Origin of the sequence: Mesorhizobium sp. J8 (assembly GCF_016591715.1) — a bacterium.
Lineage (GTDB): Bacteria > Pseudomonadota > Alphaproteobacteria > Rhizobiales > Rhizobiaceae > Mesorhizobium.
The window spans coordinates 5,015,335-5,238,296 of record NZ_AP024109.1 but is presented as its reverse complement, the minus strand read 5'-3'; the positions used below and the strand labels follow the sequence as shown (position 1 = coordinate 5,238,296).

General features: G+C 63.0%; 227 protein-coding genes, 1 tRNA gene and 3 pseudogenes. 118 read left to right on the top strand and 113 right to left on the bottom strand.

The window, feature by feature from the left end:
• Positions 1-116: 116 nt before the first annotated feature.
• The 4 genes from MJ8_RS25100 to MJ8_RS25085 form a co-directional block, all read right to left on the bottom strand.
• Entirely contained in the window at positions 117-296 is a 180-nt protein-coding gene (locus MJ8_RS25100) for a hypothetical protein (protein WP_201411349.1), read from the bottom strand.
• 150 nt (positions 297-446) lie between these two features.
• Positions 447-623, bottom strand: coding sequence for a hypothetical protein (locus tag MJ8_RS25095; protein WP_201411348.1), 177 nt, complete (start codon positions 621-623; stop codon positions 447-449).
• A 49-nt stretch (positions 624-672) separates the two neighbouring features.
• Positions 673-1,983: a hemolysin family protein gene (locus tag MJ8_RS25090; protein WP_201411347.1), complete on the bottom strand. Its 1,311-nt coding sequence runs from the start codon at positions 1,981-1,983 to the stop codon at positions 673-675.
• A 74-nt stretch (positions 1,984-2,057) separates the two neighbouring features.
• On the bottom strand, positions 2,058-2,972 hold the full coding sequence (locus MJ8_RS25085; RefSeq protein WP_201411346.1) for a LysR family transcriptional regulator: 915 nt from the start codon (positions 2,970-2,972) through the stop codon (positions 2,058-2,060).
• Positions 2,973-3,096: 124 nt separating this feature from the next.
• On the opposite strand from MJ8_RS25085, the gene MJ8_RS25080 reads away from it, so the two are divergent.
• Positions 3,097-4,119, top strand: coding sequence for a zinc-dependent alcohol dehydrogenase family protein (locus MJ8_RS25080; RefSeq protein WP_201411345.1), 1,023 nt, complete (start codon positions 3,097-3,099; stop codon positions 4,117-4,119).
• A gap of 15 nt (positions 4,120-4,134) precedes the next feature.
• Here MJ8_RS25080 and MJ8_RS25075 read toward each other — a convergent pair whose 3' ends face one another.
• From MJ8_RS25075 to MJ8_RS25060, 4 genes are all read right to left on the bottom strand, one after another.
• Positions 4,135-4,842: an LssY C-terminal domain-containing protein gene (locus MJ8_RS25075; protein WP_201411344.1), complete on the bottom strand. Its 708-nt coding sequence runs from the start codon at positions 4,840-4,842 to the stop codon at positions 4,135-4,137.
• Positions 4,843-4,946: 104 nt separating this feature from the next.
• Positions 4,947-5,774: an extensin family protein gene (locus tag MJ8_RS25070; protein WP_201411343.1), complete on the bottom strand. Its 828-nt coding sequence runs from the start codon at positions 5,772-5,774 to the stop codon at positions 4,947-4,949.
• Between the two features lie 137 nt (positions 5,775-5,911).
• The gene (locus MJ8_RS25065; protein ID WP_201411342.1) at positions 5,912-6,958 is read right to left on the bottom strand and encodes an extensin family protein; all 1,047 of its coding nucleotides are present in this window, start codon (positions 6,956-6,958) and stop codon (positions 5,912-5,914) included.
• A 75-nt stretch (positions 6,959-7,033) separates the two neighbouring features.
• Entirely contained in the window at positions 7,034-7,459 is a 426-nt protein-coding gene (locus tag MJ8_RS25060; RefSeq protein WP_201411341.1) for a DUF3775 domain-containing protein, read from the bottom strand.
• 178 nt (positions 7,460-7,637) lie between these two features.
• On the opposite strand from MJ8_RS25060, the gene MJ8_RS25055 reads away from it, so the two are divergent.
• Both MJ8_RS25055 and greA read left to right on the top strand, forming a co-directional pair.
• Entirely contained in the window at positions 7,638-8,174 is a 537-nt protein-coding gene (locus MJ8_RS25055; RefSeq protein WP_140640788.1) for a tetratricopeptide repeat protein, read from the top strand.
• Between the two features lie 356 nt (positions 8,175-8,530).
• Complete coding sequence (gene greA, locus MJ8_RS25050) at positions 8,531-9,004, top strand: transcription elongation factor GreA (RefSeq protein WP_201411340.1); 474 nt, start codon at positions 8,531-8,533, stop codon at positions 9,002-9,004.
• A 140-nt stretch (positions 9,005-9,144) separates the two neighbouring features.
• On the opposite strand, the gene waaC is transcribed toward greA, so the two are convergent.
• From waaC to rfaD, 3 genes are read right to left on the bottom strand one after another with little or no spacing between them, the layout of a single operon-like run.
• Positions 9,145-10,119 carry a lipopolysaccharide heptosyltransferase I gene (waaC, locus tag MJ8_RS25045; RefSeq protein WP_201411339.1) on the bottom strand — a complete coding sequence of 325 codons (975 nt, stop codon included), beginning with the start codon at positions 10,117-10,119 and terminating at the stop codon, positions 9,145-9,147.
• Positions 10,116-11,123, bottom strand: a complete 1,008-nt coding sequence (waaF, locus tag MJ8_RS25040) for a lipopolysaccharide heptosyltransferase II (RefSeq protein WP_201411338.1) — start codon at positions 11,121-11,123, stop codon at positions 10,116-10,118. The genes waaC and waaF overlap by 4 nt, the downstream gene beginning before the upstream one ends.
• A complete protein-coding gene (gene rfaD, locus MJ8_RS25035) occupies positions 11,096-12,046 on the bottom strand; it encodes an ADP-glyceromanno-heptose 6-epimerase (RefSeq protein WP_201411337.1) in 951 nt (316 codons plus the stop codon). The genes waaF and rfaD overlap by 28 nt, the downstream gene beginning before the upstream one ends.
• Positions 12,047-12,310: 264 nt before the next feature.
• On the opposite strand from rfaD, the gene rfaE1 reads away from it, so the two are divergent.
• The 3 genes from rfaE1 to MJ8_RS25020 are packed head-to-tail and all read left to right on the top strand — an operon-like array spanning position 12,311 to position 14,997.
• Complete coding sequence (gene rfaE1 / locus MJ8_RS25030) at positions 12,311-13,795, top strand: D-glycero-beta-D-manno-heptose-7-phosphate kinase (RefSeq protein ID WP_201411336.1); 1,485 nt, start codon at positions 12,311-12,313, stop codon at positions 13,793-13,795.
• A gap of 7 nt (positions 13,796-13,802) precedes the next feature.
• Positions 13,803-14,375: an SIS domain-containing protein gene (locus tag MJ8_RS25025; protein ID WP_201411335.1), complete on the top strand. Its 573-nt coding sequence runs from the start codon at positions 13,803-13,805 to the stop codon at positions 14,373-14,375.
• Complete coding sequence (locus MJ8_RS25020) at positions 14,368-14,997, top strand: HAD family hydrolase (protein WP_201411334.1); 630 nt, start codon at positions 14,368-14,370, stop codon at positions 14,995-14,997. Before MJ8_RS25025 ends, MJ8_RS25020 begins: the two co-directional genes overlap by 8 nt.
• Before the next feature lie 69 nt (positions 14,998-15,066).
• Here the strand turns inward: MJ8_RS25020 and MJ8_RS25015 are convergent, their stop codons facing one another.
• Positions 15,067-15,543, bottom strand: a complete 477-nt coding sequence (locus tag MJ8_RS25015) for an Lrp/AsnC family transcriptional regulator (protein WP_201411333.1) — start codon at positions 15,541-15,543, stop codon at positions 15,067-15,069.
• Between the two features lie 275 nt (positions 15,544-15,818).
• Between MJ8_RS25015 and trxB the strand changes: the two genes are divergently transcribed.
• Both trxB and MJ8_RS25005 read left to right on the top strand, forming a co-directional pair.
• On the top strand, positions 15,819-16,793 hold the full coding sequence (gene trxB, locus MJ8_RS25010; protein WP_201411332.1) for a thioredoxin-disulfide reductase: 975 nt from the start codon (positions 15,819-15,821) through the stop codon (positions 16,791-16,793).
• Positions 16,794-16,865: 72 nt separating this feature from the next.
• Positions 16,866-17,762, top strand: a complete 897-nt coding sequence (locus MJ8_RS25005; protein ID WP_140754530.1) for a LysR family transcriptional regulator — start codon at positions 16,866-16,868, stop codon at positions 17,760-17,762.
• A gap of 155 nt (positions 17,763-17,917) precedes the next feature.
• Here the strand turns inward: MJ8_RS25005 and MJ8_RS25000 are convergent, their stop codons facing one another.
• The 3 genes from MJ8_RS25000 to MJ8_RS24990 form a co-directional block, all read right to left on the bottom strand.
• Positions 17,918-18,415, bottom strand: a complete 498-nt coding sequence (locus MJ8_RS25000) for a methyltransferase family protein (RefSeq protein WP_201411331.1) — start codon at positions 18,413-18,415, stop codon at positions 17,918-17,920.
• A gap of 680 nt (positions 18,416-19,095) precedes the next feature.
• The gene (locus MJ8_RS24995; protein ID WP_201411330.1) at positions 19,096-21,144 is read right to left on the bottom strand and encodes an elongation factor G; all 2,049 of its coding nucleotides are present in this window, start codon (positions 21,142-21,144) and stop codon (positions 19,096-19,098) included.
• Positions 21,145-21,367: 223 nt separating this feature from the next.
• On the bottom strand, positions 21,368-22,897 hold the full coding sequence (locus MJ8_RS24990) for a putative bifunctional diguanylate cyclase/phosphodiesterase (RefSeq protein WP_201411329.1): 1,530 nt from the start codon (positions 22,895-22,897) through the stop codon (positions 21,368-21,370).
• Positions 22,898-23,204: 307 nt separating this feature from the next.
• On the opposite strand from MJ8_RS24990, the gene MJ8_RS24985 reads away from it, so the two are divergent.
• Positions 23,205-23,600: a cupin domain-containing protein gene (locus MJ8_RS24985; RefSeq protein ID WP_201411328.1), complete on the top strand. Its 396-nt coding sequence runs from the start codon at positions 23,205-23,207 to the stop codon at positions 23,598-23,600.
• Between the two features lie 59 nt (positions 23,601-23,659).
• On the opposite strand, the gene MJ8_RS24980 is transcribed toward MJ8_RS24985, so the two are convergent.
• A complete protein-coding gene (locus tag MJ8_RS24980) occupies positions 23,660-24,862 on the bottom strand; it encodes a pyridoxal phosphate-dependent aminotransferase (RefSeq protein ID WP_201411327.1) in 1,203 nt (400 codons plus the stop codon).
• Positions 24,863-25,081: 219 nt separating this feature from the next.
• On the opposite strand from MJ8_RS24980, the gene MJ8_RS24975 reads away from it, so the two are divergent.
• The 3 genes from MJ8_RS24975 to MJ8_RS24965 all read left to right on the top strand — a co-directional run bounded on the left by MJ8_RS24975 (position 25,082) and on the right by MJ8_RS24965 (position 27,562).
• Positions 25,082-25,978, top strand: coding sequence for an EAL domain-containing protein (locus tag MJ8_RS24975; protein WP_201411326.1), 897 nt, complete (start codon positions 25,082-25,084; stop codon positions 25,976-25,978).
• Entirely contained in the window at positions 25,975-26,835 is an 861-nt protein-coding gene (locus MJ8_RS24970) for an EAL domain-containing protein (protein ID WP_201411325.1), read from the top strand. Before MJ8_RS24975 ends, MJ8_RS24970 begins: the two co-directional genes overlap by 4 nt.
• Positions 26,836-26,953: 118 nt before the next feature.
• Positions 26,954-27,562 carry a glutathione S-transferase family protein gene (locus MJ8_RS24965; RefSeq protein ID WP_201411324.1) on the top strand — a complete coding sequence of 203 codons (609 nt, stop codon included), beginning with the start codon at positions 26,954-26,956 and terminating at the stop codon, positions 27,560-27,562.
• Between the two features lie 38 nt (positions 27,563-27,600).
• On the opposite strand, the gene MJ8_RS24960 is transcribed toward MJ8_RS24965, so the two are convergent.
• The 3 genes from MJ8_RS24960 to MJ8_RS24950 all read right to left on the bottom strand — a co-directional run bounded on the left by MJ8_RS24960 (position 27,601) and on the right by MJ8_RS24950 (position 28,595).
• Entirely contained in the window at positions 27,601-27,768 is a 168-nt protein-coding gene (locus MJ8_RS24960; RefSeq protein ID WP_318528194.1) for a hypothetical protein, read from the bottom strand.
• Between the two features lie 83 nt (positions 27,769-27,851).
• Positions 27,852-28,052 carry a hypothetical protein gene (locus tag MJ8_RS24955; RefSeq protein WP_201411322.1) on the bottom strand — a complete coding sequence of 67 codons (201 nt, stop codon included), beginning with the start codon at positions 28,050-28,052 and terminating at the stop codon, positions 27,852-27,854.
• A gap of 330 nt (positions 28,053-28,382) precedes the next feature.
• Positions 28,383-28,595, bottom strand: coding sequence for a cold-shock protein (locus MJ8_RS24950; protein WP_112126846.1), 213 nt, complete (start codon positions 28,593-28,595; stop codon positions 28,383-28,385).
• A gap of 280 nt (positions 28,596-28,875) precedes the next feature.
• Between MJ8_RS24950 and MJ8_RS24945 the strand changes: the two genes are divergently transcribed.
• Entirely contained in the window at positions 28,876-29,205 is a 330-nt protein-coding gene (locus MJ8_RS24945) for a hypothetical protein (protein WP_201411321.1), read from the top strand.
• 27 nt (positions 29,206-29,232) lie between these two features.
• On the opposite strand, the gene MJ8_RS24940 is transcribed toward MJ8_RS24945, so the two are convergent.
• On the bottom strand, positions 29,233-29,802 hold the full coding sequence (locus MJ8_RS24940; RefSeq protein WP_140754550.1) for a methylated-DNA--[protein]-cysteine S-methyltransferase: 570 nt from the start codon (positions 29,800-29,802) through the stop codon (positions 29,233-29,235).
• Between the two features lie 165 nt (positions 29,803-29,967).
• On the opposite strand from MJ8_RS24940, the gene MJ8_RS24935 reads away from it, so the two are divergent.
• From MJ8_RS24935 to MJ8_RS32840, 7 genes are all read left to right on the top strand, one after another.
• Entirely contained in the window at positions 29,968-30,948 is a 981-nt protein-coding gene (locus MJ8_RS24935) for a lytic transglycosylase domain-containing protein (protein ID WP_201411320.1), read from the top strand.
• A 485-nt stretch (positions 30,949-31,433) separates the two neighbouring features.
• Positions 31,434-32,693: an ABC transporter substrate-binding protein gene (locus tag MJ8_RS24930; protein WP_225248039.1), complete on the top strand. Its 1,260-nt coding sequence runs from the start codon at positions 31,434-31,436 to the stop codon at positions 32,691-32,693.
• 65 nt (positions 32,694-32,758) lie between these two features.
• On the top strand, positions 32,759-33,631 hold the full coding sequence (locus MJ8_RS24925) for a carbohydrate ABC transporter permease (protein WP_201415581.1): 873 nt from the start codon (positions 32,759-32,761) through the stop codon (positions 33,629-33,631).
• 7 nt (positions 33,632-33,638) lie between these two features.
• Positions 33,639-34,457, top strand: a complete 819-nt coding sequence (locus MJ8_RS24920) for a carbohydrate ABC transporter permease (protein WP_201415580.1) — start codon at positions 33,639-33,641, stop codon at positions 34,455-34,457.
• Positions 34,458-34,605: 148 nt separating this feature from the next.
• Complete coding sequence (locus tag MJ8_RS24915) at positions 34,606-35,166, top strand: DUF4142 domain-containing protein (protein ID WP_201411318.1); 561 nt, start codon at positions 34,606-34,608, stop codon at positions 35,164-35,166.
• Positions 35,167-35,700: 534 nt separating this feature from the next.
• Positions 35,701-36,402: a hypothetical protein gene (locus MJ8_RS24910; RefSeq protein ID WP_201411317.1), complete on the top strand. Its 702-nt coding sequence runs from the start codon at positions 35,701-35,703 to the stop codon at positions 36,400-36,402.
• Entirely contained in the window at positions 36,368-37,108 is a 741-nt protein-coding gene (locus tag MJ8_RS32840; protein WP_201411316.1) for a thymidylate synthase, read from the top strand. Before MJ8_RS24910 ends, MJ8_RS32840 begins: the two co-directional genes overlap by 35 nt.
• Before the next feature lie 19 nt (positions 37,109-37,127).
• Here MJ8_RS32840 and carB read toward each other — a convergent pair whose 3' ends face one another.
• The 3 genes from carB to MJ8_RS24890 all read right to left on the bottom strand — a co-directional run bounded on the left by carB (position 37,128) and on the right by MJ8_RS24890 (position 42,192).
• Positions 37,128-40,625 carry a carbamoyl-phosphate synthase large subunit gene (gene carB, locus MJ8_RS24900; protein ID WP_201411315.1) on the bottom strand — a complete coding sequence of 1,166 codons (3,498 nt, stop codon included), beginning with the start codon at positions 40,623-40,625 and terminating at the stop codon, positions 37,128-37,130.
• A gap of 274 nt (positions 40,626-40,899) precedes the next feature.
• Positions 40,900-41,724 (bottom strand): SH3 domain-containing protein, encoded by an 825-nt coding sequence (locus MJ8_RS24895; protein WP_201411314.1) that lies wholly within the window; start codon positions 41,722-41,724, stop codon positions 40,900-40,902.
• Positions 41,725-41,835: 111 nt separating this feature from the next.
• Positions 41,836-42,192, bottom strand: a complete 357-nt coding sequence (locus MJ8_RS24890; protein ID WP_201411313.1) for an ArsR/SmtB family transcription factor — start codon at positions 42,190-42,192, stop codon at positions 41,836-41,838.
• 194 nt (positions 42,193-42,386) lie between these two features.
• Between MJ8_RS24890 and MJ8_RS24885 the strand changes: the two genes are divergently transcribed.
• The gene (locus MJ8_RS24885; protein WP_201411312.1) at positions 42,387-43,565 is read left to right on the top strand and encodes an MFS transporter; all 1,179 of its coding nucleotides are present in this window, start codon (positions 42,387-42,389) and stop codon (positions 43,563-43,565) included.
• Between the two features lie 34 nt (positions 43,566-43,599).
• Here MJ8_RS24885 and MJ8_RS24880 read toward each other — a convergent pair whose 3' ends face one another.
• Positions 43,600-44,064 (bottom strand): MarR family winged helix-turn-helix transcriptional regulator, encoded by a 465-nt coding sequence (locus tag MJ8_RS24880; RefSeq protein WP_201411311.1) that lies wholly within the window; start codon positions 44,062-44,064, stop codon positions 43,600-43,602.
• Between the two features lie 188 nt (positions 44,065-44,252).
• On the opposite strand from MJ8_RS24880, the gene MJ8_RS24875 reads away from it, so the two are divergent.
• The gene (locus MJ8_RS24875; RefSeq protein WP_201411310.1) at positions 44,253-45,047 is read left to right on the top strand and encodes an SDR family NAD(P)-dependent oxidoreductase; all 795 of its coding nucleotides are present in this window, start codon (positions 44,253-44,255) and stop codon (positions 45,045-45,047) included.
• A gap of 173 nt (positions 45,048-45,220) precedes the next feature.
• Here MJ8_RS24875 and MJ8_RS24870 read toward each other — a convergent pair whose 3' ends face one another.
• Positions 45,221-45,820, bottom strand: a complete 600-nt coding sequence (locus MJ8_RS24870) for a LysE family translocator (protein WP_201411309.1) — start codon at positions 45,818-45,820, stop codon at positions 45,221-45,223.
• A gap of 99 nt (positions 45,821-45,919) precedes the next feature.
• Here MJ8_RS24870 and MJ8_RS24865 point away from each other — a divergent pair, with 99 nt between their 5' ends.
• Complete coding sequence (locus MJ8_RS24865; RefSeq protein WP_201411308.1) at positions 45,920-46,786, top strand: LysR family transcriptional regulator; 867 nt, start codon at positions 45,920-45,922, stop codon at positions 46,784-46,786.
• A gap of 12 nt (positions 46,787-46,798) precedes the next feature.
• Here the strand turns inward: MJ8_RS24865 and MJ8_RS24860 are convergent, their stop codons facing one another.
• The 4 genes from MJ8_RS24860 to MJ8_RS24845 all read right to left on the bottom strand — a co-directional run bounded on the left by MJ8_RS24860 (position 46,799) and on the right by MJ8_RS24845 (position 50,565).
• Positions 46,799-47,449 carry a glutathione S-transferase family protein gene (locus MJ8_RS24860; protein ID WP_201411307.1) on the bottom strand — a complete coding sequence of 217 codons (651 nt, stop codon included), beginning with the start codon at positions 47,447-47,449 and terminating at the stop codon, positions 46,799-46,801.
• A gap of 90 nt (positions 47,450-47,539) precedes the next feature.
• Positions 47,540-48,190 (bottom strand): dihydrofolate reductase family protein, encoded by a 651-nt coding sequence (locus MJ8_RS24855; protein ID WP_201411306.1) that lies wholly within the window; start codon positions 48,188-48,190, stop codon positions 47,540-47,542.
• 136 nt (positions 48,191-48,326) lie between these two features.
• Complete coding sequence (locus MJ8_RS24850) at positions 48,327-49,169, bottom strand: protein-L-isoaspartate O-methyltransferase family protein (RefSeq protein WP_201411305.1); 843 nt, start codon at positions 49,167-49,169, stop codon at positions 48,327-48,329.
• A gap of 37 nt (positions 49,170-49,206) precedes the next feature.
• Complete coding sequence (locus tag MJ8_RS24845; RefSeq protein WP_201411304.1) at positions 49,207-50,565, bottom strand: Nramp family divalent metal transporter; 1,359 nt, start codon at positions 50,563-50,565, stop codon at positions 49,207-49,209.
• Positions 50,566-50,860: 295 nt separating this feature from the next.
• Between MJ8_RS24845 and mntR the strand changes: the two genes are divergently transcribed.
• The 4 genes from mntR (at position 50,861) to MJ8_RS24825 (ending at position 54,147) form a co-directional block, all read left to right on the top strand.
• A complete protein-coding gene (gene mntR / locus MJ8_RS24840) occupies positions 50,861-51,319 on the top strand; it encodes a manganese-binding transcriptional regulator MntR (RefSeq protein ID WP_041002353.1) in 459 nt (152 codons plus the stop codon).
• Between the two features lie 110 nt (positions 51,320-51,429).
• Complete coding sequence (locus MJ8_RS24835; RefSeq protein ID WP_201411303.1) at positions 51,430-51,618, top strand: hypothetical protein; 189 nt, start codon at positions 51,430-51,432, stop codon at positions 51,616-51,618.
• Between the two features lie 176 nt (positions 51,619-51,794).
• Positions 51,795-52,721 (top strand): neutral zinc metallopeptidase, encoded by a 927-nt coding sequence (locus MJ8_RS24830; protein ID WP_201411302.1) that lies wholly within the window; start codon positions 51,795-51,797, stop codon positions 52,719-52,721.
• A 157-nt stretch (positions 52,722-52,878) separates the two neighbouring features.
• Positions 52,879-54,147, top strand: coding sequence for a TCR/Tet family MFS transporter (locus MJ8_RS24825; RefSeq protein WP_201411301.1), 1,269 nt, complete (start codon positions 52,879-52,881; stop codon positions 54,145-54,147).
• Positions 54,148-54,230: 83 nt separating this feature from the next.
• Here MJ8_RS24825 and carA read toward each other — a convergent pair whose 3' ends face one another.
• Positions 54,231-55,436: a glutamine-hydrolyzing carbamoyl-phosphate synthase small subunit gene (gene carA / locus MJ8_RS24820; protein ID WP_201411300.1), complete on the bottom strand. Its 1,206-nt coding sequence runs from the start codon at positions 55,434-55,436 to the stop codon at positions 54,231-54,233.
• 262 nt (positions 55,437-55,698) lie between these two features.
• Here carA and MJ8_RS24815 point away from each other — a divergent pair, with 262 nt between their 5' ends.
• Positions 55,699-56,148 (top strand): GatB/YqeY domain-containing protein, encoded by a 450-nt coding sequence (locus MJ8_RS24815; protein WP_095766619.1) that lies wholly within the window; start codon positions 55,699-55,701, stop codon positions 56,146-56,148.
• A 9-nt stretch (positions 56,149-56,157) separates the two neighbouring features.
• On the opposite strand, the gene MJ8_RS24810 is transcribed toward MJ8_RS24815, so the two are convergent.
• Positions 56,158-57,156: a hypothetical protein gene (locus tag MJ8_RS24810; RefSeq protein ID WP_201411299.1), complete on the bottom strand. Its 999-nt coding sequence runs from the start codon at positions 57,154-57,156 to the stop codon at positions 56,158-56,160.
• Between the two features lie 283 nt (positions 57,157-57,439).
• Between MJ8_RS24810 and MJ8_RS24805 the strand changes: the two genes are divergently transcribed.
• Together MJ8_RS24805 and MJ8_RS24800 are read left to right on the top strand one after the other, a co-directional pair.
• Complete coding sequence (locus tag MJ8_RS24805; RefSeq protein WP_201411298.1) at positions 57,440-58,150, top strand: DNA helicase; 711 nt, start codon at positions 57,440-57,442, stop codon at positions 58,148-58,150.
• Positions 58,151-58,196: 46 nt separating this feature from the next.
• Positions 58,197-58,754, top strand: coding sequence for a GNAT family N-acetyltransferase (locus MJ8_RS24800; protein WP_201411297.1), 558 nt, complete (start codon positions 58,197-58,199; stop codon positions 58,752-58,754).
• A gap of 122 nt (positions 58,755-58,876) precedes the next feature.
• Here the strand turns inward: MJ8_RS24800 and MJ8_RS24795 are convergent, their stop codons facing one another.
• Positions 58,877-59,263 carry a DUF983 domain-containing protein gene (locus MJ8_RS24795; protein WP_201411296.1) on the bottom strand — a complete coding sequence of 129 codons (387 nt, stop codon included), beginning with the start codon at positions 59,261-59,263 and terminating at the stop codon, positions 58,877-58,879.
• A gap of 186 nt (positions 59,264-59,449) precedes the next feature.
• On the opposite strand from MJ8_RS24795, the gene MJ8_RS24790 reads away from it, so the two are divergent.
• The gene (locus MJ8_RS24790) at positions 59,450-60,754 is read left to right on the top strand and encodes a PLP-dependent aminotransferase family protein (protein ID WP_201411295.1); all 1,305 of its coding nucleotides are present in this window, start codon (positions 59,450-59,452) and stop codon (positions 60,752-60,754) included.
• A 23-nt stretch (positions 60,755-60,777) separates the two neighbouring features.
• Here the strand turns inward: MJ8_RS24790 and MJ8_RS24785 are convergent, their stop codons facing one another.
• The 3 genes from MJ8_RS24785 to MJ8_RS24775 all read right to left on the bottom strand — a co-directional run bounded on the left by MJ8_RS24785 (position 60,778) and on the right by MJ8_RS24775 (position 64,045).
• The gene (locus tag MJ8_RS24785) at positions 60,778-61,959 is read right to left on the bottom strand and encodes an MFS transporter (RefSeq protein ID WP_201411294.1); all 1,182 of its coding nucleotides are present in this window, start codon (positions 61,957-61,959) and stop codon (positions 60,778-60,780) included.
• A 127-nt stretch (positions 61,960-62,086) separates the two neighbouring features.
• The gene (locus MJ8_RS24780) at positions 62,087-62,296 is read right to left on the bottom strand and encodes a DUF2061 domain-containing protein (protein ID WP_040989497.1); all 210 of its coding nucleotides are present in this window, start codon (positions 62,294-62,296) and stop codon (positions 62,087-62,089) included.
• Between the two features lie 84 nt (positions 62,297-62,380).
• Positions 62,381-64,045, bottom strand: a complete 1,665-nt coding sequence (locus MJ8_RS24775) for a Na/Pi cotransporter family protein (RefSeq protein ID WP_201411293.1) — start codon at positions 64,043-64,045, stop codon at positions 62,381-62,383.
• Positions 64,046-64,407: 362 nt separating this feature from the next.
• On the opposite strand from MJ8_RS24775, the gene MJ8_RS24770 reads away from it, so the two are divergent.
• From MJ8_RS24770 to MJ8_RS24745, 6 genes are all read left to right on the top strand, one after another.
• Complete coding sequence (locus tag MJ8_RS24770; RefSeq protein WP_201411292.1) at positions 64,408-64,770, top strand: RcnB family protein; 363 nt, start codon at positions 64,408-64,410, stop codon at positions 64,768-64,770.
• A 137-nt stretch (positions 64,771-64,907) separates the two neighbouring features.
• Positions 64,908-66,857: a DNA primase gene (gene dnaG / locus MJ8_RS24765; protein ID WP_201411291.1), complete on the top strand. Its 1,950-nt coding sequence runs from the start codon at positions 64,908-64,910 to the stop codon at positions 66,855-66,857.
• Positions 66,858-67,275: 418 nt separating this feature from the next.
• Positions 67,276-69,306, top strand: a complete 2,031-nt coding sequence (gene rpoD, locus MJ8_RS24760; protein ID WP_201411290.1) for an RNA polymerase sigma factor RpoD — start codon at positions 67,276-67,278, stop codon at positions 69,304-69,306.
• A gap of 201 nt (positions 69,307-69,507) precedes the next feature.
• Positions 69,508-69,801, top strand: coding sequence for a GYD domain-containing protein (locus MJ8_RS24755; protein ID WP_201411289.1), 294 nt, complete (start codon positions 69,508-69,510; stop codon positions 69,799-69,801).
• Between the two features lie 177 nt (positions 69,802-69,978).
• Positions 69,979-70,359: a thiol-disulfide oxidoreductase DCC family protein gene (locus tag MJ8_RS24750; protein ID WP_225248037.1), complete on the top strand. Its 381-nt coding sequence runs from the start codon at positions 69,979-69,981 to the stop codon at positions 70,357-70,359.
• A gap of 139 nt (positions 70,360-70,498) precedes the next feature.
• A complete protein-coding gene (locus MJ8_RS24745; protein WP_201411288.1) occupies positions 70,499-71,164 on the top strand; it encodes a PadR family transcriptional regulator in 666 nt (221 codons plus the stop codon).
• Between the two features lie 79 nt (positions 71,165-71,243).
• Here the strand turns inward: MJ8_RS24745 and MJ8_RS24740 are convergent, their stop codons facing one another.
• Positions 71,244-71,504: a YiaA/YiaB family inner membrane protein gene (locus MJ8_RS24740; protein WP_040996673.1), complete on the bottom strand. Its 261-nt coding sequence runs from the start codon at positions 71,502-71,504 to the stop codon at positions 71,244-71,246.
• A 58-nt stretch (positions 71,505-71,562) separates the two neighbouring features.
• Positions 71,563-72,240, bottom strand: coding sequence for a PspA/IM30 family protein (locus tag MJ8_RS24735; protein ID WP_201411287.1), 678 nt, complete (start codon positions 72,238-72,240; stop codon positions 71,563-71,565).
• Between the two features lie 126 nt (positions 72,241-72,366).
• Between MJ8_RS24735 and MJ8_RS24730 the strand changes: the two genes are divergently transcribed.
• A complete protein-coding gene (locus MJ8_RS24730) occupies positions 72,367-73,053 on the top strand; it encodes a TetR/AcrR family transcriptional regulator (RefSeq protein WP_225248036.1) in 687 nt (228 codons plus the stop codon).
• A gap of 48 nt (positions 73,054-73,101) precedes the next feature.
• Positions 73,102-73,395 carry an HlyU family transcriptional regulator gene (locus MJ8_RS24725; protein WP_201411286.1) on the top strand — a complete coding sequence of 98 codons (294 nt, stop codon included), beginning with the start codon at positions 73,102-73,104 and terminating at the stop codon, positions 73,393-73,395.
• Positions 73,396-73,523: 128 nt separating this feature from the next.
• Here MJ8_RS24725 and MJ8_RS24720 read toward each other — a convergent pair whose 3' ends face one another.
• The 3 genes from MJ8_RS24720 to MJ8_RS24710 form a co-directional block, all read right to left on the bottom strand.
• Entirely contained in the window at positions 73,524-74,456 is a 933-nt protein-coding gene (locus MJ8_RS24720; protein WP_040989481.1) for a 3-keto-5-aminohexanoate cleavage protein, read from the bottom strand.
• Positions 74,457-74,490: 34 nt separating this feature from the next.
• Complete coding sequence (locus tag MJ8_RS24715) at positions 74,491-74,727, bottom strand: hypothetical protein (RefSeq protein ID WP_225248035.1); 237 nt, start codon at positions 74,725-74,727, stop codon at positions 74,491-74,493.
• An 83-nt stretch (positions 74,728-74,810) separates the two neighbouring features.
• On the bottom strand, positions 74,811-75,449 hold the full coding sequence (locus MJ8_RS24710; protein ID WP_201411285.1) for an FMN-dependent NADH-azoreductase: 639 nt from the start codon (positions 75,447-75,449) through the stop codon (positions 74,811-74,813).
• Between the two features lie 115 nt (positions 75,450-75,564).
• On the opposite strand from MJ8_RS24710, the gene MJ8_RS24705 reads away from it, so the two are divergent.
• A complete protein-coding gene (locus MJ8_RS24705) occupies positions 75,565-76,512 on the top strand; it encodes a LysR family transcriptional regulator (protein WP_201415577.1) in 948 nt (315 codons plus the stop codon).
• Here MJ8_RS24705 and MJ8_RS24700 read toward each other — a convergent pair.
• Positions 76,454-77,080: a TetR/AcrR family transcriptional regulator gene (locus tag MJ8_RS24700; protein WP_201411284.1), complete on the bottom strand. Its 627-nt coding sequence runs from the start codon at positions 77,078-77,080 to the stop codon at positions 76,454-76,456. The two genes, MJ8_RS24705 and MJ8_RS24700, sit on opposite strands and share 59 nt — an antisense overlap.
• A 65-nt stretch (positions 77,081-77,145) precedes the next feature.
• Between MJ8_RS24700 and MJ8_RS24695 the strand changes: the two genes are divergently transcribed.
• Positions 77,146-77,571, top strand: coding sequence for a VOC family protein (locus MJ8_RS24695; protein ID WP_201411283.1), 426 nt, complete (start codon positions 77,146-77,148; stop codon positions 77,569-77,571).
• A 7-nt stretch (positions 77,572-77,578) separates the two neighbouring features.
• Here the strand turns inward: MJ8_RS24695 and MJ8_RS24690 are convergent, their stop codons facing one another.
• Positions 77,579-78,526, bottom strand: a complete 948-nt coding sequence (locus MJ8_RS24690; RefSeq protein ID WP_201411282.1) for a S1C family serine protease — start codon at positions 78,524-78,526, stop codon at positions 77,579-77,581.
• A 217-nt stretch (positions 78,527-78,743) separates the two neighbouring features.
• On the opposite strand from MJ8_RS24690, the gene MJ8_RS24685 reads away from it, so the two are divergent.
• From MJ8_RS24685 to MJ8_RS24675, 3 genes are all read left to right on the top strand, one after another.
• Positions 78,744-79,619, top strand: coding sequence for a S1C family serine protease (locus MJ8_RS24685; RefSeq protein ID WP_201411281.1), 876 nt, complete (start codon positions 78,744-78,746; stop codon positions 79,617-79,619).
• An 8-nt stretch (positions 79,620-79,627) separates the two neighbouring features.
• Complete coding sequence (locus MJ8_RS24680) at positions 79,628-80,272, top strand: helix-turn-helix transcriptional regulator (protein ID WP_201411280.1); 645 nt, start codon at positions 79,628-79,630, stop codon at positions 80,270-80,272.
• Positions 80,273-80,411: 139 nt separating this feature from the next.
• A complete protein-coding gene (locus MJ8_RS24675; RefSeq protein ID WP_201411279.1) occupies positions 80,412-81,278 on the top strand; it encodes an SDR family oxidoreductase in 867 nt (288 codons plus the stop codon).
• A 15-nt stretch (positions 81,279-81,293) separates the two neighbouring features.
• On the opposite strand, the gene MJ8_RS24670 is transcribed toward MJ8_RS24675, so the two are convergent.
• Positions 81,294-81,812 (bottom strand): TIGR00645 family protein, encoded by a 519-nt coding sequence (locus MJ8_RS24670; protein ID WP_201411278.1) that lies wholly within the window; start codon positions 81,810-81,812, stop codon positions 81,294-81,296.
• A 301-nt stretch (positions 81,813-82,113) separates the two neighbouring features.
• On the bottom strand, positions 82,114-83,280 hold the full coding sequence (locus MJ8_RS32445; protein ID WP_225248034.1) for an OmpA family protein: 1,167 nt from the start codon (positions 83,278-83,280) through the stop codon (positions 82,114-82,116).
• On the opposite strand from MJ8_RS32445, the gene MJ8_RS32440 reads away from it, so the two are divergent.
• From MJ8_RS32440 to MJ8_RS24655, 3 genes are all read left to right on the top strand, one after another.
• Positions 83,230-84,675, top strand: coding sequence for a hypothetical protein (locus MJ8_RS32440; RefSeq protein ID WP_225248033.1), 1,446 nt, complete (start codon positions 83,230-83,232; stop codon positions 84,673-84,675). The two genes, MJ8_RS32445 and MJ8_RS32440, sit on opposite strands and share 51 nt — an antisense overlap.
• Complete coding sequence (locus tag MJ8_RS24660) at positions 84,641-85,087, top strand: YcgN family cysteine cluster protein (RefSeq protein ID WP_201411276.1); 447 nt, start codon at positions 84,641-84,643, stop codon at positions 85,085-85,087. The genes MJ8_RS32440 and MJ8_RS24660 overlap by 35 nt, the downstream gene beginning before the upstream one ends.
• A 261-nt stretch (positions 85,088-85,348) precedes the next feature.
• Positions 85,349-85,702 (top strand): hypothetical protein, encoded by a 354-nt coding sequence (locus tag MJ8_RS24655; RefSeq protein WP_201411275.1) that lies wholly within the window; start codon positions 85,349-85,351, stop codon positions 85,700-85,702.
• Positions 85,703-85,909: 207 nt separating this feature from the next.
• Here the strand turns inward: MJ8_RS24655 and MJ8_RS24650 are convergent, their stop codons facing one another.
• Entirely contained in the window at positions 85,910-86,620 is a 711-nt protein-coding gene (locus tag MJ8_RS24650; RefSeq protein WP_201411274.1) for an SIMPL domain-containing protein, read from the bottom strand.
• 254 nt (positions 86,621-86,874) lie between these two features.
• On the opposite strand from MJ8_RS24650, the gene MJ8_RS24645 reads away from it, so the two are divergent.
• Positions 86,875-86,950, top strand: a tRNA-Ile gene (locus MJ8_RS24645).
• Between the two features lie 191 nt (positions 86,951-87,141).
• On the opposite strand, the pseudogene MJ8_RS32435 reads toward MJ8_RS24645, so the two are convergent.
• Positions 87,142-87,582: pseudogene (locus MJ8_RS32435) on the bottom strand (tyrosine-type recombinase/integrase); the annotation flags it as partial.
• A 564-nt stretch (positions 87,583-88,146) separates the two neighbouring features.
• On the bottom strand, positions 88,147-88,395 hold the full coding sequence (locus tag MJ8_RS24635) for a hypothetical protein (RefSeq protein ID WP_201411273.1): 249 nt from the start codon (positions 88,393-88,395) through the stop codon (positions 88,147-88,149).
• A gap of 280 nt (positions 88,396-88,675) precedes the next feature.
• Here MJ8_RS24635 and MJ8_RS24630 point away from each other — a divergent pair, with 280 nt between their 5' ends.
• The gene (locus tag MJ8_RS24630; RefSeq protein WP_225248032.1) at positions 88,676-88,834 is read left to right on the top strand and encodes a hypothetical protein; all 159 of its coding nucleotides are present in this window, start codon (positions 88,676-88,678) and stop codon (positions 88,832-88,834) included.
• A 430-nt stretch (positions 88,835-89,264) separates the two neighbouring features.
• On the opposite strand, the gene MJ8_RS24625 is transcribed toward MJ8_RS24630, so the two are convergent.
• A complete protein-coding gene (locus tag MJ8_RS24625; RefSeq protein WP_201411272.1) occupies positions 89,265-89,990 on the bottom strand; it encodes an AAA family ATPase in 726 nt (241 codons plus the stop codon).
• Positions 89,991-90,203: 213 nt separating this feature from the next.
• On the opposite strand from MJ8_RS24625, the gene MJ8_RS24620 reads away from it, so the two are divergent.
• Together MJ8_RS24620 and MJ8_RS32585 are read left to right on the top strand one after the other, a co-directional pair.
• A complete protein-coding gene (locus MJ8_RS24620; RefSeq protein ID WP_225248031.1) occupies positions 90,204-90,461 on the top strand; it encodes a hypothetical protein in 258 nt (85 codons plus the stop codon).
• Between the two features lie 918 nt (positions 90,462-91,379).
• The gene (locus MJ8_RS32585; protein WP_263649257.1) at positions 91,380-91,511 is read left to right on the top strand and encodes a hypothetical protein; all 132 of its coding nucleotides are present in this window, start codon (positions 91,380-91,382) and stop codon (positions 91,509-91,511) included.
• Positions 91,512-91,713: 202 nt separating this feature from the next.
• Here the strand turns inward: MJ8_RS32585 and MJ8_RS24615 are convergent, their stop codons facing one another.
• The 3 genes and pseudogenes from MJ8_RS24615 to MJ8_RS32430 form a co-directional block, all read right to left on the bottom strand.
• Positions 91,714-91,920: a hypothetical protein gene (locus MJ8_RS24615; RefSeq protein WP_201411271.1), complete on the bottom strand. Its 207-nt coding sequence runs from the start codon at positions 91,918-91,920 to the stop codon at positions 91,714-91,716.
• 774 nt (positions 91,921-92,694) lie between these two features.
• Entirely contained in the window at positions 92,695-92,976 is a 282-nt protein-coding gene (locus MJ8_RS24610; RefSeq protein ID WP_201411270.1) for a hypothetical protein, read from the bottom strand.
• 239 nt (positions 92,977-93,215) lie between these two features.
• Positions 93,216-93,425, bottom strand: a pseudogene (locus MJ8_RS32430) (NAD(P)/FAD-dependent oxidoreductase); the annotation flags it as partial.
• 582 nt (positions 93,426-94,007) lie between these two features.
• On the opposite strand from MJ8_RS32430, the gene MJ8_RS24600 reads away from it, so the two are divergent.
• The 5 genes from MJ8_RS24600 (at position 94,008) to MJ8_RS24580 (ending at position 99,968) form a co-directional block, all read left to right on the top strand.
• A complete protein-coding gene (locus MJ8_RS24600) occupies positions 94,008-94,913 on the top strand; it encodes a DUF3991 and TOPRIM domain-containing protein (RefSeq protein WP_201415575.1) in 906 nt (301 codons plus the stop codon).
• 443 nt (positions 94,914-95,356) lie between these two features.
• The gene (locus MJ8_RS24595; RefSeq protein WP_201411269.1) at positions 95,357-97,018 is read left to right on the top strand and encodes a ParB N-terminal domain-containing protein; all 1,662 of its coding nucleotides are present in this window, start codon (positions 95,357-95,359) and stop codon (positions 97,016-97,018) included.
• A gap of 505 nt (positions 97,019-97,523) precedes the next feature.
• Positions 97,524-98,111 carry a hypothetical protein gene (locus tag MJ8_RS24590; RefSeq protein ID WP_201411268.1) on the top strand — a complete coding sequence of 196 codons (588 nt, stop codon included), beginning with the start codon at positions 97,524-97,526 and terminating at the stop codon, positions 98,109-98,111.
• A gap of 465 nt (positions 98,112-98,576) precedes the next feature.
• On the top strand, positions 98,577-98,762 hold the full coding sequence (locus MJ8_RS24585) for a hypothetical protein (RefSeq protein ID WP_201411267.1): 186 nt from the start codon (positions 98,577-98,579) through the stop codon (positions 98,760-98,762).
• A 276-nt stretch (positions 98,763-99,038) separates the two neighbouring features.
• Entirely contained in the window at positions 99,039-99,968 is a 930-nt protein-coding gene (locus MJ8_RS24580; protein WP_201411266.1) for an ArdC family protein, read from the top strand.
• A gap of 170 nt (positions 99,969-100,138) precedes the next feature.
• On the opposite strand, the gene dinB is transcribed toward MJ8_RS24580, so the two are convergent.
• Together dinB and MJ8_RS24570 are read right to left on the bottom strand one after the other, a co-directional pair.
• Positions 100,139-101,224 carry a DNA polymerase IV gene (gene dinB / locus MJ8_RS24575; protein ID WP_201411265.1) on the bottom strand — a complete coding sequence of 362 codons (1,086 nt, stop codon included), beginning with the start codon at positions 101,222-101,224 and terminating at the stop codon, positions 100,139-100,141.
• 41 nt (positions 101,225-101,265) lie between these two features.
• The gene (locus tag MJ8_RS24570; protein ID WP_201411264.1) at positions 101,266-101,772 is read right to left on the bottom strand and encodes an SOS response-associated peptidase family protein; all 507 of its coding nucleotides are present in this window, start codon (positions 101,770-101,772) and stop codon (positions 101,266-101,268) included.
• Positions 101,773-101,831: 59 nt separating this feature from the next.
• Between MJ8_RS24570 and MJ8_RS24565 the strand changes: the two genes are divergently transcribed.
• Positions 101,832-102,422: an SOS response-associated peptidase gene (locus MJ8_RS24565; RefSeq protein WP_201411263.1), complete on the top strand. Its 591-nt coding sequence runs from the start codon at positions 101,832-101,834 to the stop codon at positions 102,420-102,422.
• Positions 102,423-102,543: 121 nt separating this feature from the next.
• Here the strand turns inward: MJ8_RS24565 and xth are convergent, their stop codons facing one another.
• The 8 genes from xth to MJ8_RS24525 form a co-directional block, all read right to left on the bottom strand.
• Positions 102,544-103,374: an exodeoxyribonuclease III gene (gene xth / locus MJ8_RS24560; RefSeq protein ID WP_201411262.1), complete on the bottom strand. Its 831-nt coding sequence runs from the start codon at positions 103,372-103,374 to the stop codon at positions 102,544-102,546.
• Positions 103,371-105,116: a DNA ligase D gene (gene ligD, locus MJ8_RS24555; protein ID WP_263649256.1), complete on the bottom strand. Its 1,746-nt coding sequence runs from the start codon at positions 105,114-105,116 to the stop codon at positions 103,371-103,373. Before ligD (MJ8_RS24555) ends, xth begins: the two co-directional genes overlap by 4 nt.
• A gap of 220 nt (positions 105,117-105,336) precedes the next feature.
• Entirely contained in the window at positions 105,337-105,522 is a 186-nt protein-coding gene (locus MJ8_RS24550) for a DUF3606 domain-containing protein (RefSeq protein ID WP_041005413.1), read from the bottom strand.
• A gap of 96 nt (positions 105,523-105,618) precedes the next feature.
• Positions 105,619-108,891, bottom strand: a complete 3,273-nt coding sequence (locus MJ8_RS24545) for an error-prone DNA polymerase (RefSeq protein WP_201411260.1) — start codon at positions 108,889-108,891, stop codon at positions 105,619-105,621.
• A complete protein-coding gene (locus tag MJ8_RS24540) occupies positions 108,888-110,408 on the bottom strand; it encodes a DUF6504 family protein (RefSeq protein ID WP_201411259.1) in 1,521 nt (506 codons plus the stop codon). The genes MJ8_RS24545 and MJ8_RS24540 overlap by 4 nt, the downstream gene beginning before the upstream one ends.
• On the bottom strand, positions 110,323-111,075 hold the full coding sequence (locus tag MJ8_RS24535) for an ImuA family protein (RefSeq protein ID WP_201411258.1): 753 nt from the start codon (positions 111,073-111,075) through the stop codon (positions 110,323-110,325). Before MJ8_RS24535 ends, MJ8_RS24540 begins: the two co-directional genes overlap by 86 nt.
• Before the next feature lie 182 nt (positions 111,076-111,257).
• Entirely contained in the window at positions 111,258-112,865 is a 1,608-nt protein-coding gene (locus MJ8_RS24530) for a hypothetical protein (protein ID WP_201411257.1), read from the bottom strand.
• A gap of 9 nt (positions 112,866-112,874) precedes the next feature.
• Positions 112,875-113,666 (bottom strand): DUF4238 domain-containing protein, encoded by a 792-nt coding sequence (locus MJ8_RS24525; protein WP_201411256.1) that lies wholly within the window; start codon positions 113,664-113,666, stop codon positions 112,875-112,877.
• A 218-nt stretch (positions 113,667-113,884) separates the two neighbouring features.
• Between MJ8_RS24525 and MJ8_RS24520 the strand changes: the two genes are divergently transcribed.
• From MJ8_RS24520 to MJ8_RS24510, 3 genes are all read left to right on the top strand, one after another.
• On the top strand, positions 113,885-118,423 hold the full coding sequence (locus MJ8_RS24520; RefSeq protein ID WP_201411255.1) for an ATP-binding protein: 4,539 nt from the start codon (positions 113,885-113,887) through the stop codon (positions 118,421-118,423).
• A 420-nt stretch (positions 118,424-118,843) separates the two neighbouring features.
• Entirely contained in the window at positions 118,844-119,023 is a 180-nt protein-coding gene (locus MJ8_RS24515) for a hypothetical protein (protein ID WP_201411254.1), read from the top strand.
• Positions 119,024-119,025: 2 nt separating this feature from the next.
• Positions 119,026-119,352 carry a DUF736 domain-containing protein gene (locus MJ8_RS24510; protein ID WP_201411253.1) on the top strand — a complete coding sequence of 109 codons (327 nt, stop codon included), beginning with the start codon at positions 119,026-119,028 and terminating at the stop codon, positions 119,350-119,352.
• A gap of 74 nt (positions 119,353-119,426) precedes the next feature.
• On the opposite strand, the gene MJ8_RS24505 is transcribed toward MJ8_RS24510, so the two are convergent.
• The gene (locus tag MJ8_RS24505) at positions 119,427-119,687 is read right to left on the bottom strand and encodes a helix-turn-helix transcriptional regulator (RefSeq protein WP_225248029.1); all 261 of its coding nucleotides are present in this window, start codon (positions 119,685-119,687) and stop codon (positions 119,427-119,429) included.
• A gap of 95 nt (positions 119,688-119,782) precedes the next feature.
• Between MJ8_RS24505 and MJ8_RS24500 the strand changes: the two genes are divergently transcribed.
• The 3 genes from MJ8_RS24500 to MJ8_RS24490 all read left to right on the top strand — a co-directional run bounded on the left by MJ8_RS24500 (position 119,783) and on the right by MJ8_RS24490 (position 121,249).
• On the top strand, positions 119,783-120,448 hold the full coding sequence (locus MJ8_RS24500) for a hypothetical protein (RefSeq protein ID WP_225248028.1): 666 nt from the start codon (positions 119,783-119,785) through the stop codon (positions 120,446-120,448).
• Between the two features lie 217 nt (positions 120,449-120,665).
• Positions 120,666-120,857, top strand: coding sequence for a CsbD family protein (locus tag MJ8_RS24495; RefSeq protein WP_201411252.1), 192 nt, complete (start codon positions 120,666-120,668; stop codon positions 120,855-120,857).
• Positions 120,858-121,045: 188 nt separating this feature from the next.
• The gene (locus tag MJ8_RS24490; RefSeq protein WP_225248027.1) at positions 121,046-121,249 is read left to right on the top strand and encodes a hypothetical protein; all 204 of its coding nucleotides are present in this window, start codon (positions 121,046-121,048) and stop codon (positions 121,247-121,249) included.
• A 39-nt stretch (positions 121,250-121,288) separates the two neighbouring features.
• Here the strand turns inward: MJ8_RS24490 and MJ8_RS32425 are convergent, their stop codons facing one another.
• The gene (locus MJ8_RS32425; RefSeq protein ID WP_225248026.1) at positions 121,289-121,795 is read right to left on the bottom strand and encodes a helix-turn-helix domain-containing protein; all 507 of its coding nucleotides are present in this window, start codon (positions 121,793-121,795) and stop codon (positions 121,289-121,291) included.
• Positions 121,796-122,012: 217 nt separating this feature from the next.
• On the opposite strand from MJ8_RS32425, the gene MJ8_RS24480 reads away from it, so the two are divergent.
• Together MJ8_RS24480 and MJ8_RS24475 are read left to right on the top strand one after the other, a co-directional pair.
• Entirely contained in the window at positions 122,013-122,207 is a 195-nt protein-coding gene (locus tag MJ8_RS24480; protein WP_201411251.1) for a transcriptional regulator domain-containing protein, read from the top strand.
• A 151-nt stretch (positions 122,208-122,358) separates the two neighbouring features.
• Positions 122,359-122,760, top strand: a complete 402-nt coding sequence (locus tag MJ8_RS24475) for a DUF2285 domain-containing protein (RefSeq protein ID WP_225248025.1) — start codon at positions 122,359-122,361, stop codon at positions 122,758-122,760.
• A 198-nt stretch (positions 122,761-122,958) separates the two neighbouring features.
• On the opposite strand, the gene MJ8_RS24470 is transcribed toward MJ8_RS24475, so the two are convergent.
• On the bottom strand, positions 122,959-123,789 hold the full coding sequence (locus MJ8_RS24470) for a class I SAM-dependent methyltransferase (RefSeq protein WP_201411250.1): 831 nt from the start codon (positions 123,787-123,789) through the stop codon (positions 122,959-122,961).
• A 131-nt stretch (positions 123,790-123,920) separates the two neighbouring features.
• Complete coding sequence (locus tag MJ8_RS24465; RefSeq protein WP_201411249.1) at positions 123,921-124,412, bottom strand: cupin domain-containing protein; 492 nt, start codon at positions 124,410-124,412, stop codon at positions 123,921-123,923.
• A 134-nt stretch (positions 124,413-124,546) separates the two neighbouring features.
• Here MJ8_RS24465 and MJ8_RS24460 point away from each other — a divergent pair, with 134 nt between their 5' ends.
• The 8 genes from MJ8_RS24460 (at position 124,547) to MJ8_RS24425 (ending at position 130,432) form a co-directional block, all read left to right on the top strand.
• A complete protein-coding gene (locus MJ8_RS24460; protein ID WP_201411248.1) occupies positions 124,547-125,650 on the top strand; it encodes a helix-turn-helix transcriptional regulator in 1,104 nt (367 codons plus the stop codon).
• A gap of 638 nt (positions 125,651-126,288) precedes the next feature.
• The gene (locus MJ8_RS24455) at positions 126,289-126,615 is read left to right on the top strand and encodes a DUF736 domain-containing protein (protein ID WP_201411247.1); all 327 of its coding nucleotides are present in this window, start codon (positions 126,289-126,291) and stop codon (positions 126,613-126,615) included.
• A gap of 295 nt (positions 126,616-126,910) precedes the next feature.
• On the top strand, positions 126,911-127,192 hold the full coding sequence (locus MJ8_RS24450) for a helix-turn-helix transcriptional regulator (RefSeq protein WP_041002472.1): 282 nt from the start codon (positions 126,911-126,913) through the stop codon (positions 127,190-127,192).
• A 17-nt stretch (positions 127,193-127,209) separates the two neighbouring features.
• Complete coding sequence (locus MJ8_RS24445) at positions 127,210-128,265, top strand: replication initiator protein A (RefSeq protein WP_201411246.1); 1,056 nt, start codon at positions 127,210-127,212, stop codon at positions 128,263-128,265.
• Positions 128,262-128,753: a DUF2840 domain-containing protein gene (locus tag MJ8_RS24440; RefSeq protein ID WP_201411245.1), complete on the top strand. Its 492-nt coding sequence runs from the start codon at positions 128,262-128,264 to the stop codon at positions 128,751-128,753. Before MJ8_RS24445 ends, MJ8_RS24440 begins: the two co-directional genes overlap by 4 nt.
• Complete coding sequence (locus MJ8_RS24435) at positions 128,750-129,295, top strand: S26 family signal peptidase (RefSeq protein WP_201411244.1); 546 nt, start codon at positions 128,750-128,752, stop codon at positions 129,293-129,295. Before MJ8_RS24440 ends, MJ8_RS24435 begins: the two co-directional genes overlap by 4 nt.
• A gap of 34 nt (positions 129,296-129,329) precedes the next feature.
• On the top strand, positions 129,330-129,659 hold the full coding sequence (locus tag MJ8_RS24430; protein WP_201411243.1) for a DUF736 domain-containing protein: 330 nt from the start codon (positions 129,330-129,332) through the stop codon (positions 129,657-129,659).
• Entirely contained in the window at positions 129,656-130,432 is a 777-nt protein-coding gene (locus MJ8_RS24425; RefSeq protein WP_201411242.1) for a lytic transglycosylase domain-containing protein, read from the top strand. Before MJ8_RS24430 ends, MJ8_RS24425 begins: the two co-directional genes overlap by 4 nt.
• Positions 130,433-130,897: 465 nt before the next feature.
• Here MJ8_RS24425 and MJ8_RS24420 read toward each other — a convergent pair whose 3' ends face one another.
• Positions 130,898-131,095, bottom strand: coding sequence for a hypothetical protein (locus tag MJ8_RS24420; protein WP_201411241.1), 198 nt, complete (start codon positions 131,093-131,095; stop codon positions 130,898-130,900).
• Between the two features lie 256 nt (positions 131,096-131,351).
• Between MJ8_RS24420 and MJ8_RS24415 the strand changes: the two genes are divergently transcribed.
• Positions 131,352-133,085 carry a relaxase/mobilization nuclease domain-containing protein gene (locus tag MJ8_RS24415; protein WP_201411240.1) on the top strand — a complete coding sequence of 578 codons (1,734 nt, stop codon included), beginning with the start codon at positions 131,352-131,354 and terminating at the stop codon, positions 133,083-133,085.
• A 23-nt stretch (positions 133,086-133,108) separates the two neighbouring features.
• Entirely contained in the window at positions 133,109-133,465 is a 357-nt protein-coding gene (locus MJ8_RS24410) for a hypothetical protein (protein WP_201411239.1), read from the top strand.
• Positions 133,466-133,471: 6 nt separating this feature from the next.
• Here the strand turns inward: MJ8_RS24410 and MJ8_RS24405 are convergent, their stop codons facing one another.
• Positions 133,472-134,782, bottom strand: a complete 1,311-nt coding sequence (locus MJ8_RS24405; protein WP_201411238.1) for a type II toxin-antitoxin system HipA family toxin — start codon at positions 134,780-134,782, stop codon at positions 133,472-133,474.
• Positions 134,782-135,036 (bottom strand): helix-turn-helix domain-containing protein, encoded by a 255-nt coding sequence (locus MJ8_RS24400; protein WP_201411237.1) that lies wholly within the window; start codon positions 135,034-135,036, stop codon positions 134,782-134,784. The genes MJ8_RS24405 and MJ8_RS24400 overlap by 1 nt, the downstream gene beginning before the upstream one ends.
• A gap of 269 nt (positions 135,037-135,305) precedes the next feature.
• Between MJ8_RS24400 and MJ8_RS24395 the strand changes: the two genes are divergently transcribed.
• Positions 135,306-137,288 carry a conjugal transfer protein TraG gene (locus MJ8_RS24395; protein WP_201411236.1) on the top strand — a complete coding sequence of 661 codons (1,983 nt, stop codon included), beginning with the start codon at positions 135,306-135,308 and terminating at the stop codon, positions 137,286-137,288.
• Positions 137,289-137,293: 5 nt separating this feature from the next.
• On the top strand, positions 137,294-137,734 hold the full coding sequence (locus MJ8_RS24390) for a CopG family transcriptional regulator (RefSeq protein ID WP_201411235.1): 441 nt from the start codon (positions 137,294-137,296) through the stop codon (positions 137,732-137,734).
• 92 nt (positions 137,735-137,826) lie between these two features.
• Here the strand turns inward: MJ8_RS24390 and ehuB are convergent, their stop codons facing one another.
• Positions 137,827-138,699 (bottom strand): ectoine/hydroxyectoine ABC transporter substrate-binding protein EhuB, encoded by an 873-nt coding sequence (gene ehuB / locus MJ8_RS24385; RefSeq protein WP_201411234.1) that lies wholly within the window; start codon positions 138,697-138,699, stop codon positions 137,827-137,829.
• A 309-nt stretch (positions 138,700-139,008) separates the two neighbouring features.
• Here ehuB and ligD (MJ8_RS24380) point away from each other — a divergent pair, with 309 nt between their 5' ends.
• Positions 139,009-140,778, top strand: coding sequence for a DNA ligase D (gene ligD, locus MJ8_RS24380; protein WP_201411233.1), 1,770 nt, complete (start codon positions 139,009-139,011; stop codon positions 140,776-140,778).
• A 293-nt stretch (positions 140,779-141,071) separates the two neighbouring features.
• Positions 141,072-141,509 (top strand): hypothetical protein, encoded by a 438-nt coding sequence (locus MJ8_RS24375; protein WP_201411232.1) that lies wholly within the window; start codon positions 141,072-141,074, stop codon positions 141,507-141,509.
• A 78-nt stretch (positions 141,510-141,587) separates the two neighbouring features.
• On the opposite strand, the gene MJ8_RS24370 is transcribed toward MJ8_RS24375, so the two are convergent.
• Positions 141,588-142,055: an Lrp/AsnC family transcriptional regulator gene (locus tag MJ8_RS24370; protein ID WP_201411231.1), complete on the bottom strand. Its 468-nt coding sequence runs from the start codon at positions 142,053-142,055 to the stop codon at positions 141,588-141,590.
• Between the two features lie 128 nt (positions 142,056-142,183).
• Between MJ8_RS24370 and MJ8_RS24365 the strand changes: the two genes are divergently transcribed.
• The 3 genes from MJ8_RS24365 to MJ8_RS24355 all read left to right on the top strand — a co-directional run bounded on the left by MJ8_RS24365 (position 142,184) and on the right by MJ8_RS24355 (position 146,698).
• On the top strand, positions 142,184-144,565 hold the full coding sequence (locus tag MJ8_RS24365) for a transketolase (protein WP_201411230.1): 2,382 nt from the start codon (positions 142,184-142,186) through the stop codon (positions 144,563-144,565).
• A 127-nt stretch (positions 144,566-144,692) separates the two neighbouring features.
• Entirely contained in the window at positions 144,693-145,631 is a 939-nt protein-coding gene (locus tag MJ8_RS24360; RefSeq protein ID WP_225248024.1) for a kinase, read from the top strand.
• Entirely contained in the window at positions 145,625-146,698 is a 1,074-nt protein-coding gene (locus MJ8_RS24355) for a PLP-dependent cysteine synthase family protein (RefSeq protein ID WP_201411228.1), read from the top strand. Before MJ8_RS24360 ends, MJ8_RS24355 begins: the two co-directional genes overlap by 7 nt.
• On the opposite strand, the gene MJ8_RS24350 is transcribed toward MJ8_RS24355, so the two are convergent.
• The gene (locus MJ8_RS24350) at positions 146,693-148,030 is read right to left on the bottom strand and encodes a threonine synthase (protein WP_201411227.1); all 1,338 of its coding nucleotides are present in this window, start codon (positions 148,028-148,030) and stop codon (positions 146,693-146,695) included. The two genes, MJ8_RS24355 and MJ8_RS24350, sit on opposite strands and share 6 nt — an antisense overlap.
• Positions 148,031-148,157: 127 nt before the next feature.
• Here MJ8_RS24350 and MJ8_RS24345 point away from each other — a divergent pair, with 127 nt between their 5' ends.
• From MJ8_RS24345 to MJ8_RS24330, 4 genes are all read left to right on the top strand, one after another.
• Positions 148,158-148,424 carry a helix-turn-helix domain-containing protein gene (locus MJ8_RS24345; protein WP_041002500.1) on the top strand — a complete coding sequence of 89 codons (267 nt, stop codon included), beginning with the start codon at positions 148,158-148,160 and terminating at the stop codon, positions 148,422-148,424.
• 166 nt (positions 148,425-148,590) lie between these two features.
• Positions 148,591-149,319: a LuxR family transcriptional regulator gene (locus MJ8_RS24340; RefSeq protein WP_201411226.1), complete on the top strand. Its 729-nt coding sequence runs from the start codon at positions 148,591-148,593 to the stop codon at positions 149,317-149,319.
• Positions 149,320-149,386: 67 nt separating this feature from the next.
• Positions 149,387-150,001, top strand: a complete 615-nt coding sequence (locus MJ8_RS24335; protein ID WP_201411225.1) for an acyl-homoserine-lactone synthase — start codon at positions 149,387-149,389, stop codon at positions 149,999-150,001.
• Between the two features lie 107 nt (positions 150,002-150,108).
• Complete coding sequence (locus MJ8_RS24330) at positions 150,109-150,807, top strand: winged-helix domain-containing protein (RefSeq protein WP_201411224.1); 699 nt, start codon at positions 150,109-150,111, stop codon at positions 150,805-150,807.
• Positions 150,808-150,876: 69 nt separating this feature from the next.
• Here the strand turns inward: MJ8_RS24330 and MJ8_RS24325 are convergent, their stop codons facing one another.
• From MJ8_RS24325 to MJ8_RS24315, 3 genes are read right to left on the bottom strand one after another with little or no spacing between them, the layout of a single operon-like run.
• Complete coding sequence (locus MJ8_RS24325) at positions 150,877-151,653, bottom strand: amino acid ABC transporter ATP-binding protein (protein ID WP_201411223.1); 777 nt, start codon at positions 151,651-151,653, stop codon at positions 150,877-150,879.
• Positions 151,653-152,312, bottom strand: coding sequence for an ectoine/hydroxyectoine ABC transporter permease subunit EhuD (ehuD, locus tag MJ8_RS24320; RefSeq protein WP_201411222.1), 660 nt, complete (start codon positions 152,310-152,312; stop codon positions 151,653-151,655). Before ehuD ends, MJ8_RS24325 begins: the two co-directional genes overlap by 1 nt.
• Positions 152,302-152,961, bottom strand: a complete 660-nt coding sequence (locus MJ8_RS24315; RefSeq protein ID WP_201411221.1) for an amino acid ABC transporter permease — start codon at positions 152,959-152,961, stop codon at positions 152,302-152,304. The genes ehuD and MJ8_RS24315 overlap by 11 nt, the downstream gene beginning before the upstream one ends.
• Positions 152,962-153,380: 419 nt before the next feature.
• Here MJ8_RS24315 and trbB point away from each other — a divergent pair, with 419 nt between their 5' ends.
• The 13 genes from trbB (at position 153,381) to MJ8_RS24250 (ending at position 164,724) form a co-directional block, all read left to right on the top strand.
• Positions 153,381-154,364, top strand: a complete 984-nt coding sequence (gene trbB, locus MJ8_RS24310; RefSeq protein ID WP_201411220.1) for a P-type conjugative transfer ATPase TrbB — start codon at positions 153,381-153,383, stop codon at positions 154,362-154,364.
• The gene (locus MJ8_RS24305; protein ID WP_201411219.1) at positions 154,361-154,693 is read left to right on the top strand and encodes a TrbC/VirB2 family protein; all 333 of its coding nucleotides are present in this window, start codon (positions 154,361-154,363) and stop codon (positions 154,691-154,693) included. Before trbB ends, MJ8_RS24305 begins: the two co-directional genes overlap by 4 nt.
• Entirely contained in the window at positions 154,693-154,974 is a 282-nt protein-coding gene (locus MJ8_RS24300; RefSeq protein ID WP_201411218.1) for a VirB3 family type IV secretion system protein, read from the top strand. The genes MJ8_RS24305 and MJ8_RS24300 overlap by 1 nt, the downstream gene beginning before the upstream one ends.
• 10 nt (positions 154,975-154,984) lie before the next feature.
• Positions 154,985-157,435: a conjugal transfer protein TrbE gene (gene trbE / locus MJ8_RS24295; RefSeq protein ID WP_201411217.1), complete on the top strand. Its 2,451-nt coding sequence runs from the start codon at positions 154,985-154,987 to the stop codon at positions 157,433-157,435.
• Positions 157,432-158,184 carry a P-type conjugative transfer protein TrbJ gene (trbJ, locus tag MJ8_RS24290; RefSeq protein ID WP_201411216.1) on the top strand — a complete coding sequence of 251 codons (753 nt, stop codon included), beginning with the start codon at positions 157,432-157,434 and terminating at the stop codon, positions 158,182-158,184. Before trbE ends, trbJ begins: the two co-directional genes overlap by 4 nt.
• Before the next feature lie 11 nt (positions 158,185-158,195).
• Positions 158,196-158,522, top strand: a complete 327-nt coding sequence (trbK-alt, locus tag MJ8_RS24285; protein ID WP_201411215.1) for a putative entry exclusion protein TrbK-alt — start codon at positions 158,196-158,198, stop codon at positions 158,520-158,522.
• 2 nt (positions 158,523-158,524) lie between these two features.
• On the top strand, positions 158,525-159,892 hold the full coding sequence (gene trbL, locus MJ8_RS24280) for a P-type conjugative transfer protein TrbL (RefSeq protein WP_201411214.1): 1,368 nt from the start codon (positions 158,525-158,527) through the stop codon (positions 159,890-159,892).
• A gap of 4 nt (positions 159,893-159,896) precedes the next feature.
• Complete coding sequence (trbF, locus tag MJ8_RS24275) at positions 159,897-160,586, top strand: conjugal transfer protein TrbF (RefSeq protein ID WP_201411213.1); 690 nt, start codon at positions 159,897-159,899, stop codon at positions 160,584-160,586.
• On the top strand, positions 160,583-161,641 hold the full coding sequence (gene trbG, locus MJ8_RS24270) for a P-type conjugative transfer protein TrbG (protein ID WP_201411212.1): 1,059 nt from the start codon (positions 160,583-160,585) through the stop codon (positions 161,639-161,641). The genes trbF and trbG overlap by 4 nt, the downstream gene beginning before the upstream one ends.
• Positions 161,638-162,774 (top strand): TrbI/VirB10 family protein, encoded by a 1,137-nt coding sequence (locus MJ8_RS24265; RefSeq protein ID WP_201411211.1) that lies wholly within the window; start codon positions 161,638-161,640, stop codon positions 162,772-162,774. The genes trbG and MJ8_RS24265 overlap by 4 nt, the downstream gene beginning before the upstream one ends.
• A 1-nt stretch (position 162,775) precedes the next feature.
• Positions 162,776-162,997, top strand: coding sequence for a DUF2274 domain-containing protein (locus tag MJ8_RS24260; RefSeq protein WP_041002529.1), 222 nt, complete (start codon positions 162,776-162,778; stop codon positions 162,995-162,997).
• A gap of 475 nt (positions 162,998-163,472) precedes the next feature.
• Positions 163,473-164,417, top strand: coding sequence for an NADP-dependent oxidoreductase (locus MJ8_RS24255; RefSeq protein WP_201411210.1), 945 nt, complete (start codon positions 163,473-163,475; stop codon positions 164,415-164,417).
• A gap of 25 nt (positions 164,418-164,442) precedes the next feature.
• Positions 164,443-164,724 carry a hypothetical protein gene (locus tag MJ8_RS24250; RefSeq protein WP_201411209.1) on the top strand — a complete coding sequence of 94 codons (282 nt, stop codon included), beginning with the start codon at positions 164,443-164,445 and terminating at the stop codon, positions 164,722-164,724.
• 76 nt (positions 164,725-164,800) lie between these two features.
• On the opposite strand, the gene MJ8_RS24245 is transcribed toward MJ8_RS24250, so the two are convergent.
• The 3 genes from MJ8_RS24245 to MJ8_RS24235 form a co-directional block, all read right to left on the bottom strand.
• Entirely contained in the window at positions 164,801-164,983 is a 183-nt protein-coding gene (locus MJ8_RS24245; RefSeq protein WP_201411208.1) for a hypothetical protein, read from the bottom strand.
• A 315-nt stretch (positions 164,984-165,298) separates the two neighbouring features.
• Positions 165,299-165,538, bottom strand: coding sequence for a hypothetical protein (locus MJ8_RS24240; protein ID WP_201411207.1), 240 nt, complete (start codon positions 165,536-165,538; stop codon positions 165,299-165,301).
• 833 nt (positions 165,539-166,371) lie between these two features.
• The gene (locus MJ8_RS24235) at positions 166,372-166,617 is read right to left on the bottom strand and encodes a hypothetical protein (RefSeq protein ID WP_225248023.1); all 246 of its coding nucleotides are present in this window, start codon (positions 166,615-166,617) and stop codon (positions 166,372-166,374) included.
• Positions 166,618-167,806: 1,189 nt separating this feature from the next.
• Between MJ8_RS24235 and MJ8_RS24230 the strand changes: the two genes are divergently transcribed.
• Complete coding sequence (locus tag MJ8_RS24230) at positions 167,807-168,016, top strand: hypothetical protein (protein ID WP_201411206.1); 210 nt, start codon at positions 167,807-167,809, stop codon at positions 168,014-168,016.
• A 363-nt stretch (positions 168,017-168,379) separates the two neighbouring features.
• Complete coding sequence (locus tag MJ8_RS24225; RefSeq protein ID WP_201411205.1) at positions 168,380-168,550, top strand: hypothetical protein; 171 nt, start codon at positions 168,380-168,382, stop codon at positions 168,548-168,550.
• Positions 168,551-168,684: 134 nt separating this feature from the next.
• Here the strand turns inward: MJ8_RS24225 and MJ8_RS24220 are convergent, their stop codons facing one another.
• Positions 168,685-168,894 (bottom strand): hypothetical protein, encoded by a 210-nt coding sequence (locus MJ8_RS24220; protein WP_201411204.1) that lies wholly within the window; start codon positions 168,892-168,894, stop codon positions 168,685-168,687.
• Positions 168,895-169,028: 134 nt separating this feature from the next.
• Between MJ8_RS24220 and MJ8_RS24215 the strand changes: the two are divergent.
• Together MJ8_RS24215 and MJ8_RS32415 are read left to right on the top strand one after the other, a co-directional pair.
• A pseudogene (locus MJ8_RS24215) lies at positions 169,029-169,918 on the top strand (Ku protein).
• Positions 169,919-169,955: 37 nt separating this feature from the next.
• Complete coding sequence (locus MJ8_RS32415; protein WP_225248022.1) at positions 169,956-170,183, top strand: hypothetical protein; 228 nt, start codon at positions 169,956-169,958, stop codon at positions 170,181-170,183.
• A gap of 1,410 nt (positions 170,184-171,593) precedes the next feature.
• Here the strand turns inward: MJ8_RS32415 and MJ8_RS24205 are convergent.
• Positions 171,594-172,787 (bottom strand): cation:proton antiporter, encoded by a 1,194-nt coding sequence (locus MJ8_RS24205; protein ID WP_201411203.1) that lies wholly within the window; start codon positions 172,785-172,787, stop codon positions 171,594-171,596.
• A gap of 284 nt (positions 172,788-173,071) precedes the next feature.
• On the bottom strand, positions 173,072-173,305 hold the full coding sequence (locus MJ8_RS24200; protein ID WP_201411202.1) for a polymerase: 234 nt from the start codon (positions 173,303-173,305) through the stop codon (positions 173,072-173,074).
• Between the two features lie 399 nt (positions 173,306-173,704).
• Between MJ8_RS24200 and MJ8_RS24195 the strand changes: the two genes are divergently transcribed.
• The 3 genes from MJ8_RS24195 to MJ8_RS24185 all read left to right on the top strand — a co-directional run bounded on the left by MJ8_RS24195 (position 173,705) and on the right by MJ8_RS24185 (position 175,781).
• A complete protein-coding gene (locus tag MJ8_RS24195; protein ID WP_225248021.1) occupies positions 173,705-174,223 on the top strand; it encodes a sigma-70 family RNA polymerase sigma factor in 519 nt (172 codons plus the stop codon).
• Positions 174,210-174,995: an anti-sigma factor family protein gene (locus MJ8_RS24190; RefSeq protein ID WP_201411200.1), complete on the top strand. Its 786-nt coding sequence runs from the start codon at positions 174,210-174,212 to the stop codon at positions 174,993-174,995. The genes MJ8_RS24195 and MJ8_RS24190 overlap by 14 nt, the downstream gene beginning before the upstream one ends.
• A 492-nt stretch (positions 174,996-175,487) precedes the next feature.
• Entirely contained in the window at positions 175,488-175,781 is a 294-nt protein-coding gene (locus MJ8_RS24185; protein ID WP_201411199.1) for a hypothetical protein, read from the top strand.
• 8 nt (positions 175,782-175,789) lie between these two features.
• Here MJ8_RS24185 and MJ8_RS24180 read toward each other — a convergent pair whose 3' ends face one another.
• On the bottom strand, positions 175,790-175,942 hold the full coding sequence (locus MJ8_RS24180) for a hypothetical protein (RefSeq protein ID WP_201411198.1): 153 nt from the start codon (positions 175,940-175,942) through the stop codon (positions 175,790-175,792).
• Between the two features lie 95 nt (positions 175,943-176,037).
• On the opposite strand from MJ8_RS24180, the gene MJ8_RS24175 reads away from it, so the two are divergent.
• Positions 176,038-176,802 (top strand): DUF4336 domain-containing protein, encoded by a 765-nt coding sequence (locus MJ8_RS24175; RefSeq protein ID WP_201411197.1) that lies wholly within the window; start codon positions 176,038-176,040, stop codon positions 176,800-176,802.
• A gap of 707 nt (positions 176,803-177,509) precedes the next feature.
• Here the strand turns inward: MJ8_RS24175 and MJ8_RS24170 are convergent.
• From MJ8_RS24170 to MJ8_RS24150, 5 genes are all read right to left on the bottom strand, one after another.
• Positions 177,510-178,700, bottom strand: a complete 1,191-nt coding sequence (locus MJ8_RS24170; protein WP_201411196.1) for an FAD-binding domain — start codon at positions 178,698-178,700, stop codon at positions 177,510-177,512.
• A 14-nt stretch (positions 178,701-178,714) separates the two neighbouring features.
• Positions 178,715-179,281, bottom strand: a complete 567-nt coding sequence (locus MJ8_RS24165) for an SH3 domain-containing protein (RefSeq protein ID WP_201411195.1) — start codon at positions 179,279-179,281, stop codon at positions 178,715-178,717.
• 13 nt (positions 179,282-179,294) lie between these two features.
• Positions 179,295-179,540, bottom strand: a complete 246-nt coding sequence (locus tag MJ8_RS24160; RefSeq protein WP_041002736.1) for a DUF982 domain-containing protein — start codon at positions 179,538-179,540, stop codon at positions 179,295-179,297.
• 56 nt (positions 179,541-179,596) lie between these two features.
• Positions 179,597-180,016 (bottom strand): hypothetical protein, encoded by a 420-nt coding sequence (locus MJ8_RS24155; RefSeq protein ID WP_201411194.1) that lies wholly within the window; start codon positions 180,014-180,016, stop codon positions 179,597-179,599.
• An 803-nt stretch (positions 180,017-180,819) separates the two neighbouring features.
• Positions 180,820-181,665 carry a PRC-barrel domain-containing protein gene (locus MJ8_RS24150; RefSeq protein ID WP_201411193.1) on the bottom strand — a complete coding sequence of 282 codons (846 nt, stop codon included), beginning with the start codon at positions 181,663-181,665 and terminating at the stop codon, positions 180,820-180,822.
• Between the two features lie 818 nt (positions 181,666-182,483).
• Here MJ8_RS24150 and MJ8_RS24145 point away from each other — a divergent pair.
• The gene (locus MJ8_RS24145; RefSeq protein ID WP_201411192.1) at positions 182,484-182,723 is read left to right on the top strand and encodes a hypothetical protein; all 240 of its coding nucleotides are present in this window, start codon (positions 182,484-182,486) and stop codon (positions 182,721-182,723) included.
• A gap of 207 nt (positions 182,724-182,930) precedes the next feature.
• Here the strand turns inward: MJ8_RS24145 and MJ8_RS24140 are convergent, their stop codons facing one another.
• The 4 genes from MJ8_RS24140 to MJ8_RS24125 form a co-directional block, all read right to left on the bottom strand.
• The gene (locus MJ8_RS24140) at positions 182,931-183,629 is read right to left on the bottom strand and encodes an ABC transporter ATP-binding protein (RefSeq protein WP_201411191.1); all 699 of its coding nucleotides are present in this window, start codon (positions 183,627-183,629) and stop codon (positions 182,931-182,933) included.
• On the bottom strand, positions 183,626-185,464 hold the full coding sequence (locus tag MJ8_RS24135; protein WP_201411190.1) for an ABC transporter permease subunit: 1,839 nt from the start codon (positions 185,462-185,464) through the stop codon (positions 183,626-183,628). The genes MJ8_RS24140 and MJ8_RS24135 overlap by 4 nt, the downstream gene beginning before the upstream one ends.
• Positions 185,465-185,477: 13 nt before the next feature.
• Positions 185,478-186,353 (bottom strand): branched-chain amino acid ABC transporter permease, encoded by an 876-nt coding sequence (locus tag MJ8_RS24130; protein ID WP_201411189.1) that lies wholly within the window; start codon positions 186,351-186,353, stop codon positions 185,478-185,480.
• Positions 186,354-186,527: 174 nt separating this feature from the next.
• Positions 186,528-187,883, bottom strand: a complete 1,356-nt coding sequence (locus MJ8_RS24125; protein ID WP_201411188.1) for a substrate-binding protein — start codon at positions 187,881-187,883, stop codon at positions 186,528-186,530.
• Positions 187,884-188,098: 215 nt separating this feature from the next.
• On the opposite strand from MJ8_RS24125, the gene MJ8_RS24120 reads away from it, so the two are divergent.
• From MJ8_RS24120 to MJ8_RS24095, 6 genes are all read left to right on the top strand, one after another.
• Positions 188,099-188,836, top strand: coding sequence for a Crp/Fnr family transcriptional regulator (locus MJ8_RS24120; protein WP_201411187.1), 738 nt, complete (start codon positions 188,099-188,101; stop codon positions 188,834-188,836).
• A 242-nt stretch (positions 188,837-189,078) separates the two neighbouring features.
• On the top strand, positions 189,079-189,465 hold the full coding sequence (locus MJ8_RS24115; RefSeq protein ID WP_201411186.1) for a hypothetical protein: 387 nt from the start codon (positions 189,079-189,081) through the stop codon (positions 189,463-189,465).
• 124 nt (positions 189,466-189,589) lie between these two features.
• Entirely contained in the window at positions 189,590-190,114 is a 525-nt protein-coding gene (locus tag MJ8_RS24110) for a TetR/AcrR family transcriptional regulator (protein ID WP_052467720.1), read from the top strand.
• 565 nt (positions 190,115-190,679) lie between these two features.
• Entirely contained in the window at positions 190,680-191,225 is a 546-nt protein-coding gene (locus tag MJ8_RS24105) for a general stress protein (RefSeq protein ID WP_201411185.1), read from the top strand.
• 141 nt (positions 191,226-191,366) lie between these two features.
• A complete protein-coding gene (locus MJ8_RS24100; RefSeq protein ID WP_201411184.1) occupies positions 191,367-191,861 on the top strand; it encodes a cation:proton antiporter in 495 nt (164 codons plus the stop codon).
• Positions 191,862-192,026: 165 nt separating this feature from the next.
• Positions 192,027-192,326, top strand: coding sequence for a DUF1236 domain-containing protein (locus MJ8_RS24095; RefSeq protein WP_201411183.1), 300 nt, complete (start codon positions 192,027-192,029; stop codon positions 192,324-192,326).
• 541 nt (positions 192,327-192,867) lie between these two features.
• Here the strand turns inward: MJ8_RS24095 and MJ8_RS24090 are convergent.
• On the bottom strand, positions 192,868-193,989 hold the full coding sequence (locus tag MJ8_RS24090) for an AI-2E family transporter (protein WP_201411182.1): 1,122 nt from the start codon (positions 193,987-193,989) through the stop codon (positions 192,868-192,870).
• A 212-nt stretch (positions 193,990-194,201) separates the two neighbouring features.
• Between MJ8_RS24090 and MJ8_RS24085 the strand changes: the two genes are divergently transcribed.
• The 3 genes from MJ8_RS24085 (at position 194,202) to MJ8_RS24075 (ending at position 197,259) form a co-directional block, all read left to right on the top strand.
• Entirely contained in the window at positions 194,202-195,092 is an 891-nt protein-coding gene (locus MJ8_RS24085) for a YihY/virulence factor BrkB family protein (protein WP_201411181.1), read from the top strand.
• A gap of 344 nt (positions 195,093-195,436) precedes the next feature.
• A complete protein-coding gene (locus tag MJ8_RS24080; protein WP_201411180.1) occupies positions 195,437-196,417 on the top strand; it encodes a manganese catalase family protein in 981 nt (326 codons plus the stop codon).
• Between the two features lie 11 nt (positions 196,418-196,428).
• Positions 196,429-197,259 carry a DsbA family protein gene (locus MJ8_RS24075; RefSeq protein WP_201411179.1) on the top strand — a complete coding sequence of 277 codons (831 nt, stop codon included), beginning with the start codon at positions 196,429-196,431 and terminating at the stop codon, positions 197,257-197,259.
• 80 nt (positions 197,260-197,339) lie between these two features.
• On the opposite strand, the gene MJ8_RS24070 is transcribed toward MJ8_RS24075, so the two are convergent.
• Both MJ8_RS24070 and MJ8_RS32835 read right to left on the bottom strand, forming a co-directional pair.
• Positions 197,340-199,880, bottom strand: a complete 2,541-nt coding sequence (locus MJ8_RS24070; protein WP_201411178.1) for a membrane-bound PQQ-dependent dehydrogenase, glucose/quinate/shikimate family — start codon at positions 199,878-199,880, stop codon at positions 197,340-197,342.
• A 283-nt stretch (positions 199,881-200,163) separates the two neighbouring features.
• A complete protein-coding gene (locus MJ8_RS32835; protein ID WP_201411177.1) occupies positions 200,164-200,583 on the bottom strand; it encodes a BA14K family protein in 420 nt (139 codons plus the stop codon).
• Between the two features lie 456 nt (positions 200,584-201,039).
• On the opposite strand from MJ8_RS32835, the gene MJ8_RS24060 reads away from it, so the two are divergent.
• The gene (locus tag MJ8_RS24060) at positions 201,040-201,753 is read left to right on the top strand and encodes a DUF4396 domain-containing protein (protein WP_201411176.1); all 714 of its coding nucleotides are present in this window, start codon (positions 201,040-201,042) and stop codon (positions 201,751-201,753) included.
• 847 nt (positions 201,754-202,600) lie between these two features.
• Here the strand turns inward: MJ8_RS24060 and cyoD are convergent.
• From cyoD to MJ8_RS23965, 20 genes are all read right to left on the bottom strand, one after another.
• Entirely contained in the window at positions 202,601-203,011 is a 411-nt protein-coding gene (cyoD, locus tag MJ8_RS24055; RefSeq protein ID WP_201411175.1) for a cytochrome o ubiquinol oxidase subunit IV, read from the bottom strand.
• Positions 203,008-203,676 (bottom strand): cytochrome o ubiquinol oxidase subunit III, encoded by a 669-nt coding sequence (gene cyoC / locus MJ8_RS24050; protein ID WP_201411174.1) that lies wholly within the window; start codon positions 203,674-203,676, stop codon positions 203,008-203,010. The genes cyoD and cyoC overlap by 4 nt, the downstream gene beginning before the upstream one ends.
• Positions 203,673-205,676 carry a cytochrome o ubiquinol oxidase subunit I gene (gene cyoB, locus MJ8_RS24045; protein ID WP_201411173.1) on the bottom strand — a complete coding sequence of 668 codons (2,004 nt, stop codon included), beginning with the start codon at positions 205,674-205,676 and terminating at the stop codon, positions 203,673-203,675. Before cyoB ends, cyoC begins: the two co-directional genes overlap by 4 nt.
• Positions 205,677-205,678: 2 nt before the next feature.
• Positions 205,679-206,581, bottom strand: a complete 903-nt coding sequence (cyoA, locus tag MJ8_RS24040) for a ubiquinol oxidase subunit II (protein WP_225248020.1) — start codon at positions 206,579-206,581, stop codon at positions 205,679-205,681.
• A gap of 367 nt (positions 206,582-206,948) precedes the next feature.
• On the bottom strand, positions 206,949-207,413 hold the full coding sequence (locus MJ8_RS32405; protein WP_225248019.1) for a c-type cytochrome: 465 nt from the start codon (positions 207,411-207,413) through the stop codon (positions 206,949-206,951).
• On the bottom strand, positions 207,386-208,198 hold the full coding sequence (locus tag MJ8_RS24035; protein WP_225248018.1) for a c-type cytochrome: 813 nt from the start codon (positions 208,196-208,198) through the stop codon (positions 207,386-207,388). The genes MJ8_RS32405 and MJ8_RS24035 overlap by 28 nt, the downstream gene beginning before the upstream one ends.
• Positions 208,195-209,961, bottom strand: coding sequence for a GMC family oxidoreductase (locus tag MJ8_RS24030; RefSeq protein ID WP_201411171.1), 1,767 nt, complete (start codon positions 209,959-209,961; stop codon positions 208,195-208,197). Before MJ8_RS24030 ends, MJ8_RS24035 begins: the two co-directional genes overlap by 4 nt.
• 3 nt (positions 209,962-209,964) lie before the next feature.
• Positions 209,965-210,768: a gluconate 2-dehydrogenase subunit 3 family protein gene (locus MJ8_RS24025; RefSeq protein ID WP_201411170.1), complete on the bottom strand. Its 804-nt coding sequence runs from the start codon at positions 210,766-210,768 to the stop codon at positions 209,965-209,967.
• Positions 210,769-211,023: 255 nt separating this feature from the next.
• Complete coding sequence (locus MJ8_RS24020) at positions 211,024-211,275, bottom strand: cytochrome C oxidase subunit IV family protein (protein ID WP_201411169.1); 252 nt, start codon at positions 211,273-211,275, stop codon at positions 211,024-211,026.
• 5 nt (positions 211,276-211,280) lie between these two features.
• Positions 211,281-211,919 (bottom strand): heme-copper oxidase subunit III, encoded by a 639-nt coding sequence (locus MJ8_RS24015; RefSeq protein ID WP_201411168.1) that lies wholly within the window; start codon positions 211,917-211,919, stop codon positions 211,281-211,283.
• Positions 211,916-213,559 carry a cytochrome c oxidase subunit I gene (gene ctaD, locus MJ8_RS24010; protein WP_201411167.1) on the bottom strand — a complete coding sequence of 548 codons (1,644 nt, stop codon included), beginning with the start codon at positions 213,557-213,559 and terminating at the stop codon, positions 211,916-211,918. The genes MJ8_RS24015 and ctaD overlap by 4 nt, the downstream gene beginning before the upstream one ends.
• Entirely contained in the window at positions 213,556-214,515 is a 960-nt protein-coding gene (coxB, locus tag MJ8_RS24005) for a cytochrome c oxidase subunit II (RefSeq protein WP_041005290.1), read from the bottom strand. Before coxB ends, ctaD begins: the two co-directional genes overlap by 4 nt.
• On the bottom strand, positions 214,512-215,267 hold the full coding sequence (locus tag MJ8_RS24000) for an SCO family protein (protein WP_201411166.1): 756 nt from the start codon (positions 215,265-215,267) through the stop codon (positions 214,512-214,514). The genes coxB and MJ8_RS24000 overlap by 4 nt, the downstream gene beginning before the upstream one ends.
• Positions 215,264-215,635 (bottom strand): hypothetical protein, encoded by a 372-nt coding sequence (locus tag MJ8_RS23995; RefSeq protein WP_201411165.1) that lies wholly within the window; start codon positions 215,633-215,635, stop codon positions 215,264-215,266. The genes MJ8_RS24000 and MJ8_RS23995 overlap by 4 nt, the downstream gene beginning before the upstream one ends.
• 70 nt (positions 215,636-215,705) lie before the next feature.
• On the bottom strand, positions 215,706-216,833 hold the full coding sequence (locus tag MJ8_RS23990) for a hypothetical protein (RefSeq protein ID WP_201411164.1): 1,128 nt from the start codon (positions 216,831-216,833) through the stop codon (positions 215,706-215,708).
• Positions 216,830-217,372 (bottom strand): c-type cytochrome, encoded by a 543-nt coding sequence (locus tag MJ8_RS23985; RefSeq protein WP_201411163.1) that lies wholly within the window; start codon positions 217,370-217,372, stop codon positions 216,830-216,832. The genes MJ8_RS23990 and MJ8_RS23985 overlap by 4 nt, the downstream gene beginning before the upstream one ends.
• Positions 217,369-217,896 carry a DUF3341 domain-containing protein gene (locus MJ8_RS23980; protein ID WP_201411162.1) on the bottom strand — a complete coding sequence of 176 codons (528 nt, stop codon included), beginning with the start codon at positions 217,894-217,896 and terminating at the stop codon, positions 217,369-217,371. Before MJ8_RS23980 ends, MJ8_RS23985 begins: the two co-directional genes overlap by 4 nt.
• Positions 217,893-219,266: an NrfD/PsrC family molybdoenzyme membrane anchor subunit gene (gene nrfD / locus MJ8_RS23975; RefSeq protein ID WP_201411161.1), complete on the bottom strand. Its 1,374-nt coding sequence runs from the start codon at positions 219,264-219,266 to the stop codon at positions 217,893-217,895. The genes MJ8_RS23980 and nrfD overlap by 4 nt, the downstream gene beginning before the upstream one ends.
• Positions 219,259-222,216: a TAT-variant-translocated molybdopterin oxidoreductase gene (locus tag MJ8_RS23970; protein WP_201411160.1), complete on the bottom strand. Its 2,958-nt coding sequence runs from the start codon at positions 222,214-222,216 to the stop codon at positions 219,259-219,261. Before MJ8_RS23970 ends, nrfD begins: the two co-directional genes overlap by 8 nt.
• Positions 222,200-222,856: a cytochrome c3 family protein gene (locus MJ8_RS23965; RefSeq protein ID WP_041005282.1), complete on the bottom strand. Its 657-nt coding sequence runs from the start codon at positions 222,854-222,856 to the stop codon at positions 222,200-222,202. The genes MJ8_RS23970 and MJ8_RS23965 overlap by 17 nt, the downstream gene beginning before the upstream one ends.
• Positions 222,857-222,962: the final 106 nt, after the last annotated feature.

Here is a 222,962-nt window from a genome sequence, read left to right as displayed (position 1 = left end):
TGCGGGCCGGACCTTGTCCCACGGCTTGGCCGCCCAGGGCAACAGTTGGTTAGCTTCGCCCTTGGCGGCCAACGTTGGCAATCGATAGTCCGTGCGCGCGCCCGAGCCCGGACCAATCAAACGGAACCGCGCTCAAGCTCCGCCGACAACTGAACCAGGTCGGAAACGCCCTGTCCGAAAAGCATCATGACCCTGATCGCGATCCGTTCGCGACCATCCTTGTCGGCGATGTGGTGTCTAGCGCAATAGTCGTTCAAGGCTTTTGTGAGAACGTCGAGCTCGGCGGAATCCGCCACACCGCATGCTGACATGCTTGCCTCCCTGACAGGGCGAAAGCCTGATGACCGCTTCCAGGCGTCCGCTTGCCTCTGTTCGGTATGGACGACGAATGAACGGTACGCCCGAAATGTGACCGTTACGAGTCACTTTGCGCAGGCGGCGTCCACCTACTTCTTCTTCAGCAGCCGCGCCTCCCGAAGAAGCGAACTGGCGTCGATGCCGATCATCTCGACCAACTCGCGGGCCTGGGCCTCGGTGATCCCGGTTTCCTTCACGAGAAACCGGACGCGGAATTCCTTCTCCGCCTTCAGTCGCTCGTCGCGTTCCTGCTTGTCTTCGGCCATGGATCTTTCCCCATGCCCTGAAACTGCAAGGAGGCGACCAAGGTTCCGTTCAGCGCACGACCTGCCGGTGGCCGTCGGGCAGGCGGGTGGCGATCAGCTTGTCGATGCGGCGGCCGTCGAGATCGACCACCTCGAAACGCCAGCCCTGCGCGTCGACGCACTCGCCGGTGGTCGGCAGATGATGGAGATGCGACAGCACATAGCCGGCGACGGTCTCATAGTCGCGGTTTTCCGGCAGGTCGATGCCCAGCACCTCGGCCATCTCGTCGGCCTGCATATAGCCGGCGAGCAGCCATGAGCCGTCGTCACGCTTGACCGCGTTCTCCTCCTCGCCGGCCTCGAGGTCGGAACGGAACACGCCGGTGATCGCTTCGAGGATGTCGGCCGGCGTGACGATGCCTTCAAAATGACCGTATTCGTCATGGACCAACGCCATCGGCACGTCAGATTCGCGCAGCCTCTGCAGCACGTCGAGCGCGTCGGCCTGGTCATGGACGATGGGGGCGGCGCGCACATGCTGGCGCGGATCCAGCACTCTTCCGGCCAAAAGGGCGGCCAGCACGTCGCGCGTCTGGATGACGCCGACCATGGCGTCGACATTGCCGTCGCCGACGGGCAACCGCGAGTGCTGGGTATCCATCAAGAGCTTTCGAACCGCGGCTTCGTCGGCTTGCAGGTTGAGCCAGTCGACCTCGGTGCGCGGCGTCATGACGGCGCGCACGGCGCGGTCGCCGAGGCGCATGACGCCGGCGATCATGCGGCGCTCGTCGGATTCGATGGTGCCGTGATGCTCGGCCTCGGCGACCAGCATCTTGATCTCCTCGTCGGTAACCTTCTCTTCCGCCTCGCCGGCTTGGCCGAGCAGCCATAGCACCGCGCGGCCGGAAATGTCGAGCAGGAAGACCAGCGGCGCAGAGATGGTGGCGAGGATGGTCATGGCCGGCGCGGCGCGGGCGGCGACGCGCTCGGGATCGCGCAGCGCGATCTGCTTTGGCACCAGTTCGCCGACGATCAGCGAGGCATAGGTGATCACCGCGACGACGATGCCGACGCCGACGGGGTCCGCGATGTTTTCGCGGATGCCGGTCGAGGCCAGATATTGCGCCAGCCTTTCGCCGAGCGTCGCGCCCGAGAAGGCGCCCGAGAGAACACCGACGAGCGTGATGCCGATCTGCACCGACGACAGGAACTTGCCGGGGTTCGAGCCGAGCGCCAGCGCGCGGCCGGCGCCCTTGACATTGCGGTCGATCATCGCCTTGAGGCGGGCGGGCCGCGACGAGACGATGGCAAGTTCCGACATCGACAGAAGGCCGTTCACCAAGATGAGGACGGCAACGACGGCGATTTCAACGTAAAGCATGGGCGGTCAATAGCATTGCTGCAGTGCATTCGAAAATAGCCTGCCGGTATTTTTGGAAGATGACAGACGCAGTGTCAGGCGGCATCCCAGAGCGGCGCCGAAAAATGCCCGACAAGCGCATCGATGACCACGCGAACCTTCGGCGTCAGCGCGCGTGTGAGGGGCCACACGGCATGGACGACGATGTGCTCCACCAGATGATCCGACAGGACCATTTCGAGCGCGCCGCGCCTCAGGCTCTGACCGGCAAGCCAGGTCGGCAGGAAGGCGATGCCGCAGCCGGCAAGCGCGGCATCCAGCATCGGCTCGCCGTGGCCGAGCACAAGCCGCGCCTTGGGCACGAAGGTGGTGAGATGTCCGGCGCCGTCGCGGACGGCCCAGGGTCGGACGACGCCTTCGCGCCCGTAACCGATGACACTGTGCTGAGCGAGGTCGTCGACCGATTGCGGGCGGCCATGCCGTTCGAGATAGTCGGGAGAGGCGCAGATCGCCGAACGCTGGGCATAGATGCGGCGTGCCGCAAGCGACGAAGAATCGTCGAGCTCGCCCATGCGCACCGCAAGGTCGATGCCTTCCTCGATCAGGTCGACGCGGCGGTCGTTGAAGGAGATCTCGATCGTCAGGTCCGGAAACCGCCTGGATATGTCGAGCAATACCGGCGCGACGCATCGGCGGCCGAAGGCGAGCGGCACATCGACCCGAAGCCTGCCCGACGGAACCTGCCGGCGCGAGGCGAGCAACGCTTGCCCGGCCTCGATCTCGGCAAGCGCCCGCGCGCAGGATTCGTAGTAGCTCATGCCTTCGCTGGTCGGGCTGAGGCTGCGCGTGGTGCGGTTGAGGAGCCGCACACCCAGCCGCTGTTCCAGTTGCGCGACCGACTTACCGATCGCCGACTTCGTCACATGCAGCCGCTCGCCGGCGCCGGTGAAGCTGCCGGCTTCGACGGCATTGACGAATGCGATGATGCCCTGGAGGTCGGCGGGGTCCATATCGATTTCCTATTGTAAATTAAAACTCTTCAATATGTCGCCGAATATGCCGCATTGCGGCACTATTTTCCATAGTCGGATCGCATAAATCTCTCGCGCACCCATCAACCAAGGAGCGCGACGCATGGGCACCGACAGCAACAGATCGTGGCAGATGAGCGGGTTCGGCCTTTCGAACCTGCAGCCAGTGGAAGGCAAGATCCCCGATCCGGGCCCGCACGAGCTTCTGGTGCGCACGAAAGCCGTCTCACTTAACTACAAGGACAAGATGATCGTGGACGGCGTGCTTATCCCCGACCTGTCCTTCCCTTTCGTGCCGACCTCGGACGCCGTGGGCGAGGTCGTCGCGGTCGGCGGTGCGGTTAGCCGCTTCAAGGTCGGACAGCGGGTGCTGGGACAAGTGATCGCCGACTGGCCGGATGGCGACGCACCGGCCGTGCTCCACCAGCACACGTTGGGCTCCTCGCTTCCAGGCATGCTGTCCCAGCATGTCGTCTTCGGCGAGGACGCGGCGGTGCCGGCGCCGGCCTCGCTGAGCGATGTCGAGGCCGCGACGCTGCCGATTGCGGGGCTGACCGCCTGGTTCGCGATGGCGGAGGCGACAAGACCGGTGCCGGGCCAGACCATCCTAATCCAGGGCACGGGCGGCGTGTCGCTGTTTGCGCTGCAATTCGCCGCCGCCTTCGGCCTGCGCGCCCTCGTCACGTCGAGCAGCGACGAGAAGCTGGAGCGCGCCAAGGACCTCGGCGCGTGGCGGACGATCAACTACCGCACCCAGCCGGCATGGGACGAGACCGCTCGCGCCATGACCGACGGGCTTGGCGTGAACCATGTGCTGGAAATGGTCGGCGGCGACAATGCGCGCCGGTCGCTCAACGCCCTTGCCGCCGACGGCCGGCTGTCCATCATCGGCCTGCTCGGCGCGACGGAGATCAGCTTTCCGATCCTGTCCTTCATGCGCAACCGCATCACAGTGCAAGGCCTGTCCATAGGCCACCGACGCGCCTTCGAGCGCATGAACCAGGCGATAGAGGCGCTCGGCATCAAGCCGGTCGTCGACAAGGTCTACGGCTTCGACGAGGTGCCGCAGGCGATCCAGCATCTGGAAAAGGGACCGTTCGGCAAGATCGTGATCACCACCGCCTGAGGGCGCGGGGCAAGGTCACTGCAGCGTCTTCAGCACGCCGATCATGGCCATGCCGTCGGTGAAATAGGGATCCCCGCCGCCGTTGCGTCCCGTCTTTGTGGCGCCGATTCCCGGAATCTCGTCGGTCGACGTGAGCTGATCGGCGGCCTTCAGGTCGCCGATCAGGAAGTCGCGCTCCGCGTCGATGTCCGGACCGATATGGTGGGTGACGGCGCCGGTGTCGTGACTGAAGCCGACGCCGCGATCGAAGCTCGCGGCGCCCAGCCAGAGCGGGCGGCCGTCGTCGCCGACCGTGTCCGTCTGCCAGAACCGGACGTGGTGGCGTCGGTCGGCGCTGTCGGCCACCGGTTTCTCGAAGGCAAGATCCTGGGCGCGGCCCTCGAACAAGAGGCGGCTCATCGGCGCATCGGGATAGGGGCGGGAAAACAAGACACTTTCGCCGATGTCGATCGCGGTCCTGAGCGTCACGGCATCGGCCGTATCCCAGCCCGCGACCGCGAAGGCGTGGACGACTTCCTTCTCGGTGCCGACAAGGCCGACATTGATCGGATCGCCGGGAATGCCCTGCGGCGTATGCGTCACCATCTCGAAGGGGCGGGTGCGGAAGCCACGCTCCCGCCAGGTCCAGAATTCCGGCGCGGCGACATAGGCGAGCGCCAGATAGAAGGCGCAGATGGCCGCCAGCCAGATCGCCGCGCGCCGCCTCAGGCTTCGTTCACCCACGACCGACCGCTCCCAAATCCTTGCGCGAACATTTTATGCGGCGCTGGCCGTTTTGGGGCAAAGACCTGCGGAGCCAGGCTGGCGACATGATCAGGACGAAGCAGTCAGCGGCAGGCGCGGTAACCGCTTTTGCGGTTCTTGATGTCGAAATGGAAATGGTTGCGGTGATCGTAATTATAGCCCGGGCCGAGCACGGTGGTGAAATACTGGCAGCCGTCGGCGCGCACATTGTTGAGGAAGCCGCGGGTGCGGAAAGCGAACAGGCCAGGCTTGCGCACGTCGATGTCGTCGCCATTGTTGAGCTCGATGCTCATGACGTCGAGGGCGTTGCCCTTGCCGTGCTCCGAGAGCACGCCTTCTCCGGCGATGTTGCGGCAGGAATAGCTGGAGCCCTGGTGGATCGCCTTGACGCCGGAGAAATAGCGCCAGCGGGCAGCCGGCTGCAACTCGTTCCTGGTCCAGGCGGCGAAGGTGGCGGCCATGTTGCAGGTCAGCGTCGCCGCCGGCTTCATCGCGACGCTGCCGATCGCTGTCACCTTCACCGGATAGTCGATGCCGCACTGGCCTTCATGGATCGGCTGGATGTCCTGATAGACGACGCCCATCCGCTTCAGCTCGTTGCGGCAGTCGATCTCGCTGGCGGGCATCTGCTCGAGCGGCGACATCGGCTCGTCCATGCGCGGATAGGCGGCCTGGGTCATATAGGGGTTGGACGGCACGAGGCGCTGCAAGCCGGAATATTGCCGCGCATCGGGCTGCGGCACGGCAGCGGTCTGGCTGCCGACATCGACGGCCGGCTGCAGGGCGAAGACGTCGCCGGTCGTGCAGGCCGATATCGCCGCGATGGCGCTCGCCGCCAGCCCGAAGACCGCGATCCGCGCACACGTGTTCCGTTGCGCCGCCATCAGCACAGCGCCAAGTCTTCGAGCCATCGAAAGGCGTCCTTGTCCCCGAATGGCACAAGGTTAACCCTCAACAGTAAAGGAAAGATCAGCGCCGGCATTCATGCCTTGGGCGGAATTGCGGCGCTGTTCTTGCCGGGACGTGACAGAAACTTCCGAGATCGCGCCTACTGGCAGAACGTGCCACCGTGCCCGCGCGGCTCCAGATCGAGGTGGAAATGCATCGCGTGGTCCGGGTCCGCACCGGGTCCCAGCACTGTCTTGAACGGCCCGCAGGCGGCCTTGCGCACCGTGTCGAGGAATTTTGCGTCCTTCTCCGGCGGTGCCGGCCCGACCTCGATATTCCTGCCGTCCGATAAGGTGAAGCTCGCGATGTCGAGCGCGTTGCCGAAGGCGTGTTCCGACAATTTGCGGGTGCCGTTGCGGGGCCGGCAGACAAAGGCCGAGGCCTGGTTGACCGATTTCAAATCGGCTCCGAGTTGGGCCTTGGCCGCAGGCTGGACGACATCGGCCATGAAGCGCGCGGCCGCCTCGGCCATCGGGCAGTTGAGCTCGGCGCCGGGGCTGATGCCGATGGATTTGCCGAGCGTCTTCAAAATTATCGGATAGGGGATCGAGCAGCCGATTTGCGCATCGTGCTCGGCCTTGTGCTCCTCGAACTCGACGCCCAGCGCCCTCAGCCGCTCGCGACACGCAGTCTCTTGCGCCGGCATCTTGTCGGCCGGCATCTCGGCCGACCGCGGATCGGGGAGCATCTTTTCCTCGCCCGGCTGTTCGGGTTTTTCCGGCGGTTGCGGCGCGGTTTCCGGCGGCTCCGGCTCCAGTTCGGCGGGCTTCTGCGGCGGCGTCGGCACGACGTCCGGCGTCTCAGGTTCGGATTCCGCGCGCGGCTCGGATTGGGCGCCCTTCGAACGCGGCGGACGGGCGTCCCATTTCGGATGCGACTTATCCTGGTTGAGGAAGTCGTCATTGGTGTCGAGTTGGCTTTTGTCTTGCCCGGAGTTGTCGGCGCCGTTCTCCAAGTCCTGGGGACGCGACCCCGGAACAGGTGTTGTCGGCGGCGTTTCCGGCACCGGAGCGGCGCTCTGGCTGGCCGGCGGCCCGTGTCTCTTGTGCCGATGATGATGCTTGGCCGAGGCCGGCGTAACCAGCAGGATCGCGGCTGCCACAGGCAGCGCCAGTCTGCAAAGTCGTGAAAGGCTCAGCGTTGCCATCGCCCCGAAACGGCGGTCGTGTCGCGAAGTTGCCTGCGCCGGCAGCCTTGCCGATCACAATCGGTTACCGGCGCGTTACGCGCCGATGGCTTCAAGGCCTTCCTCCAGCCAGTCGGCAAGCATCGGCAGGCCAAGCAGATATTTGGCCGTGCGCCTCCTGGGGCGCTCCCTGGCGGCGGCCACGGCATCCGCCCATTCGGATGCGTCATAGTCGCCGCGACCGACCCAGGCGAGCGCGACCAGCTCGGCCGCTTCGTCGATGTTGAGATCGTTGATCAGCTCGCGGAATTCCTCCTCGGTAAGGTCCTCCGAGGCTTCCTCGACAAGGCCGTCATGGTGATGGCTGGCATGCGTGTCGCCGTCGAACTCGACCTCGTGCTCGGCGCCGTCGTCGTAGTCCTCGTTGACGGCGGCGCTCAGCGCCTTCGCCTTGAGGATGAACAGGCGCACCGTGTCCGGGTCGATCGAAAGTTCCCACTCCTTCTCGAGGCGCTGCTGCACGGTCCTTCTCCACGTGATGCGCTCGGCCCCGATGATAGCGGATTTGCAGCGCGCGTCACGCCTGGAGGCAACGGCTTCCTTCCGGTCGTGGAAAATAGTTCGGCAGCGGCTCGCATTTCGGGATGAAACCGCCCCGAGGCGGCGTTAACCTGCCATTGTCACGCTCATGGAGGCTTCGATGCGCAGACGTTTGCTTGTTCAGGTCATGGCTATCGCGGCGCTGCCGCTGTTCGTTGCGCCGGCTTTCGCAGCTGGTGAAGGCGGCAGCAGCGGTGGCCAGACGACCACCACCTGCAAGAAGGGCGAGGTCTGGGACAAGAAGAAAAAGAAATGCGTCGTGCCGCAATATGGCATGCTGGACGACGACAGCATCTATGAGGCAGGACACGATCTGGCGATGGCCGGGCGCTACGACGAGGCGATCTCGGTGCTGACGCTCGCCGCCAACAAGCAGGATCCGCGCATCCTCAATTACCTCGGCTATTCGCACCGCCATTCGGGCCGCGTCACCGTCGGCCTCGGCTATTACGAGGAAGCGCTCAGGATCGACCCGAACTACACGCTGGTGCGCGAGTATCTGGGCGAGGCGCATCTGCAGATCGGCGATCTTGCCGGCGCCCAGCAGCAGCTCCAGGAAATCGAAAAGCGGACCGGCAAGGGTTCGCGCGAATACGGCATGCTGTCGGAGCAGATCGATCATTTCCTGAGGAGCTGAACAGGGCTTCGAGGTCTTTAGAGCGGTTCACCGTTTCACGGAAACGGCGACCGCTCTTTCTCTATTTCACGCAATTCCGGACGGAAAACCGCTCACACTTTTCCTGGAATTGCTCTTCGAACCGGCCGCCGGCAATCGCAGCCGGTTTTCGTTTGCCGCGCCGCGGACCCCGCGAAAGCGGTGATCATTTTGCCGAATTTCATTTTTGGGCGTGAAAATCGCGCGAAGATTGCTATATTCAGGGAAATTGTGGTGAGACGGTTCCGTTAGCCCGAGGCTGCCGGACCGTTTTCTTTTTGTACCTATCGACAAGGCCGCTCCCGAAAACGGGGGCGGCGGCAGGAAAGGTCAGGCATATGATCAAGGTCCCGATGACAGGCGAGGGGTTCGCGTCACTGAAGGAAGAGCTCCGCTGGCGTCAGCAGGAGGAGCGTCCGCGTATCATCGAGGCGATTTCCGAAGCGCGCTCGCATGGCGACCTGTCGGAAAATGCCGAGTATCACGCGGCGAAGGAGGCGCAGAGCCACAATGAAGGCCGCATCAACGAGCTCGAGGATCTGATCGCGCGCGCCGAGGTCATCGACGTCTCCAAGCTTTCCGGCGACAAGGTGAAATTCGGCGCGACGGTCGTGCTCGTCGACGAGGACACCGAGGAAAAGAAAACCTATCAGATCGTCGGCGACCAGGAAGCCGACGTGAAGTCCGGCCGCATCTCTATCTCCTCACCGATCGCGCGCGCGCTGATCGGCAAGGAAGTCGGCGACGCCATCGAGGTCAATGCCCCGGGCGGCGCGCGGGGGTATGAGATTGTCGAGGTGCAGTTTATTTGAGGACCTTTTGATAATTCTACTCCGGCGGCCGACTAGCGCGGTTTTCTGCGCTTCCGGTGCTCACGTACTTTAAGTACGCTTCGCTCCGGTTCTCGAAAACCACGCTATTCGACTCGCCAGAGCGAATTCTGAAAAGGTCCTCACGTCGGCGCGTTTGATCTGAGCGTCAGCAACCGCTCCGCTTCAGCCACCACTTCAGCCGGCGCGACCTTGCCGCCGGCTGGCGCAAGCAAGGTCGATGCAAACTTCCCGCGCGGGCCGGTGAGACCGGGTTCCGTCGCCAGGAAGATGGCGATTGTCGGCAGGCCGAAGGCGCTGGCGAGGTGGGTGAGGCCGGTGTCGGCGCCGATGACGAGCGCCGAACGGCCAAGGATCGCGGCGATCTCGGCGAGCGGCGATTTTGGAACCAGAACCGTCCTTGGCACAGCTCCGACAATGGCTTCCGCCACTTTCCTTTCCGCATCGTTCGACCAGGTGACCACCGGCGTGAAGTGCCGGCCGGCCAGCCGGCGCGCGGTCTCGATCCAATCCTCGACCGGCCATTTCTTGTCCTCGCGGCTGGTGCCGTGCAGCAGGAAGGCGATCCCGCCTTCAACGCCGGCCAAGCCGCCTGCCGGCGGCACGATGTCGGACTCGAGCGCCGACAGGTCGGGTTGGTAGCCCAGCGCCAGTCCGAACAGCCGCCTGGTGCGCTCGATGGCGTGAAGGTCGCGCGGTACGGGATATTTGCGCTGATAAAACAGCGTCGCCGAAGGCTCGCGGGCGCTCGCTCCGTCGAAGCCGGCAATCGGCGCGCCGGCTTGGATGGCGACCAGGGCCGACTTCAACAAGCCTTGCGCGTCGATGACAAGATCGTAGCGGCAGGCGCGGAGCGCTCTGCGCAGCCCGGCCATCTCCCGCCAGGTTTCGCCGTGGAAAAGCCTCTTGCGCCATCGCCGGACAGCCGCCTTGTGGATGGTGCCAATCGCTGGATGCAAGGCCACGATGGCGGCAAACGGCTCCTCCACGCACCAGTCGAAGCTGACATCGGGGCGGTTGCGGATCGCGTCTTCGACGGCCGGAAAGGTGTGGATGACATCGCCCATCGACGATGTCTTGACGATCAGCACCTTCATGCCGCTGCCGGAACCTCGAGCAAGCGGTCGGCCGCGGCGGTGACGCGGGCGACATCGAGCGTCTTCAGGCAGTTGAGATGGCCGAGCGGGCAGACCTTCTTGTGGCAGGGCGAGCAGGACAGATGCAGCCAGATCAGCTCCGAGCGCTCGCTGAGCGGCGGCGTGTTCTCGGGCGAGGTCGAGCCGTAGACGGCGACGATCGGCGTGCCGACGGCGGCCGCGACATGCATCAGGCCGCTGTCGTTCGAGACCGCAAGCTTTGCCGCGGCGATCAGGTCGATGGCGTCCTCCAGCCGCGTCTTGCCGGCAAGGTCGATGACGCCCGGAACAAGTGCTACGATCTCAGCCGTCACGCCGGCATCATTCTTCGAGCCGAGCAACGCGACACCCAGTCCCTTGGCCATCAGGTCCCGGGCGAGCCCAGCATAGTGATCGCTCGGCCAGCGTTTTGCCGGGCCGAACTCGGCGCCGGGCATGAGCGCTACGAATTTCTTGCCGGTCAGTCCGAACCGAGCCAGCAGATCGGCTTGATTGGCGTTGTCGACGGTAAGCTTCGGCGCACGAAAGGTGCCGCCGCGCGCGAGGCCGAAATAGGCGCGCGCCGTGCGCCGTTTCAAGGCTTCGGGCAGCGGCACCACGTCGGTCAGCAGGCCGTAACGCATCTCGCGCAGATTGCCGACGCGGCGCGGAATGCGGGCGAAGAATGGGATCAGCGCCGATTTCCAGCTTCCCGGCAGCACATAGGCCATGTCGTAGCGGCCGCGCAGCAAGCGGCCGAAGCGCCTGCGGCTGCGGAATTCGAGTGCCCCCGGCATCAGTGGAAAATCGATCTGGCTGCGAATCTCGGGCATGCGCTTGACCAAAGGCGCCGCCCAGGCGGGCGCCAACACGTCGATCGCCGCATGCGGATGCTTTTCCTTCAGCGCCGCGAACAGGCACTGCGCCATGACCATGTCGCCCACCCAACGTGGGCCGATCACGAGGATCGTTGGGCCTTCAGCCATTCGACATAGTCCCTGACGCCGGTTTCGACTGTGCGGAACTGGCCATTGTAGCCGGCCGCGCGCAAGCGGGACATATCAGCCTGCGTGAAACTCTGGTAGCTGCCCTTGAGATGGTCGGGAAAGGGGATGAATTCAATCTCACCCTTGCCGAGCGTGTCGATCACCGTCTCGGCGACGGCGCGGAACGGCTGGGCGCGGCCGGTGCCGCAGTTGAAGATGCCGCTCAAACCACGCTTCCAAAGCCATAGATTGACCTCCGCGACGTCGCCGACATGGATGAAGTCGCGGCTCTGCTCGCCAGGGCCGAAGTCGCCATAGGCGCCGAAAAGTTTCGGGTTTTCGCCGCGCTCGACCTGGTTGAAGAGATGGAAGGCGACGGAGGCCATGGCGCCCTTATGCGCCTCGCGCGGCCCGTAGACGTTGAAGTAGCGCAGCCCCGTCACCTGCGAATGATCGGTGTCGAAGACGTTGCGGCGGACATAGTCGTCGAACAACTTCTTCGAATAGGCATAGACGTTGAGCGGGCGCTCGAAGTCGGGCTCCTCGCGGAACTCGCTGCCGCCGCCATAGACGGATGCGGAGGAGGCATAAAGGAAGGGCACGCGTAGAGCGAGGCAGGCATGCAGCAGCCGCTTCGAATAGGCGTAGTTCACGTCCATCATGAACTTGCCGTTCCACTCGGTGGTGGTCGAGCACGCGCCCTGGTGGAAGACGGCCTCGATGCGGCCGAGCCCGCCATCCTCGATCCGCGCGAGAAAATCGTCCTTGTCGAGATAGTCGGCGATGCGAAGGTCGGCGAGGTTGGCGATCTTGTGGCCGTCGGTGAGATCGTCGACGACGACGATGTCATCATGGCCCTCGGCATTGAGAGCGGCGACGATATTGGAGCCGATCATGCCGGCGCCGCCCGTGACGATGATCATGAAGGCCTCTGCTGCTTACGATTCCGGCTCTTATAGGTGAGGTGGGCGGGAGTGTCGATAAAGCACGTTCGCGGGCTAGGCCGGCGATGCTTGGCCATAGTCGCGCCGCAAAGCTCCCGCTTCACTCGCGCCTGTTCCGCCTGCCCGGTTCGCAGCCTGCCGTTGCGCTGGCCCGAATTGCGGTATATCGGCATCGCAAATACGATGGGCGCTGCAATTCCGGCGCCTCAAACCGACCAAATCCGCCCTCGGGGCGCCAGCGAGATGATCAAGCACAATCCGCCTTCTCCGGAACCTTTGCACCGCACCATCGCCCGGTTCGGCGACGTCACCGTGCTGGTGGTGGGCGATTTCATCCTCGACCGGTTCGTCAACGGCGTGATCGAGCGCATCTCGCCGGAAGCTCCCATCCCGGTGCTGCATGGGCGGGGCGAGACGCTGAACATGGGCGGCGCGGGCAATGTCGTCTCCAACATCGTCTCGCTGGGCGCGGCCGCGATACCCGTTTCGGTGATCGGCGCCGACCAGGCGGGCAACAATCTGATGCGGATGCTCAGCGAGATCGGCGTCGACACTGACGGGCTCCTGCAGCGCCAGGACCGCATGACCTCGTCGAAAAGCCGCTTCAGCGCCCTCAACCAGCAGGTGCTGCGTTTCGACGAGGAAGAGATCAAGCCGCTCACCTCCGCCGAGCGGGCGAAGCTCATCGATCATTTCCAGGCGACGCTTGGCCGCGCCGATATCGTTATCCTTTCCGACTACGGCAAGGGCATCCTGCTCGATGGCGTCGCCGGCGAATTGATCGCGATCTGCCGCGATGCCGGCAAGCCGGTGCTGGTCGATCCGAAGGGGCACGACTATGCGCGCTATGCCGGCGCCACGGCGGTGACGCCGAACCGCAAGGAGCTCGGCGAGGCGGTCGGGCGCAAGGTGTTCGGCGACGACGAGATCGTCGCCGCCGCACGCGACCTGATCGCCGCGCATGAGTTCGAGTTCATCGTCGCGACGCGCAGCGAGAAGGGCATGAGCGTGGTCTCCGCCGAGGATGCCCGCCACATCTCGACCCAGGCGCGCGAGGTTTTCGACGTTTCCGGCGCCGGCGACACGGTCATCGCGAGCTTCGCGCTGTCGCTCGCCGCCGGCGCCGACCGGGTGCACGCCGCCGTCATCGCCAACGCGGCCGGCGGTGTCGTGGTGGGAAAGCGCGGCACGGCACGGCTGAACGTCGAGGAATTGTCGGGTGCGCTGTTCCGCTCGCACGGGCCGACCGTTCACCAGGACGCCATTCTCGATTTCAATGCCGCGGCCAGGATGGTCGCCGCCTGGAAGGAAGAGGGGCTGACCGTCGGCTTCACCAATGGCTGCTTCGATATCCTGCATGCCGGCCATGTCAGCCTGCTGCATGCCGCGCGCAGCCAATGCGACCGGCTGGTGCTCGGCCTCAACAGCGATAACTCGGTGCGCCGGCTGAAGGGGCCCGGACGTCCGGTCAACAACCAGCACGACCGTGCCTGCGTGCTGGCCGCGCTTGCCTCGGTCGATGCCGTCGTCGTTTTCGAGGAGGACACGCCGCTCAAGCTGATCGAGGCGCTCTTGCCGGACATCCTGGTCAAGGGCGCGGATTACACGATCGAAACCGTGGTCGGCGCCGATGTGGTCCAGAAGGCGGGCGGGCGCGTGGTGCTGGTCGACCTCGTCGCCGGCAAGAGCACGACGAACACGATCGGCAGGCTGCGTGCCGCAAACTGAGGGTCTCATGTCCGATTTGAACGACTACCTTGTCCGCTCCGCGGCGGCGATCTCGGCGATGGTCGAGCGTGATCTGACCGGCGAGATGGAACGCGCCGTGAGCACGGTGGTGACCGCGCTGTCGCAAGGCAAGGCGCTGCTGATCTGCGGCAATGGCGGCTCGGCGAGCGACGCCATCCATATCGCCGGCGAGCTGGTCGGCCGCTTCCTGAAGGAGCGCAAGGCCTACAACGTCATTGCGCTGCCGGCGAACGCCGCGGTGCTGACCGCCTGGGGGAACGACTACGGCTTCGACACGGTCTTCTCGCGCCAGGTCGAGGCGCATGGATCGGAAGGCGCCGTGCTGCTGGCGATCTCGACCAGCGGCAATTCGCCAAGCATCCTTGCCGCCGCCGAGCAGGCGAGGGCGATGGGCATGACGGTGATCAGCCTGACCGGCGAGACCGGCGGCAAGCTCAAGCCGCTGACCGACATCCTGCTCAACGTGCCGTCGACCTCGACGCCGATCATCCAGCAGGGGCATCTGTGCCTCTACCACCATATGTGCGAGGCGGTCGAAGCGCGTCTCAGCAATGGCTGAGAGCGAAGGCTTTCCGCTGGCCGAGCCGGGGCTTTGGGTCGAGCGGGTTGGCGACCGGAGCTTTCCGGCGGGCCGGCCGGCGCTGTTTCTCGACCGCGACGGCACAATCAATGTCGATACCGGCTATCCCGACGATCCGGCGGCCATGGTGCTGCGCGACGACATCGCGCCGGTCATCGAGGCCGCGAACGGGCACGGCATCCCGGTCGTTGTCGTTACCAACCAGTCCGGCATCGCCCGCGGCTATTTCGGCTGGGATGCGTTCGCACGCGTCAACGAGCGCGTGCTCGACCTGCTGGCCGACCAGAACGCCTTTGCCGACATGGTGCTGGCCTGCGCTTATCACGACGCCGGTTCAGGTCCTCTCGCGATTGCCGCTCACCCGATGCGCAAGCCCAATCCGGGCATGCTGCTGGAGGCGGGCCGCCGGCTCGGCCTCGATCTGAGGCGATCGCTGATCGTCGGCGACAAGCCGGCCGATATGGAAGCCGGCCGTCGCGCCGGTCTCAAGCGCGGCTGGCTCGTCGACGGCGAGGTCTCGACGATGGACGGGCTTTCGGTCTCGCCGCTGCGCGACGCCGCGGACTTTGAAGGGCTGCTTGCCGCGATACGGTCGCTCTGATCGCAGACTGATTCAATATCTGGCGCTAAGCTCGTTGTTTGCGCTGGGGAATTTCCACAAGCCGGCGCATTAAGTCGGGAACGCCACTAGGCCTTCGTCCTTGACGCGGCGGATGGTCAAGGCGGTGCGCACCGTGTCCACATTCGGGGCTGAGGCCAATTCCTCGATGACGAAGGTCTGGAAGGTGCCGAGGTCGCTCGCCACGCAATGCAGGAGGAAATCGGATTCGCCCGAAACCATCCAAGCGTCGCGCACGATCGGCCAGCCGCGCGTGCGTTCGGCGAAGGTTTTCAGCTCGGCATCGGCCTGATGATGCAGGCCTATCAGGCAGAAGGCGACGACATCCATGCCCAGCGCCGGCGCGTTGAGCAGCGCGCGGTAGCCGCGGATGATGCCGGTCTCTTCCAGCCGCCTGACGCGGCGCAGGCAGGGCGGCGCCGAGATGCCGACCCGGTTGGACAATTCGACGTTGGTCATGCGGCCGTCAGCCTGCAGCTCGCGCAGGATCTTCCAGTCGATGGCGTCGAGATCGGCTTTGAGCGGCATGATCGGCTTTCGCGCAAGAATCTTTCGCGATTTTGTAATTTGGTTTCGCCCGGGAGGCTATCCCTTTGCGATGATTTTCTCCTTGTTTGATGCATGTCGTCATCCCAGAGCCGTACACACCTCCCGGGCGGCATGCATTGGTGGCGGGCGCGATATGGCCCGGTATGCCGGGGATGAAGCTTTCCGGGGACGAAGGCCAACTTGCCTTGCTGGTCCCACGGGCAACACTTACATTACGCGCGACAAACCACGGCCGCGCGCCGCAGGGGACTTTCATGAACACGAAACATGCGCCCGTTCTTATCATCGGTTCCGGCCCGGCCGGCTACACGGCGGCGATCTATGCCGCCCGCGCCATGCTGAAGCCGATGCTGGTCGCCGGCCTGCAGCAGGGCGGCCAATTGATGATCACCACCGATGTCGAGAACTATCCGGGCTTCGCCGATCCGATCCAGGGCCCGTGGCTGATGAGCCAGATGCTGGCGCAGGCCGAGCATGTCGGCACCGACATCATCAACGACATCATCACCGAGGTCGATCTCAATGTACGGCCGTTCCGCGCCATCGGCGATTCCGGCACCGTCTACACGGCGGACGCGCTGATCATCGCCACCGGCGCGCAGGCCAAGTGGCTGGGCATCCCGTCGGAGCAGACCTTCATGGGCTTCGGCGTTTCGGCCTGCGCCACCTGCGACGGGTTCTTCTACCGCGGCAAGGATGTGGCGGTGGTGGGCGGCGGCAATTCGGCGGTGGAGGAAGCGCTCTATCTGTCGAACCTCGCCAAGAGCGTCACCGTCATCCACCGGCGCGGCGATTTCCGCGCCGAGCGCATCCTGCGCGAGCGGCTGCTCAAGAAGGACAATGTCCGCGTCATCTGGGACACGGTGGTGGACGAGATCACCGGACGCCCGGGCAAGGCGCCGCTGCCGCCTTCCGTCGAGGGCCTGACGCTGCGCAATGTCGTGACCGGCCAGGAATCGAAGCTGACGGTCGACGGCGTGTTCGTGGCGATCGGTCATGCGCCCGCGGTCGAGCTCTTCGTCGGCAAGCTGAAGCAGAAGCCGAACGGCTATCTGTGGACGGCGCCGGATTCGACCCGCACCGACGTGCCCGGCGTGTTCGCGGCCGGCGACGTGACCGACGACGTCTACCGCCAGGCGGTGACGGCGGCCGGGCTGGGCTGCATGGCGGCGCTCGAGGCGGAAAAATATCTGGCGGGCATCGAGGTTCACCGCGAAGCGGCGGAATGACAGATCGGCTGAAAAAAGCCGTTTAAAAGCCTGATTTTTCATTCAGACGCCAAAGGCAACGCGAGGGGAATCATGGCGCTGGACTGGGACAAATTACGCGTATTTCACGCAGCGGCGGAGGCTGGGTCGTTCACCCATGCCGCCGAGACGCTGCATCTGTCGCAATCGGCCATCTCGCGGCAGGTCAGCGCGCTGGAGCATGATGTCGGCGTAGCACTCTTCCACCGCCATGCGCGCGGCCTGGTGCTGACCGAGCAGGGCGAGATGCTGTTCCGCACGGCGCATGACGTGCTGATGAAGCTGGAAACCATCAAGACGCGGCTCACCGAAACCAAGGACCGGCCGTCGGGCGTGCTCAGGGTGACGACCACGGTGGGCCTGGGCGCCGGCTGGCTGACCGAGCGCGTGCAGGAATTCATCGAGCTCTATCCCGAGATCAGCCTTCAGCTGATTCTTGCCAATGAGGAGCTCGACCTGACCATGCGCCAGGCCGATTGCGCCATCCGGCTCCGCCAGCCGCAACAGCCGGACCTTATCCAGCGCCGGCTGTTCACGGTGCATTTCCACCTTTACGCGGCGCCATCCTATATCGCCAAGTTCGGCAAGCCGGCTTCGATCGCCGAACTCAGGAACCATCGCATCGTCACCTTCGGCGTGCCGGTGCCTTCGCATCTGTCGGAGCTCAACTGGCTGGAGACGGTGGGCGATTTCGAGGGCGCGCAGCGCGTGCCGACGCTGCAGATCAACGACATCCTGTCGATCAAGCGGGCGGTGCAAGGCGGCGCCGGCATCGCCATGCTGCCGGACTATGTGATCAGCAAGGACACGAATCTGATCCAGCTGCTGCCGGAGACAGAGGTGCCGTCCTTCGACACCTATTTCGCCTATCCCGACGCGATGAAGAACCAGGCGAAGCTGCACGTTTTTCGCGATTTCATCATCGCCAAGGCCCGTAGCTGGTCCTACTGAGGGGGTGCCTATATTCAGATGAGGCCGGCCTGCGAACGGCAGCCTCCTGCGCTTCCGGCAGTCACGTACGGAAATACGCTCCGTTCCCGTTCTCGGAACCTGCCGTTCTCGGCCCGGCCTGACCTGAATATCGGCACCCCTCGGAACGGGGCGGTTCAACCGCGCCAGGGTGTCAGCCGCGGCAGCCAGCCGGGCACGGCGCGGCGATAGACCTCGTATTCCTCGCCATAACGGCTGGCGAGTGTAGGCTCTTCGTAGAGCTTGACGAAGGAGATCATCGCCGCCGCGGCGATGAGGCCGTAGACCAGCACCGGCCAGCTTGAAAAGATGAGAGCCTGACCAAAGATGATCGCCAGCACGGCGACATACATAGGGTTGCGCACATGACGGTAGATGCCGCCGATAACCAGTTTCTCGGTTGGCGCCACGGGAGCGGGCGTGCCCAGGCCTTCGAGAGCAAAGCGGGCGAAAGCATGAAGCAGGATGGCAGCCGCTCCGATCACAAGAATCGAGCCCACGGGCACAGAGCCCGGCAGAGCCGACAGAGGTTTGCGATAATGATCGGTCAGCAGCCAAGGCGCCAATCCGGCGACAACGCCGGGCGCCGCGACAAGGAACAACGCGCTGCCGGCGATTGCTGAAAAAGTTCGCATCATCGGTCTCCTGCCGTAAAAATAAACTCGGCTTGCCGAAATCGACATCATTTCGCCGGCTCGCCTGTTTTCGAGCAAAATCGGGCCGATCTTGCATTCAAGCAGTCGCTTTAGGGCTGGAAACGCACCGAAATCGGCGATTTTTCTGGTCCTATGGGTTCCAAGAATAGGTTGGACCACAGCCTGCGTCTTTTTGCATGCGTGTGTTGCAAAATAGATGCTTGTTTCTTGGGCATGATGAGCACATATATAGTGACATCTCCAGGGCGCGTTCTCCTCCCATTAGCGCCCTCGAGTGTTCCCCTCTGGAGGTTAGCCCTAATCGGCACTTCCAATCAAACTCAGCCGGATCTTTATTGATCCGGCTTTTTTGTTGCCCACGGCCGTCCGGGCCGGCAAAAACACGACCGAATCCCCCACGTAACAGTGACATGTAACATCGGGTAACATGTCGCAGACGCAGTCTATGGTTTAAGTAGATGATAGGACGCGGTTGGTCGGTTCGGGAGATGGGGGCATCACTCGAAAGACCGGGCTCAGGCAGCTACCGCGTCCGAACCATTTTTTCCGGATGCGGCGGACCAGCCGTTGCCTCCCAGGAAAACGGTCCGCAATAGGAACGGCGTCCGGATCATCCGGACGCCGTTTCCATATCTCCATCCGTCAAAAGGCTAAGCTGTTCACGCGGCCTTGCCGTTGGCGTTCATCGCCTCGTCGGCGAGCCGGCCGGTGAGTTCGGCCATATGGTCGAAAACGGCCTTGTAGCTGGCGACGCCGGCAGTGGCCGAGCGCAGCTCGATGATCAGGTCACCGATCTCGGCCTGCGGCATGGTCGCCTCGACCACGTCCCAGCCCGGCCAGTCCGGCCTTGCGTCATAGCCGAGGATCTGGCCGCGCCGCTGCGGGATCAGCGCGATGATCTTCGAGGTGGCATCCGAGGGCGTGACGATCTCGACCTTCATGATCGGCTCAAGCAGGACTGGCGAACAGGCAGCCATGCCTTCCTTCATCGCCAGCTTTGCCGCCATTTGAAAAGCCATGTCGGAGGAATCGACCGCATGGTAGGAGCCGTCCGACAGGTTGACGGCGACGTCGACGACCGGGAAGCCGAGCGGACCCGTCTTCAGATAGTCGCGGATGCCAGTTTCCACGGACTGGATGTAGGTTTTCGGCACCACGCCGCCGGTGATGGTGTCGGAGAACTGGAAACCGGAGCCGCGCGGCAGCGGCTTGATCTCGATCACCACATCGCCGAACTGGCCGTGGCCGCCGGACTGCTTCTTGTGGCGGCCACGCTGCTGCGTTCCTTTGCGGATGGTCTCCCGGTAAGGCACCGCCGGGGCATGCCCCTCGACCGGAATCTGGTTCTTGCCCTCAAGACGCTCGCGCACCACGCGCAGATGCATTTCGCCGTGGCCCGACAGGACGGTTTCGGCGGAGTCCTGGTTGTGGCGCAGGCTGAGCGATGGATCTTCCTCGGCAAGCCGCTGGATCGCCGCCGACATCTTGACCTCGTCCTTGCGCTCCTTGGGACGAAGCGCGAAGGCAAAGACCGGCTGCGGCGGCTCGAGCGTGACCAATGGCCGGATGCCCCCCTTGGCCGAGCTCAGCGTCTGGCCGGTCTTGACGTTCTCGAGCTTGCCGAGCGCGACCGTGTCGCCGGCCTTGGCCGATGTCAGCTTCGACTGGTCCTTGCCGAGCATCCTGTAAATGCCCGACACCTTCGCCGTGTCGCCGTTGGACAGGAAAAGCTCGGCCGCGTCGGCCAACTGGCCGGACAGCACGCGCGACACCGAAAGCTTGCCGCCATGCGCAGTGTGGATGGTCTTCATCACCTGCACCACCGTCTGGCCGTCCGGCGCGCCAAGGCGCTTCCTCGTCGCCTCGACGTCCGGCGCGTCGTGGCGAATGGCTTTCAACAGGCGCAGCACGCCATTGCCCTTCTCGGCGGTGCCGATCAGCACCGGCGTCACCGCGCCGGCGCGCAGGTCGGCCGACAGATCGTCGAAGATCGCGTCCTTCGGCGGCTCGATCTCCTCCAGCAATTGCTCCATCAGGTGATCGTCGTGGTCGGCGAGCGTCTCCAGCATGGAGAAACGCGCCTCCAGCTCGCGCGCCTTGTCGTCGCCTGGAATTTCGGCCACTTCGCTCTCGGCGTATTCGCGATAGATGTAGGCGCGCTCCAGCGCCAGATCGATCGAGCCGATGACGATGCCGTCCTTGCGCACCGGAATCTGGCGTAAGAGCAGCGGCACCGAACTCGCCGGCTGCAGCATCTTCAGCGTCTCGCGCACGCCCGCGATCGCCTTGTCGACCTTGTTGAGGAACAGGATCCGCGGAATGGCGAGATCGTCGAGCTTGCGCATGATGAGCTGCAACGCCGGGATCTTCTTCTCGTCGGCCTCGGCGACGACGACGGCGAGGTCGCAGGCGGCAAGCACGGGTTCGGCCTCGAAGGCGAATTCGATGGAGCCGGGGCAGTCGACGAAGGTGAGCTGCTCGCCCATGAAATCGGTGGTGGCGAAAGTCGCCTCGACGCTCATGGCGTGGGCGCGGGCTTCAGGCGAATGATCGGAAACGGTGTTGCCCGATGAAACGGGGTTCTGGCGGGGAATGGCGCCCGTGCGGGCGAGAATTGCTTCGAGAAGTGTCGTCTTACCGCTTGCAAAGGGACCGACTATGGCGATGCATTTCGGTCCCGTGCGTCGTCCTCCGGCGCGAGTACCCATGGCTGAACCTCCACTCAGGCGTTTCCCAAGAGAGCGATCAGCAAAAGTGAAAACCGGTTTTGCGTCCGATCGCACCCTGTGCAGAGCGGCGGCCGGCCTGTTCGGCCGTCGCGGGCGGGGTTTTCACCTCTTCCCGAAGCCATCGTCACACGGGTTCGCCGGGAGGGCAAGAAAAATAGGATGTTCGCCGGCTTGGGTCCGGCAGGCTGCCATTTCCTGTTTGTCAGGCCGTGAGGGCGAGCTGGTCGCGGGCGGCGACACACAACGCGCTTGCCTTGTCGCGCGGTGCCGGCTTGCCGAAGAAATAGCCCTGGAAGCGGCTGCAGCCGGCCGTTCGGGCGAGAGCGAATTCCTGCGCGGTCTCGACGCCCTCGGCGACGATGGCGATCTCCTGGATGCGGGCGATCTGGGCAAGCGCGGAAACGAAGATCTGCGCCACCTGATCATGGGCGAGGCTACGGATGTAAGAGCGGTCGATCTTGACGCTGTCGATGGGCAGCGACTTCAGATAATTGAAGCCGCAATGTCCGGTGCCGAAGTCGTCGAGCGCAATGTGGAAGCCTAGGCCGCGCAGCGCCTCCAGGCGCCTCAGCACCTCTGGCGTCGCGGCCGTCGCCACCGTCTCGGTGATCTCGATGATGAATTGCGATGCCGACCGGCCGGTTTCGCGCAGGACCCGGTCGCACATCGTCACGATCTCGTCGCGCTTCAGCTGCTCGCCGGAGACGTTTATCGAGATGCGCCGTTCGGGAAAATGCCCGATATCGGCACAGGCGCGCTTGAAGACCCATTCCCCGATCATGTCGATCAGCGTCGAGCGCTCGGCGATCGGGATGAATTCCGCCGGCGAGATCAAGCCGCGCACGGGGTGGCGCCAGCGGATCAGGCCTTCCAGCGCGTCGACGGAGCCGTCGGGATCGACGATCGGCTGGTAGTGCAGTTCCAACTCGCCGAGATAGATCGCGGCGCGCAGTTCGCGCTCCACCAGCCGGCGATAACGTTTGTCCGACAGCATCTCCTCGTCGAAGACGGTAACGCGACCGCGGCCGCCAGCCTTGCTTTCGTAGAGTGCGAGGTCGGCCAGAAGCATCAATTCGGTTGCATTCGAAGCATGCAGCGGCGCAAGCGCCACGCCGATCGAGATCGACAGCGGAATAATCTTGCCCTCGTGCCTTTTGCCGGCGCGCATGGCATCCAGCAGCCGGCGCGCGTCTCTGTTGATGAGGGCCACGTCGCCATGCGGAACCATGACGCCGAACTCGTCGCCGCCGAGCCGCCCGATGACGCTGTCCTCGAAGATGCGCTGCGCTTCCGCGACCAGATGGGCCAGCGCCAGATCGCCGAACTGGTGTCCGAACGTGTCGTTGAGCTGCTTGAAATGATCGAGGTCGATCAAAAGCAGGCTTGCCTGGCGGCGCTTGCGCAAGCCGCCCAGCCAGTCGCCCAAGGCTTCGATGAAATAGCGCCGGGCCGTGGCGCCGGTCATGGCATCGACCGAGAGGAAGCGGTGCTTCTCGGCTTCGGCGTCCGCCGCCGATTGCAGGCGCTGGACGACGCTCGCGCGCATGTACATCAGCACCAAAAGCGCCATCAAGGTCGATGTCACCGATACCGCGAGCGCGCCAGTGCGGGAGCCATTCTCCGTCAGCGCGAAAGCCGCAAGCCCGGTGGCGGCGATGCTCATCACGAGCAAGGCCTGGATGCCGCGATAGATACGGCCGCTATGATCTTTGATTGTCGCCAAGATGCTCATGTCCGCGCCCCCACAGCACGCGCCATGGCTAGGGCCTCAGCCGTTAAGAAACGCTGAGCGCAGCCGCTGCCTTGGCTGCTTCTTTCGCGGGTGAGTAAGGATCGCGATTTTATGGTTAAAAAGCAACGATTTATGACAGTTCTTAGACATTCTAATGTTGCGGCCGCGCGATGCCTGAGCGTGGAATCGGTGCTGTCGCTCAGCAACCCCCCGAAGCCGGTTGCAATGGCCGCGTTGGGAAGCGACACTAAGGCGCGAGACGCCGCACGCGGCCCCTGTTCAACCAACGCGTTGGAGGATCTGAACGATGAAGATCATTGCATGCGGCAGCGTGCCGACAATCATCGCGCCGGAGACCTATTTCACCGGCCGGGTGCTGCAGACGCCGATCATCGAGAAGGAGGCGCCGGCGCGGCTCAGGGCGACGCTGGTCAGTTTCGAGCCCGGCGCGCGCACTTACTGGCACACCCATCCGCTGGGGCAGACGCTCTATGTCACGGCTGGCGCCGGACTTGCGCAGAGCTGGGGCGAGCCGGTCCAGATCATCAGGGCAGGGGACGTCGTCTCCTTCGCGCCCGGCGAAAAGCACTGGCACGGCGCCGGGGCGAAAACAGCCATGACACACATCGCCATGCAGGAGGCGCTGGACGGCGTCCACGCCGACTGGCTGGAAGAAGTCACGCCCGAGCAATATGGCGGCTGAAGCTGTCCGAAAAAAACCCGGCCGGAGCCGGGTTGTTATGTTGGCGACCTTGCGCCCGGTCAGGTCAGCGACGCGGTGAAGCGCTGGATGCGCGTGCAGGCTTCCTCCAGCAAGGCATCCGACGTGGCGTAGGAGATACGGAAGTTCGGTCCGAGGCCGAAGGCGGAGCCGAACACCACCGCGACGCCTTCGGCTTCCAACAGCTCGGAGCAGAAGGCCTCGTCATTGTCGATCACCTTGCCCGTCTTGGTCTTCTTGCCGATCAGCTCGGCGCAAGACGGATAGACGTAGAAGGCGCCTTCGGGCGAGGGGCAGGTGATGCCGCGCGCCTGGTTGAGCATCGAGACGACGAGATCACGCCTCCCTTGAAAGATCGCCTTGTTCTTGGCGATGAAGTCCTGCGGACCGTTGAGCGCCTCGACGGAGGCCCATTGCGCGATGGTGCAGGCGCCCGAGGTCTGCTGGCCCTGGATCATGTCCATCGCCTTGATCAGCGGCACCGGGCCGGCGGCGTAGCCGATGCGCCAGCCGGTCATGGCATAGGCTTTCGAGACGCCGTTCATGGTCAGCGTGCGCTCATAGAGGTTCGGCTCGACCTCGGCGATGGTCTTGAAGACGAAGTCGCCATAGGTCAGGTGCTCATACATGTCGTCGGTCAGCGTCCAGACATGCGGGTGCTTGAGCAGCACGTCGGCCAGCGCCCGCAGCTCGGCTTCGGTATAGGCGGCGCCCGAGGGGTTGGACGGCGAGTTCATCAACAGCCATTTGGTCTTGGGCGTGATCGCCTTTTCCAGCACTTCCGCCGTCAGCTTGAAGCCGTTGTCGATCGAGGTGTCGGCGAAGACCGACGTGCCGCCGCAGATCGCCACCATTTCGGGATAGCTCACCCAGTAGGGGCGCGGGATGATGACCTCGTCGCCCGGGTTCAGCGTCGCCATGAAGGCGTTGAACAGGATCTGCTTGCCGCCTGTGCCGACGATGGTCTGCTCCGGGCGGTAGTCGAGATTGTTCTCGCGCTTGAATTTCTTCGCGATCGCCTCGCGCAGCGGCACGATGCCGGAGACCGGCGGATATTTGGTCTCGCCGCGGCGGATCGCCTCGATCGCGGCGTTCTTGATGTTGTCGGGCGTATCGAAGTCCGGCTCGCCGGCGCCGAGGCCGATCACGTCACGGCCGGCATTTTTCAGCTCGCGCGCTTTCTGCGTCACCGCGATGGTCGCGGAAGGCTTAACGCGGGAAAGGGCGTCGGCGAGAAAGGCCATGACAAGATGTCTCCTAGGAAAGCGGCCAGAAGCGGCCGCGGCGCCTCTCATGTCGCATCATGGCGCGGAGCGCAAGCATTGTGCGATGAGCCAGAGGTCAAGGAGGCGTGACCAAGGTCAAGCCTGCGCGAGCGGCAACGCTAAATTCATCAACGGCCGGTAAACCCTTGGCTGGCAGGATCGCAGATCGGATCGCGCCTATTCGCGGAGCGGGAAACCTTGTCGCGCAGCATCGGGCTCGCCCACATCATCCGTCATGATGACGGCACCTCTACGGGTGTCTGGGGCATCTATACGCTGCAGAGCGCGTTCCAGCCGATCTTCGCCTTCAAGGAAGGCAAGCTTTCGGTCGCCGCTTTCGAGGGGTTGATCCGGCCGTTCCGCGATGGCGAGCCGCAGTCTCCGGGAACATTCTTCGGCACCTGCCCGGCGGCCGACCGGCTGCATATCGAGGCGCTGACGCGCACGCTGCATCTTCTGAACGCCGGCGCCTGCCTGCCGGAAGAAGCATTCATCTTCGTCAATTTCGACCCGTCGGTCTTCACCGATCGCCACATCGCCGACAAGGCGTTGCGCGACATGCGGCTGGTGCTGCACGAAGCCGGCATCGATCCGCGCCGCATCGTCTGCGAGGTCACGGAGCAGAAATCGGCTTCGCAGGAAACGCTCTACGGTTTCGTGGAGGCGCTGAGGGCCAACGGCTTCCGCATCGCGGTGGACGATTACGGCGCCGATGATTCCGACATCAACCGGATCAAGGAGCTCAAGCCCGACATCGTCAAATTCGATGCGCACTGGATCACCCAGCTGATGGAGTCCGGCGCGGGCTTCGCGTTGCTGACGGCGATGGTGCAAAGCTTCGAGAGCCAGGGCATCCGCACCGTCTTCGAAGGTATCGAGGAAGGCTGGCAGTTGGAGCTTGCCGAGAGATCCGGCGCCTCCATGGTGCAAGGCTACGTGCTGGCCCGGCCGGAACTTGCCCCCACCAGCTTCCGCGTCTTCGGCAAGGTTGCGCGGTCTTCGGCCGACGAAAACAAGGCACAGGTCGCCGCAAGTCCGGCCCCGGCGCCGCGGGCGCGGCCGGCAAGAGTGTTCGGGCGCAAGGTCGCACCATGAGCCAACAACCGGACAGGCGGCGCAACGTCGCCGAGGCGATCTTCGCCGACGAGATCGGCCTTCAGTTCGGCGTCTATGGCGAGTTCCGGCTGTGGAGCGCCTATCAACCGATCTTCACTCCGGAGGGCAAGGCACTCAGGGCGGTTGCCGTCGAGGGGCTGATCGAGCCGCGGCGTGTCGCGGATCCGATAGCCCCGCCAATGTTCTTCGACGGCGTTCCCGCGTCCGACCGGCTGTTTGTCGAAACGATGTGCCGGATGCTGCATCTCGGCAATTATCGCAACATCGGCGTCGAGGGGTTGACGCTGTTCTTCAACTACAATCCGAACGTCAACGACCATCTCGGCAGGGCGCTGGCCGAAATCCGGCTGATGACCAGGCATCTCGGCGATTTCGAGCTGGAGCCCGGCCTGCTGGTCTGCGAGATCACCGAACAGGCGGCCGACGACCGTGTCCTTGCCAGCTTGGTGCGCGAAATGCGGCGCGACGGCATCCGCATCGCCATCGACGATTTCGGCACGGGACATTCGACCGAGGCGCGCATCGACCTGCTTGCGCCCGACGTCGTCAAGATCGACGGCGCCTGGTTCGGCGAGCTCTGCCGCCATGCCGCCGCCGAGCGCTTCTTCCGGCCGCTGGTGGCGATGCTGCACGAGCGAGGCGCCAAGGTGCTGGTCGAGGGCATCGAGAGCGCCCAGCATTTGCGCGTCGCGCTCGAGGGCGGCGTCGACCTTTTGCAAGGCTTCCATCTCGCCCGCCCGGCGCTTGCCGGCACGATCTTCAATGAAGAGCCGCTTTCCATCGACGCCCTGCTCGACGCCGGCGACAAGATCGTGCCTCTGCATCAGCATCGCTGATGCCTGGCCGCTAAAGACGCATCAGCGCTGCTGATGGTTCTCCTCAAAAACAAATCACTGGATGAGGTGCGACCCGCGCGCTAGAGCCTTGCGGCAAGACTCGGAGAGGGCAAGAGGCATGATCCTTTACGACATGGCCGACAGCGGCAATTGCTACAAGCCGCGGCTGTTGATGGCGAAGCTCGGCATTCCCTTCACCCGGGTCGAGGTGAGCTCGCATACCGGCGAGACGCGCAAACCCGACTACGTCGCCAAGAATCCGAACGCGATGGTGCCGATGCTCGAGCTCGACGACGGCAGGCGCATCGCCGAGAGCAACGCCATCCTGCTTTATCTTGCCGAGGGCACGCGCTTCCTGCCGGCCGACAAGTACGAACGCGCGCTGGCTTACCAATGGCTGTTCTTCGAGCAATACAGCCACGAGCCCTACATCGCGGTGCGCAAGGCGCTTTTGACCTTCCCGGACCGGGCGAAGGACGCTACGCCCGAGCGGCTGGCTCTGACCCTGGAGCGCGGCAACAAGGCGTTTGGCGTGATGAACCAGCATTTGCAGCGGAACGAATTCTTCGCCGGCAGCGCCTATAGCGTCGCCGATATCGCTTTGTATGCCTATACGCACACCGCCGGGATGGGCGGCTTCCAGCTCGACGCCTATCCGGCCGTCGCCGCCTGGCTGAAGCGGGTCGAGGCGGACAAGGGCCATGTGCCGATCGAGTGGGTGGGCTAATCTGTTTCTACGCGGCGAGTATTTGGAGGCGCTGTTGGCTATTTGATGAGACGATCGTATTCGGCATGGCTGCCGATCCAGATCCAGTCAAAGCCATCAGCGCTTTCGAGGGCCAAGGCCCGATAATTGTCGTCTATCCTCGCCGACCAAAGCTCTCCCACCTTTTTGAAATGGAGGGACGGATGCCGCGGATTGGCCTTCATCAAGGTGAAGCTCTTATCGGCCGTATGGCGAACGGCCTTTGGCAAAGAATTGTATTTTGTCCAAAAGCTAGCGGTGGCTCTGTGCTTCACAGGTCACGCAGTTTGCCGGCGGCTATTTCGGCGCGTGCTTCTGCAACCAGCTTGTCCAGCCGGCCCGCCTTTGCATCGGCTTCTATCTGCTTATCCCATAAATCAGCCTGCAGCGCCTCGAACCAGGCGGCAAAGGCCTTCAGCTCTTCAGGGCTGAGCTCCGCGACGGATTTTTCGATCTGTTCGAGCTTGGTCATGTGCCGATGCTACCACTATTGGGCTAAAATGGTACTAGCAAAGGGACCATTCAACCCAGACAGCAATTCGCCCAAAATCCAGGCAACAAAAAAGGCGGGCAATGCCCGCCTTCCTATGCCGGTAGCCTGACCGGGAGCGTCTGGTCCGGGCTGGCAGCTATCTGCTGTTCCAGCTTGTCGGATCCTTCCACTCCGGCGCGCTTATCGCGCGACCGTCAGTACATCCGTGACTTGCCGTGCGCCCCGAACCTTCGTCCGGCGCGCGCCTTGCTTACTTCGCATCTCGCGGCGCTTGGCGGTTAAGCCTGGCTGCGAAATGCTCAAGCCAAATCAGGCTGCCTTGCTCAGAGACCCAGCGGCGGACTTGCCGGTGCGGCGGTCCTGCTCGATCTCGAAGTTGATCTTCTGGCCTTCAGCCAGGGTGGTCATGCCAGCGCGCTCAACGGCGGAGATGTGGACGAAAACGTCCGCGCCGCCATTGTCGGGCTGGATGAACCCATAGCCCTTGGTGGCGTTGAACCACTTGACCGTACCAGTTGCCATATAGAATGCCCTTCACATTTGCTTTTGTTTGACCGGACCATTGTCCGGCCGGCGGTATCGAAATTTTGGAGATAGACGTCAGCAAACGCGAAGATCGCGGCCCGATCGATCGGCCAAATTCAATGTTGCGGATATAGGATAGTTTGAGCAAGAAAACAAGACGGGTGCCTGGACAATGCCCGCATGCCGGATCGAGCGGAATGCAGTGGCGCGTGGAAGTTTTGACAGCAGGCCCGCGTTGTGAAGGGATGGAATGCCTGCCTTTCCGAGGAGAGAAGCCATGAGGACCATTCTGCTTGCCGCCTGCTTCCTGCTGCTGGCCGCGGAGGCGCAGGCGGTGTCGCGCTACGATCCGACGCGCATGAGCTGCGACCGGGTGCAGGCGACGATCGCCAGGCAGGGCGCCGTCATCCTGCGCTACCAGTCGACGCGCGTGCCGGGGCTGCCGCTCTACGACCGCTATGTGCGCGACGAGCGTTTCTGCAACGCGGGCGAGGTGAGGGCGCGCGCCTATGTGCCGAGCGCCGACACCCGGTCCTGCATGGTCTATGTCTGCAAGCGACCGGATTTCGATCGGCGCTTCCGCCGCCGGTTCCTGCACAACGACTGACAGGGATTGAAGAGCGGGTAGCGCTTCTCAGAACCCGAACGAGGCTTGCGCGGCGGGCGGCGGGCCGACGCGCACGCCTTCCATCGCGAGCATCTTTTCCTTGGTGGCCGAGCCGCCCGGGGCGGAGAAGCCGCCGATCTTGCCGCCAGCCGCCAGGATGCGGTGGCACGGAATGACCAGCGGCACGGGATTGGCGCCGAGCGCCGCGCCCGTTTCGCGCGGAAGGCCGGCATGGCCGGCGCGCTTGGCCAACTCACCATAGGTGGTGGTCTCGCCGAAGCGGAGCTTGCGCGCTGCGTCATAGATGGCGAGGCGAAAGTCATCGACGCCGTCCAGGTCTACCGGCACCCAGGAGAAGTCGACGTCCTCGCCGGCCGCGTAGGCCTTGATCGAGGCGATCAGCTCGACCACCCATTGCGGCTGGTCCGTCGAGGTCGAAACACCCGCATGACGGAACAGACGGCGCTCGATCGCCTCACGGCTGCGCTCGGGCAGGCAGAGCCGGATCAGGCCCTTCTCGCTCCATGCAATGCCCATGAAGCCGATCACTGTTTCTAACACTGCGTGGCCGGCCGTGATCTCAGATGTGGGTTTCATGGCGTATTCCTTCCGCAAAACGGCGAAAAACGAGTACATATCCAGAACAATATGGCATTTCCGCCCTGTTATCGCCACCCGAAAACCGCCTACCCGCCCCGATTGCCGGGTGTGAATCGCTGGTGTAAGGACTCCTTAACAAACGACAAACCGGACCTGCACGGCTTGCCAGCTAAAATCATATTCACCGCCCTCGGCGTGCTCGTTGCGGCAGCCGGTCTCAGCGGTTGCACCTCGACCTCGCAGATGAAGGCCGCGCCCGCGCTTGCGGAGGCTGCGACGCCTACCGCTGCGGACGATACGCCCACCCTAGCGCTGCCGGAAACAGTGGCCGTGCTGCCGGAGCCGTCTGGCCTCGCGCAGGTGCAGACCGCGGCGCTCGCGGGCGATGCCGTCGCCATGGCGACCACGCCAGGCGCGCCGGCGACGCCTGGCGCGCCTTTGCCTCCTCCGGTTCAGCCCGGCGCGGCGCTGGCTCAGCCCGCGGCCTTTGCCGGAGCGACGCCGATGGCCGGCCAGTTTCCGCCGCCACCGGTGCTGACGGCCGGCGGCTCGCCGACCGGCCCCGGATCCATCAAGCAGGCGGGATCCATCAGCCGAGCGGCGGTTTACACGACCGCAGGCATGGCAATGCCCGTCACGGGCCAGTCGGCGAAAGTAGCGCCGATGCCGGGCGTGCAGCAGGTTGCTTATGTGGCGCCGGACAATCCGGCGCTGCTGGCGGCGCCCCGGCAATCCGAGCAGCACGCCAGCGGCCCGCGCGCCGAGATCGAGCGGCTGATCGAGAAATATTCAGCGATCTACGAAGTGCCGGTCGAGCTGGTGCGCCATGTCGTCAACCGCGAGAGCACCTTCAACCCAAAAGCCTACAATCATGGCCATTGGGGGCTGATGCAGATCAAGCACGCAACTGCGCGCGGCATGGGCTATGACGGGCCGGCGGCCGGCCTGTTCGACGCCGAGACCAATCTCAAATACGCAGTCAAATATCTGCGCGGCGCCTGGCTGGTTTCGGGCGGCAACGCCAAGCGGGCCGACACGCTCTACCAGACCGGCTATTATTACGACGCCAAGCGCAAGGGCCTGCTCGAAGCGACGGGCCTTGGCACCGACCGCAAGCGGCGGCGCCTGCAACCCGACGCCTGAGCGGACGGTCCGCGAACGCCGATCTCAAGATCAATACGGTGAAGAACACCGCGGCCCTCAGGTCCATGAGCGGCCGGCACGATCCCGGTCGACCGAGAAGGCTGACGGGTTCCGGCATTGTGAACAGCTTCACATAGGCTGACGTTAGGTCATGCTAATGCGTCGTCGTGCCGTGCGGCCGATCGGCGGATCGACGCTGGCAAGGCGTCGGAGGCGGCTGTGCCGGCATGCGTCAGCCACTCCCAGGCGGGCTCCGGGGCGGGGGTTTCGGAGCCCGTCCGCTTTCACGTGAGGCCGGAAGGAACGGAACACCGACGCCGTCGAGCCGACGGATTCGGCTCCGCCGACCCGCCGGCCTGACCGCCACCGCAGCACCGACGGAACCGAAAAGCGGCGCTCAGCATTCAACGCGGGGTGGGGCCTTGATGAGTTGACGAATGGGCGGACGTCCGTCTCGCCGGCTCGGAAGCGAGAGCGACCCGCCCGTGAAGTTCTTAGCACCTGCCGTTCTCGCTCTCGTAACGAGCTTGCTGCTGACCCCGGCACGCGCCATCGAACTGTCGATCGTGTCGGGCGACACCGGCAACGGCATCAAGGTGCTGCGCGAGATCCTCGACCGTTACGAGAAGAAGAGCGGCAACAAGGTCGACATCGTCGTCATCCCGCCTTCGACCACCGACCAGTTCGGCCAGTACCGGCTCTGGCTTGCCGCCGGCAGCAGCGACATCGACGTCTACCAGACCGACGTCATCTGGGCGCCGCAGCTGGCGAGCCAACTGGTCGACCTGACGGAGGCGACCAGGGACGTGGTGGGCGCGCATTTCCCATCGATCATAAAGTCGCAGACGGTCAACGGCAGGCTGGTCGCGCTGCCGATCTTCACCGACGCGCCGGCGCTCTATTACCGCAAGGATCTCCTCGACAAATACCACGCTAAGGTGCCGACGACCTGGCAGCAATTGCAAGATACGGCGAAGCTCGTCATGGACAAGGAGCGGGCGGCCGGCAACAAGGACCTCTGGGGCTACGTCTTCCAGGGCAATGCCTATGAGGGGCTGACCTGCAACGCGCTCGAATGGGTGATGTCGAATGGCGGCGGCGGGATCATCGAGCCGGACGGCCGCATCTCCATCGACAATCCAAAGGCGGCGGCGGCGCTCGACAGGGTCAAGGGCTGGATCGGCACGATCGCGCCGCCGGGCGCGCTCGCCTATCAGGAGGAAGAGGCGCGCGGCGTCTGGCAGACCGGCAATGCGGTCTTCATGCGCAACTGGCCCTATGCCTATGCGCTCGGCAACAGCGAGAACTCGCCGATCAAGGGCAAGTTCGACGTGGCGCCGCTGCCGGCCGGCGATGGCGGGCATCCGGTCGCGACGCTGGGCGGCTGGAACCTCGCCGTTTCCAAATATTCTAAGCATCCGGACGAGGCGATCGACCTGGTCAAGTTCATCGCCTCGCCCGAGATGCAGAAATACCGGACGCTGAAGACGTCCAACCTGCCGACCATCGCGGCGCTCTATGACGACCCCGATATCGCCCGGCAGCAGCCGATCGTGCCGCGCTGGAAGCCGATCTTCCTCGACGCGCAGCCGCGTCCCTCGGCGACCGCCAGGATCAAGTACAACGAGGCATCGAGCCAGTTCTGGACCGCCGTGCACAACACGATCTCCGGGAACGGAACCGCCGCCGACAACCTGGCCGAGCTCGAGGCGAGGCTGACCAGGCTGAAAGGCAAGGGCTGGTGAGCGCGGCAAGGCGATCGCCGCTGGCGCGCCGGCGCGTGCGCACGGCATGGCTGTTCCTGGCGCCGATGCTCTTCGTGCTCGCCGTCGTCGCCGGCTGGCCGTTCCTGCGCACGGTCTATTACAGCTTCACCGACGCTTCGCTGGCCGATCTCGACGCGCGGCAATGGGTGGGCTTCGACAACTATCTTTCCGTGCTGCGCCTGCCGAGCGGCCGGGTGCTCTATGACGGGTTGCTGGTCGATCCGGTCTGGTGGCGGGCGGTGTGGAACACGGTGCGCTTCGCCGTTATCTCGGTGGCCTGCGAGACGGCGCTGGGCATGGTCGTCGCCTTGGCGCTCAACGCCGAATTCCCGGGGCGCGGCATCGTGCGGGCGGCGATCCTCATCCCCTGGGCGATCCCGACCATCGTCTCGGCCAAGATGTGGCAATGGATGCTCAACGACCAGTTCGGCATCATCAATGTCGTGCTGCTTGATCTCGGCCTGATCGACGAAAAGATCGCGTGGACGGCCAGCACCGACACGGCGATGGTCGCGGTGCTGATCGTCGATATCTGGAAGTCGACGCCGTTCATGGCGCTGTTGATTCTGGCGGCCCTGCAGATGCTGCCGCGCGAGATCCTGGAGGTGGCGAAGCTCGACGGCGCGAGCCCATGGCAGGTCTTCCGATGGGTGACGCTGCCGCTGATCCGCCCGGCGGTGATGGTGGCGGTGATTTTTCGCGCGCTTGACGCGTTGCGCATCTTCGACCTCATCTATGTGCTGACGCCCAACAACGTCCAGACCAAGTCGATGTCGATCTTCGCGCGCGAGAACCTGTTCGAGTTCGACAAGTTCGCCTATGGCTCGGCCGCCTCGACGCTGCTTTTCCTGATCATCGGCCTGCTCACCATCGCCTATATCCGGATCGGCCGGTTGAGTTTCGAGGGAGGGCGCTGAGGTGAAGATGCTGAAGCGCGCCGCCTTCTATCTGCTCCTTGCGGCGATCGTCTTCGTCGCAGTGTTTCCGTTCTACTATGCCATCGTCACCAGCCTGAAATCCGGGACCGAATTGTTCCAGGCGGGCCTTTGGCCGCGAACGTTCAGCCTCGCCAATTACCGCAACGTGCTGACCGAAGGTCCCTTCCTGCGCAACCTCGCCAACTCGCTCGTCGTCTCCGGCGCCGTGGTGGCGGTCTCGCTGCTCATCGGCATCACCGCGGCCTATGCGCTGGCGCGCATCCGCTTCCGCGGGCGCTCGGCGCTGATGCTCGCCATCCTGTCGGTGTCGATGTTTCCGCAGGTCGCCGCGCTTGCCGGGCTGTTCGAGATTATCCGGGCGCTGCATCTCTACAATTCGCTCTTCGCGCTCATCCTGTCCTACATGATCTTCACGCTGCCGTTCACGGTCTGGGTGCTCACCACTTTCGTGCGCGACCTGCCGGTGGAGATCGAGGAGGCGGCGATCCTCGACGGCGCCGGACCGTGGATCATCGTCACGCTCATCTTCCTGCCGCTGATGTGGCCGGCGCTCGCCACCACCGGGCTGCTCGCCTTCATCAGCGCCTGGAACGAGTTCCTCTTCGCGCTGACCTTCACCTCCACCAACGCGCAGCGCACCGTGCCGGTGGCGATCGCGCTTCTGTCGGGCAACTCGCAATTCGAGATCCCCTGGGGCAACATCATGGCCGCCTCGGTGATCGTCACCGTGCCGCTGGTTGTGCTGGTGCTGGTCTTCCAGCGCCGCATCGTTTCCGGCCTCACGGCCGGCGGGGTGAAGGGGTGATCCGGTGCGGCGTGCCCTCGGACCTCGTGGCGGGCGAAACAGTCGACGGATGGCCGAGGACGGCAGGCCCGGGGCCTCTTTCCACGCAACCCGGGGGCCGGTGCCGCGTTGGGGAAGGCGGAGGGGCTGTTTCGGACCGGAGATCGAGATGAAAACGCTGCTGCCCCTGGTCGCCGTCGCGCTTCTTGCCGGCGCGCCCGCCGCGTTCGCCCAATCGGACGACACCAACACGGACGCCGTGGGACCGATGGTGACCCAGAACAAGGTCGACACCCAGACCTTCGCCACGACCGTGCCGAATGCCAACATGTTCGAGATCGAGTCGAGCAAGCTGGCGCAGGAGAAGTCGGCGTCGGCCGACGTCAAGGCTTTCGCGGCGCAGATGATCAAGGATCACACCAAGGCCGGCGAGGATTTCAAGGCCGCGCTCAGCCAGGGCCAGACCACCGCATCGATCAAGCCCGCCGGCCCAGCGCTGCAGCCCAAGGAGCAGCAGATGCTCGACGAGTTGAAGAGCGCCAGCGGCAAGGATTTCGACGCCAAATACATCAAGATGCAGACCGACGCGCATAAGGATGCTGTCGCGCTGTTTTCCACCTATGCCAATTCCGGCGACGACCCGGCGATGAAGGAATTCGCCAAGAAGACGCTGCCGGTGCTGAAGATGCACGAGAAGCACGTGAAGGACCTGGCGGTGGCGCATCAGTGAGGGATGCCCTTGCCTTCTCCCCTTGTGGGAGAAGGTGGATCGGCGCGCTAGCGCCGAGACGGATGAGGGGTGCTGGAAGGAATGAGACGACGGCCATTGCGCGCCTTTCGGCGTTGATGGGAAGGGTGCGTGTGAACGGACGCCTCGCTCCGCTGGAATCATCCGTCTCGGCGCTGCGCGCATCTACGCCGCAACTCCGGCTTCTACAACGCCATCAACCGAGTCTACGGGAAGTATTTTTGCGAGCAACCCGCCGGCGCTCAATTCCGTGCCGGTGGCGTCATGACCGATGGAGTTTGATATCGAGATCGAGTGTGTGGCGGTGGCGTGGAAGCGTGTTCGAACCGAAGTTGCCGACGATTCGACGGAGCGTTACCAGAACTTGGGTGTTGTTCTAAGGACAAGGCAGGCTGTTAAAAAAAACGGCCGACACCGTGTGTTGAACAACAACATTGTTTGGGTGTGTCTTATGGTAGTCGGCCAGTGTATGCTGTGATTCTGCGATGCAGCAACATCTTATTGCGAAGGCCCTTTATGCAGCCCAAAATACGCAAAAAGCTATCAGAGATCGCCACCGAATATGAATTTGGTGTAGATGGCAACGTGCAGGACAGGGTTTACCGCATGATTGAGTATGCTGTCGGCCGCCATGATTGGTACGAAGATCAGCGTGGAAAACTCTTTCAAGCTGCTTTGGGGATGCTCTCATTCATTGCCGCTGCCGCCGCCATTGTCAATTCGGTCGGAGGGTCGAAGTATTTTGTTTTCTTTCTCGGTATGGGATTGATAATACTTGGGATAACGGCATGCCGATTAATAATGATGTATACTGAAGTTTCGGAGAAAAATCACCCGTATAGGAAAGCCGCCGATATAAAGAGCTGGTATTACAGATATACGGTCTCTGGTGATATTATTGATGATCTAGACGTGTTGGTTGGGCAAGATAAGGAAGCGGCGGTCGAGGACGTTCGGAAAAATTTCAGAGCTTTTTTGACTGCTATATCTGGATCCATAGATGCTAAGGTATTACTAAAGGAAGACCTTCAACAGGTATTTATCCTCTATCTCCTACAAAATTACAGACAAATGAACTTAAAAAGGATGTATTCTGTGACGAAGGCAGGTACTGTCGCGTCTATGGTTTTCTTCGCCCTTGCCCTAATTGCTTTGATGTATTCGCCTGCAAAAGAAATAGTCAATGACATACGCAATAACGTCAAAATCGGAAACTGATGCTTGCCTCAAGGCAATCTCGGAAGTTTTCCTGCGAGGTAGGCGAGTCAAGCGATCGCTGGAAATCAGCCCTCTGGTGGTATTTATACCATATTCGACAGACGCATTTGGGCATTTTGCAGAACGGCGGCACGAATTTGGCGAGTTGCTCGGCGTGCGAGGGCTCAAAGCAATAGAAAGAACGGCTCGCGTTTACACCTCGGAAAAGGATCGAATTAGCAAACCTAGCTATCGCAACAGGTTAGAGAATTTTCCTGACACGGCTTCGCGACCCACTCCATTAAATGCCATCAATCAGATCGAAAAGCTCATAAGTGAAGTGTCGGAGTTTCCGCGCGCTAGTACCCATGTTTTTACTTTTTTCAGACCATCTGATCTGTACAATAAAAGGTGGCCAGGCTATGTACCTTGCCCTACAAGCGGAGATTTTAAATATAGAGACGGAAATTTATCCTTGAATGTTATGTTTCGGTCATGCGATATATTGAATTTTCTGTATAACGACATATATTATTTGCGCGAGATTCAGTTTCTCGTTCTAAAAAGAGCAAAAGAAGTCGAAGGTTCAAAATTGCCGGCAACTACACAGCCGGGCCATTTAAACCTATTTCTTTCAAGGGCATTTATACAGACGTGGGAGATAGATCCAATCGTTAATTTGGGAGAGGTAATAGATAATACAAAGCGCTTTCTAGGCTCACCCTAAACGGAAGCAAAATTAGTTATCACCCAAAATACTCCTGCAGCGGCCGAACCTCGAGGTTCCCCGCCCGCAACGCCGCAATCGCCTCCGCCACCGCTGCCGCACCTGACAGCGTCGTGTAGTACGGCACCTTCTGCATCAGCGTCGCCCGGCGCAGGGACTTCGAGTCCGACACCGCTTTTTGGCCATCTGTCGTGTTGAAGACGATCTGGACCTGGCGGTTGCGGATGGCGTCCTCGATGTGGGGGCGGCCTTCCAGCACCTTGTTGATCTTTTCGGCCGTCACGCCGTTCTCGGCGAGGAAGCGGGCGGTGCCAGAGGTGGCGAGAACCTTGAAGCCCTGTTCAGCCAAACGCTTCACGGCCGGCAGGATGCCCTTCTTGTCCTCGTCGCGCACCGAGACGAACAGCGTGCCCGAGCGCGGAAGGTCGACATTGGCCCCGAGCTGGCTCTTGGCGAAGGCCAGGGCAAAATCGCGGTCGAGGCCCATGACCTCGCCGGTCGAGCGCATTTCCGGGCCGAGCAGGATGTCGACGCCGGGGAAGCGGGCGAAGGGGAAGACGGCTTCCTTAACCGCGATGTGGCCGGGATTGCGCGCGTCGGGCATCGCGCCGTAATGGGCAAAGGCGTTTTCCAGCGTCTCGCCGGCCATGATGCGCGCGGCGATCTTGGCGATCGGCCGCCCGATCGTCTTGGCGACGAAAGGCACGGTGCGCGAGGCACGCGGGTTCACCTCCAGCACATAGACCGTGCCGTCCTGGATGGCATATTGCACGTTCATCAGGCCGCCGACATTGAGCGCGCGGGCAAGCGCCGCAGTCTGCCGTTCCAACTCGTCGACGAGGTCGGGGTGCAGCGAATGCGTCGGCAGCGAGCAGGCGCTGTCGCCCGAATGGATGCCGGCCTCCTCGATATGCTCCAGGATACCGGAGACGAAGGTCTCCTTGCCGTCGCACAGGCAGTCGACATCGACCTCGATGGCGCCGGTGAGATAGGTGTCGAACAGCAGCGGGTTCTTGCCGAGCAGCGTGTTGATCTGGCCGGTCTTGTCGTTGGGGTATTTCTGCTTGATGTCCTCCGGCACCAGGCCGGGGACGGTGTCGAGCAGGTAGGTCTGCAGCATGCTTTCGTCATGGATGATCTGCATGGCGCGGCCGCCCAGCACGTAGGACGGGCGTACCACCAGCGGGAAGCCGAGCTCGCCGGCGACGAGGCGCGCCTGCTCGACCGAATAGGCGATGCCGTTCTTCGGCTGGGTGAGATTCAGCTTGTGCAAAAGTTTTTGGAAGCGGTCGCGGTCTTCCGCGAGGTCAATCATGTCGGGCGAGGTGCCGAGGATCGGGATGCCGGCCTTCTCCAGCGCGTCGGCCAGTTTCAGCGGCGTCTGGCCGCCGAACTGGACGATGACGCCGACGAGCTCGCCCGAAGCCTGCTCGGCGCGCAGGATCTCCAGCACGTCCTCCGCCGTCAGCGGATCGAAATAGAGGCGGTCGGAGGTGTCGTAGTCGGTGGAAACCGTCTCCGGATTGCAGTTGACCATGATCGCTTCGTAGCCGGCGTCGCGCAGCGCAAAGGCGGCATGGCAGCAGCAATAGTCGAACTCGATGCCCTGGCCGATGCGGTTCGGGCCGCCGCCGAGGATGACGACCTTCTTGCGAGCCGACACGCGCGCCTCGTTGTCGAGCGCCCCGGCAAAGGGCACTTCATAGGTCGAGTACATATAGGCCGTCGGCGAGGCGAATTCGGCGGCGCAGGTGTCGATGCGCTTGTAGACCGGATGAACGTCGAGCTTTTCACGGAGCTTCTGGACGGCTTCGGCATCGGTCTTCGTCAGCGAGCCGAGGCGGGCGTCGGAAAAGCCCATCGCCTTCAGCATGCGCAGGTTGACGGCATCCTGCGGCAGGCCGTGCTCGCGGATGCGCTCTTCCATGGCGATGATGCCGGCGATCTGCTCGAGGAACCACGGGTCGATCTTGCACATGGCGTGCACGTCTTCCAGCGACGTGCCCATGCGGATCGCCTGCGCCACCATGCGCAGCCGGTCCGGCGTCGGTGTGCCGAGGGCGGCGCGGATCGCGTTGCGGTCGTCGGCATGGCTGGCGGCGCCGTGGGCGAGGCCGGGAATCTCGATCTCGTCGAGGCCGGTCAGGCCGGTTTCCAGGCCGCGCAGCGCCTTCTGCAGCGATTCCTGGAAGGTACGGCCGATGGCCATCACTTCGCCCACCGACTTCATGGCGGTGGTCAGCACCGGCTCGGCGCCGGGGAATTTCTCAAAGGCGAAGCGCGGGATCTTCGTCACCACATAGTCGATGGTCGGCTCGAAGGAGGCTGGCGTCGCGCCGCCGGTGATATCGTTCTCCAGCTCGTCCAGTGTGTAGCCGACGGCAAGCTTGGCCGCGACCTTGGCGATCGGGAAGCCGGTGGCCTTCGAGGCCAGCGCCGAAGAGCGCGAGACGCGCGGATTCATCTCGATGACGACGAGGCGGCCGTCGGCCGGGTTGACGGCGAACTGCACGTTGGAGCCGCCGGTCTCGACGCCGATCTCGCGCAGCACCGCGATCGAGGCGTTGCGCATCATCTGGTATTCCTTGTCGGTCAAGGTCAGTGCTGGCGCGACGGTGATGCTATCGCCGGTGTGCACGCCCATCGGATCGAGATTCTCGATCGAGCAGACGATGATGCAGTTGTCCGCCTTGTCGCGGACGACCTCCATCTCATACTCCTTCCAGCCGAGCACGCTTTCCTCGATCAGCACCTCGGTGGTGGGCGAGGCGTCGAGGCCGGACTGAACGATGTCGTAGAATTCGGCGCGGTTGTAGGCGATGCCGCCGCCGGTGCCGCCCATGGTGAAGGAGGGGCGGATGATGGCCGGCAGGCCGACATGGTCGAGCGCCTGGGCGGCGATCGCCATGGCGTGGCTGATATAACGCTGCTTGCGGTCGCCTTCGCCGAGATTCCAGCGCGTTTCCAGCGCATCGAGCGCGGCGTCGAGGTTTTCCGGGTTCTCGGCCTTCAGCGCCGCGCGCTCGGCCTCATGGGTCTTGCGGTCGGCGTTCTTGACGTCGGTGGCGTTGGCCAGCATCGAGCGCGGGGTCTCCAGGCCGATCTTGCTCATCGCCTGGCGGAACAGCGCGCGGTCCTCGGCCTTGTCGATGGCTGCCGCGTCGGCGCCGATCATCTCGACATTGTAGCGGTCGAGCACGCCCATGCGGCGCAGCGAGAGGGCCGTGTTGAGCGCCGTCTGGCCGCCCATGGTGGGCAGCAGCGCGTCCGGCCGCTCCTTGGCGATGATCTTGGCCACCACTTCGGGCGTGATCGGCTCGATATAGGTGGCGTCGGCCAGCTCCGGATCGGTCATGATGGTGGCCGGGTTGGAGTTGACCAGAATGACGCGGAAACCCTCTTCCTTCAGCGCCTTGCAGGCCTGGGTGCCGGAATAGTCGAACTCGCAAGCCTGGCCAATGACGATGGGGCCGGCCCCGATGATCAGGATCGACTTGATGTCGGTGCGTCTTGGCATGTTCGAAAAATCCGTTCGGCGAGCGGCTTGCACGAAAAACCGGGACGGGTGAGGTCCCGGCCGGTTGTGCTTGCGATTCAGGTATCAGGCTAGGAGGGCCTTATAGGGAAGAGTTTTGCGGGATGTAACCCCGAAAATGAAGGGCAGTAGGGCAGTAGGGAGTAGGGGAGCAGGGGAGTAGGGGAGCAGGGGAGTAGGGGAGTAGGGGAGTAGGGGAGTAGGGGAGTAGGGGAGTGGGTGCTTTCTTTCCCTACTGCCTTATTGCCGTACTGCCTTACTCCCCTTGCGCCAGCTGATCCGTGATCTCGAAGCGTTCGGAGGCGCCGATGCGGATCATGTTGAGAGTGCCTTCGCGCGTGAAGCGGAATTCATCGGCGGAGTCGGAGCCGGCGGGCTTGCCGTCGTGGAAATTGATGGCGCGCGTGCCGCCGTCCGGCCATGTCACCGTCACGGTGCTGTCGCCGCCCGTGCGCGCCACGCTTATCTCGCAGCGGGTCATCGGTTGGCCGACATGACGCGCGCAGGGGATACCGCCGGCGGCGTCGGGGGCAGGGGCGTCGGATTGAGCGGTCGCCGCGGCCGCGAAAGCGAGGCCATAGGCGTCCTGCATGGCGGTCCTGCCGATCTCGACCGCGGATGGCGGGTCCGCGGGCTTGGTGCTGCCCAGGCGCGCCGCGATATCAGGTGGCGGCGCTTCGGAGGGCTGAGGCGATATAGCTGCCGGAGGCACACTGGCCTCCGTCGCCGGCGTGGCGGTGTCTTCAGGAGGCGACGCCGGGTTGGTGGGGCTCAGATAGCGTGCGGGCGCCCAGCCGGTTATGTGGGCGTCCTGCGTGTCCTCGACCTTGCACCATGGATAATTGTTGACGGTCTTGCAGCCGTAGTTCCTCAGGGCCGCGCCGTTGGGCAGGCGCGCTTCGATCTTTCCGCCCGGCGAAGCGGTGGCGCGGATGTTGAGCAAATCATCCGGCGCGAGACCACCGATGATAGAGATGATCGGTCCCGTCGCTTCCTGAGCCAAGGCCGGCAGGGCGGCGAGCAGCAATGGAGCGGCAAGGAGTGCCTTAAGCGTCAGTCGGAGCGTAGCTTTGCGCTTCATCTTTTGGCTGCAATTTCCAAGGCGCGACCAGATATAGGCGGCGGGACGCCCGGATGTCATCCTGAAATTAGCGGCGATTGTGAGGCCCGAGGCGCGCGCAAATTTTATCGCTCAGGCCGAAAGCTCGGCTTCGGCGGTGCCGACCGCCGGCAGATCCTTGTCGCTCTCAGCCGCGGCAATCACGCTGTCGAGCAAGCCGGGAAAGCGCTTGTCGAGGTCGTCGCGGCGCAGCGTGATCAGCCGGCTGGTACCGACCGCTTCGCTGCGGGTGACGCCCGCCTCGCGCAGCTTGGCGAGGTGGTAGCTGAGATTGGTCTTGGAGGCGAGGTCGAGGAACTTGCTGCAGTTCATCGGCACGCCTTCCTTGCTCGCCAGATAGCGCACGATGGAAAGCCGGGTCGGGTCGCCGAGCACGGCGAGCACGATCGGCAGGCTGATCTGGTCGGCGGTTGGATGGGGCAGGCTCATGACCCAGAATTAAGCACAAACGGCACGAACTTCAACGCGGCTTCCCTTTCCGCCGATGGATATAGCCTCTTCCTTTCGGCCTGGTCCTGACACAGGGCTGTCAGCAGGGTTCAGCTATTTTGTCCCGGCTCGGTTGACATCATGCCCTGCTATGTCCAATTGTTCAATAACTTTTGAACTAAGGACAATCCCCCATGGACAAGCGGATCTTCTGGCTTGCGCTCGGATCGTTCGCGATCTCGACCGAAGGCTTCGTCATCTCGAGCCTTCTGCCCGACATTGCCGCCGATGCCGGCATTTCCGTGCCGCTCGCCGGCTCGCTGATCACCGCCTTCGCGCTCGCCTACGCGATCGGCGCGCCGGTGCTGGCGACGCTGACCGGCGAGTGGGACCGGCGGCGTGTCATCCTGTGGACGCTGGTGTTCTTCGTCATAGGCAACCTGGTGGCGGCGGTGAGCTCGTCCTTCGAGCTGCTTTTGATCGCGCGCATCGTCATGGCGCTGTCGTCCGGCCTGTTCGCGGCGACCGCGCAAGGGACGGCCGTGGCGCTGGTCGACGACCATCACCGGGCGCGCGCCATCGCCGTCGTCGTCGGCGGCACTACGGTGGCGGTGGCGGTCGGCGCGCCGCTCGGCGCGCTGGTCGCGGCGATCGCCGGATGGCGCGGCACGTTCTTCGCCATCGCCGCGCTCGGCGCGCTGTCGGGCGCGATCCTGTGGTGGCGTTTGCCGCGCGGCATCGTCGGCACCAGGCTGCCGCTGAAGCGCAGGCTGGCGGCGGCGGTCCGCCCCGGCGTCATGCCGATCCTGCTGACGACTGCGCTTGCGCTGATCGGCGCGTTCACCGTCTTCGCCTTCATCGCGCCCTTGGCCATCCAGGGTGGCGGGCTGTCGCCGATCGCACTGCCCGGCATGCTGCTCGCCTTCGGCGTCGGCGCCGTCATCGGCAACATCGCCGGCGGCCAGGCCGCCGACCGCTTCGGCGCGACCCGCACCGTCGCCTGGTCGCTGACCCTGTCGGCCGCCATGCTCGTCACCTTCTCGCTGATCCCGACCTTCCTGCCGCATTCGGTCGCCGGACCGGCGCTGATGGGCATGATGGTGCCTTGGGGTATCGTCGGCTGGGCCTTCCCGCCGGCGCAGGCGAGCCGCATCCTCAAGATCGCGCCCGACGCCGCGCCCATCGTGCTGTCGCTCAATGCGTCGGCGCTCTATTTCGGCGTCGCTTTGGGTGCGGTGGTCGGCGCGGCCGTGCTGCGCTTCGGCGTCCCGGCCGATCTCGGCCTGGTCGCGGCCGTTTTCCCGATCATCGGGCTGGGCATCGTGCTCGCCGGCCGAATGTTGGCCCGGCCGGTGGCGATGCCGGCCGAATAAGAGGCGCTACAGAGCCTGAATCGCGGCCGCTTCTTCAGGGCGAAAGAGCGGCCGTCGGCATTTCCAGGTCGAGATCAGCCACTGCGTCCAGTGCGGCTCGCAGCTTTGCCGCCTGCTCCGCGCCGACCTTTTTCTCGAACTGCTGCTGCGCGATACTCCAGAACTCGAGCGCCTCGTCGAGCTTGGCCTGGCCTCGCGGCGTCAGCCGCACGCGCTTGACGCGGCGGTCGTCCTTGTCGGCGAAGGTCTCTACATAGCCGTCGCGGATCAGCGGCTTCAGCGTGTGGCCGAGCGCGGACAGATCCATGATCAGCGCTTCGGCGATGGTGCCCATCGCGGGCTCATCGCCGATGTGGATCTGAAAAAGCAGGCCGAACTGCGTGCCCTTCAGGCCGGACGGCGCCAGCGCGTCGTCGTAGAAGCGGCCGAGACTGCGCGCAGCACGGCGCAGTGTGGCGTTGTTGCAGTCACTGAATCCGGGCTTCCGAGCTTCTGCCATGATCGCTCCTCGCCGGCGCAAAGACGCGCCAGCCTGCCGCAGAAATAGTTTTCGCCGCTGCCGTTGACAAGATAGTGGCATATACCCACTTTCGGGAAAGTGGCATATGCCACTAATCTAGATCGGAGGCCCGGCAGATGACGTGATCGTCGCGCCGGACCAAGCGAAGCGAACGAAGGAACAGAACAATGAGCACGAAGGACAACAAGGGCACGGCCGTCATCACCGGCGCATCGTCGGGCATAGGCGCGGTCTATGCGGACCGGCTGGCAGGGCAGGGCTACGACCTAGTGCTGGTGGCGCGCCGCGCCGACCGGCTGCGGGAGCTGGCCGACAGGCTCTCCTATGCCTATGGCCGCAAGGTCGAGACGATCGTCGCCGACCTTGCGGCCGATGCCGATCTGCGCCGCGTCGAGCAGGCGGTGGCGGCGGACGACAGCGTGACGCTGCTGATCAACAATGCCGGCGTGGGCGGCCTGGAGACGATCGCCGGCGCCGATGCCGACGCGGCCGAGCGCATGATCAAGGTCAATGTCATTGCGCTGACCAGGCTGACCCGCGCTGTGCTGCCGGGCCTCATCAAGCGCAACCGCGGCGGCATCATCAACATCGCCTCGGTCGTCGCCTATGGCATCGCCGTCGGCGGCATCTACAGCGGCACCAAGGCCTATGTCGCCAACTTCACGGAAGCGCTGCAGAAGGAAGTCGCCGGCACCAATGTGAAAGTCCAGTCGGTCGTGCCCGGACCGGTCCGCACCGAGTTGTGGGACGTCTCCGGCATCAGCCTCGACAAGCTCAATCCGGACTGGATCATGAGCGCCGAGGATCTGGTCGACGCAGCACTTGCCGGCTTCGCCCAGGGCGAGACCGTCACCGCGCCCGGTCTTGCCGACGCTTCCGAGCTGAGCACTTATCTCGGCGCCAGGGATCATTTCTTCGGCAGCCTGTTCTCCGGCAAGCCGGCGGCGCGCTACGCCGTCTGAAGTGAGTTCCTCGCCCCCGCAAAGCGGGGGAGAGATGGCCGCGAAGCGGCCGGAGAGGGGGCTTCGTAGGGCGAGTCCCTTCGCAGGGTTACTTGTTAGGGCGGTGCCACTCCCCTCTCCGTCTCGGCTTCGCCGAGCCACCTCCCCCACTTTCGTGGGGCGAGGAACCAGCGTTAGGCGGGCCGCCACATCTGCAGGATCGAGGCGGCCAGCAGCAGGCCGAGCACGATGTTGAGCGCGCGCCACTGGCGCTCGGTCTTGAGCAGGCGGGCAAGCAGGGTTCCCGCCACGCACCACAGCGACAGCGAGAAAGCCGCAGCCAGGCCGAACACGGCGCCCAGCAGCAGCGCGAGTTGCAGCGGACCATCCGCAAGGGCTGCGAAGGACGCGGCGGCCCCGAGCCCCATCGCCCAGCCTTTCGGATTCATCCACTGGATGCCAGCGCCGCCGAAAAAGCTGTTCGGCTTGGCCATGCTGATGTCGAGGTTGGGCGGACCGCTGCGGCCGATCTTGATCGCCAGCCAGATCAGATAGAGCGAGCCGGCGATCTTCATGGCGAGCTGCAGGGATGGAATGGCGGCTAAAAGTCCAGCCAGGCCGGCCGCGCCCGCTGCCGCCACGGTCGCCAGTCCGGCGGCGCTGCCGGCCATCAGCGGCACGGAACGGCGAAAGCCGAATTGCGCGCCGGAGGCGGTCGAGAGCGTTGTGGCGATGCCGGGCGTCGCGGTCGAGATCAGCGCGAACAGGACCAACGGGATGATGGTTTCGGACATGCGGGCTTCCCAGTCGAACAAGCCGCCATGCTTAGGTGCTTAGTCATATCAGTAAATGCAATGTTTGATATGGTTTGCATTAGCAATTATAATGCCGCCATGATCCGCGATCTCGACACGACCCTCATCCGCACCTTCGTCACGACGGCCGACAAGGCCAGCATGACGGCGGCCGCCAACGCGCTCCACCTGACGCAAGGCGCCGTCAGCCAGCAGGTCAAACGGCTGGAAGAGGTGCTGGGCCAGAGCCTGTTCGAGCGGGACCGCCGCGGTTTGAAGCTGACGCGGGTGGGTGAGCGGCTGCTCGACAAAGCCAGGCGCCTGCTGCAGCTCAACGACGAGATCCTCGCCGAAATCAGGAGCGGGGCCGTTGCCGGACAGGTGCGGATCGGCGTGCCTTACGATCTCGTCGGCACGCTGCTCGCGCCCGTGCTGAAAGCCTATGCCGAAGCCTATCCTCAAGTGGAGATATCGCTGGTCTGCGCCTCTTCGCCGGAACTCGCGGCGGCCTTGGCGGCCGGCACCATCGACCTTGCCGTGATCGAGGAGCGCGTCGGCCCCAGCGCCGGCGAATGCCTGCTCGTCGACCGGCTGGTCTGGGTCGGCGCCAGAGGCGGGGCGGCGCGCCTGAAGCGGCCGCTGCCGGTCTCGATCGTCGCCGACACCTGCGCCTTCCGGCCGGCGGTGCTCGCCGCGCTCAGCGAGAATGGGCTCGATTGGCGCACCGTGTTCGAGAACGGCAACATCGACGCGACGACCGCGACGGTGCGGTCGGACCTTGCCGTGACCACATGGCTTGCCTCGACGGTGCCGGCCGATCTCGACATCCTGTCCGATGCCGGTCTTCCGCCGCTGCCGAATTTCTCGGTCAACCTGCACCTGCCGAAACACGCCACCCAGCCAGCCGCGAAGGCTTTCGCCAGCCATATCCGCGAAGGTCTTTCGCGCTATCGCCAGGCGGCGTGACGCGACCGCCGGTCAGGCATCCGCTGCGGCCCTGGCGATCGCCAATTGCGCTTCGAATGCCCGCTTGAAGGCCGGCCGCGCCTCGCCGCGGGCGACATAGGCGGCAATGTTCGGGAATTCGTTCAGCAGCCCCGATCGCTGCAGCCGGCGCAGCACGCCCACCATGACAAGGTCGCCGGCGCTGAAGCCGCCATCGAGCCAGTCGGAATCGCCGAGGTGGCGGGAGAGCTCGGCCAGACGCTTGCGGATCCGGCCGTCGACCAGGGGCAGGCGCTCGTCGTGCCACGGCTCATCGCGCTCAAGGATCACGGCGGTCGCGCGCTCGAGGATCGGCGGCTCCACAGTGCTGAAGGCGGCAAACATCCAGACGATCGCACGCGCCCGGGCGTTCGCATCGTCAGGCAACAGGCCCGGGTGGCGTTCCGCGATGTGAAGGACGATCGCCCCCGACTCGAACAGAGCGAGATCGCCTTCTTCATAGGTCGGGATACTGCCGAAGGGATTGAGCGCGAGATGCGCGCGCTGCTTCATACCGCCGAACGATACGAGACGAACGTCATAAGGCTGGCCGACTTCCTCAAGCGCCCAACGGACTTGCATGTCGCGCGCCAGCCCTCTGCCGCCATCGGGCGACCGTTCGAAAGCGGTGATGGTGGGGATCATCGGCGGTTCCCGGCCGTTTGGTCGTCGTTGTGAAAGACGCTTCCTAATCGGATGCGCGGCGGGCCCGGCCCGCCGCGCATTTGGCTTGTGCTACTTCCAGTTCCTGCGCCGCTCGAGCTCGGCTTGCGAAGGCTCCTGCTGGGCAAACGAGCCGGTACGGATTTCGCCTCCGCGCTCATAGGTCGCCATGATGACGCCGGTGGTGGAAGCCTGCGACTTGACGAGCTTGAAGGCGGCCGGCATCGCGTCGTCGCCGAACAGCCGCTTGCCCTTGCCCAGCAGCAGCGGAAAGATCATCAGCCGGATCTCATCGATCAGCCCGTTGGCGAGCAAGGTCTGGATCAGATTGCCCGAGCCCTGGATGAGCAGGTCCGGCCCGTCTTCCTGCTTGAGTTCCTTCAGCCTCGCAACGATGTCAGGCCCGAGCGACTGCGTGTTCTGCCAGGTCAACGAATCCGGCCGGTGCGTCGCCACATATTTGGTCGCGGGATTGAAGACATCGGCGATGGCATCGTTCTGATACGGCCAGTACGCGGCGAAGATATCGTAGGTCCTGCGGCCGAGCAGCAGGTCGAACGGTTTGGAGAACAGTTCCTCCATTGCGCCGCCCGCCACCTCGTCGAAGTAATGGAACGTCCAGCCGCCAAACTTGAAGCCGCCGACCGGATCCTCTTCCGGACCGCCGGGCGCCTGCATGACGCCGTCGAGGCTGACGAATGTGGCGGCGATGATCTTGCGCATCTTTGTTCTCCGTTTTTCACGGTCCGCGCCATCGCGGACGATTTCTGCGTGTCTCCGAAAACCGGTTCCTACCTTTTTCGGATCATGGTTCTAGGACGAACGACAAGGCCGCTTTCCGACAAGGCCCTGCGAATTTCTATCGCGCGTCGTCGACGCGAATGGCGCGTGACGAGAACCAGACTTCGCCGAAGACGGCGGTTGCGGTGCGGTCCGGCGCCTTTGTCGCCGTCAGCCATATCGAGCGGGTGCGCACAGCGCGCTCGCGGGTCGGTATCTTCGCGCCCGGCCCGGCGGTGGAAGCGCCGACGCAGGGGATGAACCAGGAGCCCATGAAGGGCCGGCAGGCAAAGCCATTTTCCAGGCGGGTTATGAGGACCGCGAGGCCGACCGTTTCGGAGGGACGCCACGGAAGGATCATGCGGCCGCCGGGTTTCAGCGCTTTCAGCCATGCGGCGGGCGGGGCGACGACGCCGGCATTGACATAGATGATGTCGGAGGGCGGCAACGGATTGGCGACGGCGTCGGCCTGGACTATTTCGACGCTATCGTAAGCCGCAAGGTTCGCCTTGGCGCGCGCGGCAAGGTCGGCCTCGAGCTCGAAAGCGGTGACGCTGCCGCCCGGCTCGACCAGTTTCGCCAGCAGCGCCGTGTAATAACCGGTGCCGGCGCCGATATGGGTGACATGCTCGCCAGGTTTCGGCTCCACCTTGCCGAGCCACATCGCGTGCAGCAGCGGCTCGCCATTGTTGATGCCCTTGCCGGCATCGAGCACAACGAGCACGTTCTGATAGATGTAGCCGGGATCGGCGCTCGGCGTCTCGAACCGGCCTTCGCCGGCAAACACCGTCCATGGACCCGGACCCAGGAACGCCTCGCGCGGCACCGAGGCGAAGACTTCCTTGATGCGCGGGTCGGCCGACCGCGCCTGCGCGGCCATCAGCTTGGCGTAGAATCTGCGGGCTTCGTCCGGTTCGGCCATGGCGCCAAGAATAGCGCGTCCGGCTGGAATGTCGCGCTCAGCCGGCGATGGTGTCGTAGAGCAGCTTGAAGTTGAGAACGAGGATCACGGCCGCCACCACCCAGGCCAGGACTGCAGCGGCACGCGGTATGGCGAAACTGCCCATCTTCTTCTTGTCCGACACGAACTGCACCAGCGGAATGACGGCGAAGGGCAGTTGCATCGACAGCACCACCTGGCTGAAGACCAGAAGTTCGGCCGTGCCCTTCTCGCCATAGAGCGCGGTGACGGCCACCACCGGGACGATGGCGATGCCGCGCGTCAGGAGGCGGCGTGCCCATTGCGGGATGCGCAGGCGCAGAAAGCCTTCCATCACGATCTGGCCGGCGAGCGTCGCGGTGACGGTCGAGTTGAGGCCGGAGGCGAGCAGCGCGACCGCGAACAGGATCGAGGCGATGCTCAGGCCTAGCAGCGGCGACAGCAGCTCGAAGGCCTGACCGATCTCGGCGACGTCGTGATGGCCGGTGTCGTGAAAGGCGACCGCCGCGACGATCAGGATCGACGCATTGACGAACAGCGCCAGGATCAGCGCGATGGTCGAATCCGTCGTCGCCCATTTGATGGCGTCGCGCTTGCCGGTCTCGGTACGCTCATAGGCGCGGGTCTGTACGATCGAGGAATGCAAATAGAGATTATGCGGCATTACGGTGGCGCCGATGATGCCGATGGCGATGTAGAGCATCGCCGGATTGGTGACGATGTCGGACGACGGTACGAACATCGAATGCAGGATGGTGCCGGCCGGCGGCGCGGCGACGAAGATCTGAATGGCAAAGCAGCCGAAGATGATGATCAGCAAGGCGACGACAAAGGCTTCAAGGTAGCGGAAACCCTTGTTCATAAGGAGAAGCACGAGAAAGGCGTCGAGAGCTGTGAGGATGGCGCCGCCGATCAGTGGAATGCCGAACAGAAGCTGCAGCGCGATCGCCGTGCCGATCACCTCGGCGAGATCGCAGGCGATGATCGCCAGCTCGCAGGCGATCCAGAGCACCAGGTTGACGGGGCGCGGATAGTACGCGCGGCAGGCCTGGGCGAGGTCGCGTCCGGTGGCGATGCCGAGCCGCGCCGCCAGCGCCTGCAGCAGGATCGCCATCAGGTTCGACAGCATGATGATGAAAAGCAGCGTGTAGCCGAATTGCGCGCCGCCGGCGAGGTCGGTCGCCCAATTGCCCGGGTCCATATAGCCGACCGAGACCATGTAGCCCGGGCCCATGAAGGCAAACAGGCGGCGGAACCAGACGCCGGTCCGCGGCACCGCGATCGAGGCGTTCACCTCGCGCAGGCTGGGCTGCTCGTCGTCCGGCCTGTCGAACCGCCATGCGGGTCGGTCTGCGGTTGCTGCTTCAGCATCGGACATGGACATTTCCGCTGGATCTATCGAGCTTCTCCTCATCTATGTCATGGCTCAACATTATGCAATATGCTATATTTCATTGATCATGCTTTCGTGATCCGCAGGAGCAAGTTCCAGGGTGGCGGCGCAAACGCCGGTTGCGCCCGCATGGGAATGCAAATAAACGGCCGGATCATCACTGGGTTTCGTGGTATGGATGCGGGTCCCGATTCAGCCAACGAGATGGTCATGATGTCGTTCGAAAACCGGTTCAGACTTTTCGGCATCATGCTCCAGGACAGGCCAGGAGGAGCGCATATTGGCGCTTAGGAACAAACCCGTTCGACGCGAAGAGCCGCTTCCCGATGCCGAAATCCATTCGGAAGGATTCCGGCAGCAGCGCCAGGCGCGCCGGAGCGCGCTGGTCGAGGACTATGTGGAGCTCATCGCCGATCTGATCGAGGACGGCAACGAAGCACGCCAGGTGGACATCGCGGCGAGGCTTGGCGTCGCGCAGCCGACGGTGGCCAAGATGCTGACCAGGCTGTGCGCCGACGGGCTGGTCTCGCGAAAACCCTATCGCGGCGTGTTCCTGACCGAGGCCGGCCGCAAGGTCGCCGAGGAAAGCCGCATCCGCCACCAGACGGTGGAGGCCTTCCTGCGCTCGCTGGGCGTCAGCGCCGAGACGGCGCGCATCGACGCCGAAGGCATCGAGCACCATGTCAGCGCCGAAACGCTGGACGCCTTCCGCCGGGCGATGACGCATCGCCAGGCGTAGGTTTTCGGTCCGCCCAAGCGGGTCGAAGCGGAACCGACGCATCTTCGCTGCATTGTTTCCCACATCGCGCGATTATCACGCTTAGGGAGGAAGCAATGGGGGAGGAAGCAATGGGTATCGAACAGGCGCCGACCGCCGAGGGAAAGCAAGCAGCCACAGGATTGCGGCAGGCCGCCGCCAGGAACGAGCGCAAGGCCGAGGCCGGGACCGGCCATCCGCTGAAGAAGGGCGCGGCGCGTTTCGAGGAACGGTCGAAGAGTTCGGACGTCAAGAGCGCCGGCGCCAAGCAGAAAAGCTGAGATTTTCAGCCGGTTTATACGGAGTGGAAATTAACCGACCCGATGGGCGTTTCCTCTGATCATGCGGTTTTCGGGCGCGAAAAACTCTGTGACTTAGTTCGGCCGTTGCGATAATTGTCTGCAGGGGGTGGTCGCGGGCCAGCCCCTCCAGGACATTCGCATTGCGAGGAGTTGCCATGCTTTGGAGAGGCCGTCGTCAGAGCGACAATATCGAGGACGAGCGCAGCGATAGCGGCGGCGGGCTCGGCGGCGGTTTGGGCGGCGACGGCCAGTTCCGCATCCCCATCGGCGGCCGTACCGGTGGCGGCGGCAGCATCCTCCTGGTCATCTTGGTCGTGCTCGCGGGATGGTATTTCGGTTTCGACCCGTCGCAGATCCTGGGTGGCGGCGACGGCGGCCTGCTGCCGGGCGGCGGCGGCCAGATCACGGAAGACACCAGCTCGCAAAATAGCGGCTCGCCCGCCAATGACGAGATGAAGCAGTTCGTCGCGACCGTGCTGGCGGAAACCGAAGACACCTGGACCGGCATCTTCAAGTCGCAAGGGTTGACCTACGAGGATCCCAAGCTGGTTCTGTTCAGCGGCCAGGTCCGTTCGGCCTGCGGTTTCGCTTCGGCGGCGGCCGGGCCGTTCTACTGCCCGGGCGATCACAAGGTCTATCTCGACATGACCTTCTTCCAGCAGCTCGACCAGCAGTTCGGCGCTTCCGGCGAGTTCGCGCGTGCCTATGTGGTGGCGCATGAGGTCGGCCACCACGTGCAAAACCTCACCGGCATCATGAGCAAGTTCAACCAGATGCGACAGGGCATGAGCGAGGCCGACGCCAACCAGCTCTCCGTGCGCATCGAGCTGCAGGCCGATTGCTTCGCCGGCGTGTGGGCGCATTACACCGCGCAAAAAGGCATATTGGAGCAGGGTGATATCGAAAGCGCGCTGAACGCCGCCAAGCAGATCGGCGACGATACGCTGCAGAAGAGGATGCAGGGCTACGTCGTGCCGGAAAGCTTCAACCATGGCACCTCGCAGCAGCGGCAGACATGGCTGGCGCGCGGCTACAAGAGCGGCAAGCTGTCCGACTGCAACACGATGAGCGGTCCGATCTGAGGCGGCGCCCGCCGCTTCTTTCCGCTGAGATCCGCGTTCGAAGCGGCTGGCAAGGGATGTCAGGATAAGGCATTTGCCTTCGTTCGCGTATTGTTCCCACCGGCAACGTCGCCTATAAGGTGCCTCCCGCCTCGGGCGGCCTGAGGAGCTTATCGCCATGATCGACCCGAAAACCGCCAAGCGGGGCCTCGCGCTCGTTTTCACGACGCTGCTGCTCGACATCATCGGCTTCGGCATCATCATGCCGGTGCTGCCGGCCTATCTCGAGGAGTTGAGCGGCGTCAGCGTCAGCGAGGCCGCGATCGAGGGCGGCTGGCTGTTCTTCGTCTACGCGGCGATGCAGTTCTTCTTCGCGCCGATCGTCGGCGGTCTGAGCGACCGTTTCGGGCGCCGTCCGGTCCTGCTTGCCTCGGTGCTGACCTTCTCGATCGACAACCTGATCTGCGCCATCGCCTGGTCCTATCCGATGCTGTTCATCGGCCGCGTGCTCGCCGGCATTTCCGGCGCCAGCTACTCGACGACGTCGGCCTTCATCGCCGACATCTCCAACGACGAGAACCGGGCGAAGAATTTCGGCCTGCTCGGGATCGCCTTCGGCGTCGGCTTCGTCATCGGCCCGGTGCTGGGCGGGCTGCTCGGCACGTTCGGGCCGCGCGTGCCGTTCTATTTCGCCGCAGCGCTTGCCTTCGTGAATTTCCTGATCGCGATGGTGTTCCTGCCCGAGACGCTGGACGAGAAGCACCGGCGGCCTTTCGAGTGGAAGCGCGCCAATCCGGTCGGCACGCTGATGCAGATGCGCAATTATCCGGGCATAGGCTGGATCGGGCTTGTGTTCTTCCTGATGACGCTCGGCCACATGATGTACCCGGCCGTCTGGGCGTTCGTCTCAAACTACCGCTATGGCTGGAACCAGCAGCAGATCGGCTTTTCGCTCGGCGCCTTCGGCCTGTGCGGCGCAATCATCATGGCGACGGTGCTGCCGCGCATCATTCCGAAACTCGGCGAATGGAGGACAGCGGCGATCGGCCTGACCTTCACCGCGCTCAGCGCCTTCGGCTATGCGTTTTCGACACAAGGCTGGATGATCTATGCGGTGATCGTGGCCGGCTGCCTGGAAGCGCTGGCAGACCCGCCGCTGAGGAGCCTCGCCGCCGCCAAGGTGCCGCCTTCGGCGCAGGGCGAATTGCAGGGCGCGATGACTTCGGTCTTCTCGATCACCTCGATCATCACGCCCTTGCTCTACACGGCGATCTTCTCCTGGTTCACCAGCCCGACGGCGCCGGTCGTGTTCGGCGGCGCGCCCTATGTGCTCGGCGCGATCTTCCTGACGCTGGCGGTGATCGTCTTCGTGACGAAGGTGGCGAAGCCGACGCCGAAGGAAATCGAGCGCATGCACACGCAGGAGCCCGTAACGGACGCTGCTTGAGGCGTGCTGATATTCAGGTGAGGCCGGTCTGCAAATGGCGGCCTCCTTCGCTTCCGGTGCGATAACACTTTCCTGGAATTACTCTAGGCGCGTTCGGCCAACGCTTCCTCACCGCGCCGTTCGCGGATCAGGTTGACGAAGCGGCGGAAGAGGTAGTGGGAATCCTGCGGGCCGGGCGAGGCTTCGGGATGATGCTGCACCGAGAAGACCGGCCGGCCGGTCAGGGCGATCCCGCAATTCGAGCCGTCGAAGAGCGAGACATGAGTTTCCTCGACGCCTTCGGGCAGCGAGTCGGCATCGACGGCGAAACCGTGATTCATCGAGACGATCTCGACCTTGCCGGTGGTGTGGTCCTTGACCGGATGGTTGGCGCCGTGATGGCCCTGATGCATCTTCTCGGTCTTGCCGCCGAGCGCCAGCGCCAGCATCTGGTGGCCGAGGCAGATGCCGAACACCGGGATGTCGGTCTTCAAAAGGTTCTGGATCACCGGCACGGCATATTCGCCGGTCGCTTCCGGGTCGCCGGGGCCGTTGGACAGGAAGATGCCGTCGGGCTGCATCGCGAGGATCTCGTCGGCGCCGGTCTTGGCCGGGACGACGGTGACCTTGGCGCCCAGGCCCGCCAGCAACCGCAGGATGTTGCGCTTGACCCCATAGTCGATCGCCACGACATGCATCGACGGCGCGTCCTGCTCGCCAAAGCCCTCGTTCCAGACCCAAGGCGTCTCACGCCAGACCGAGGACTGGCCCGACGTGACTTCCTTGGCGAGATCGAGGCCGATCAGGCCCGACCAGGCCGCGGCCTGCCGCTTCAAATCCTCGATATCGAAAACGCCGTCGGGCGCATGCGCGATGACGGCGTTGGGCATGCCCTTCTCGCGGATCAGCACGGTCAGCGCGCGGGTATCGATGCCGGACAGCGCTACGATGCCGCGCCGCTTCAGCCACTGGTCGAGATGGCCGGCCGCGCGATAGTTGGACGGGTCGGTGACATTGGCCTTGAAGATCGCGCCGACTGCGCCGGCACGGGCCGCCGGGTTAAGGTCCTCGATGTCTTCGTCATTGGTGCCGACATTGCCGATATGCGGGAAGGTGAAGGTGACGATCTGGCCGGCATAGGACGGATCGGTGAGGATCTCTTCGTAGCCGGTCAGCGCGGTGTTGAAGCACACTTCCGCAACGGCCGATCCGGTGGCGCCGAGACCGCGGCCCTCTATCACCGTGCCGTCGGCGAGCACCAGAAGGGCGGTCGGCTTTTCGGTGGCCCAGGGGGCGGTGGTCGTGGCCATGGCGGCACTCCTGTCAGGCGCTGCGACTGGTCAGCGGGACCACTCGCGCAACAAAGCGCGCGAAGCAGGATTTACCAGCCTCCGCGCGTCAACTCATTGTCTCATGCAGGACCGAGTACATAGGCGAAGGCACCCGAACGGTCAATGCGGACGCCGCCAACCGGCCCTGTTTTCCATTCGTCCAGCAATATCAGCGGGTTGCCGGAATTTGCTTTGCCCGTTCGGCAAAGCTATTGTCCGCCGCATTCGAAGGAGAAGCACGATGCGCGAGAAAATCGCCGAATCCATGAAGAGCGCGATGAAGGCGCAGGACAAGCATCGCCTGCCGACGCTGCGGCTGATTCAGGCCGCCATCCACGATCGCGACATCGCCAATCGCGGCGCCGGCAAGCCGCCAGCGAGCGAGGAGGAGATCCTGCAGATCCTCGCCAAGATGGTGAAGCAGCGCGAGGAATCGGCCAAGGCCTTCGAGGATGGCAAGCGGCCCGAGCTGGCGGCGCAGGAACGTGGCGAGATGGAGATCATCCGCGAATTCCTGCCGACGCAGCTCGACGACGCGGCGATCCAGGCCGCGGCGCGCGAGGCGATCGCGGCGACGGGTGCCGCCAGCCAGAAGGACATGGGCAAGGTGATCGGCGCGCTGAAGCAGAAATATGCCGGCCAGATGGACTTCGCCAAGGCGAGCGCCATCGTCAAGGGGCTGCTGCAATAGACGACTGCCTCAGTCCTTGCACATCGGCACGGGCTGCGGCGGGGGCGCCGGATGGTCCTTCTTGTACTGGGCGATGATCGGCTCCAGCACCTTCTTCGGCCAGAATTTGGGCGCGCCGATCTCCTTCAGGCAGGAGGCGTTCCAATAGGTGCCTGCGGCTGAGAGCGCCTGGCCGGCGGCCTTGGCCCGCGCGACAGCGGCGATGTCGCGCGATTCCGGATAGATGTAGAGCGTCGTCGGGTTGTTCTTCACCAGGGGGATGATCTGCTCGGCATCGGCCGGCGACCAGCTGGTGCAACCATTGCTGCGCCCGCCGGCATAATTCACCAGCTTGCCGAACGGGACGAAGCCGTCGTGGTCGGCGTAGGAGCTTTTCGGGTCCTTGCGCAGGCACATGCCCCTCAGCAAGGCAGCCGGATGGCCGCCGATCACGCGCTGCCTGGCGTTTGCTGCTTCGCCTTCGCCGTCGAACTGGATGAAGGTGCGCATGAACACCGCGTTCTCAGCGCCGACGCGATAGTAGCCCTTGAAGGAGGTTTTGGTCTCGGCGGTCATGTAAGCGCCGCCGGCCGTCAGTTCCGAGTCCATCGCATTGCCGAAGTTTTTCGCGCAGCGTCTGCCGTTGGAAAAATCGGCGACGCCTTTCAGGTTGCGGCCGCCGCCATGGCCCGAGGACACCGCACGGAAGATCTGCTTGCCTTCGCAGATGATGTAATAGCGCTGGCCGAGCACGCTGTTGCCGAGGTCGCCGGGACGCGTGGCGTCCATGGCGAAATAGCAGGGGTTGCTGACCGAGCCCTCGCTGACCTTCTTCTGGTAGAGCGCGCGCGCCCGTTCCAGCACGACCTGAGAGATCTGGCCCTCCTCGTCGCCGACGTGGCGCTGCAGCCAGTCGGGAACGGTCGACGGCCGCAAGGCCGCGAACGAGCTGACCGATGCGGTCAGAGCGGCCAGGATCGCGACAAGGCAGAAGATGGCCGCGCCCAGCGGAACAGATCTCAACCGCACCCTCTTGCCCCTCCCGTCGAAATGTCTAGCACCCATGAATCAGCAGGGCCGATCATAGAAGGTTTCGCACCCATCGGCGAAACACATCTAGTTTAGCGACGCCTTTTGGAGGTCGGATTTTCGGCACGCTTCGATTGCGCTATGATCTGATTCCGGCGCGCCCACGCCTCCTCCCTCCATCGGGAAGCATCGTTCATGCAGGGCAGTCCATCACCCGACCAACTGTTCGAGCGCCAGGCATAAGGAGGGGTTGCCGAGACTGCTCGCAGCAGGAGGTTTTTCGATGCGGCTTTCCGCACCCGTCTATCATCTGAAACGCCAGGCGAGACTGCTGTCCCGCCGGGAAAAAGTTCCACTCCACATGGCGCTCGACCGCGTTGCGGCCGAGGAAGGCTTTGCCAGTTGGAGCCTGCTTTCAGCCAAGGCCGCCTCGGCCGCGCCCGGCGACAAGCTGCTGGCGCGGCTGATGCCGGGCGACATGGTCCTCGTGGCGGCAAGGCCTGGCCAGGGCAAGACGCTGATGAGCCTCGAACTTGCCGTGGCGGCCATGAAGCAAGGCAATCGCGCCGTGTTCTTCACCCTGGAATATGTGCATGCCGACATCCTGGGCCGGTTCAGGGACATCGGCGCCGACCCTGCCGATTTCCGCCACCTGTTCACCTTCGACAACTCCGACGCCATCAGCGCCGCCTACATTATCGAGGCATTGCGGTCGGCGCCGCGCGGCACGCTGGCGGTCATCGACTATCTGCAGCTGCTCGACCAGAAGCGCGAAAATCCCGAACTCATGGTCCAGATACGCGCGCTGAGGTCGTTCGCCCGCGAACGCGGGCTGGTGCTGGTCTTCATCTCGCAGGTCGACAGGTCCTACGATCCCACTCTCAAACCGTTCCCGGATATCGGCGATATCCGGCTGCCGAACCCGCTCGACCTGTCGCTGTTCGACAAGACGTGTTTCCTGAACAAGGGCGAAATCCAATTCCAGGCGACTTGAGGGAGATCCGCGTGGCGGCTATCTCGGTCTCGACAGGGAGCGAGCCATGATCGAGATCGTCAAACCCGCTCTCGAACATTTGCAGTCCTACAAGGCGGCGCTCGAGCGCGGGTGGTCGCCCGACAATGTGCGGCTGCTGGAAGCAACGCGCGAGCAGCTCGCGGCGATCGACCAGGATCCGGTGGCCTTTCTCGCCAGCCTCGACGATCCCGAGGCCAAGGGGCCGCCCATCACCTTGCCCGACGGCACGACCGTGCCGCGCCTGCCCGGCTTTCGGCGCTGGATCTGGGATGGCGAGGCGGTCGGCTCTATAGGGCTGCGCTGGCAAAAAGGCACATCGGCGCTGCCGCCGCACGTGCTTGGCCATATCGGCTATGCGGTGGTGCCGTGGAGGGAGGGGCGCGGCTACGCCACCGAAGCGTTGCGGCTGATGCTGGGCGAGGCGAGGGCAGTGGGCCTGGACCATGTCGAGATCACCACGGACGTCGACAATCTTGCGTCCCAGAAGGTGATCCTCGCCAATGGCGGCATCCTTGTCGGGCGCTTCGCCAAGGTCGCCGCCTATGGTGGCGCCGAAAGCCTCAAATATCGGATCGATCTTTAAAGCAGGTCGCGGGAAGAAGGATTCACGCGACGCGCTTTAGTTCTTTGTTTTGATGCATGTCGTTGTCCCAGAACCCCTGCACACTTCTGGGCGACATGCTTTAGATCGAAGCGGTTCGGCGCTCACTCGCCGGGCCTGGCCAGCTTTCCTTCTTCCGCCTTGTGATAGAACTGGCTTGCCACGAGCCAGCCTTTAAGCGGCCTCAGCGGCGGGATGCAGGTCGCGAGAACGATCGGCACGGAGACGAAGGCGTGGAACCACATGGAGGGCTCGAAGGCCACCTGCGCCCAGACGGCGAACAGGACCGAAGGCACGCAGGCAAAGCAGATGACGAAGAAGGCGGGACCGTCGGCGGGATCGGCGAAGGAAAAGTCGAGCCCGCAGACATCGCATTTCGGAGCGAGTTTCAGGAATCCGTCGAACAGGTGGCCTTCGCCGCAGCGCGGGCAGCGGCCCCGGATTCCCACCTGCCAGGGGACCAGAGGTGGATAGTGCGCAAGGTGTTCCATGATCGTCGCTCCAATGGATCTCCCATGAGGCCGAGCTGGCCTTGAGATCGCGGGTACATACATATATCCTATTTGTATGCATACAATGCGACAAAGTGTATGGATTGGCGACAGGTGATCGGCGGAAGTGACATCAGCTGGCTTCCGGTTCTCGAGGCAGGACCGCGACCGGTCTATTTGAAGATCGTGGACGCCCTTGCGGATGCCCGTTCGAACGGCCGCTTGCAGGCCGGCGACAGGTTGCCGCCACAGCGGGAACTCGCCCGGTTGCTCGGGGTCGATCTCACGACCGTAACGCGGGCTTTTTCCGAAGCCCGACGCCGGAACCTGATCGATGCGACGGCGGGCCGCGGCACCTTCGTCACGCCCGGCGAACCGGAAGAGCCCATCCTCGATCTCAGCATGAACATTCCGCCGGCGCCGGCCGGGCTCAACCTGCCAGCCTTGATCAGGACGGGTGTCGAAGGGCTGCTCAAACGCTCGAGCGCGGAAGCGCTGCTTTCCTATCATCCCGGCCCTGGCTCGCCCGCGGAGCGCGCCGCCGGCTCGTCATGGCTCGCCGCTGCGGGGGACAGGCTGCCGGCCGACAGGGTCGTTGTCGGTTCGGGTGCGCAGGCGCTGCTCGCGGCCGTCATGCTGACGGAGACGCGCGAGGGCGACACGGTGCTTGCCGATGCGCTGACCTATCCCGGGCTGATCGCGCTGGCCGCAGCCACGCGGCGCAAGCTCGCCGCTGTTGCAAACGACGATGAAGGCATGCGGCCGGACGATCTCGAGCAGGCGGCGCGACGGCACGGCGCCCGCTTTGTCTACCTCAATCCGACGCTGCAAAATCCGACCGCGTCCGTCATGCCCGAAGGCAGGCGGCGCGAACTCGCCCGCATGGCCGCGAAGCTCGAACTGAACGTCGTCGAGGACGATCCCTACAGCCGATTACTGACGGCACCGCCGCCGGCTTTTCTGGCCCTGGCGCCGGAGCGGACTTTCCACGTCGCGACGTTGGCGAAATGCATCTCGCCCTTCCTGCGCACGGCCTTCCTGGCGGCACCTGACGAGCGCGCCGCGGAACGGATCGCGGCAGCAATCCGCGGCACCACCATGATGGCGCCGCCGCTGATGACGGGCCTTGCCTGCGAGTGGCTGCGCAGCGGCCTTGCCGGCGAGATCACCGACGCCGTGCGCGCGGAAGCGCTGGCGAGGCAAGAGATTGCCCGCACAGTCCTGCCGAAGGGGTTCGTGGCAACGCATGCGGGCCTGCACCTCTGGTATCCGCTGAAGAGCAAATTGCGCTCAGTCGAACTCGCCGACATTGCCCGCCGCCGAGGATTGGCAATCAGCCCCGCGGAAGAGTTCGCCATAGGAACGGACTTCGCCAATGGCTTCCGCCTGGCGCTGGGCGCTACCCCCAACCGCGGACGGTTGAAGGAAGGCCTTCAGAGCCTGGCTGCCATCCTTGCGGGAGCGCCGGACTCCTCACGACCGAAGGTCTGAGGCCGAAGGCGTGGCGCGGCCCCTTATTCGGCCGCCGCCGGCAGCGGCGGCGTCGCGCGGCTGCGCCATTCCCAGGCTTGCGAAGCCACAGCTACAACCACCGCCACCAGCATGGCCAGGGCGCCGGCGAGCGGCAGGCTGCGATAGCCGTAGCCGGCATTGAGCATCGCCGCGCCCAGCGACGCGGCGAGCGCAATGCCGACATTGAAGCCGGAAGGGATCAGCGAGGAAGCGAGGTTGGAGGCATCGGCCGTCCAGGCGAGGATGCGCGTCTGGATCGGCGCGCCGATGGCGAAGTTGAGACCGCCCCAGATGACAATTGTCGCGATCATCGGCACCGGATAGGGGCTGACAAGATGGACGACGCCGAGCGCCGCAGCCTGCAGGGCGAGCATGACGATCAGCGCGGGCATCAGCTTCCAGTCGGCGAGCTTGCCGCCGACCAGGACGCCGATCGTGGCGCCGACGCCGTTGAGCAAAAGCACCCACGGGATCAGGCTCTCGTCGAGGCCGGTCACTTCGAGCAGCATCGGCGTGATGTAGGTGAACAGCGTGAACTGGCCGATCATCAGCATCAGCATCAGGATCAGCGAGGTCCAGACCTGCTGGCGGCCGAGCACGCGAACTTCGCGCGCCAGCCCGGCGGGCCGGTTGGCAGCGCCCGCCGTGCGCGGCAGCAACGCCAGCATGGCGACGATCGCAACGAGGCCCAGCGCGCCCATCACCCAGAAGGTGGCCCGCCAGCCCCACAGGCTGCCGATCGCGGTGCCGGCGGGCACGCCGATGACGTTGGAAACCGTCAATCCCGAGAGAATGACCGCGACCGCCCGGCCGCGCTGGTCCTCGCGCACCAGGCTGACCGCAACCACCATGGCGACGCCGAAATAGCAGCCATGCGCCACCGCGGTCGCGATGCGCAGCAGAAGCATCGAGGTGAAATCGGGCGCCAGCGCGCAGGCCACCTGGCCCAGGGTGAAGGCGATCGTCAGCCCGATGAGCAGCGTCTTGCGCGAGACCTTGCTGGTCGCAAGCGCCAGCAGAGGGCCACCGATGGCAATACCGCAGGCATAGCCGGAGACGAGATAGCCGGCGGTCGGCACCGAAACGCCGAGTCCCTCTGCCACCTCCGGCAGCACGCCGGCGATGACAAATTCGGTGGTGCCGAAGGCGAAGGCGGCAAGGAAAAGGGCAATCAGCGGCAGCATGGTTCAAAACATATGCGAGGAATGCATGGCCTCAAACCACGCCCGGGCGGGCGCGGCAATGCAGAAATTGGCGATGGCGCTTTAGCTTTTCTTGACTGGACCGATCCGAGCCGACCTGTCGCTGCTGCTACGCTGGCGTTTTGCGCCCGTACGGGATCTTCAGCCAGGCGCGCTCATGCAGATAGTAAAGCAGCGACTTGGTGACGACTTCGGTCAGTCCAATGGTGGCCGCGAGCTTGATGCTGCCGGTGACGACGAGCGATATGATCATCGTGTCGATCGTGCCGGTGGCGCGCCATGAAAGCGCCTTGGCGAAGCTGCGCGAATGCGTGTCCATCGGCCGATCGTCCTCCCAACAGGTCCTCAGGCGATCCTTAGCCGACGGAAGCGAGGATGAGCAAAGACTAATTTTTCGATCGTCTTAGCTGGCCTTCAACCGCGAGCCACCGAGCAGGCCGCGCTCCTCGAGCACCGGATAAGCGATCGAGGCAAGCAGGGAGTTGATTTGCTTCAGATCGCGGATGGTGTCGAGGTGGATCGAGCTCGTCTCGACGCTCTTGGCCGTGCCTTCGCGCAGGCGCAGGAAATGGCTGGCGCTGGTTTCCTTCTCGCGCTCGCGCAGCAGGTCCTTCTCCAGAACCAATTGCCTGGCGGTTTCCGGATCGCGCGAGACCAGCACGTTAAAGGCAAGCCGCGCGTTGGCCAGCACCGAGGAATGGAAGGCGCAAAGCTCCTGCCAGCCTTCGGGCGTGAATTCCAGGCCGCGCTCCAGCTTCTTCCTGACATGCACCAGCATGTTGCGCACGATGATGTCGCCGACCTGCTCCAGCTTGACGCAGGCGCCGATCAGCTCCTGGCACCGCAACGCCTCGTCCTCGGTCAACGGATTCCTGGTGACCTTGGCCAGGTAGAGCTTGATCGCGGCGTGCCTCCGGTCGACGCGGTCGTCCAGCGCGGCAAGCGCCTTGATCTTGGCGGGATCGGCATCCTCGTAAAGCTCGATGATGCGCTTCAGCATGATCTCGACCGTCTCGCAGACCCGCACCACCTCGCGTGTCGCGTTGGCCAGCGCCTGACTCGGCGTGTCGAGGGCGCTCTCGTTCAGCGCGGAAAGCTCCACGACTTCGAGCGTGGCGGGGGGTTGAGGCTTGCTGCCCAGCGCCACGATCTTCTCGGAAGCGCGGTAGACGAGGCCGGCCAGCGGCAGGCCGGCCAGCAGGATCAGCACGTTGAACAGAATGTGGGCGTTGACGATCTGATCGGGTGCGCTTCTGCCGAGGAAGGCGACATCCGGCTTGAAGGTCATGACCAGGACCAGCATGATCAGCGAGCCCAGGCCGCGCATCAAAAGGTTGCCTACCGGCACGATGCGCACCTCGGGCGGCGCCGACCGCGTCAGCATCGGCGCAATCAGCGACGAGCCGAGGTTGACGCCCAGCACCAGGACGACGCCCAGTTCCGGCGTGATCAGCCCGCGACCTGCCAGCGTCGCCATCAAGAGCACCGCGGCGATGCTCGACTGAAACAGCCAGGTGACCAGCGCGGCCAACAGGTAAGTGGTGATGGAGTCGCCCGAGAAATAATTGATGATCAGCGGCATCAACTGGCTGTTGCGCAGCGGCTCCGACGCTTGGCCGATCATCTCCAGCGACAGGATCAGCAGACCGACGCCGATCAGGATGCGGCCCATCTGCCGCCAGTCGCGCCGCTCGGTGGCCATGAACATGACCGTGCCGGCGATCAGGCAGAGCGGCACCAGAAGCGTGAGGTCGAAGGTGAGCAGCTTGGCCACCAGCGCCGAACCGATCTCGGCGCCGCGCACCGCCAATTGCCCGGCGGCGCCCGAGACGATGCCGGCGCCGGCGAAGGAGCCGACCAGCAGCGTCACCGCGGTCGAGCTCTGCAACGCGACCGCCAGCCCACAGCCGGCCAGCACCGCCATGACCGGATTGCGCATGGTGGCGCGCAGCCTGTGGCGAAGCACGTCGCCATAGGCGCGCTCGACCCCTGTCTTCACCATGCGGGTGGCAAACAGCATCAGCGCCACTGCGCCGGCAAGGTGCAGGAGGACGACGGAGCCGCTCACAGCCGACCTCGCGAGTTGGCTCCGGCGATGTGGAGAGGAGTGCGATTCTTAGCCATTTCAACGCGTCGAAATATACCAATTAAGATTAGCCGAATAATAGATTTTTCTGATGCGATGATCGTCTCGGCTCGACGGCGCATGTCGGAAATGAATGGAGGAAGCATTGGTTGCATGCGCCTGGCGGCTGTGCTTCGCCTCATAGTGGCCGATGCCCGGCCGGGTGACCGGGGGCGATCCGAAGCGTTGTTGAAGCAGCTTGCGCAAGCATCGGAAACCATTACAGAATTGTAATTCTAGCGTTCAGTTTCGGTTCATCCATTGGCGGCTACTCCTGCGTCTATCGACAACAAGGAGTACCGACCATGAAGCGTCTCATACTTTCCGCCGTCACCGCCTCGATGCTGGCCGCCTCGGCCTTCTCCGGCCAGGCCGCGCCGCTCGCCCAGCCGAGCGCGCCGCAGTCGAATTACACCCAGGTCGACTGGCAGAAACCCGGCAGGCATGTCGACAAGCGTGTCGTGAAGAAGAAGGTCGTCGTGAAGCGCAGCCATTGGCGCAATGGCCAGAAATATTCCAACTGGAGGCGCCACCAGCCGATCCGCGACTGGAACCGCTACGGCCTGCGCCGCCCCGGCCCCGGCCAGGAGTGGATCCGCGTCGGCAACGACTATGTGCTGGTCAGCATCGTTTCCGGCATCATCTTCGGCGCGATCGCCGCGCACTAATCCACGACAATCCGCAAATTCGGAAGGCGGCCACCCGGCCGCCTTCTCTTCGTCTGTGAAAAGCGGGTACGATCGGTAAGCCAGAGTCGCCGCACCCGGGCGACTTGATTATATGGAGGCAAACGAGCTTTCACCCGATGCGCTTTCCGCCCGCCTTCCTCGACGAGATACGCGACCGCGTGCCGATTTCTCAGGTCATCGGCCAGCGCGTCGCATGGGACAGGAAGAAGACCAACACGTCGCGCGGCGACTATTGGGCCTGCTGCCCCTTCCACGGCGAGAAAAGTCCATCCTTTCATTGCGAGGACAAGAAAGGCCGATACCACTGCTTTGGCTGTTCGGTTTCGGGCGATCACTTCAAGTTCCTCACCGAGCTCGACGGCATGAGTTTTCCCGAGGCGGTCGAGAAGATCGCCGAGATGGCCGGCGTGCCGATGCCGGTGCGCGATGAACGGGAGGAACGGCGCGAGAAGGAACGCGCCAGCCTGACCGACGTGATGGAGATGGCGACCGTCTTCTTCCAGGAGCGGTTGCAGAGCGCCGACGGTGCCAAAGCCCGCGCCTATCTGCGCGACCGCGGGCTGACGCCGGCGACGCAGCAATCCTTCCGGCTGGGCTACGCGCCCGACAGCCGCAACGCGCTGAAGGAGCATCTCGCCGCCAAGGGTGTGCCGAAGGCTGATATCGAGGCTTGCGGCCTGGTGCGGCATGGCGACGACATTCCGGTCTCCTATGACTGGTTCCGCGACCGCATCATGTTTCCGATCCCGGATTCGCGCGGCAAGATCATCGCCTTCGGCGGACGGGCGCTGGCGCCCGATGCCTTGGCCAAATACATGAACTCGCCGGAGACCGAGCTCTTCCACAAGGGCAACGTGCTCTACAATTTCGCCCGCGCCCGCAAGGCCTTGGCAAAAGGCGGAACGGTGATCGCGGTCGAAGGCTATATGGACGTGATCGCGCTGGCGCAGGCCGGCTTCGAGAACGCCGTGGCGCCGCTCGGCACCGCGCTCACGGAAAACCAACTGGAGCTTCTGTGGCGTATGGCGCCGGAACCGGTGCTGTGCTTCGATGGCGACCAGGCCGGACTGAAAGCGGCATGGCGGGCCGCCGACTTGGCACTGCCTTCGGTCCAGCCGGAACGTCGCGTGCGCTTTGCATTGCTGCCCGACGGCAAGGACCCAGATGATCTGGTCAAGGCCGATGGGCCGGATGCGTTCCGCGCCGTGCTTTCGGAGGCGCGGCCGCTTGTCGATCTTTTGTGGATGCGCGAGACGGCCGGTGGTGTTTTCGACACGCCGGAGCGGCGCGCTGGGCTGGAAAAGACGGTGGGAGAACTCGCCAGCCGTATCCGCGACGAAAGCACACGCTATCAATATCAGCAGGAGATGCGTGAGCGGGTGCGGAGCTTCTTCGGCTCGCAACGCGCGGTGCGGCAGGGCCACGGCGGACGCTCCGAAGGCCGGCCGGGCGAGCGCGGCAGGGGTTCGGCGCCAGGCGGGGTGTTTGGCCGAGGCGTTGCCGGCGGGCGCGCCGCGATCACCGAGAGCCTGGGTCGCTCGGCGCTGGTCAAGCGCACGGGCGAAGCCATGTCGGTGCGCGAGGCGACGATCATCGTGGCCCTCGTCAACCATCCGGCGCTGATCGACGAGAATTTCGCCCATGTCGAATTCCTCGACCTCGCCAATTCGGATCTGCGCAAGCTGCACGCGGCCATTCTCGACGCCATGGCTCATGACGCGGCCGACGAGCGCGGCGCGGTCATCGCCACCATCGAGCGCGCCGGCTGCGGCGGCATCTGGGAGCGGGCTGTGGAACTGATCAAGCGGGCGCGGCAATGGCCGGCGCTCGAGACCGCGGCGCTCGATGACGCCCGCGACGCCTTCAACCAGGCGATGCACTTGCAGCGTAGCGCCCGCACATTACATAGAGAGCTGAAACAGGCGCAGGCGGCGCTCGATGCAGACCCTTCGGACGAAAACTTCCGGCATCTCGTCGAGATTCAAGCGCAATTCAACGATGTGCAGGCGACGGAAGCGCTGATCGAAGGGTTCGGCGTTTCATCGGGCAGGGTTGGCCGCGTTTAGGCCCAACACCACCCATTGAAGTGAAGTGGAAATGAGCAGCGCGTCGAATCGACGCCTCTAAGTCGGGTAATTGATTCGCTTTTTTCATGCGAATCATGCCAGAGGCGCTTGACCTTCTGGCAGATTGGCGGAATCAGGACGATTCGAAACGTTAACCGTGCCCCGGCGTCGGCGGGAAATTTGAGCGATGTGAGGTACTGGTGATGGCTGGACAGGCAAAGTGCCTGCTCCAGATATCACGGTTAAGCTGGACTTAATGCATGTCGCCCAAAAGTGGAAAGCCGGTTTTGGGCGACATGCACAAACAAAAAGAGATGACGCGGTTGCCGGACCGGTAGAAAGCGTTCCGGCGCATATCCGGCAAACCGGTCCGACAGTTTACGCGGCCTCGATAGCGGCCGCTTGGAGACGACAAAGAATGGCGACAAAGGAAAAGGAAGAGGTCGAGACCGAACGCGAAGGCGCCACCGATGGCCCTCTGCTCGACCTTTCCGACGATGCTGTCAAGAAGATGATCAAAGCCGCGAAGAAACGCGGCTATGTCACGCTCGACGAACTCAATGCGGTGCTGCCCTCGGAAGAGACCGATCCGGACCGCATCGAAGACATCAATGCGATGCTCAACGACATGGGCATCAATGTCGTCGAGGACGACGAGCAGGGTGAAGAGAGCGAAGGCGAAGCGGCGGCCGACAGCGAGGAAGACGCCAACGAGCTTGCCGAACAGACCGGCACCGCCGTCGCGGCCACGACCACCAAGAAAGAGCCGACCGACCGCACCGACGACCCGGTGCGCATGTATCTGCGCGAGATGGGCTCGGTCGAGCTTCTGTCGCGCGAGGGCGAAATCGCCATCGCCAAGCGCATCGAGGCCGGCCGCGAGACCATGATTGCCGGCCTGTGCGAAAGCCCGCTGACCTTCCAGGCCATCATCATCTGGCGCGACGAGCTCAACGAATCGAAGATCCTGCTGCGCGAGATCATCGACCTCGAGGCGACCTATGCCGGTCCCGAGGCCAAGCAGGCGCCGGTGGTCGAACGCGTCGAGGAAGCGCCGTCCAAGCCCGAAGAGAAGCCACGCGGCCGCGCGGCGGCACGCGAGGAAGAAGACGACATCACCAATGTCGGCGGCGACACGCGCGGGCTTGAGGAAGAGGACGACGACGAGGACGAGGCAAGCCTGTCGCTCGCCGCGATGGAAGCGGAACTTCGTCCGCAGGTGATGGAGACACTCGACGTCATCGCCGACACCTACAAGAAGCTCCGCAAGCTGCAGGACCAGCAGGTCGAGAATCGCCTGGCCGCGGCCGGCACTCTCTCGCCCAGCCAGGACCGGAGGCTCAAGGAGCTGAAGGACCAGCTGATCAAGGCGGTGAAGTCGCTGTCGCTCAACGCCGCACGCATCGAAGCGCTGGTGGAGCAGCTCTACGACATCAACAAGCGCCTGGTGCAGAACGAGGGCAAGCTTCTGCGGCTGGCCGAGAGCTATGGCGTGCGCCGCGAGGAATTCCTCAAGGAATATCAGGGCTCCGAGCTCGACCCGAACTGGACCCGCTCGATCGCGAATCTCACCTCGCGCGGCTGGAAGGAATTCACCAAGAACGAGAAGGACACGATCAAGGAGCTGCGCGCCGAGATCCAGAATCTTGCCACCGAAACGGCGATCTCGATCCAGGAATTCCGCAAGATCGTCAACCAGGTGCAGAAAGGCGAGCGCGAGGCCGCGATCGCCAAGAAGGAGATGGTCGAGGCGAACCTGCGCCTCGTCATCTCCATCGCCAAGAAATACACCAATCGCGGCCTGCAGTTCCTGGATCTCATCCAGGAAGGCAATATCGGCCTGATGAAGGCGGTCGACAAATTCGAGTACCGTCGCGGCTACAAGTTCTCGACCTACGCGACCTGGTGGATCCGGCAGGCCATCACCCGCTCGATCGCCGACCAGGCGCGCACCATCCGTATTCCGGTGCACATGATCGAGACGATCAACAAGATCGTGCGCACCTCGCGCCAGATGCTGCACGAGATCGGCCGCGAGCCGACGCCTGAGGAACTGGCCGAGAAGCTCGCCATGCCGCTGGAAAAGGTGCGCAAGGTCCTGAAGATCGCCAAGGAGCCGATCTCGCTCGAAACCCCCGTGGGCGACGAGGAGGATTCGCATCTCGGAGACTTCATCGAGGACAAGATGGCGATCCTGCCCATCGACGCGGCGATCCAGGCCAATCTGCGCGAGACGACGACGCGCGTGCTGGCCTCGCTGACGCCGCGCGAGGAACGTGTTCTCAGAATGCGTTTCGGCATCGGCATGAACACCGACCACACGCTGGAAGAGGTCGGCCAGCAGTTCTCGGTCACCCGCGAACGCATCCGCCAGATCGAGGCGAAGGCGCTGCGCAAGCTCAAGCATCCGAGCCGGTCGCGTAAGCTCAGAAGCTTCCTCGACAGCTGAGCGGAACGCAATCATACGAAGATCGAAAGGGCGCCTCGGCGCCCTTTTTCGTTCCCGGTTGCTCTCTTCCCGTCTTGCCGGGTTTGCTGGACAGGACGATAATTCTGCGGTCGGATGCATTTGTGGGCGACAAGCCGGATGCCCGCCCCGGCGCCGGTCGTAACGGCGCCGCGCTCCGTGGCCTCCGGTGGGAGGTGTGCCATGACAACCTACATCGTGCTTATCAACTGGACCGAGCTGGGCGCCAGGAATGTGCGGGACTCGCCGAAACGGCTCGATGCCGCCAAGAAGCTGCTGGGCGAAATGGGCGGCTCGTTCAAGTCGTTCTATCTGACTATGGGCGAATGCGACATGGTCGCCATCGTCGAAGCCCCGGACGATGCGGTGCTCGCCCGTTTCGCGCTGATGTTGTCGTCGGGCGGCAACGTCAAGACACGGACGATGAAGGCGTTCCCAGAATTCGCCTATCGCGAGATCATCAGTTCGCTTGGATGAAGCGAAAGGACAGCCTTGCCGATCGGTCACATTGCGGCGCCGAGCCTAGAGACGGATGATTTCAGGTCGAACGACCTGAAATCTGAATCCGTCTCTAATCTAAGGAATAGAGCATGATGTCGTCCGAAAACCGCATCACACTTTTCGGCATCATGCTCTATCGCCGATAGTCGTTCCATGTCCGAGCCTTTGCTGACCGTCTGGTACAACACCCGCTGTCCGGTGTGCGACGCCGGCATCAGCCGCCAGAAGCGGCGGCTGATCGAGGCGGTCAAGGCTGGCCGCATCGAATTCCGCGACATCAATTTCGAACCTGAAGCGCTTTCGGCTTTCGGCGCTTCCCTCGACGATATCCGCCGGCGCCTGCATGCCACCGATGCCGAAGGACGGCTGCTGGTCGGCGCCGATGTGGCGATCGCGGTCTGGCGGCTCACGCCGGGCGAGGGGTGGCTGGCGAGCTTGTTCGGCAATGTGATCGCGGTGCCTTTCACGCGCGTCGCCTATGACCGTTTCGCCGACCTCCTCTACGCCTGGAACCGGCGCAAGGGCCGCTGGTAGGCCGCAGCACCCCCACCAAAACGACAGCAGCCGCCGATGCCTTGGCAGTACCTGCGATACATCGTAAGATATATCTTGACTCAATGAGAAGCGGACCTTACTTACGATGTATCGTAAGATATAACTCAAGGAGCAATCCATGCACAGACACGAGCATTTCGGGCACAATCATTTCGGCGAGCGCATGTTCATGCGCATGGCCGGCAAATTTGGTGGCAGAGGGGGCGGCGGCTTCGGTCCGTTCGGCGGCAGGGGCGGCGGCCGTGGCGGCCCGGGCGACATGTTCCGCGCCGGGCGCATGCTGGCCGACGGCGATCTCAAGCTGATCACGCTGTCGCTTCTGGCCGACGCGCCGCGCCATGGCTACGATATCATCAAGGCGCTGGAAGAGCGCACCAGCGGCATCTACAGCCCGAGCCCGGGCGTGGTCTATCCGACGCTGACCTTCCTGGAGGAGGCGGGCTATGCGGTGTCGTCCAGCGAGGGCAACAAGAAGGTGTTTTCGATCACCGAGGCCGGCAGGGCGCATCTCGAGGAGAACCGCGAGATGATCGACAGCGTGCTCGATCATCTCGAGCGCTTCGGCCGCAAGATGGCCGCGGCGCGCGAATGGTTCGGCTGGGGCGACGACAGGGACGAGGGGCGCCGCGGCCGGTCTGAAACGCGCGACCGGTTCCGCACGCTGCGCCACCGGCTGCGCGCCGCGCTCGGCGACATCGCCGACGCGCCGGAAGACAAGCAGGCCGAGGCGATCAGCATCCTGGAAGACGCCGCCGAGGCGATCGAGGCGCTGTCGCGCCGCTAAGTCATTTCACGAGGAAAGCCAAAAAAGCCCGGAGCGATCCGGGCTTTTTGCATTCAGTCGGCGATCTGCAGGGCAGGGACTATTCCTTGCCGACATATTCGCTGATCAGCTTCTCATTACGCGCCTTCTCGATCTTGGCTGTGGTCTCGGCCGCGATCCGCTCGTCGGTGCGGTACTTGACAAGGTTCACCAGGCTGCCGGTGAGCAGGAGCACGCCCATCGCCCAATAGCCCTTGGTCGAGAGGTCGACCGGGGCCAGCCACAGCGATAGGCCGAGCATGAAATAGGCGGCGCCCACCGACACGGTGTTGAACAGGATATAGGTCTGATTGCCGTTCATCGTATTGCTCCTTGGATTTGGTCTGTTTCGGGTTTTGATCTGATTTCGAGAGGCGGGTTCAGTTCAGGGATTTGAGGCGCGCCAGGACATCCTCGGCCCGCACCTTGGTGGCCGGTCCATGGCCCGCTTCGGCGAGACGCTCACGGATCGCCTCGTGGCGCAATTCGCCGTCGATCTCGTCGAGGATGCCGGCCTCCTCGAACGGGTCGCTGCTTTCCCTGATGCGGGCGAGCAGTTCCTCCGCTTCATTGATGCTCGCGGTGCGGCCGATCGAGCGGTTGAGGCGCGACTGCGCCTTGCGTTCGGCATCGATCGCCCGGGCCGAGATCATGCCCTGGTTGAGGCCGACGATGCGGCGGTGCGCCCGTTCGACCGAGAGGCGCATCCGCAAGGTCTTCTCGCCCAGGCTCTTCACGGTGGCGCGGCGAACCTCGCGCTCGTTCTCAAGTTCGGCGATCGCGGAAGCGCCGCCTTCGGCAAGAGCCTGGTTGTTGGCCGAGAGCGCGCTCAGCGTACGGGTTTCCAGATCGGCGATGCGGCGGTCGAGCTGGTCGAGGCTGGTCTGCTCGGCACGCTGGCGCACGATCAGTGAGGCGAGCGTCTGCTTCGCGGCGGCGAGGCTCGCCTCCGCATCACGGATGCGCTGCGCCAGAAGGTCGATGGCAAAGCGATCCGTCAGATTTTCTTCGGCCCGGGCGCTGGCGCCGTCCAGCAATGTCTTGATCAGGCTAAGCATTGAGTCTTCTCCCTGTTGCTGTGAACGATGTTCACGAAGCCAACATAACAGGAAATGAACAATGTTCAAGGCATATTTTGAACGCTGTTCATGCGGCGTCGGGCATGGTAAACGCAGGCAAATGGAATGAGTCCGGACCGGCCGACCGGAGCGGAGAAGACGGGAAAGAGCATGGCGCTAGACAAGGAAGAGATGAGCGAAAAAGTGCTCGCCATTGCCGAGGCGCTGCTCAATGAGGGCGGGGCCGAGAACCTGAAAGCACGTACCATCGCCGAGCAGGCCGGCATTTCGGTCGGATCGGTCTACAACCTGTTCGCCGATCTCGACGAGGTGCATCGCGCCGTCAACATGCGGCTGCTCGACCGGCTCGGCGCGACAGGCCTGGCGGCCATGGCCGATCTCGAAAGGCAAGGGGTGACCGACGTCCAGCACCGCATCCTGGCGATGGCGGCGGCCTATGTGCGCTTCGTCGAGGCGCATCCCGGCAGCTGGCCGGCTGTGCTTGCCTTCAACCGCCGCCGCGCGATGCGGCCCGGCCCCGATGCCTATGACGCGCTGCTGGACGAATTGTTCGATATCGTCGCCGGCGTGCTCAAGGCGGGCGACTTCGGCCTCGATGACAAGCGCCGCGCGCTTGCGGCCCGGACCTTGTGGTCAAGCGTGCATGGCATCGTGACCAGCGGCTATGTGGCGAATTCGGACAGCCGGCAGGCCGACGAAATCTGGCATCAGATCGAGCTTCTGGTCGGCGTCTTCGTCAAAGGGCTGGAACACGGCGGCGCATTCGCGCATGCTGAGACAAAGTCGGAATGAACAGCGCCGTAAAGCTTCCGGCGCTCGCGTGAAACGGAGTTTTGAAAAATGTCTTTTCTGAAAAAGCTTTTCGGCGGCGGCGGTGGCGAGGCTACTGAGACCGGCTCCGCCAAGCCAGCCAAGCAGGTCGAGCACAAGGGCTTCCTGATCAGCGCGACGCCCTACAAGGCCGACGGCCAGTACCAGACCTGCGGCGTCGTCTCCAAGGAAGTCGACGGCGTGCTGAAAGAGCACCGCTTCATCCGCGCCGACCGTTTCGCCGGGCTGGACGACGCCGTCGACATCTCGATCAAGAAGGGCATCCAGCTCGTCGACGAGCAGGGCGAGAAGATGTTCGGCTAGAGCATTTCACCGTTTCACGGAACGGTGAAATGCTCTATCTCCTTGTTTTTACGCAATTCCGAGCGGAAAACCGCTCACACTTGGAATTGCTCCAGCTGTCGCGGCGGCTCTTTGCTTTGTCGTGCCGCTCAGAACGCAACTTTGTCGCCGCCCTTGAGCTGCAGGATCTGCCGCGCCTCGTCGGGCGTGGCGATCGAGGCGCCGAGGCCTTCGATGATCTGACGCACCTTGGTCACCTGTTCGGCGCTGGAGCGGGCGAGCTTGCCTTTGCCGATCCATAGCGAATCCTCCAGGCCGACCCGCACATTGCCGCCGAGCGCGATCGCCTGCGTGGCGATCGGCAATTGATGGCGGCCGGCGCCCAGCACCGACCAGTGGTAGTCGTTGCCGAACAGGCGGTCGGCCGTGCGCTTCATGTGGGCGACATCTTCCGGATGCGTGCCGATGCCGCCCAGGATGCCGAACACGCTCTGGACGAAGAAGGGCGCCTTCACCAGGCCGCGCTCGACGAAATGCGCCAGCGTGTAGAGATGGCCGATGTCGTAGCACTCGATCTCGAAACGCGTGCCGTTGTCGGCGCAGGTGCGCAAGATGTGCTCGATGTCGCCGAAGGTGTTGCGGAAGATGCGGTCGCGCGAGGATTCGAGATAGGGCCGCTCCCAGTCATGCTCGAAGGTCTTGAAGCGTTCCAGCATCGGGAACAGCGCGAAGTTCATCGAGCCCATGTTGAGCGACGCGACTTCCGGAGCGAACACTTTCGCCGGCCGGACGCGCTCCTCCACGCTCATCGTCGCGGCGCCCCCGGTGGTGATGTTGACGACGCAGTTGGAGCGCTGCTTGATGACCTGCAGGAAAGGCGCGAAGGCCTCGGTCGACTGGTCGGGGCGCCCGTCGACCGGATTGCGGGCGTGAAGGTGGACGATCGCGGCACCCGCTTCGGCCGCCTCGATCGCTGCGGTGGCGATCTCTTCGGCCGTCACCGGCAGATGCGGCGACATCGATGGTGTGTGGATCGAGCCGGTTACGGCGCAGGTGATGATGATCTTGTTCTGGTTTGCCACTTACGATCCTCGATCTCTTCGTTGTTTCGACCGCCTATTTGACCGCGCCTTGCGTGATGCCGGAAATGAACTGCTTAGACAGCACGATGTAGAGCAAGGTAATCGGCAACGCCGCCAGTGTCAGCCCGGTGAACAGCACCCCCCAGTCGGTGGTGAATTCGCCGACGAACACGGTCAGCCCCTGCGGCAGTGTCTTCAAATTGTCGGAGGTGATCAGCACCAGCGGGAAGAAAAAATCGTTCCAGATCGGCACCGCGTTCTGGATCGCCACGATGACGGGCGTCGGCCGGGCGCGAGACGCAAAAGAGGCAGGCGCTGGCGGGCGCCTGCCTCTTTCATTCCTGCCAACGGTAGTCAGGCTGCGATGCCAACCTGGCCAGCCGTGGCGGCAGCGATCGCGTCGACCTTGGCGGTGGCCTTGGCAAGGGCCGTCGCGACGGCGTCAGCGCCCATGCCGACGCCCTCGACGCGGATGACTTCGACATCGGTCATGCCGAGGAAGCCGAGCACGCTGCGCAGATAGGGAACCGCATGGTCCATCTGCACCGCGGCGCCTTCCGAATAGATGCCGCCGGAAGCGAGCACGATGTAGACCTTCTTGCCGCTGACGAGGCCCTTCGGACCGTTCTCGCCGTAAGCAAAGGTCTTGCCCGAGCGGGCGACGTGGTCGACCCAGGACTTCAACGTCGAGGAGATGTTGAAGTTGATGAAACCGGTGGCGAGGATCACGGTGTCGGCGGCGAAAAGCTCGTCGAGCACGGCGTCGGAAACGCCCACGACTTCGGCCTGACGCGGCGTGCGGGCTTCGGCCGGCGTGTAGATGCCGGTGGCGTAATCAGGGTCGATATGCGGCAGCGGGTTGGCGACGAGATCGCGCACGACAAGCGTGTTCGACGGATCGGCGGCAACGAGCTTCCTGGCAAGATCGGTGGCGATGCGGGTCGAGTGCGAAGCGGCGCCGCGCGGGCTGGAGGTAACGAGAAGAATAGACATGGCGGTGTCCCCTTGGGGTTGGTGAAAACTTTCCACCGCTATATGGGATTGCCACTCCATCAGGATAACTGGTATAATATGTATACAATCCATCAACAAAATAGATGGCATGAGCATGCAGCCGAACCCGACATTGGATCAGCTCCAAATCCTGGTGGCAGTGGCCGATGCCGGCAGCTTCTCGGCAGCGGGGCGCAAGCTCAACCGGGCGCAGTCGGTGGTGAGCTACGGCATCGCCAATCTCGAAGCGCAGCTTGGCCTGAAGCTGTTCGAGCGCGAAGGCGTGCGCGAGCCGCAGCTGACGGATGTCGGCAAGGCGATGCTGGAGGATGCGCGGCGCATGATCGGCGTGCTGCAGCGCATCCGTTCGCGCGCCGACGGCTATCGGCAAGGACTGGAAGCGGAGGTGGCAATATCGGTCGATGTGGCGCTGCCTTCGCCGGCGCTGGTGCGGGTGCTGAAGGCCTTCGAGGCGCAGTTCCCGGCGGTCATGCTGCGGCTCTACATCGGATCGCTCGGCCTGATCGTCGACCAGGTCGTCAACGGCCAGTCGGATCTCGGCTTCGGCGGACTGATAGGCGACGCCGACGTCACTCTGCTGCGCATCGGCTTCACCTCGATGGTGCCGGCCGCGGCGCCTGACCACCCCTTGGCCAAACTGCCGAAGCCGGTGGCTGTGGAGGACCTGCGCGAGCATATCCAGCTCGTCGTCTCCGACCAGTCGGAGCGGACGCGCGGGCGCGACTATGGCGTGTTTGCCTATCGCACCTGGCGGTTGACAGATGTGCGCACCAAGCATGCCCTGATGCGCGAAGGTCTCGGCTGGGGTGGCCTGCCGCGCTGGCTGATCGCCGACGACCTCGCCAGCGGCAGGCTGGTAGAGCTCGATCTGGAGCCCTATCGCGAGGTGCGCTCGCCGCTCTATGCCATGCACCGCGCCGACCGCAGTCCCAAGCCAGCCGCGTCCTGGCTGATCGACGAATTCAAGCGCCAGCTTGGCTGCTTCAACGAGATGGAGCCGGGCGTGTGGATCGAGGAGGGACCGGAGACAAGCCGTCCATGAGCGCGATCAGCACAGCGCGGTAGTCTTCCGCGGGCGCGCCGGCCTCGATGGCCAGAGCCGCCCGGTCGAAGGCGGCCGCCAGCAGGGCGGTCAGCGCCTCGGCTGGCAGTCTGGTCATTGCCTGCGCGCGCATTGCTGCGACCAGGCCTTCGCGCAGCGAGCGGTTGCCGTGGCGGCTGTCGATCTCGTCCATGGCCGCGCGGCCGAGCACGGCCGGCCCGTCGAGCAGCAGAAGCCGTGTCCGGCCGGGCGCCCGCATGGCCTCGAGATAGGCGTTCGATCCGGCGATCAGCGCGTCGCGCGCGGAGAGCGACGGCGGCGAGGCGTCGTCGATCTCGGCCGCCACTGCCGCCGCCTCCTGCTCGACGACCGCCACGAACAGCGCCTGCTTGTCGGCGAAGTGGTGGTAGAGCGCGCCGCGCGTGACACCGGCCTCGGCGACGATCTCCGGCGTGCCGGTCTCGGCATAGGATTTTTCCGTGAACAGCTTCCGCGCCGCGCGGATCAGATCCGCGCGCGTCGCCTCGGTGCGGTCGCGGTTGGAGCGGCGTCCGGACTCTTCTTGCATACATGCAGCCTGTATGTTATTTGCATTACATACAGACTGTATGTTGGATGGAAGGAGAAGGAAAGATGAAGACGACCAGCTACTATCCGGTGCTGATGACGGACGATGTCGAAGGCACCGCGGCCTTTTACGTCGAGCATTTCCGCTTCAAGCCGCTCTTCGAGAGCGACTGGTATGTGCATCTCCAGTCGGCGGAGGACCGCCGCGTCAATCTAGGCATCGTCCAGGGCGACCATGAGACGATCCCGGAGGAGGGGCGCGGACGCACGTCCGGCCTGCTGATCAACTTCGAGGTCCGCGATCCCGACGCCGTCCATGAGCGCGTCGTCGCCGCCGGCCTGCCGATCCTGCGCAGCTTGCGCGACGAGCCGTTCGGCCAGCGGCACTTCATCACCAGAGATCCCAACGGCGTGCTGATCGACGTCATCAAGCCGATCCCGCCGAGCAAGGAGTTTTTGGCGCAGTACGCCGAGGGTGCGGCCGGATGCTAGGTGAAGCCTAGCCCGCCCGCGCCACGGGCGTCACCGCCACCTGGCTGACGCCGGTGCGGCGCACGACGGTGCAGAGCGTCGCGCGGTCGATGCGCTCGGCGTCGAGCATGCGCACGAGGTCGTCGACGCCGGTCACCGGCCGGCCGTCTATCGCGGCGATAATGTCGCCTTCCTTCAAGCCGGCCTTGGCAGCGGGACCGTTCTTCTCGACGCTGCGCAGGCGCACGGCCGTGTTCGTGGTCACCTGCGACAGGAGCGCCGCCCGGCGCGGCAGATTGGTCGTGTCGGCCGAAACGCCGATGAAGGCGCGGCGCACGCGGCCGAAGCGGATGATCTCGGAGATGACGAAATTGGCGGTGTTGGAGGCAACAGCGAAGGCGATGCCTTGCGCACCGTGGATCATGGCGGTGTTGACGCCGATCACCTCGCCCGCCGAAGACACCAGCGGTCCGCCTGAATTGCCGGGATTGAGCGCGGCATCGGTCTGGATGACGTCGTCGATCAGCCGGCCGGTCGAGGCGCGCATCGAGCGGCCAAGGGCGGAGACGACGCCGGCGGTGACGGTCCATTCGAAACCGAGCGGATTGCCGATCGCGATCGCGATCTGGCCGCGGCGCAGCCGCTTGGAATCGCCGAGCGGCGCGACATCGGCGAAACTGCCGTCGGCGCGCACCAGCGCGATATCGGTGTCCGGATCGCGGCCAAGCACGTGGCCTTCGCGCGCCGCACCATCCGGCATCGTGACGCGCACGGCGCGCGCGTCACCAACGACATGGAAATTGGTGACGACCAGCCCGTCCTGCGCAATCACGAAGCCCGAGCCGTGACCGCCGGCACCGATGCGCTCGATGCGGCAGACGGCCGGACCGATGCGGTCGACGGCATCGGCAACGGATACCGAGTAAGCGTCGAGCAATGTGTCGTCGGATGGAAACTTTTCGGCGGCGAAGGCCATGAGCGTGTTCCCTCACAGAATGATGTTTTCCTTGGTGCGTGTCGTTGCCCCAAAACCGCGCGACACTTTTGGGCGACACGCACTATATGTGCGAAGCGGCTGCAATTGCCGCGACCTGACCAGATGGCCAGTCGGGCCGGCGACTAGCCGTCAGGCGAGTACCCGCCGCCACGCTACCGAGCGATATCTGGGTCACCGAACCCAGGAGATCATTGATATGAGCGACTTCAACCTCAGTGCCTTTTCCGACGCGATCGCCGATGTCGCGGCCAACGCCGCGCCCGCGCTGGCGAGTTTCGTCACGCACCACCACCGCACCGCGAGCGCTTTCCACTGGCGCGATGGCTACTTCGTCACCGCCGAGGAAGCGGTCGAAGCCGGCGAGGAGATCGAACTGACGCTGGCCTCCGGCGAAAGCGTGAAGGCAGAGCTTGTCGGCCGCGATCCGTCGACGGGCGTTGCCCTGCTGAAACCGGCTTCCGCCGCTGCCGGTTTGCCGCAACTCGCCCAGGCCGGCGCCGTGCGGCCCGGCAATCTGGCGATCGCTGCCGGCAACAGCGATGGCGCGGCACTTGCCGTGTTCGGCACGGTCGGCGAGGTCGGACCGGCCTGGCGCTCGATGCGCGGCGGCACGATCGACCGGCGCATCAACCTCGCCATCAACACCGGCGGCCGCTTCGAGGGCGGGCCGGTGCTCGACGCCAAGGGCGGGCTGATCGGCATGCTGTTGTTCGGGCCGCGCCGGCGGGCGCTGGTCATGCCTTACGAGACGATCGAGCGGGCGGTGGCGACGCTGCGCGAAAAGGGTCATGTCGCGCGCGGCTATCTCGGCGCCGGGCTGCATCCGATCCGCAATGGCGACACCAAAGGCGCCATGGTTATGAGCCTCGACGACAACGGTCCGGCCAAGGCCGCCGGCCTGCATGTCGGCGATATCGTCGTCGCCTGGAACGGCGAGGCCGTGCACGGCCCGCGCGAGTTGATCCGAAAGCTTGGACCGGACAGCGCGGGTACCACCGTGACGCTCGGCATCTTGAGCGGCGGCGCCGAGCGCGACGTGTCGATCACCATCGGCGAGAAGCCGCTGAGCTGAGAGGATCGATGGCCAGCAGCGCGGCACAAACGATTGCGAGACCGGAGCCGGCAACCCAACGGCTCACGGTGCTGATCGCGCTCGGCGATGCCCAGCGCGCCGAGCAACTCGCGGATGTACTTGCCGCCAGCGACGATCTGTTGCCGTCGCTGGCCGGGAGCGCCTTCGGCCAAATGGCGGATGTCGCCATCGCTGATGAGGCCGGCTTGGAAAGCCGGGTCGTCAGTTCGGCTACGCCCATCGTCCTGCTTTCGCGACGTGCCGGCAGCGAACGGGTGGCGGACAATGTGCTGGCCGTGCTGCCCGCCTCCGCAGATGGCTTGCTGGTCGCCGCCGCGGCGCGATTGGCGGCCTCAGGCTATCGCATCGACAGGGCAGGGCCGTCGACGATCGCGCATGGCGATTTCCATGACGGGCTCGCCGACGAGGACATGACGGACGACAGCCAGGCCCGCCCTTCCTTGTCACCGCGCGAGGCGGAAGTGCTGGCGCTGCTGGCGGAAGGCGCGCCCAACAAGGTCATCGCCCGGCGGCTCAACATTTCGGTGCACACGGCAAAGTTCCACGTCGCCGCCATCCTGATCAAGCTCGGCGCCGCCAACCGCACCGATGCCATTGCGATTGCCATGCGGCAGGGGCTGGTCCTCGTCTAGAGGGTCAGACCTCAATGGCTCTTGTTCGGTGCCGCGAAGGTCTCGCACCCTACGCAGCGTAACCGTTCCGGCCGCTTTGGGCCCTTGCGCCGGGGCTGTCCGCCGCGCAATTTGCCTCCACATCGAAGAGGAGGCAAAGATGTCGCTCAAGGGAAAGACGCTGTTCATCTCGGGCGGATCGCGCGGCATCGGGCTGGCGATCGCGCTGCGCGCAGCGCGGGACGGCGCCAATGTTACGATCGCGGCCAAGACCGCTGAGCCGCATCCGAAGCTGCCGGGCACCATCTACACCGCGGCCGAGGAGATCGAGCAGGCCGGCGGCAAGGCGCTGCCGATGCTTTGCGACATCCGCGACGAAGCGCAGGTCGCCGAGGCGGTGGCCAGGACGGTGGAGCGGTTTGGCGGCATCGACATCTGCGTCAACAATGCCAGCGCCATCCAGCTCACCGGTACGCTGGAGACCGACATGAAGCGCTACGACCTGATGCATCAGATCAACACGCGCGGCACGTTCCTGGTCTCCAAAATGTGCATTCCACACTTGAAGTTGGCCAAAAACCCTCACATCCTGAATCTGGCGCCGCCGCTCGACATGAAGGCCAAATGGTTCAAGAACCATGTCGCCTACACGATGGCGAAGTTCGGCATGTCGATGTGCACGCTGGGCATGAGCGCCGAGTTCGCCGGAGCAGGCATCGCCGTCAACTCGCTATGGCCGATCTCGACCATCGACACGGCCGCGGTGCGCAATCTTCTTGGCGGCGCGACAGTGGCTGCTATGAGCCGCTCGCCCGACATCATGGCCGATGCCGCGCATGCGATCTTCCTGCGCCCATCGCGCGAGGCGACCGGCAATTTCTACATCGACGAAGAGGTGTTGCGCGAAGAGGGCGTCACGGACTTTTCGATCTATGCCCCGGGGGCAGCCGACGAACTCGCAGGGGACTTCTTCGTTCCCGACGAGGTGTTTGCGAACTCGCAGACCAAAGTCAGAAGGATCTACTGAAGGGTGCCGGCGGCCTTAGTCCGCCGCGGCCTTCTTGCCTTTCGCCAGCGCCATGACGCGGTCGATATAGGCCAGCATCAGCGCCGAAACCACGAATGCCAGATGCATGATGGTCAGCCACATCAGTTGCTCCGTCGTGTAGGAAGCGTGATTGAGGAAGACCTGCAGCAGGTGGATCGAGGAGATCGCGACGATGGTCGAGGCGACCTTGACCTTCAGCGAGCCGACATCGATCGTTCCCAGCCAGTGGACCTCGCCGTCCTGGTCGTCGAAGCGGCTGACGAAGTTCTCGTAGCCCGAGATGATCACCATCACCACCAGCGAGGCGACAAGCGCCGCGTCGATCAGACCGAGCATCTTCAGGATCGTGTCCGTGTCGCCAAGCGTGAAGGCGCTGATCACGAACTCGTAAAGCTTCTTGCCGAAGGACAGGGCATATGTCGCGAGCGCGATGCCGAGGCCGAGATAGAAGGCGACCAGCAGCCAGCGCGAGGCGAGGATGACGGATTCGATGGCGAGTTCGAGACGCTTCATGAAGGCTTCCGGTCAAATTGCGATTGACGGTATTTCGGCCAGACAGGGCCGGTTTTCAAGCAAAAAACCCCGCCGGGGAGGGGACCCGGCGGGGCTCAGTCGTGTCCCGCTGGAGTCGGGACAGGGCAGGGAACGCCCTGCAGGGAATCTGGGTGCCGCAATGCGGCAATTCAATGAGTTAGCTCCAATCGACTGGACAAATCTTCTTGAGCCAGGAAAGGAAAAGGCCCGTCCGGCGCGGACGGGCCTTCATCTCAAGCGCTGATTCCAGAAATCCGATCAGGATCTTGAAATCCAACGCTCATTGCTGGTCGCTGTTGCTCGCCACCGGCGCCACCAGCGAGGTGATGCGGCGGATGGCGACACGCCGGTTCTCGCGGTTCGGGCCGGGCGTGTTCACCTTGAGATACTCCTCGCCATAACCCTGCGTGGTGAGGTTCTCGGCCGGAATGCCGAAGGCATTGGTCAGCGCCTCGGCGACCGCTTCGGCGCGCCGATCCGACAAAGCGAGGTTTGCGTCCGGCGTGCCGACGGCGTCAGTGTGGCCTTCGATCAGGAAGGTCTCGGCCGGGTTCTTCTGCAGCAGCTTTTCCATGGCCTTGGCGACGCCATCGAGCTTCTGCACCTCGGTGTCGGAGATCGTGGCCGAACCAAAGTCGAAGTTCAGCGTGTCGAGATCGATGCGCCGGGCGATATCGCGCACGCGGGCCGAGCGCTTCACCTCATCGATCGAATAGAGACGCTGCACTCGTTCCACGGGTGGCTGCTCGAGGAAGGTGTAGTAGTCGTCATCGCTCTGGACATCCTCGGAATCGAGGATGTACTCGCGCTGGGGTATCGTGAGCCGCATCGGCGGCAGGTCGTCGCCCGGATCGCGCCAATCCTCGTCGTCCTGGTACTGCCGCTCGTCGACATAGCTCAGGATGTATTCCCGGCCGTCCGGCATGACGCGCGACCGCTGGACGACATCGCCGTAGCGGTTGCGGATGGTGACGACGCGGATGCCGTTGCCGCGTTCAACCGTCTCGCGCGTGCGACCACCCGACAAATCCTCGTAGTAGACGTCCTTGGCGCCGCGGGTGATGCGGGGCGCCTCGTTGCTTTCCACGAAGGTCTGGTTGTTGAACTGGAGGATCACGCGGTCGCCGAACTGTTTCACGACATCCGCGCCCTGCGGCCGGCGACGCTCGCGCACGACCTGTTCCGGAGTGAGATCGATCCGCTTGCCCTTTTCCTGGTCGACGGGAACGATCTTCTCGGGCCTGATCGCCTGCTGCGCCGACTTGTCGTCGGTGGGCGGCGGACCCTGATCGACGGGGGCCGGCCTCTGGGCCTGCTCGCCGCCTTGCTGCTGTCCGGCCTGATTGGCGTTCTGGCCGTTGCCGGCCTGGCCATTGCCGGTTTGAGGACCACCGGTTTGGGCACCGCCGTTCTGGCCATTGTCGTTGCGGCCCCGGTGCTTGCGCACGGCATCTTTCTGGCTGTCCAGGAGGGGCGCTTCGTTCGGATTGGCGGTCTGGCCCTGCGCGGCGTTGCCGCCATTGGCAGGCTGATTGTTGTTCGCCGGCTGATTGCCATTGGCCGGCTGTTCGCCGGTCACGGGTTGCTGCTCGCCGGTGGCGGGCTGGCGGCCGGTCTTTGTCTGCGCGCCGGTGGCAGGCTGCTCACCGGTGGCGGGCTGTTCGCCATTCGCCGGCTGCTCGGCAGCCGATTTCTTGCCGCGTTTCTTGTTGTCCTGGGCCTGTCCGCCCTGGGCGGGCTGCTCGCCATTCTGCAGCGGCTCGGCCTGCTGTGGTGCGGGTTCACCTGCCGGCGCGGTCTCGTTCTGCTGGTTCTGTCGCCGCTTCTTGCCTTGATTGCCGCCCTGCTGGTTGTCGTTAGCGGGAGCGGTCTGTTCGGTCGGGGCGACCTGCTCGCCCGCCTTGCCGGCGGGTTCGCTCTGCTGCTGATCGTGCTTGCGCTTCTTGCGACCCTGGTTGCCTTGCTGGTCGCCCTGTTGCTGGTCGCCCTGTTTCTGGTCGCTTGCGGCTGGCGCGGCCTGCTCCGCAGGCTGTTCAGCCGGCGCTGCTTCTTTCTGCTGGTTGCGCTTCTTCTTGCGCGGCTGCTGCTCGTCGACCGCGGGCTGGCCGCCCTGGTCGGCAGGCGCGGCCTCGGTCTGCTGCTGGTCGCGCTTCTTGCGCGGCTTGAACTGCTGCTCGTCGCCCGCGGGCTGTCCGCCCTGGTCGGAGGGCGCGGCCTCGGTCTGCTGCTGCTGGTCGCGTTTTTTGCGCGGCTTGAATTGCTGTTCGGCTGGCGCAGCCTCCCCGGACTGGCCATTATCCATCTGCTGCTGCTCTTGCCGCTTCCGGCGCGGCTTCTGCTCGGTCTCGGCAGGTGCCGCTTGTTCGGTTGCCGGCGCGGCTTCGCTTTGCTGCTGCTGTTCGCGCTTTCTCTTGCGCGGCTGCTCGGCTCCGCCCTGCGCGCATTCCTCGGCCGACTGGCCTTCGGCGCAAGCGGCCTGAGCCAGCACGAGCGGCGGGCCGTGCAGGCTTCCGGAAGCGACACCCCCCTGCAGCGGGTACGCGCCCAACGGCGCGGATGCCATAAGCAGGCCGATTGCCGTACCCGCCAGAATCCGTGGTTGGCGTTTCATATCGATTTTCTCCTAGTGGGGTCCCATCCCTGCCCAAACCTCCATCAACCGCAATTGGTTCCGCCGGGCATTGGTGCCAGCCAAGGATGCCTGGCTGGCCTTTTGAAGGCAATTTCGTGTTTTTCTAATGTTGATACTGGGTCACCCGTCACCGCAGCGCTTGACCGGAAAGCCGCGGAGGGCCAAATCCACCGAAATGACTGCGCCATTCTGGAAAACGAAGACGCTTGAGGCGATGACCCCGGCCGAATGGGAATCGCTCTGCGACGGTTGCGGCAAATGCTGCCTGTCGAAGCTCGAGGACGAGGATACGGGCGAGATCTTCTGGACAAGCGTCGGCTGCCGGCTGTTCGACGCCGAGAACTGCCGCTGCTCCGACTATGCCAATCGCCTGGCGCGGGTGCCCGATTGCGTAGGCCTGACGCCGCAGAATGTGCGCACCATCACCTGGCTGCCAAAGACCTGCGCCTACAGGCTTATCGCCGAAGGGCATGATCTCTACTGGTGGCACAGGCTTGTTTCAGGAAGCGCCGAGACCGTGCACGAAGCCGGCATTTCGATCCAGGGCCGGGTGAAGGCCAAGGAAACCGATCTGGCCGAGCCGGACGACTACTTTGATTACATTCTGGAGGATGAACCGTAGCCGCCACTGGACGGGTTCGCATGTTGATGACGAACCGTAACCGGCTCGCAACGCTTATTGATGACGAACGCTGAAGCGTCCGCGTTTAAGGACGAACCATGACGAGGTTCGCGTTTAAGCACCACGGCCGACGAACTCCTGGGAGGTTCGCGCTTATATGAACCGGACATGAACGGCCGGTTCGCGGAAAGTTCAGACACAAAAAGGCATTTTCCAATCATTGGTTCTAAGGGCGACAGCCCACAACAAGGAGAGAAGACGATGTTCAACACGATCAAGACGGCAGCCCTTTCGGCTCTTGTCGGACTTGGCACCTTGGCCGCCATTCCGGCGCATGCGGACAGCCTCTACCTCGGTTTCGGGGACAGGCACGACCCGCGTTTCGGCATCTATGCCGGCGACGACGACGGCTATCGCCGCGACTGGCGCCGCGACCGTGACTGGCGCGGCTGCTCGCCGGACCGCGCCCTCGACAAGGCCGAGCGCATGGGCCTGCATCGCGCCCGCATCGTCGACATCAGCCGCCGCACGGTGAAGGTCGCCGGCCGCCAGTACGGCGACCGCGTGGTGGTGGTGTTCGCCAACGAACGCGGCTGCCCGATCATCTATCGCTGAGGTTGAAACGACGATCCGCGAGGATCGCCCACGCGGGGGATCCTCGCGGATCGCCTATGAGATATGATGTTCCGCGAAGATCAATCTGAGTAGCGGAGCCCTCAAGATGAGGCGCGGCTCGAAAAAAATCCCGGAGGACCGATCCTCCGGGGCTTTTTTTGCGTATCGGTAGCGCGCTCGCGGCGCGCCTGCGGCGCCGGCCGATCGTCACTTCAGCTCGAATGTGACGGTGACCTGGACGTTGTAGGAATTCTCGCCGGCCTGCACCGGCACGGCCGAACGGGCGGCGTCGAATGACTTGGCCGCCATCGGCATCGGCGCCGGCGCGATATTCTGGTCGGTGATCTCGAGCACCTTGCCAAGACTGACGCCGGCCGCTTCCGCAAGCGTCTTTGCCTTGGCCATGGCGTCGGCGACGGCCTTCTTGCGCGCTTCGGTGATCGTCGCCTTCGGATCGTCATTGGTGAAGGCGATGCCGCCACCCTGGTTGACGCCGAGCGACACCGCCTTGTCGAGAATCTCGCCCGTCTTGTCGACATCGCGCACGCGCACCGACAGCGTGTTGGTCACCTGATAGGCGACGAGCTGCGCCTCCTGGCTGCCGTCGGCCTTGTTGGTGTAGTTGTAGCGCGGGTTGATCTGGATGCCGGCGGTCTGCAGGTCGCGTTCGGCAATGCCCGCGGATTTCATCGCCGCGATCACCGCTGCCATGGCGTCGTTGTTGGCATCGAGCGCTTCGCGCGCAGTCTTGGCTTCGCGCATGACGCTGAGCGAAAGGATCGCCATGTCCGGCGCCACCGTCGCTTCGCCTTCGCCGGATACGATGATGCGGGGCGGAGGCTGAGTGTCCGCGGCGCTTGCCAGCGCCGGGAACGCGACCGCGGCAGCGAGCGCGATGGGCAAAAGATGTCTGGTCATGAAAACTCCTCGAAGTCTGCGATCCGACGCTCCGCGCCGCATCTGCCTCGACCCGCAAAGGCATCGATTCCCGGCAGTGCGGCGCAAGGGCCGGACCTGTTTCGCGCCATATGGGCGCAGGCCGCTCTACGGCTTTCGCGCCATATGGGCGCAGGCCGCTCTACGGCGCGAATATGGGCTGATTTTGGCGTTTTGCGCCAGCGCTTTCGAAAGCCTTGTGCGACGACAAGAAAAACTCTAAGCCAGCCCGCGTGGGGCCTGTAGCTCAATGGTTAGAGCCGGCGGCTCATAACCGCTTGGTTGGGGGTTCGAGTCCCTCCGGGCCCACCATTATCATTATTTATCAATGGTTTACGAGGTGGTTCGCCACGGGGTTCGCCAATAGGTTCGCCAAGCATCGGCTTGCGCGTTACCAGCCGCACGACCCGATCCATCCCCTGGACCGCCAGCCGAACCTGGGATGCCTCGCGCGAATAAAGCTCGGCGTGGTCGATGTCGTCGTGACCGAGCACGTCCATGAGCTGCCTGGTCGAGGCCTCGGCCTCCGCCAGATAAACCCCGAGCGACTTCCGCAAGCCATGCAGTGTTAAGCCCTTCGGAAGACCGGCAAGCTTGCACCAATGCGCCATCATCCCAGTCAATGACTTGGCGGAGAAGGGCTCACCATGGCCGTTGACCAGAACGGTCTCGCCGCGCCTGTCGGCCGCATCCAGGATCTCGGACAGCATCGGTGTGATCGGCACAAAAAGCCGCTTTCCACCTGTTCGTCCCTTGTTCTTGGCCTGAACGATATCAAACCCGTCGAAGTGACGCTCGACGCCATCGATAAAGACACGGCGGGTGACCCTCTGATCCCATCGCAGCCCGGCGACATCACCGCGGCGGTTGCCGAGCCAAAGCGCCAACCCATAACAAGTGCGTGCCGCGGTGCCGAGCTGCCAACGGTTTTCGAACTGCTCCATGGCCTCGCGTGACCACGCTTTCCAGCCGGCATAGGCAGGGCGCCACTCGACCGCCGCTGTGGGATCGATTTGGATCCAGTCTTGCCGTAGGGCGACATAGACCAACTTCCGTATACCCACCAACAGATGCTTGGCCTTGTGTGGCGTGGCGATGAAGCGGCCTAGAAGCTCTTCAACATGGACACGTCGAAGATTCTTGACCGGAACGTCGCGCCAGATGAGCGGGTGATCTGCGACCACCCGGAGTTCTAGGAACTCTTCGATCAGCTGCGTGTTCTTGCGCTTGCTGGCTTCGTCAAGCGCCAGCCACTTGACCGAGATCTTCAACCGCTGAAAGGCCGCTCCAAACGTGCCGGGCAGGGCGGCTCCGGGCATACGGACGACGGGAGCCTTTGGGATTTTCCGGCCCTCGACCGCCGCTTGGTAGGCCTCCTTGAAACCCGCCTGATTGGGGGCCGGCAGACTAACCACACGCTCCTTCGTCCGATAGCGCCAGCGAACTTTGCCATGGCGGTCAGTGTAGGAGGAGAGGCCGGGATATTTATCGGTCATGGCAGAATGAATCTATTCCCTGCGGTGATTCCCTTGCAACAGGAAGTCGACGATGTTCTCTTCATCGTCTCCAGGTAGTTCGCCAAAGGCGGCTTCGAGCTTCAAGCGATCCCAAATCACGCGGCCATCAACCTTCTTCGGCTTTGGCATGCGGTGGTCCGCGACCATTTGATCGAATTTGGTCACGCCCACGCCGACGTAGCGGGCGGCTTCTTCGCGTGAGAGGCCCCGAGGGGGATAGGAGAGGGTGTCGCTTTTCATGATTTCACCGGCACATGTCCGCCCAGCCCACGGACTTCCGTTCAGAGGTCAGGATCTAGATTGCATCAACCTCCGACGAAAGCACGCCGATCAAGCACTGCGGCAAAATTGCGGTCTCGGCGTACAAATAGGACGGTTGTGCAACTTCAAGGGTTCGAGTGGGGAGCATGCCGCCTCCCACTCGGAGAGCGCACGACCCCTTCTACAGTGTCGGGCATGATGGGGTGCCTCGATGCGGCAAAGACCGGTAGCGAACGGTTGACACCAAGCTGTCCACGACATGAGCGACAGTTTTGCGCCCACACTGGCCTTCCACTTGGTTAGCGGCGAGTTCGCAGCCTTTCTGTCGCATGCCGGGATGCCGGTTTTCGACACGGTGCTGACCATGTCGTGGGGAAAGCGTCTCGACGACTTTGCTGCCGGCGGTCCGTTGCGCTGAAGACCGATGCCCTGGCGAACCAAGGTCTCGGGTAGCGTGATGTTCTCTACGAAAAGGACCGGCTGACATTCAAACACCGCACAGCTTCGTTTGCGTCTCCGACTGAACGGTTCAGCTCTCGAAGAGCGCGATCTGAATGTCCGGACACACATCCCGGAGCCGCGTCACGTCCCGTCTCCGTTCGACCGGCTGGCCGTGCTTGACCTTTGATGTTCGGTCAACGATGGAATGCGGCTGGCCATAGGATGGGAGCGACACGCTCTCCCGATCCTCTGTCACCCGCCCGCGTACGGTCGCCGTGATGGCGACTTCATCGCCGATATTGAAAGAGCCCTTCGCCATAGGGATGAGTCTGGCGCTGAAACCGGCCTCGACAAGCGGTTGCTATTGGAACATCAGCCGGTAGGTGCAGTTGATATCAGCCGGCGCACTAGAGCGCTTCAAAAATGTGGTCCTCGATATCTTCCAACGCCAGAGTTGGCGAAAGCCGACGACTTGTGTCGACGTCTACGATTGATCGACCGCGCGCTCTCAGCAAGCCACATACCTGGTCGACAGTCTGTGCCGATCGGAGATTCGCCTCCAACTTGGCCTCGAACAAACGCTCGGCAAAGCTTTGGCGCCGCTGTCGGTCGTTGAGGCGCTCTATGCGGAGACCTTCGCAAGCGTTGATTCGGACCACGATGTCCGCCGTGGGAACGATGTCTAACGCATCGGCCAGCGACTTTTCGTTCGCACATCCGCTCAAGAGGGCAAGTGTCGACACGACTTGAACGAACGCTTGATCGAAAATCACAATCTCTTGGCAACCGATTGACTGGCGCCATGCACGGGCCAGTCGGAGGACGTATTGAGCCAGTCTGATGCGCCAAATCAGATTCCGAGGCGGCAGCGTGTTCACTAGGCGCGCGCAAACTCTGAAGTCGGCGGCGTTCGCAACCGGTCGGCACGCCATGCTGATCGGTCCTGCAATCGCACGGGCAACACGGTGAATGGCGGGTATGATGCCCCCGGGGTCCAGCATGGATTGATAGCCGCCGGGCTGGTAAGTGAGAATAACGCTGGCAGGATGCCCATGGGCTCGCAAGTGATGACAGAGTGCATGTGCGATTGTCGTCTTCCCAGAGCCCGCCGGACCCACGAATTCGACAATCATGTAACGGGGACCTTCTCTGATGATCCCTGACTGAAAAAAGGCCGGGAGCTTCTGGCGATTATGTAGCGGCATATGCCTCGCCTCAATCACGACCGAGTGCCTGGGGCCACCCCTCCGTTTGTCCGAGGAGCACCTAGGCCGTCCGCTCCCTCCTCGGAGGGCCAATGTACCTAGCCGGCAAAGAGATTTGTTTTTTACGAGGTGCGGTGAAACATGGCGCTTTCTGCAAGTTCGCTGCCACGGGCGATGGCCTTCAGGCGGCATTTCGCCCCGAGCTGTGATATGATTCGCCTCATGGGGAAGAAGGCAAAACACAAGGCCAAGCGCGTCATTGAAGAGCCGATTGAAGAGGCGCTTGCAGCGGAGGCTGCCTACTATGCTCGCAAGTGCGGTATCACCATAGAAGAGGCCGCCAAGACCATTCGGGAAGCCAAGGAGCCAAAGCCACTCCAATGGCACGCTAAACGCTGATTTTGTTTCGAATTGGAACAAATTCAGCCACAACGTATTCTGGCGATTGTCGGTCGATACCGTGGTGGCAGGATGTAGCCGTGTACTCTCCGGAAAGCCCGTCGCGTACGCTCATTAGCCGCGGCGGGCTTTTCATTGCGGCCCACTAGAGTAAACATGCGCGGGTGAGGTTCGCCTTGCTGGGTAGCCCGGCCCCGCCGAAATCCTGTGTCACCCTGATTGAGGGAAAGGCCGGGCTATCCAGCCTACCGAGATCCCGCCCCAAACCAGCGGATGAACTCTGCATCCATCCCGGTGATTTCCTTCACCGCCTTTGGCAGCGCTTTATGCAGATCACCCGTAGCGCGGTAATGTTGGCATTGCGTCGACATCAGTGGGCGGACGATAGCGCATGTATGCCTCTGCAGCTTCCATGAAGCGCTGTACCTCCAACCCTGAAAGCTGCTTTGCCTTATTGCGCTGAACCATAGCGACCTCCTGCGACTGGTCGCCCCTCGGCAATGTGCCTCCACTCTGGCCGCGACGAGTCGGAACCTGCAATCCACAAACCATGCGGTGACGCCGGGCAGCCCAAGGGGTACGCGCGCTTTGTTCATAAGTGGACCGACAGTTCCGCGCTCTGTTGGGGTGCGTTGGGTTGGACTGCCGGGCCTTGCGGACCCGGGGTTGGGAGTCGGCCGATGCGGAGGTTACATTAGCAAGGCTGCATGAATATCACGGTTGTTACATTCCACCGGTTTCGCTGAAACTCGCCGGGCGAGGCTCCAACAACTGCCTCAAGCCCGACGAGCTGCCGGATTTCAACCCGGCTATCCTGCCTTTGGCAGGCCGATGCCAGGATCTTGGTCCGAAGTGACACAGTGGGCGCAAGCCTTTTCCGTAAACGTTTGGTCAATGATCGCGTATTAGCATTTTCTAATGCGCTTCACCATGATGCTCTTTTGCTGGGCTGCATTCTTCGGCTGGGATTTGACCGCCAACGATGGTCAATTCGTGCTGGCCATCGGCCATGGGGTTTTGAGGCTCATCCGTATGGCGGGCCTGGCCTGACAGCCACTTGAACGCTTGCCGCCATCCTTGAGCATACCGCGTTGCAGATGGCGCGATACCGCACTGGCGAACCCATCATGCCCCCGATCGCAGCGATGTAGTTTGAGACGGCATCGAGAGTTCAAGGTGCGTTCGCAGCGATGGTGAACGGGCGTCTTTGGCCATGCACCGAAACATGCAATCTGGCTAAAATGTTCACGATCTATTTCGCGCCGATTTCCCGACCCAGCTCTTCGAGCGCGTTCACGTCGTGCGCGTAGTTGGCCGCCTGTGCAGGATACCTTCCCGCCTGCTGGCGATAGAAATTCAGCCACTTCGGCAGGTCCGCAATCGGGAACGTTCCTCGCCACACACCCTTCTCCAGCGTGAAGGTGCCGGCAGCCGAATCGTAAATCGCTATCGTCTTCATGGCGGCCGTTATAAGTTCGTGCTCCTAAAACAAAAGCCGCGCTCCGACCGTTTGCGATGAGCAAGCCAGCGGGTGCGCCAATGCCGTCCATCTCGATCAGGAAAACCGAATACGATCCGGCGACCAGAGTTCTCTCCGTGTGGTTCGTGGCCAGCGGCAAGCGCTATGAATTCGAGAGGTACCGCCGGAAACTTACGTCGCGTCCGATCGGCGTTTGTCAAAGGCCGCTTCTTCAACGACCACATTCGAAATCACGTCCGCTATCGACGCATTGCGGACTAGCTGTCCAGTTCAAGCGGCTCATGGTCTGTTTGGAACTGGTGCCACATAACCTGGCGAATGTCTTTGAAATCGACGATTTGGCCGCAGGTTTCGCACCGATGAAATCTGAATCATGCCTGGACCCGGGCAGAATATGCACGGTGACCGGGCGCTGTGGGCCGAGCTCAGAGAGCTTTGTCAAGCGGCGACCTCCTCCACCACTGTGGCAATGGCTTGGTAAGCGCCTCGGTCTGATGGATCGGCTCGGCCCCTTAAAGACCATTCACCATTTCGCTTTGCTGATCGGCCGGGCATACATGGGAAACAGCTCGCCATCGTCGCCGCGGTGCAACCACGAGCCCCAGGCATGACGGACCGCAACCCGCCGCATCGAAAAGCGGCTGTAGCCATGTGACGAGCATGACAACGAAGAGGCATGCCAGCAACACCAGTTTAGTCGGGCCCTTGGCGAACTCGGTGGGACAGCTATGATCTCTCTCCGAGCGCGTTGCGCTATGGTTGGAGAAGTGCGCCGCCGTACTGCGCCCAAAGATGTTCGCAGTCCCATATCCTCAGGCTTGGTGTTCCTCGTTCCCCATACAAAATGATTGCACCACGAACGTCGTATCCAAGCACCGACGCATTGGCGACGAACTGGATGGCGCGCCCTAAGCTGATGCCGCCGATCCGGGCCTCAATTTTGCTAGTTAGGTCGATGACTCCGAAGATTTCCGCGTTTGCGCTTCTGCCGGCCAAGACAGCCGTCGAGATCGCATCGTTCAAGGCAAGGAGCATCGCGTGAGTCCCCTCGATCAGCGCTCTCTAACTTTCACGCGCGCAATTTGTTCCGCCCGTCCCTGAAATAATCCAAGCGGCTCGTCGTCCGGCCGTTCATCTCAGATAACCCCGGAGATGGCGCCGGTCGACTGGACGTGAGCGAGAGTTTTGCGGCCACATTGGCCTTTCTGTAAGTGGTCATCCCTTGTGGCTTGGGACCGCCAATTGCAATCGATGGGCGTTGTCAGACTGCCGGCGAACCGATCGATCCTGACATCGTCGAGTGGCGTTTGGCAGCGGCCGGTCGTGATCAGTTCGGCCGTGGCCTCGCCGACGCCGGGGCCGAGCTGAAAACCGTGCCCGCCGAAACCGAAGGCATGGAACAAGCCCGGCGTCGTTGCCGACCGCTCCATGACCGGCAAAATGTCGCTCGTACAGCCCTCGCATCCGGACCATGTGCGGATGACGGTTCCGCGCCGCCGCGGCGCGAGCGCGATTTGCAATGCGCTCGAAGCCTCGGCAAGGGGCCAACTGGTCGTTTTCATATGGCGCCCTTCGCCGGGGGCTGTCGGTCCCGCATCCCGCCTTACGGCGGCGCTATGCTGATGCTCCTTCGGCCGCCCTGTTGAACCGGTCTCAGGGCCACGAACCTGCTCCGGCACCGAACTGACTTGTTCGCGCTTACGGACATTTCGGTGCCTCCACTTTGTACGCCCTTTCACATTGGTCGGGCGAGCAGTGGGCTCATCCGATGGAGAGGCCGAGCAGGGCGGAGTTTTTGAGCGACGGATTGACGAGGAAAAGAGAGGAGCAAAGGCCCGGTGCATGCATGCGTCGCAGAAGCAGAGTGTCGCCGATGGGGCCGGCACACGGTGCCGCTTGCGCGCCAAGGCCGGCAAGGGAAGCTGCGCCGCGGCGCAACCCGCCGCCATCCCGGCATTGCATGCCGCGCCCTTGCCCGGCCTTGCTCTTCGCGGCCTCCTGTTCCTGCCCAAATTGTTTGGACGGAACCGAATGGAAGGGAGGCGCTGCAAAGGTGCGCGGGCGAAATGCAAAAAGCAGAACTTGAAAGGCTGAAGGACAAGGTACCCTGCGCTGCGGTGCTGAAGCGCGCGGGGTTCGTCCTGGACATCAAGGAGAGCACGCGCAAGGCGATGAAATATCGCCGTGAGGCTTCGATCATCATCGTCATCCATCACGGCAAGGGCTGGTTCGACCCACTCGGCGACGGCAAAGGCGATATCTTTCGCCTGGTCGAACATCTTGAGAAGGTGCCGTTCTTAGAAGCCGTGAACGAGGTCGCCAGCCTCGTCGGGTTCGTGCCGTGCGAGCCGATCTGGCAGCGGGTGTCCCGCGAGCGGGAGCCTGACCTGTCGATACCGGAGCGCTGGCACGCACGGCGCAGGCCATGGCGCGGATCGGCGACCTGGCGCTATCTGACCGGTGCCCGCCATCTTCCCGACCGCATCGTCCGCGCCGCAATCAGCGCCGGCGTCCTGCGCGAAGGCCCGCACGGCTCGATGTGGGCCGCCCATGTCGACAACAACGGGACCGTTACCGGCTGGGAGGAACGCGGACCGGACTGGCGCGGCTTTGCCACTGGCGGTGCCAAGGTGCTGTTCCGTCTCGGCAGCCCTGATGCGCTGCGCCTTTGCGTGACCGAAGCCGCAATCGACGCCATGAGCCTTGCCGCGCTCGAGGGCTTTCGCGCCGACACCTCCTATCTCAGCACCGGGGGCGGCTGGTCGCCGGCAACCGATGCGGCGCTCCGCGCGCTTGCCGCCAGGCCGGGTGTTGAGCTCGTCGCGGCTACCGACAACAACAAACAGGGCGAGATCTACGCCGACCGCCTGCTCGCATTGAGGGAGCAAGCTCGGTGCTGCGGTGATCGCCTTCGACCCGTAGCGGATGATTGGAACGCCGATCCAAGAATGAGAGCGCAGCCGACGAGCTGACACGCACGACGCTGCGAATAGCCATTGTTCTCGATTGATCAGATCACGGCGGTTCTCCTTGACCCAGGAGTCAGAAGTTTTTCCGGGCATCTCGCGAAAGATCGAGACGCCGGGCATGAGGTGCAGGCGACGTAGCTTGCCTCCACGTTCTGAGCTTTCGCCGGCTCGATCTGGAGGGCGTACCAGAGAGGAGAGACGCAAAAAGACAAGGAGGACTGCTCGCAGATCGGGTGGTCCGCCGACGCTGACGCTCAACTGCGCTGGTCGCAATCCCGGCCCGTCATCCTGCGCAGGGCTGAAGAAGCCCCGCTTGGCCAGCCGGGCAGGGATGCTCCAGCGCAATTGCCCCGTCCCGCCCGCTCCGCGGGCCGGGTGATGTCTTCGGAAAGAAGACGAGAAAGGACCGGCGAAGGGCCTGTCCGTAACCCCCTAGGAGCATTCCCATGGAATTGAAATTTGTCGATCCGCGCGCGCTCAAGGACAATCCTGACAAGGCGAGGCGCTCCAAGTCCAGCTCGCAGGCGGACGCCTTGCTACTCGCAACGATCAAGGCCATTGGCGTCGTCGAACCACTGATCGTGTTCGCTGAAGCCGATGGCGGCAATGGCTTCGTCATCGATCAGGGTCACCGGCGCGCGAAGCAGGCGATCGCAGCAGGTCTCGAAGAGGTCGCCGTTCTGGTCGTGCCTCGAGCCGAGGACGGCGGCGCGATGCGATCGCTGGCCACCTCTATCACGCACGAGCAGCTCAACCCGGTCGATCTTTGGCGAGCCATCGAGCGTCTCGTTGCGCTGAACTGGACCGAAGAGTCCATTGCGATCGCGCTCGCGCAGTCGGTGCGCCAGATCAAGAAGCTGCGCCTGCTCGCCAATGTGCTGCCGGCGATGCTCGACGCAATGGCCAAAGGCGATATGCCGAACGAGCAGCAGCTCCGCACTATCGCGGCCGCTTCGCTTGAGGAGCAGAAGGAGGTCTGGAAAGCAAAAAAGCCCAGCAAGGGCGACCCACAGGTGTCGTGGTGGAGCATCGCCAACGGTCTCGCGAAGCGACGCATGTACGCGCGCGACGCAAGCTTTGACGACGAGCTGCGCGAGGCCTACGGCATCGCCTGGGTAGAGGATCTGTTCGCACCGGCCGACCAGGACAGCCGGTACACCACCGACGTCGAGGCCTTCCTCGGCGCTCAGCAGGAATGGATGACGCAGAACCTGCCCAAGAACGGCATCATCAGCGAACCGAACGCCTATGGTGAGGTGAAGCTGCCGCCGAAGGCGGAACGCGTCTATGGCACGCCGAAGAAGTCGGATCACGCCGCGATGTATCTCGACCGCGAGGGAAAGGTAAGGACCGTCCACTTCCGCCTGCCCGAGGCCAAGAAGAAGGCCAACGTGACGGAAGCGATCGTCATGCCGAAGTCGCGTCCCGATATGACCCGTAAGGGTATCGAGATGATCGGCGACCTGCGCACCGATGCTCTGCATGAGGCGCTGTCGCGGGCGCCGATCGCAGACGACACGCTGTTGGCGCTGCTCGTTCTCGCCTTCGCTGGCCAGAACGTGCGCGTCGATTCCGGTGCTGGCGGCAATCATGGGTTCGGTCGCCGAATGCCGCGGCACGCAGCCACCCTCTTCGATGCCGAGGGCAAGTTCACCTTTGATGCCGAAACTTTGCGCAGCGCCGCCAGGGGCGTCCTCATCGATGCGCTCTCCTGCCGCGAGGGCATGAGCAAGTCGGGCGTGGTGGCGCTCGTTGCGGGCGGCGCGATCGGCGCAGACAGCTTCCTCGTCAATATGGGCACCGAGGACTTCCTCTCCTGTCTGTCACGTCCGGCGCTCGAGGGCTCCTGCGCCGACACGCCGGTCCTGCCGAGGGCGCGCGTAAAGGACACGCGGGCCGCGCTCGTCGAGCACTTCAAGGAGAGCCACTTCGTCCACCCGGCTGCGCTGTTCGCTCCCGATGCGGCGAGCCTGACCGAGTGGCTGTCCAAGAGCACCGTGCCCGAGGTCGATGACGACCTTGGGCCCGAAGTCGACGGTCTGAGTGTAGAGGACCAACGGCCCGAGAAAGGCGGGCTCGATGACGGCTACCGCGAGGCTGCCGAATAGACCTTGCCTCCTTTTGATCGCTCTGCCGCCGTCAGGTTCGCCTGGCGGCTGCAGGTGTACGGCCGCGACAGCGGGCGCTGCCGATGATGGTCCCTCCGGTGTCGGACCACGGCCCTCATGGTGTGGGCGTGGTGTGCATGCCGAGCGGCCATCGGTCGATGAGTCGGCAGGTGGCCATGATCACCTGTCCTTCGGTTCCAATGTCGAAGTCGACGCCCGTGCCGGTCCTCACTCGGGGTTCATGCGGTCCTGAACCCGCGGCCGTGCGCTTCAAGGCCGCGTTCCGCGCCGCGGGGCGGCCGGATCGGTCCGGTCTCGACATGGCAGGCCCGCGTCCCGCGCGAGGGCTGAAGGAAGCCTGCTTGGCCGCAAACCTTCCATGCTCGTCTCGGTCCGCCCGGACCCTGAAGCGCCCGTCGTTCCGCCGGTTCTTTTGGTCCGCGCCCGAGGCAGGGTCGGCACGGAGTCGGTCCTGACCTCGAGAAACTGAAGAAAGGATATGTCAATGACCAGCAAAGCCGCCAATCCCCGCGCAACCGCCCGCGTCGCCCCGTTGCGCAAGGGTACTACCTTCCAAATGGTCCGACTCGTGTGCCCCGACGCCGCACAGTGCTCGCTCGTCTCGGAGAGTTTTGGCCTCCCGGTGCTCGACAGCGACGGCATTCGCGACCTGCACGAAAAGCTCGTCGTGGATACGGCCGCGGCGCTTGACGAAGGGCTGGGGGAACGCGCCATGCAGATACACCTGCAACGCGTCGTCGGTGCCTTTGTCGGATCCGCCTACGGGGCCGGCCAGTTCTACAGCCGAGCGGTATCCGAAGCACGGGACGCGACGGCCAAGTCGGCCTGCGACGATCGGAACGAAGACACCACAGGCCCCGTCGGTTTCGACAGCGCCGCCCAGCGCAAGCGCGAGTTCGCCGCCGATATGGCGCTACAGGCCCATGCGCTGCGTATGGCCGCCGAGGGGGCTATCGCGGCCTACGAGCAGGTTGTAGGCGAGGCCTGGAAGCCCTTCGAGCGGCCAGTCGAAAACCCCGGCCAATCCGTCGACCGCAAGGCTGCCGAACTGCAGATGGCAGCTCTCGGATAAACGTCGAGGGCGGGACTCCGGTCCCGCCCTCCTTCGATGTCGTGTACATCCGGCGCATTCGCCCCTTGCATCGACTGCGCAGGGCCTACCCAATACACCGCTTTCCATCATGGCCAGGTGACGGTTTCGTCGCGAGTGCCGTTGCGTGGCGAACGAAGAGAGACGACCGCTGCCATACAGTTCGCCGAGCGAATAGGTCCGGCGCACGAACGTTTGGGGGACGGCCGCCGATGCCGGCCCTTTCGCCAGCCTCGCCCGATCGGCATGCTGGGCTCCTTCACGGCCCAATCCGCTCTCTGGTAATGGCTTTCCTGGTGCGGCTGCGGATCTTCGCCGATCAACCCGCGAGGGGTCCGCTAGCATGCTGCGGCCGCTCGGCTGACGCCTTCGGGTGATCGCGCCCGCTTCCGCACACTGACGGAGCCATCGAGCGGGAATTGGCCCGCTCCAAGATGGAGCCCTCAGATGTCCCACGATCTCATACTCGCCCAAAAGACCGCATGGTCGCTCGCCCGCACGCTCATGGTTCCCGTCATCCTCTTCCAGGTCGACAACGAATTTGGCGTCATGCCCGCCGATGAACTCGACGACGCCGATGTCGAAATCCTCTTCGAATACGATCCCTATAGCGGTGGCCGGTCGGTCCACTGATCCGGCCTTCTCTCGACTGCAGAAAGGCGGCGCCCAGCGCCGCCTTTCCGTTTCCTGACGTCCGCTCGCGCCCCGTCCTGCCCCGAGGTCCTGGCGAAGCCAGGCAGTCAGCGCAACGGCCTCGCCGTCCTCCGCTGTCGCTGCGGCCCATGACCATCTCCATCGTGCGAGCACGACGGGAACCGGTCGGGTGCGCGGCCTGCCCTCCTGCTCCGCCCAGGTGGCCCCCCGTGACGGGGCCGCGATCGGCGCGGCCTCCAACTGGAGGTTCATGAAATGACCAGGAAAGAAAAAGCAGAACGTATCGATCTCTATGCGCGGATCACCGACCGCATCGTAGCCGAGCTGGAGAAGGGTGTCCGTCCTTGGATGCAGCCGTGGCAATCGAGCGATGCCTCCGGCCGCGTCACCCGGCCGCTCAGGCACAATGGTCTGCCCTATAACGGCATGAATGTGCTGCTGCTTTGGTCGGAGGCTGTCGCGCGCGGCTTTTCCAACCCGATGTGGATGACATTCAGGCAGGCGCTCGAACTTGGCGGCGCGGTTCGCAAGGGCGAGACCGGCTCAATGGTGGTCTTCGCCAGCCGCTTCACCAAGACGGAGAGGGATACCAGGGGCGAGGAAATCGAGCACGAGATCCCGTTCCTGAAGGCCTATTCCGTTTTCAACGTTGCGCAAATCGATGGCCTGCCGGACCAGTTCTATCAAAGGCAGGCGGAGCCGGTGCGCGATCCGATCGCCCCGATCGAGCATGCCGACCGGTTCTTTGCCAACACCGGGGCGGTAATCCGGCACGGCGGGGATCGCGCTTACTTTGCCCCGGTGACGGACCACATCCAGATGCCGCCGCTTCAGACGTTCCGGGACGCCGCGTCATACGTCGCCACGCTCAGTCACGAGGTTACCCATTGGACTTCGGCGCCGCATCGCGTGAACCGCGACCTTAGTCGCTACGCCAAGGATCGCAGCGAGCGAGCGCGCGAGGAACTGATCGCCGAGCTCGGAAGCTGCTTCCTCTGCGCCGATCTTGGCATCGCGCCCGAACTCGAGCCCCGGCCGGACCATGCGAGCTACCTCGGCTCGTGGCTGAAAGTCCTAAGCTGCGACAAGCGTGCGATCTTCTCGGCCGCTGCCCATGCGCAACGCGCCGTCGCTTTCCTGCACGGGCTGCAGCCGGACGGCGCAGAAGAATGCGAGGCCGCCTGATGTTCACGCATCAACCCCCGGAAGGGGAGGCCATGTGCCTTCCCCTCTGCTTCGCACGATCGTGCCGGCCGATGATTGGGCCGGATTAGCTATCCAGGATAATCGCCAAATCCGATCCCCACGCGCGCTGATCCGCATAGCCTGCGGCCGCTTCTCCTTTTGCGCTCATCCTAAAGTTCGAACCGAAGTTGCCGTTGTTCCGGCGGCCACACATCGCCGAGCGACGAAAGCGTGACGCCCAGCAGCCGGATTCCCTTCTGTACCGGAAACACCGACTTCAGGAGATCGGCTGCGAGACGTTCGAAGTCAGAGAGCTCGATTGGCACCGACACGGTGCGACTGCGCGTGATCTGATGGAAATCGGCAAACTTGACCTTCAGCGTGATCGTCCGGCCGCGGATGCCCTTGCCTTCACAGTGCTCCCAGACCTTGGCTGTCAGCGGCTTAAGTTCGGCGATTGCTGCTGGCAGTTCGGAGATGTCTGCTGCGAACGTATCCTCGGCGCCGATCGATTTGCGCGGCCGATCCGGCTCGACCGCGCGCTCGTCGATGGCGCGCGCGATCTGATAATACCATAGCCCTGACTTGCCGAAATGCTGCTGCAGGAAGGCAAGCGAGCGGTCCTTGAGATCGGCGCCTGTCTTAATGCCCAGCGCCTCCATTCTGCCAGCCGTTGCGGGACCCACGCCATGAAATTTCTTGACTGGCAGCGCCTCGACGAAGGCCGGCCCATGGCGGGGCGTGATGACGAACTGGCCATTTGGCTTGTTCTGGCCGGAGGCCATCTTGGCGAGGAATTTGTTGTATGAGATGCCGGCGGAAGCGGTGAGACCGGTCACCAGCAGGATCTTCGCTCTGATCATCTCGGCGATCGTCGTGGCAGACGAAATTTCGAGCCTGTTCCGCGTCACGTCGAGATAGGCCTCGTCGAGCGAGAGCGGTTCAATGAGATCGGTGTGTTCGGCGAACACCTCGCGGATCTGGGCCGAGACGGACCGGTAGACGTCGAAGCGGGGCGGCACGAAGACCAACTCGGGGCATTTGCGCTTTGCCGTAACCGAACGCATCGCGGAGCGAACGCCGAAGGCGCGAGCCTCGTAGCTCGCGGCAGCCACCACGCCGCGCGCCGCAGCCCCGCCGACGGCCAGCGGCTTGCCGCGCAGCTCCGGATTGTCGCGCTGTTCGACAGACGCGTAGAACGCATCCATGTCGACATGAATGATCTTGCGCTGGTCGGCGTTGCGGTCAGGGGCCATTTCGCCACGATATGTGCTTCGTGCTGCAGGATCTACAACGCTCAGATCGCGAATTCAGCCTGCGCGCGGCCCTGATGGAGGCGGGAAATCCGGAAACTGTCCTTGGGAAGGGGACGAAGCACTTCGTGTTCGGGACGCGTCATGTCCAGCCAGGCCGAGCGCTGGTCTCGGCGCAGCACCGCCATCTGGCGATCATGGTAGGGCGCGATGTCGTCATTGGCCTCGATCGTCAGGATCGCGTAGGCTTCCGGCCAATCGCGGCTCGCCGGCCGCCAGATGCCGGCGAAATAGAACCAGTCATCGTCGGCGAGGCGAAAGCTGTAGTTCTTCCCCTGGCTTCGGTGCCGGAATTCGGACGCCGGCACGAGGCAGCGATGGGTCGGGAACGATCGGTCCTCCGCGCGCACCACGGTGAAGGGGCGCCCGCCTGCTTCCTTCGGTTGAAGTCCCCACGGCAGCTTGAGCATCTCAACATCGCCGCCGTAGCGCCTTATGATGACGCGGGGCTCGTCGAGCGGGCTGTCGGAATCGAAAACTGTTGCGCCCATAGCCAAAAGAACATAACAGGAACGAAGCCGCCGCGCAATGCCGCAGAGACAGGTGAGACATGTGCAATGATTATCGGCTGATGGTGGATGTCGCCTCGATCGTGGAGGACTTCGCCGATCTCAAGATCAAGATCCGCTTCAGTGAAGGAGCGCCGAACCTCCAGGCGCGCGAGGACATCAAGATAACCGACATCGGGCCGATCATCTGCCCGGTTGACGGAGCGGTCGGCGAGGGTGACCTTGTTCAGCGCCGGTGGAGCTGGCCTGGACCGAACAAGAGGCCGGTCTACAACTTCCGCTCGGACGGTCGCGAGTTCGCCTCGAACCGCTGCCTGATACCAGCCGATGGATTTTACGAATTCACCGAACCGACAGACAAGGGCAAAAAGCGCAAGGACAAGTGGCTCTTCACCAAGCGCGACGAGCCGATCTTCTGCATCGCCGGGATTTGGCGCGACGCCGATGATGTCGGGGAAGCGCTCACCATGCTCACGATGGAACCCGGTCCCGATATCGCGCCGTATCACGATCGGCAGATCGTGATCCTGGAGCGCAAGGATTGGGCGAGCTGGCTTGATCCGTCGGTATCCGCCAAATCGCTGATCAAGCCGCTTCAGCCGGGGACGCTGCTCGTGGAGCAGGTCGGGTGAAGCGAGGCGGTGCGCTGCTGAATGCGGCCGCGACACGGGCGTAGGCATTTTAGACGTACGAAGCCTGTCGACGCCGCAGCTAAACATCGTGACGGTTTCATCATTGGCGAGCAACCGACGCTTAGCCGCTCCTGGGGCTGCTTCGTTCGTCAGGCATTGAACGGCCGCGAGGCGCTGACTTTTGCGAGAGCTCGATCCAGACCGGCGCGTGATCGCTGCTCTTTTCCCAGCCGCGCACTTCGCCGTCGACCTGGGCATCGATCAGCCGCTTCCTGAGCGACGGGCTCACGAGAAGGTGGTCGATGCGCAGGCCTGCGTTGCGGCCGAAGGCGTTGCGGAAATAATCCCAGAACGTGTAGATCTTCTCGCCGGGATGACGCGCGCGCAGTGCGTCGGTCCAGCCTTGTTTGAGCAGCGTCGCGTAAGCGGCGCGCGCCTCGGGCGCGAACAGAGCATCGTCCAGCCAGCGCTCGGGCTTGTAGACATCGAGTTCGGTCGGCATGACGTTGAAATCGCCTGCCAGCACCACCGGCTGTCTGGACGCCACGAGTTCGGCTGCGTGGTCGATGAGGCGGTCGAACCAACGCAGCTTGTAGTCGAATTTCGGGCCTGGCCTTGGATTGCCATTGGGAAGATAAAGGCATCCGATCAGGATGCCATTGACTGCTGCTTCGATGTAGCGGCTATGGCTGTCATCGGGGTCGCCGGGGAGGCCGCGCCGCGTTTCGTGGATGTTGCCGACCCGGCTCAGGATCGCGACGCCGTTCCAGCTTTTCTGGCCATGCCAGACCACGTCATAGCCGAGGTCGCGGATCGGCCCTTCCGGGAACTTCTCCTGCGGCGCCTTGAGTTCCTGGAGACAGGCAATGTCCGGCGCTGCCTCTTTAAGCCAGCGCAGCAGCACCGGCAGGCGGCCATTGACGCCGTTGACGTTGTAGGTGGCGATCCTCATGGCTTCATGAGGTCCGGCAGGAACTGATCGGCCCGGCCCCAGTCCGCGAGGGCCTTCGATGCGGCGCGCTTCTTCAACTCGGGCGCGTCGCCGACATGAAAATGCGAGGGCGCATCGATCGTCTTCATCTCCGCCCAGGTGACAGGTGCTGCGACCGGGGCGCCCGGCCGCGACCTGGCGCTATAAGGCATGATCGCCGTGGCGCCGCGCTGGTTGCGCAGGTAGTCGACGAAAATCCGCCCCTTGCGTTTGGCCTTCGACATCACCGCCGTGAAGTGGCTGGGGTCGCTATGCGCGACCGCCTGAGCAAGCCCGGAGGCGAAGGCCTTTACCTCCGGCCATTCGGCTCGCGGCGTGAGCGGGGCGATCACATGCACGCCCTTGCCGCCCGTCAGCATCGGGAAGGTGGTCAAGCCGATGGATTTCAGAATATCCCGGAACTGGAATGCAGCAGCGCGGACCGCCTCGAAATCCAGTCCCTCGTCGGGGTCGAGGTCGAACACGAGGCGGTCGGCCTTCTCGACGTCTTCGATACGCGCTCCCCATCCGTGGAACTCGATCGTTCCCATCTGGACACAGGTTAGAAGCCCCTCGGCATCGTCGACGTAAAGATAGGGCTCCTCATGGCCGTCCTTTTCAGTGATCCCCACGTGATGGACCTTGTCGCCGAAGCTGCCCGCGTCATGCTTCTGAAAAAAACATTTCTTCGCCCGCCCCTGCGGGCAGCGGACCAGGCTGATCGGTCTGCTGGCGGCCCAGGGAAGCATGATCGCGGCGACGTCGGAATAATGATCGGCAAGCTCGCCCTTGGTGATGTTGGATTCGGGGTAGATCACGCGGCCGCGATTGCTGATCGCGACCGCGCTTGTCGCCGGCGGCGGCAGGGTCGCCGTGCGGTGTTCCGTCTCGAGCACGACCGCTTCCGGCTTCTTGTCGTCGCGCAGGCCGAGATAGCTTGGATGGCGCAGTGTCCCTTCATTGGTCATCTCGGTGAAGGCGATTTCGGCGACAAGCCTGGGACGCAGCCAGTGCGCGCCGCGGACCTCCGCACGCGGCGCCTCGACCGTTGCCGCCTTCTGCTCCAGCGGCGCCATGGTCTGCATGAGCCGGGCCATCCCGGCGGCATCGAAACCGGTCCCGACCTTGCCGGCGTAGCGCAGCTTTCCGCCGTCATGGACGCCGAGGATTAGCGATCGAAACGCGCGATCCTTGTCTGACGGCGTCCAGCCGACGAGCACGAATTCCTGACGCTTGATGCACTTGATCTTCAGCCAGCTTCCATCGCGGGCGCCGACATAGGCCGAATCCGCGAGCTTCGAGATCACCCCCTCCAGGCCGGCGTCGCAGAAGCGGTTCAGCAACTCTTCCCCGCGGCCCTGGATATGATCGGAGTAGCGCAGGACGGGGTGCTTCGCCGGCAGGATTTTCTCCAGTTTCTGCTTGCGCTGCAGGAGCGGCAACCTTGTCAGGTCTTCCCCGTCGAGCTGGAGCAGGTCGAAGGCATAAAAATCGATGCTCGCGGGAGCGCCCTTCAATGCGTTCTGCAGCGCCTGGAAGCTGGATCGGCCCTCCGCATCCATGACCACCGCCTCTCCGTCGATCAGGGCGGAGCGAACCTTGAGCTTGCGCGCCTCCGCCAAAATGGACGGAAAACGGCCGGACCAGTCCAGGCCGGAGCGCGTATAGGCGCGCGCCTCGCCACCGCCCACGGCGACGAGAATGCGGTAGCCATCATATTTCATTTCGTGGATCCAGCGGTCGCCAGGAGGAACCGTGTCCACCAGTTTTGCAAGCTGGAGCGGCCGGAACGCGGGCGGCGCGAGTTTGGCTGCGCCGCGCGAGGCTGGCTTCGCAAGGGGCGTTGAAGATCCTCGGGTGCTGGGGCGACGCAAAGCTGACTTGCTCACCTGACCTCACTCAAACACAACCCAACTGCCCGATGCGCCATTCGTAGTCCGCGGCCTATTTCTTCAGCTTCTCCGCGGCGGCATTGAGCTTGTCGCGGTCGTTGCCGACCCGCTTGATCAGGGCTTCGGCCTGCTCTCTGCTGATGCCGTGCTTGCGGGCGAAATAATTGACCTCGTAGCCTTCACCGCCGGAGACCTGCCGACGGTCTGCGGCGCCTCGCTTCGATTTGTCGTCTGCCATTATCGTCTCCTGTTCGATCGCCGCCCGGTCACGACGTTCGACTTCTAACGCTTTGGGTCGTCTTGCGATCCTGAGCCGGGCAAGAAATTCGGCGTTTCACCTGAAATCCCGGGGCTTGACCTTGATGTTGTCGATGTGGAGGTCGGGTATGTAGATATCGCGGCTGCGCAGCCCCTTGGGCGGCAGCTCGCGCGGATCGGGTCCCGAGCCGCCATTGCGCACCTGGTCGCCGCGGCCGTGCGGCACGGGAAAGCTGCCCTCCCGTTCGCCGACGCTGGCGAGCTCGGCTGACAGATCGCTGATCTTGCGAGCCACGAGGTGGACCACTTCGCCCTCGCGCTGGATCCGGCCCTTTACGGCGATCATGCCCGCCGACAGAACGGTCCGCCTGTGCTGCTCGAACACTTTCGGCCAGACGACGAGGTTCGCGATCCCGGTCTCGTCCTCAAGGGTGATGAACATGACGCCCTTGGCCGAGCCCGGGCGCTGCCTGACGAGCACTATGCCTGCCGTTTCCAGCCAGCGGCCATCGCGCGTCTCCATCGCCTCGGCGCAGGAGACAATGCGGCGACGGCGAAGGTGGTCGCGCAGGAAAGAGATCGGATGGCTGCGCAGCGTCAGGCCGATATGGCGGTAGTCTTCCACGACCTCGCCGCCGGCCGTCATCGGCCGAAGCGCCACCGCCGGTTCGTGGATCTCCGGCACCTGCTCCGCTTCACGGGCCGATGCAGCCGCGAACAGGGGCAAGGGCTCGTCGCGCAGCGCCTTGATCGCCCAAAGCGCCTCGCGACGCGGAAGACCAAGTCCTGGCCGGAACGCGTCCGCCTCGGCGAGCTGGACAAGTGCTGCCTGCGGCACGCCGGCGCGCCGCCACAGATCGTCGACCGAGGCGAAGGGCTGGTCGGAGCGCGTGGCGATGATCGTGCTTGCATGGGCATTTGCGAGGCCGCGCACCATGCGCAAGCCCAGCCGGACGGCGAAATGTCCGCCATCGGAAATAGGCTCCAGCGTGCAGTCCCAGCGCGAGGCGTTGACGCAAGCCGGCCGGATCTCGATCCCGTGCGCGGCGGCGTCGCGTACGATCTGCGCCGGCGCGTAGAAGCCCATCGGCTGGCTGTTCAACAGCGCCGCGCAGAAGACATCCGGGTGCCAGCATTTGAGCCAGGCCGAGGCATAGGCGATCAGCGCGAAGGAAGCGGCGTGGCTTTCCGGAAAACCGTAGGAGCCGAAGCCTTCGAGCTGTTTGAAGGTCTGCTCGGCGAAGGCGCGCTCATAGCCATTGTCCATCATCCCGTCGATCAGCTTCGTCTTGAACGACGAAACGCCGCCGGTGAACTTGAAGGTGGCCATCGATTTGCGAAGCATGTCCGCTTCGCCCGGCGTGAAGCCCGCGCATTCGATGGCAACCCGCATCGCCTGCTCCTGGAACAGCGGCACGCCGAGCGTCTTGCCGAGCACCTTCTCGAGCTCCGGCCTTGGGTAGTGCACCGGCTCGATGCCTTCCCGGCGGCGCAGATAGGGGTGGACCATGTCACCCTGGATCGGCCCGGGGCGCACGATCGCGACCTGCACCACGAGATCGTAAAAAGTCCTTGGCTTCAGCCGCGGCAGCATCGACATCTGCGCCCGGCTCTCGATCTGGAAGGTGCCGAGCGTATCGGCTTTCCTGATCATGGCGTAGGTGCGCGGATCCTCCGCCGGTATGGTGGCAAGGTCGAGGCGTATGTCCTTGCACTCTGCGAGGAGATCGAGGCCTTTCTTCATGCAGGTCAGCATGCCGAGCGCCAGCACGTCGACCTTCATGAATTTGAGCGCGTCGATGTCGTCCTTGTCCCATTCGATCACCTGACGATCCTTCATGCTTGCCGGCTCGATCGGCACCAGATCGTCGAGACGGTCATGGGTGAGCACGAAGCCGCCCGGGTGCTGGCTGAGGTGACGCGGCGCGCCCATCAGCTGACGCGCCAGGTCGAGCGTCAGTCGCAGCCGGCGATCGGCAAGGTTGAGATTGAGTTCCTCGACATGCCGCTCCTCGACGCCCTCTTCGGACCAGCCCCAGACCTGGCCGGAGAGCGTGCGGATGAGGTCCTCCGGCAGGCCGAGCGCCTTGCCGACGTCGCGCAGCGCGCCCTTGGTGCGGTAGCGCACCACCGTCGAACACAACGCCGCGTGGTCGCGTCCATAGGTGTCGAACACCCACTGCATGACGATCTCGCGCCGCTCATGCTCGAAATCGACGTCGATGTCGGGCGGCTCGCGACGCTCCTCGGAGACGAAACGCTCGAACAGAAGATCGTTGCGGCCGGGATCGATCGAGGTGATGCCGAGCACGTAGCAGACCGCCGAATTGGCGGCGGAGCCGCGGCCCTGGCAAAGAATGTCCTTCGAGCGCGCGAAGCGCACGATCGAATTCACGGTCAGGAAATAGGGTGCATAACCGAGCTTCTCGATCAGCCGCAATTCGTGACGCAGCGAGCGGGCGACACTGTCCGGCATGCCTTCCGGGTAGCGCGTCGCGGCGCCCTGCCATGTCAGCTTTTCGAGCGCCTGCTGCGGTGTCAGCGAAGGATCGTCGCGCTCCTCCGGATATTGGTAGGCTAGCTCGCCGAGAGAGAACCGGCAGCGGTCGGCGATCTCGATCGTGCGCGCCAGCGCTTCCGGGTAGCGTGCAAAAAGCCGGTGCATTTCCTGAGGCGGCTTGAGGTACCGGTCGGCATGCCGCTCGCGGCGCTCGCCGAGCGCGTCGATGGTGACATTGTGCCGGATCGCGGTCACGACGTCCTGCAGCATGCGGCGGCCCGGCTCATGGAAGAGCACGTCGTTGGTGACGACGCACGGCACCTTCATCTTCCAGGCAAGCATGGCCAGCTCGTGGATGCGAAGCTGGTCGTTGGGCCGGCGCCTGAGCGTCAGCGCCATGTAGGCGCGGTCGCCGAATGCCTCGCGTAGATGTCTCAGGCGCAGCGCCAGGATCTCATCGGCCATGTCGGGCAGGAGCACGGCGATGAGGCCGTCGCCATAGGCAACGACATCGCTCCATTCGAGATGGCATTTCGCCTTTCCGGCCCGGGCCTTGCCGAGCGAGAGCAGCCGGCAGAGCCGGGAATAGGCGTCACGGTCGGTCGGGTAGGCGAGCAGCGACGTGCCATCGGTGAGGTCGAGGCGGCAACCGACGATGAGGCGCACGCTCGTTGTCCTGGCCGCCTCGTGGGCGCGGACGATGCCGGCGAGGCTGTTGCGGTCGACGACGGCGAGCGCCTCGACACCGAGAAGGGCCGCCTGCGAAAACAGCTCCTCGGCAGAGGAGGCGCCGCGCAGGAAGCTGAAATGCGAGGTGACCTGCAGCTCGGCATAACGCGCCTCGTTCATCCGAACACCCCGTGCAGGAACCACCGGTGCGTGCCCGTCGCGGCATCCTCGCCGTCGCCGGCGCGGTAGAGCCAGTAGCGCTCGCCGGCGTCGTCCTCGACCCGGAAATAATCGCGCACCGCCATCACCTCGGCGTCGCGCTTCCACCATTCGCCGAAGACCCGCTCCGGACCGTCCGCGCGCTTCACGCGCCGGCGCACTCCGCGCCAGGTGAAGGACACCGGCGGATGGTCGGGCAACAGCGCCACCGTCTCGACCGGGTCCGGCTGCGGCAGCAGGCGGGCTGGCCGCGGCCAATGGCTGGGCCAGCCCGCGCCGGTGTCGGCCGCCATCGCCGGGATCTTGCTGACCGAACGCTCCGGCACGTCGCTGGCGACGGGCGCAAGCCGGTAGACGGCGCGCTCGCCGACGCGGTTCATCAGCGTATCGATGAGGTCGGACACGTCCGGCACGGTTTCCTCGACGAGGGAGCTCACGACCTGGCTGCGCTCCAGGGGTTCGGCCGCCGTCGCCGCCAGGATCATCATCTCGATACCGAAACCCGGCGCGATGGTCTCGACCTTGTCGCAAAGCAGCCGGCTGAGCCGTTTGGCGTCCCGGACGGGCATCGCCATGCCGACACGGACCGCCTGAGCCTGACTGTCGACGCGATGGCAGATCAGATCGAGCCGGCGCGCGCCGAGGCCGCGCTGCTCCATTACCTTGCAGAGCTGGGCGACGAGCTTGCCGATGTAGTGCGCAATTGTCTCGGCCGCGCCGATCGGCTCGGCGAAGGCACGGCGGACTTCGACGATGTCCGGCGGGCGGACAGGGTCGATAGGTTCGGCTGTATCGCCAAGAGCCTGGCCGATGCGGCGGCCGATCTCCGGGCCGAAGCGCAGGGCAAGCGGTGCGCGCGGCTGTTTCAGGAGATCGCCGATCCGTTGGAAGCCGAGCATGCGCAGTTCGGCCGCCGTCCATGGCGCGATCCGCAGCGCCTCGAGCGCAAGTGGTTCCAGAATGGATGGGCCGTGGGCGGGTGGCGCGATGAACATGTGTTGGCCGCCATACCGGGCCAGCGCATGCGCCGCGCCCCAGCTGTCCGCGATCGCCGCGCGCGCGACGATGCCGGACATCGCCAGACGCCCGACCATGCCCTCGAGCATGGCGGCCTCGCCGCCACGGAGATGGTCGGCGCCCGTTGTGTCGATGACGATCCCGTCGGGCGGATCGGGCGCCACGATCGGCGCAAATCGAAGCATCCAGACGGCGAGCCGCTCGAGCGCTTCGGCACCCGCTTCTTGGTCGGCGTCCTCGATCGCAAGGCCCGGCACCAGCACCTGCGCCTTCGTCACGGGCATGCCGGCGCGCAGGCCGGCGGCGAGTGCTGCGGCATCGGCCGCGAGCACCACGCGCCTGTTCTTGTCGCGACCGACCAGGACGAGCGGGGCCTCAGCCGGCGGCGCTGCGTTGCCGGCCTTGCGCCGCGCCCTGTCGGTCGGCCAGGTCGGCAGGAACAGCGAGACGACCCGTGCCATCGCACGCCTCCAATTCGAAATCGGCACTGTCACCCGCGCGGGCGCGGATCAATTCGATGAGCCATCGGTGCCGGCCGACACCCGGCACAGGCAGCGGCGCCGAGGGCAGGACCGAGATGCGCCAGCGGGTCATGGCTGCCGTCGGCTGGCCGAAATCGGCCGCCTCCGTCTGCCGTCGCCATCTCCGCAGCGCGATCCCGATCGTGTGGGCTTCTTCGGCGGCGAGTTGCAGCCGCCGCGAGGCCGTCATGGTCAGCCGCGCGACTTCACCGACAACCGCGCCGAGGCCGCCATGCCGGATGCCTTCCTCCATGCAGGCTAGGATCGTCTTGTCGTCGCCGGCTTCGACATAGATGACGCGATCCGCTTTCAGGCCGGCCTGCGCCAGCGCCGGAGCGAACAGGTCGGGCCGCGTGATGCACCACAAGACCTTGCCGCGCGTGCGCGCCGCCACACCGCCGGCGAACAGCGCCGCGGCCGCGCCATCGATCGCGCCGTTTCCGCCGCCCGCGATTTCATGCAGCGCGCCAAGCGCCAGTCCTCCGCCCGGAAGCCGTGCATCCAGCTCGGCGATCCCGAAAGGAAGCACCGACCTGGCGCGTCGGCGCCGGCCCTCGATCTTTTCGATCCGTGCGCGCAAGTCGTCTATGGCGGGCTCCGGCCGCAAGATGGTCGTTGACCTCCGTGAAAGCGTATATAAGCATGTTCTCTCTTTGTTCTACGATTGAGCGGTGTGAGTCAAGTGGGCTGGTCCTAGTTCCAACTGGCCGACGGGTGGACGGCTTTTTCATTGCCTGCAAGCGGCCATCATCGGCATTTGGCGCTGGTGTGCTCGACGAGGTCCGTGGCTCAGCGCTCGACAAATAGAGCCATCGGTACGCTGGCGAGGTGGTGCTCGGAACTGGACATTAACAGGAGCCGATTCACGGTGTTGTCTTGGATGCCTCCAGCGGGCCAAAGGCACGATATCCGAGCCTTAGGCAGGTGAGTTGCGGACCTCTTTTTGGCTGAAGCCGTTGAGGCTCGGATGCGCTCAAATTCAGCATTGAGGCTGGCTTCGAAATTCGGCTTTGAATCCCTCGTTGAAAGCGTCGAAAGATACTTTAAGATCTTCCGCATGATGTTTGGATAAGCTCCAAATATCCCGCGCTCGGCTAGGGCGCTGATATCCTGGACATCGTAAGGAAACGCAAAATCGGCCTGCTCCATGCTAGCGCGGAGCTGGGCCAGCGGCGGTGCGCCCAACCAGCCCCGTTGAGCGGCCACCATAAGTTCGCGCCAGCGAAACACGCTGTCGGTGACGATGCATGAGCCAGTGGCCTGTGCGAGATACATCGTTATCTCAAAGTTTGGTGCAATTTTAAATGGCGTGAGTTGTCCGCCATCCTGTGCACCGTCGAGCGAGCCCTCTTGTGACACGGCAAGTGGGTCTTGTTGACGAAGCTGATCGAAGGCATCGAGAACAGCCTCGACATCCACTTCTTTTAGCGTGGGAGAGTCCCGGAGAACTTGGTGCCGAAGCGCTTCGCGTGGCAAAAGCAACATCGCCCGTTTGTGCTCTTCCTTCATCATCTCAATGAACCCAGCTTCTTCGTCTGGATCGACTTTCAACCCCCTCGAGCGGACCTGGGCCATTTCGAACATCTGATCGCGCAGATGGAAATCGAAATTGCAGGGATCTGGAAACAGTGTGACGAGACCCCTTTCCACAAGGGGCATCATCATCGTGAATAAGGCGACCGACTTAAGAAACTCCTGCCTATACATCCCGGGATGCTCGAGCGGACTAAAGCTCTTGTTGACTGTCCCCGGATGGATGAAGGGATGCTCAATCAGCAGTTCGTCAAAATAGAGTGACAAGCCGAGCGCGCACTTCGGAATAGCTGAGGGGTGCAAAAGCCCTGTATAAATCGCGCGCGCCGTACCGTCCGGCTTTGGCAACATCGCCAGTAAGTTCGTATCCCGGGGCCACAAGGCGTCGTAGAGCCCATAGGCGTCTCTAATCTTTTCATCAGTGATTTCCCGGCGAACCGTCACCCAATCCCGGTCTGGCGTGATCCCGAGAATCTCGGAGATGCCGGTGAACAGCATCAAATTGCGCTCGCGAATGCTACGCTCCACCCATGTTGGGCGAAGGGCAACTGGTTTGGACTCGCAGCAAAAGCCGAATGTGCGCCCGGATCCGCAACCGCAGAGGGCGCGATGGTGAGGCGGCTTCGATGGAGGCTCTTTTTTTAGAAACTCGCGCTCCTTTTCCCTTCGGCCAAACGCGTCCTGATAGTAAACTCCTCCGCCTTCGAAGGTGGCGTACATCTCGCCGCCAAAGTGCCAAAGTCCATTCTTGGGCGGGAGGAAGACATTGCGCAGTTCGGGCCAAGGCTCCGTCGACGACATATCCGGGTGGAGCCATTCCTCTTTGCCGGCAGCAATGTACCGCTTCGCCCGCGCCTTGAGCACGCGGTTGATTCAAATAACCTCGTCGCTCGTCAGCTTTCGGGTGCGGATTAAGGCGTCAGTGCGCACGATCGAGTTGCGATAATTTCCCGCAAACGTACGCTTTTCGAGCGGATTAGCCGAATGGTCTTCCGCGTATTCGAGATTGGTGAGGATGAGGCAAAAATCGCGGTTCAGGGGAAAGATAGTCTGCGAGCCTTTCGACGCGATCGAGGGTTCGTTCGGATAGGAGTTGGCGCCCGGAGGGACCGCATAGTTGTAGATGGTGACCGGGTGATCGCTCACGATGAATTTGACGTCAGCATCCTGGGCCGAAACGATCTCTCGCACCCCCTCGACCCAGATCGTGCAGTGCATCATCCGGATGCCTTGCATCTCAAACATTAGGTCGTTCTGTGTCAGTCGCGGATATTGCGCGCTTAACCAGTCCAATCCTTTGGGAGTGCGGATTTTCTGGATGTCGAGGTACTCGAAGAACGTTGTGAAGTGACGACGCCACTCTCGGGCGTCCTCGCCGGCAAAGGCGCGGACCGCGTGCGCTCCGCGCGCGTCGATATCGCCGAAGAGCTTACGCTCAATCTCGTCAACCACAGACGTGCCGAAGAAGGTCGAATAAAGATCCCTCTCACAGAACGCGCGTGACGTTGGTGAAACGAATTTCGATCTCTCAGTGACCACGCGTCCATCTCGTAGCGCGTGCTGAGGTGGGCTTAGATCGAGGTACAAATAGGTGTTCCGACCCGGCTCAAAAAAACCTTCCTGGTACCATTGTGGGACGTAGTGATTGTTGCGTGTCTTCGTCATGGCTGAGTGCCGCACGTGCTTCGCAAGGCATGAATGAAGTTTGCTAGAATCGCTTTGTACAAATCATATTCAGCAACTATCACGATGCGGCCGGGGTAAGCGATCGAACATGACCGCAAAGAGGTCAGCAGCATTCGCGGTCACAGTTGCCATGCGAATTTGAATGTTCTAGGTCTGTTCTATGCGCCTGGGACCGACGAGGACAACGGACGAGTGTAATGCACAGGGGGGGAATTGCGGATAAAGCGGGCAACCGCTTCGAAGCACGCTGGCTGGCGCATCAACTGCTCGGACTGTTGGATGGCACCGTTCGAGGTGTTACCGTCGAAGCCCTCGGAGATGAGGAACAGGGATTCGAATTTTCGTTGACCCGCGCTGCCTGGGTTGAATGGCATCAGTGCAAGCGTCAGACCGCAACGGGCACTTGGTCGATCGCCGCTCTCGACGCCGCCGGCGTGCTCAGAGCCTTTCGAACCAAAACTGCGAACATGGGGGGACGTTGTCTCTTCGTGTCGAGTGATCCCTCACCGCCACTCAAACTGCTTCAGGATAAGCTGCCTGCCACACACAGTCCCGAGACATTCGAGGCAAGTCTGTCGGAGAAGGAAACGCAGCACTGGTGCATGCTCAAGGAACGATTGGCTTGCGATGCCACGGAGGCATTTCGATTCTTGCGGCAGACAGAGTTCCGCACCTTGTCCGAGGCCGATCTCGCTGAAAACCTGCGTGCGCGCATTACCTATTGGTTCAAAGGTGATCCCGACACGATCGCGGCGCAATTCCGCACTTGGCTTGAGGAAGAGCGCAACTTCAACCGGCCGCTCGTATATGAGGATGTCATTAGCTTCCTGAGCAGTGCAGGTATCGAAACCAAGCAATACGAACTCGACCGCGCACTGCCTGGTCGTATCCGCGACGCAACCGCTAGCTATCTCGGTTCCTACCCGCCGCTCGGTGCCGGCCTTTACCGCATTGAGCGTGCAGCCGTGCAGGAAGTGCTTGCCGGGTTGCGTGCAGGCGCAGGAGTCGTGCTGCTGGCCGGCGCGGCAGGGATCGGAAAATCGGCTATCCTCGCCGATGTAATTGAACAGCTCCGCGCCCAAGGCACCCTCCATCTCGCCTTCCGCGTCGATCAGGCTGGCGCCGTCGCAACGCTCGACGAACTTGGCGCGCAGACAGTCGGCACAGCGGATAATCCAGTGGTAGTTCTCGAACAGCTAGCCTCCGACAACCGCGCGGTGCTGCTCGTTGACCAGGCCGATGCAGTCAGTGAAGTTTCAGGAAGGATCGCCGAACTGCGTCGTGTTGTGCTTGAGCTGGTCCGCAAAGCCGCACAATATCCGCATGTCCAACTGATCTTCGCCTGCCGCAGCTTCGATCTCGAAAATGATCATGCATTCAGGCAGATTGCCCAAGCTAAGGGCAATCTACGGGTCGACGTGGCCCCCTTCCAACGTGCTGAAGTTGACGCGGTTCTCACCCGGCTTGGCATTCTGCACGATCCCAACAACGCACGCCTGATGGCGCTCTTGGCGCTTCCGATTGGCCTGACGCTAGCCGCCGCACTCGCGAAGAGTGGGATCAGCGACTTGCGCCGAGTAGAACATCTCTCCGAACTCTATGGCCGGTTGCTAGCTGCGCGCGATCAGGAGATCCAGCGCGACTTTCGGCCCGGCTGGAGCGTGTTTGCTCCCCTGACCGCACTCGCCGCGACAATGAGCGAGCGGCAGGAACTCTTCGCTCCGGTAGCGGCGCTGGACCCTTTCGCTGGAGCGCTTGATATCCTGCAGCGCGCTGGACTGATCGTTGCGCGCGGCCTCCGGACCGGCTTCTTGCATGAATCGCTGTTCGACTATTTGCATGCCCGACACTTTGTACAACAGCGCAAACCAATCATCGATTTCCTGCTGGCCAGCGAACAGACCTTGTTCCGACGTACTCAGACCCGACAAATCCTAGCGTTCGAGCGAGAGATTGAACTCAGCCGCTACCTTGTCGATCTAGGTGCGGTCCTGGGCGATAGGCGAGTGCGCCCGCATATCCGCGAAACGGTCGTACGCTGGCTTGCGACGATCCCCGATCCTACGATGGGGGAATGGGAGCTGGTTGCACGCTACGCTCAGCGCGATGGATTGCCGATCAAGTCGGGCAACGTCATTTACGAGCGCAAACCTTGGTTCGACCTGCTCAACAAGCACGGATTGATAGAGGACTGGCTTGCCTATGACGGGGAGGATCTAAACTGGGCACTGGGCTTCCTGAGATCGATCGCGCCGATCGCGCCCAACGAGGTATCTCAGCTGCTCTACGGCTTTCTGGATCGGCGACCAGAGCGCGTCCGCGATGTACTTGCAACGTTGCGTTTCATCGAGCCAAAATCGGATGCCAAGTGCCTCGCCGATTGTCTGATCGCCACGCTCGATCGGGCAATGCCTGATGATTGGGAAACCGAGGACGATTGGGACGACTATTACGGCTCCTGGATCAAGATCGCACCGGACGAAGCGGCACGCATTTTTGGCGCGCAACTTGGGCGCTGGTTCCGCCTCCATCCAGAGGGACATCCATTCAGGCATCGTTACGAGAATGGCGGGACGTCGTTACACTGGCTGAGCGAGCTCGCCAAGGCATCGCCCCTGGGGTTCCTTGAACAGATCCTGCCTTTTATGCGGCTTGCAATGGAACGCTCGGTCCAGGGGAATTCGAGGCCGGCCAACGATTCGATCTGGTACTGGCGACACCGGGATCAGACCGAAATGCAAACAATCGACTTATTGGACCTGGTGCGAGCCTCGTTGGCGCAAGTCGCCCAACAGGACCCGCGAGCCGCAGCTCGATTGCTCCGCGGGATAGGGCCAGAATTATATATCACAAGTTTGCATTTCTTGCTTGAGACCGTTGCGGCAAACCCGAAGGCGCTGCGAGGTTTGCTCGTCGAACAGGTCGACAATTCCGGACTTTTCAAAGCAGGCTGGCACGGTGCTGACGGGCATTCGGCCGGGCGCGCGATCGCTGCAGCAATGCCTTGGCTCACACCGGATGAGCGCAGGCGCTGCGAAAAAGCGGTTCTAGCGTTGCGGCCCGAAATCGACAGTGCGAAACGTGCCCTCGCGCGGCGGGAGCAGGCGGGCGACAAGTCTCGGCTCACACCGAAGCTCAACGACTATCCAACCTGGTGTCTCAACGATTCCGGGAAGCGTCAATGGTCGGTGCTGCGCCAGATTGGTGCGGGGTGGTTGTCACCGCATGCACGGCGGCGGTTGGCTGAACTCGACCGAAAGTTTGCTGGCCAAAAGCCGGAGCAACCTGACGGCATCCGCGGAGGCATGGTCCGCTCGCCCATCGACGGTGAACGTACCAAGCTCATGAGTGACCGGTCCTGGCTGCGCGCGATAGCCAAGTTTAGCCTGCCACTCGAGAGACGCTTCTCGGGAGAAGATGGACTGCGTGGTGGCGCCAGGGAGCTGTCGTGTGAATTGAAGGAGCGCGCGAAGGAGGCGCCGGAGCGTTTCCTAACGTTGCTCGGTCGGTTTCCCGAGGGTTCGCACGAGGACTTTACCTGGGGCATCACTGCCGGCATTGCGGAAACTAAGCCCGACGCCGATTTGATCGAAAGGGTGCTCATTGCCCTGGATACAAATCCTGCCGCGAAATCGGACGACCGCGCCTTGATCTGGATGATCCGGGCGTGCAAAGGGCCGCTCGGTCCGCTTGCTGAAGCTTTGGTGCTGAACATTGCGACGAAACCTGATGATAGCACTGGAATTGTCGACATAAACCGCGGCGAGCGAGCAAAGGAGCCCGACTGGAAGAAGGCCTTTACCTTTGGTGGCGAACTTCGCGCCAAGGCGATCAACTCGGCACGCGGGTCCGCCCTCGACATCCTTGGAAGCATCTGCTGGCACTCGAAAGAAAAGTTCGAGAAATACCGCTCAACGGCGGACGGGATCGTCGGCGCCCCCGCAGCTCCACATGTGCAGTCTGCGCTGACGGGTTTGTTGATGTGTGCACTCAAACATGAAGGTAAGCAAGCCATCGATTGGGTGCTCCGCGTTGCGCGCACCTGTCCCGAAGCTCTGTATTCCAACGATGGTCAGCAGATCCTGAACTGGGTCGCCGAACTCGAAATCGAAGGCTTCGCGCAACTGATCAACGTTTATCTGATTAACAAGGACCCGCTCGCTAGAGGATTTGGCGCGCTAGCCATCTTCCGGCGATGCCTCGATGATCGAGACTGGTTGTCATTCGCCGAAAATTTGATTGTGGCCGATGCTGAGCATCGCTGTGCAGCAGCTGCGGTAGCCGCTGCCAATTTCGAATCCGCCCGCTTCGGTACGCCTTGCACCGATTGGTTGATTCGGTTTTTCGACGATGACGAGGCAGCGGTACGACACGAGGCATTTGACTGTTTTCGGCGCATGGAGACTGAAGATATCTCAGCTCATGCTGAGGTGTTTAACGCTTATGCGGCATCCAAGTATTTCGAGAGCGAGCGAACCTATTTCCTGCATCGACTTGAACGTGTGCCTCCTGGTCTTGACGATCTCGTGCTCAACCTCCTTGAAGAAACGGTCAGGAAGAGGAATGATTCTGGTCGGGATCCTCGGGCATATGAAATGCAGGAAGTCGGCGAACTGGCGCTTAAGCTCTATGCTTCAAATAGCGAAGATCCAATTCGGCGTACCCGCGCGCTCGACCTGATCGACCAATTGGTTGAGCGCGGTCTCATGGGGGTACAGAAGCTCGAAGCCGTCTAACCTTGAGTTAAAGCTCAGGCAATCCGTGACTTTCGGCTTCAGCTTTAGCGTCCTCACGCTCGACAGCTGACGGCTGCTCACGGCTTCCAAATGAGACGTCAGCTATATTACGGCCCGTTCAATGGCAGAGGCGGCTATTTGGAGGGTGCGTCTGGAGCATCTTCGATAACGGCCAGAAGCGGCGCTACCCAGTCATGCTCCCGAGGCCGATACCATCCGCGATCGCCAGATGCATCCAGGCTCTGATGCAGCACATGTCAGGCGCGGTAACATCAGCACGGGCGAAACGCCCGACACCATCGCTTTTACTCGCAGATGATCCCATCGTCTCCGTTTTCCATTTGACGGAGCGCACCAGCGACCTCTCGAACGGGCTGATCTGGCCGAAGGACGGCTGAAGCCTCGACCGCCTATGCCGCAATGGCGCGTCGCGCGTTTCTTCCCCTGAGCGAAGCCCATTCCTCGCGCAAACAAGAAACGCGCGCCTGCGCCATCCTGCGCTTTGCTGCGGTCGCAAGCGATGCAGCGGCGATCGCCTTCGGCCTCACGATCGCCATCGAGGCCGCATGGTGCGGGCTCGGAAACGAAAACGGAGACTGAAAATGGCCACTATCGGCACCTTCAAGAAGACCAATGCGAACGAGTTCACCGGCGAGATCATCACCCTCAGCGTCCAGGCCAAGGGCGTGCGCATCATTCCCGACACCCGGGCCAGCGGCGAGAACGCTCCAAGCCACCGCGTGGTGGTCGGCAAGGCCGAAATCGGCGCCGCCTGGTCCAAGCGCTCCAACGAGGGCCGCGACTATCTCGGGCTCAAGCTGGACGACCCGAGCTTCAGCGCTCCGATCTACGCCAACCTCTTCGCCGACGAGGAAGGCGAGGGCCACAGCCTCATCTGGTCCCGCCCCAACCGCCGCAACGGCGAGTAACAGGTAGCAAGCCCGTTCGGCTTCGGCCGGACGGGCTTCCGCGCCCGGTAACGGGCTTCAGCGGGAAGCCGGGATCAACTGCTCTTTCGCAACAGAATTCCATTGTCGGGCAGTACTTCAATTCCAGCCTTCTCGAGTGCATTCATAATCGCTAATATATTGTTCGCGATCGGAATCCGGGCCCCGCGTTCGAAATCAGCGATTGTCTGCCGTGCGACGTTTGCCGCACGGGCCAAATCATCTTGGCTCCATCCCAACATTGCACGCGCGCCGCGACACTGTTCGGGGCTGAAATTCGCAGCCCTTTCGGCAATATTATGATTGACGTCAATCAATTTGTATATTATCCCTGCCCGCACTAGCGGTCGAAGAGGGTGCGCCAACACCCTTTTCGACCTGACCAATGCCAAGCTGTGTGGGAGCTCGGATCATGGCTGATTCCGACAATACCACGACTTTGCCTTCCGTCACGCTTGGACGGGAGATGCAATCCCCGTTGACCAAAGAGCGTGCCGGCCCTTCAGCCGAAGCTCCGTCGTCACCCGATCCCGCACTTCTCCTGTCCCTTGCCTGGATCGACGCCCATGTTGAGATGCTGGCTTCCTGCGTCCGCCAGCAGCAAGAGGAGGGGAGGCAGTTGGAGCGCGGCGCATTTTTGCCCACCGGCGCTCTTATTGGGCGCGGGCAGGGGGCTAGCGCCGATTGCGACGATCTCGATGGCCAGAAAGAGGATGTAGCGGACAAGGCCGACGCCCTGTTGGCTGAGATTGCCGCGACGCCGGCACAATCGTTGGCGGGTGTGATCGCCAAGCTTGCGGTCGTGGTTCGCGAAGCGAAGGACAACACCGATCTTTTCGAATTTCCGCTTCCGCAGATCCACTCTGCATTGGCCGACCTGCGGCGTCTTGCACAGGACGCGACATGCGATCAGCCGGGCGGCTGGCCCGCCGGCGACCAATCGATCGGCTCGCTGTTCGAGCAGCCCGCCTCGTCCTTCGCGGCCTGGCGCGCCTTCAGAGCGTGGAGCCAAGGCGATGAGGAGGCCTATCGCAGCTGGACAGAGACGTTCAAGACACTGCAATGCGCGAGCCAGTAGGGATCGCAAACGTTACGCGGGGCTCCTCGAGCGTTCTGTGAGCGGCGGACCGACCTTCACGTTACAAGATGTCCGAGCAATGGATGCACCCGCCCGTTCCCGCTGTCACGGCCCTCTGTTCTCCCTTTGGCGTAGGTCTTCCGGAAACGTGGAACCAATTGTCGACGAACAGATTCTCTTGCGGAGTGAATGCCTGAATCCAGCAAGGGAGCGCGTCATGGGAAGCACATCGGACAAGGTTAAGGGCAACGCCAACGAAGTCGCCGGAAAGGCGCGCCAAGCCGTCGGCAAGGCCGTGGACAATCACGAGGAACAGGCCAAGGGCAAGGTTCAGGAAACCAAGGGTAAGGCACAGGTCGCCAAGGGCCAGGTCAAGGACGCGGTGAAGAACGTCGTCGACAAGGCCTGATTGTCAAGTATTCAACCATGAACAAGCCCGCGGCGACGCGGGCTTTTCCTTTGGGGCAGCGAAATGCGGGATCGAGATATTGGCGGCATCGGTTGTTCGCGTTGCTGCCCACAAGCGCCCGGGCTCAAACGTCGGACGACCCGGCCGCTTGCAAATCGACGGGTCTGCTGGCGCTGCAGGAGAAGTCCATGGACATCAGCGATCTCGTGATTGACATTGAGAGCGGCGCGGTCAGCAAGGCCGATGCCAGAGTGGAAGATGTGCCAGTCAGGACGGCGATCCTGCGCGAGGCGTATATCGCCCGCAGTCGCAAGACCGGAGCGCCTGATCGCTTCGTCTGCCTGCTCGGCGAGAAGCGCCAGGTGCTGTCGACCTTCTTCACCGCCCAGTGAGGCGATCACGAAGCGGGATATGCTCGCTCAAGCGGCCCTTCATTTGTCGTCCTTGTAGACTTTCGCAGCCTCGTCGATCTTGCGCCAGTCGTTACCGTGACGGCGCACCAGCTCTCGCGCTTGGGCCGGTGAAATGTCATGCACTTCAACGACGTGTTTGACCTCGGCGTCCTCACCCTTCAGCGGTCGACTGCGGATCCTTTTCGACGCACGCGCCGCCGATCGGTTGCGCGCTGTTGCTACGCCGGCCCGCTGGTCTTCTGTCCCACTTGAGGGGATATCCGCCGGCGTTGTCAGCAAAGGGCCGCCAACCGTTAACGTCACGCCGGCCGATTCGAAGGCTTTGCGGACCGCCACAATCCTTCCAGCGCGGAGGATGCGCCTCCCGCTCTCAAAGTCGCGGATCGTGGCTTCGCTGAGATTGGACTTCGCAGCCAGGCGGACCTGAGACCAATCGAGCAGCGCGCGAGCAGTCCGGCAATAGGCTGGGGTGAACTCCCGCCGGTTGGCATCCTCGGCTTCTCCGGTTTCGTGTGGCTCCGTCATGCGAAGGTGAACATTCAGCGAGGCTAAAATGTTCCGAAACACGGCAAAGGCTGAACGGCTTTCCAGGCAAGCCGCCCAGCAGCATATGCATCGCAATACTTCTCGCTTGATCGCTTGCCGCCGGGTTCTCTCCTCGTCCGTTCGTCAATGACGGAATCCAAGGATTTCGCTCAACGCCGCATCTCCCTATCAAATCCTTGAGAAGGGAAGGATGTGGATGAAGCCGGATACATCGCAGTGGCGGGACCCACAGGCATATGCATTCATCAAAGGCGCGGCGGCCGATGAGATTGCCTGGGAGTTCCTGCGCCGCAATCCGCGGTATCAGCAGGACTTCGCAACCTCCCGCTCAGCTAAGGCGATGCGCGCATTACGCAAGCGCTGGGGTTTGCAGTTTCGCCGCCCGGCCTGACCAATCCGCGGTCGAGCAGCCCGTCTATTGGGCGCCTCAGATCAACCCTGCGGTCGTCAACCTTGTCGAGGTTCCGCCCGAACTGCGAACGGGGAGCAGCGTCTCCGGCGTCCCGCCGGCCGCGGGCCGACGTGACGAAGTCGGTCTTCACATGCGCTCTTCGCCGGGCGGCACGCAACTGGCGCTTCTCGGCGACACCCAGCCAGGTGAACCGCTCGCCGCCATCATACCGCTGGACGACATGGCGCACGACCGGCTGCAAGCCATCGAGCGGTTCATCCGCTCGATCCACAGGCAGCACCTTCCCGACACGCGGTTGACCGCGGCCCAGCGCCGGCGCCTTGGGCACATGCTGCGATGCCTCGATGGCCGGGAAGAGCAGGCATCCCATTTCGAAGTCGCGACCGCGTTGTTCGGTCGGCGACTGGTCAGCGCCGCCGACTGGCACGACTCGGCTTTTCGCTATCAGACCCAACGTCTCGTACGCGACGGCCTCAAGATGGTCGAGTGCGGCTATCGACAATTACTGCGCGCGCGACGGCGCCATTCCTGATAGGGGGCGTGACGCCTGGTTTATTTAACGCGTTGTGTGCAAGCCCAGGGTTACGATCATGAATTGAATGGCTTTTTTGCGCCGCCTTGCGGCCGTTGAGATCAGCTCTGCTGCTCACCTAAGCCGACGGTGCCAGGGCAGGGCTCCTTCGTTGAGGTCCTGACCCGAAGCAGCCAGAGCCAGCGACGAACTTGGGCATCACCATCTTCGGGCAATGATCTCGACCGGTGCAATCTGGCCCGCTGAAATACTTTCGACCATGTTTCGGACCATCTGCGGCCGCCGCGCTCCCATGAGCGTCTGGATCCCCAGTACTGCCTGCCCTGTGGCCGCCTGGGCGCGCTGCCGCGCGAAATGGTCAAGCGCGACATCGCGCCGCTCGCGTTCCGACAAGATCTCGAAACCTGCCGCGGAAAGCGCGTCGCGGTAGTCCTCTGGCGGGGCGATCGCGTTGGTATCTGCCGTACTTGCCCATGGCAGCGGATAAGACAACTCGCCAGCTCCGGTGCGCATGACGTCGAAGACACCGAAACGCGCACCCGCGCGCAGGACCCGCGCAACCTCTGAAAATAGCGCGCCTTTGTCGGCAATGTTCATTCCAACGTGCAGCATGTAAGCGGCGGTGAACGATCCATCTGCGAAGGGGAGCGCCAAAGCATCGCCTTGCCGCAACCAGACGCGCTCCTCGAGATGCCGCCAACTGGAGAGCACATTGCCGGCTTCGACGTAGTCGCGAGTGAGATCGATGCCGTTCACATGGCAGCCGTAGCGCGCAGCGATCTGCCGCGCCGGTCCACCTAGGCCGCAGCCGATGTCGAGCACTCGATCCGTGGCAGTGAGCGCAAGTTGCGCTGCCAACTCTCCCGTGGCGGCGCGGCCGCCAATGTGAAACTCGTCCACCGGCGAGAGGTCCTCGGCCGTGACCGTGCTTTCGGTCTTCCCCATGGCGGCAAGAGCGTCACGAATATCTGCGATCAGGGTGCCTCGCGCGTAGTGCTCAGCAATCTGTGAACGCGGCGCCGCTTCCATGTCATCGCCCCTTTTTTGCCGGCAACTTCGCGGATCATCTCAGCCGACCATCGACATTCCCGAATTCGGTCGGCCCGACGATCATACCAGTCGATCCGGTGAAGCCAAATGCGCCGACACGCCACGTGCGGTTATGGCCCAGCGATCGTGAAGGGTGGCCCGGTAATTTCCATGTCGAACTCGGTCGCAATCGCCTTGATTGCCGCGAGGTCGCGCGGAATTTCCAGTCCCTGCACGGCAACCGTCGGGAAAAAGCTCTCGAGGCCACCCGGGGACAGGATGGCGATCCATCGCGCACGCTCAACGACGACGAAGGTGTGCTCGACACCAGCGGGAATGTAGAACAATGCCCCGGCGGTACGCTCGGAAATTTCCCCGGCGCGCCAGAAGCGCAGCCGCCCTTGGAGAACGACGAAGACTTCGTCGGATTTCGGATGGCGATGGCGCGGCGGTCCATCGCCCGGACCAGCATCGGATGCAAATGCCCCGAGCTTGCCGCCGGTCTCGCGCGCCGTCAGCAGCGTTTCGTAATGCGTACCATTCCAGTCGGTTTGAGTACCAGGTGCTGCCTGTGTTTGCATCTTTCGCCACATATGGTTGATGTGAAGCTTGATGGCGTCCACGATAGCTACACGCTGGCCTCAGGCGGTCGCCTCGTATGAACATATGAGATGAGGCGGGGAATGGTTGTCAGTGAAGCCGGCTTCCGGCAAACTGCAAATCCCTTCAGGCGAGGGAGCGGTGACATCCGGCACACATGTACGACTTCGACGGCATGGTGGGGCAGATCTACGATGCTGCGGTCGAACCCGGCCGCTGGCCGCAGGTTCTCGAGACGCTGTCCGATTTCCTCGAAGGCGCTGCCACAAAGCTCACGTTCCAGAACACAAGAACGTTGCGCAGCGAAGCGAATTCGGTGCGCATGCCGCCCGAGGCGGACCTCACCTATGCGCGGTACTACTACAAGACCAATGTGTTCCTGCCGCGCATCGCGCGGCTGCGCGCCGGTACGCTGATCCCGATCTGGGAGCTCCTGCCGCGTGAGGTCTACCGGCGCTCCGAGTTCTACAACGACTTCTGCCGGCCCGGCGACATGTGCCACTCGATCGGAGTCGTGCTGGCGAACGAGTCGGACACGCGCGTCGTGTTCACCTGCGGACGTGCCGAGACAACAGGAGAGTTCGAGCCCGAGCACCTCGACCGGTTGCGCCGTATCGGGCCGCATCTGGTCCGCGCGGCGAGCGTGGGATTGCGCCTCTCGCGTTCGGAGATCGCCAGGAGTGCCAATGTCGAGGCGCTCGACCGCGTCGCCCAAGGCGTGCTGATCGTGGCGGCAAACGGCGAGATCTTGTTCGCCAACCGGGTGGCCGAAGCGCTGCTTACTGAAGCCGACGGAATCAGGACAGAGAAATCGGCGCTGCGCGCAGCCAGGCGCGCGGATGCCGCGCACTTCCAGCGGTTGATCGTCGCGGCCGCGGAGCGGTCGGACACTGCGGGCGGCGTGATGGCGCTCGCGCGGCCGGCGCCGCGGCGACCGCTGAGCGTGCTGGTGGCGCCGCTGAAGACCAAGTCGACCTGGTTCGTGGCCGGCCGCCCCGCCGCGATCGTGTTCGTGGCCGATCCGGACAGCACGCCGCGGACGGTGCAGGCCCAGTTGCGAAATCTCTATCGGCTGACCCCGGCCGAGGCGGCCGTAGCCATCGCGATCGCCCGCTGCGAAGGGCTGCAGGCGGCCGCAGACGAGCTCGGCGTCAGCCTGACCACCGCGCGCACCCACCTGCAGCACGTGTTCGAGAAGACCGAGACGCGGCGGCAGGCGGAACTGGTGCGTCTCATCGCGGCGAGTGTCGTTTACGAATGACAATCTGGAGCGCAGCAAGACTTGCCCGAGCTGGGTGCAAAGCTTTCGACATAGCGAGCCCCCGCGCACCCATGGCAGATCCTCACTTATTCCCCTACGGCCTCCCGGTCCGCTGTCGGCCCAAGTGAGACGTCCGCAACATACGGCCGCTCCAGCGCGGAGGCCGGCATTGGAGAGCGCGTGTCTGGACCAGCTTCGATAGGCTCCAGCAACGGCATTGCCAGTCATCACCCGAAGCGGAAGCTGATCCCGTCCGCGATCGCCAGATGGATCCACGCTTTGATACAGCACATGTCAGGCCGTAGAAACATCAGCACCGGCGAGACGGTCCACATCGTCTCCTTTAGGGTCAGTGACACCATCGTCTCCGTGGGCAATTCGCGGAGCGCACCAACGACCTCTCGAACAGGCTGATCTGGCCGAAGGACGGCTGAAGCCTCGACCGCCTTTGCCGCAATGGCGCGTCGCGCGTTTCTTCCCCTGGGCTAAGCCCATTCCTCGCGCAACCAAGAAACGCGCGCCTGCGCCATCCTCCGCTCTGCTTCGGTCGCAAGCGATGCGGCGGCGGTCGCCTTCGGCCTCACGATCGCCATCGAGGCCGCATGGTGCGGGCTCGGAAACGAGAACGGAGACTGAAAATGGCTACCATCGGCACCTTCAAGAAGACCAATGCGAACGAGTTCACCGGCGAGATCGTCACCCTGAGCGTCCAGGCCAAGAGCGTACGCATCGTCCCCGACACCCGGGCCAGCGGCGAGAATGCTCCGAGCCATCGCGTGGTGGTCGGCAAGGCCGAAATCGGCGCCGCCTGGTCCAAGCGCTCCACCGAGGGCCGCGACTATCTCGGGCTCAAGCTCGACGACCCGAGCTTCACCGCTCCGATCTACGCCAACCTCTTCGCCGACGAGGAAGGTGAGGGCCACAGCCTCATCTGGTCACGCCCCAACCGCCGCAACGGCGAGTGAAGCGGCAGACGCCTCGCCCGACACCGGGCGAGGCGTCTCCTGATGGCGCGAAGGCCTTGCGGGCGCCGGCCTGTCCGAGCGGACTTCCCGTGAGCGGCTGCGCTGCTTGATACGAGATAGCGCGAAAATGGTCGAGCGCCGCTACCGCCGATCGATGCAGGCGCCTGCGCCACCCCCGACGGCCCTCGCGGTGCGAAATAGCGCCCCTCAATTGCGCACCTGATCACGGTGCCCTTGCTCCTCCATCCTGGCCATCGATCGCCGTTCAACCGCAACGGCCGGAAGGAGACACCTCATGAACGCCGACGCCGCGCCACTGCCGCCGCGCTACCTGCGCACTTCTGAAGCCGCGCATTTCCTCAGTCTCTCGGCGCGCACGCTCGAGAAACACCGCACCTACGGCACCGGACCTGCGTATCGCAAACTTGGCGGCCGCGTCGTCTACGCCGTCGACGACCTCCAGCTCTGGGTCCAGCGCGGCGCGATGACATCGACGTCCGATCCCCATGGCTCGGTGCTGCCCGCCAAGCCTCAGGCCGCCCGCCTGATCCCCTATGCCGGGCGCGAAAGGCGCTGAGCCCGCTGATTTCCCCCTTGTCGGCCAGACCACGTCAACCATTGGAGCGCGAACAGCTCGACCTGTTCCAGGCGCTGCCGGGCGTGGTCGCGCCACGCGATGCGCAGGACCTCATGGCCTATCCCTTTTTCTCCCTCGCCAAAACCAGGCGCATCGCGCCGATCGACTTTCGCGCCGGCGATGTGGCGATCCGTGTCGAAGCGATGCCCGATCACGGCGTGGCGACGATCTGGGATGCCGATATCCTGATATGGGCCGCGAGCCAGATCGTTAGCGCGCGGGACGCCGGGTTGCGCACATCCCGCCTGATGGCCGCGACGCCATACGAGATGCTTACCTTCATCGGCCGCGGCGTCTCCAAGCGAGATTACCTGCGCCTCAAGGCGGCGCTCGATCGCCTGCAGTCGACAAGCGTCGTCACCTCCATCCGCCAACCAGCGGAAGGCCGTCGCCATCGCTTCTCGTGGATCAACGAATGGCAGGAGCGCTCGGGTCGCAACGGCCGCCCGTTGGGTCTCGAACTGATCCTGCCCGACTGGTTCTATCGCGCCGTCATGGACGACGCGCTGATCCTGACCATAGACCGGGCCTATTTCGGGCTGACCGGTGGACTGGAGCGCTGGCTCTATCGGCTGGTGCGCAAGCATGGCGGCCGCCAGCGTGCCGGCTGGCGCTTCGACATCAGCCACCTGCATCGCAAGTCCGGCAGCCTCTCGCCGCTCAAGCGCTTCGCCTTCGAGCTGCGCGACATCGTGCGGCGCCAACCGCTTCCCGGGTACCTTCTGTTCACGGAAGTCGAAGCCGGCGGCCGTGTGTTGCTGGCTTTCGAACCGGCGCCGGGGCCTGTGGACAGCGTCGTGCCATCGGGAACCCGAACCATCGTGCCATCGGGAACCGCATCCTCGTGCTTTCGGGAACCGCGATCGGCTCTAAAGGGCGGGCCCGAAACGGGAAATTCCGCTTCTAACTTAGAGTCTAACTCCCAATCTAACACTCTTGCGGACAAGCAGCGGACCAGCGGTGCGGAGCAGAAGCTGCAGCGCGTCGGGCGGCGCGAGGGAGGCAACACATGACGCCGTCTCCCCAATCGGCGCCGGGCAGCGAGCTCACCACGGTCGAGCTGATCTGGATCGAGAAGCGGATCGAGCATCGCATCCGCTTCGGACGCCCTGCGCACGAGACGATCATCGACAAGCGCCGCCGCGTCGTGGGATTTGCGCCAGGCAATGTTTTTGCCTTCGTGCGCTGGGCGGGGAATGACTTTGGCACCGTCGCTTCGCGCATAGACATCGTGCGCGCCGTCTTGCCCTCAGAAGCTTACCAGACGCTGCCTTACATCCGGCCAGGCGGCGAGATCCTGCTCAAGATCGCAGGCTGGGACAAGGTTGAGCGGGTCCTGCAGCTGATCGATGCGATCGAGGCGAGCGGCCTCGATCCGGTCGAGGTCGCACCGGACTATTGGCGTCAGACCCACAACCGACTGATTGCCGGCGGAACGCCACGTGCCTACTCGCTCGCGCAGCACCGGGCCTATCTGTTGCGCAAGCGAGCCGCCTCGTGAGCCGCGCCGCTTGCATGGCCGCGATGCTTGCGGCTGTCTCCGCAACGGTCGGTCCGGCTTTGGTCAAGATGCCGCCGCTGCTGCTATGGAACGCATCGGCCAGTGCCCCAATCGGGCTCTACGCGCTCAGGAAAATGGCCGTTCCTACGGCTGGCGCGCTCGTTGTCCTCGAGCCACCGGACCCGGTTGCACGCTTCGCCGCCAGGCGTGGCTACCTTCCGCTCGGCGTGCCGATGCTGAAGCACATCGAGGGCCTTCCTGGACAGGAGGTTTGTCGCGTCGGCCGCGCCATCACCGTCGACGGGACCGCAGTGGGCACCGCGCTGGAGCGCGACCGCAGGGGGCGCGCGCTGCCTGACTGGCAGGGCTGCCGCACGATAGGAGCCGACCAAATCTTCGTCATGAACCGGCGTGTCCAGGACAGTCTCGACGGGCGCTACTTCGGCCCGTTCCCAGTGAGCTCGATCGTTGGACGCGCAACGCCGCTTTGGACCGACGAGAGGGGCGATGGCCACTACACCTGGCTCGCTCCCGCGAACTGAAATTCAGCCCAGCCAACAGGGAAGGAGACAGACCATGGCCGAAATCGGCGTCTTCAAGGAAACAGAATCCGGTTACTCCGGGCGCATTCGAACTCTGCTCGTGGACGTCGAACTGATGCTTGTCCCGATCAGGACGTCCGGCGGCAACGCGCCGGATTTTCGCATCCACATCGGCGATGGCAGCGGCCCCGAGGTCGGCGCAGCCTGGAAGGAAACCGGGCAGACGGCTGGCGACTATCTGTCGTGCCGGCTGGAGGATCCGCTGTTTGGCCGGCGCTTTCGCGCCGGTCTCTTCCGATCGGACGACGGTTCCTGGTCGCTGCGCTGGATCCGGCCGAAATGGCGGCCGGAGCGCGCTCGATGAGTGGGCCGTCGGCGCCGAGCCGTGCGCGCGAACGCCGCCCCGTCACCTGGTTGTCTGGTTGGAGGCAAGCACGTCGGCTCGTCGCTGGCATGCTGATCCTCTGTCACGCGATCACGGGAGCCGCCGCACAATCCGCGCCTATCTCCCGCAAATCCGCCGACGATCCATACGCGGCACATATCGTCGAGGCGTCGCGTCGCTTCCGCCTTCCTCAGCTCTGGATACGCGCGGTCATGCACCTCGAGAGCGCCCGCGACCCGCGCGCCGTGTCGCGAAAGGGTGCTATGGGACTGATGCAGATCATGCCCGAAACCTGGGCCGAGCTGCGTCTTCGTCATCAACTTGGCCGCGACCCCTATGATCCGCACGACAACATTCTTGCCGGCGCTGCCTATCTTCGCGAGCTCTATGATCGATACGGTTCACCGGGTTTTCTCGCCGCCTACAATGCGGGGCCGGGGCGCTATGAAGCCTCGTTGAGGGGCCGCCCGCTGCCGGCCGAAACGCGCGCCTATGTCGCGAAGCTTCGCCCTTTGTCGGGCGGCGGTGATGCGACCGGCGCGCTCACCGCCGCCAATGACAAGGCCGTCACCTGGAAGGCCGCGCCGCTGTTCACAGTGCGGTCCAGGTCGTTGGCCGATTCCGGTCTTTCGTCCGGAGAACACGCTTCCGCCGAGGTTTCGTCGTCGCCGTTGGCGCGCAAACTTTTCGCGGCCGGTTCGCAGCCGCGGCAACTGTTCACTGGGTCCGACCTGCGGATACGGCGGCGATGACGAAGTCTCCGTCACATCGCGCCTGGCCTCTCGTCGGACGTCGCAGCCTTTGCTGCGCATGGGACACGGGGCAACAAGTAAGCGTTCGGCCGCTGCACGTCAGGTCAGGCTTGACATGAATCCCGAGTTTGCAGGTTCAATGAAGCAGACTTTCGACGCAGCCTGCTATTCTCGGGGAGCCTCCGATTTGGCGATTACTGCCTCAGCACGCTCTATCGCGGCACGCAGCTCATCGCTCTGCCATGAATCGGCGGAATGGCCATCGTCGAACGATCGGTCGTGCGTTTCTCGCGCCCGAGACGTCAACTCACGAAGCGCGGCAATGGCCTCGGCAAGCAGTCTTGTCTCTGCTCCGTTTGCGGAAGACTGGGTCATCTGTTTATCCCCATCACGCTGCAACTATGAACCATCCACCGGGGTCGCAACAACATACGACCACCGCCATTGTGAGTTGTCCAATCCTCATCATTCGGCGAGAGCCGGCGCGCGTTTACGGGGGTCTTCGCTGCTCGCCAGATGGTCAATCGACGGATCGAACGTCCTGACCGAGAGTTGGCGCTGGCGGCAGAATTCCTGCGCGCTCACACTGCTGCCGAGCCAGCTAGCGACCTGCAACGACCGGTAGAGGCTCTTGGCCTTGGCCCAGTTGCGGCGAGGCGCCATCCGAATGTCCTCCACAAACCGAAGGAACCCGACATGACGCGAGCATGCGCTACTTCAAATATGTGCAGGGACCAGACGGTTACGCCAACAACCGAGGGACGGCAAGATAAAAGGGCGCACATTGTGCTGCGGTCGGCTCGTTGTATTTGCTGGGTTTTTTACCGCTTCCCGCACATTGCAGCGCCACGGCGCAATGTGCTGAGAACAGGCAAGCCGCTGTATTCGCTGTACTTATGGCAAGGTGAGGGCGTGTGCCGTGTCTGATGAGCACGAGTTCCGTATCCGTCCGGGCCGCATTCGCTCGACCAGAGCCCAATCGTCGCGGCCCTTCATCGCCCAGGCGCTTGCGGCGGCGCAAAAGGCCGGTGGCGTGTCGCGCTCGGGCCGGATCGGGACAGGCAGGCGCTCGCAGTTCGGACGCGGCAGGGCAGCGAGCCTTCAAGCCAATCGATTCCTCACCGGGCGCTCCCGCCTAGCGACGATCAAGACGCGCGTGGTTCGCCATTCGAAACGCGGCGCGCCAATGGCGACCCACCTCAACTATCTGCGCCGCGAGGGGGTCGCACGCGACGACGCGAGAGCCCGCATGTTCGGACCGGAGGTCGACGATGCGTCGACCGCGGATTTCGTCGATCGCTGCAAGGATGACCGACATCATTTCCGCTTCATCGTCTCGCCCGATGATGCCGGCGAGATGGCCGACCTGAAATCCTTCACCCGTGCTCTCATGGATCGCGTGCAGAAGGATCTCGGCACGTCGCTCGACTGGATTGCGGTCGATCATTGGAACACCGACAATCCGCATGTCCACGTCATCCTGCGCGGCCGGGCCGACGACGGGCAGGACCTGGTGATCTCGCGCGATTACATCAGCCGCGGCATGCGCGATCGCGCCAGCGAGCTCGTCACGCAGGAGCTTGGCCCCCGGTCGGAACCTGAGATCCGCCGGCATGTCGAGCGCCAGGTCGAGGCCGAGCGGTGGACCGGGCTCGACCGCCAGTTGCTCCGCGACGCAGGCGAGAACGGTTTCATCGATCTCGCGCCACGTGCTCATCGCCAGCCTGACGAATTCATGGCTTCAAAGATCGGGCGGCTGCGCCGGCTGGAAATGCTGGGCCTTGCCGAACAACTCGGTCCTGGCCAATGGATCGTCAGCGAGAGAGCCGAGGCGACGCTGCGCCAGATGGGTGAGCGCGCCGATATCATCAAACGCCTGCATCGCGCATTCTCGGCCCGCGACATCGAACGCGCGAGCGCCAGCTATGTGCTGGCCGCAGAGACCATCGAGAGGATTAGCGGCCGTTTCATCGAGCGCGGACTGGATGACGAACTGAGGGGCAGTGCCTATGCAATCATCGATGGTGTCGATGGCCGTTGTCATCACGTGCGGCTGGCCGATCTCGAGGCGGCGGGCGACGCCGCACCAGGCGCAATCGTCGAACTGCGCACATTCGAGGACGCTCAGGGTCGGCGGCGGCTGGCGCTTGCCGTGCGCTCCGACCTCGACATCGACAGACAGGTGGTTGCGGAGGGGGCGACCTGGCTCGACCGGCAGGCGCTTGCCCGTCCTGCGGCGGCTCTTTCCGATGGCGGCTTCGGCGCCGAGGTGCGCCAGGCGCTCGATCGGCGCGTCGAGCATCTGGTCGGCCTGGGGCTGGCGGAGCGGCAGCCGGGTGGGACCGTGTTTGCCGGCAACTTGATGGACACGCTGCGCCGAAGGGAGCTCGAGGCGCTGGGCGGCAGGATCGCGGCCCAATCCGGCCGTTCGTTCAACCGTGCCGCACCTGGCGAATCCGTGTCCGGTACCTACAGCCAGCGCTTTGCGCTTGCGTCCGGCCGCTTCGCGATGATCGATGATGGCCTCGGATTCCAGCTCGTGCCCTGGACGCCTTCGCTCGAAAAGCACCTCGGCCAGCATGTCAGCGGCAGCACCCGCGGCGACGGCGGTGTCGATTGGAGCTTTGCCCGCAAGCGCGGGCTAGGTCTCTAGCAGCTGAAAGGATGGATCCTGCCATGTCCGTCGCGAAAGCCCTTTGGGAGCAGATCCTCACGGTTTTCCTGAGCCGTGGCGCTGACGACTTGGACGACAACAGAATCGCGGCAGGGAGGCTTGGCGTTCGCCGCACCTCGGGCCGCGCTGGTCGATCGCGCCGGCTTGCCCGTCAACTTATGCGTCTGCGCGAGCAGGAGGCCGGCGAACGCTACGAGGCCTTCGTCACGGCGCGACGGCCTGGCGAAAGGCGCGAAGCTGCGGCAGGAGATTTCGGAAGATACGATCCGGTGTACCGAGAACCGGCAGTCGTAGCTGCGCCGCAGGGGATGTCGATATTGAATGTCTGGTTTGGTGGCCCTTGTCGGGCCGCTCTCTAGGCTTGATCAGCGTGCCTCGGCGAGAATTGCCGCGCGCCTGATTATCGCAGATCTGACCGACTCGACGAGCTGCGCGGGAAAGTGACGTGGCAACGACGAAATCACGGCCTCGGTCCACCGCTCGGCATTTGCGGAGATCTCTTCGAAAATCTTGCGCATCAGGGACATTCCAACGCCGGAAATGTCAGCGGTCTGCATGAAATGGCGGGGCACGATCTCATGTATGGAATAATGCCGGCTCTTGCCGGCAGACATAGCCAGCTTGAATTTCTTGCGAGGGATTTGGCCAGCATCAAGGCTGGGCTGCGCGGTCAGCACGTCGTAGAGCGGCGTCATCCGAAACCGCCCGCCGGGCCCGAGAAAAATGCTGAAATTCTTGGCGTGGCCGTCGGTCGCGCCAATGAGCCAGAATATTATGCAAGCACGCAAAAACAGCGAGATGTCCTCTTCGGGCCTGTCGCTGCCCTTTAGAAGCTCGATGATCGACGGCATGCCGGGACCGCCCTCTGACTGGTACTTGCGTGTCGGCGGGACCGACAGTGCTTGACACATATCCTCCTGTGGTAGGCGCAGGAGACGGCCGTCCCTGGCCCACAACCGGTCGAACCGCTCGACGATCAGCGTACGGCGCTCCCCGAAGTGGGCGATCTCAGTTCTGGCGGCGGGAACGCCGAACGCGTCGATCAGCTTAAGGCACAGATATTCATTCTCAACGCTGTTGGAGAGATCGATGCCGTTCGGCAACCTGCCGATCTGCGGTTTCAGGATGTGGGTGGTCGCCGCCGTGCCGACCGGCTTGTACCAGCGTCCGTCCTTGCGTAGCAGCGCCGTCTTTTCCTGGGCGCCGGCGATCGAGATGCGGAAATCCTCATCCTCGCCGAGGCCAAGCGGGGCGACAGCGAGGTTTGCGATCATCCCGGCGATATCCTTTTTGCTGACCGGCTTGCCTTCGCTGCTACCAGGACTGCCGGGATCGGCGCCATCAGGCAGGAATTGCAATGCGCCGACGCAGTCATGGCCGACGGCGGCAAGCATGCTGTAGGCGTCGGTCCCATCCGCGCCGACGCGTTCGGCAATACGCTTGCGGATGGCGTCATTGTCGGGAAGCAGGTTGTCGAAGACATTGACTACAGGCGCGCCGATATAGCGGTCCTCCCGCAAGGGAAGCGAAAGCGAGACAGGGAAGGTAGCGTGCCAGTCCAGCCATTCGCGGGCATATTGAAAGTCCACGGCGCCGGTGGATTGCCTGCGCAGCACGCCCACCAGCCGACCGTTCACGAAGACATTGAGCGGCGTGTGAGCCGGCCGCCGCGCCATCAGAACAAGTCCGCGATGTCGGTCGCGCTGCTTTTGCTGCGCGGGCGAACGACGAGTTCAAGGTCGAGGGCGGAGAGCGCAGCCATCAACGTACTGAGCTGCACTGCCGGCTCGCCGGCTTCAAGGCGGGACACGGTGGCCTGACGCAGGTGGATCCGGCTGCCAAGCATCTCTTGCGTGAGATCGGCTTGCCTGCGGGCGCGTCGCAGAATGGCGCCGAGTTGCTTTTCGTTGCGAGCGATCTGGTCGGTCATGATAGTCTCCTAGAGCGTGTATACGCGATCGCGTATGGATTTGCAATATACGTGATCGCGTATAAATATGCAGTATACGCAAACGCGTATAGAAGTTGGATATACGCGATCGCGTATGATGCCTGCCTCAAACCCGCAGTCGAGGAGGCGCTCTTGGGCTTCCCTATTCCCTGTCTTCCTTGCCGGCAGTACGACGCGACGCGATAGACGCGAGCCGGCGGTTGCATCTCGCATCTGCCTTGGCGAACTCTCGGCACGAGGAGAAGCGAATGTCGGGAACGAAAGTCCTTTGGGGACAGATCGTCGTCGTCTTCCTGATCGTGCTCCTCACGATCTGGGCCTCGACGCAATGGTCCGCCTGGCAGCTAGGCTATCAGCAACGGCTGGGAGCGCCTTGGTTCGTCATTGGCGGCATGCCAGTCTATTATCCGCCCGCCATCTTCTGGTGGTGGTATTTCTACGACGGCTACGCACCGGCCATCTTCGCGCGCGGCGGTCTGATCGCCGCCTCGGGCGGCTTCATCGCGATCGCCGTAGCAATCGGCATGTCGCTGTGGCGTGCCCGCGAGGCGAGGGAGGTTGCGACCTATGGCTCCGCGCGCTGGGCCGAAAGAAGCGAGGTGCAGGCGGCAGGCCTGCTTGCCCCGGACGGCGTGGTGCTGGGGCGCTATGGAACTCATTATCTGCGCCACGACGGGCCGGAGCATGTGCTTTGCTTTGCGCCGACGCGTTCGGGAAAGGGTGTCGGGCTCGTAGTGCCGTCGCTGCTGACTTGGCCAGGCTCGGCGATCGTCCATGACATCAAGGGCGAGAACTGGGGTCTGACCGCAGGCTTCCGCGCTCGCCACGGCCGGGTGCTGCTGTTCGATCCGACCAATGCAAGATCGGATGCATACAATCCCTTGCTCGAGGTTCGCCGCGGTGAATGGGAAGTCCGCGATGTGCAAAACATCGCCGACATCCTGGTCGACCCCGAAGGCTCGCTTGAACGGCGCAACCATTGGGAAAAGACGAGCCACGCGCTCCTGGTCGGCGCGATCCTGCATGTGCTCTATGCCGGACCGGACAAGACGCTTGCCGGCGTCGCTGCCTTCCTGTCCGATCCGAAGCGGCCGATCGAATCGACCCTGGCCGCGATGATGACGACGCCGCATCTGGGGGAGGGCGGTCCGCACCCGGTCATCGCCAGCGCCGCCCGTGAGTTGTTGAACAAGTCCGACAACGAACGCTCCGGCGTGCTCTCGACCGCGATGTCCTTTCTTGGGCTCTACCGCGATCCGGTGGTGGCGGAGGTGACGCGCGCATGCGGCTGGCGCATCGCCGACCTGGTCGCCGATCCTCGTCCGGCGACGCTCTATCTCGTCGTGCCGCCCTCCGACATCAGCCGCACCAAGCCGCTGATCCGTCTCATCCTCAACCAGATCGGCCGCCGTCTGACCGAGGATCTGCAGGCCAGGACGGATCGCCATCGATTGCTCCTGATGCTGGACGAGTTCCCGGCGCTGGGACGCCTCGACTTCTTCGAATCCGCACTCGCGTTCATGGCCGGCTATGGCTTGAAAAGCTTCCTCATCGCGCAGTCGCTCAACCAGATCGAGAAGGCCTACGGCCCGAATAATTCCATTCTGGACAACTGTCATGTACGGGTCAGCTTCGCGACCAATGACGAGCGCACCGCCAAGCGCGTCTCCGATGCCCTGGGCACCGCGACCGAGCTGAAGGCTATGAAGAACTATGCCGGTCACCGCCTCTCGCCCTGGCTCGGTCATCTCATGGTTTCGCGCTCGGAGACGGCGCGACCGTTGCTGACGCCCGGCGAGATCATGCAACTGCCGACCGGCGACGAGATCGTCATGCTGGCGGGCACGCCGCCGATCCGGGCGAAGAAGGCGCGCTATTTCGAAGACCCGCGGTTGCGGGAGCGCATCATGCCGCCACCGGCTGTCACGACTCGAGCCGAGGCGGAGCCCGACGATTGGACAGCGCTTCCGTTGCCGGCTCCGCCACCCGGGATGGCAGCCGCAACTGCCCTGGCGAAAGTCCCGGACTCCTCGACCGAGTCCGAATTGCGACGTCAGCCCGAGCTCGATCCTCTTCTCCCGGCTGCCGAGCTGCCGTCCGTCAACGAATTCGAGCTCGAAGCGCCTGACGAGACGGATGATCTCGCTGCGAAGAGCAGCCGGATGGCTCGCCTTGTTCGGGGCGTGGCACGTCAGATCGCGCTCGACCCGGACGACGGCATGGAGCTGTGAAGGTCATGACAGCAAGAAAGAAGAAGGTCCAGATTTCTGTCTATCTCGACCCTGCCGTGATGGCCTTGCTGGTCGACTATGCCGCCCGGCGCGATCGCCCGCAGTCGCTCATTGCTGAAGCGGCGATCGCGTCGTTCCTCTCTCCGGATGCCGACGCGCAACGCGAGGCGGCGATCTCCAAACGTCTCGACCGGATCGATCGCCGGATTGCGCGCTTGGAGCGCGACGTCGGCATCTCGGTTGAAACCCACGCGGTATTCATCCGCTTCTGGCTTGCGACCACTCCGGCCTTGCCTGAGCCGATGGCCCAGGCAGCGCGGGCCAAGGCGAGCGAGCGCTATGAAGCTTTCGTTTCCGCGCTTGGCAGGCGGCTGGCGAAGGGACCGAGCTTGCGGCAGGAAATCCCCGAAGACATCGTGCCATCCAGCGATCCTGAGCGGCAGTGATGCGAAGGGCCTGCAGGCGAAGGCGCCGCCCGGGCTCGCGTGGCGCCTTCAGGTCCTGTTGGCTGCTGGACGGGTTACCGTTGCCGACCCGGTCAGTTGGCGGCTCCGCACAACTGCGAGGTCGTCAATCCTGGCGGCACGTTTTCCGTGGGACCAAATCCGTACCTCGCCATGATCGTGGCAATCGTGCCGCTCGACATGACCTTGGCCAGCCCCTGATTATAGAGGTCGCGCAGGTCGCCATCATCCTTCCTGAAGGCGATCGCGACGTAGCTGATCGACTTCTCGTCGGTCGTGAATGGGGTGGCGCGCTCGAGATCGGGGCTCTTTTTGCCGGCCAGCAGCCCGATCGCCGTCGGGGAAGAAAATACAGCGGCGTCGATGCGGCCGGCGCGCAGTGCCGCGATGTTGGTCTCGATGTCGGGAAACTGCAGGATGCGATCCTGAGGGACGCCCTCGGCGATGGCGTTCTGGATGACGTTGCTGCCGCGGCCGCCACCCATGATGGTGTCGGATTTCTTGGCAAGATCGGCATAGCCATGGATCGCCTTGGGATTGCCGGCGAGCACGATCGCCGCGTCGTCCTGCCTCAGGTCGGGAGCGCCGAAGGCGACCTGCTGGCACCGCGGCGGCGTTATCGACAAGCCGGACGCCACGGCGTCGAAGCGCCCGGCCATCAAGCCAGGGATCAACGCGCCGAACTCGGTGACCTGGAAGTCGATCTGCTTGACGCCGAGGTCGGCGAACGCCGCTCTGAGCAGGTCGGGGTGCCAGCCGAGCAACTCGCCGGTCTCTTCCTTCTTGTAGCCCCATGGCGCGCGGTTGTGGATGCCGATCACGATCCTGCCCTCTCTCAAGACGCGTTCCTTTGTCGTTTCCGCCGTGGCCGGCAGCACAGATCCGACAATCGCGGCATAGGCGATGCAGGCGAGGCCAATGGCGGCCGATCGGGCTCGAAATTTCATCGTGCAGTCCTCCCGTGAGATTGAGTTGCGCGCAGGGACCCGGCCCCGGCCCTTCAACGCTACGTTGAGGCCCGCTCTCGCGTCAATATAGATATACAAAATATGTACAAAATATTGCAGAAACGAGAAGTGGCTCACCGCTGGAGTGACCGTTAAGCGAACGGCGCACGATCATCGCCTACAAGGTCTAAGAGCTTCAGAGGCAGCAGCCGACCGCGTCGGCGGCCGACAATCATATTCAATTTTGCTAAAATCTTTGGAACCGATTGCTCCTGCCCGGTTTGAATCCCGGTCCAGGAGTTCGAGTGCATGCGTAAATCGACCGGTCACCTCGCCTTCATCGAATTCCAATCACCGACGCTGGTCGAGAACGCTCCTGCCGACGCGGACTGGCTGCACGAAATCAAATACGATGGCTACCGGACCGAGCTTATCGTTGAAGGTGGTGCGGCACGTGCCTTCACGCGTCGCGGCTATGACTGGTCGCATCGGTACAAACGGATCGTCCAGACGGCGGCGAACCTGCCGGTCCGATCCGCAATCCTCGATGGCGAAGCGGTCGTCCTCGGCAAGACTGGCTTACCGGATTTCCAAGCTCTTGAGCGGGAGCTGGGAAATCCGAACTCGCCGAAGCTCATGTTCTTTGCGTTCGATCTTTTGCACCTCAACGGCCGCGACCTTCGGCAGCAGCCGCTGATTGAGCGCAAAGCCGCTCTGCACGGGCTGCTGCAGGAAACGGCTCCAACACTCACCTATGCCGAACACCTGGAAATCAGCGGCAAGGACGTGTTCGACCATGCCTGCCGCATGGGCCTGGAGGGTGTGGTCTCAAAGCGGGCTGACTCTCCCTACCGCTCCGGTGTCCAAACGAGCTGGCTCAAGGTCAAGTGCGTCAAGAGCGACACGTTCCCGATTGTCGCTTTCGTCGAAAAGCTTGGCGCGCAGCCACGCCGCATTGCTTCGCTCTATATCGGCAGGTGGCAGGGCGAGCGGCTGCTCTATGCTGGAAAAGCGCAAAGCGGCTATACGCTGGGGGAAGCCCGGCGGGTTCGCGAGCGGCTTGATCCGCTCATCATCAGCAAATCACCTCTCTCGGAGCCGATCAAAAAGCCCAAGGCGACGTGGGTCCGGCCGGAGGTGCTGGCGGAGGTGCAGTTCAGTGGCGTGACGGACCGGGGCATCTTGCGCGAGGCCGTGTTCAAGGGATTGCGCGAGGATCTCCAGGTGATCCCGGCGAAGCCGCCGTCGCCCTCCAAGCGCAGGTTGGAGGGCCAGCATGGCGTTCCTCGCGAGAACATTCTCCAGCTGCTACCCGATGCTGTTGCACCTTCCAGGGAACAGCTCGTGGACTACTGGCGGCGGGTGGCCGACCGAGCAATGGTTTATCTGGGCCGAAGACCACTGAAGCTGGTCCGTCATGCGCACGGGGCCACCTTCTATCACAAGGGACCGCTGCCTCCGATACCAGGACCGGTGCACCAGCTACGCGTTCAGAAGCGCGAGGGCGGCGAAGGTGTTCGGGTCTGGGTGGATGATCTCGACGGGCTGCTTGGGTTGGTCGAAATGGACGCTGTCGAGCTGCATCCTTGGAACGCTGCGGTTGACGGCATCGAGCATGCCGACCAGCTCGTGCTCGACCTCGATCCTGGCGAAGGCGTGCCATGGGATGCGGTGATCGAGACGGCGCTGTCGCTACGTGAAATCATGGAAGCGGCTGGGTTGCGGAGCTGGCCGAAGGTCACCGGGGGCAAAGGCATTCACCTGACGGCTCCGCTGGCTTCGGGTGTAACCCACGACAGGGCGCGGCAACTCGCCAAATCGCTCGCCCAGTGCCTCATCGATGCCAAGCCGGACCGTTACCTCTTGTCAGCCGATCCAGCAGCCCGACGGGGTCGCATCTTCCTCGACTATCTGCGCAACGGGCGCGGCAATACTGCGATCGGTACGTTCTCGCCACGAGCGCGGCCCGGCTTTCCTATTGCCCATCCTGTCACATGGACGCAGATCGAGCGGGGAATCCAGCCGGACGCCTTCACCATCGATCACCCATTCAGGGCTGCTGTTCGAAAGGTAGCGTAGTGCGAAGCCGCTTAACTTGCGGCGCTCAGTTCATCCTTCTTGGAAGCGAAGGCAAGTAACCACGCGGCTCAATAACATTTAAGACCCCTCCACTTTGATGCCGATCTAGCCATCGGAACCGGCGGTCCAGCCATGCACTCCGCAAGCAAACCCGGACAGCGCCGTCAGGTATGCGTGTCCAAAGCGGCAATTTCGTCGAGGCGCAACATCCGAGGATCGCGTGCGTTCTTTAGATTGGAGAGCTGCGGCCGATCTGCCGTATCTCATGCCTGACAGGTCGAAGGCGGCCAGAAATGTCCAAGTTCAAAGAGGCCCTTGAGCGGGGCAAGAAGGCTCACCGTCGGCAGGACGAGAGCGCGGATGGGCATACTCCAAAGGTGGACTTTGGCGCCCAGGCCAGAGATTGGCTAACGGAGGTCGTGGTCGCGTCATTGGAAGCGGCCAAGGCAGACGTGGCGGGAGAGGTGATCATCGATATAGAACCCATCCCACGCCCCGAGGATAGCGCCGTTGCGCCGTCTGTTGAATTCCGAATCTACGGGAATGGAGCGGTGGAGAAAAACCACGCGAGGGCCTTCAAGGTCAGCGTTTCGATAAGTGGGGAGGCGTCGGTTTCTGCACCCGGCATGGTGGCGGAAGATATAGGAAACATTGGGGACAAGTCTGACCAACGATTCCGCCAGTTGCTGGCGAGATTGATCGAGGATGCGGCCAGGGACCGCCGATCTTGAGGCGCATCCGCTCTCGACCCGCGCAAGGTCACGCAGATCGGCTGTCGCCGCGATGGCCGTTGCGGAATACTCGCTCTATCAGATTGGCAGCGCTTCCGAGCGCTTGACCTGACCCAGGGCGAAACTGCTTTCGATCGAAGCGATATTGTCCAGCCGCGTCAGCTTGTCCTTGATGAACCGCTCATAGGCCTCGAGGTCGCGCACCACGATGCGCATCAGGTAGTCGCGCTGGCCGGTCATCAGATAACAGTCGACCACCTCCGGCCAGCGCAGCACGGCTTGCGAGAACCGGTCGAGATCGTCCTCGCGCTGCCGTTCAAGCTTGATCGACGCGAAGGCGCTGATCGGCAGTCCGAGCTTCTTCTGGTCGACCACCACGGTGTAGCCCTTGATGACGCCGGCGTTCTCCAGGAGCCTGACGCGCCGAGCGCAAGGCGAGGGCGAAAGACCGACGGCTTCGGCGAGGTCGTTCGAAGTGGCCTTTGCGTTCTTCTGCAGCGCAGCGATGATCTTCAGGTCGATTGCGTCAAGCGCCGGATTTGGCATGTTTCCCTCATCTATGGGCCGCAATTGGCTGGATCAGCCAATATCATCGATCGCTTTGCGCAAGAATAGCCACATTCGGAAGGTCGACGCGGGTATCGTTGAGGCGCGATTTCACAGGGAGCCCGACGATGACGATCCTTTCCGAGCTTGAGCGCAAGGTCCTCTGGCTGGCCGTCTGGATAATCCATCACGCCAATCATCTTCGCGACTCGGCGGACGGCCTCAAGGTCGGCGGCCACCAGGCGTCGTCGGCGTCCGCCTCGACCTTGATGACGGCGCTCTATTTCAAGATCCTGAGGCCGGAAGACCGCGTCGCCGTCAAGCCGCATGCCAGCCCGGTCTTCCATGCGATCCAGTATCTGTTCGGCAAGCAGACGCTTCAGCAGCTGCAGAATTTTCGCGCGTATCGCGGGGCGCAGTCCTATCCGTCCCGAACCAAGGATATCGACGATGTCGATTTCTCGACCGGGTCGGTTGGACTGGGCGTCGCGCAGACCCTGTTCTCCTCTCTGGTCCAGGACTATGTCAGGGCAAAAGGCTGGAACACCGACCAGCCGGAAGGCCGGATGGTCGCTCTGCTCGGCGACGCCGAAATGGATGAAGGCAATATCTTCGAGGCGCTTCTCGAGGGCTGGAAGCAGGGCCTGCGCAACACCTGGTGGATCGTCGACTACAACAGGCAGAGCCTCGACGCGGTGGTGCGCGAAGGCCTGTGGCAGCGGTTCGAAACCATTTTTCGCAACTTCGGCTGGGACGTGGTGATCCTCAAACACGGGACATTGCAACAGGCCGCCTTCGAGGAGGAGGGCGGCGAAAAGCTGCGGGCCTGGATCGACGCATGTCCCAATCAGCTCTATTCCGCGCTGACCTTCCAGGGCGGCGCGGCATGGCGCAGGCGTCTGCTGGACGATCTGGGCGACCAGGGACCGGTCAGCCGCCTGATCGAGAAGCGCAGCGACGAAGAGCTTGCCGCATTGATGGCAAATCTCGGCGGCCACGATCTTGAGACCATCATCGATGCTTTCGAGGAAGCGCGCGGGCATGATCGCCCGACCTGCTTCATCGCCTATACGATCAAGGGCTTTGGCCTGCCGCTCGCCGGCCACAAGGACAACCACGCCGGATTGATGACGCCGGCGCAAGTCGACGCGTTGCGGCAAGGCATGGGTGTCCGCGAGGGCCGCGAATGGGACATGTTCGAGGGCCTCGCCTATGACGAGGCTGCGATACGGGATTTCCTCGCGTCCTCGCCTTTCGCGCAGGCAGCCCCGCGTCGTCATAAGGCCCCTGCCATTCCGGTGCCGGCGCGCATCGGCTTCGCCGCTCAGCCGTTCATGTCGACACAACAAGGCTTCGGGCTTTTGATGCACGAGATTGCAAAGTCGGACAGCGATTTTGCCAGCCGTGTCGTCACGACGTCACCCGACGTCACTGTCTCGACCAATCTGGGCGCCTGGGTAAACAGGCGGGGCCTGTTCGCCCGCGGCGGTCAGGCGGACATTTTCCGCGAGGAGCGCATCCCCTCCACCTTCAACTGGACGTTTGCGCCGTCCGGACAGCATATCGAACTGGGCATCTCCGAGATGAACCTTTTCACGATGCTTTCGGCCCTCGGCCTGTCGCACTCGCTCCACGGCGAGCGCCTGCTTCCGGTCGGCACGCTCTACGATCCCTTCATCAAGCGCGGGCTCGATGCGCTCAACTATGCCTGTTACCAGGACGCCCGCTTTGTCCTGGCGGCGACGCCCTCCGGCGTGGCGCTGGCTCCCGAAGGCGGAGCGCATCAGTCGATCGCCACACCGCTGATCGGCATGGCGCAGGACGGTCTGGCGACGTTCGAGCCGGCCTATGTCGATGAACTGGCGACCATCCTGCGTTGGGGATTCGACTATATGCAGCGTAGCGCCGAAGCCGAGCCTGACGACCATACCTGGCTGCGCGATCAGACCGGAGGTTCGGTCTACTTGAGGCTCTCGACGCGCTCGATCGAGCAACCGACACGCCCGATGGAAAGCAAGCTGGCGCGCGACATCGTCGATGGCGCCTACTGGCTGCGCGAGCCCGGGCCAAATGCCGAACTGGTGATAGCTTACTCGGGAGCAGTCGCGCCCGAAGCGGTACAGGCGCTGGGGTTGATGGGCGGCGATCGCCGCGACATCGGGCTTCTGGCCGTGACCTCGGCCGATCGGCTGAACGCCGGCTGGTCCGCCGCGGCCCGCGCGCGCCAGTACGGCCATCCGCACGCCTCGAGTCACGTCGAGCGCCTTCTGGCCGGCCTTCCCAGTTCCTGCGCCATCGTGACGGTGCTGGACGGGCATCCCGCGACGCTCGCCTGGCTGGGGTCGGTCCATGGCCACCGTACACGCGCCTTGGGGGTCGAGCACTTCGGCCAGACCGGCACGATCGCGGATCTCTACCGGCATTACGCGATCAATGCCGAGGGTATCATGGCTGCGGCGCAATCGATTTCGGTTGGCCGGCCGCTGAGGCATCTCGGCTCCGCCGCCTGACGATGGATCGTGCGCCTCCCGGCCGGCTCGTTCGACAGCAAGCCGTCAATACCGGAATTCCTTGAGGGCGGCTGTGAGCCCCCAGCGCCATCCTCCTTCGCTGCGAGAAAGCGTGGGGGAGATGAAAATGGCTGGCGCTGGCGATCTTACGAGCCGTGAAACGCCGCGGCCCTCGATCGGAAGGGGAGCGGCAATTGGGCATCACGGCGAACTCATCCAGGGCGTCTTCAAGGACGATGGCGGGCGCCTTCATCGCGGGCTCGTCACGCTCCCGATTGCCGGTTTGAGGTCCGAGGCGACCTTTGCCAGGAGCGGCGACGATGCGGTCATTGTCCACCCGGATCATAAGATCAAGGCGTCGGCAGCCGCGCGGCTCACGCTCGATTTCTTGAATGCGACCGGTGGTGGCGTGTTGACGCTGCAAAGCTCGATTCCCGTGGGGCACGGCTACGGCTCATCAACCGCGGACGTCGTCGCTTCCATTCGCGCGGTTGCCGCGGCCCTCAAGGTGCAGTTGCGGTCCTCGACCATCGGCCGTCTCGCCGTTGCCGCTGAGCGCGCCAGCGACGCGATCGCATTCGATGAGCATGCGGTCCTGTTCGCGCAACGCGAGGGCCGGGTGATTGAGAATTTCGGCGGCTCGCTCCCGCCGCTGCTACTGGTCGGGTTCAAGGCGAATGGCGGTGTCCCGGTCGATACATTGCAGCTGCCGCCGGCGCGCTACGACAGTGCCGAAATCCAGGAATTCGGCGTGCTTCGGGCGCTGGTGGCGCGGGCGGTTTCCCTTCAGGATCCCAATCTTCTTGGACGTGCCGCCTCGGCCAGTGCCTTGATCAGTCAACGGCATTTGCCGAAACAGGGTTTCGACGAGATCGCTGAAATCGCCAGGCGGGCCGGGGCGTGCGGCGTGCAAGTCGCCCATAGCGGGTCGTTGTTCGGTCTCATCTTCGATCTTTTCGCATCGAATCTGAAGCGACGGGCAGCTCTGGTCGCACAACAGATAAGACGCGCCGGCTTCAAGGACGTCGAGGTCCATCTGGTCAATGCGGAGGGCTGGACATGGTGACCCTCGCCGTCGACTATTTCAGGGACCTCGAAACTCCACGCCTGGCTCGCCTGGCGCCAAATTTGGTCGCGGCGGCTTTTCCGCTGATGAAGCTGATGCCGGCTCGCTACATTCTCGATCGGGCAGCGTCGAATGGCGAACTGAAGCCAGGCTCCCACATCGTCGAAACGACATCCGGCACGTTCGGCATGGCGGTGGCGCTGCTGGCGGCGGCGCGTGGCTATCGCCTTACCCTCGTCACCGCTTCGACGCTTATCGACGCCAAATACAAAGCCCGGCTGGAGCGCATCGGCGCCACGGTCATCGCGCTTGACGATCCGCGCGGCGACGGCAACCAGCCTGGCCGGCTTGAGCGCCTGCAGGAAATCCTCGCCAAGGAGCCGGACGGCTTCTGGACCCGCCAATATGACAGTCCGGGGAACTGGCTTGCCTATGCGCGGCTGGCTGAACTTTTCATTCGGGCGATGGGAAAGGTCGATTGTCTGGTCGGCTGCATAGGGACCGGCGGCTCGTTGTGCGGCACGGCCTCCTTTCTGCGAACGGTCTTTCCCCACCTGACGGTGTTTGCCGTCGATACCCATTGCAGCATTCTGTTCGGGCAGCCCGTCGGCAAACGCATGCTGCGGGGCCTGGGCAACAGCGTTCTGCCGAAAAACGTCAGGCATGAGCTTGTCGACGAGATCCATTGGGTCGGCGCCTATCCGGCGTATCTGAGTGCGCACCGTTTGCTGCGCGAGCACGGGATCTTCATGGGGCCGACCAGCGGCGCCGCCGCGTTGGTGGCGGGTTGGGTTGCAGAGACCCTTCCGGACGCACAGATCGCGGTCATCATGCCAGACGAAGGCCATCGCCATGCCGAGACCGTCTACAATGACGACTGGCTTGCAACCCTGCCTGGCTGGCCCTGCAAGGAACCGTCGGAGCCGAGGACGCTGACGACAATCGCACCGGCCGCAGAGACGCAATGGACGCGATTTCTTTGGATGCGGCGCAGTCTCGACGATGTGCTCAAAACCCAGGCAGCAACTGTGGTGCCATCGGCTATTGGTGCGGCGGAGAATCTATGAGACGAGATCCGGCCCGCTTTTGTCGAGCCAGCGCCAGGCGTCTTGCGTCGTCTGGAAGATCTCGCCGTGGTCATTCGATCGAATGGACCGATCAAGATCCTTGAGACCGCTGGCGGTCACGACGGCCACGACGCGGTCTGTGGCCGCGATGACGCCTTGATCCTTTAACGTCGATATGGCGATCAGCGGCGTAACCGATGCCAGTTCGGCAAAGATTCCTTCGTCGCGCGCAAGGCGTTCCTGCATCGCGACCAGACCTTGATTGTCGACGGGGACGGCGTGCCCGCCGGATTCGCGCAGAGCCTTCAAAGCCTGGAAGGTGCTGCGCGGCGTGCCTATTGATACCGCAAGGCTGTCGAAAAGCAGCTTGCGTTCACTCAAGGCATCGGCGCCGCTGGCAAGCGCGTCCGCCAACGACCCGTGCACCTCCGCGGCGACGAGACGGGGCAGCTGGGTGATTGCCCCTTGCGCATGCAATTCGCAAAAGCCAGCCCACACGCCGGATAATGCATCGCCATAGCAGACCGGAAGGACGCACCAGTCCGGCGCCTTGCCATCCGACTGCTCGACGATCTCGTAGGCGATCGTCTTGTAGCCTTCGATGCCAAGCGGATGGCTGCCGACCACCGGACCGTGATAGGGCGAGGCGATGAACCAGTCATAGCGGGCAGCCGCTTGTTCCAGCAGCGACCATCGGTCCATCTTGTTGACCAGGGGCAGCACCGTTGCGCCATATTTTCGGATCTGCGCCAGCATCGCGCCGGCAGACCCGGCGAAAGTAGTGACAACACACTTCAACCCGGCTCTGGAAGCGTAGGCCGCCAGCGAAGCGCCGGCGTTGCCAGAGGAGGCGGTCGCGACGACCTTTGCGCCACGGGCGCGCGCCACACTGACGGCGACGGTCGAGAAACGGTCCTTATGCGACCAGGTCGGGTTTCGGCCTTCGTCCTTGATTGCGAGGTTGGGTACGCCGAGGACCGCGCCGATGCGCGGCGCCGCGAGCAGGGGCGTCAAACCCTCGCCGAGGCTCACTGCATCCGCGGCATTGCAAGGCAGCATGTGCGCAAAGCGCCACAGCGAGCGCGATGGCGTGGCGCCCTCCAAGGGATGAGCGGGAGGATCCGCATATACCGGCCGAAGATTTGCGGGCGCGGTCGCCTGACACCGTGCGCACCCTTTGGAGTCGATGCTGATATCGGCGGGGTAGGAGGCACCGCAACGGATGCAGACGAATTCCAGGACCCGGCTCTTGTCCGTTTTGGGTCGGCTGATCTCGCCTGAGGCATGCACGGATATGTCGTGCGCGAGGTCGCGAAACGGCGGGCTCGGCATGGCTATTCCTGTGTCAGAAAACGATGAATTCGCCGGTTGTTTCAAACAGCCCGCGGCACCGCTGTCAATGCGGAATGTGCACTATAGTGTGTCGCACCATAGTGCGCGTCGTAGCATCCGTTGTTGGATGAAGCTTCGCGGCGTTTTTGGTTTGAACGTGCAGCGGCTACGGAGGGAAAGAAGACTGTCGCAGGAGCAGTTGTCTTTCGTTTCGGGCCGCACGCGAGCTTATATCAGCAGCGTCGAGGCCGGTCGGCGCAACGCCACGCTGGATACAGTCGAGATCCTGGCGAAGGCCTTGGATGTCGAGCCGCAAGAGTTGATCGCGGCCGTTCCATCGAATCGGCGAGCAGCGCGCGGGACAAAGCAGACGACGCCAAAGTCAACGGAATGAAGCGCGGTCTGTTCACCCAAAATTGATGTGGCTTTCAGGCTCTTTATCTTTGCGCCAGCTAATTGACTCCTGAAGTGTACATTCGGCGCAAGTCCCATTGAATATACCGTACTTGCCATCTTAAGTTGTCGGCTGGGATGGGGCCGACACTTGTCGAGGTCTGCCGATGGAGATCGATAGTCTTCTTGGGTTGTTTGCAGCGATCTCAAGGATCGACGGCGCGTGCTCGGTGGATGACATCCTCCAAGAGTTCCGCTCTGCCATCGAGCCTTACGGCCTGCGTTATTTTCTGATCACCGGCCTGCCCGTGCCGCACGACACCGACTGGAGCCGAGAGATCCTGGTCGATGGTTGGCCGTCCGAATGGTACCTTCGCTACATGTCGGAGGATTATTTTTCGCACGATCCCTGCGTCGCGCAGTGCCGGCATTCGCCGAAGCCATTCCTATGGGACGAACTTCCGCCGGCAAAGCTTTCTGCGCGCGCAAAGCTGGTGATGGATGAAGCGGCGGACTTCGGGATGGGCCAAGGTCTCTGCGTTCCAGTCCACGTGCCGCTGGCAGGGCCAGGCGTCGTCACGGCAGCGGGCGATCGGATTGAAATAGCGCCGAGCGACGTGCCGTTCATCGAGACGCTTTGCGTGCATACCTTCCGACGTCTGTCAGGGCTGGAACAATCCGGCCAGGCCGTCGATGCCGCGCCCTTGACGCCGCGCGAGCGCGAACTCCTGGAGTGGAGTGCGGAAGGCAAGTCGAACGAAGACATCGCCTGCATCCTGGGCGTCACAAGGAACACAGTTGAAAGCCATCAGCGCAACATTCGAGGAAAGCTCGACGCGGCCAATGTCTCGCATGCGATCGTCAAAGCTCTGCGACGACAGGAAATCCAGATTTAGCAATACCTGAATACCATCATACGGGCAGGAAGCGTGTTTTCCTACGACCTCCACTTTTGGAGGCGTCATGGTCCGTATTCATCTGGTCACCTGGGAAAACAGGAAGCAGTATAGAAAAGTCCTGGAGCGCTATTTTCGCATCCGGTACGACATTTACGTCAAGCATAGACGCTGGCGCGCCGTCGCCCGGCCGATCAACATCGAGATCGACGCCTTCGACAATGAGCATGCGCTTTACGTTCTGGCGCTCGATACCAACGGCAAGATCGTCGGCGGCTCGCGTCTCGTTCCGACATTGCAGCCGCATCTCATGAGCGAGGTCTTCCCGATTCTCGCCGGCGGCACGCCTCCGCGAGCGGCTGACATTTTCGAATGGACGCGCTTTTTTGTCGTCCCATCGCTTCGCACGCACGGAGCGTCGTCGCCGATCGCCGGCTTTGTTCTGTGCGGCCTCCTCGAGACGGCGCAAAGTCTGGGGATTCGACAAATCAGCGTCGTGTGCGAAACATTCTGGCCGAAACGCCTGCGTGCCCTTGGCTGGACGCTTTACGAACTCGGCAACGCTCTCGAACATCCCGATGGCGACATCATCGCGCTGCTGATCGATGTCACGCCTGAGGCCATTGAGCAGACGCGCCAGGCTTACGGCATCACCGGCGCCATACTGGCGGACAAAATCTAGGCTGATTGCCTCCGGCAGCTGGAGGTTCGCCCGCCAGGGGATATTGTCATCGCGCCCATTTGCGCGGTAGTCAGCCCTATGGTGCACCGAATTCGGTTGATGAACTCATGATGCCGCTGGTCCTGATCGCTTCGAAGGACCCGGATTTCTTTCTGGTTTTCGGGCATATCCTTTCAGTGGCGGGCTTCGAAACCCGCCTGATCACGGCGGACAAGGAGATCGCGCGCGCCATTAAGGCCGAAACGCCGCTTGCGGTCATCCTGGACTGTCAGCCGGGCGACCGCGCAGTCGCCAAGCTATGCCTGTCGCTCAAATCGTCCGAAGCGACAAGAGCAGCGCCTCTTGCAGGTTTGGTCGCGCCGCGTTCCGGCAAACTGCACCTGGACCTCATCAAGGCGGGCGTCGACGAGATATTCTCGCGGCCCTTTGCGCCCGAACAGCTTCTGACCTGGCTGCATGGCAAGGCGGGAGCCGCCAGGCTTGCGCGCCAAACCAAGGCAGGCGATCTGGTGCAGGGCGATTTCCGGTTGGACCGACAGACCCACCGGACATTCTTCAAGCAAAAAGAAATCCTTATGCCGCCGATCGAATTCAAGCTTCTGCGCAGCCTTCTGGCGCAACCCGGCAAGGTGCTCAGCCGGGAGGAACTGGTCGCGACCGCATGGCCTGAGCATGCCGCCGCAACCGACATACGCGGTGTCGACGTTCATATTGCCAGGTTGCGCAAAAGGCTTCGGTCCTCTGTGGGAAGCGATGTGATCCGGACGGTCCGCTCTGCTGGTTACGCATTCGCGCCCGACTGGTAGTCCCGTCGGCAATTCCCGCGCCATTCAATTGTCATGTCGCCGATCGCGCCGTAGCTGCGTGTGCGACGTTCAATGGCTCAGGATTGTGTCCAGGAATAGCCTGGCGCGCGGATGAGCGGCTCCGGAGAAGAAGCCACTGGAAGACGCGTGCTCGACGATGCGGCCCTGGTCCATGAACACGATCTCATCCGCCACTTCGCGTGCGAAGCCCATTTCATGCGTCACGCAGACCATGGTCACGCCGGTTTTCGCGAGCGCGATCACGACGTCGAGCACTTCCTTGATCATTTCCGGGTCGAGCGCCGAGGTGGGTTCGTCGAAAAGCATGATGCGGGGATCGAGGCAGAGCGCGCGCGCGATCGCCGCCCGCTGTTGTTGGCCGCCCGACAGCTCAGCCGGATAGGCCCGCGCCTTTTCGGCGATGTGCACCGCCGTCAGATGCCGCATCGCGATCTCTTCGGCCTCCCGCGCCGATTTCGAAAGGACCCGGCGCAGAGCCAGCGTGCAGTTGGCAAGCACGGTGAGGTGAGGGAAGAGGTTGAAGCTCTGGAACACCATGCCGGTCAGCCGGCGCGCGATCGCCGCATCGCGATCGCTTTTTCCGAGGCGTCTTCCTGCAAGCTCTATCGTCCCCTTTTGGAAGGGCTCCAGACCGTTGATGCAGCGGATCAAGGTCGACTTGCCGGACCCCGAGGGTCCGCAGACGACGACGCGCGCACCCGGCCGCAAGGTCAGATCGATGTCTTTCAATACCTGCAGCGCACCGAACCACTTGTTGAGGCCGTCGATCCGCACGAGCGGGACGGATTGAGGCGTCGGGGTCGGAGGCGCCCGCCGATCGAGCATCAGCGGCGCCCGCTCGCAAGCAGGAGCTTCTCCATGCGCTTGACCCCATAAGAAACGATCAGCGCCAGCGCCAGAAACAGAACGCCCGCGACAGTCAGCGGCTCCGCGTAGCGATAGGTCTGGGATGCGATGTCGAAGGCACGCCCAAGCATTTCCGGCACCGCCAGGATCGCGAGATAAGGCGTCGCCTTGAGGATCGAGACCAGGTAGTTGCCCAGGGGCGCGGCGATGTTGCGCAGCATCTGGGGTGCGATGACGAAAATGACCGTATCGCGGCGGGTGAGCGACAGGGCTCTGGCTGCTTCCTGCTGGCCCTTCGGAATAGCGTCGATGCCCGCCTTGAACACCTCTGCCAGATAACCGCTGTAATAGAGGCTTAGCCCCAATATGCCCACCGTCATGGCGCCGAGCCGGATCCCGTAGAAGGGCATGACGAAATACAGGAAATAGAGCCAGGCCAACACCGGCGTCGAGCGGATGAAATCGATCAGGAAGCGCACGGCGAAGCCGGGCACGCCGCCGCCACGGCGGATCATCTCGAACGTGAAGCCAAGCGCCGACGCGCCGAGGCAACTCAAGACCGTTGCGAGCAGGGTCGTCCCGATCGCGCCGATTATGATCGGGACGGTCGAGAGCGCGAAGTCGAGGTCAAATCCCACGAGCCACTCCTCTTTCGGGATTGACCCGCGCTTCGAGCCAGCGGCCGGCGAGCGCGATCGGATAGCAGACGACGAAGAAGGCTAGCAGCAACGCCGAATAGATCGCGACCGGGTCGTATTCGGTCTGGGAGATTTCCTTGGCGCGGAAGGTCATGTCCGTCAGCGTGACCAGGGAGACAAGGGAAGTCGCCTTGACCAGCTGAATGAGGTTGTTGACGAATGTGGGGCTCATGGCGACCAACGCCTGGGGCAGCTCGATCAGAAGCAGGATCGCCGGGCGCGAGAGGCCGAGCGCCATGCCAGCCTCGCGCTGGCCGGCCGGAAGAGATTGGAGCCCGGCCCGCACCGCCTGGCTGGCATAGCCGCCGCTATTGAGGCCGAGCACCAATGCACTGACGGTCATCGCCGAGAGGGTGACCCCCGTGACCGGCAGAACGTAGTAAAAGACAAAGAGCAGGACGACGACCGCCGAACTGCGCCAGAATTCGATGACTGCCGTGACCAGAAAGCGCGTCAATCCGGTGGTCAGAAACTGCGCGACGCCGAAAACAAGCGCGAAGGGCACCGCGAAGACAAGGCCATAGGCTGTGACCTCTGCCGTTACACGCAGCCCTTGCAGGATCCCAAGCCAGATGTCGAGCATGCTCATGCGGCTTCGCCGCCCTTTGCCGGCAACGGGCGCGGCGTAGCGGCTGGCGGGGCGCTTCGAACGCATTTGGAAACGGCTATCTGGCGCCGCGAAACCGTGCCCTCGGGACCGAACCGCATGACAATCCTCCGCGCCGTGGAAAGGGCGATCGCCGCCACTGCCAGGCGTTTCATAAACCCGGCGGGAGTCATGTGTCAATAAACATGTACATAATATTGCGATAGTTTACATTCTGCCGTCGCTGGATGGCAGCGATCGGCCGCCATGACGCTTCGTGAGGTCGGCCCCGCCGTTCGCCGGTCTTTGTTCGCTGCGCTACGACGGCGATCGAAAGCTGTTGAATCGGGCTGCTCCAGGCCGCTCTTGCTTGTCTGCGACCGGGAACTGCTCGACGAGTTCCCGGGCCAAACGGGGGCCCGATGGCTGTCTTGCACAACGATACCGAAGGACGCGCGCGCAGCTCTCGTATGCTGCGCACCGCGCTCGGGCCCGCCATCGCCCGGTTCCTGGACGACCCCGCCATCATCGAGGTCATGCTGAACCCGGATGGCCGGATCTGGGTCGATCGGCTTTCGGAAGGTTTGGCCGATACGGGCGAAATGCTTGCGCCTGCCGCTGGCGAGCGGATCGTGCGGCTGGTTGCCCATCATGTCGGCGCCGAGGTCCATTCCCGTTCCCCGCGCGTCTCGGCCGAGTTGCCGCAAACCGGTGAGCGTTTCGAAGGCCTGCTGCCGCCCGTGGTCGCCGCGCCGGCCTTCGCGATCCGCAAGCCCGCGGTCGCCGTCTTCACGCTCGATGACTATGTCGCGGCAGGCATCATGACGTCTTGCCAGGCCGCCGTGTTGCGCGCCGCCGTTGCCGGCCGCGCAAACATCCTCGTTGCCGGCGGCACGTCGACCGGCAAGACGACCTTGACCAACGCGCTGCTCGCCGAAGTGGCGAAAGGGACGGACCGGGTCGTCGTGATCGAGGACACCCGCGAACTGCAATGCGCTGCCCCGAACCTCGTCGCGATGCGCACCAAGGATGGCGTCGCCACGCTTTCAGACCTCGTCCGTTCCTCGCTGCGCCTGCGGCCCGACCGCATTCCGATCGGCGAGGTGCGCGGCGCCGAGGCGCTGGACCTCTTGAAGGCATGGGGCACCGGGCATCCCGGCGGCATCGGCACCCTTCATGCCGGCTCCGGCATCGGCGCTCTACGCCGGCTTGAGCAACTGATCCAGGAGGCCGTCGTCACTGTGCCGCGTGCGCTGATCGCCGACACGATCGGTCTGGTCGCCGTGCTCGCCGGTCGCGGCGCCGCGCGACGGCTTGTCGAGCTGGTCAGGGTCGAGGGTCTGGGGCCCGATGGCGACTATCGCATCGCCGAAGCCACACCGATCAACACAGGAGAAATTTCATGACTCGCCTCTCTTCGCGCTGCCAGGCCAGCCTTGCCGTGGCCAGCGCCGCCGTCGCCTTCAACTTCATGCTCACGCCGGCAGCCTTTGCGTCGGGCTCCTCGATGCCGTGGGAACAGCCGCTCGAGAAGATCCTGCAGTCGGTCGAAGGACCGGTCTCCAAGATCATCGCGGTCATCATCATCATCGTAACCGGCCTGACGCTGGCCTTCGGCGACAGTTCGGGAGGTTTCAGGCGGCTGATCCAGATCGTTTTCGGCCTTTCGATCGCCTTCGCTGCGTCGAGCTTTTTCCTTTCGTTCTTCTCGTTCGGCGGCGGAGCGTTGATCTGATGACAACCGCTTTCGAACAGCTCGGCGCTGTGCCGGGGTGGACGGTGCCCGTGCACCGGGCGTTGACCGAGCAGATCCTGCTCGGGGGCGCGCCGCGTGCAATCGCGATCCTGAATGGCACGCTGGCCGGCGCTGTCGGTCTTGGGCTGCGGCTCTGGCTGGTCGGTCTTCTCATGTGGGCGATCGGACATTTTACTGCGGTGTGGGCTGCCAGGCGTGATCCGCTTTTTTTCGAAGTCGGCCGCCGGCACCTGCGGCTGCCTGGGCATCTGTCGGTTTGAGGGCGCCGCCATGATGAGCCTTGCCGAATACCGCCGGACTGCTGCCCGCCTTGCCGACTTCCTGCCTTGGGCGGCACTCGTCGCCCCCGGGGTCGTGCTCAACAAGGACGGCAGCTTTCAGCGAACCGCCAGCTTTCGCGGACCCGATCTCGACTCCGCCGTAGCGGCGGAACTTGTCGCAGTGGCATCGCGCATCAACAATGCCCTTCGTCGTCTCGGCTCGGGCTGGAGCATCTTCGTTGAAGCGCAGCGCCACGAAGCGGCTTCCTATCCCGAAAGCCAGTTTCCCAATGCGGCCTCCGGCCTGCTCGATGCCGAGCGCAAAGCCGACTTCGACGAGGAGGGGGTTCATTTCGTATCGAGCTACTTTCTCACATTCCTGTTCCTGCCGCCGCCCGAGGACGCCACGCGCGCCGAAGGCTGGCTCTATGAGGGCCGCGACCAGTCGCGCGCGGATCCGGGCGAGATGGTCCGCGCCTTTGTCGACCGGACCGAGCGTGTGCTGTCCCTGCTCGATGGGTTCATGCCTGAATGCCACTGGCTCGACGACGGCCAAACGCTGACCTACCTACATTCCACCATCTCGACCAAGCGTCACTCGGTGCGCGTCCCCGAGACCCCGATCTACCTCGATGCGCTGCTGGCGGACGAGCCGCTCGCCGGCGGGCTCGAACCGCGGCTTGGCGGCAAGCATCTTCGCGTGCTCACCATCCTCGGCTTCCCGACCGCGACGACACCTGGCCTGCTTGACGACCTCAACAGGCTGGCCTTCCCGTACCGCTGGTCGACCCGCGCAATCCTGCTCGACAAGGTCGACGCGGTCCGCCTTCTGAGCCGGATACGGCGGCAATGGTTCGCCAAGCGCAAGAGCATCGCCACGATCCTGAAGGAGGTGATGACCAACGAGGCATCGGCACTCCTCGACACCGATGCCACAAACAAGGCGGCCGACGCCGACACGGCGTTGCAGGAGCTCGGCGCCGACATAGCGGGCATGGCCTATGTCACCGCGACCGTCGCCATATGGGATAGCGACCCGCGCGTGGCCGACGAGAAATTGCGGCTCGTCGAGAAGGTCATCCAGGGCCGCGACTTCACGGCCATTGTCGAGACCGTCAACGCCGTCGATGCCTGGCTCGGGTCGTTGCCCGGACACGCCTATGCCAATGTCCGCCAGCCGCCTATCTCGACGCTCAATCTCGCCCACATGATCCCCCTTTCTGCCGTGTGGGCGGGGCCGGAACGGGACGAGCATCTGGTCGGTCCTCCCTTGCTTTACGGCAAGACCGAAGGCTCGACCCCGTTCCGGTTGGTCCTTCATGTGGGCGATGTCGGTCACACGCTAGTCGTCGGCCCGACCGGCGTCGGCAAATCGGTGCTGCTGGCGTTGATGGCGCTGCAATTCTGCCGCTACCGCAACGCGCAGATCTTCGCCTTTGACTTCGGCGGTTCGATCCGCGCGGCGACGCTCGCCATGGGCGGCGACTGGCACGATCTCGGCGGTCATCTCACCGAGGGCGTGGACGCGTCCGTTTCGATGCAGCCGCTCGCCCGCATTCACGACACGTACGAGCGCGCCTGGGCGGCTGACTGGATCGTCGCGATCCTGACGCGCGAGGGCATTCAGATCACGCCGGAGGCAAAGGAGCATATCTGGGCGGCGCTGACCTCGCTTGCCTCGGCCCCGGTCGAGGAACGCACCATGACCGGGCTAAGCGTGCTTCTGCAGGCCAGCGACCTGAAACAGGCGCTTCGTCCTTACTGTGTTGGTGGCCCGAATGGGCGGCTGCTCGACGCAGAGGCCGAACAGCTCGGTCAGGCGTCCGTGCAGGCGTTCGAAATCGAAGGTCTGGTGGGCACGCAGGCCGCCCCGGCCGTCCTTTCCTATCTGTTTCATCGCATCGGCGACCGCCTTGATGGTCGTCCGACCCTGCTCATCATCGACGAAGGCTGGCTTGCTCTCGACGATGATGCGTTCGCCGGGCAGTTGCGCGAATGGCTGAAGACGCTCCGCAAGAAGAACGCCAGCGTCGTGTTCGCCACCCAGTCCCTCTCCGACATCGACAAGTCGGCGATCGCGCCGGCGATCATCGAAAGCTGTCCAACCCGGCTGCTGCTGCCCAATGAACGCGCGATCGAGCCGCAAATCACCGCCATCTATCGCCGCTTCGGCCTGAACGACCGCCAGATCGAGATCCTGGCGCGAGCCACACCCAAGCGCGACTATTACTGCCAGTCCCGTCGCGGCAACCGTCTCTTCGAGCTCGGCCTGTCAGAGGTCGGGCTTGCGCTTTGCGCCGCGTCCTCGAAGAGCGATCAGGCCCTGATCGGCAGCATCATCGCCGAGCATGGCCGCGACGGGTTCCTGTCGGCCTGGCTGCGTGCCCGCGACCTCGGCTGGGCCGCCGACCTCGTTCCCAACCTCACCGTTCCCGAACCTGAAAAGGATTCCAAACCATGACTGTTCGTCAAAGCCGCCGGCGCGTCCTTCTTGTGGTCGCGGCGACGCTCGCCACGCCGATCGCGCCAATGATGACTGCGCCAGCCCATGCCCTGATCGTGTTTGATCCATCGAACTATTCACAGAATGTACTGACGGCCGCGCGCTCGCTGCAGCAGATCACGAACCAGATCACCTCGCTTCAGAACCAGGCTCAGATGCTGATCAATCAGACGCGCAACCTGGCGAGCCTGCCATTGTCTTCGCTGCAGCAGCTGCAACAGTCGGTGCAGCGCACGCAACAGCTTCTCGACGAAGCACAAAACATCGCCTTCGACGTGCAGCAGGTCGACAAGGCATTTCAGCAGCAATACAGCAGCGTCTCGCTCTCTGCTTCCGACCAGCAACTCGTCATGGATGCGCGCTCGCGCTGGCAAAACACGGTCGGCGGCCTCCAGGACGCAATGCGCGTCCAGGCGGGCGTGGTCGCAAACATCGACACCGGTCGCGCGCAGATGTCGGCATTGGTCGGCGCCAGCCAGTCGGCGATCGGCGCGCTGCAGGCGACGCAGGCCGGCAACCAGCTGCTTGCGCTTCAGGGCCAGCAGCTTGCGGACCTGACCGCCCTGGTGGCCGCCAACGGTCGTGCCCAGGCACTGACTGACGCCGAACGTGCCGCGGCGGCCGACCAGGGACGCGAGCAACGGCGGCGCTTCCTGGCGCCTGGCTCCGGCTACCAGGCAGGCTCTGTCCAGATGTTCAACCGCTGAGGTCGGTCGCCATGGACGGCAAAAACCTCGTTCGCATCCTGGCCGTCGTCTTCGTAGCCGCCGCCGTGACGGCGACGGCGCTCGAGATGAGCCGAAAGGACCACAGGACGGTGGGAGAGGGATCGCTCACAGGGACGCCCTCCGTGCCTAATCCGCTCCGCGATGGCCTGCACCGTTGCCAGATCCTCGGCGAGGCTGCCCTGCGTGAGGAAGGATGCACGCGGCTGTGGGCCGAACAGCGTGAGCGCTTCCTCGGTCTCGAAAAGCCCCCGCGGGATTCGACAATCGAGCCCGCCGCTTCGCGCTCGCCAGATCCAGCGTTGCACGAGGTCCGCTAGACATGGGCAATACCGGCGTCATCGACCAGTTCCTGGCCACCTTCACCCGCTATATCGACAGCGGCTTCGGCCTGCTCGGCGGCGAGGTCGCCTTCGTCGCCACCACGCTGATTGTCATCGACGTGACGCTTGCCGCGCTTTTCTGGAGCTGGGGCGCCGATGACGACATCCTTGCGCGGCTCATCAAGAAGACGCTCTTCGTCGGTGTCTTCGCCTATCTGATTTCCAACTGGAACGGTCTCGCCCGGATCGTCTTCGAGAGTTTCTCCGGTCTTGGCCTCAAGGCGAGTGGAACCGGATTTTCGGCACAGGACCTCTTGCACCCTGGCAAGGTGGCGCAAACCGGTCTCGACGCCGGACGACCATTGCTCGAGGCGATCTCCGGCTTGATGGGCTACATCTCCTTCTTTGAAAACTTCATCCAGATCGCCTGCCTGCTCTTTGCCTGGGCGCTCGTCCTGCTCGCCTTCTTCATCCTGGCGGTGCAGCTCTTTGTGACGCTGATCGAGTTCAAGCTGGCGACGCTGGCAGGCTTCGTGCTGATCCCCTTCGGCCTGTTCGGCAAGACGGCCTTCATGGCCGAACGTGTGCTCGGCAACGTCATCTCGTCCGGCATCAAGGTTCTGGTGCTTGCCGTGGTCATCGGCATCGGATCGACGCTCTTCGGGGAATTCACCCAAGGCTTCGGCGGCGAGAACCCCACCATCGACCAGGCCATGGCCATCGTGCTGGCGGCGCTGTCGCTGCTTGGCCTCGGCATCTTCGGTCCCGGCATCGCCAACGGGCTCGTCGCGGGTGGACCGCAGCTCGGCGCCGGTGCGGCGGTGGGGACCGGCCTTGCCGCGGGCGGCATCGCAGTTGCAGGCTACGGAGCAGCCAACCTCGCGACGCGAGGCGGGACAGCCGCATTCGCGGGGGCGACGTCCGCCGCGCGTGGCGCGACATCACTCGTCGGTGGCGGTTCGGCCGCTTACAGGCTTGGCGCCGCCGGTCAATCTGGGGCGGCAGGCGTCGCCTCCGGCCTCGGCGGCATTGCGCGCGCTGGCGCTTCGGCGGCAGCCTCCCCGCTCAGGCGCGCCGCCGCAAGCACCGCCCGATCGCTTGGCTCGAGCTTCGCCACCGGCGCCCGTTCGGCCGCTGAAATCACTGGCGGTTCGTCGACCATGGGAACGCTAGGCGGCGTCACGGCGTCAACGGCGGACGCATCCAGCGCGGGCAAGCCATCCAGCGCTCAGGGACAGCCCGAATGGGCCAGACGGCTGCATCGCTCCCAACGCCTCGCCCACGCTGCCCAGACCGCCGCCCACGCCGTGCGCGCCGGTGACAGCCATGGCGGGGGAGCATCGATTTCTCTTTCTGAAGGCAAATGACGAAATGAACATCTTCAGACGCCCCGCCGTCCACTATGGCAAGAGCCCTCGACCGGAAACCCCCTATCAGAAGGCGCAGCAGATCTGGGATGAACGCATCGGCTCCGCACGCGTGCAGGCACGCAACTGGCGCGCCATGGCGTTCGGGTCGCTCATCCTGTCGGCGGGGCTCGCCACTTCGCTGGTCTGGCAGTCGGGCCGCGGCACGGTCGTCCCCTGGGTCGTGCAGGTCGACAAGCTAGGCCAGGCTCAAGCGATCGCGCCCGCAACCGCCGACTATAAGCCGACCGATCCACAGATCGCGTGGCATCTTGCCCGCTTTGTCGAGCAGGTACGCTCGATCCCCGCCGATCCGATCATCCTGCGCCAGGACTGGCTGCGCGCCTATGATTGGACCACCGACCAGGGTGCTGCGGCGCTCAACGACTATGCGCGCGCTGCGAATCCTTTCTCCAAGGTCGGCAAGCAGCAGGTCGCGGTCGACATTTCGTCGGTCATCAGAGCCTCGCCGGGCTCCTTTCGTGTCGCCTGGATCGAGCACCACTATGAAAACGGTCAGCTTTCAGGCACCGAGCGCTGGACCGCGATCCTGACGATCGTGACGCAGATGCCAAGCGACGCCGAACGGCTTCGCGCCAATCCGCTTGGCATCTACGTCAACGCCATCAACTGGTCGCGGGAGATGAGCCAATGAGCCCGACATCGCGTCTTGTTGCCGGCACGAATTTGTCGAGATATCTGCTGTCGGTGCTGGTCTCGGCGACGACGCTGCTTGCGGGTTGCGCCACGCCCGCGATGAAGCCGCCGACGATCAGCTACGATACCTATGTTCCCCCCTTGCCGCCGGCTCCGGCCGCCTCGACCGAGCAAAGGCCGAAGCCTCTTCGCGTGCCACCAGGCTGGGCGCCCGCGCAGGGCGGCGCCGTCGGGCAAACGCCGGCAGCCCGTATCGAGAACGCAAACGCCGCGGCGCGGGTCGAACCGCGCCGCGAAGGCTACTACAACGCGATTCAGATCTACCCGTGGAGCGAGGGAGCGCTCTATCAGGTCTACGCCTCACCTGGCCAGATTACGGACATCGCGCTAGAGCCTGGCGAGAGCCTGACCGGAGCCGGCCCGATCGCGGCCGGTGACACCGCGCGCTGGATCATAGGCGACACCGAAAGCGGGTCCGGCATCGCCCGACGCGTCCACGTCCTGGTGAAACCCTCGCGTTCGGACATCACGACGAACCTCATCATCGCCACCGACCGGCGCAGCTATATGCTTGAGCTACGCTCAGGCGCGAAGCCCTACATGCCCGCCGTTGCCTGGTCCTATCCAGCTCCGAAATCGGGCCTGCTGCAGACGATCGCCACGATGCCGGTCATACCGCAGCTTACGGCGCGAAACTATCGCTACGGCATCGCCGGCGACAGCCCTCCCTGGAAGCCGGTGAGCGCCTACGACGATGGCCGCCGGGTTTACGTCGAGTTTCCGCGCGGCATCGTGCAAGGCGAGATGCCACCGATTTTCGTCATCGGCCCGGACGGCGAGGCTGAAATCACCAACAGCCGCGTCCATCAAAATATCCTCATCGTCGACCGTCTTTTTGGCGCGGCCGAACTGCGTCTTGGCGCCGGCAAGCGGCAGCAGACGGTCAGGATCGTGCGCATCGACAGAAGAACCGATGGGGTGGGGCGAGGCCCAAGCGATCGCGCCGCGTCGACGCTGCCGAACGCAATACGCAGGGGAGTGCCGCAGCCATGAACGAGAGGAATATGGCCGTCGAACGCATGCGGCTTCGCCCCGAACCGCCGCGTGTGACGCGTCTGTCGCGCAAAATGCTCGCGGGTATAGGCTTCGTCGCCTCGCTCGGTATAGGCGGCGCGCTGATTTACGCTCTGCAGGACGCCAACACGTTCAAGCAGGGCGAGGAGCTCTACCCCACCTCCAATCGGCCGCCGGCCGACGGACTGGCAAGACTGCCGCGCGACTACGCCGGCCCGATCCTTGGGCCGCCGCTGCCCGGCGATCTCGGCAGGCCGATCCTCGATGCTCAAAACAAGGGGCAGGCCATCGTGCCCCCCTCAATCCCAAGCCCCTCGATTGACGAAGCCGAGCAGCGCCGGCGAGCCGAAGAGGAAGCGGCCAGAACCTCGCGTGTCTTCTTCCAGACAGCGCCACGAGATCCCAGGACCGCCGAAGCGTCCGCCCCTGCTATTGCCGATCTCGCCAGTCAGAACGCTGCGCCAAATGCGCAGGATCGCCAGCTTTCCTTCCTGTCCGCCGCCGCTGACCGGCGGACGGTGGCCCCGGATCACGTCACGCCTCCTGTGTCGCCCTATGTGCTGCAAGCCGGTGCCGTGATCCCAGCCGCGCTCATTACGGGCATCCGGTCGGACCTTCCCGGGCAGATCAGCGCTCAGGTGACCGAAAATGTCTATGACAGTCCCACCGGCCGCTCGCTGCTCATCCCGCAAGGCACTCGCATTGTTGGGCAATACGATAGCGGGATTGGTTCCGGGCAGCGCCGCGTGCTGCTTGTCTGGAACAGGCTGATCTTTCCCGACGGACGCTCCATCGTGCTGGAGCGGCAGCCTGGCGCGGACCCTCAGGGCTATGCCGGCCTGGAGGATGCCGTCGACTATCACTGGGGCGAGCTCTTCAAGGCCGCGGCGTTGTCGACCGTTCTGAGCGTTGGCGCGCAGGCCGGTTCTTCCGATCGGGACAGCGATATCGTGCGTGCCCTGCGAGGCGGTGCCTCCGATAGCGTCAGCCAGGTAGGCCAACAGGTCGTTCAGCGCCAACTCGCTGTCGCGCCGACGCTCACGATCCGGCCCGGGTTTCCCGTTCGCGTCCTCGTCACCCGCGACCTTGCCCTTGAACCATACGGAGGTTGACATGGCCAAGTTGAAGCTCGCAACGATTGCCGACGACAAGCCAGTGAAGATTACGGTGGAACTGCCGGCGCCCCTGCATCGCGATCTGGTGAAATACGCAGAGATCCTCGGGCGCGAGACCGGGCGGCCTTCTGCCGATCCATCGCGCTTGATCGCACCGATGCTTGAACGGTTCATCGCAACCGACCGCGGCTTCGCGAAAGCAAAGAAGGAGCAGGCTTGAACCTAGCTTTCCTATGGCCGTCGAGCGCCTTTGGCCGAAACTTCGACAGGATGCTCTCTTGTCGATGGCTACGGCCCAAAACGGGGCTCGAACGGCTCGTTCCCTCGGTGCTCAAGGCCCGGATCGATGAGATCCTGCGCGTGGTCGCACGATAAACCGAGGCCGGTCGGCAGGGGGAACGCCGGCGGTTTTCGGCTGTGTGGGTGGAACCAGAGAAGTTGGAGAAGTGGCGCTATATTCGGCGCCCGCAGCAGGTCAAGCTCTGCGATGAAGCTAGGACATGGCTGTCGGTTGCCGTCTCACCGACAGGTGAGCTGCATGAAAGAGTCTGACGATGGAGCGCCCGCCGCCGTCGAGCGGACATTCGACGTGAAGCCCAGAGCGGAAGGCGCCGAGGCTACAGCCACTGCCTGAAAACCGAAAAAGCACGCCCGCTATTCAGCTGGACCCACAAATATCCGAGGAGACAAATCCCATGAAAGCAATCGTTGTAACGGACCAGACTGCGGGAACGGCCGGAATGAAGCTTTTGGAGCGGCCCGAACCACGGGCAGCGATAAACGACGTCGTCGTTCAGGTTCATGCGGCGGGATTCGTCAACACCGAACTGGAATGGCCTTCGACTTGGGCGGATCGGGCCTTTCGCGACCGGACGCCATCGATCCTTGGCCATGAACTGGCAGGCGTGGTCACCGCGCTGGGCTACGGCACCACGGGGCTGTCGATCGGTCAGCGGGTGTTCGGCCTGTCGGACTGGCATCGCGACGGCACGCTTGCCGAGTACGTCGCCATGGAAGCCCGCAATCTCGCGCCATTGCCGGGCGATGTCGACTTCGCCGTGGGCGCGAGCCTGCCGATCTCGGGCCTCACCGCATGGCAGGGCCTATTCCAGCATGGCCGCCTTCAGGCAGGACAGTCCGTGCTCGCGCATGGCGCAGCGGGCGCCGTCGGCTCGGTGGTGACGCAGCTTGCGCGGGAAGCCGGTGCCTATGTCATCGGCACCGGACGCGCCGCCGACCGCCAGAAGGCGCTCGACTTCGGTGCGAATGAATTCGTCGACCTCGGGAACGACACTCTGGAGGATATCGGCTGCGTCGACCTGGTATTCGATGTCATCGGCGGCGACATTCAGAAGCGGTCCGCGGCGCTGATCCGGGCCGGAGGAACGCTGGTGACAGTCGTCGGACCGACGGACGTTCGACCCGCCGACGGCCTGACGATCGACTTCGTCGTCGAGGCCGATCGTGTCCAGCTGGATGAGATCGTCCAGCGAGTGCGGGGCGGACGTCTGCGGACGAATATCGGCAAGGTTTCGGCCCTGGAGGAGGCCGTTGCAACCTTCAACGCAAGGGAGCGGCACACCGGCAAGACGATCATCCGCGTTCGTCCGCAAAAGCTTGGGACGCAGGCCGAATCCTGACCTCGGGCCGTCCTGCTCAACGGCCTTGAAGGCTTGGAGAAATTCCTCACTGAACGCCGCCCCGACATTCGCTTCTGGCGTCGCACGGGCCGGATCATCGTTCGGCAAAGGCGTCGCGGCGGCCTTCATCGCCGGCGTCAGCGGGTTCCTCTATTCCGCCAAGGTCGACCTGATGCGCCCCGTCGGCTCGCACGGTGGCAGGACGACCGGCAAGCAGGTGCAGGCCGACGCGCGCGGGGCGGCGATCGACGTCGCAGGGCCGCGCATGCTCATGGAGGTCGGTCTGGTCACGTGCGACCTCTCCTGATCGACACGCATGCGCGCAAGACCACCCATGACTGTGCCCGGCGAAGTGTAGCCTGTCCGGCTTCTGCGTGGAGCAGTCAGTCAAGGACGAGCACACGTTCCTCGATTGCAACGGCGTCGGTCAGGTCGTCGGCATCACGGTCGAGATGCAGAACCCATGCGCCGGCGGCATCAGGCTTTTTCGCCTTGGCGTATTCGCTGCTCGGATAGTCCGATTGTTGGAAACGCTCTTGCTTTTCTGTGAAACTGACCAAAATCAAAGCCGGTTTCGGACGACGATGGCATTGTGCGCTCGTGTGGGAGACGATCCTTACCGTGCCATTCTCTCGTGTGCTGCAGCTGGCCGTTATCGACGAAGAAGGCGAGCACCCCTCTCGTCTTCCCTTGCCTGCGGACCGTAACCGGCTGGAAAGACGCAATCACCGGCATCCCCGTCAATATCCGGCCCACCCACTGGCGGGAATGGATTAAGGATTGCGAGGAGCCCCGGGCTTAGGTGTGTCATTGACGTGCTTGGCCATCAGACACTCAGCGATTTTCACCTCGCTGTTCTTGCTGCTCGCGTGACGCCAGGCTCAAGGGTTTGCGGCGCTGCTTTGCACATTGGTTCTTCGACGCTTTGAGAGCGATTGCAACAGGTCGTCTTCGTTGGAGTAGCCGCTCTCGAACCTTTGGATGACCTCGCGTGCGAGATCGTCTCTCTGATCTTTGTCTTTAAGGGCCAGACGCCGCTCTTTGCAGAGCGTATCAAAGACGGTTTGGAGAAGCGTCAGTTCGGCTGGCGTGAAAATGCCGCTGTATCGTGTGAAAACCACGCAGCTTCCCTCCCTCATACGGGCGGAAGCGTGATCTACTCTCCCAAGCGTCCGTGTGCCTCGGCTGGGTGCGGACGACTTTGTCAACGTATACCCCAGGACGAAGCGTTGCGACCCGTTCGTAGTCGAAGAGGGAAGTTAGAAAACCACGCGCCATTACAAAAATTAGTACGAGCCGGAAACTGTCACCGTCGAGCCGGAAGGCATGACAATGTCCCCGGCTTTCCGGCGCGACAGTTTCGCAAGGTCCATGTCGGCATGGTCGCCAAGACCTATGCCCTCAACCGGGACCTCTCTCACGACGGACAGCTCCTTGTTCGCCTTCGCCGACCGGCTGGCGCGCGGGCATGGCGCGGCCTTCGCCATCAAGGACCGGCAGGCGGGTTCCGTGCCGCGCAACGCCGGCGTTTCTGTCTCGGGACAGCCGTTGCCAACGGTTCGTGTCACCCGCGGCATGGTGATTTCGGCGAGCGGCCTGACGCCTGTGACCGACTGGGCCCGCCGGTGCGACTTGCATAGGACCAAGCAGGTTATCGAGGAGGTCGAGACGGGCGATGTCGAGCCGGAAGACGTGCTGCGCTTGATGGAGGCGGACGAGACGGCGGCGGAGACCCGCGCCGATTCCGATCGTGTCGACGGGGCGCAGCAGGGGCTCCGGCTCGGTCACCATCGGAGGCGCGCCGATCGCCGGGTCCGAAGGAACGGAGGCGATCGGCCTCCGCTGATGCGTTGGCGGCAGTTATACCATCGCCCCGATCATCGACACGCTCGACCGAGGCAGCGACCGCGCAGATCTCGCTGGGCAACCCGCAAGGCTCGGCCGGGGGGAACCGCTAGTTCGAGAGCAGTTTCACCATCGTCAGGCGCATGCGTGCCAGTCTTCGGGCCGAACTGTGGAATGCCTCCCGTTCGGATTCGAGCAGGAATTCAAGGGTCATCACGTCAAGCAGGAATTCATCCACGGCTTGAGCCAGTTCGTGCGACTTGCCTTTGATTTGAGCAAGCAGCGCGCGCGACTCCGCGACCAGGTTGGTGTCGCCGCCGTCGATCAACCCTTCCAGCTTGCTGAAGCAATCCAAATCTGAAATCCCGCGCCGCGGCCATCAACCGCCGACGAGCCGGAAAGTTCCCGATCGAACGGAAAATTCGGTGACCGCATATCGCGAGCAGGAATCGCTCGCCCGCTTGCTCGCGCATGAGGGCCGCTACAGCATGTTCCGACCGATCCGGGCGCTATCACCGTGAAGGAGCGACGCAGCTGGTATGACGCCTATCGGAAGGGCAAGGGCCAGGCGACGCCTTCGGTGAGGGGGCACTTCGAGCGACGAGCTCTTCGAAACCTGCCACCGCCAGGCCCGGGACACCGTGAAGGCGATCAATTGCCGGCCAGCGTCGACTATGTCTTTCCACGGCGCGGGGAAATCGGGCAGGCATCGGCGCAGGGGCGTGTGCGACTTCCGGCGTCAACGGTGTTCCAGCCCCGCGTCCGGCCTTCGGTGATAGCCTGGCGGACGTACAGGGTCGACAGGACGATGGCGACAGGCTGCGCAATAAGTCTCGCTACGCCGGCCGAATGCGACCGGCACACCAAGGCAAGCGCCGCTCGTCGCCCGAACTGAGCTAGCCGGGACGAGGACAGCCCGGATGACTGATCGCAGTCATCGGCGCCGTCGGCGTCACCGACTAGTTCGGTCGGTTCGTCCCCTGCCGCCTGTACCCCTGTGAGCAGCGAAAAGGCTTAACTTTTCAGGATAGCCAAGCCGAAGCGCCGCCTTGCAGTTCGGGCATGCGAAAGCGGAGATCACCTTAAACCAGGAGCCCTTCCGGATAATCCGGTGCCGGCATTTTGGACAGTCATAACTGAGGGATTCGTCATTGAGGCATTCAGGGATCGGCATCGAGCACCCACAGACTAATGCGAATGCCCCCGCAGGTGACGGTGGGCATCCGCGCACTGACGACGAAGGGACTATGCTCGCAACCATAAGCAAATGAACAGGAAGATGTTGCTCGGTCCAGACCTATGAGTTGCCGGGCAAGACCTTTGTCTCGGGAGTAATGCGACTGAGGATGTGGATTTAGATTTTCGGGGAACAACGCGTGCGCTTTGTTGTTCGGTGCTCGGCCTGCCGCGTACTTTACCACCCTGCGCACCAGGCTACTCCAGCCCGTCGGCCTCTGCCGGCGGGCTTTTTTGTTGACAACCAACTTTGTTGAAGGCCAGATTCGCGGCGTTTGAGGGATCGACCTGTTTAGGGGAGGGGCCTCATGCCAATTATTGCAAGAGCCAGAGAAGCAGGCATCTTCAGTTCGTCGGAAGTTGCGCTGCTCGGTCGCGTGTTCGACAAATTGAAGAATGAAAGTCAGTCGCCTGAGCGACGCGAAGCCCTCGCATCTCGCCTCCTTGCCAATTACTTGGCCGGGATCAGGGACGAGTCTGAACTGCTCTCGGTGTCAAAACTGCCGCTCGGCCGCTAGGTATTACTCCTTACGCTGTAGCCTGACAGGTGCGCGCGGTGGATCGTCCGCCAGGCTTAGTGCGCGTCGTCCTCTGTCATTCGCGAGCTGGGCTTTGTGAAATCCCAAGGCCGCCTCTGGCTGGCCAACCCGGGAAATCCCACTTGTTGCTTCCGAGCTACAGCTCATTAGTCAAAACTGCATTATGACTTGTGTGGGGTTCCTGGGTCCGGGCGGACCATCCGGGAAGGGTAGCAAAAGCAGTTTGAGGGAAGATGGCCCGCCGGCTTCGGTCGGCGGGCATTTTTCGTTTCTGCTACGCCTGATCCGCGTCCGAAACCTTTCCGCTCACAACCAGTTCGGCGCGATGCATGGAGTTTTCCGATGTGTGGCGAAGCAGGCGACGACAAGAAAGGTCTGGTTGATCTGTTGGTTCGGCGGTTGGTTGAGGAGACGGGGATTTCCGATGACCAAGCCCGTGAGCTTATCGAGATGATCGGCACTGACTGGGCATCGCTCCTGCGTGAAGCGCGCTTCCTGAAGCGAAGGCATTGAGCCTACGGAACATTCTCATCACGCCGATGTTGGGTAGCCGCGACGCATGCCCTCCCTGTGTTTCACGGCGTCGCGTCGGGTTTGGTTATGTCCCCGACACGAGCCCGCATCGTTCCCCCCCGGTGCGGGCTTTTTCATTGCCGCATACTCAATCGCGTCAAGAGCGCTTCAAGGGCTTTCACGTCCTCTGCGTAGGATGCGGCTTGTGCAGGATATCGTCCCGCCTGCTGGCGATAGAAATTCAGCCGCTTCGGCAGGTCCGCAATCGGGAACGTTCCTCGCCAGACGCCCTTCTCCAGCGTGAAGGAGCCGGCAGCCGAATCGTAAGTCGCTATCGTCTTCATGCCTGTGTCATAGCAAGAGTTGAGAGAGTGTAAGACCCGCAGCAGCGGTCAAGCCCCTCTTCGCCAATGGTCGGCGGGGGAACCATGCCGGGCGCTAGTTGTTCCCCTTGTGACTTGGTTGGCGAGGTACGGACATGGCGGCGCCGCGCGCGGTCTGGAAGGGCTTCCTGAAAGTTGGTTCGGTCACTTGCGGCGTGAAGCTGGTTGGAGCGACCACCGAAGCCGGGAAGGTTCATTCAAAATCCTGAACCGCAAGGACGGACTTCCCGTCAAGAGCGCCTATGTCGACGAAGGGACCGGCGAGGTGGTTCCCGCCGAAGACCAGATCAAAGGCTACGAGGCGGAGAAGGGCGAGTTCCTCGAGATCGAGCCGGACGAGATCAAGAAGCTCAAGCTGACGTCGCAGCATACGCTGGAGGTCGATGGCTTCGTCGCAATCGACGAGATCGACACGCGCTATCTGGAAAAGCCCTACTACGTCATTCCCGCCGATGGCGCCGCAACCGAGGCATTCAATGTGCTGCGCGAAGCCATGGCCAAGAAGAGGGTCGCCGCCCGGTCTTGTGTGGTGCTCTACCAGCGCGGCCGGGAAGTCATCATCCAGCCCTTCGGCAAAGGAATGCTCCTGACGGAGTTGCGCACCCACAACGAGATGGTTTCGGAAAAGAGCGCCTTCGGCGAATTCACATCTCCGAAGTTCGACAAGGATTTGCTCGAAATCGCCGGGCTGCTGATCGACAAGAAGGTCACGAAGTTCGACCCGTCGAAGTTCGAGGACACATATGAGGATGCGCTGATTGCCATGATCGATGCCAAGCGCAAGGGCAAGAAACCGCCCAAGCCGGCGCCGAAACCCAAGGAGAACGTTGTGGATCTGGCTGCCGTGCTGAAGAAGAGCCTGGCCAAGGAAGGCATAAAGGATCGGCCAAAGGCAAAGCCGGCACGAAAGTCAGCGCAGCGGCCGCATCTCTCACACCGGGCGGAACCGCCCATGATTCTTGGCCCGGGGCAGCATGTGCAATGATCATGAGCAGCATATCGCCTAGGCAGAATATTGCCGAATGATGGCTTCGCTGGCGTTGAAAATTCCAGCCCATCAGACTGAACTCGATCTTCCCCAAGCCGACGACATTCGCATCAACGATCCGGCGCCAATCATGCGGGGAGGCGGCGATGCAATCGGGCTCGCGTCAATGACGTTCGACTTTCCGCACTTCGGAGCGAAGGAGGGGACGGAATTCACTTCCATTCCGAAGGCGCCTTTTCGCCGACAGCGCAAAGAACAATAGCGGTTCACTCTACAACCGAGCTCGTCAACAGGTTGCTAACGGAATGCCTTTTTGTTCCTTATTGGTTCTCCGTGAACATCGGCGCCTCTTTATTTCCACAGACCATCGAACGATCTATCGGCATATGGGCCTAGTTCTTTCCCAAAAGGACCTTCGCTTCTCGAAGGAGGGAAGACGTCGGGGGATGGTGAGAGGCCGCTGCAAGATCGGGTTGTTCAAAGGGCTTGTCCGAGAAACCGGCATAAGCGAAACCCAGGCGACGGAGCTTATCCGCTTACTCGGCCGGCGTCGCGTTACCCCTATGCTGATCCAGCCGCGATTAACAAATGACACCGGTTCCGGCGTAAGCTATTGTTTTTTTACGTCGTATGCCAGGTAGACCAACATAAGGCAAAACGATGAGGGACCCTTTTCGCGGCGATAGGCGTTTACTCGGCAGATGCTCCGGTTTCACTTCGATCTCGCCTATGGTGGCGACGTCTATCACGACGCCATAGGAACTGCCTTGCCTAACGTTAAAAAAGGCCAAGGACAGGGCCTTTGAGATCGTCAGCAACATCGCCTGCACTGTCCGCGACGCGAACGGCAAACGGCTGATGCAAATCACGGTGGATGGCGATCAGACCCAGATTGGAACCTTGCCAAACCGCGCCCGTTAGGGAACGCGGCGCATTTCGTAGGACTGGAACACTAGCTAACGTGCCGCCGTTGGGGATGACCTGACCGCCCGCCCGGGTTTGCTCGGGCGGGCTTGCTTAGAGCGGACCGCCCCAAACCAGCGGATGAACATCCTTCCCGGTGATTTCCTTCACCGCCTCCAACAGCGCGTCATGTTAGATCGCCCATGGCGGCGCAGTAATACTTTGGTTTAAGCGGATCCATCATGCTTGTGCAGCGCTCCCGCGCCTGTAGGAACCGGTCTGAGCTCGACCGATTCTTCAGTAGGTCGCAACGGTTCGACGCCACGAGCAAAGCAGCTATGATCAGGCCAGGGGAAAAGCACTGCGGAGGCGATGATGCCCCCAGGGAGAAGCGCATTTTCCTCGAGAGAGTTGGCGCCGCTTGGTAGAGCCTTCGGCGGGCAGACGAACTTGCCGGGAATGACTGACGAGCGGGAGCCAACGGGTGCCCGCGTTGGCCTACGATCAGACCGACACCGACATAGTGGACAAAGCTGAATTGACCAAGCTTTCTCGCACGCCTCTCGGTCGCTGATCCTAGCAAATCGCACTTCCTGGACCGCTGCTTTGTTCGGGCACGTTGTCATCATCTCAAAGAGGCAAGCCGCTCTTGATGAAAAAGGAATTCAGGCCCATCCTCTCGGCCACGGGAGGGATGGCCGTCCCGCATGGCCCGTGCAGTGCCGGCTGCCGAAGCGCGAAGTCCCCCTTCACGGCAGCCGGCGCGCCCTTACGCTTTTTGCTCGGCCGTCAGTCCCAGCTTCTTGATAAACCATGGCATTGTCAGGCCCTGGACAAAGATCGAGAACGCCACCGCGGCAAACGCCGTGACGATGATCGCGCCACGCTCAGCTATGTCCTGCGGCAGGGCAAGGGACAGCGCAAGCGCGAGTGAGCCGCGCAGGCCGCCCCAAACGAGGACGTGCTGGTAGTTGAGATCCACCTTCAGCGAAGTCGGCTTGAGCAGGGCGCAGAGCGGATAGATGGCCAGTACCCGGCCGAGCAGTACGAGTGCTACGGCGACCGCCGAGCTACCCGCAAAAATCCCGAGCGGCTGGTGCGCCTCATGGCCGCCGATCAGGATGAACACGATCGAGTTGGCGAGGAAGGCGGCATAGGCCCAGAATGCCAGCACGTGGCTTCGCGCGTTGGCGGATATCGCGCCTTTCCAGCCCACATTGCCAACCAGAAGGCCGGAGGTGAGCGTCGCAAGAACGCCTGACATGCCGAATTTCTCGGCGATTAGAAATGACCCGTAGGCTGCGATCGTCGTCAGCGTGATTTCCACCAGATGGTCCTCCGTCCGCCCCGCGATGAGAAGAAGCACCGCTGCGACGGCCGCGCCGATCGCGATGCCGCCGGCGACAATCCAGACGAAGGAAGAGGCGATGGCCAGTGGCGTGGCGCTTGCGCCTGATGCCACCGCGACCAGGATGGCGAAGCCGACGGCCGCCGCGCCGTCGTTGAGCAGGCTTTCGGATTCGACCAGAAGCCCAAGCCGCGGCTGCACCTTCATCTCCTTGAAGGCAGCCAACACGGAAACCGGATCCGTCGCCGCGATCAGCACGCCGAAGAGGCTTGCGCCAGTCCAGCTCCATCCGAGCAGCCAATGCATCCCGAGTGCTACAACAGCCGCAGCGATCGCCACCCCCGGAAAGGCAAGCAAAGCAGTCACCGGCAGGTTGACGCGGAAATGACGCCATTCGATTTCAAGGGCCGCCTGGAAAATCAGCGGAGGCAGAAATACCGTGAAGATCAAGTCCCGGCTGAGTGGCAGTTCGGTAGCACCCGGGACAAAGCCCAGCGCTATGCCGGCAGCTACCAGCCCGACGCTGTAGGGAAGGTGCAGCCGCCTCGAGATCATCGCGACGAGCGAGGCCGTCAGGAGTATAAGCCCGAGCGTGGGAATGGAGAGTTCGTCCATTCCGGATTATGGCTAGCTGGGAATGGATTCGGCAAGCGAAAGCCGTTGCCACCAACAAGCGCGGTCATGGACGGCGGCTACTCTTGACAGGCAAGGAAGGTCTCGGCCCCTTCACGGACGGATCAACATGCCGTCTGATGACGCGAGATCGACACCGGTCAAACCCGCCGGGTACCGGTGCCCGCGCACGCATGGCGCCTCCAAGAGGTAAGTGCCGCCGCCGGTTGCCTGCGCACGCAGCGGAGGTGGAGCGCCAAAACGGTCGCCTGGACGCGGGAGACGGTCTATCGCAATGCCGTTGGTTTTCTTGGTGCAAGCGCAAGATTGAAATAGGCTGGCAGTTGCTGGCGCTTGTCGCGGATCGAAGCCGTCTTGTCCGGATCGGCTGGCAGGAGGACGACCATTCGTGCTTGGCGCCTCGGAAAGAGCGGTCTGCCGGCAATCAGGAAAACCACGGCGAGGCCGCCTACCAGCAACACAGCAGTGAACGTATTTGCAATGATCTCGCCCAGCCGCATCGCGACCCGTCCTCATTCTTGCTCCGGCCCGCGTTGTCGACGAGCCGGCTCTCGTTGATACCGTCGAGCAGCGGATTCTATTCCGGCTTGCTAGAGTGATGAGGGTCGGCTCGCACTCCGGAATATTTTCTCTGCTGCTTGGAATAGTTTCCGGCCGGCCTTGGTAAATGGTGCAAGGAGGGTGAGCACAAGAGCTGTCGAAGCCAGTATCGGACACGGGAGCGGCGCAAGCATCTGAGGATACATGGCACCCCAGATCTTGGAACCGGGAGGAGCACGCTCCCAGTCGGCCCAGCGGAAGCTGTCCCTGCCCGCTGGGCCGTCTACCTGTCAGCCAGATTCAAAATGGAGATCCTGAAGTGACGCAAAAGAGTATATCTTGGTGATATGAAAACCAGGTTGGACGTCATACCGCACCTCGAGGATCTTTGGCGTTACGGTCGCGTCCTCACCGGCAACGATTCTGATGCGGACGACTTGGTCCAGGAGGCGCTTGCCCGCGCACTGACGATGGCCGCCAGCTACGACACCTCACGTCCCTTGCTGCCCTGGCTCATCACCATCGTCCGCAACACATTCCTCACGAACGCCAGCCGGGCCGTTGCCACCCGGCAGCGCATGGCATCATTTGCGGAACTAGCAGAATCGGCCTTGCCGCCCTCGCAGGAGCATTCGGCTGAACTCGCGAAGGTACAAAGGGCGCTGACGCGAATGCCGGCCGAGCAAGCGGAGATACTGCATCTGGTTGCGGTGCTGGGGTTCACATATTCAGAGACCGCCAATCTTCTGGGTGTGCCGGCAGGGACCGTGATGTCGCGCCTCAGCCGCGCCCGAGCGGCGTTGAAGCAAAACCTGGAAGACAAAGAGGACGGGTCTTCCCGTCTCAAGATCGTGGGAGGGCGCGATGCGGCCTACTGATGGGATTTCCGAAGAGGATATCGGTCGCCTTCTGGACGGTGAGCTTTCAGCGTCGCAGAGATCGGACCTGCAAGCCCGCCTCGCACGTGAGCCGGAGCTGGCGGCGGAGGTCTTTGCTCATGCACAACGTATGGAGGCGTTGCGCGCCTCACAGCCACAGCGGCTGTTTCCGCCTGCCGCGAGCATGGAGAAGGCGAAGCGACTGGAGAGTGCCTTTCGCCGCGGAAAGATGTTGGCAATACTGAGGCTCCAGGTCGCCGCCGTCGTGCTGGTTGCGATCGGCTGGGGCGCGAACTCGTTGACTGTGCCGCTCCGCCAAGGCGGCAAGACGGCTGATGAGACTTTCATCTTGGCCGCGCGAGACGCGTTGCGGGTCGCGCAACTGAATGCGGGCCCGGAAAGAGGCGTCGAGCCGAAGCAGGACAAGATCGAACGACTGGTCGGTGCCGTCAACGTCAGCATGCCGACCCTGCCGTCGGTGTGGGTGGTGAAGGACGTCCAGGTGCAGCCGTGGAACGGGAAACAAAGCCTCGTCGTCACGGCCGATACGCCAAGCGTTGGTCGTATCACGCTGGTGGCAGCCCCCATGAATGGCGAGGACGCAGTGCCTCCCACCCCGGCGACGGACGGACGCGTGCCAACGGTCTACTGGCAGTCTGGAGGCACCGCCTATGCCTTGATGGGATCCGCCGCGCCAGACCGGCTCGAGGTGGAAGCAAAGCAGATTGAAGTCGCCACGCGCAGGAATGTTGCTCCCAAGACTCGAGGTTGATCGTCGCCTAACGTTGACGCGCGTTCCCATCCTCCCCCATCGGCGCCGCAGCTGCCTCGGCCTCGGTGCGTCGCTCTCTTTAAGGCCCGAAGAAGGCTCGTGTGATGAACATTTTGTCGTTTGAGAGACGATATTATCCCTCAAAATGTCCGATCTGTGCTGGCGCCGCCTTGGAGGCTGATATCGCGCTGCGCAAGGTCGAGTTCCAATGCGCTTGTTGCGGCCCCTTTGAAATCACTTCGGCAGCGCGCGTCGCAATGAAGGGGCTCTCCGGGGAGAACCGAAGGATGTGGCTGTCGCAGGCTAGGCAACAGAATTCGACTGTCCCGTTTGTTGCCTGTGCAAACGAGACGCTGTCGCGGGGCGGATCGTGAATGTGCGTCATGGCAGTCAGGAAGTGCGCCCGCGCGGATACTTCCTTGCGGCCCGGCGAGTGGTGCCGGGCCGTTCCAGATGTGTTTGTGTCCGATCTTGTACCGAGAGGTGTCCGGCTTGAGTGCAGCAAACGCGATCCGCAAGCTTGAAGACTACGAGGAAGTTGGGCTGATCGGCTATCCCTGCGATGGAGACTACATCGCGGTGGTTGGCGACCATGAAGATTGGCTGCTCGGAGGCGAGCTGTGCGGCTTCAACGGTGCCATTATTGCTGAACAGGCTGCGGCGCTGCCGCGCTATTATCCGCGAGGTTGCCGTCTCGTGCTCGCCACGATCAGGAAGGACTGGGTTGTCGCCATCCGGAGCTACGATGACACTCAGGCCAACGAGCGGCCGGAGTTGCCGTCATGACGAGCGGATCAGACGCCCGAGACGCGCTCGCCCTTGATGACGCGCCTGCCGAAATCCGCGCCGCGGCAATGCTGCGAGAATCCGGGTCGATGTCGTTCGACGCCGACATCGAAGCGGCGCTGGTCGCAGCCGCCGCCGAAATGAGGGTCGCAAGATCGCAAGTCGTCCGCCTTGGCTGTTCGTGAATGGCTGACGGCGCGCCAGCGCGGAAGTGGTTGCTGACCCACGCCGAGCCACTCCGAAGGATTGAGAGCTGATGCCGAGCCCTGAGGAATCTTTGAACGGCCAGTCCGCGTTGAACCTGTACGAGCCGATCAATGTTCTCAAGCCGGTCGCACCGGACGTGTGGATCGTGGATGGACCGCCGATAGACTTTGACCTCGGCCTGATGAAATTTCCCTTCAGTACCCGCATGACGGTTCTGCGGCTCCGCAACGGCGATCTGGCGCTCCACTCGCCGGTAGCTCTGACCCCGGCGCTGCGATCGGCGGTCGATGTGCTCGGCCCGGTCCGATTTTTGATTGCTCCGAACTCGCTGCACTACTGGTGGGTACCGGACTGGAAGGCCGCCATTCCCAATGCCGAAGTTCTGGCCGTGCGCGGTTTGCAGAAGCGGGCCAAGCGTCCGATTGCCGTGGACCGGCTTCTGGTGGGGCGGCACTCACCATGGCCTGGCGAAGTCGACCTTTTGGTCGTTCGAGGCGATGTGCTGACCGAAGCTGTGTTGTTCCACCGCGCCACGCGAACGCTGATCCTCACCGACCTGATCGAGAACTTCGAGCCAAAGCGGATACACAGCTGGTTCTTGAAACTGCTCGTAAGATTCGCAGGTGCCGCCGACCCCGACGGCAAGGCACCAATCGACATGCGGCTGAGCTTCTTCCGACGCCGCAGAGCGCTGCGCATGGCTGTGCAGGAGATGCTGGCCTGGCATCCGGAGCGTGTCATCATCTCGCATGGCCGATGGTATGACAAAGACGGGACTGCTGAGTTGAGGCGGGCGTTCCGCTGGGTGCTGTGAGGCCTCACGTCTTCGATGGAACTCCGGACGCGGGGCGCTGGCTAGTAGAAAATCACACTGTTGATGGGCGCTCCCCAACAGCCTTCGGCGCCATTCCTCAAAGCCCGGGTTGGTGCTGCCATTTCTGATCGGTCGTGCGCAAATATTTTGCTGTCCTGACTAAGCTTTTGCTGCATCGTCAGCGCCATCCACCCTGCGCCCCCGGATCGCCTCGGCCACGAACACGCGCGATAGCGCGTGATAAAGAGGCTCGCGCGAAACGAGGCCAGCCGTGCCGTAGCCCAACATCGCCGCACACATCCGAGAGCCGCGAACGGCACGCTGATCAATCCGGTCGATATGGCTCCAGCTCAGAAGACAACGCGCGGTTGCCGGATGCGACGCGAAGTCCTGCCCGCGAGCGCCGCAGCATGGGGTATTTCCGCGAGATGCCTGCCATGCCTGTCCTTGAGGAAAAGCCTACCCTAACACAGTCACGGCGCTGGATCCGCCCAGCCAAGCGCGCGGCAAAGAAGTGAAAATGAGGATCAACCGGCAGTGTCCGCAGCTGGCCTTGGCATTCATCCGCATGACCCGGGGAGGGGACCGACCAGAGCAGCGGCAACTCGTCTTCCAGGAAGTGGAGGCTTGCAGCCTATCGTCCGCCAGGCAACGGGTTCGGGAATCGCTTTCCGAAGAGAGAGGTGTAGTGCTGCAGCCGGGACCGGCTAACGCCAGGGATAATCGGGGAGGTCCAGTGCGTCAGTAATTTCTTTTCCGATCACCAGACGCGCCAGGCCGGGTATTAAGAAAGCCTTTGTCACCAGATTGCGGAACAAAAGTCCGAGCCGCGTCCTGGGTGCCAAGGCGCTGGCGAATCGCGCCGCTCCCTGCTGCTTGGTTCGTATGTAGTTCCGCAAAACCGCTTCGTAGCTGCCGAACGCCTCTTCATCTCGACCATCAGCCTTTAAGAGCTCCCCTGCCAGAACATAGGCGGAAATCATGGCCAGCGCCGAGCCCTGCCCAGCTAGCAGGGAAACGCAAAAGGCGGCATCGCCGATCAACACTACGCGACCTTTGGCCCATCTGTTCATCGCGATCTGGCTGACGCTGTCAAAGTAGAGCTCATCCGTATGACCCAGTTCCTCCAAGATACGAGGGCATTCCCATCCGCCATCGGCATACTTGTTGCGCAGCATTTCCTTTTGCAGGTCCAGCGCCGTTGGCAACGGACTCTCACCAACGGTGAAGACGAACAGGAAAAGGGTGCGGTTGCCATGCAACGTGAAACGGCCGAGCATCCGCCCCGGCAGGCCGTACATCAAATACACGTCTTCATCGCGTGGCCGGTAGCCCTCGGCCTCGAATGCCGCGACGGCGTAGCCGAGCTTCTTCTCAAACTGATGCTGCGGTCCGAACGCGAGCCGCCGAACGCCTGAATGCAAGCCATCGGCGCCGACTACCAGCGAGTAGTCGCGTTCGCCTCCACGTTCCAGTTGCACCCGTACACCATGCGAGTTTTCTTCGAGCCCGACGATCTCATTGTCGAAAATGACTTCGGTGGTGTCTTTGATCTTTTCGAAGAGCAGTCGCGAGAGATCGCTGCGTGCGAGGGTCACGTAGCGGCCGTTTGTCAGTTCGCCGAAGACGTCCGTGCCAAAGCCTCCGACACGCTTGCCGTTCTCACCCACGATGCGCATTTCGCGCACGTGATATCCTACGCGATTGATATCTGCCTCAAGGCCCATCCACGAGGCGATGTCATAGCCAAGGCCCCAAAAATCAATGACATAGCCCCCAGTGCGCAATTGGGGCGCCCGTTCGATCAGCGTCGGCCGGAATCCGGCGGCTGCAAGCCAAAAAGCCAGTGCCGGTCCGGCAATTCCTCCGCCTGAAATCAACACCGTTCGCTCGGCCATCCAGAGTCACCAGGTTAGAGCACTTCGCCCGGGTAGACGCCCCATAGCCCGGTTTGTTTCATGAAACCCCTTGAGGCACCCGATGCGATCGCGCACCATTGTCCGTCGCATCGGGTCAGCTCGACTTCCACGCGAGGCTCGAGCCACGCAAGGATGGCGCTGTCCGCCGCCGGCTTCGCGTACAAGGCAAGCGGCTGCCTAGACCAGGGAGCGACGACGCCGGTTCTGCGCCCTGACAGGAGCGAGTGATGGATCCAGCCGGAGCTTCCGTCCCAATCTCTCACCCGTCGCCAATTGCCGTACTCCTGATAGATCTCCAGGGGGATGCCACGTCGTTTGAAGACCCATTCGATAGTATAGCCGACACCTGGCCCAACCCGCAGATTGGCGGACGAAGCCTTTAGCGAGACGAAACGAGGCAGGGGAAACGAGCCAGCGTCCGCTCGCAGGGCGCCCGTGGTGTTGGCCGACGCCGCGAGCAACAGAATTGCAAGGACGACACGGACGAAGGCAAGCCGCCCGCGAGGTCCAGTTTGCCGTCTGGCCGGCAGGAAACCGAACGGAGCTCCGCGTTTTGCCATGACGACGAGCTGCTTACTCGACGAGCATGTGCGCCTCTCGAGCCGCGTCGATCAAAGCGTCCCTGGCAAGGTCGGCCGCGATACCGCCGTTCATAGCTTGCCGGCAGGCTCGCAGCGCCGTCTTGTGCTTCTGGCTTCCCGCGCCGCGCCAGTGCTTGGTAAGCAGGTCGATCGCCTGGTTGGCATTGAGGACGTTGTTGATCTCCCCTGATATGCCGTTAGCCACTGGCACCGGCCTTGAAAACCACGCTTCGTCCATGGCTGCGCCTCCGTCGCGAGTAGCGCCCGGCGACACACCGTCCGCCGGGCGAGTCATCAGCTTTTGGTGTTCTCCTGAGCCACGCTGTTCGTCGGGATCGTGTCCATCGCTGACAATTTGTCGGCACACAGATCCGCCGCACCCGGCACATCCTTGTTTATCCCGGCCAGCTTCACCCATCCGCCATCGCTGATGAAGCTGTCTCGCTGATAAGAAGAGGTTTCCTTCAGCTTGGCGAGGTTGTCGCTGGCATTCGACGCTGTAATAAATTTTTGGACGCAGAGATTGGCTGCCAGCTCGGCCTTTGCCTTGATGGCCGATGTCTTGGCCATCTCCGCCGCCGTTCCAGCCGTCGTCCAGCCTCCGGCCGTGAAGCCGACGATCATCGTCAGCACAACGGCACATACCACCGTCCAGAACCACAGCGTCTTTGACGGTTGGTAAGCGTCGAAGCGTTGCGAAAATGTTTGTTCCATAGTTTCCTCCCTTTGAGACGCCTGTGTCTCAGGTTGCTTTCCAGCGCCCTCGTGGATGCTGGTCGTGTGGCGATCGGTCGATCGACCGAGATGATGGGGTTTTCTCGGCGGGGGCGATCCAGATCAAGATGCGGGGTAGGGGGATGCCGGGTCCGAGAGGCAGAAGTTTCGGCCTCCAGAGCTTCGGTGCAGATCCTCGAGCGCTCGTCTCCCATATTGCGGCGCCAGAAACGCTCGGCATGAGCATCCGAAAATTGTTCAAAGTGGCGAGCACGGACAAACTTCACCTCGTTGCTGCATCTACCGATCCCGAGCAGAAACTATTCCACGACAGTCGCAAATATGTGTGGGCGGCGGGCTCGGTCGCTTCCGTGGGGCCTCAGGCCTTGTCGCGAAAGCTCTGTGCAACTGGGGGGCAAGTCAGGAGACCACACGGACGGCGACCGAGCGGCAACCTGCGCCGGCCAGGTGGCTGGCCGGAACGTGACGGCCGCGGACGAAATCCGATCGGCAGCAAGTGAGTTCATTGGCTGCGCGCGATAAAATCTGCCATTCCCGAGCTTCATGCGCGCCGTGGGCATTCGGCTCAACCTGGCGCACTGGCCGGCATCTCGTGAATCAAGGGACGGCGTCGGATGCGGTGAGGCAAGATTGGGTTTGCGCTTTACCCCAGGCTTCCCGAGAGACGCCAGCATCAGCCCGCATCACGGACACGGCTCCCGTCGGCAGCGTGCTCAAACGTGTGCCGTCGGAAAGTCGACCAGTGGCGAGGGCCGCTCGGGATCGGAGCGGCCCTCGAATGACTATTGCACAATCATGCGCTGGCTGTTGCGGTTTTCGGCCCATGTGCTTTTGTCGTACGCGGGCTGGGCCTCCAACTGATCCTTGGTGAAATTAGTATAGAGGTATTTGCTGCCGCTGCGATCTTGCATGAATGAAAGCTTGTCCATGCCTACGGCCACTTCCTTTTCACCGATGCCGAGGAAACCACCGACATCGACGATGACCGCGTCAACCTTGCCGTCCTTTGTGAGGACCATATCGCCGATCTCGCCTACCTTAGCGTCGTTGGCGCCATATACGGTCGTGCCGACAAGTTCCTCGGCGCGGATTTTTCCAGGATCGACAGGGGTCATCGAAGCCTTGTCTTTCGAGCCGATCGCGGCGGTCGTGGCCGGCTCGGTCGAGGTGGTCGCCGGCGCCGCTGCCATGCTGTCGGTCCTCGTCTCGGTGGTCGCGGCGCTGTTTGCGCTGGCCGTGTCATAGGATTTGCGGTCGAAGTTCGGTTTCGCCTTTAGGTCGTCGGCCGTCGCATTGATCACGAGCCGTCGCCCGCCGTCATTGTCTGCCCATTTGACGGCGCTGAAGGGGATGGCCACGTCCTTTTCCCCCACTCCGAGAAATCCTCCAACGCTGACGATAACCGAATCCACGGCGCCGTTCTCGCCTATCAAAAGGTCATCGACGGAGCCGACATTGTCAGCCTTGTCGCCGGTGCCGTTATAGACCTTGTCGCCGATGATATTTGAGGCCAAGCGGCCAGGCACGGCTTGGGCCTGCTGGGTTGTGGCCGGCTGCGCCGCATATGCGAAGTTGGACAAGGAAACGAATGTGGCCAATGCCGTCGTCGCTAAAATGGTACGGATCATGAGGGAATCTCCTGTTGACAATGAAGCCCATTTCGCCCTCGCAGGCGGCTGATGGACTACGGGCACAACGAGACCTATCCGGGCCGGTTCCGAGCAAATTGCGTATGAAAAAATATGTCTTCTGGCTCGGAATAGTTCGCCCCCCTGCCCAGTAAGTCGAGAAGTAGGGATGAACCTTCGGCCTGTCCGGCAAACCCAGCCTGCCTGCCGGAGATATCGGAGGTGACGGACGCAGTCATTACGGCGAGCGCCTTGCGTTCGGAACGACGCTCCCGTCAAGCCCAGCGGTTGTTATCTCCATGCAGCCGCTGGGCCTCCGGAGGGTGCGCAAGTGTATGACAGAACTTAATGCCGAAAAAAGCGGTGCCCGCGAATGAACGTTTTGCCGTTTGACAAAGGCCGTAAATACTATCCATCAACTTGCCCGATTTGTGAGGGAGCCGCCCTGGAAGCCGATCTGGCGCACCGGCAGGCAGAGTTCCCATGCGCCTTTTGCGGCGCGTACGAGATCACCCCCGCGGCGCGCTCGGCCATGAGAGGTCTTGCTCAGGAGCATAGAGCCTTATGGCTGTCTCAAGCCCGGCAACAAGCCGCAGCCACGCGACAGCTTGCGCTCGTGGCTTGCGCCAACGAGTCGTCGATGCCTCGGTCGAGCAGCTCTTGATGATCCGTCAGGCATGTATCGAGGAAGTGCGACCGCGCGGGCACTTCCTTGCGGCCCGGCACCCGTTGGGGTGGTGCCGGGCCGCGCACGACAGGCGCGGCATCTTGCCATCCATAGATTTGAAACGATGTCGTTTGGAGGGATGTAAACGCACATGCGCGAATTGGAAGAATATGAGCAGATAGGTTTGATGGGTTACCCGGCCGACGGCGACTACATAGCTGTGGTGGGCGACAGGACTGGTCAGAACTGGCTACTCGGGGGCGCGTTGTGCGAAATCGATGGTGCAACGATAGAGGATCAGGCGGCTGCATTGCCGAAATACCCTCCGAACGGCCGGCTCGTGGTGGCCACTATCCGAGGCAGCCGTCTCGTCGCTGTTCGGGACTATTGAATGGAATTGCAGCGGGAAGGAGAATTTCTGCTGTCATCTGATTGGCCGACGCGTTTGGATAGACAATAGACAGCTGACCTGCTTTCCAAAGAAGACCACGCCAAGGGCCTGCGCCTGGGGCGCCAGGCCTTTGCGGCTTGTTGGGAAACTCGCGTTACGCAACGGGCGAGCGAATTGGCTTTCCGCAACTTGCTGGGACAGCTCCCATCAAACGCCGAGATAGCGTTGCAGGAGTTCCGGCCCGGCCTTGATCTCGGCGACCGTCCACTCCTGGGCGATGTGCCCGTTGTTGATGACATAAACGCGCTCTGCAAGCGTCAGCGTCGCGGCAAGATTCTGTTCCACCAGGACCATGGTCCGCCCGGCATCCGCAAGTTCGCGACAGGTTTTGACGAGATCCTGGACGATGACCGGCGCAAGCCCTTCGAATGGCTCGTCGAGCAGTATGATCTTCGGGTCACGTATGAGCGCGCGGGCGATCGCCAGCATCTGCTGTTCGCCCCCGGAGAGGTCGGTTCCGCGGCTGGCGCGCCGCTCTTTCAGACGCGGAAACATCTCGTAAATCCTGTCGAGGGGCCACCTGTTCTCAGCTGTCAGGCCGGCGAGGATCAGGTTCTCCTCAACATTCAGGCTGCCGAAAATACGCCGCTCCTCGTGCACCAGCTGCATGCCGAGCCGGGCGATGCTATGCGCCGTTTTGCCTGCCAGTTCCTCGCCGCCCAGCCTGACGCTGCCTGAGCGCGGCGTGACGACACCCATCAGGCTCTTGAGGGTCGTGGACTTGCCGGCGCCATTGCGGCCGAGAAGCGCGACAACCTCGTTCTTCTCCACGCGTAGCGACACGTCGAACAGAATATGGCTGTCCCCATAGTAGCTATTCAGTCCTTTGACTTCGAGAAGGCTCATGCCATCTCTCCGTGGACGCCGCCGAGATAGGCTTCCTGAACCCGTGGATTGAACTTGATCTCCTTTGGGGTGCCATGAACGAGCACGCGGCCCTCTTGCAGGACAGTGACCGTTTCGACCAGTTCGAACAGGGAATCTATGTCGTGATCGATGATGATCATCGTGCGACCGCGCGCGATCGACCTCAACAGCGCCACCGTCTCGATGCGTTCGCTTGGACTCATGCCGGCAAGCGGCTCGTCCAGCAACAGCAGGCTCGGCGACGTCGCAAGCGCTAGCCCGATCTCCAGCCGCCGCTTCTCGCCATAGGCAAGTTCCGAAACCGGCGTGTCTACGCGGTGCATCAGGTTGACCAGAGCCAGCGTGCGCTCCACCTGCTCGGCAAGGCCAGGGATTTTGAGGATATTGCGGAAGAGGTCCAGTCTGAATTTGCCTCGGATTTCGCCGAGTGCAGCAATCGTGAGATTTTGACGGACCGTCAGCCGATCGAAGAGCTGGTTGATCTGGTAGCTTTTGGTCAGTCCGAGTTGGCAGACGTCCGTCACGCTCATGCCGGTAATGTCACGGTCCTCGAACATGATCTTGCCCGAGCTTGGAGGGACCTCGCAGGTAAGCATTTTGAAGAATGTGCTTTTACCGGCGCCGTTGGGTCCGATGATACCGCGGATTTCCCCATGATTGATCGTGAAATCAATATCGCTGTTGGCCATCAGGCCACCGTAGCGCTTGCTCAACCCTGTAGCCCGAAGGATAGGGCCGGGAGCGCGGTGCGTCGGACGGGCTGGCGACAGCATCGGCTCGGTGGCGGCCGGCGTGATCACCGAGGCAGCCGCCGGGTTCCCGGCCGGCTCCGCCGATTTCTTTGCGCCTTTAGCCATGCGGTAGAGATCCGCAATTCCGCCGACGATGCCGCGCCTCAGAAAGACGACCAGCAGCACGAAAACGATGCCGAGCACCAGCTTCCATGTCGCACCCAAATGGAGTGTGTTCTGGAAAAAATCGCTGAGGAAAAGCCACACCGTCGCGCCGATCAGCGGCCCGAACAACGACCCGGCTCCGCCTATTGCGGTTTGCATCACGAGTTGGCCGGAAGTGTCGAACATGAAAGCGTCCGGCGGCATGAATCCCTGCATGACGCCAAGCAGGCCGCCGGCGAAACCGGCGTAGATCGCGGCTGCCACGAAGGCAGCGTGCTTGTAGGCGTGGATATTGTGCCCGAGTGCCGCCGCGCGCTGCGGATTGTCGCGGATGGCAGAAAGGATCGCCCCAACCGGGGAGCGCACGATGCGAAGCGCCGCGACCAAGCCGACGAAATACCAGAACGCCAGGAAAGCATACATGGCCCTGTCGGAATGGAACGTCAGCGTGGTGAACCCAAGGAATACGCTCGGCGTCGGCACGCCCGGCAGGCCGTTCTCGCCTCCGGTGTAGTGAGAAAGCGGGTTGAATTCGACGAAAAAGAAGACTTCCGAAATCGCTACGGTGATCATGGCGAAATAGATGCCGGTCCGTCTGAGCGCGACCAGCCCAACGAGGTAGCCGACAAGGCCGGCGACGATGGCGCCGACGATGATCGCCACCATGACGTAGGGAAAGTCCAGCTCGGTCAACAGGTAGGCAGCGAACATGCCGCCGGTACCGAAGAAGGCGGACTGACCGAAGGAAAGCAGGCCAGTATAGCCGAAAAGGATGTCGAACCCGAGCCCGAACAGCCCCCAGATCAGGATGCGGTTGATGGTGGTCGGTGCGAAGCCGAAGTGCGGCAGGATGAACGGTGCGGCGATCAACGCGATCGCCGTCAGCACCTCGACGAGAAAGGGATGTTTCTGGTTCATGAGCGGATTGCGTTCACTCGCGGCCTGCCGTGCCAAGCAATCCGTAGGGACGCCATACCAGCACGAGGGTCATCGCCACGAAAAGCATGACATACGAATAGCCAGGGTTGAACATCGAGGTGATGGAGATGATCTCGCCGGCGATGAGGCCGCCCAGCACCGCACCCGGGAATGATCCGACACCGCCGATGACGACCACGACGAAGGTCTGGACCAGGATTGCCTCGCCGACGTCCGGCGCGATCGACACCACTGGCGCATTGACGATGCCGGCGAACCCAGCCGCCATGGCGCCGATGCCGAACACCAGCATGAACACCTTGTAGACGTCGATCCCCAGCGATCCGACCATGACGGAGTCCTCTATGCCGGCACGCACGATCATGCCGAGGCGGGTGCGGTAGAGGACCAGATAGAGGGCCAGCAGCGCCGCCGTGACAATGCCGAGCGAGGCGAGGCGATAGGTCGGATAAACCATGAAACCCAGATTGGTGATGCCCTGGAACAGCGCCGGCGGCGGCACCGTCTTGGACAGACTGCCGAAGAAGAAGCGTACCGTCTCGACGAAGACGATGCCCAGACCGAAGGTAACCAGGATCTGATCCTCCTGCGGGCGCGAGTAGAAATAGCGAATGATCAGCCGCTCCATCAGCACGCCGACCAGCATGACGAAGAGTGAACCGGCGATCAGCGCGACGAGGAAAGAGCCTGTGTAATCATAGGCCACCCAGCCGGCATAGCCGCCGAGCATGAACATGGCGCCATGCGCCAGGTTCAGGACGCCAAGCGTGCCGTAGATGATTGTCAGGCCGGACGAAATCAGCGCCAGCAGCCCGCCAAGCACCAGCCCGTTGAAGCATTGCGATAGGAAGTTGGCCCAATTGATCACGCTGTCGCCCGAACTGAGGTTGACGAATTGGCTGTCGCATCGCCGGCTGCCCCGCGACTGCCGGTCGGCCAGAGCTCAGTGCGCGAAGACATTGCTTGGCGCACTTTTGAGCTGGCCGTGACGCAGCGACGATCCTTGTTGGCGCCGGCGATGCGAAGAGGATTTTCGTGAGCGTCAGGTGTAGTCACCAAGCTGGCACCCAAAGGCATCGGGCTTCTGCATCAGGCCTTCGCCGGGCACGATCTCCACGACCTCCCAGAAGTCTTCCGGGTTCTTCATGTCCTTGGCAGCCTTGCCGCGGACGATGACGACGGGACGGATGAGCTGGTGGTCCTCGGGCCGAAATTTGACGTCTCCGACCATCGAGGGGAAGGTCTCGCCCTTTTCATACTGCTTGATGACGTCTGGCGGATAGAAAGTGCCGGCTTCAGAGACCATCCGCGCCCAGATGGCGAATTGCATGTAGGCGTTTTCCGCACCCCATTCGGGGCGGTAATCGTATTTTTTCTGGAAGGCATCGACGAAGGCCTTTGCAAGCGGATATTTGTCCTCCATCGTCCACCAGAAGTCTGTGGCGGCGAAGACCCCCTCGGTCAGGTCCGGGCCGACTTCCTTTGCCAGAAACGGAATCTGGTAGGGGATCACCATCTTCATGGTTGGCGTCAGGCCGAACTGCTTTGCCTGCTGCACCGAGAGCACGGCATCGCGGCCCCAGTTGACGTTGACGATGAACTCAGCGCCGGAATTGGCGATGTTGGTGAGATACTGGCTGAAGTCCTGCGTTCCGAGCGGCGAAACCTGGTTGGTGACCATCTCCCAACCGCCCTGGGATGTGAGATAGTCATTGACCGACTTGGTGACGGTGTGGCCGTAGGTATAGTCAGGCGTCATGAAGGCCGCCTTCTTGCCTTTGCCGAAATTCTTGACCAGCACCGGGCCGATCGCATTGGCGCAGGTCTCTCCATAGACGCACTGGCGGAACGAATAGCGCGCGCAGTCCTTGCCGGTGGTATCGTTGGAGCCGGAGATTGCCACCAGATAGAGGATCTTCTCGCGCTGAGCGAACTTGTTGAGTGCGACCGCCACTGCCGAAGAGGTAGATCCCGTCATGGCGATGATCTTGTTGTCGTTGATGAAGGTCTGCTGCGACTGCACCGCATTGTTCGGCTTGGCGGCTGAATCGGCAACGACCAGGGCCACCTTCTTGCCGAGAACGCCCTTGTCGATCTTCGGCGCTATCTGCTTGAGCAGGTCGTTCCCCTCGTTGATGTGCTCGACGGCCAGTTGCATGCCCTTGAGCTCGTCCTCGCCCTGGACGGCATAGGCGCCGGTGCGCGGCACAGTAGCACCGATATAGACCGTATCGCCTTGCGAGCCTGCCGGCCATGTGCCCAGCGCCGGCTGATCGCCGGATGCAGAGGCCGGGCTGATGAGCGAGACAGGCAGCATCATGCTGCCCGCAAGGCCAGCACCGGCGTGCAGCAAAGTGCGGCGAGACAGGCCGGCTCGTTTGTCATCGTTGAATGGCATTGGATTTTCCTCCCTAGGCCAAAAAGCCTCTGGGGCTTTCCTCGTAGCCCCGCTTCGTCCAACCGACAAGGAAACAGGTCGGATCCGAAAGCCATTCGCAGCCGCGCTGGCGGTCTGGTCAATGCAACTTTCGTTGGATGATTTCGATTAATGATCTAGATTAACAAGTCGCCGCATGATGCGGTGGCCCAACGACCCGGGGCATCGGAGGCCGCATGCCGTTGAACGGTCACGCGATCAAGACCAGACTGACCCGCGTCATGAGACTGAACGCAGACGACGTCGAAGCGCTTGAAGCGATTTTCGAACGCGACGTTTGCATCAAGAAACGGCAAGAACTCATCATCCAAGGTTCCCCGTTTCGGAGCCTGTGCTTTGTCCAAGATGGCTACGCCATACGTTACAGGGTGCTCCGCAGCGGCAAGCGCCAGATTCTCAAGCTCATCCTGCCCGGGGATGTCATCGGATTTCCGGTGAGCTTTTTCGATCGGTCAACCTACGCCGTCGAGGCGCTGACGGATTTGACGTACACCGTGTGTGGGATCGATCGCTACACCCGTCTCTGCTACGACCAGCCGCAATTCGGCCTGGTGCTCAGCTGGCTGGCAGCACAGGAGGCGGCGAGCTATGCGGAGCACATCGTCAATCTCGGCAGGCGCACACCGATAGAGCGGCTGGCTCACCTTTTGCTTGAAATTCATGCGCGCCTTTTCGAAGTGGGTCTGGCGCAGGAGACGAGTTTTGATCTGCCCTTTTCCCAGCAAGTCATGGCAGACGCCCTCGGGCTGAGCGTGCCGCATCTGAACCGCGTCATGCAGCAGCTGCGAGCCGAACAGCTGATCAGCAGCAACGCGCGGCTGATTGTGTTGAGCGACTCCGAGGCACTAGGAAGACTGGCGCAGTACCAGCCGATCAATCTTGCCCCGATCCCTCTGCTTGAACGCCACCACTAGCCGCATGAAAGCTGTGCACTCAGCGCGATCTGGCAGCATTGCACATACTCATACAGGCGTGAACCCTCAAACGGCCCCATGATCGGCGGCGCTTCCGCCGCGATGGATAGGGGCGCGTCAGCTCTTGGCGCTCCTGCACGCCGCGCGGGCGATCGCCTCGGGATGCTTTTTCGTTTGACTAAATCGACCGCGCATATTAGACCACTCAGTCTAGACTGAGTGGTCTAATATGGAGGAACGCGATGAAAGTTGCAAAGGATGACGTTGACGTACGCCTTCAGCTTCCGGGAGCAGTGATAAGGCAGCGCCTGGGTTTTGGCAGCGTCGCCGGTTACGATCAGATCAGCGCCGAACATTTCTCTCTCTCCAAGGGTGTCGACACGACGCCGCTGTTCAAAGGCCTCGACCACGACTGCTGCCAGTGCCCGCACTGGGGCTATGTGCTCGAGGGCGAGATCACCACGACGAATGCGCAGGGGCGGAAGGAGACGGTGCGAAAGGACGACCTCTTTTACTGGCCTCCCGGACACAATGTGCGCGTCGAGGAGGATGCCGCCATTATCATGTTCAGCCCACAGCACGAGCACAGCCATGTGATCGATCACATGGTCAAAAAGACCCAACGGTAGCGCGGGCGATCGCCGGAATTGGAAATCCGTTCTCGTTGGGTGTAATGGTCGCGCCGTCCCGGCGCGATCATTCTGACAAGCGATGCACACGACGAAGCAACGGCTCATTGGCGAAGGCCTGCCCATGCTGCTCAGGCAGGGCTACAACAATCTCGGCCTGCAGGCGCTGCTCGATTCGGCAGGGGTGCCGAAAGGTTCGTTCTATCACCACTTCTCCGACAAGGAGGATTTCGCCCTCCAGGTAATCGACACCTACATCGCCGGCGTTCATGCAACGCTTGACGCTTGCATTGCCGATGTTGCAGTGCCGCCGCTGGAGCGCATTCGCTCCTTCTTCCGGCAGGTGGAGGAGAGCTATCGACAGGAAGGGTATCTGGGCTGTCTCATGGGCGGACTCGGACAGGAGCTCTCAGGCATCAGTGACGTCTTCAGGGAGAAGATCGAATGGTGCTTCTCCTCGATTGCCCAAAGGCTCCAACTGTGCCTCGACGCGGCCAAGAAAGAGGGCGCCATCGCGGCCGACGTCGACACGGCAAGGATGGCGGATCTCCTGGTGGATTGCTGGGAGGGGGCCGCGCTTCGCAGCCGCCTCAGGAAAAGCCCCGAACCCCTTGCCGCAATGCTGGATTTCGTTTTGCGCTCGGTTTGATATTCGTTTGGCCAGCGAGCTTCGACCTAGGGCCTGAGCGAACCGGGCGCGGATCCAGGGTGGCTCAACTGCCATAACGATTCCTAGCGGCTCCCGACGCCGGGTGACATGCGCTGAGCAGTGATGACTTGCCATCACTGCACCCGCCCGACAAACGCTAAGAAATTGATCGTCCCGTCTGGAATAGGTTCCGGCCGGGCTCAGTAAATGTGGCAACGAGGGTGAACACAACGTGGCGAGACCCCCCCCTGTAGACAGGGAGCGGCGGCGAGGTCTGAAGCTGCGGAATTTTCAGATCTCGCCATCGGGAGGAGCAGGCTCCCGTCCGGCCCAGCGGTTGCTGTCCCGGTCCTTACCCTGACCGCTGGGCCGTCGATTTTGATGTTATGAATTCGGGTGAAGGCGCGTTTCCATGGCATTTGGCATCGGGAGGACATTTGGCGCTATCGCTGCGTAACAATGCACCTAAATCTGGTCAGGGGGGCCGCAGATGGTTGAGCGGTCCTGGACGAGAGGTGCCATGCTTCGAGCCGCCAATCGCACGGTGCAGGACAGGAAGCCCCACATGAAAGTGGTAATCGGGCTGTTTGATACCTACGACGATGCCGACCAAGCGATTCGCGAATTGGGCGCGGCGGGCGTTTCACCGTCCGACATCAGCGTTGTTGCCCATGGGGCAAACCGCTGGTACGCGCACCATCGGTCGCAGGCGGCAGAGGACGCCGTCGCCGGCGCCTGCCTCGGCGGTCTGGTCGGTGGTACGGCAGGACTTCTGGCAGGCCTTGGCGTGATCGCGATTCCAGGCCTGGGCTCGCTGGCGGCGGCCGGGTGGCTCGCCGCGACCACAGCGGGAGCCCTAACTGGCGCGGCGGCAGTTGGCGCAGCTGGCGGCATCACCAGCGCGTTGATCGGTTCAGGCCTCGCTAAAGAGGACGCCGGCGTTTACGCGGAAGGCATTCGCCGCGGCGGCACTCTTGTCGTTGCAAGGGTCAAGGACCCAGCGATCCCAGACGCTGAACAGATTCTGCGGGCCAGGTCAGTCAATGTGGCGGAACGGCGCAGCGAATATGAGGCTGCGGGGTGGACCGGCTTCGATCCGTATGCGGGATAGAACGGCCCCACCGCACGCGCTCGAATCTGCCGGACAGTCGCCGCGGGCTGCTCGCCGTATGCTCCATTCTTCGTCGGCTGTCGATCCGTTGTGTCCGGCAGGATCAGTGCGGCACACCCGGCAAGATCACCAGGCAAACTCATGAGCAGTCTTAGTGGAGCGCTGGCACTCGGTGCAGGCACCGTGCTGGCGCTTGGCCTGGTCGGCGGTTATGTCCGGAAGCGGTTGTGGCGCCTGATTCCGAACCGGATGCGCGGTCCACTGACAGCCGAAAACGGTGCCAATGATGGCCTGGCACTTCTTCTCGTGACGCTGCCAATTCTCTTTCTCGCCCGCGCTCCGGTAGAGGCGCTTTCGGAATGGCTGATGCGCGTTCGGATCTGGGAAGTTGTGGGAGGCGTCTCAACAGGGCTCGCGTTGGGGTGGCTGGCTGGCCAACTTCTGGTATGGGCTCGGTGCCAGCCCTTCTCAGAGCGCCATTCGCTCGCCACCATGGCCGTGGCTTTGTCGCTCACGGTGCTTGGCGTCGTTTGGCTGATGGGGAACGACGGGATTCTTGCTGTTTTTGTTGCAGGGCTCGCGGTGCGCGAGTGTGGCGCCCGTCCGGCCGGTCTTGAGCCCGCGGTCGGCTCTTAAGGCTTGGACCTAAGTCCGACGCGCAAGCGCATTAGCCCCTTCACTTTTTTGTGCCGAAACATGGGTGCGACAAGCTCGTTGATTCATGAATTGCCGAGAGGCCCGTCGGCGGTTCCGCTGCATTGGTCAGCGTTAAAGAAGGGGCACATGGAAGGAGAATCGAAAATGAAGACGTTGATCAGCAACTCTGTCGCCGGCCTGTTGCTCTTGTCGGGCGTTAGCGTCGCAATCGCGGATACGGTGGTTCTGGCCCCGGAACAGGAAACGACCATCCGCGAATACGTGAAGAAAGAACCGCTGGCTTCCATCAAGTTGCCGGGGGTGGAGCTGAAGGTCGGGAGCACACTGCCGGAAAAGGTGGAACTCCATAAAGTGCCGAACGTAAAGTACGAATACACCGTGATTGATAATCGGACCGTGGTCGTTGACCCCGAAACCCACAGCATCGTCAAAGTGCTCGACTGACCGTCCGGCGGGCAGCGCCAATCCGGCGCTCCCGCTGTTGCATGTGGCTGTGCGACTCCTGTCGCACAGGCCAGAACTCCGAGCGGCAATCGGGGCAAATTCGTCGATGGCTGGCTGATGCTGCTGGCGTCGATGGGTTTTGCGCAGCAACACATGCACTGTTCGCGTCCATCACGTGTCGTGGCACCTCTCTCGTCGAAGCTGCTCGCCTCGATGTTTTCCCAAGAGCTTTGCGCGAAGTTGCAACGGGCTATTCGCCGGGACAGGTTCTCGACCGGGGACGGCATCGAAGCGCACCCGTCGGCCGGCGCGGATGGGCGAGCCGCCGACATGGCTCGCATTGGAGCACTTCGAGATGATGTGGAGGCATTTCCTGCCTGGCGCGGGGGAGCTGTTTTTGATCCTGCGATCTTCTCGACCAACCGATCTCAGCCTCGGCCGCCGGAGATAGTCTCAGAAGTGTTTGCCAGGTCAATCGGGCCGGCCGGCGCGCGGCGAGCGGAACGGCCAAGAATGGACGGAAGGACCGGTCGGGAGTGTCCTAGCCAGCCCCCGTTTCACCAGGCTTCACTTGTCCACCGGAAGTCGCCAACGCCGAGACATCGTCGCTGCGACGCGCGGGTGCCACGTATAGCCGCAACATCAGAATTCGGATGACCGCAGCCAAGGGTGTCGCAAGGGCCAAGCCATAAATTCCAAACATGACCCCAAGCACAATTTGGCCCGAAAACAGCAATGCAGGAGGCACGGAAACGGCTCGCCTTTGGATCATCGGGGTCAAGACGTAGCTCTCCAGCGTCTGCGCGCAAAGATATGTCACAGCTGCGCCGATCACTGCCCAAATGCCGAACGGCAAGCTGGCGACGATGACTACAACGCCAGCGACCAGCGGCCCCAACGTGGGTACAAAGGCAAGCAGGGCCGCTTGCAGGCCGAGAAGAGCAGCCGGACTGACTCCAATGAATGTCAACCCAACCCAGACGATCAGCCCGATCAAGGTCATCGTGATCAGTTGGCCGACAATCCAGTGCCGCAGGGCTTGTCCGCATTCGTCCAGCGTCACGCGCCAGCCGTGTTGGCGATCCGGCGGGGCAACCAGGAGAACAGCGTCGCGATAGACGACAGGCTGTGCGGCCAAGAAGAGTCCGAGGAAAACAATAATCATACCGTCGCCCAGCCCGGCTACCAACGTTGCAACGGCGGTCCAGGCCGGCCCAAACAACCCGCCGACGTTAGGGAGCATAGACTTCAATGTCGGGGTCGCCTCGCGCAGGTCCGGCTGCGTCAAATCATCCGCGGCGTTCCGAGGGAATTTGAAGCCGTGTTGCTGCAGCCAAGCCAAGCCGTTGTTGATCTGCTCGCGCACGGTGGCAGCCAGTTCGCTGCCTTGCACCCCGATCGCGGCTCCGCCCCATGCAACGCAGGCCAACACAAAGGCGAACAGGGCCACACAGACGATCATCAGCCGGACGCCGCGCGGCCAATGCACGAGCTTCCCGAGCAGGTACGTGAGGGCGTCGAGAAAAGACGCAAATACGACGCCGGCAAAGAGAAGCAGCAGCGCCTCACTCACGCGCCAAATGAGAAAGAGCACCGCGCCGGCAAAGCCGGCGTATAGGACCCCATAGCGGATGAGTGCTTTTGGATGATCGCCAGCTGGCACGTGTGCACCATCTCTTCGGTTCAACCGCGGCGCGGATTGTCGTCCATGTCACGCCACACCCGGGGGCGCCAGAAGCTGTTTCGTGCAGTCGAAACCGTAAACTTCAGGAGACAACCGACGAAGGCATGGCCAAGAAGCGATCAGGCTTGGTGAGGCGCCTTATGGCCGTGGAACGATGCGCTGCATGAATGGTTCCCAGGGTCGGAGGCAGCATGCCGGAGCCATGGTTCACCTCAGCCAAGCTGCGGTCTTGGGCGCAAGCCGTCGGTCAAGCCGCGATCGCATGCCACACGCACGGGCTTTCCAGCATCGCGTCGGGTGTAGCATTTTGCGCTACCCTGGCGATCTTCCCCGGCATTGCCGTGCTGGTATGGGCAAGCAGCCAATTCATAAGCCCAGACGAACTGCAGGCTGCAGTGATGACCGTTGCCACGGTGATGCCGCAGAGCACGCAGGAAATCATCCGAATGGCCGTGAACAACCAACTTGCGCAGAGCGCGGACGGAGGGGCTTCTTCGGGCTTCCTTGGTCCATTTTTCGCCCTTGCTCTGGCCATCTGGAGCGCAAGCAGCGGCGTCAAGGCATTGCTGGTCGCGCTCAATACGATTTTTGAGCGTACGGAGAGCAGAGGTTTCCTGCGCCTTACAGTGATCACGATGGCTTTTACTGGCGGCATTCTTTTTCTGTCGGTGATCGGCATCGCGCTGATTGTGATCGGCCCGTCCTTGGTTGCGCTTGGCGGGATTTCGCAGAAATGGCCGGTGCTGTTGACCTATTGCAGATGGCCTGCCTTGGTCGCGCTCTCCACCGTCGGCATTGGAATCCTCTACCGCTTTGCTCCTAATCGCGAGGGTGAGCAGGGCTCGCTGGTGACATTCGGTTCGTTCGCAGCGGCGTCAGCTCTGACCGCCTGTTCCGCCCTGTTCTCGCGCGTGCTTGCTCACGTGGCGAGCCTGTCGATCACCTATGGATCCCTCAGTACCGTCATCGCTTTCATGATATGGCTCTGGCTGTCCACAACGCTGGTACTGGTCGGCGCTGAGCTTGACGTGGCCCTCGGAAATGGCAAGCAGCGCGGCTCTAAAGGCTCGCCGCCACAGTAGTTCGCGGGCCTGGAGGGCGGCCCCCCCATCCCTTCATCGCAAAGGCCTACCCGGCCATATGAGGCGGGTTACGTGAGGCCTGTCGCTACGCGCAACACAGCACCTGTCGCTCCGACGATGGGAACATCGTTCTACGCACATCGGTTTTGACCAAAACCCGCACACCGACAGGATCGGCGAGCGGAAGCGGCCTGCGACGTGAACAAAGTGCCCCCGGGCCGTGGAACAAGCTGGGCCCGCTCAAGTTCGGGTTGCAGTCGCTCGGTTCGGTTATCCGCTCCAGCGTCGGGTTCGCTGTCCTCCCACTTGGAGCGATCATATCCCCTAAAATCACGGAGACGATCATGTTCTATCACGTCAAGGAACTGCAATTTAACGCACGCGTGTCCGGACCGGACCCGAAGTTTGCCGCCCTTCTGCTTGAGCAGTTTGGCGGTGCGAATGGCGAGCTTGCCGCTGCCATGCGTTACTTCACGCAGGCCTTTTCGACGCGCAAACCCTATCCTGATAAGTATGACATGCTCATGGACATCGCGACCGAGGAATTCAGCCATCTTGAGATCGTCGGCGCCACGATCACCATGCTTCTGGATGGCGTGAACGGCGAGTTGAAGAACGCCGCCGAGGCTTGCCCTCTTAACAAACTGACCAAAGGCAAGGCGGGTAAGGAGGAGGTGCTGCATGAGGCGCTTACCAACCCCCTGTTCCTTATACAGTCTGGCGGCGGGCCTACTTTGACCAACAGCCAAGGCGTCCCGTTCTCAGGAAGCTACATCGATGCCAATGGAGATTTGACAGTCGATCTGCGCTCGGACATGGCCGCCGAGGCACGCGCAAAGATAACCTACGAATACCTGATGAAGTTCACTGACGATCCGCTGGTGCATGACAGCTTGCGCTTTCTGATGACACGGGAAATTGCGCATTTTCAGATGTTCGGGGCAGCCTTGGACACCATTCAACCGAACTTCCCAATGGGCGTTCTTCAGGGCGACCCGAGGCACACGCACACCTACTTCAATCTTTCGAACGGTGCTGATGCGCGAGGGCCTTGGAACGAAGGGCAGGGTCCATGGGACGAGGGCGAAAGCTGGGAGTACGTCAAGGAGCCGCTCAAGCACGTCATCGACACCGATGGCGAGATCAATCATGAACCCAAAGGGGTGAAGACGACGCAGGAGCAAGTCGCTGCAAAAAACAAGGAGATGTCGAAAAAGCGCAGTGAGGAGGTCAAGTCCAAGACGGCTTCCGCCCTGGCACAATGGTCCTCATACCCGCAGGACAAACTGGAGAGTCCCATGAAGCCCGACACTTCCCGGGTCTAAGCCGACAGCTCATGGCCAATCGCCCAACCGAGCCGCCTGGGCAGCAACCGGTCCTGGAAATCTCCTATTTCACCGATCCGCTGTGTTGCTGGAGCTGGGGCCTTGAGCCCCAGCTGCGGCGACTGCGTTACGGGTTTCGGGGCAAGGTCGCCCTGCGGCTGCGAATGGGCGGCATGATTGGCGGCTGGGACAGGTTCTGCGATCCGGTGCACGACATCCATCGCCCGATCCAGATGGGCCCGCTATGGATCCAGGCCAGCGCTGTGACGGGAATGCCCCTCGAGCCGGCGATCTGGGTGAAAGACCCACCCGCCTCGTCATGGCCTGCCTGCCTCGCGGTCAAGGCGGCAGGACTGCAGTCGCCCGCCGCCGGCGATCTTTATCTCCGCCACGTCCGGCAAGCACTGATGCTCGAAGGGCGCAATGTAGCGCGCGACGAAGTGCTGGTTGAGCTTGCCTGTGAGCTTGCCAAAGCTCGCCCCGAGCAGTTCGATCATGCCCTCTTCGTGAAGGAATTCGCCGGGCGCGACGCCAAAGCGGCCCTTCAAGACGATGTGCGTGAGGCACGATTTCGCGGGGTGGGACGGTTTCCCTGCCTGTGCTTGAGCCGCCCTCACAAGATTCCGGTTTGGATTGTTGGTTGGCTGCCTTGGCAGGCGCTGCTGGAACAAGTGCGCGCCTACGCGCCTGAACTCGGTTCGGAGCGGACCCCGTCCAGCCGCGAGGCCTATTCTTCCTATTGGGGCGGGGTTGTCGAGCGAGAGGTTGAAGTGGCACTCGGTGGATCGGACGGAGAAGCCTTGTTCAATGCTCAAATCGCGAACTCGTCAGGTGGCGGCTAGTCGGCGCCCGAGGACACGCCCAGGCGACCGCGCAGCCTGGACGTCGCGCGGAGCGCGCTCTACACGGGAAAGGGCAGCAGTCAACGAGGCAGCGCGTAGGCGATGATCGAATCGCCTGCCTTTGTGCCAGTCGACCCATGACCCCCCGCCACCACGACCAGATACTGGCGGCCGTCCGCAGCCTGATACGTGGACGGCGTGGCCTGCCCGCCCGCCGGCAGGCGATCGCGCCAAATCTCGCGACCTGTGCGAAGGTCATAGCCTCGAACGTAGTTGTCCATCGTGCCGCTCAAGAAGGCGACGCCGCCCGCGGTGACAATGGGGCCGCCAATCCCTGGCACTCCCATCTTGAACGGCAGCGGGACAGGAGACAGGTCGCGGACGGTGCCATTGACATGGCGGTACACCGTCTTGCCCGTTCTTAAATCCACGCCAGCGACATACCCCCATGGTGGCCGCTGGCACGGCAGATTGAGAAATGAGTAAAACGGGCCCATCTTGGCGGCGAACGGAGCGCCGAAGTTTTCGTTGAACACTGGCGCGCCTTTCTTGCTGACGACGCGGGTTGTGTCGTCCGGCCGGGGCAGCAGCTGCGAGGTGAAAGCCAGATAGACCGGCATGCCGAAGGCAATGTCGCGCTGTGGGTCGACGGCAATGGCTCCCCAGTTGAAGATGCCGAAGTTTCCCGGATAAACAATGCTGCCGCCGAGGGAAGGCGGGGTGAACGCACCGTCGTAACGCAGTTGATGGAAGCGAATGCGGCAGTAAAGCTGGTCTATGGGGGTGGCGCCCCACATGTCGGCTCCGGTCAGTGGTTTTGGCCTGAACGACACCGCCGAGTGTGGCTGCGTTGGCGCTGTATGGTCTCCGCCGACAGCACCTTGCGGCGCGGGCTCCTCCTTGACCGGCAAAACGGGTTCGCCGGTCAGTCGATTCAAGACGAACACCTCGCCCTGCTTCGTGGGCGCCACGAGGGCCGGAACTTGTTGCCCGTTGATGGTCAGATCAGCCAGGCTCGGCTGGGCTGGCACGTCGTAGTCCCACAGGTCGTGATGAACCGTCTGGAAGACCCACGCCACCTGTCCCGTGTCCGCATGCAGCGCCAGGATCGAGGATGAAAACCGCTCGGTGTTCGGTCCGCGGTTGGCGCCGAACTGATCGGGCGATTCGTTGCCCATTGGAAAATAGATCAACCCGAGCTTGGGGTCGTAACTGGCGACACTCCACGAATTGGGAGCATTGTGGGAATAGGTCTGGCCGTTGGGAATTGGAGCGGTCGCATCCGGGTTCTTGCTGTCGAAATTCCAAACCAGTGCCCCGGTATAGGCGTTGAAGGCCCGGATCACGCCTGACGGCGAGGTCGTCGCAACGTTGTCGTTGACTGCTCCAGCCACGACAATCAGGTTCCCGGCGACAACTGGAGGAGACGTCGAATAGAACGAGCCGGGTGTCACGTTGGGCATGTTGGCCCATAGGTTTACCGTGCCGTCCGAACCGCCGAATCCGGGACAAAGCTTGCCGGTGTCGGCGCTGATCGAGATCAGCCGGCCATCCGACGTGGGGACGAAAAGTCGCTTGGTGCATTCGGCGCTCAGGGTCACGTGCGCCGGGGGCTGCTCGCGGTCGACCACCGGATTGGGAGCTCCGGCCGGCGCGTGCCCGGTCACCACATTCTGCGGTACGCCAGCGGCCTGGGTCGTCACTTCGTCGACGCTTTGCTGGAGATCGGCGGCAGCCTGGGTGCCGGCCGCGGCCGAGTCAGGTGCGAGAGAGACTTCCGGCGGCACGTCGGCCGGTGTGACCTCCTGGTAGGCCACGCCTCGGCAGGTCATATGCTGCGTGGTGTCCCGAGGCGGCTGCTTGAGCTTGGGGTCGAACCGCCATTTCTCTTTGCCGGTCTCGGGATCGAGCGCGATCACCGTGCTGAAAGGAGTGCAAATATACACCGTGCCGTTGACCATAAGCGGAGTGACCTCATAGGTTGTCTCCTGAGGATCGTTCTGGTCACGGATCTGCCCGGTCTTGTAAGTCCACGCGACCTTTAGCTTGTCGGCGTTCGCCGGCGTGATTTGATTGAGCGGGGAGAAGCGCTGGCCCATCGACGTGCGGCCGTAGGCAACCCATTGCCCGGGAGGAATTCCCCCGTCCGTTGCCGCCGCCACTGCCGCCATACGCTCCTGATTGAATGTGCCGGAAATGTCGTCTGGATCCTGAAACATCGAATAGATGCCGACGGCCGCCGCCAACACGATGACTGCGGCAAGCGCTGCATTGTTGGCGTCAAACCCGGCCGTGATCCGATAGCGCCGATTGAACGCGTTTACGATGGCAGGCAGGAGCACGAGAATACCGAGAACGAGCAACAGCCCGCCCCGCGGTGCCAGCGCCCACCAGTTCAAGCCGACTTCCCACAAGGCCCAACATAGCGTGACGAGGATCGTAACGGCGTAGAGGCCAGCTCCAGCCGGTCTGCGCATGGCGATCAGCGCGCCAGATGCAGCGAGCATCGCGCCCAGCACGACGTAGAACCAGCTGCCGCCCAGGGCAGCCAACCAGAGGCCTCCGAGGACAAGGACAGCGCCTGTCAATATGATGATTGCCGAAAGCGCAAGCCGATACATCGGGCAGCCTCCTGTTGGAAATGGTTTATCGGCCCCTTCCCGCGGCGGGGCGAAGGGCAATGTGCGCCTGGCGAGCCGGCGAACCTGCCATTAGGGGCGCGTATCGAGGGCGTGCGGGGTCTCTCCGCCCGATCCGCCCGCGGAAGACCCCGCGCCCCGAAGCACGACAAAGCCGGCGAACAGGACGACGACAACAATCAGGGCAATTGCTATTCCGCGGGTCACGTCTCGGCTCCACACTGCTTGGCTTGAGGTCGTCCACCTGATCGTGGCGGTCTAGAACCTATTCATAAGGGGACCGGCACTGCCGGCGAGGACCGTGATAGGGCTGGAATGTATTGTCCGATGCCCGGTAGGACCGGTAATGGTCGTAGCACCATCGGACGTGGCGGCTGGATACGGGGCCATGCTGGCTGAGGGCGCCGCCGATAATGGCACCTAAGGCGAATGCGGCTGGTGGAAACCACCATCCATTGTATCGGCGATAACCCGGCCGATAGTGCCGGTAGCCTCTGTGCCCATGCCAGTATGCATGGTTTCGTCGCAGTATGAAGCGATGGCCATGGTGGTAGCGCGCCTGCGTCACATAAGAAGGCACCGGTGCGCTTGAGACAACGGGTGGCGCCGCGACAGCTGAACCGACGGGTTGTGCCAGGAGCAGGCACGCGACAAGGCCGCTGATGATTGTAGAACGAGCTAACATGAGTTCCTCCCGATACGTTCTATAGAGGGCGAACCAGAGAGCACTGCCTTTGTTCCGCTCGAGCGCTCAAGTTTATTTGAGATCTTTTCTGGCCCCGATCATGCTGAAGCGCTTGCACCCTTAAGCATCGACATCCGCGCCAGGCTTGCCCGCGATCGATTTGAACAGCGCCATTGCGGTTCCGGTTTTCGACGCAAGGGAAACGACAGCTCGAGAGTGACCGTCTGGAACAAATCCGGCCTCAATCGTTTAGGCGCTTGGCTCCCAAACGCGTGAGCATTCGTCGACGGACGGTCGGGCCGCTGCGATGCATCTGCTGTTCGCCCGACTGTGACGAGATTCCTCGGCGTGGTGGGCGATTGATTCGCGATGCAAGGGCTGGGGTGATGACGCGACCGCAAGCCGAATTCGGCTTGGGATCCACCGGGACTAGATTTGCGAAAGGTCCGGAACGACATGGTACCCCTCTGGCTGCATGTGCTTGGTGTGGTTTCGCTGGTCAGCGCCCTCCTGGTGGCAGGCTGGATTGGGTGGGATGAGACGCGCCGACCGCAGCCGATGTGGATCATGAACGTCGTCTGGCCGGTCGCCGCGCTTTTCGGAACGGTGCTGGTGTTGTGGGGCTACCTGAAATTCGGAAGATCGGCTGGCGACAGCGCGGCCAAGTCTCGGCGGCGCACGCCCGACACACCCTTCCCCGTGATGGTCGGCAAAGGTGCGCTGCATTGCGGAGCCGGTTGCACCTTGGGTGACATCGTGGCGGAATCGCTCGCAACGTTTTTTCCCGGCGTGGCACTCTGGTTCGGGTGGCGCAGTTTGTTTGACGAGAAGATGTTCGCGGTCTGGACCTTGGACTTCCTGTTCGCCTTCCTCCTCGGCGTCGCCTTTCAATATTTCACCATCAGGCCGATGCGCGGCCTCTCGGTGAAGGATGGCCTGATTGAGGCGCTGAAGGCTGACACGCTGTCGCTGACGGCATGGCAAGTCGGGATGTACGGCTTCATGGCGTTCGCCCAGTTCGGGGTTTTTCGACCGGTTCTCGGTGTCTCGTTGACAGCTGAAACGGTCGAGTTCTGGTTCATGATGCAATTCGCCATGATCGCCGGTTTCTTGACCAGCTATCCCGTGAACTGGTGGCTGCTCAAGGCCGGCGTCAAGGAAAAGATGTAGTCGCGGGCCGGCAAACCGCGATGGCCAGCCCTCCTGTCAGGCCGATGTGTCGGCCGATAGATGTATGGGCGCTGCCGTCGCTGCGAGGCACGGCCCGTCAATTCTGCGTGTTCGGCGTTTAGCGGGTTTCAAGCCAGCATCGCATGACCTAACTTCCGTATGGTCGTCGATCAAATTCCGGGCGACGCAGTGGTTCCTTGACACTTTCGCTCGAATGGATACCCGCCCCGGGGCGGCGTACCGGTTTGTCCGACAGAGCAGTGGGACTACGAGTCCCTACTGCAATGACCATCGGGTGACACGGGAACATTCGCGTCCGCACAGCCCGAAAACTGCATGGAGCGCTGGCAACATGTCTGCGGATCAATATCTCAACCAACAATTGGAGTGCCCCCGCTGCCGGACAACCAGGCTGCGGATCCCAAGAGGCGTGTCCCCAGGCACTCCGATCGTCTGCAGTGACTGCGCAGAATATCTGGGAACGTGGGGGGAGTTGCAGGATGCCTTCGAAAGGCAGGGTGGCTGTCGCGGTGCCTTTCGAATAGAGTGGGGGCGGTTCAAGAAAATCTGATGAACTGCAAATGCCCTACTAAATCGCTGTTGCCCGATCCGGGGCCGAATTTACCTGCGTGGACCGCGATAGCTGTGTTGGCCGCAATCGATGTAGAGCCGTAGAATCGAACTGTTTGGTCTGCGCTCTCGGCGCCATTTGACCAGCCGCTCATCGGACCGACCTCCACCCGAAGCCGGAGCCACTGCGGCAGGGAGCCTGTGGAGACAAACTTTGGGTTGACGCTAATGCTGCGGGGCCTGCTGTTCACCGAGCCTGCGATCACCCTCGGCCAGGCTAAGGCATCGTTGCTGCCTGATGGGCCGTAACGGCGGCCATGTTCTGGTTCAGGTGACCCATGATCCAGATTGAGCCCAAAACCACCAGCGCCACGATCAGAACGCCGAAGGCAAGCGCGAGGACATTGTTGGTGTTGTCGGGCCCGGTGGTGATGTGCAGGAAGAAGACGAGGTGCACCCCCATCTGCGCGATGGCGAGCACCGTCAGGGCCGAGATCACCGCCGGCTGGTAGATCACGTCGGTCTGCGCGGCGAGGAAGGAAGCGACGGTCAACAGGATCGCCAGGCCGAAGCCAAGCAGGTAGCCCGCAAGACCGCCCGCGATCTCATGTTCCTCGATGCGCTCTTCACCCGGTGCCGCGTCGCGATGATCGAGCGCCTTGTCGTCGCGAGTGTCCGCTTCGCTCATGATGATGCTCCAAGAAGGTAGACTAGTGTGAAAATGGCGACCCAGATGATGTCCAGCGCGTGCCAGAACAGGCTGAAGCAATGCACCCGGCGCAAGATCTCGGGCCGGAACCCCTTCACCCAAAGCTGAGCCATCATTGTGCCGAGCCACAGCAGACCCAGCCCGACATGGGTGCCGTGGCAGCCGACGAGGGCGAAGAAGGCCGAAAGGAAGGCGCTGCGCGACGGGCCGGCCTGCTCGTTCACCATCGTTGCGAATTCCTGCACTTCCAGGAACACGAAGGCCGCGCCGAGCAAGCCGGTGACAAGCAGCCAGAATTGCGCGGCAGCCATCGACCGGCGACGCGTCGCGAGCATTGCCAGGCCACCGGTAAAGCTCGACGTGAGCAGCAGACCCGTCTGCGCCGCCACGCGCGTGAGCTCGAACAGGTCCTTGCCTGTCGGCCCGTCGGCCGTCTGCTTGGACAGGACAGCGTATGCGGCAAAGAAAGCCGAGAACATGATGATGTCCGACAGGAGGAAGATCCAGAATCCATAGGCTACGGTGACGAACTTCGACGCCGGCCCGCCTTCGCCGCGTCCGGTCGCCGAGAACAGGCCATGGGCCTGGCTGCGGCCCAGCCGATAGGGATCGCGCGGTGCGCTGCCTGCCGTGATGTCGCTCATGCCGGACGCTCCCGGCTGCGCATCCATGCAAGCTGCGCTGCCCGGCCGCCGCGATCGATGCGTTCGACCTCGCTGGCGGGAATCTCATAATCGCCATGCTCGCGCCACGCGAACACGACGAAAGTGATATAGGCGCCGATGAAGCCGACGATCGCCAACCACCAGATGTGCCAGATGAGCGCGAAGCCGATCAGCGTGCTGAAGAAGGCGGTGACGAAACCTGTCGGGCTGTTGCGCGGCATCTCGATCGGTTCGTAGTTGCGCTTGCTCTCCGGCGCCTGCTCGTCGGCGGCCCTTTGCTTGATGGTCCAATAAGGCTCTTCATTTTCGACATGCGGCAGCCGCGCATAGTTGAATACGGGGGGCGGCGAGAGCGTCGACCACTCCAGCGAGCGCCCGTCCCAGGGATCGCCCGTCTGGTCGCGCAAGGCCTCGCGTTGCCTGATCGATACGATCAACTGTGTGATCTGGCAGGCTGCGCCGACGATCATCACCGCAATGCCGAAGGCCGCGACCATCAGCCATGGCGTCCAGAGGTCCATATCGATGTGCTGGAGCCGGCGGGTCATCCCGAGCAGCCCGACGATATAGAGCGGCACGAAGACCAGCACATAGCCGGCAAGCGTGGTCCAGAATGCCGCCTTGCCCCAGCCTTCGTGCAAGCGGAAGCCGAAGGCCTTCGGGAACCAGTAGGTGAAACCGGCAAAGGCGCCGAACAGCACGCCCGAGATGATGACGTTGTGGAAATGCGCCACGAGAAAGAGCGAATTGTGAAGCATGAAGTCGGCCGGCGGGACGGCGAGCAGCACACCCGTCATGCCGCCAACCGTGAAGGTGGTGACAAAGCCCAGCGCCCACAACATCGGCGTGTCGAAGCGCACGCGTCCGCCATACATGGTGAAGAGCCAGTTGTAGATCTTGACCCCCGTGCCGACGGCGATGACCGAGGTGGCGATGCCGAAGGCTGCGTTGACGTCGGCGCCGGCGCCCATGGTGAAGAAATGATGCAGCCACACCATGAAGGAGACGATGCAGATGAACAGCGTCGCCGCCACCATTGAGCGGTATCCGAAAAGCGGCTTCGACGAGAAGGTGGAGAAGATCTCCGAATAGATGCCGAAGGCGGGCAACACCAGGATGTAGACTTCCGGATGGCCCCAGGCCCAGATGAGATTGACGAACATCATCTGGTTGCCGCCGGCTTCGTTGGTGAAGAAATGGAAGCCGAGATAGCGGTCGAGCGTCAGCATCGCCAGCGTGGCGGTCAGGATGGGGAAGGCCGCGACGATCAGCAGGTTGGAAGCGAGCGAGGTCCAGCAGAACATCGGCATGCGCAGATAACCCATGCCCGGCGCGCGCATCTTGAGGATGGTGGTCACCAGGTTGACGCCGGTGAGCAGCGTGCCGACGCCGGAGATCTGGATTGACCAGAGATAGTAGTCGACCCCGACGCCCGGCGAATAGGTCATCTCGGAAAGAGGCGCGTAGGGCAGCCAGCCGGTGCGCGCGAACTCGCCGACGACGAGGGAAATGTTGACGAGCAGCGCGCCGGTCGCGGTCAGCCAGAAGCTCACCGAATTCAGCGTCGGGAAAGCGACGTCACGGATGCCGAGCTGCAGCGGCACGACGAAATTCATCAGGCCGATCATGAACGGCATCGCCGCGAAGAAGATCATGATGGTGCCGTGCGCGGAAAAGATCTGGTCGTAATGCTCCGGCGGCAGATAGCCCGGCGCATGGATGGCGAGCGCCTGCTGGGTACGCATCATGATGGCATCGACGAAGCCGCGCAGAAGCATCAGTGCCGCCAGCACGATATACATGACGCCGATGCGCTTGTGATCGACCGAGGTTATCCATTCTCGCCACAGATAGGGCCAGTAGCCTTTCACCGTGATCCAGACCAGCACCGCGGCGGCCGCCAGGAAGACGACCAGGGCTGCGCCGAGTGGAATGGGCTGGTCGAAGGGAATGGCCGACCAGTCGAGTTTGCCGAGCATCGTCATCCTCCTTCTTTGGGCGGGTGCGTCAAGGCCGGCGCCGCCTTCGGCTCGGCCTTCGGGCTCACCTGCGGCTCGCCGGCGGCGGTTTCGGCTGGCCCCGGTCCGGGCGGCAGGGTCTGGCGCAGCACTGCGTCGAACAGGCCAGGCTCGACCTGGCCGAAGGCGGCAGGCGGCATGTTGATGCTTTGGCGGGCAAGCGCGCGATAGGCGTTGGCATCCAAGACGCCTTTGCCATGCAGCGATGAAGCCCAACTGGCGAATGCGTCCGCGGAGACCGCCCGTACACGGAAGTTCATGTCGGAAAAGCCGTCGCCGCTGAAATGAGCCGACAGGCCGAAATAATCGTCTTCGCGGTCGGCCTGCAGATGCAACTCGGTCTGCATGCCGTTCATGACATAGACCATGCTGCCGAGCTGCGGCACGAAGAAGGTGTTCATCACGCTGGCCGAGGTAAGCCTGAAATGCACCGGCGTGCCAGCGGGAATGACCAGCTGATTGACAGTTCCGACACCCTGGTCCGGATAGAGGAACAGCCATTTCCAGTCGAGCGCCACCACCTGCACTTCCAGGGGGCGCTGGCCGGACGCGATCGGCCGGCGCGGATCGAGGTGGTGGGATCCGTAATAGATCAGCCCACCAAGGAAGAGGATTGTGAGCGTCGGGATCGACCAGATGATCAACTCGATCTTGCCGGAATAGGTGAAATTTGGGTCGTAGCGCGCATTGCGGTTGGTGGCGCGAAACATCCAGGCAAAGGCCAGCAGCGCGATCAAGGTCGGGACGACGATGACCAGCATCACGGCAAGCGAGTTCAGAAGGATGGTGCGGTTGCCGACCCCGATCGGTCCCTGCGGATCGAGCACGCCTCCCGCGCAGCCGGGCAGGGCCGAGACTGCGGGCAACCAGAAGAGCGGGCGCAGTGACTGAGATCTACTGGGCAAAAGCACAACGGTTGGTCACGGGTTTGAGACAGAGCGTCCATCAAGGGGCGCGTGGAAATCTCGGATCAGGTCTCCCGAGCGCTGACGCGGTCTTTCTGCCGACACCCTGCAACTCCGGGAGACACGCCCCAACTGTCACAGCAGGCGGTTGTTCCATTACTTTCGCGGGCATCAGGCGTTGGAACGAACAGCTCGCTTGCGATGGCGATATGGCGGTGAGGTTGAGCGCGTCACTGGGTAAACCGATCGCGGGGCATGGCCGCTCTGATCGACGGCATCGGCGACGCTATCTCGCGAATGAGAGGACGTCCGAGGCCAGGGCGCCAGATCAGTAAGAGCCCGTGACGCTATCGGTGGAACTGCGCAGTTTCCGGACCGTTTCCGCAGTTACCGGAGCGGCCTGGTTGCCCCAGGCGTTACGAACATAGGTGGCGAGCGCAGCGATCTGGTCGTCCGACAATTTCCAGCCAAACGATGGCATCGTCTTGTCGTTGGGGTTCTGCGCCGTCGCTGCGGCATGGCCGCCGTTCAGAATGAGGCGAAGCATCGACAGCGGTTGGTCCGATTGCACGACCGCGTCGCCCCTCAGCGAAGGGAACACACCCTCGACACCTTCGCCGCCGAGCTGGTGGCATGCAGCGCAATCATCGCCATAAATTGCCTTTCCGGCGCTGAGCATCTTCTGATCGGCACTGCCAGCAGAATTGGGGGTGAAGGCAGGCAAGGATTTGAGGAACGTGGCGATTGCCTGCAGATCCTGGTCCGTCAGCTTCGAGGTCGAGTCCTTGACCACTGCGCCCATCGGACCATAGGCAGTCGTGCGCGCATTGTGGCCGGTTTTGAGGCCACGATGTCCTCTTCGCTCCAGGAGCCCAGGCCCGTGCGTTTGTCGCCCGTCAGGTTGGGCGCGAACCAGTTCTGCACCTCGGCGCCTTGAAAGGCTTCCGACGTCTTCGATGAGCCGAGAATATTCTTGGGCGTGTGGCAGGCGCCGCAATGGCCGAGCCCCTCAACCAGGTAGGCACCGCGATTCCATTCGGCGGACTGGTCCTTGCCGGGCTGGAATTCGCCGGGCTTGAAGAACAGGCCATTCCATGCCGCCATGGCAAACCTGTGATTGAGTGGCCAGATAAATTCGTTGTCGCGCGGTTTGGCCCGCACCGGGGCCAGGGTGCGCAGGTAGGCGCGGATGTCGTCGACGTCCTCGCGCGTCACCTTGGTGAACCAGGGATAAGGGAAGGCCGGGTAAAGGCGCCGGCCATCGGCGGCCAGCCCCTCATGCATGGCTCGGTAGAACTGCTCTTCCGTCCATGCCCCGATGCCGGTCTCGGGATCCGGCGTTATGTTGGCGGAGTAGATCGTGCCGAAGGGCGTCTCGATTGGCCTGTCGCCCGCGAAGGGCTTGCCGTCATCGGCAGTATGGCAAGCCTCACAATCTCCCGCCGCCACCAGATACCGTCCACGCTCCTGCTTGCCGAAATCACCGATCTGAGCATATGCGAAGGGACCCAGCGTCACGAGCACCGCGCCGAGCGCTGCGGCAAATGCCACCAGAACGACTGCGCGTCGCGTGATCATGTGTGCACCAATGGGCCGGGATGCTTGAGGTATTGGCGGCGGATCGCATCCGCTGCCCACAGCGCAAGAGCGCTTACCGTTCCGGTCGGGTTGTAGCCGCTATTGTGGGGGAAGGCGCTGGCGCCAACCACGAACAGATCGGGCACGTCCCAGTGCTGGAGATATCTGTTGATCACGCTGTCGGCCGGGCTGGCGCCCATGATGGCGCCACCGGTGTTGTGCGTCGACTGATAAGGCTCAATGTCATAGTGCGGTCCGCGCGCCGACTTCTTGATCTCGCGAGGCTTCATGGCGTGCGCGATCTCCACCATCTTGCCCATGGCGAAATCCTGCATCTTCAGTTCGTTCTGCTTGAAGTCGTAGGTCATGCGCATGAGCGGCCGGCCATAGACATCGCGGTAGGACGGATCGAGATCGAGATGGTTAGACTTGTCCGGCATGACCGCCCCCATGAGCGACACGGACATCGACTTGAGATAATTCTCGACGAAGGCCTTCTTCCACTTGGCGCCCCATTTCGGGGTTCCTTCCGGCAACAGCTCCGTTTCGATTGGACGTCCCGTCGTCATGTAGCCGGCGATATACCCGCCATGGATGAATCCGAGGCCGGTGTGGTCGAAATTGTCGCCGTTCCAATCGTCGACGATGACGCCCAACGCGCCCGCCCCGACGAAAGGATTGAGGAGCTTGTCATCGAAGAACAGGTCGACGGAAGGCGTGAGCTGATAGCAGTAGTTCTTACCGAGCGTGCCCTGGCCAGTACCTGGATCGTAGATCTTGCCGATGCCTGAGCTCATCAGCAGATGCACGTTGTGCGTGGCATAGGCGCACACAATGACGAGATCCGCCGGCTGCTCGAATTCGTTGCCCTGGGCGTCGACGTAAGTGACGCCGGTCGCGTGCTTGCCGGAAGCGTCCACGTTGACCCGCGTGACCTCGCTTTCCGTGCGAACGGTGAAATTCTTCTTCCGCATCAGGACGGGCAGGATGGTCGTCTGGGCACTGGCCTTGGAATAGTTGCCGCAGCCGAATTTCTCGCAGAAGCCGCAATAGGTGCAGGGCGCCAGCGTGACGCCGAGCGGATTGGTATAGGCTTGCGACATGTTGCCCGAAGGGCATGGAAACGGGTGCAGCCCGAGGGAAGCTGCCGCTTGACCGAACAGCGTCGGCCCGTAGGTCTGCTTCATCGGGGGCGTGGGGTAGGGCTTCGAGCGAGGCCCTTCGAAGGGATTGCCGCCCGCCTGTTTCTGTCCCTTGACGTTGCCGGCCTGGCCAGCGATGCCGCACAGTTCCTCCCAGCGCATGTAGTAGGGCTCTAGCTCGTCATAGGTGATGCCCCAGTCCTGCAGCATCATGTCCTGCGAAACCGCGGCGTTCCCGTATCGCGCGACGGTCTGGCTGCGAATCTGGAAATCATAGGGCAGGAAGCGCCAGGCCTGGCCGTTCCAATGGATGATGGATCCGCCGACGCCGGTGCCGGGCAGAAACGAGCCGAGCCGCCGCATCGGAAGAGCCGTCTGGTCGGGGGTATTGCGGAAGGTCAAGGTCTCCTGAGCGGTCTCTTCGAACAGATGCCCGTGATAGCGGTAGCGCAGCTCATCCTGAATGAAGCTGGGCGCAAAGTCGGTTCCCGTGTCGCGCCAGCTGCCGCGCTCCAGCGCGAGCACCTCGAGCCCGTCTTCCGTAAGCTCCTGCGCCATGATTGCTCCGGTCCAGCCGAAGCCAACCAGGACCACGTCGACGGACGGAAGCCTGTTGACCATGCGTCAGCCTTCCCCGTTCCATTCCGGACGGCCGCGGATCCCGACTGGCGGTTGATCATAGCGTTGTCCGTGCCGGTCGACCCAGTCGAGATAATTGTACCGCGCGCCGGGAAACCCAAGCATCTTCCATCCCGCCATATCCTTGTTCCCGCCATAGATGGGATCGCTGAACATGCCCTCCTTGGTGTTCAGCCAGAGCATCTTGAAAAAGGTCTTGGCATCCACCCCGCCAAGGTCGAGCTTGCCTTTCTCGAGATCGCTTATGATCGCGTCCTGTTGGTCTGGTGCCAGGCCGGCGAAAGGCGCGGCAGAATGCGAGGACGCGACGTGGTCCTCTATAGCCTTGATGGCTGCCCGATAGAGCGCAGAAGGGGTCAGGCGCGATTGATAGCCCTGCGTCTCCTCTCCCTTTGACCAGGGGCCTTGCATGTACCAGCCCTGTGCCCGACCGTAGGCACCGGCCAATTGATGATCGATGAACAGCGCAACCCCGCATGCCTTGGCTCCGGGCCCGATGGCGTCGTCTGGAACGAGCCTTTCGGTAGCGGCTTCGATGAAAGCCGCCTCCTCGGGTGTAAAAAACTTGTAGTCAGGGGCCTGGAGGGGATGCGGAGCGTCGGCCTGATGCGGCAGCCACGGATCTTTGTCGCCACCATGAACATCACGTGAAAAGGCGGGTGCCGTGCCAACGCCTCCGGCTGCCGCTGCGGCGGTTGCACTGACCGCCAGGAATTGGCGGCGGCTGACTTTTTTCGGTTTCACGACGCGGCCATGATTGCGAGTGCGTGTGGAGCCAAACTGGGGCATCGGGGAAATGTTCCCTCCGCGGGTCACTTTTTCGGAGCGCGATTGAACGCCGAGCGGAGGTGAGACCGGGCAGGTCCTCAGCGATGCGCGGACCACGCTGATATGGAGGCCAGATCGTCCGCAGCGCCAAAGTGGCTGCGGCCAATTGCACCGTCGTGGTCGGCCCGATCCCAGCAACACGGTTTGGGCGGTTCGGTAGATCGTCTTGCTGGCGCATGAGCGCCGAAAGGCTGCGCGTCAGCCGCGCTCGGTTCTTCAGCCGATCAGGGTCAGCCCGAAGAGAATAGCCAGCCACAAGGCGACCGCCACCGCAACCAGCGGCGGCAGGGTTTCCTCTCCGGTCAGCTTCATGAACACCACCGCGACGACAGCTGCCTTCATCGCCGCGATCAAAAGGTTCACGGCAGTGTTGGCACCATGAAGATCGAGGAAGGATGATCCGACCGTCAGCCCAAGAAGGACCAGCAATGCGACATAAGCGAAGGCGAGCTTACGGATGTGTTCCATGGCGCCTACGCGTGCACCAAATAGAGGACGGGAAACAGGAATATCCACACGATGTCGACGAAGTGCCAGTAAAGCCCGATCGCATGGGTACGGCGCACACGGCTGTCGATGTCGGTCCGCCGCCATGACAAAAGCAGGCCTGCAACGACCGCTATGCCGCTGGCCAGATGCACTGCGTGCAGGCCGGTCAACGCGAAATAGAGACTGAAGAAGAACTGCGCGTGAACGGGATCCGGCCCCTGGTAGGAGAAAGGCGCCCCCATAACCGGCGCGATGCCTTCGTGGAACTCCTTGGCGTATTCAGTCCCCTTTATGCAAAGGAAAGCGACGCCCAAAAAAGCGGTTATGCCCAGCGTCCAGGCCGCGGTGTTCCAACGGCGTGCCGACGCGCTCTCATGCGCAAACGCCATGGTGAAGCTCGACGTGATGAGCACTGCGGTGTTGAGAGTGCCCAACGGCAAGGACAGATGTTTTGAGGCAGCTGCGAAGGCGGGAAGATAGCGGATATGCGCCACCAGGAAGACCAGCAGGATGGCGCCGAAAAGCATCGCTTCAGAGCCCAAGAAAATCCACATGCCGAAACGATCGGCGGCTTCCTCGCGCCGCACCGTATCGAAGGCTACACTTTCGGGTGCCCGGGTCATGCATCCTCCCGCCGATGCGGGCTGAAGCGTTCGTGCTGCAGTCCCTTCATGGGATAGTCATAGGCAGGTCGCGTGACGACCGGCGTCACTTCGAAATTGTGCGGCGGCGGCGGCGAGCTCGTCTGCCATTCGAGACCGGTCGCACCCCAGGGGTTGGCCGGGGCTGTGGCCCCGCGAAACAGCGACCAGCCAAGATAGAAGAGCGGCATGAGGTAGCCTATTGCGAGCACCACCGCTCCGGCCGAGGAGAGCACATGCCAGAACTGGAACTCCGGTGGATAGGTGTGGTAGCGGCGCGGCATGCCGAGATAGCCCAGCACGAACTGCGGAAAGAACGTCAGATTGAACCCCACCAGGGACGTCACCGCAGCGACACGCCCCCACATCTCCGCATAGAGTCGCCCAGTCATCTTCGGCCACCAGAAATGGATGCCGGCCATGAACGCCATCACCATGCCGCCGACCATGATGTAATGGAAATGCGCCACAACGAAATAGGTGTCGTGCACATGCACGTCGAAGCCCAGCGCGGCGAGCGCGAGACCCGCCAGTCCGCCGAATGTGAACAGCGCCAGGAAGAACAGCGAATAAAGCATCGGCGCCTCGAAGGTGATCTCGCCCTTGCGAAGCGTCAGGCTCCAGTTGAAGACCTTGATGGCGGATGGAATGGCCACACAGAACGACAGGAACGAAAAGACCACCCCTGCATAGGTGGACTGTCCTGAGACGAACATGTGATGTCCCCAGACCAGGAAGCCTAGAACGGCTATGGCCATCGAGGCGAGCGCGACCGAGGTGTAGCCGAACAGCGGCCGCCGGCTGAAGCAGGGCAGCACCTCCGAGACGACACCCATTCCGGGCAGGATCATGATGTAGACGGCCGGATGCGAGTAGAACCAGAACAGATGCTGGAACAGCAGAGGATCGCCGCCGAGGTCCGGATTGAAGATGCCGATCCCGAAGACACGTTCCAGCACGATCAGTATCAGGGAAGCCGCAAGCACCGGCGTTGCCAGCACCATCACCAGGCTGGTCGCATACAACGTCCACACAAAGATCGGCAGCCGGAACCAGGTCAGGCCGGGAGCCCTGAGCTTGTGAACTGTGACGATGAAGTTGATGCCGGTCATGATGGTGGAGAAGCCGACGATGAACACGCCAAGCGCGGCTGTGGAAACGAAACTGTCGGAATAGAGGCTGGAAAGCGGGGTGTAGAACGTCCAACCGGTGTCGACACCGCCGGCCACGACCGAAGCGAGCGCAAACCCGCTGCCGATGATGAAGACGTACCAGCTCGCAAGATTGACACGCGGAAAGGCGAGATCGCGGGCGCCGATCATCAGCGGCAGCAGAAAATTCCCCAAACTGGCCGGGATCGATGGCACCAGGAAAAACCACACCATGATGATGCCGTGCAGGGAGAAAAGGCGATTGTAGACGGCGTCGGAGACGAGGTCGCCCGCCGGTGTCGCAAGCTCGATGCGCATGAGAACGGCGAAGAACCCGCCCAGGAAGAAGAAGCCCGTCAACGACACGAGATAGAGCCAGGCGATGCGCTTGTGGTCGGTGGTCAGCAACCAGGACCGTATGCCCGCGCCCTCCGCGAAATAGGTCTCGACATGCGCGCTCTGGCTGCTCATTGGCTCGTCTCGCTGCGACCGGGTGAACTGGCGGATAGCGACTTCAAATAGGCCACCAGCATCTGCAATTCCGATTCATCGATCAGGCCGTCGAAACTCGGCATGATCGGATCATAGCCGGCGGCGATCTGTTTCGCGGGCTGCAGGATCGAGTCCCTGAGATAGGCTTCGTCGGCAACCACTGTCTGCCTGTCCGACAAGGCGACCGGCTTGCCGTAGACGCCGGCAAGGTCGGGCGCGCGAACCTTGCTCGAGGGTCCGTGGCAGCCCGAGCAGCCCAAGGCGCGAAAGAGTCTCGCGCCACCTTCGGCCAGGGATTCGTCCTGGCCTTGCGCGGCGAGCCACTGCGCGAATTGTTCAGGCGGCATGACGGTCACCCAGCCACCCATTTCGGAATGCTGGGTGCCGCAATATTCGGCACAGAACAAGTGATAGCGCCCCGGCTTGTCGGCAATGAACCACAGGTGCGTGGTTCGGCCGGGCACCGCGTCCTGCTTCAAGCGGAATGCCGGAACGTAGAACGAGTGGATCACGTCTTGGGAGGCAAGCGACACGACCACCGCCTTGCCGGCCGGCACGTGCAGCTCGTTGATTTCACGCTGCCCGCCGGCATGGCGGAACGTCCACATCCACTGCTTGCCGAGCCCAGCTATTTCCAAAGCGTCGGCAGGCGGCTGATCGCGGTAAACGTAGAGTTCAGCGCCCCAGGCGAAGATGATGAACGCAACGACCAGACTGGCGCCGGTCCAGCCGATCTCCAGCGGCAGGCTACGGCCGCGCGCGCCGGTGCGATCCGCCGATGTGCCTGCCCGGTATTTCACCGCATAGTACACGACAAGGCCTGTCAGGAGCAGAGTGAGAGCTGTCGAGAATGCCAACACCCCATAAAACAAGACGTCGACCTTGCCTGCGACCGAAGAGGCTTCCGGCGGCGCGAAATGGATTGCAAAGCTCATGCCCGCCTCCGCGCAAGCAGAGCGATGCCGCTGCCAAGCACAAGCAGCGTCGCGATACCTCCGATCTTGAGCGCGGCCCAGATAGGCGCGGTATACTGCCCCTTGGACGTGTCGAACCCCGCGCACAGCAAAAAGACATGATCCGCGATCGAGCCCAGCTTGTTCGCGGACGCCTCGACGAGCGCCAGCCTCAGGTCGCGTGGCTCGAAGGTCAGGGCCGGCAGAACGCGAGAGATGCGCCCCCTGGGTGTCACGGCCAGGACGGCGATCGGATGGACGAATTGATTCACGCGTGGTCGCGTGTCGAAATGGATGCCCGCCTCAGCCGCCAGTGATGCGCCGGCGCCATCGGCGCCGGTCAGAAAGTGCCACGCCTTCAGCCCGGCGGGCGTCGTTGACTGCGCGACAACCTCTTTGGCACTTGCTGCGTCATCTGCCGTCTCGGTCCTGTCGATCGAAATGAACAGGGCGCGGTAGTCCGCGGGATCGAGACCAGTCTTCCGGAGGTCGGAGGCGACCGCCTGCTGCGTGAGGCCGCACAGGTTCGGGCATTTGTCATAGCCGAACACCACGAGTGCCGGCTTTCCGGACAGAATCTCGTCGAGGGATCGTTCGGCTCCAGAGGAGTCGCGAAGCTTGCGGCCGAGGTCGAACTGCGCTCCGATCTTGGGGTCGAAGGACGGTCGCTCGACAGCGCGCACCGTCACGGCGCTTCCAAGCAAAACCAATGCGGCCAACAGCAGCGACTTCATTGGGCCGTCCCTTTGGTGGTCGTGTCGCGGCATTGCTGCGCCTGCTTTGAGCGGGGCACATCCGCGCTCAGCAGGGCGCACTCTCCCTCCGCCGCCACAGTCTTGTCCCAAACCGGCAGGCCGTTTCGAACGACGAGCTTCATGGCGTCGTCGATCGGAATGCGAGCGATGCCTGCCGTGCGGTCGACCCAACCAAGCTTGTTCAGCTCGGCATTTTCCGCACTCCGGGTCGAGGCGAGCTCCTGTCCGGGGGCTGTCGAGAGCTTCGGCGTCGCATCGTTTGAACGCCACGCCGCACCTGGCGGCGGCCACCGCGGAGGCAGGACGAACAGCGCATAGAGCATGCCGCTCGCCACAAGCAGGAACACGGCCAGTCCTCCTGCGAAGAGAAGCAGGGTTCCGGGCCAGACGTCTCGCGTCTCGGGAGGGCGCGAATTCTCAGTCATGAATGCCCACCCGGCGCCAGAAAAGTTGAAGCTGAGGCTCTCGCAACAGCAACAGGAACACCGCGAGCCACAGCCCGCCGGCACCGGCAAAGGCGCCCAATTCGATCCAGATTGACGACAGTTTCGGTGCGACCAGCGGCGCGCGGACGCGCCACAGGGTCTCGAATATGTGCCCGGCAAGCATCGCCGCCGCCAACGACATCAGGCCCCGGTGGATGCGTTTGACGTCGCGCACAAGAAACCCGCCGAACGGTAGGATGAACTGCAGCAGGATGACCAGCCAAAGCACGACCAGCCAGATGCCTGATGTGCGCAGCACGTACCAGTGAATCTCGTTTGGCAGGTCACCCGCCCAGATGACCAGCCATTGCATATAGGCGAGGTAGGCCAGGGTGAGCATGAAGCCGAACAGCATATTGGCCACGTCCTCGCCGAGTGAGGTCTTTTCGCCTCCGCCCGGCAAAGCCGCGACGGCTTGGGTTGCAGCAAGGACCAGCAAGGTCAACGACGCGGCGCCGACGACCTCGGCAGATGCCTCCAACATGCCGTAGACGGTCGAGCTCAATTCCGGGTCGAGCGACAGCATCCAGTCTATTGCGAAAACCGAGACCGCTGCCCCTTGCAGCACGAGACCAAGCGCGAAGCCGCGGCTTGAACGGGTACGCTTGTCGCCATCGGTCCAGTTCAGGATCAAGGCGGCCAGCACCAGCCAGATCGCGGCACAAGCCCCGAGCCGAACGAGGAAGAACGGAACGTTGAGGTATGATAGTTTCTCGCGGATGACGTCGGGCAAAGTTGCGGTGTCACCGACCGCCCAGGGAAAGACGAGGTCGGGGCGGGCCGCAACAGGCAAGAGGAGGACAAGCGCCAGCGGCAGCGTGCAGGTCATTGCCCGCAAGCAGGGCCGCATCGCGTCTCCCCAACGGCCACCCGTGAGGCCATGGATCATCAGCAGCGTCATGGCGCCAAGCGGAAAGCCAACCGCGAGGATCGCGGCCGTCATCCAGGCGGCAAGCAGCACCCGCAGATTGAGGACCGCCCCGGCCAAACAGACAACGAGGCCGATTGCGCCTACCGCCAATGCCGCCCTTGCGGGGCCGTGGTCGGGAAGCCGGATCATGGGACGGCCTCGCTCCGGAGCTTGGCCTTCAGATCCTCGCTCAGTTCAGCCACCGGTGCATCGCGCGAATATTGTAGCGCACGGATGTAGGCAACGATCGCCCACCGATCCGCCGGCGGCACCCGCGATCGGTAGGAATACATCACTCCGTATCCGTTGGTGATGACATCATAGAAATGGCGGTCCGAAGCCTGGCGCAGCGCGTCCTGATGGTAGCTTGGCGGCGAAGGAAAGCCGTGCCTGGGGATCACCCCGCGGCCATCGCCGGCGCGCCCGTGGCAGGGCGCGCAGAAGATCTCGAACCGCTGGCGTCCATGTTGGAGCAGGGCAAATGTTATTGGATAGGGAATCGTCTGGGGGGTCGCCGAGAGATCTTCACCGCGCTCGATTGTACCCTGTATCGGCATGCGCGCCGATGCGCCATCGGCAAACTCGTTGCTTGCGTCGAGCGGATTGTAGCGCGGTTGCTCGGCCATTTGCTGCTTGCAGGCGGCAAGCAACGGCGCCATGCCGACCAGCACGGCGAGGGCCGCCCTCATGCCTCCACCTCTGAAATTTGATCTGCGCCCAGCCGGGAGAGCTGGGCTTTGGTGGCGGCTCTGGTGAATTTCGGATCGTCGGCTCTTACCAGAAGGTAGAAGTTGCCCCCTTCGGCAAAACTGAAGATCGGCGCGTTGAAGACCGGATGGTAGTAGCGCGGCAGGCCGTTGGCGACAAACACGCCGATGAATCCGGCAACGGCGGCGCCCAGGATGGCGGCTTCGAAAGCGATGACGATGTAAGCCGGCCACGAATGCAGCGGTCTGCCGCCGACATTGATCGGATAGTCTATCTCTACAGAGTAGAGGATCAGTCCGTAGGCGAAAGCTGCCCCGAGGATCGCGCCGGCAAGGACCACAAGCGGCATTCTGGTCTTGGGCATGCCCAGGATGTCAGCGAGCTCCGGGACGGGATAAGGGGAGTAGCCGTCCATGCGGCTATAGCCGCGTTTGCGCATGGCCCTGGCTGCATCGGCAAGGCGATCGGCATCTGGGAATGATGCGATGATGCCGTAGAGCGTCATGATCCCTTGCCCTCTTCAGCCAATTCCTCGACCTCAAAGATCGTGATCGCCGGCAGGATGCGAATGAACAGGAACACCAGAGCAAAGAAAGTGCCCAGCGAGCCGAACAGGATGCCGTAGTCGAGCCAGGTCAGCGATTGCTCGTCCCACGCCGAAGGCAGGAAGTCGCGGCTGGGACCGCTGACGACGATCACATAGCGCTCCAGCCACATGCCGACATTGATGATCACGGCGACTATGAACAGCACCGGCATGTTGCGCCGGACCGCGCGAAGCCACAGCAGTTGAAGAACGCCGCAATTGCAGAAAAGCATCGCCCAGAACATCCACGCATAGGGGCCGATGGCCCGTTCGACCATCATGGTGCGCTCGTAGGCTTCGCCGGAGTACCAGGCGAAGAAGGCCTCGGAGACGTAGCCGTAGGCGACGACCATGCCTGACGCGATCATCAGCTTGGCGGCATTGTCCATGTGCTTGAGCGTGATCAGGTCTTCGACGGAAAAGGCCCACCGCAACGGAATGGCGATGGTCAGCACCATGGCGAAACCAGAGAGCAGCGCGCCAGCGACGAAATAGGGCGGGAAGATCGTCGAATGATAGCCGGGCACGATGGCGAAGGTGAAGTCGAGCGAGACGATGGAATGGACCGAGACAACCAGCGGCGTCGCAAGCGCCGCCATCAGGTAATAGACACTTTCATAGCGCGCCCAGTGATAGGCTGAGCCGCGCCATCCCATTGCAAGCAGGCCGTAGAAGACCTGAGCGGCACGCGAGCGTGCCCGGTCGCGCAGTATCGCGAGGTCAGGCAGCAGGCCCATATACCAGAACAGCAGCGAGACGGTCGCATAGGTGGCGATCGCCGCGAAATCCCAGACAAGGGGGCTGCGCCATTGCGGCCAGCGCATATGCGTGTCGGGCAGCGGCAGGAGCCAGTAGAAGAACCAGGGCCGGCCAAGATGCAGGATTGGATAGAGACCCGCCATGGCAACGGCGAAGAGCGTCATGGCTTCGGCAAAGCGGTTGATCGAGGCGCGCCACGGCTGGCGCAGAAGCAAAAGCACCGCCGAGATCAACGTGCCGGCATGCCCGATGCCGATCCACCAGACGAAGGACGAGATCATGGTGCCCCACGCGACGGGGATGTTGATGCCGTAGGCGCCAACGCCGACCGCAATCAGATATGTGATCGAATAGAGGAAGAGCAGGACAAGGAGGAAGAACAGGAAGAAGGCTGTCCAGAAGTAGCGCGGCAGCCGCCCCTGCAGCACGACCGAAGCGATACGCCCACTGATTTCGGGGAAGTCGTGCCGGCCCAACAGATTGGGCGGGCGCGGCGGTGTCTTGTTGGTGCCTGCTGCAGCCTCAGCCATCGGCCTCCCCCTGACGGCGCGAGGCGGTAGCGTCCCTGCTGCCCGTGTTGCGGATGCGTCCAAGGTAGGTGGTTCGAGGACGGGTATTCAGTTCTTCCAGCAAAGCATAGGAATGAGGTGCGGCTCGCTCGCGGTTTACCTGGGACTGCACGCGGTTCTTGTCGCCGAAGGTGATGGCGCGCGTCGGGCAGGCTTGCTGGCAGGCGGTGACCACCTCTCCGTCCTGGATAGGCCGGTTGTCTTTCTGCGCCTCGATGCGCTTTGCGCTGATGCGCTGGACGCAATAGGTGCACTTTTCCATCACGCCGCGCGAGCGCACCGTGACATTGGGATTGTATGCAGCCTGACGCGGGCCGGCCGTCTCCTTGTCGAAGTTCTGGAACTCGAGGAAATTGAAACGCCGCACCTTGTAGGGACAGTTCTGCGAGCAGTAGCGGGTGCCGATGCAGCGATTGTAGACTTGGGCGTTCAGCCCGTCATGGGTGTGGACCGTGGCGTTGACCGGGCAGACCACCTCGCATGGCGCCTTCTCGCACTGCATGCAGGGTACAGGCTGGAACAGTGTTTCCGGTGCCTCCGGCGGTCCGTGATAGTAACGGTCGACGCGCAGCCAGTGCATCTCGTGGCCAAGGGCACATTGGTCCGGCCCGACTGTCGGGATGTTGTTCTCTGTCTGGCACGCCGCGACACAGGCCATGCACCCGATGCAGGCCGACAGATCGATCGACATCGCCCAGGCCTCTTCAGGATAGCTCCAATCGGGGTAGACGGATTCAGTCGGTGGCGGCGGCACGCCGTCGCGCACGAAATCCGGTGCCTGTTTGAAATGATCCAGCGAGGCAAAGCGCACGATCGCGCGCCCCTCCATCGTCTGATGCTCCTGCGTGGTCACAAGGGGAGCAACCCGTTGGCCCACTGTCATCGTAACGCCCTGTGCGGACCAGGGTTCGCCGGCCGTCCGGAACCGAAACGCGTCATAGCCCCCCGCCATCGCCGCTACGCCGCCCAATGGGAACTGCCCGCGGCCGAGCGTAAGGGTTACGGTATCAGCGGGCTGACCCGGCATGATCCATGCCGGCCCTTCGATCGACTGCGTGTTGCTTTCCAGCCTTATCGTCTGCCCGTTGCGAAGCCCGAGCCTACTGGCGTTGGCCGGGGCGATCATGACCACGTTGGCCCAGACGACTTTCGTCAGCGGATGTGGCAACTCCTGCAGCATGGCGCAGTTGGCATGTCGACCGTCACCCAGATACGGATCGGCAAGTATCCGGACCTCCAGGCCGTTGGCGAGGGATTTGCCGCCGGGCGGGGGAAGGGCGCCTGACGTTGAGACGGCTATCGGCGCCGCCGCCGTCCCCGCGACCACCCCATCGCGGAGCGTCTTGCGCCAGGCTTCGTCGTCCAGCGATGGCGCCCATGTCGCGCGGACCAGTGACAGCGGGTTGGAGTTGAAATCCCCCTCCAGGGCGGCAAGGATTTCGTGGAGCGTCCTGCCGCCGAACAGAGGAGCTATCAGCGGCTGCATAATCGAGGCGGTGCCGTCATGAGCTCGCGCGTCGCTCCATGCCTCGAGGTCGTGAGCAGCCGGAATGTGCCAGTGGGACAGCATGGCCGTGGCGTCGCGATAAAGACCGCAATGGACGAGCAGGGTCAGGCGCTTGAGGGCCTTCACAACGTCGATGTCGGCCGGGGCCGTCGCCATGGGATTGGCGCCAAGCACGAAAAGCTCGCTCACCGAACCGGCTTCGATGTCCCGGCACATGGCGGCCAGGTCACCGGTCACCGGCATTGCATGCGGGGCATCGATCAGGTGGACAGTGCTGCCCAGCGCGCCAAGACGAGCATTGATCGCCAGGGCGACGCTGTGGACATAATTGCTTTGCTGCTCGCCGGCGACAACGAGAGCTCGCGCTCCGGCGGACTGGAGTTCGGCGGTCGCATCGGCAAACCATGGAGGACGTTCCGCATCGGGCGTGTTGCTGGTGGGTGCGACGCCCATGGCGGTGGCAAGCGCTTGTGAAAGCGCTTCCACCCGGCTTGGCCGGACGGCGTGATGGTGATCGGCAGCCGCCGCCGTGATGCTCGGCGTCGTGGCGACGGCGAAAAATCGGCTCATCGCGTCGCCCGGGGCGCGTACGCGCCGCCGGGAGATGAAATCCGCTGCGTAGGCGAGACGGCCGGGACCTTGCGCGAGGAAGTCGGAGTCCAGCGACAGGACCACATCGGCCTTGTCGAAATGGTGGACAGGAACGCAGGCGCGGCCGAACAGGGATTGCGCCGCTTGTTCGGCCCCGGGCGCGGCCAAGGCATCGTGACCATAGATTCGCAAAGAGGGATAACGCGAGCGGAGCCGCTCGATCTGGGCTTTGAGCGTGGGAGAGGTTGTCGCCCCGATCAGGATCGCGCAGCCCTCTCCCTGCCTTGTTGCCAAGCGCGTGCCCAAAGCGACCATGTCGCGGAGGAAGTCGCCATACGAGGCGGGATCCCCATCTTTGAGCGGCGTTCGCGATCGCTCGGGATCGAACAGTTCCAGGACAGAGGCTTGCATGACGGCGTCGCTAGCACCGCGCGAGCTCGGATGATCGGGATTGCCCTCGATCTTGGTTGGGCGACCCTCATGGCTCTCGACGACGGCACCGATCCCATAGCCCTGGCTCGACAGGGCGGTCGCATAGTACAACGGCTTGCCGGGGATCACGATTTCCGGCTGTCGGACATAGGGCACGATTTCCCGTGCCGGGCTGCAGGCGGCCAGCCCCGCCATCGACAGCGATGCGCCCATCAGCTGCAGCAGGGTGCGTCGGTCGATATCTACCGGGAACCTGCGGGCGAGCGACGGGAATTCCGCCTGCAGATAGCTGTCCAGCTCAGCCGTTCCGGCACGCTCCTCCAGGCTCCGCCAAAGCCGCTCCTTTTCCCGCGCAGCGGGTTCGCTATCGATGGCAGACATAGCAATCCGTCATCGTGTCAGGGTGAATGCCAAGAGCGCTGATGAGCTGCTTGCGAATGGCATCGATGTCCTCGGGTGCCTTCCAGTGCAGTAGAAAGACATCGCCAGGAGGACGAAGGTTCGGCCCGGGATTTCTATGGCAGCCGAGACACCATTCCATCGACAGGGGCTGCGCCTTCGCCATCAGCGGCATGTCGTCGACCTCGCCGTGGCATGTTTCGCACGCAACGCCTTTGGCGATGTGGATGGAGTGATTGAAGTAGACGTAATCCGGCACTGAGTTGACGCGATGCCACCGCAAGGGCTGGCCGCTGGCCAAGCTTGCCCGGACCGGCGCAAGCATGGCGGCGTTGGTATAGAGCTGAGAGTGGCAGGTCATGCAAACCTCCGTGGCTGGAAGGCCAGCCGAGGCGGACGTCTCGACGCCGTTGTGGCAATAGCGGCAATCGATGCCCAGCTCTCCCACGTGATGCTTGTGGCTGAAAGGCACAGGCTGCGCCATCGCTTCCCCCACTCCCGTCACAAAGTGCGATCTCAGCCATGCGGTCCCGAGCGTCGCCGCCGCCATCGATGCCGCGAGCGTGCCCCACAGCACGAAACGCACGGCGCCGTCTGCGCTTCTGGCGAAAACCTGGGGCATCCCCTCCGGAACCTGAATTGCTCTCCGGCTCCCGAACTTCGCAATCGCTCAGGAGTTCCAAAAAATCGCCCTGCGTTCACGCATTGGTGACTAGGCAGGCAGAACT

Excerpts from the sequence above, each read along its gene's own strand:
- MJ8_RS25095 (WP_201411348.1), bottom strand. The coding sequence starts at position 623 with ATGGCCGAAGACAAGCAGGAACGCGACGAGCGACTGAAGGCGGAGAAG.
- MJ8_RS25090 (WP_201411347.1), bottom strand. The coding sequence starts at position 1,983 with ATGCTTTACGTTGAAATCGCCGTCGTTGCCGTCCTCATCTTGGTGAAC.
- MJ8_RS25085 (WP_201411346.1), bottom strand. The coding sequence starts at position 2,972 with ATGGACCCCGCCGACCTCCAGGGCATCATCGCATTCGTCAATGCCGTC.
- MJ8_RS25080 (WP_201411345.1), top strand. The coding sequence starts at position 3,097 with ATGGGCACCGACAGCAACAGATCGTGGCAGATGAGCGGGTTCGGCCTT.
- MJ8_RS25070 (WP_201411343.1), bottom strand. The coding sequence starts at position 5,774 with ATGGCTCGAAGACTTGGCGCTGTGCTGATGGCGGCGCAACGGAACACG.
- MJ8_RS25065 (WP_201411342.1), bottom strand. The coding sequence starts at position 6,958 with ATGGCAACGCTGAGCCTTTCACGACTTTGCAGACTGGCGCTGCCTGTG.
- MJ8_RS25055 (WP_140640788.1), top strand. The coding sequence starts at position 7,638 with ATGCGCAGACGTTTGCTTGTTCAGGTCATGGCTATCGCGGCGCTGCCG.
- greA (WP_201411340.1), top strand. The coding sequence starts at position 8,531 with ATGATCAAGGTCCCGATGACAGGCGAGGGGTTCGCGTCACTGAAGGAA.
- waaC (WP_201411339.1), bottom strand. The coding sequence starts at position 10,119 with ATGAAGGTGCTGATCGTCAAGACATCGTCGATGGGCGATGTCATCCAC.
- waaF (WP_201411338.1), bottom strand. The coding sequence starts at position 11,123 with ATGGCTGAAGGCCCAACGATCCTCGTGATCGGCCCACGTTGGGTGGGC.
- rfaD (WP_201411337.1), bottom strand. The coding sequence starts at position 12,046 with ATGATCATCGTCACGGGCGGCGCCGGCATGATCGGCTCCAATATCGTC.
- rfaE1 (WP_201411336.1), top strand. The coding sequence starts at position 12,311 with ATGATCAAGCACAATCCGCCTTCTCCGGAACCTTTGCACCGCACCATC.
- MJ8_RS25025 (WP_201411335.1), top strand. The coding sequence starts at position 13,803 with ATGTCCGATTTGAACGACTACCTTGTCCGCTCCGCGGCGGCGATCTCG.
- MJ8_RS25020 (WP_201411334.1), top strand. The coding sequence starts at position 14,368 with ATGGCTGAGAGCGAAGGCTTTCCGCTGGCCGAGCCGGGGCTTTGGGTC.
- MJ8_RS25015 (WP_201411333.1), bottom strand. The coding sequence starts at position 15,543 with ATGCCGCTCAAAGCCGATCTCGACGCCATCGACTGGAAGATCCTGCGC.
- trxB (WP_201411332.1), top strand. The coding sequence starts at position 15,819 with ATGAACACGAAACATGCGCCCGTTCTTATCATCGGTTCCGGCCCGGCC.
- MJ8_RS25005 (WP_140754530.1), top strand. The coding sequence starts at position 16,866 with ATGGCGCTGGACTGGGACAAATTACGCGTATTTCACGCAGCGGCGGAG.
- MJ8_RS25000 (WP_201411331.1), bottom strand. The coding sequence starts at position 18,415 with ATGCGAACTTTTTCAGCAATCGCCGGCAGCGCGTTGTTCCTTGTCGCG.
- MJ8_RS24995 (WP_201411330.1), bottom strand. The coding sequence starts at position 21,144 with ATGGGTACTCGCGCCGGAGGACGACGCACGGGACCGAAATGCATCGCC.
- MJ8_RS24990 (WP_201411329.1), bottom strand. The coding sequence starts at position 22,897 with ATGAGCATCTTGGCGACAATCAAAGATCATAGCGGCCGTATCTATCGC.
- MJ8_RS24985 (WP_201411328.1), top strand. The coding sequence starts at position 23,205 with ATGAAGATCATTGCATGCGGCAGCGTGCCGACAATCATCGCGCCGGAG.
- MJ8_RS24980 (WP_201411327.1), bottom strand. The coding sequence starts at position 24,862 with ATGGCCTTTCTCGCCGACGCCCTTTCCCGCGTTAAGCCTTCCGCGACC.
- MJ8_RS24970 (WP_201411325.1), top strand. The coding sequence starts at position 25,975 with ATGAGCCAACAACCGGACAGGCGGCGCAACGTCGCCGAGGCGATCTTC.
- MJ8_RS24965 (WP_201411324.1), top strand. The coding sequence starts at position 26,954 with ATGATCCTTTACGACATGGCCGACAGCGGCAATTGCTACAAGCCGCGG.
- MJ8_RS24955 (WP_201411322.1), bottom strand. The coding sequence starts at position 28,052 with ATGACCAAGCTCGAACAGATCGAAAAATCCGTCGCGGAGCTCAGCCCT.
- MJ8_RS24950 (WP_112126846.1), bottom strand. The coding sequence starts at position 28,595 with ATGGCAACTGGTACGGTCAAGTGGTTCAACGCCACCAAGGGCTATGGG.
- MJ8_RS24945 (WP_201411321.1), top strand. The coding sequence starts at position 28,876 with ATGAGGACCATTCTGCTTGCCGCCTGCTTCCTGCTGCTGGCCGCGGAG.
- MJ8_RS24940 (WP_140754550.1), bottom strand. The coding sequence starts at position 29,802 with ATGAAACCCACATCTGAGATCACGGCCGGCCACGCAGTGTTAGAAACA.
- MJ8_RS24925 (WP_201415581.1), top strand. The coding sequence starts at position 32,759 with ATGCTCTTCGTGCTCGCCGTCGTCGCCGGCTGGCCGTTCCTGCGCACG.
- MJ8_RS24920 (WP_201415580.1), top strand. The coding sequence starts at position 33,639 with ATGCTGAAGCGCGCCGCCTTCTATCTGCTCCTTGCGGCGATCGTCTTC.
- MJ8_RS24915 (WP_201411318.1), top strand. The coding sequence starts at position 34,606 with ATGAAAACGCTGCTGCCCCTGGTCGCCGTCGCGCTTCTTGCCGGCGCG.
- MJ8_RS24910 (WP_201411317.1), top strand. The coding sequence starts at position 35,701 with ATGCAGCCCAAAATACGCAAAAAGCTATCAGAGATCGCCACCGAATAT.
- MJ8_RS32840 (WP_201411316.1), top strand. The coding sequence starts at position 36,368 with ATGACATACGCAATAACGTCAAAATCGGAAACTGATGCTTGCCTCAAG.
- carB (WP_201411315.1), bottom strand. The coding sequence starts at position 40,625 with ATGCCAAGACGCACCGACATCAAGTCGATCCTGATCATCGGGGCCGGC.
- MJ8_RS24895 (WP_201411314.1), bottom strand. The coding sequence starts at position 41,724 with ATGAAGCGCAAAGCTACGCTCCGACTGACGCTTAAGGCACTCCTTGCC.
- MJ8_RS24890 (WP_201411313.1), bottom strand. The coding sequence starts at position 42,192 with ATGAGCCTGCCCCATCCAACCGCCGACCAGATCAGCCTGCCGATCGTG.
- MJ8_RS24885 (WP_201411312.1), top strand. The coding sequence starts at position 42,387 with ATGGACAAGCGGATCTTCTGGCTTGCGCTCGGATCGTTCGCGATCTCG.
- MJ8_RS24880 (WP_201411311.1), bottom strand. The coding sequence starts at position 44,064 with ATGGCAGAAGCTCGGAAGCCCGGATTCAGTGACTGCAACAACGCCACA.
- MJ8_RS24875 (WP_201411310.1), top strand. The coding sequence starts at position 44,253 with ATGAGCACGAAGGACAACAAGGGCACGGCCGTCATCACCGGCGCATCG.
- MJ8_RS24870 (WP_201411309.1), bottom strand. The coding sequence starts at position 45,820 with ATGTCCGAAACCATCATCCCGTTGGTCCTGTTCGCGCTGATCTCGACC.
- MJ8_RS24865 (WP_201411308.1), top strand. The coding sequence starts at position 45,920 with ATGATCCGCGATCTCGACACGACCCTCATCCGCACCTTCGTCACGACG.
- MJ8_RS24860 (WP_201411307.1), bottom strand. The coding sequence starts at position 47,449 with ATGATCCCCACCATCACCGCTTTCGAACGGTCGCCCGATGGCGGCAGA.
- MJ8_RS24855 (WP_201411306.1), bottom strand. The coding sequence starts at position 48,190 with ATGCGCAAGATCATCGCCGCCACATTCGTCAGCCTCGACGGCGTCATG.
- MJ8_RS24850 (WP_201411305.1), bottom strand. The coding sequence starts at position 49,169 with ATGGCCGAACCGGACGAAGCCCGCAGATTCTACGCCAAGCTGATGGCC.
- MJ8_RS24845 (WP_201411304.1), bottom strand. The coding sequence starts at position 50,565 with ATGTCCGATGCTGAAGCAGCAACCGCAGACCGACCCGCATGGCGGTTC.
- MJ8_RS24835 (WP_201411303.1), top strand. The coding sequence starts at position 51,430 with ATGGGTATCGAACAGGCGCCGACCGCCGAGGGAAAGCAAGCAGCCACA.
- MJ8_RS24830 (WP_201411302.1), top strand. The coding sequence starts at position 51,795 with ATGCTTTGGAGAGGCCGTCGTCAGAGCGACAATATCGAGGACGAGCGC.
- MJ8_RS24825 (WP_201411301.1), top strand. The coding sequence starts at position 52,879 with ATGATCGACCCGAAAACCGCCAAGCGGGGCCTCGCGCTCGTTTTCACG.
- carA (WP_201411300.1), bottom strand. The coding sequence starts at position 55,436 with ATGGCCACGACCACCGCCCCCTGGGCCACCGAAAAGCCGACCGCCCTT.
- MJ8_RS24815 (WP_095766619.1), top strand. The coding sequence starts at position 55,699 with ATGCGCGAGAAAATCGCCGAATCCATGAAGAGCGCGATGAAGGCGCAG.
- MJ8_RS24805 (WP_201411298.1), top strand. The coding sequence starts at position 57,440 with ATGCGGCTTTCCGCACCCGTCTATCATCTGAAACGCCAGGCGAGACTG.
- MJ8_RS24800 (WP_201411297.1), top strand. The coding sequence starts at position 58,197 with ATGATCGAGATCGTCAAACCCGCTCTCGAACATTTGCAGTCCTACAAG.
- MJ8_RS24795 (WP_201411296.1), bottom strand. The coding sequence starts at position 59,263 with ATGGAACACCTTGCGCACTATCCACCTCTGGTCCCCTGGCAGGTGGGA.
- MJ8_RS24785 (WP_201411294.1), bottom strand. The coding sequence starts at position 61,959 with ATGCTGCCGCTGATTGCCCTTTTCCTTGCCGCCTTCGCCTTCGGCACC.
- MJ8_RS24780 (WP_040989497.1), bottom strand. The coding sequence starts at position 62,296 with ATGGACACGCATTCGCGCAGCTTCGCCAAGGCGCTTTCATGGCGCGCC.
- MJ8_RS24770 (WP_201411292.1), top strand. The coding sequence starts at position 64,408 with ATGAAGCGTCTCATACTTTCCGCCGTCACCGCCTCGATGCTGGCCGCC.
- dnaG (WP_201411291.1), top strand. The coding sequence starts at position 64,908 with ATGCGCTTTCCGCCCGCCTTCCTCGACGAGATACGCGACCGCGTGCCG.
- rpoD (WP_201411290.1), top strand. The coding sequence starts at position 67,276 with ATGGCGACAAAGGAAAAGGAAGAGGTCGAGACCGAACGCGAAGGCGCC.
- MJ8_RS24755 (WP_201411289.1), top strand. The coding sequence starts at position 69,508 with ATGACAACCTACATCGTGCTTATCAACTGGACCGAGCTGGGCGCCAGG.
- MJ8_RS24750 (WP_225248037.1), top strand. The coding sequence starts at position 69,979 with ATGTCCGAGCCTTTGCTGACCGTCTGGTACAACACCCGCTGTCCGGTG.
- MJ8_RS24745 (WP_201411288.1), top strand. The coding sequence starts at position 70,499 with ATGCACAGACACGAGCATTTCGGGCACAATCATTTCGGCGAGCGCATG.
- MJ8_RS24740 (WP_040996673.1), bottom strand. The coding sequence starts at position 71,504 with ATGAACGGCAATCAGACCTATATCCTGTTCAACACCGTGTCGGTGGGC.
- MJ8_RS24735 (WP_201411287.1), bottom strand. The coding sequence starts at position 72,240 with ATGCTTAGCCTGATCAAGACATTGCTGGACGGCGCCAGCGCCCGGGCC.
- MJ8_RS24730 (WP_225248036.1), top strand. The coding sequence starts at position 72,367 with ATGAGTCCGGACCGGCCGACCGGAGCGGAGAAGACGGGAAAGAGCATG.
- MJ8_RS24725 (WP_201411286.1), top strand. The coding sequence starts at position 73,102 with ATGTCTTTTCTGAAAAAGCTTTTCGGCGGCGGCGGTGGCGAGGCTACT.
- MJ8_RS24710 (WP_201411285.1), bottom strand. The coding sequence starts at position 75,449 with ATGTCTATTCTTCTCGTTACCTCCAGCCCGCGCGGCGCCGCTTCGCAC.
- MJ8_RS24705 (WP_201415577.1), top strand. The coding sequence starts at position 75,565 with ATGCAGCCGAACCCGACATTGGATCAGCTCCAAATCCTGGTGGCAGTG.
- MJ8_RS24700 (WP_201411284.1), bottom strand. The coding sequence starts at position 77,080 with ATGCAAGAAGAGTCCGGACGCCGCTCCAACCGCGACCGCACCGAGGCG.
- MJ8_RS24695 (WP_201411283.1), top strand. The coding sequence starts at position 77,146 with ATGAAGACGACCAGCTACTATCCGGTGCTGATGACGGACGATGTCGAA.
- MJ8_RS24690 (WP_201411282.1), bottom strand. The coding sequence starts at position 78,526 with ATGGCCTTCGCCGCCGAAAAGTTTCCATCCGACGACACATTGCTCGAC.
- MJ8_RS24685 (WP_201411281.1), top strand. The coding sequence starts at position 78,744 with ATGAGCGACTTCAACCTCAGTGCCTTTTCCGACGCGATCGCCGATGTC.
- MJ8_RS24680 (WP_201411280.1), top strand. The coding sequence starts at position 79,628 with ATGGCCAGCAGCGCGGCACAAACGATTGCGAGACCGGAGCCGGCAACC.
- MJ8_RS24675 (WP_201411279.1), top strand. The coding sequence starts at position 80,412 with ATGTCGCTCAAGGGAAAGACGCTGTTCATCTCGGGCGGATCGCGCGGC.
- MJ8_RS24670 (WP_201411278.1), bottom strand. The coding sequence starts at position 81,812 with ATGAAGCGTCTCGAACTCGCCATCGAATCCGTCATCCTCGCCTCGCGC.
- MJ8_RS24660 (WP_201411276.1), top strand. The coding sequence starts at position 84,641 with ATGACTGCGCCATTCTGGAAAACGAAGACGCTTGAGGCGATGACCCCG.
- MJ8_RS24655 (WP_201411275.1), top strand. The coding sequence starts at position 85,349 with ATGTTCAACACGATCAAGACGGCAGCCCTTTCGGCTCTTGTCGGACTT.
- MJ8_RS24650 (WP_201411274.1), bottom strand. The coding sequence starts at position 86,620 with ATGACCAGACATCTTTTGCCCATCGCGCTCGCTGCCGCGGTCGCGTTC.
- MJ8_RS24635 (WP_201411273.1), bottom strand. The coding sequence starts at position 88,395 with ATGAAAAGCGACACCCTCTCCTATCCCCCTCGGGGCCTCTCACGCGAA.
- MJ8_RS24630 (WP_225248032.1), top strand. The coding sequence starts at position 88,676 with ATGAGCGACAGTTTTGCGCCCACACTGGCCTTCCACTTGGTTAGCGGC.
- MJ8_RS24625 (WP_201411272.1), bottom strand. The coding sequence starts at position 89,990 with ATGATTGTCGAATTCGTGGGTCCGGCGGGCTCTGGGAAGACGACAATC.
- MJ8_RS24620 (WP_225248031.1), top strand. The coding sequence starts at position 90,204 with ATGGCGCTTTCTGCAAGTTCGCTGCCACGGGCGATGGCCTTCAGGCGG.
- MJ8_RS32585 (WP_263649257.1), top strand. The coding sequence starts at position 91,380 with ATGCGCTTCACCATGATGCTCTTTTGCTGGGCTGCATTCTTCGGCTGG.
- MJ8_RS24615 (WP_201411271.1), bottom strand. The coding sequence starts at position 91,920 with ATGAAGACGATAGCGATTTACGATTCGGCTGCCGGCACCTTCACGCTG.
- MJ8_RS24610 (WP_201411270.1), bottom strand. The coding sequence starts at position 92,976 with ATGCTCCTTGCCTTGAACGATGCGATCTCGACGGCTGTCTTGGCCGGC.
- MJ8_RS24600 (WP_201415575.1), top strand. The coding sequence starts at position 94,008 with ATGCAAAAAGCAGAACTTGAAAGGCTGAAGGACAAGGTACCCTGCGCT.
- MJ8_RS24595 (WP_201411269.1), top strand. The coding sequence starts at position 95,357 with ATGGAATTGAAATTTGTCGATCCGCGCGCGCTCAAGGACAATCCTGAC.
- MJ8_RS24590 (WP_201411268.1), top strand. The coding sequence starts at position 97,524 with ATGACCAGCAAAGCCGCCAATCCCCGCGCAACCGCCCGCGTCGCCCCG.
- MJ8_RS24585 (WP_201411267.1), top strand. The coding sequence starts at position 98,577 with ATGTCCCACGATCTCATACTCGCCCAAAAGACCGCATGGTCGCTCGCC.
- MJ8_RS24580 (WP_201411266.1), top strand. The coding sequence starts at position 99,039 with ATGACCAGGAAAGAAAAAGCAGAACGTATCGATCTCTATGCGCGGATC.
- dinB (WP_201411265.1), bottom strand. The coding sequence starts at position 101,224 with ATGGCCCCTGACCGCAACGCCGACCAGCGCAAGATCATTCATGTCGAC.
- MJ8_RS24570 (WP_201411264.1), bottom strand. The coding sequence starts at position 101,772 with ATGGGCGCAACAGTTTTCGATTCCGACAGCCCGCTCGACGAGCCCCGC.
- MJ8_RS24565 (WP_201411263.1), top strand. The coding sequence starts at position 101,832 with ATGTGCAATGATTATCGGCTGATGGTGGATGTCGCCTCGATCGTGGAG.
- xth (WP_201411262.1), bottom strand. The coding sequence starts at position 103,374 with ATGAGGATCGCCACCTACAACGTCAACGGCGTCAATGGCCGCCTGCCG.
- ligD (WP_263649256.1), bottom strand. The coding sequence starts at position 105,116 with ATGAAATATGATGGCTACCGCATTCTCGTCGCCGTGGGCGGTGGCGAG.
- MJ8_RS24550 (WP_041005413.1), bottom strand. The coding sequence starts at position 105,522 with ATGGCAGACGACAAATCGAAGCGAGGCGCCGCAGACCGTCGGCAGGTC.
- MJ8_RS24545 (WP_201411260.1), bottom strand. The coding sequence starts at position 108,891 with ATGAACGAGGCGCGTTATGCCGAGCTGCAGGTCACCTCGCATTTCAGC.
- MJ8_RS24540 (WP_201411259.1), bottom strand. The coding sequence starts at position 110,408 with ATGGCACGGGTCGTCTCGCTGTTCCTGCCGACCTGGCCGACCGACAGG.
- MJ8_RS24525 (WP_201411256.1), bottom strand. The coding sequence starts at position 113,666 with ATGACGAAGACACGCAACAATCACTACGTCCCACAATGGTACCAGGAA.
- MJ8_RS24520 (WP_201411255.1), top strand. The coding sequence starts at position 113,885 with ATGCACAGGGGGGGAATTGCGGATAAAGCGGGCAACCGCTTCGAAGCA.
- MJ8_RS24515 (WP_201411254.1), top strand. The coding sequence starts at position 118,844 with ATGGCGCGTCGCGCGTTTCTTCCCCTGAGCGAAGCCCATTCCTCGCGC.
- MJ8_RS24510 (WP_201411253.1), top strand. The coding sequence starts at position 119,026 with ATGGCCACTATCGGCACCTTCAAGAAGACCAATGCGAACGAGTTCACC.
- MJ8_RS24500 (WP_225248028.1), top strand. The coding sequence starts at position 119,783 with ATGGCTGATTCCGACAATACCACGACTTTGCCTTCCGTCACGCTTGGA.
- MJ8_RS24495 (WP_201411252.1), top strand. The coding sequence starts at position 120,666 with ATGGGAAGCACATCGGACAAGGTTAAGGGCAACGCCAACGAAGTCGCC.
- MJ8_RS24490 (WP_225248027.1), top strand. The coding sequence starts at position 121,046 with ATGGACATCAGCGATCTCGTGATTGACATTGAGAGCGGCGCGGTCAGC.
- MJ8_RS32425 (WP_225248026.1), bottom strand. The coding sequence starts at position 121,795 with ATGACGGAGCCACACGAAACCGGAGAAGCCGAGGATGCCAACCGGCGG.
- MJ8_RS24480 (WP_201411251.1), top strand. The coding sequence starts at position 122,013 with ATGAAGCCGGATACATCGCAGTGGCGGGACCCACAGGCATATGCATTC.
- MJ8_RS24475 (WP_225248025.1), top strand. The coding sequence starts at position 122,359 with ATGCGCTCTTCGCCGGGCGGCACGCAACTGGCGCTTCTCGGCGACACC.
- MJ8_RS24470 (WP_201411250.1), bottom strand. The coding sequence starts at position 123,789 with ATGGAAGCGGCGCCGCGTTCACAGATTGCTGAGCACTACGCGCGAGGC.
- MJ8_RS24460 (WP_201411248.1), top strand. The coding sequence starts at position 124,547 with ATGTACGACTTCGACGGCATGGTGGGGCAGATCTACGATGCTGCGGTC.
- MJ8_RS24455 (WP_201411247.1), top strand. The coding sequence starts at position 126,289 with ATGGCTACCATCGGCACCTTCAAGAAGACCAATGCGAACGAGTTCACC.
- MJ8_RS24450 (WP_041002472.1), top strand. The coding sequence starts at position 126,911 with ATGAACGCCGACGCCGCGCCACTGCCGCCGCGCTACCTGCGCACTTCT.
- MJ8_RS24440 (WP_201411245.1), top strand. The coding sequence starts at position 128,262 with ATGACGCCGTCTCCCCAATCGGCGCCGGGCAGCGAGCTCACCACGGTC.
- MJ8_RS24430 (WP_201411243.1), top strand. The coding sequence starts at position 129,330 with ATGGCCGAAATCGGCGTCTTCAAGGAAACAGAATCCGGTTACTCCGGG.
- MJ8_RS24425 (WP_201411242.1), top strand. The coding sequence starts at position 129,656 with ATGAGTGGGCCGTCGGCGCCGAGCCGTGCGCGCGAACGCCGCCCCGTC.
- MJ8_RS24420 (WP_201411241.1), bottom strand. The coding sequence starts at position 131,095 with ATGGCGCCTCGCCGCAACTGGGCCAAGGCCAAGAGCCTCTACCGGTCG.
- MJ8_RS24410 (WP_201411239.1), top strand. The coding sequence starts at position 133,109 with ATGTCCGTCGCGAAAGCCCTTTGGGAGCAGATCCTCACGGTTTTCCTG.
- MJ8_RS24405 (WP_201411238.1), bottom strand. The coding sequence starts at position 134,782 with ATGGCGCGGCGGCCGGCTCACACGCCGCTCAATGTCTTCGTGAACGGT.
- MJ8_RS24400 (WP_201411237.1), bottom strand. The coding sequence starts at position 135,036 with ATGACCGACCAGATCGCTCGCAACGAAAAGCAACTCGGCGCCATTCTG.
- MJ8_RS24395 (WP_201411236.1), top strand. The coding sequence starts at position 135,306 with ATGTCGGGAACGAAAGTCCTTTGGGGACAGATCGTCGTCGTCTTCCTG.
- MJ8_RS24390 (WP_201411235.1), top strand. The coding sequence starts at position 137,294 with ATGACAGCAAGAAAGAAGAAGGTCCAGATTTCTGTCTATCTCGACCCT.
- ehuB (WP_201411234.1), bottom strand. The coding sequence starts at position 138,699 with ATGAAATTTCGAGCCCGATCGGCCGCCATTGGCCTCGCCTGCATCGCC.
- ligD (WP_201411233.1), top strand. The coding sequence starts at position 139,009 with ATGCGTAAATCGACCGGTCACCTCGCCTTCATCGAATTCCAATCACCG.
- MJ8_RS24375 (WP_201411232.1), top strand. The coding sequence starts at position 141,072 with ATGTCCAAGTTCAAAGAGGCCCTTGAGCGGGGCAAGAAGGCTCACCGT.
- MJ8_RS24370 (WP_201411231.1), bottom strand. The coding sequence starts at position 142,055 with ATGCCAAATCCGGCGCTTGACGCAATCGACCTGAAGATCATCGCTGCG.
- MJ8_RS24365 (WP_201411230.1), top strand. The coding sequence starts at position 142,184 with ATGACGATCCTTTCCGAGCTTGAGCGCAAGGTCCTCTGGCTGGCCGTC.
- MJ8_RS24360 (WP_225248024.1), top strand. The coding sequence starts at position 144,693 with ATGGCTGGCGCTGGCGATCTTACGAGCCGTGAAACGCCGCGGCCCTCG.
- MJ8_RS24355 (WP_201411228.1), top strand. The coding sequence starts at position 145,625 with ATGGTGACCCTCGCCGTCGACTATTTCAGGGACCTCGAAACTCCACGC.
- MJ8_RS24350 (WP_201411227.1), bottom strand. The coding sequence starts at position 148,030 with ATGCCGAGCCCGCCGTTTCGCGACCTCGCGCACGACATATCCGTGCAT.
- MJ8_RS24345 (WP_041002500.1), top strand. The coding sequence starts at position 148,158 with ATGAAGCTTCGCGGCGTTTTTGGTTTGAACGTGCAGCGGCTACGGAGG.
- MJ8_RS24340 (WP_201411226.1), top strand. The coding sequence starts at position 148,591 with ATGGAGATCGATAGTCTTCTTGGGTTGTTTGCAGCGATCTCAAGGATC.
- MJ8_RS24335 (WP_201411225.1), top strand. The coding sequence starts at position 149,387 with ATGGTCCGTATTCATCTGGTCACCTGGGAAAACAGGAAGCAGTATAGA.
- MJ8_RS24330 (WP_201411224.1), top strand. The coding sequence starts at position 150,109 with ATGATGCCGCTGGTCCTGATCGCTTCGAAGGACCCGGATTTCTTTCTG.
- MJ8_RS24325 (WP_201411223.1), bottom strand. The coding sequence starts at position 151,653 with ATGCTCGATCGGCGGGCGCCTCCGACCCCGACGCCTCAATCCGTCCCG.
- MJ8_RS24315 (WP_201411221.1), bottom strand. The coding sequence starts at position 152,961 with ATGAGCATGCTCGACATCTGGCTTGGGATCCTGCAAGGGCTGCGTGTA.
- trbB (WP_201411220.1), top strand. The coding sequence starts at position 153,381 with ATGGCTGTCTTGCACAACGATACCGAAGGACGCGCGCGCAGCTCTCGT.
- MJ8_RS24305 (WP_201411219.1), top strand. The coding sequence starts at position 154,361 with ATGACTCGCCTCTCTTCGCGCTGCCAGGCCAGCCTTGCCGTGGCCAGC.
- MJ8_RS24300 (WP_201411218.1), top strand. The coding sequence starts at position 154,693 with ATGACAACCGCTTTCGAACAGCTCGGCGCTGTGCCGGGGTGGACGGTG.
- trbE (WP_201411217.1), top strand. The coding sequence starts at position 154,985 with ATGATGAGCCTTGCCGAATACCGCCGGACTGCTGCCCGCCTTGCCGAC.
- trbJ (WP_201411216.1), top strand. The coding sequence starts at position 157,432 with ATGACTGTTCGTCAAAGCCGCCGGCGCGTCCTTCTTGTGGTCGCGGCG.
- trbK-alt (WP_201411215.1), top strand. The coding sequence starts at position 158,196 with ATGGACGGCAAAAACCTCGTTCGCATCCTGGCCGTCGTCTTCGTAGCC.
- trbL (WP_201411214.1), top strand. The coding sequence starts at position 158,525 with ATGGGCAATACCGGCGTCATCGACCAGTTCCTGGCCACCTTCACCCGC.
- trbF (WP_201411213.1), top strand. The coding sequence starts at position 159,897 with ATGAACATCTTCAGACGCCCCGCCGTCCACTATGGCAAGAGCCCTCGA.
- trbG (WP_201411212.1), top strand. The coding sequence starts at position 160,583 with ATGAGCCCGACATCGCGTCTTGTTGCCGGCACGAATTTGTCGAGATAT.
- MJ8_RS24265 (WP_201411211.1), top strand. The coding sequence starts at position 161,638 with ATGAACGAGAGGAATATGGCCGTCGAACGCATGCGGCTTCGCCCCGAA.
- MJ8_RS24260 (WP_041002529.1), top strand. The coding sequence starts at position 162,776 with ATGGCCAAGTTGAAGCTCGCAACGATTGCCGACGACAAGCCAGTGAAG.
- MJ8_RS24255 (WP_201411210.1), top strand. The coding sequence starts at position 163,473 with ATGAAAGCAATCGTTGTAACGGACCAGACTGCGGGAACGGCCGGAATG.
- MJ8_RS24230 (WP_201411206.1), top strand. The coding sequence starts at position 167,807 with ATGCCAATTATTGCAAGAGCCAGAGAAGCAGGCATCTTCAGTTCGTCG.
- MJ8_RS24225 (WP_201411205.1), top strand. The coding sequence starts at position 168,380 with ATGTGTGGCGAAGCAGGCGACGACAAGAAAGGTCTGGTTGATCTGTTG.
- MJ8_RS24220 (WP_201411204.1), bottom strand. The coding sequence starts at position 168,894 with ATGAAGACGATAGCGACTTACGATTCGGCTGCCGGCTCCTTCACGCTG.
- MJ8_RS32415 (WP_225248022.1), top strand. The coding sequence starts at position 169,956 with ATGATGGCTTCGCTGGCGTTGAAAATTCCAGCCCATCAGACTGAACTC.
- MJ8_RS24205 (WP_201411203.1), bottom strand. The coding sequence starts at position 172,787 with ATGGACGAACTCTCCATTCCCACGCTCGGGCTTATACTCCTGACGGCC.
- MJ8_RS24200 (WP_201411202.1), bottom strand. The coding sequence starts at position 173,305 with ATGCGGCTGGGCGAGATCATTGCAAATACGTTCACTGCTGTGTTGCTG.
- MJ8_RS24190 (WP_201411200.1), top strand. The coding sequence starts at position 174,210 with ATGCGGCCTACTGATGGGATTTCCGAAGAGGATATCGGTCGCCTTCTG.
- MJ8_RS24175 (WP_201411197.1), top strand. The coding sequence starts at position 176,038 with ATGCCGAGCCCTGAGGAATCTTTGAACGGCCAGTCCGCGTTGAACCTG.
- MJ8_RS24170 (WP_201411196.1), bottom strand. The coding sequence starts at position 178,700 with ATGGCCGAGCGAACGGTGTTGATTTCAGGCGGAGGAATTGCCGGACCG.
- MJ8_RS24165 (WP_201411195.1), bottom strand. The coding sequence starts at position 179,281 with ATGGCAAAACGCGGAGCTCCGTTCGGTTTCCTGCCGGCCAGACGGCAA.
- MJ8_RS24160 (WP_041002736.1), bottom strand. The coding sequence starts at position 179,540 with ATGGACGAAGCGTGGTTTTCAAGGCCGGTGCCAGTGGCTAACGGCATA.
- MJ8_RS24155 (WP_201411194.1), bottom strand. The coding sequence starts at position 180,016 with ATGGAACAAACATTTTCGCAACGCTTCGACGCTTACCAACCGTCAAAG.
- MJ8_RS24150 (WP_201411193.1), bottom strand. The coding sequence starts at position 181,665 with ATGATCCGTACCATTTTAGCGACGACGGCATTGGCCACATTCGTTTCC.
- MJ8_RS24145 (WP_201411192.1), top strand. The coding sequence starts at position 182,484 with ATGCGCGAATTGGAAGAATATGAGCAGATAGGTTTGATGGGTTACCCG.
- MJ8_RS24140 (WP_201411191.1), bottom strand. The coding sequence starts at position 183,629 with ATGAGCCTTCTCGAAGTCAAAGGACTGAATAGCTACTATGGGGACAGC.
- MJ8_RS24135 (WP_201411190.1), bottom strand. The coding sequence starts at position 185,464 with ATGAACCAGAAACATCCCTTTCTCGTCGAGGTGCTGACGGCGATCGCG.
- MJ8_RS24125 (WP_201411188.1), bottom strand. The coding sequence starts at position 187,883 with ATGCCATTCAACGATGACAAACGAGCCGGCCTGTCTCGCCGCACTTTG.
- MJ8_RS24120 (WP_201411187.1), top strand. The coding sequence starts at position 188,099 with ATGCCGTTGAACGGTCACGCGATCAAGACCAGACTGACCCGCGTCATG.
- MJ8_RS24115 (WP_201411186.1), top strand. The coding sequence starts at position 189,079 with ATGAAAGTTGCAAAGGATGACGTTGACGTACGCCTTCAGCTTCCGGGA.
- MJ8_RS24110 (WP_052467720.1), top strand. The coding sequence starts at position 189,590 with ATGCTGCTCAGGCAGGGCTACAACAATCTCGGCCTGCAGGCGCTGCTC.
- MJ8_RS24105 (WP_201411185.1), top strand. The coding sequence starts at position 190,680 with ATGAAAGTGGTAATCGGGCTGTTTGATACCTACGACGATGCCGACCAA.
- MJ8_RS24100 (WP_201411184.1), top strand. The coding sequence starts at position 191,367 with ATGAGCAGTCTTAGTGGAGCGCTGGCACTCGGTGCAGGCACCGTGCTG.
- MJ8_RS24095 (WP_201411183.1), top strand. The coding sequence starts at position 192,027 with ATGAAGACGTTGATCAGCAACTCTGTCGCCGGCCTGTTGCTCTTGTCG.
- MJ8_RS24085 (WP_201411181.1), top strand. The coding sequence starts at position 194,202 with ATGCCGGAGCCATGGTTCACCTCAGCCAAGCTGCGGTCTTGGGCGCAA.
- MJ8_RS24080 (WP_201411180.1), top strand. The coding sequence starts at position 195,437 with ATGTTCTATCACGTCAAGGAACTGCAATTTAACGCACGCGTGTCCGGA.
- MJ8_RS24075 (WP_201411179.1), top strand. The coding sequence starts at position 196,429 with ATGGCCAATCGCCCAACCGAGCCGCCTGGGCAGCAACCGGTCCTGGAA.
- MJ8_RS24070 (WP_201411178.1), bottom strand. The coding sequence starts at position 199,880 with ATGTATCGGCTTGCGCTTTCGGCAATCATCATATTGACAGGCGCTGTC.
- MJ8_RS32835 (WP_201411177.1), bottom strand. The coding sequence starts at position 200,583 with ATGTTAGCTCGTTCTACAATCATCAGCGGCCTTGTCGCGTGCCTGCTC.
- MJ8_RS24060 (WP_201411176.1), top strand. The coding sequence starts at position 201,040 with ATGGTACCCCTCTGGCTGCATGTGCTTGGTGTGGTTTCGCTGGTCAGC.
- cyoD (WP_201411175.1), bottom strand. The coding sequence starts at position 203,011 with ATGAGCGAAGCGGACACTCGCGACGACAAGGCGCTCGATCATCGCGAC.
- cyoC (WP_201411174.1), bottom strand. The coding sequence starts at position 203,676 with ATGAGCGACATCACGGCAGGCAGCGCACCGCGCGATCCCTATCGGCTG.
- cyoB (WP_201411173.1), bottom strand. The coding sequence starts at position 205,676 with ATGCTCGGCAAACTCGACTGGTCGGCCATTCCCTTCGACCAGCCCATT.
- MJ8_RS24035 (WP_225248018.1), bottom strand. The coding sequence starts at position 208,198 with ATGATCACGCGACGCGCAGTCGTTCTGGTGGCATTTGCCGCAGCGCTC.
- MJ8_RS24030 (WP_201411171.1), bottom strand. The coding sequence starts at position 209,961 with ATGGTCAACAGGCTTCCGTCCGTCGACGTGGTCCTGGTTGGCTTCGGC.
- MJ8_RS24025 (WP_201411170.1), bottom strand. The coding sequence starts at position 210,768 with ATGCCCCAGTTTGGCTCCACACGCACTCGCAATCATGGCCGCGTCGTG.
- MJ8_RS24020 (WP_201411169.1), bottom strand. The coding sequence starts at position 211,275 with ATGGAACACATCCGTAAGCTCGCCTTCGCTTATGTCGCATTGCTGGTC.
- MJ8_RS24015 (WP_201411168.1), bottom strand. The coding sequence starts at position 211,919 with ATGACCCGGGCACCCGAAAGTGTAGCCTTCGATACGGTGCGGCGCGAG.
- ctaD (WP_201411167.1), bottom strand. The coding sequence starts at position 213,559 with ATGAGCAGCCAGAGCGCGCATGTCGAGACCTATTTCGCGGAGGGCGCG.
- coxB (WP_041005290.1), bottom strand. The coding sequence starts at position 214,515 with ATGAGCTTTGCAATCCATTTCGCGCCGCCGGAAGCCTCTTCGGTCGCA.
- MJ8_RS24000 (WP_201411166.1), bottom strand. The coding sequence starts at position 215,267 with ATGAAGTCGCTGCTGTTGGCCGCATTGGTTTTGCTTGGAAGCGCCGTG.
- MJ8_RS23990 (WP_201411164.1), bottom strand. The coding sequence starts at position 216,833 with ATGATCCGGCTTCCCGACCACGGCCCCGCAAGGGCGGCATTGGCGGTA.
- MJ8_RS23985 (WP_201411163.1), bottom strand. The coding sequence starts at position 217,372 with ATGAGGGCGGCCCTCGCCGTGCTGGTCGGCATGGCGCCGTTGCTTGCC.
- MJ8_RS23980 (WP_201411162.1), bottom strand. The coding sequence starts at position 217,896 with ATGACGCTCTACGGCATCATCGCATCATTCCCAGATGCCGATCGCCTT.
- nrfD (WP_201411161.1), bottom strand. The coding sequence starts at position 219,266 with ATGGCTGAGGCTGCAGCAGGCACCAACAAGACACCGCCGCGCCCGCCC.
- MJ8_RS23970 (WP_201411160.1), bottom strand. The coding sequence starts at position 222,216 with ATGTCTGCCATCGATAGCGAACCCGCTGCGCGGGAAAAGGAGCGGCTT.
- MJ8_RS23965 (WP_041005282.1), bottom strand. The coding sequence starts at position 222,856 with ATGCCCCAGGTTTTCGCCAGAAGCGCAGACGGCGCCGTGCGTTTCGTG.